The 168,977-nt window shown below is 37.4% G+C and carries 112 protein-coding genes; 73 read left to right on the top strand and 39 right to left on the bottom strand.

The genetic code is table 11. The features are described from left to right. Positions 1 to 10 precede the first annotated feature (10 nt). Together FLEMA_RS76480 and FLEMA_RS0166975 are read right to left on the bottom strand one after the other, a co-directional pair. Entirely contained in the window at positions 11 to 5,575 is a 5,565-nt protein-coding gene (locus FLEMA_RS76480; RefSeq protein WP_052354473.1) for a PAS domain S-box protein, read from the bottom strand. 522 nt (positions 5,576 to 6,097) lie between these two features. Further along, on the bottom strand, positions 6,098 to 6,295 hold the full coding sequence (locus tag FLEMA_RS0166975; protein ID WP_026998239.1) for a hypothetical protein: 198 nt from the start codon (positions 6,293 to 6,295) through the stop codon (positions 6,098 to 6,100). A 766-nt stretch (positions 6,296 to 7,061) separates the two neighbouring features. Here FLEMA_RS0166975 and FLEMA_RS76475 point away from each other — a divergent pair. The 3 genes from FLEMA_RS76475 (at position 7,062) to FLEMA_RS0166960 (ending at position 11,386) form a co-directional block, all read left to right on the top strand. Then, complete coding sequence (locus FLEMA_RS76475) at positions 7,062 to 8,078, top strand: helix-turn-helix domain-containing protein (RefSeq protein WP_026998238.1); 1,017 nt, start codon at positions 7,062 to 7,064, stop codon at positions 8,076 to 8,078. A 243-nt stretch (positions 8,079 to 8,321) separates the two neighbouring features. Continuing rightward, on the top strand, positions 8,322 to 10,967 hold the full coding sequence (locus FLEMA_RS76470) for a PAS domain S-box protein (RefSeq protein WP_052354471.1): 2,646 nt from the start codon (positions 8,322 to 8,324) through the stop codon (positions 10,965 to 10,967). Between the two features lie 2 nt (positions 10,968 to 10,969). Next, entirely contained in the window at positions 10,970 to 11,386 is a 417-nt protein-coding gene (locus FLEMA_RS0166960; protein ID WP_026998237.1) for a response regulator, read from the top strand. A 38-nt stretch (positions 11,387 to 11,424) separates the two neighbouring features. Here FLEMA_RS0166960 and FLEMA_RS75800 read toward each other — a convergent pair whose 3' ends face one another. The 6 genes from FLEMA_RS75800 to FLEMA_RS0166925 form a co-directional block, all read right to left on the bottom strand. After that, positions 11,425 to 12,120 (bottom strand): XRE family transcriptional regulator, encoded by a 696-nt coding sequence (locus FLEMA_RS75800; RefSeq protein ID WP_081681449.1) that lies wholly within the window; start codon positions 12,118 to 12,120, stop codon positions 11,425 to 11,427. A gap of 711 nt (positions 12,121 to 12,831) precedes the next feature. Beyond that, positions 12,832 to 14,112: a DUF4861 domain-containing protein gene (locus tag FLEMA_RS0166945; protein WP_026998236.1), complete on the bottom strand. Its 1,281-nt coding sequence runs from the start codon at positions 14,110 to 14,112 to the stop codon at positions 12,832 to 12,834. Positions 14,113 to 14,473: 361 nt separating this feature from the next. Beyond that, on the bottom strand, positions 14,474 to 15,337 hold the full coding sequence (locus FLEMA_RS0166940) for an ROK family protein (RefSeq protein WP_026998235.1): 864 nt from the start codon (positions 15,335 to 15,337) through the stop codon (positions 14,474 to 14,476). Positions 15,338 to 15,503: 166 nt separating this feature from the next. Next, positions 15,504 to 16,517, bottom strand: a complete 1,014-nt coding sequence (locus tag FLEMA_RS0166935) for a LacI family DNA-binding transcriptional regulator (RefSeq protein ID WP_026998234.1) — start codon at positions 16,515 to 16,517, stop codon at positions 15,504 to 15,506. Positions 16,518 to 16,829: 312 nt separating this feature from the next. Continuing rightward, positions 16,830 to 17,186: a hypothetical protein gene (locus tag FLEMA_RS0166930; protein WP_026998233.1), complete on the bottom strand. Its 357-nt coding sequence runs from the start codon at positions 17,184 to 17,186 to the stop codon at positions 16,830 to 16,832. 199 nt (positions 17,187 to 17,385) lie between these two features. Next, a complete protein-coding gene (locus FLEMA_RS0166925) occupies positions 17,386 to 18,666 on the bottom strand; it encodes an MFS transporter (protein ID WP_044175644.1) in 1,281 nt (426 codons plus the stop codon). 235 nt (positions 18,667 to 18,901) lie between these two features. Here FLEMA_RS0166925 and FLEMA_RS0166920 point away from each other — a divergent pair, with 235 nt between their 5' ends. The 4 genes from FLEMA_RS0166920 (at position 18,902) to FLEMA_RS0166905 (ending at position 24,098) form a co-directional block, all read left to right on the top strand. Then, the gene (locus FLEMA_RS0166920; protein WP_026998231.1) at positions 18,902 to 20,539 is read left to right on the top strand and encodes a carboxylesterase/lipase family protein; all 1,638 of its coding nucleotides are present in this window, start codon (positions 18,902 to 18,904) and stop codon (positions 20,537 to 20,539) included. A gap of 352 nt (positions 20,540 to 20,891) precedes the next feature. Next, the gene (locus FLEMA_RS0166915) at positions 20,892 to 22,316 is read left to right on the top strand and encodes a metallophosphoesterase (RefSeq protein WP_026998230.1); all 1,425 of its coding nucleotides are present in this window, start codon (positions 20,892 to 20,894) and stop codon (positions 22,314 to 22,316) included. A 112-nt stretch (positions 22,317 to 22,428) separates the two neighbouring features. Then, positions 22,429 to 23,322, top strand: coding sequence for a hypothetical protein (locus tag FLEMA_RS0166910; RefSeq protein WP_026998229.1), 894 nt, complete (start codon positions 22,429 to 22,431; stop codon positions 23,320 to 23,322). 368 nt (positions 23,323 to 23,690) lie between these two features. Further along, positions 23,691 to 24,098 (top strand): response regulator, encoded by a 408-nt coding sequence (locus FLEMA_RS0166905; protein ID WP_081681447.1) that lies wholly within the window; start codon positions 23,691 to 23,693, stop codon positions 24,096 to 24,098. 225 nt (positions 24,099 to 24,323) lie between these two features. On the opposite strand, the gene FLEMA_RS0166900 is transcribed toward FLEMA_RS0166905, so the two are convergent. From FLEMA_RS0166900 to FLEMA_RS0166875, 5 genes are all read right to left on the bottom strand, one after another. Then, complete coding sequence (locus tag FLEMA_RS0166900; RefSeq protein ID WP_026998227.1) at positions 24,324 to 25,475, bottom strand: ABC transporter permease; 1,152 nt, start codon at positions 25,473 to 25,475, stop codon at positions 24,324 to 24,326. Between the two features lie 428 nt (positions 25,476 to 25,903). Continuing rightward, the gene (locus FLEMA_RS0166890) at positions 25,904 to 27,148 is read right to left on the bottom strand and encodes an ABC transporter permease (RefSeq protein ID WP_026998226.1); all 1,245 of its coding nucleotides are present in this window, start codon (positions 27,146 to 27,148) and stop codon (positions 25,904 to 25,906) included. Between the two features lie 24 nt (positions 27,149 to 27,172). Then, positions 27,173 to 27,835: an ABC transporter ATP-binding protein gene (locus FLEMA_RS0166885; RefSeq protein WP_026998225.1), complete on the bottom strand. Its 663-nt coding sequence runs from the start codon at positions 27,833 to 27,835 to the stop codon at positions 27,173 to 27,175. A 2-nt stretch (positions 27,836 to 27,837) separates the two neighbouring features. After that, the gene (locus FLEMA_RS0166880) at positions 27,838 to 29,283 is read right to left on the bottom strand and encodes a TolC family protein (RefSeq protein ID WP_026998224.1); all 1,446 of its coding nucleotides are present in this window, start codon (positions 29,281 to 29,283) and stop codon (positions 27,838 to 27,840) included. Next, the gene (locus FLEMA_RS0166875; RefSeq protein ID WP_026998223.1) at positions 29,280 to 30,530 is read right to left on the bottom strand and encodes an efflux RND transporter periplasmic adaptor subunit; all 1,251 of its coding nucleotides are present in this window, start codon (positions 30,528 to 30,530) and stop codon (positions 29,280 to 29,282) included. Before FLEMA_RS0166875 ends, FLEMA_RS0166880 begins: the two co-directional genes overlap by 4 nt. 647 nt (positions 30,531 to 31,177) lie before the next feature. On the opposite strand from FLEMA_RS0166875, the gene FLEMA_RS75795 reads away from it, so the two are divergent. The 5 genes from FLEMA_RS75795 to FLEMA_RS0166850 all read left to right on the top strand — a co-directional run bounded on the left by FLEMA_RS75795 (position 31,178) and on the right by FLEMA_RS0166850 (position 37,705). Continuing rightward, positions 31,178 to 31,741, top strand: a complete 564-nt coding sequence (locus FLEMA_RS75795) for a transposase (protein ID WP_044175641.1) — start codon at positions 31,178 to 31,180, stop codon at positions 31,739 to 31,741. Between the two features lie 120 nt (positions 31,742 to 31,861). Beyond that, entirely contained in the window at positions 31,862 to 32,113 is a 252-nt protein-coding gene (locus FLEMA_RS0166865; RefSeq protein WP_026998222.1) for a hypothetical protein, read from the top strand. Positions 32,114 to 32,690: 577 nt separating this feature from the next. Beyond that, positions 32,691 to 35,024, top strand: coding sequence for a GAF domain-containing protein (locus FLEMA_RS0166860; protein ID WP_026998221.1), 2,334 nt, complete (start codon positions 32,691 to 32,693; stop codon positions 35,022 to 35,024). A 243-nt stretch (positions 35,025 to 35,267) separates the two neighbouring features. Beyond that, positions 35,268 to 36,524, top strand: a complete 1,257-nt coding sequence (locus tag FLEMA_RS0166855) for a YaiO family outer membrane beta-barrel protein (RefSeq protein ID WP_044175639.1) — start codon at positions 35,268 to 35,270, stop codon at positions 36,522 to 36,524. Between the two features lie 20 nt (positions 36,525 to 36,544). After that, positions 36,545 to 37,705 carry a hypothetical protein gene (locus FLEMA_RS0166850; protein ID WP_026998219.1) on the top strand — a complete coding sequence of 387 codons (1,161 nt, stop codon included), beginning with the start codon at positions 36,545 to 36,547 and terminating at the stop codon, positions 37,703 to 37,705. Positions 37,706 to 37,762: 57 nt separating this feature from the next. Here FLEMA_RS0166850 and FLEMA_RS0166845 read toward each other — a convergent pair whose 3' ends face one another. Beyond that, entirely contained in the window at positions 37,763 to 39,811 is a 2,049-nt protein-coding gene (locus FLEMA_RS0166845; RefSeq protein WP_026998218.1) for an LTA synthase family protein, read from the bottom strand. A gap of 391 nt (positions 39,812 to 40,202) precedes the next feature. On the opposite strand from FLEMA_RS0166845, the gene FLEMA_RS0166840 reads away from it, so the two are divergent. From FLEMA_RS0166840 to FLEMA_RS0166795, 9 genes are all read left to right on the top strand, one after another. Beyond that, complete coding sequence (locus FLEMA_RS0166840; protein WP_026998217.1) at positions 40,203 to 40,589, top strand: hypothetical protein; 387 nt, start codon at positions 40,203 to 40,205, stop codon at positions 40,587 to 40,589. Positions 40,590 to 40,735: 146 nt separating this feature from the next. Then, a complete protein-coding gene (locus tag FLEMA_RS0166835; protein WP_026998216.1) occupies positions 40,736 to 41,107 on the top strand; it encodes a response regulator transcription factor in 372 nt (123 codons plus the stop codon). A 207-nt stretch (positions 41,108 to 41,314) separates the two neighbouring features. Next, positions 41,315 to 42,406 carry a HEAT repeat domain-containing protein gene (locus tag FLEMA_RS0166830; protein ID WP_026998215.1) on the top strand — a complete coding sequence of 364 codons (1,092 nt, stop codon included), beginning with the start codon at positions 41,315 to 41,317 and terminating at the stop codon, positions 42,404 to 42,406. A gap of 82 nt (positions 42,407 to 42,488) precedes the next feature. After that, positions 42,489 to 43,850, top strand: coding sequence for a glycosyltransferase family 2 protein (locus FLEMA_RS0166825; protein ID WP_218918582.1), 1,362 nt, complete (start codon positions 42,489 to 42,491; stop codon positions 43,848 to 43,850). A gap of 187 nt (positions 43,851 to 44,037) precedes the next feature. Beyond that, entirely contained in the window at positions 44,038 to 44,742 is a 705-nt protein-coding gene (locus FLEMA_RS0166820; protein WP_044175634.1) for an energy transducer TonB, read from the top strand. 413 nt (positions 44,743 to 45,155) lie between these two features. Continuing rightward, on the top strand, positions 45,156 to 46,865 hold the full coding sequence (locus FLEMA_RS75790) for a GAF domain-containing hybrid sensor histidine kinase/response regulator (protein WP_052354469.1): 1,710 nt from the start codon (positions 45,156 to 45,158) through the stop codon (positions 46,863 to 46,865). Between the two features lie 267 nt (positions 46,866 to 47,132). Next, the gene (locus FLEMA_RS76465; protein ID WP_052354468.1) at positions 47,133 to 48,989 is read left to right on the top strand and encodes a PAS domain-containing sensor histidine kinase; all 1,857 of its coding nucleotides are present in this window, start codon (positions 47,133 to 47,135) and stop codon (positions 48,987 to 48,989) included. Further along, positions 48,989 to 49,390 carry a response regulator gene (locus tag FLEMA_RS0166800; protein WP_026998212.1) on the top strand — a complete coding sequence of 134 codons (402 nt, stop codon included), beginning with the start codon at positions 48,989 to 48,991 and terminating at the stop codon, positions 49,388 to 49,390. Before FLEMA_RS76465 ends, FLEMA_RS0166800 begins: the two co-directional genes overlap by 1 nt. Positions 49,391 to 49,670: 280 nt before the next feature. Beyond that, entirely contained in the window at positions 49,671 to 51,695 is a 2,025-nt protein-coding gene (locus tag FLEMA_RS0166795) for an FUSC family protein (protein ID WP_229359613.1), read from the top strand. Between the two features lie 136 nt (positions 51,696 to 51,831). Here FLEMA_RS0166795 and FLEMA_RS0166790 read toward each other — a convergent pair whose 3' ends face one another. Together FLEMA_RS0166790 and FLEMA_RS75780 are read right to left on the bottom strand one after the other, a co-directional pair. Then, positions 51,832 to 53,724 (bottom strand): monovalent cation:proton antiporter-2 (CPA2) family protein, encoded by a 1,893-nt coding sequence (locus FLEMA_RS0166790; protein ID WP_026998210.1) that lies wholly within the window; start codon positions 53,722 to 53,724, stop codon positions 51,832 to 51,834. Next, the gene (locus FLEMA_RS75780) at positions 53,694 to 54,320 is read right to left on the bottom strand and encodes an NAD(P)H-dependent oxidoreductase (RefSeq protein WP_044175632.1); all 627 of its coding nucleotides are present in this window, start codon (positions 54,318 to 54,320) and stop codon (positions 53,694 to 53,696) included. The genes FLEMA_RS0166790 and FLEMA_RS75780 overlap by 31 nt, the downstream gene beginning before the upstream one ends. A 332-nt stretch (positions 54,321 to 54,652) precedes the next feature. Between FLEMA_RS75780 and FLEMA_RS75775 the strand changes: the two genes are divergently transcribed. The 10 genes from FLEMA_RS75775 (at position 54,653) to FLEMA_RS0166740 (ending at position 69,648) form a co-directional block, all read left to right on the top strand. Beyond that, a complete protein-coding gene (locus FLEMA_RS75775; protein ID WP_052354466.1) occupies positions 54,653 to 55,144 on the top strand; it encodes a hypothetical protein in 492 nt (163 codons plus the stop codon). Between the two features lie 452 nt (positions 55,145 to 55,596). After that, the gene (locus tag FLEMA_RS75770; protein ID WP_052354464.1) at positions 55,597 to 58,023 is read left to right on the top strand and encodes a TonB-dependent receptor; all 2,427 of its coding nucleotides are present in this window, start codon (positions 55,597 to 55,599) and stop codon (positions 58,021 to 58,023) included. Between the two features lie 198 nt (positions 58,024 to 58,221). Further along, the gene (locus FLEMA_RS0166770) at positions 58,222 to 59,883 is read left to right on the top strand and encodes a tetratricopeptide repeat protein (protein WP_052354462.1); all 1,662 of its coding nucleotides are present in this window, start codon (positions 58,222 to 58,224) and stop codon (positions 59,881 to 59,883) included. Positions 59,884 to 60,163: 280 nt separating this feature from the next. Then, positions 60,164 to 60,367, top strand: a complete 204-nt coding sequence (locus tag FLEMA_RS77265; protein WP_229359611.1) for a peptidase associated/transthyretin-like domain-containing protein — start codon at positions 60,164 to 60,166, stop codon at positions 60,365 to 60,367. 72 nt (positions 60,368 to 60,439) lie between these two features. Beyond that, on the top strand, positions 60,440 to 62,920 hold the full coding sequence (locus tag FLEMA_RS75765) for a TonB-dependent receptor domain-containing protein (RefSeq protein ID WP_229359609.1): 2,481 nt from the start codon (positions 60,440 to 60,442) through the stop codon (positions 62,918 to 62,920). 26 nt (positions 62,921 to 62,946) lie between these two features. After that, the gene (locus tag FLEMA_RS0166760) at positions 62,947 to 64,212 is read left to right on the top strand and encodes a right-handed parallel beta-helix repeat-containing protein (RefSeq protein WP_026998208.1); all 1,266 of its coding nucleotides are present in this window, start codon (positions 62,947 to 62,949) and stop codon (positions 64,210 to 64,212) included. 300 nt (positions 64,213 to 64,512) lie between these two features. After that, positions 64,513 to 65,583 (top strand): phytase, encoded by a 1,071-nt coding sequence (locus FLEMA_RS0166755; RefSeq protein ID WP_081681446.1) that lies wholly within the window; start codon positions 64,513 to 64,515, stop codon positions 65,581 to 65,583. Between the two features lie 364 nt (positions 65,584 to 65,947). Next, entirely contained in the window at positions 65,948 to 66,943 is a 996-nt protein-coding gene (locus FLEMA_RS0166750; protein WP_026998206.1) for a glycoside hydrolase family 43 protein, read from the top strand. 118 nt (positions 66,944 to 67,061) lie between these two features. Beyond that, positions 67,062 to 68,393 carry a BNR repeat-containing protein gene (locus tag FLEMA_RS0166745; RefSeq protein WP_044175630.1) on the top strand — a complete coding sequence of 444 codons (1,332 nt, stop codon included), beginning with the start codon at positions 67,062 to 67,064 and terminating at the stop codon, positions 68,391 to 68,393. A 40-nt stretch (positions 68,394 to 68,433) separates the two neighbouring features. Then, positions 68,434 to 69,648 (top strand): glycoside hydrolase family 88 protein, encoded by a 1,215-nt coding sequence (locus tag FLEMA_RS0166740; protein ID WP_026998204.1) that lies wholly within the window; start codon positions 68,434 to 68,436, stop codon positions 69,646 to 69,648. Positions 69,649 to 69,681: 33 nt separating this feature from the next. Here the strand turns inward: FLEMA_RS0166740 and FLEMA_RS0166735 are convergent, their stop codons facing one another. After that, the gene (locus tag FLEMA_RS0166735; RefSeq protein ID WP_026998203.1) at positions 69,682 to 73,872 is read right to left on the bottom strand and encodes a hybrid sensor histidine kinase/response regulator transcription factor; all 4,191 of its coding nucleotides are present in this window, start codon (positions 73,870 to 73,872) and stop codon (positions 69,682 to 69,684) included. A 506-nt stretch (positions 73,873 to 74,378) separates the two neighbouring features. Here FLEMA_RS0166735 and FLEMA_RS0166730 point away from each other — a divergent pair. Together FLEMA_RS0166730 and FLEMA_RS0166725 are read left to right on the top strand one after the other, a co-directional pair. Further along, entirely contained in the window at positions 74,379 to 77,417 is a 3,039-nt protein-coding gene (locus FLEMA_RS0166730) for a SusC/RagA family TonB-linked outer membrane protein (RefSeq protein WP_026998202.1), read from the top strand. A 27-nt stretch (positions 77,418 to 77,444) separates the two neighbouring features. Next, complete coding sequence (locus FLEMA_RS0166725) at positions 77,445 to 79,073, top strand: RagB/SusD family nutrient uptake outer membrane protein (protein WP_026998201.1); 1,629 nt, start codon at positions 77,445 to 77,447, stop codon at positions 79,071 to 79,073. Between the two features lie 209 nt (positions 79,074 to 79,282). Here the strand turns inward: FLEMA_RS0166725 and FLEMA_RS0166720 are convergent, their stop codons facing one another. Beyond that, positions 79,283 to 80,116: a helix-turn-helix domain-containing protein gene (locus FLEMA_RS0166720; protein WP_026998200.1), complete on the bottom strand. Its 834-nt coding sequence runs from the start codon at positions 80,114 to 80,116 to the stop codon at positions 79,283 to 79,285. A 147-nt stretch (positions 80,117 to 80,263) separates the two neighbouring features. Between FLEMA_RS0166720 and FLEMA_RS0166715 the strand changes: the two genes are divergently transcribed. Continuing rightward, positions 80,264 to 81,133, top strand: coding sequence for a 3-keto-disaccharide hydrolase (locus tag FLEMA_RS0166715; protein ID WP_026998199.1), 870 nt, complete (start codon positions 80,264 to 80,266; stop codon positions 81,131 to 81,133). Between the two features lie 58 nt (positions 81,134 to 81,191). Then, complete coding sequence (locus FLEMA_RS0166710) at positions 81,192 to 81,593, top strand: Dabb family protein (protein ID WP_026998198.1); 402 nt, start codon at positions 81,192 to 81,194, stop codon at positions 81,591 to 81,593. 135 nt (positions 81,594 to 81,728) lie between these two features. On the opposite strand, the gene FLEMA_RS0166705 is transcribed toward FLEMA_RS0166710, so the two are convergent. The 5 genes from FLEMA_RS0166705 to FLEMA_RS0166680 form a co-directional block, all read right to left on the bottom strand. Beyond that, positions 81,729 to 82,601 (bottom strand): transglutaminase family protein, encoded by an 873-nt coding sequence (locus FLEMA_RS0166705; protein WP_026998197.1) that lies wholly within the window; start codon positions 82,599 to 82,601, stop codon positions 81,729 to 81,731. Next, positions 82,591 to 85,167, bottom strand: a complete 2,577-nt coding sequence (locus tag FLEMA_RS0166700; RefSeq protein ID WP_026998196.1) for a circularly permuted type 2 ATP-grasp protein — start codon at positions 85,165 to 85,167, stop codon at positions 82,591 to 82,593. Before FLEMA_RS0166700 ends, FLEMA_RS0166705 begins: the two co-directional genes overlap by 11 nt. Positions 85,168 to 85,597: 430 nt before the next feature. Beyond that, positions 85,598 to 89,014: a transglutaminase family protein gene (locus FLEMA_RS0166690; RefSeq protein ID WP_026998195.1), complete on the bottom strand. Its 3,417-nt coding sequence runs from the start codon at positions 89,012 to 89,014 to the stop codon at positions 85,598 to 85,600. Positions 89,015 to 89,384: 370 nt separating this feature from the next. Beyond that, positions 89,385 to 90,362, bottom strand: a complete 978-nt coding sequence (locus tag FLEMA_RS75760; RefSeq protein WP_052354458.1) for a ParB N-terminal domain-containing protein — start codon at positions 90,360 to 90,362, stop codon at positions 89,385 to 89,387. An 8-nt stretch (positions 90,363 to 90,370) separates the two neighbouring features. Then, complete coding sequence (locus FLEMA_RS0166680; protein ID WP_026998194.1) at positions 90,371 to 91,327, bottom strand: ParA family protein; 957 nt, start codon at positions 91,325 to 91,327, stop codon at positions 90,371 to 90,373. Positions 91,328 to 92,516: 1,189 nt separating this feature from the next. On the opposite strand from FLEMA_RS0166680, the gene FLEMA_RS0166665 reads away from it, so the two are divergent. Next, positions 92,517 to 93,926, top strand: a complete 1,410-nt coding sequence (locus FLEMA_RS0166665) for a replication initiation protein (RefSeq protein ID WP_026998192.1) — start codon at positions 92,517 to 92,519, stop codon at positions 93,924 to 93,926. A gap of 3 nt (positions 93,927 to 93,929) precedes the next feature. Here the strand turns inward: FLEMA_RS0166665 and trxA are convergent, their stop codons facing one another. Beyond that, positions 93,930 to 94,259, bottom strand: a complete 330-nt coding sequence (gene trxA, locus FLEMA_RS75755) for a thioredoxin (protein WP_044175628.1) — start codon at positions 94,257 to 94,259, stop codon at positions 93,930 to 93,932. Positions 94,260 to 94,682: 423 nt separating this feature from the next. Here trxA and FLEMA_RS0166655 point away from each other — a divergent pair, with 423 nt between their 5' ends. The 7 genes from FLEMA_RS0166655 to FLEMA_RS0166620 all read left to right on the top strand — a co-directional run bounded on the left by FLEMA_RS0166655 (position 94,683) and on the right by FLEMA_RS0166620 (position 102,932). After that, complete coding sequence (locus tag FLEMA_RS0166655; protein ID WP_026998191.1) at positions 94,683 to 96,827, top strand: bifunctional rhamnulose-1-phosphate aldolase/short-chain dehydrogenase; 2,145 nt, start codon at positions 94,683 to 94,685, stop codon at positions 96,825 to 96,827. A gap of 68 nt (positions 96,828 to 96,895) precedes the next feature. Continuing rightward, complete coding sequence (gene rhaM / locus FLEMA_RS0166650) at positions 96,896 to 97,210, top strand: L-rhamnose mutarotase (RefSeq protein WP_026998190.1); 315 nt, start codon at positions 96,896 to 96,898, stop codon at positions 97,208 to 97,210. Between the two features lie 28 nt (positions 97,211 to 97,238). Then, on the top strand, positions 97,239 to 98,513 hold the full coding sequence (locus FLEMA_RS0166645; RefSeq protein ID WP_026998189.1) for a sugar isomerase: 1,275 nt from the start codon (positions 97,239 to 97,241) through the stop codon (positions 98,511 to 98,513). Positions 98,514 to 98,684: 171 nt separating this feature from the next. Beyond that, entirely contained in the window at positions 98,685 to 100,085 is a 1,401-nt protein-coding gene (locus tag FLEMA_RS0166635) for an FGGY-family carbohydrate kinase (protein WP_174395957.1), read from the top strand. Positions 100,086 to 100,127: 42 nt separating this feature from the next. Continuing rightward, complete coding sequence (locus FLEMA_RS0166630; RefSeq protein ID WP_026998187.1) at positions 100,128 to 100,862, top strand: (Fe-S)-binding protein; 735 nt, start codon at positions 100,128 to 100,130, stop codon at positions 100,860 to 100,862. A gap of 1 nt (position 100,863) precedes the next feature. Then, positions 100,864 to 102,246, top strand: coding sequence for a lactate utilization protein B (locus FLEMA_RS0166625; RefSeq protein ID WP_026998186.1), 1,383 nt, complete (start codon positions 100,864 to 100,866; stop codon positions 102,244 to 102,246). Between the two features lie 101 nt (positions 102,247 to 102,347). After that, positions 102,348 to 102,932 carry a LutC/YkgG family protein gene (locus FLEMA_RS0166620; protein ID WP_026998185.1) on the top strand — a complete coding sequence of 195 codons (585 nt, stop codon included), beginning with the start codon at positions 102,348 to 102,350 and terminating at the stop codon, positions 102,930 to 102,932. 291 nt (positions 102,933 to 103,223) lie between these two features. On the opposite strand, the gene FLEMA_RS0166615 is transcribed toward FLEMA_RS0166620, so the two are convergent. Both FLEMA_RS0166615 and FLEMA_RS75750 read right to left on the bottom strand, forming a co-directional pair. Further along, positions 103,224 to 103,547, bottom strand: coding sequence for a DUF6686 family protein (locus FLEMA_RS0166615; protein WP_026998184.1), 324 nt, complete (start codon positions 103,545 to 103,547; stop codon positions 103,224 to 103,226). A gap of 93 nt (positions 103,548 to 103,640) precedes the next feature. Then, entirely contained in the window at positions 103,641 to 103,859 is a 219-nt protein-coding gene (locus FLEMA_RS75750) for a hypothetical protein (RefSeq protein ID WP_044175624.1), read from the bottom strand. 424 nt (positions 103,860 to 104,283) lie between these two features. Between FLEMA_RS75750 and FLEMA_RS0166600 the strand changes: the two genes are divergently transcribed. The 7 genes from FLEMA_RS0166600 (at position 104,284) to FLEMA_RS0166570 (ending at position 110,661) form a co-directional block, all read left to right on the top strand. Then, on the top strand, positions 104,284 to 106,617 hold the full coding sequence (locus tag FLEMA_RS0166600; protein ID WP_026998183.1) for a TonB-dependent receptor: 2,334 nt from the start codon (positions 104,284 to 104,286) through the stop codon (positions 106,615 to 106,617). Between the two features lie 8 nt (positions 106,618 to 106,625). Then, on the top strand, positions 106,626 to 107,801 hold the full coding sequence (locus FLEMA_RS0166595) for a PepSY-associated TM helix domain-containing protein (RefSeq protein WP_044175622.1): 1,176 nt from the start codon (positions 106,626 to 106,628) through the stop codon (positions 107,799 to 107,801). A 113-nt stretch (positions 107,802 to 107,914) separates the two neighbouring features. Continuing rightward, positions 107,915 to 108,178, top strand: coding sequence for a (2Fe-2S) ferredoxin domain-containing protein (locus FLEMA_RS0166590; RefSeq protein WP_026998181.1), 264 nt, complete (start codon positions 107,915 to 107,917; stop codon positions 108,176 to 108,178). Between the two features lie 319 nt (positions 108,179 to 108,497). Continuing rightward, complete coding sequence (locus tag FLEMA_RS0166585; RefSeq protein WP_026998180.1) at positions 108,498 to 109,100, top strand: TetR/AcrR family transcriptional regulator; 603 nt, start codon at positions 108,498 to 108,500, stop codon at positions 109,098 to 109,100. 274 nt (positions 109,101 to 109,374) lie between these two features. Next, complete coding sequence (locus FLEMA_RS0166580; RefSeq protein WP_144080212.1) at positions 109,375 to 109,719, top strand: hypothetical protein; 345 nt, start codon at positions 109,375 to 109,377, stop codon at positions 109,717 to 109,719. 146 nt (positions 109,720 to 109,865) lie between these two features. Then, positions 109,866 to 110,090 carry a hypothetical protein gene (locus FLEMA_RS0166575; protein ID WP_026998178.1) on the top strand — a complete coding sequence of 75 codons (225 nt, stop codon included), beginning with the start codon at positions 109,866 to 109,868 and terminating at the stop codon, positions 110,088 to 110,090. A gap of 130 nt (positions 110,091 to 110,220) precedes the next feature. Then, positions 110,221 to 110,661, top strand: coding sequence for a carboxymuconolactone decarboxylase family protein (locus FLEMA_RS0166570; protein WP_026998177.1), 441 nt, complete (start codon positions 110,221 to 110,223; stop codon positions 110,659 to 110,661). Between the two features lie 75 nt (positions 110,662 to 110,736). On the opposite strand, the gene FLEMA_RS0166565 is transcribed toward FLEMA_RS0166570, so the two are convergent. Continuing rightward, positions 110,737 to 112,083: an FAD-binding protein gene (locus FLEMA_RS0166565; RefSeq protein ID WP_026998176.1), complete on the bottom strand. Its 1,347-nt coding sequence runs from the start codon at positions 112,081 to 112,083 to the stop codon at positions 110,737 to 110,739. Positions 112,084 to 112,335: 252 nt separating this feature from the next. On the opposite strand from FLEMA_RS0166565, the gene FLEMA_RS0166560 reads away from it, so the two are divergent. Both FLEMA_RS0166560 and FLEMA_RS0166555 read left to right on the top strand, forming a co-directional pair. Continuing rightward, entirely contained in the window at positions 112,336 to 113,193 is an 858-nt protein-coding gene (locus FLEMA_RS0166560) for a sugar phosphate isomerase/epimerase family protein (RefSeq protein ID WP_026998175.1), read from the top strand. 255 nt (positions 113,194 to 113,448) lie between these two features. Next, positions 113,449 to 116,829, top strand: a complete 3,381-nt coding sequence (locus tag FLEMA_RS0166555; protein WP_044175619.1) for a DEAD/DEAH box helicase — start codon at positions 113,449 to 113,451, stop codon at positions 116,827 to 116,829. A 79-nt stretch (positions 116,830 to 116,908) separates the two neighbouring features. Here the strand turns inward: FLEMA_RS0166555 and FLEMA_RS0166550 are convergent, their stop codons facing one another. The 5 genes from FLEMA_RS0166550 to FLEMA_RS0166525 all read right to left on the bottom strand — a co-directional run bounded on the left by FLEMA_RS0166550 (position 116,909) and on the right by FLEMA_RS0166525 (position 127,404). Further along, on the bottom strand, positions 116,909 to 118,264 hold the full coding sequence (locus FLEMA_RS0166550; protein WP_026998173.1) for an alkaline phosphatase family protein: 1,356 nt from the start codon (positions 118,262 to 118,264) through the stop codon (positions 116,909 to 116,911). Between the two features lie 88 nt (positions 118,265 to 118,352). Further along, positions 118,353 to 121,580, bottom strand: a complete 3,228-nt coding sequence (locus FLEMA_RS0166545; RefSeq protein ID WP_026998172.1) for a TonB-dependent receptor — start codon at positions 121,578 to 121,580, stop codon at positions 118,353 to 118,355. A 265-nt stretch (positions 121,581 to 121,845) separates the two neighbouring features. Beyond that, positions 121,846 to 122,775 (bottom strand): sugar phosphate isomerase/epimerase family protein, encoded by a 930-nt coding sequence (locus FLEMA_RS0166535; protein ID WP_026998170.1) that lies wholly within the window; start codon positions 122,773 to 122,775, stop codon positions 121,846 to 121,848. 114 nt (positions 122,776 to 122,889) lie between these two features. Next, positions 122,890 to 125,211, bottom strand: a complete 2,322-nt coding sequence (locus tag FLEMA_RS0166530) for a glycoside hydrolase family 3 protein (RefSeq protein WP_026998169.1) — start codon at positions 125,209 to 125,211, stop codon at positions 122,890 to 122,892. Positions 125,212 to 125,514: 303 nt separating this feature from the next. Next, entirely contained in the window at positions 125,515 to 127,404 is a 1,890-nt protein-coding gene (locus tag FLEMA_RS0166525) for a peptidase U32 family protein (protein ID WP_026998168.1), read from the bottom strand. A 228-nt stretch (positions 127,405 to 127,632) separates the two neighbouring features. Between FLEMA_RS0166525 and FLEMA_RS0166520 the strand changes: the two genes are divergently transcribed. The 6 genes from FLEMA_RS0166520 (at position 127,633) to FLEMA_RS0166490 (ending at position 134,835) form a co-directional block, all read left to right on the top strand. Then, positions 127,633 to 128,850, top strand: a complete 1,218-nt coding sequence (locus FLEMA_RS0166520; RefSeq protein WP_026998167.1) for a hypothetical protein — start codon at positions 127,633 to 127,635, stop codon at positions 128,848 to 128,850. A 73-nt stretch (positions 128,851 to 128,923) separates the two neighbouring features. Continuing rightward, complete coding sequence (locus FLEMA_RS0166515) at positions 128,924 to 129,469, top strand: RNA polymerase sigma factor (protein WP_026998166.1); 546 nt, start codon at positions 128,924 to 128,926, stop codon at positions 129,467 to 129,469. 76 nt (positions 129,470 to 129,545) lie between these two features. After that, positions 129,546 to 130,847: a hypothetical protein gene (locus FLEMA_RS0166510; RefSeq protein WP_026998165.1), complete on the top strand. Its 1,302-nt coding sequence runs from the start codon at positions 129,546 to 129,548 to the stop codon at positions 130,845 to 130,847. Between the two features lie 42 nt (positions 130,848 to 130,889). Then, positions 130,890 to 133,199, top strand: coding sequence for a T9SS type A sorting domain-containing protein (locus tag FLEMA_RS0166505; RefSeq protein WP_026998164.1), 2,310 nt, complete (start codon positions 130,890 to 130,892; stop codon positions 133,197 to 133,199). 298 nt (positions 133,200 to 133,497) lie between these two features. Next, entirely contained in the window at positions 133,498 to 134,382 is an 885-nt protein-coding gene (locus FLEMA_RS77330; RefSeq protein WP_310587241.1) for a DoxX-related protein, read from the top strand. Between the two features lie 3 nt (positions 134,383 to 134,385). Beyond that, positions 134,386 to 134,835 (top strand): MarR family winged helix-turn-helix transcriptional regulator, encoded by a 450-nt coding sequence (locus FLEMA_RS0166490; RefSeq protein WP_026998163.1) that lies wholly within the window; start codon positions 134,386 to 134,388, stop codon positions 134,833 to 134,835. Between the two features lie 104 nt (positions 134,836 to 134,939). On the opposite strand, the gene FLEMA_RS0166485 is transcribed toward FLEMA_RS0166490, so the two are convergent. From FLEMA_RS0166485 to FLEMA_RS0166470, 3 genes are all read right to left on the bottom strand, one after another. Further along, positions 134,940 to 135,548: a hypothetical protein gene (locus tag FLEMA_RS0166485; RefSeq protein WP_026998162.1), complete on the bottom strand. Its 609-nt coding sequence runs from the start codon at positions 135,546 to 135,548 to the stop codon at positions 134,940 to 134,942. A 156-nt stretch (positions 135,549 to 135,704) separates the two neighbouring features. Further along, entirely contained in the window at positions 135,705 to 137,096 is a 1,392-nt protein-coding gene (locus FLEMA_RS0166480) for an OprD family outer membrane porin (protein ID WP_044175614.1), read from the bottom strand. A 283-nt stretch (positions 137,097 to 137,379) separates the two neighbouring features. Next, a complete protein-coding gene (locus tag FLEMA_RS0166470) occupies positions 137,380 to 140,106 on the bottom strand; it encodes an exo-rhamnogalacturonan lyase family protein (RefSeq protein WP_026998160.1) in 2,727 nt (908 codons plus the stop codon). A 371-nt stretch (positions 140,107 to 140,477) separates the two neighbouring features. Between FLEMA_RS0166470 and FLEMA_RS75740 the strand changes: the two genes are divergently transcribed. From FLEMA_RS75740 to FLEMA_RS0166450, 4 genes are all read left to right on the top strand, one after another. Then, positions 140,478 to 141,158, top strand: a complete 681-nt coding sequence (locus FLEMA_RS75740; RefSeq protein WP_052354456.1) for a DUF6250 domain-containing protein — start codon at positions 140,478 to 140,480, stop codon at positions 141,156 to 141,158. 135 nt (positions 141,159 to 141,293) lie between these two features. Beyond that, on the top strand, positions 141,294 to 141,494 hold the full coding sequence (locus FLEMA_RS0166460; RefSeq protein ID WP_026998159.1) for a helix-turn-helix domain-containing protein: 201 nt from the start codon (positions 141,294 to 141,296) through the stop codon (positions 141,492 to 141,494). A 12-nt stretch (positions 141,495 to 141,506) separates the two neighbouring features. Beyond that, positions 141,507 to 141,830 carry a HipA N-terminal domain-containing protein gene (locus FLEMA_RS0166455; RefSeq protein ID WP_026998158.1) on the top strand — a complete coding sequence of 108 codons (324 nt, stop codon included), beginning with the start codon at positions 141,507 to 141,509 and terminating at the stop codon, positions 141,828 to 141,830. Then, positions 141,823 to 142,827, top strand: a complete 1,005-nt coding sequence (locus FLEMA_RS0166450; protein ID WP_026998157.1) for a HipA domain-containing protein — start codon at positions 141,823 to 141,825, stop codon at positions 142,825 to 142,827. The genes FLEMA_RS0166455 and FLEMA_RS0166450 overlap by 8 nt, the downstream gene beginning before the upstream one ends. 307 nt (positions 142,828 to 143,134) lie before the next feature. Here the strand turns inward: FLEMA_RS0166450 and FLEMA_RS0166445 are convergent, their stop codons facing one another. The 4 genes from FLEMA_RS0166445 to FLEMA_RS0166430 form a co-directional block, all read right to left on the bottom strand. Beyond that, on the bottom strand, positions 143,135 to 143,761 hold the full coding sequence (locus FLEMA_RS0166445) for an alpha/beta hydrolase (protein ID WP_026998156.1): 627 nt from the start codon (positions 143,759 to 143,761) through the stop codon (positions 143,135 to 143,137). A gap of 24 nt (positions 143,762 to 143,785) precedes the next feature. Further along, positions 143,786 to 144,724, bottom strand: coding sequence for a ring-cleaving dioxygenase (locus FLEMA_RS0166440; RefSeq protein WP_026998155.1), 939 nt, complete (start codon positions 144,722 to 144,724; stop codon positions 143,786 to 143,788). 296 nt (positions 144,725 to 145,020) lie between these two features. Continuing rightward, the gene (locus tag FLEMA_RS0166435; RefSeq protein ID WP_081681450.1) at positions 145,021 to 146,100 is read right to left on the bottom strand and encodes an alpha/beta hydrolase; all 1,080 of its coding nucleotides are present in this window, start codon (positions 146,098 to 146,100) and stop codon (positions 145,021 to 145,023) included. 344 nt (positions 146,101 to 146,444) lie between these two features. Next, positions 146,445 to 150,044, bottom strand: a complete 3,600-nt coding sequence (locus FLEMA_RS0166430; protein ID WP_026998153.1) for a family 78 glycoside hydrolase catalytic domain — start codon at positions 150,042 to 150,044, stop codon at positions 146,445 to 146,447. A gap of 279 nt (positions 150,045 to 150,323) precedes the next feature. On the opposite strand from FLEMA_RS0166430, the gene FLEMA_RS0166425 reads away from it, so the two are divergent. From FLEMA_RS0166425 to FLEMA_RS0166365, 11 genes are all read left to right on the top strand, one after another. Continuing rightward, positions 150,324 to 152,096: a hypothetical protein gene (locus tag FLEMA_RS0166425; protein WP_026998152.1), complete on the top strand. Its 1,773-nt coding sequence runs from the start codon at positions 150,324 to 150,326 to the stop codon at positions 152,094 to 152,096. A gap of 345 nt (positions 152,097 to 152,441) precedes the next feature. Next, positions 152,442 to 153,281, top strand: a complete 840-nt coding sequence (locus FLEMA_RS0166415; protein ID WP_026998151.1) for a T9SS type A sorting domain-containing protein — start codon at positions 152,442 to 152,444, stop codon at positions 153,279 to 153,281. A 48-nt stretch (positions 153,282 to 153,329) separates the two neighbouring features. Continuing rightward, a complete protein-coding gene (locus FLEMA_RS0166410) occupies positions 153,330 to 158,420 on the top strand; it encodes an RHS repeat protein (RefSeq protein WP_026998150.1) in 5,091 nt (1,696 codons plus the stop codon). Between the two features lie 53 nt (positions 158,421 to 158,473). Then, a complete protein-coding gene (locus tag FLEMA_RS0166405; protein ID WP_026998149.1) occupies positions 158,474 to 162,790 on the top strand; it encodes a DUF6443 domain-containing protein in 4,317 nt (1,438 codons plus the stop codon). 32 nt (positions 162,791 to 162,822) lie between these two features. Beyond that, positions 162,823 to 163,254 (top strand): hypothetical protein, encoded by a 432-nt coding sequence (locus tag FLEMA_RS0166400; protein ID WP_026998148.1) that lies wholly within the window; start codon positions 162,823 to 162,825, stop codon positions 163,252 to 163,254. 176 nt (positions 163,255 to 163,430) lie between these two features. Then, a complete protein-coding gene (locus FLEMA_RS0166395) occupies positions 163,431 to 163,892 on the top strand; it encodes an AHH domain-containing protein (RefSeq protein ID WP_026998147.1) in 462 nt (153 codons plus the stop codon). Beyond that, positions 163,889 to 164,629 carry an imm11 family protein gene (locus tag FLEMA_RS0166390; protein WP_026998146.1) on the top strand — a complete coding sequence of 247 codons (741 nt, stop codon included), beginning with the start codon at positions 163,889 to 163,891 and terminating at the stop codon, positions 164,627 to 164,629. Before FLEMA_RS0166395 ends, FLEMA_RS0166390 begins: the two co-directional genes overlap by 4 nt. 273 nt (positions 164,630 to 164,902) lie before the next feature. Beyond that, a complete protein-coding gene (locus FLEMA_RS0166380) occupies positions 164,903 to 166,405 on the top strand; it encodes an RHS repeat domain-containing protein (protein ID WP_026998145.1) in 1,503 nt (500 codons plus the stop codon). A 2-nt stretch (positions 166,406 to 166,407) separates the two neighbouring features. Beyond that, a complete protein-coding gene (locus FLEMA_RS0166375) occupies positions 166,408 to 166,836 on the top strand; it encodes a hypothetical protein (protein WP_026998144.1) in 429 nt (142 codons plus the stop codon). A 52-nt stretch (positions 166,837 to 166,888) separates the two neighbouring features. Beyond that, a complete protein-coding gene (locus FLEMA_RS0166370) occupies positions 166,889 to 167,698 on the top strand; it encodes an AHH domain-containing protein (RefSeq protein WP_026998143.1) in 810 nt (269 codons plus the stop codon). 1 nt (position 167,699) lies between these two features. After that, complete coding sequence (locus FLEMA_RS0166365; protein ID WP_144080211.1) at positions 167,700 to 168,467, top strand: hypothetical protein; 768 nt, start codon at positions 167,700 to 167,702, stop codon at positions 168,465 to 168,467. The last annotated feature ends 510 nt before the right edge of the window (positions 168,468 to 168,977 follow it).

Below are 168,977 nucleotides of genomic sequence, written 5' to 3'. Positions count from 1 at the left end.
GGTAAGTAAATTATGTTACATTTTTTAGTGATTGAGGAATACTAAAGTAAAAAGTACTTCCTTGTTCGGGCTTACTCTCTAGCCAAATATGTCCTTTATGTCGTTCTATGATTTTTTTACAAATGGCCAAACCAATACCTGTACCCGAATACTCGTTTTTGCTATGCAAGCGTTGGAAAATAATAAAAATTTTCTTGAAATACATCGGGTCGATACCTATACCATTGTCTTGAACCGAGAAAACCCATTCTTCCTCATTTTGAGCGATATCGATAGTAATCACAGGCTTTTGTTGCCCTCGATACTTCAGAGCATTTCCTATTAGGTTCTGGAACAACTGGGTTAGCTGGACTCTATTTCCCCAAATAGTGGGCAATATCGCCACACTAACGCAAGCCTCTTCTTTTTTGATTTTTTCGTCGTAAATCTGTAACACTTCGGTGAGTACCTCGTTTAGGTCAACCAAAACAAATGCGTCTTTATTTGTACCCACTCTTGAGTATTCCAGCAAATCCATGATAAGTTGCTTCATTCGTTCAGAACCGTTTACGGCAAAGTATATATACTTTTGAGCCTGTTCGTCGAGCTGGCTATCGTATTTTTTCTTGAGCAACTGCAAAAAACTACTTACCATTCTGAGCGGCTCTTGGAGGTCGTGCGAAGCAACGTAGGCAAAACGCTCCAGTTCTTCGTTCGATGTGGCCAGCTCTTGGGCTCGGTTTTCTAATTCGGTATTTAACTCGTTGAGTTTACGTTCTGTTTGCTTAATTATCGAAATATCCTGCATTGCCCCAATCATACGAATGGCATTGTTATTTTCGTCGTAAATGGTAAAACCTCGGTCGTAAACAAACCTATAAGTATTGTCGGCACATCTGAAGAGATACTCCTCTTCCCAGTGAGTTTTTTTGTCGATAATATGTTGGCCTAAGCTTTTATTTACTCTATTCTTATCGTTTTCGTGTACATTACTGAGCCACCAATCATAGCTACTTTCACGGATGGCATCGGCGTATCCAAATATATGTTCAATACCTTCGTTCCAGATAATTTTTTCGGTATTGAGGTCCAAATCCCAAATAACATCGTTGGTAGCTTTGGCTACCAAATCGTACCGCTTATTGCTTTCTCGAATCGCTTGTTCAGACAATTTGTTTTCAAAAATCAGCGTAATCACCTTTCTTACACTTTCGATAGTGTTTTCTTCCTCGCGGGTTGGTACTCGCTCGTCGTAGCTAAAATAGGCCAACACGCCAATAATTTTGTTACCAGAACTGATAATCGGAATCGACCAACACGAAGAAATTTTTTGTTGTTTGAGCAAATCCCAATAGGGTTTCCAAGCTTCAGATTGATAAAGATTTTTAACAAAACGTTTTTTAGTTGAGAAGATTGGTTGTTTGAAATAGGATTCTTTTACCCCCGAATACCCCGAACGTTGAATGGCTTCAACCAGTTTTGGGCATAAATTTGAACATGCCAAGGGGTGCAAAACATCATCTTCAATCTGCCAGATAGTACTCACAATATTGTTTTGGAGGCTTCCTACTTTATCTATATAAAATTGTAAAACCTGCTGCAGCGTATTATCGGGAATGGTATTAAACTCTAGGGTTTCTTTTTCTATTCTGGCAAGTTCTTCTATGAGTTTTTGTTCGGTAACGTCTTTATAAAATATAGATAAACTGTTTTCAGAAGGATAAGCATTGATATGAAACCACCTCCGAGAAGGCTCATAATAGCTATCAAAAGCTACTGCAACATTTTCTTCAATGGCCTGTGCATAAGCTGGATAAAAATCTAGCGGAGCATTTTTGTCAAACTTATCAAAGAGGTTTTTATGAAGTAGAAAATCTCGGCTAATACCAAACAGTCGCTCGGCCTCGGCATTCATGTAGGTTACTGTAAAGTTATGATTCACAGCCACAAAGCCGTCGGTGATACTTTCTAAAATAGTAGTGATTTGGTGGTTGTATTGTTGTAAGTCTCGTTCATGTTTTTTGCGTTCGCTGATGTCGGTAAATATGCCAAACAACGCTACCACTTCGTTATGAGGATTCATAATAGGACCAGCACTCAAATAATAGTCTACTATTTCGGCCTGACTATTATAAATTTGTACGTCATTTTTCCAGTGTTCGCCTGCCAAAATTTTTTGATAAACCTTTTCAGAAAGCGTTTTGTCGACAAATGGAGCATGCTTATCTACTAGCTGCAAGGCGATGTCTGTACCCGTAACCGTACTAAAAGCCCTGTTGTGATAAAGCTGTTGGCCATCGGGCGACAACAGGCTTACCATATCGAGCATATTATCCATTACGTGTTTAAAAAGCATTAGGTTTTGTTCGTTCTGCTTTTTATCGGTAATGTCCTTTGCTACTGCGATAATCATACCAAGGTCATTGTCCGATGCGATTGTCCAAGCAAACCATTTTATTTCTTTTTGTTGGGCAATAAATCTATTTTCAAAATACACCACTTTTTTGCCTGCACGAAGCTCTTCAAAATGAGCTAGCGTAAGCACAAGGTCGTCGGGGTGTACAAAATCAGTATAAAGTGTATCGGTGGGGGTATCGTGGGTGATACCTAGCCAATATGCGGCAACATTGTTTACTTTTTTAAAATGCCCAGTGTTGTTAAGAATACAAAGGAAATCGGGTGAAAAGTCAAAAAAGCGATTAAGTTCATCTTCAGCTTTTCTACGAGAAAGGTCTGCTCCAATTTGACGAGACACACTTTCAAAAAAACTACTATCGCTTTCAATATCTGTTTTTTCAGAAAAAAATATCAATACAGCTATTACCTCATTGCGGAATACAATTGGTAAGGCAAAGCCACTCTTGATAACAACAGTTGCTAAAATTTGGGGCGTAAACAGTTCTGGATAATTTTGGCTACCTTGCCACTGTTGAATACGTTGAGTTGCCCATGACAAACCCGCCAACCCCTCGCCTTTGTCGACCGATACCACCACTGGATAAGCCGTTTGATGAATCGTATTTTCATTTGATGCCCACCAAGTATTGAGCTGTAACTGAGAATTATCCACATTCATTGTCCAAGCTTCGGCAATATGACAGTCAAGATAGCAGGCTAATGTTTTAAGAATTTCTTGAAGGGCATCGGTCAAATTGGCCACTTCATTGAGCTGGCGAGATATAGTCCATAAATGCGATTGTTCTAATTCTTTTTTGACAGAATCGGTAATATCTCGGCTAATTCCTACTACACCTATTACTTTGCCGTGTTCGTCGAGCATCGGCACTTTATTGCTTAGTAGCCATTTTAACCCTGTGGTTTTCGATACAAAATATTCTTTAATATTAATCAAGGGCTTTGCTGTCGACAATACGATTTGGTCTTGGGCAGCCAACAATGAAATACAACTTTCGTCCAAATAGTCGTGTCCTGTAGTATGAATCAAAGCTTGTTCGTTGGTTACACCATAAAACTCAAGCCCGGTTTTATTCACCAACAAATGTTTGTATTCTTTATCTTTAAAATATACGTATGCAGGAATATTGTCGAGCACAATCCGAAGGAAATTTCTTTCTTGTAACAGTCTCAACTCTATTTCTTTTCTTGGTGTTATATCTTGCGACGTACCACGCAAAATAATGCCTTTACCTGTTTCGTCGGTGATTAGTTCGCCTCGTTCATGAATGTAGCGTACCTCTCCATTTTTTAGTAAAATACGATGTTCGGCATCAAGTTTTTGTTTGCCACGAAGGGTAGCATTTTGTTGTGCCATAAATTCATCACGGTCGTCGGGGTGAATAGTTTTGGCAAAAGCCTCAAAATTTGCGGTAAACCCGTCTTTTTCAATCCCAAAAACAGAAAATAGTTCGTCTGACCACTGAAGCAAATCATTTACTAAATCCAATTCCCAACTACCTATACGTGCAATTTTTTGGGCATCGTTCAGGCTTTTTTCGCTTTGAGCAAGAGCCTTCTCGGCTTTATAACTATGGGTAATATCTTTTAATACACCATAAATACCCTCAATTTGGCCATCAATAATTATAGGAATATGGGTAATATTAATGCGTTTTTTGTTTCCTTTTTGAACCAAAATATCTATTTCAAAGGTACGAGGATTTCCCTCTTTTACCTCTTCAAAGAGGGTTTTGAGGTAGGCAAAATCCTGTGGCAAAATCCAAGATTTGACAGAACTATTCAGAATATTGTCTAGGGGTTCTTCTAGCATTACCGCCAAAGCCTGATTGGCAGAAGTAAATTGTCCAGACAAATCAAGCGAAAAGATGCCATTAGGGTTGTGGTCAAAGAGCGACCTATATCTTTGTTCGTTATACTGCAAAATTCTTTGCGTTTGTTTGCGGCTGGTGATGTCCACCATAAAAATAGAGATCCCAACCTGTTCGTCATGAATATCGTACGAAGGGTTAATACTTGCTTCGTAGATATAAACTTGACCGTCGATTGTTATTTCGGTTTCAATAAACGACGCCTTACCAGCTACAGCCCCGTGTAGGTTATCTAATAGTTCTTTACTAAGTTTTGTACCGAAGTAGTCCATAAAACTCAGATTTTTCTTGGGTACATTCTGTGTGATTTGTTGACCAAAAGCTTGGAATGAAGCATTACATTTTACCAGACGAAGCTGCATATCGACCGAGAAAATAACATAAGGAATATTCTCAATGAGCGTTGTAAGGTCGGCTTCGCTTTTGAGCAAAGATATTTCCAAGCGTTTTTGGGCAGTCATATCGGTCGAAAAAATAGATATACCTCCTGTAGATGGGAATATACGATTATGAAACCACGTATTCCAAGGAGCAAAATGACTGGTAACCACTTGCATTTTGCGCTGGGTCATTACTTGCTCGCAGGTTTTTTGAAATATCCCATTGGTAAATTCAGGAAATAACTCCCAGATTTTTTTTCCGATAAGCTTATCTACAGTAGTTCTCAACGATTGTGCAACCTGCTCGTTGGCATAGGTAAACACCCAGTCTTCGCTAATAACGGTAAAACCATCGGAAATTCCCGCCAGTAAATCATGCACAAAGTGGCTCGACTCGTGAGTATTAATCACCTGAGGATAATGGCTCTCTAGGTCGACATTTCGGAGCGTTCCAACAAAAGCGATAGTCCCATTTCCTTTTTTCAGGGGTTTTCCTGATATTTCAAGCCATTTATGAGCAGAATCTTTCTTGGTTTTGAGCAATAGCTCAAAGCCTTTAGCTTCGTTAAAGAGTTGGTTTAAAGCATTGTTGAGTTTGTATTGAGCAGTTTCTTCAAAGAGTACCACAAACTCCGACAGCTCATAGTGGGCTTTATTAAGTAGCGCAATACTTTCTTCTGTAAAAACTATTTTTTGAGTTGCTAAATCATACTCCCAGATACAGGCTTCCAACAAAGAACTAATCACAAAATCCTGTAAACCAGTATTTTGCTCTTGTGAATCAGAGGTTATCTTGGTATAGTATTGGCTACGGGCTTGGAGAATAGCCGTTGTTTCTTTCAATTGTTGGGTAATTGCAGGAATCTGAGAAGGTTCTACTGATGGCAGTAAATCAATCAAAAAATTAAGTTGCATTAAGCTATCTACCATAGATATTGGGCTTTAGGTAATGGGCTGAAACCAACAGCAAATTAATCTGTAAGTTATCGTAACAATAGGAAAACTAATGATAACATATTGAGAGTATCATCTATGAAATCGGCCTATTGAGTTAGTATCATTATCTGTGCCAATATTTCTAATCCGATTAAATCCAGACATAAACACTATAATCCTTTTAATCAGTGGGTTACTGAGCAAAAGTATTACTAGATTTAGTATGCTATTGCTTTATTAAGATGAAAATTGGAAACATTATTAAGAATAAACCTTCTGTGATATCAACAACCCTACGTAAACTATCCTTTGTTTTCAGGTTAAATTTAATAAATAAAATGGAGTATGTGCTGTATTTTGGCGTTAAATACATTAAATAATAGATGAATATAAGGCAACAGTAAACAGTACAAAAAACTTACACAAAGATGTAAGCCTATTGTAAAGATAAAAACTGTAAATATGTTCAAACTCTAAGCCATACAATTGGCTACCTGTATTTCGAGTTTGTGAACCTTATACCTTTTGAATCGAAAGATTATATATTCCTTCTTGCTGAAATGAGTTAGCCTTAGAAATATTAACCTTGTAGGCAGGACTAACGAAGGGTATTGGAGGTACAGGCCGCTTGGATTCTTCTTCAAATAATGTATTTATTCTTGAAATGACATCCGTTTTAAAGTGTTTTAAATCTACTTGGCTAAAGATATTCATAGTTGGACAATAAAGTATTTAACATTAGGAAATACGCCAGTCTAAAAATCAAAACTTTGTAAACTTACACAAGTTTCTACCGAACAGTAATAATAAACTTTTTTATAAATATCAAAAAACTATTGGGATTATATTTTCAAAAAAAAGTGACGAACGAAGTAAAAGTTGTTTTAATATAAAAAATCATATATTTTGAGTATTTTGGCTAATCATTTTTAAAATATTTATTGAGTTTTTAGTAGTACAAAAGCCATAAACTTCAGAAATTGGCATAAAAAATTGCGTAAATGGTTGACTATAATATATGTTACCGATGATTGGGGGGACAAATTACAAAGGTTTTTTTAGAAATAGACACTGATTTTTATCATTTCAGAATAGAACATTACTTCTATCTTTTGGGTCTTTATCACGGCTACTTTTGAGTCTTGAAAATCCGTAATCATAGCGTGTCAAGACTGACGAAGGAATACCTTACTATATGCCAAAGTGTAAGAAATGTAACATTTAAAAAAATATGTTAGTACATCTTCTCATAAATTGTTATATTGATATACTCTTCCCATTCAATCAGTAGTCATTACATACTAACTCATTGTAAATAAACCAGTAACTGATTACTCGACACATAAATTGCCTAATGTATTAATATAATACTTAATCAAAACTTTAATAATTAGGTTAATTAGGCTTGATTAAATAATGGATTATTTATGCCATAATTTAGTACTTGAACCCTGTTCGAGATTTGCCAACACTAGAACACATGAAATCGTCTACTTTAACATACGAATATTCTTGCAAAACGGATTTCAGCTCGAAGTTGGTTGAGCATTTTAGAGCTACTTTACAGGAAAAATTTTTGTATAAATTCCAGCATGAAGGTGGGCAAGGTAAAATTTTATCTATCGAAATTGAAGACGGTTTCGAAATAGAACTTGTACAAATGACACTAACCCAACCTTTGGATGTTTGTGTAAATCCTAGTAATACTCCTAATAAATGGAATGTTACGATTTGTAGTGATTTTGTTTATGAGTCAAATAATCCTCAATTTAACACAACGGGGTTTCCAACGGGGTTTCCATATTGTGTAGTACTAAGCTCGTCATCGAGCCAAAATACAAGGACAATACCCGCTCATAAAGCTTTTTTCACCTTCTCTATCACTTTTTCGCAACAGTGGATTCAACAGAATATCATTGTAGACCTGAACCCTATGGCAGCCAAACATGTGGCCGAAATGATGCAAAACCAAACTCCCGTTTTGCTAGTCGACCATATTGATTTTGAACTCCACAAAGTTCTGGAAACACTCTTGACAGAAGATATTTATGACCAAATTACCAAATTGGTTTTTTATAAAACAGCCCTAGACCTTACAATTACCTTTTTCAAAAAGCTTATTAGCAAAAGTATATTTACTCCTAATCAAAATTTTAAGAAAAAGGATATTCAGAAAATTCAACAAATCAATAACTTAATCTTAGAAGATTTGTCAAAACCTTGCCCTACTATAGAGCAACTTTCAAAGGCCGTTGGGATGAGTACCGCTAAATTTAAGACACTCTATAAGGCTGTATATAACAATAGTGTATATAGTTACCATCTCAACGAACGGCTCGCTCAGTCTTGTAAATATCTTCAATCAGGAAAATACACTATCAACGAAGTTGCCTATATGGTAGGCTTTAACTATGCCTCAAGTTTTTCGAGAATTTTCAAAAAAACCTATGGAAAATCGCCAATGCAATTTTTAGGAGTAAATTATATTAAGTGCTGAATATTGGAGAATTTTTCTAAATTAAGTGATTAAATATCCGCTAGTTATTTAATTTAGAACCGAACTTACGTTGCACGATTCTTAGTAAAACCACATAAATCATTAACCTTTTTAATATCAATAGTGTTATTTAGGCATCTCTATTTGATACTAATTAGCGATGTGTACATCAACTCCTTACTACTTCTTGAAACAAATAACAGCAACATTATTTTTTTCATTATTCTAATTAAGAGTGTTTTCATGAAAACAGAAAACGAGTTCAACGAATTTTATAAGCCTGCTCCTGTTCATTCAGAAGCACTTATTCCAAATACTCTTTTTTCGGCTCTTGACCATATTTCAGAAGGAGTTATTATGGTAGATACTACCTGGAAAGTGATTTATATCAATCTCAAAATACAAGTACTTTTTAAGAAAAATATATCTGTCAATCTCTATCATAATTTTTGGTTCTTTTTTCCTGAACTTGCTCTGCCTGCTTTTTCTCAAGCTTGCAAACAGGCTATGAATCAGAAAGTAGCTAGAGAGCTACAAGTATTTGTAGAACATTTTACTATTTGGATAAGCTGCAAGATCATTCCTTCCGATACGGGCATAACTATCATTATCAATGATATTACAAGCCAAAAAGAAGGTTTTCATAAAGAGGTGTACTACAAAACGATTATCGAAACCAATGAGCAACTCTACAAGTCGCTTTTTGATAACAACCCTGATGCTGTTTGTACGGTAGATCTACAAGGTAATTTCCTGATTATCAATAACTCACTTGCACAAATACTCGAAAACACACCCGAAAACTTAATAGGGCAGCCCTACCTCAAGTATATTCATCCCGATGACCAAGCTATTAGTACAAAATGTTTTCAAGATGCCCTTGAGGGAAAACTGGCACGTGGCATAGTACGAGGAATTTCGACAAAAGGGAATATTTTTGCCATCGACAACACCAAAACGCCTATTGTTATCAATCAGCAAATTATAGGGGTTTACTGTATCAGCAAAAATATTACGTCTACCATAGAAATAGAAAAATCGCTAATTTCAAAACAGTCTGAATTACAACGTTTTATGTACGATTTTAACCATCTGATGAATTCATCTTTGGATATTATCTGTACTTTATCGATAGATACCTCAATCCTAAAAATAAGTATTGCTGCCGAAAAAATATGGGGGTATCCAATAGCGGTATTGCAACAAAAAAAAATCACCGACCTTGTCGCACCAAAAGCTCAGGATATGGTACTTGATTATTTTCAAAAGCTATCGAATGGCAATCCTATCGAGCTACTGGAAGTAACCATGATAAATCAAGAAGGAAAGGGTGTGCCGATGGTATGGTCGGCTAATTGGGATGCCCAACAAAAGACTTTTTATGCTGTAGCAAGAGATGTAACTGAGAAAAAACGAGATGAATATGCCTTGATTCTTTCTGAACAAAAATATGAATATATCTTTAATATCAATCCGCTTCCTATGTGGATTAGCGATTTTGAGACTAAGCAATTTATCGAAATAAATGAGGCCGCTATTCAGCATTATGGATACACCAAAGAGGAAATGTTAATGATGAAAGAATATGAAATTGTTCATCCAGATTCCTTGGCCCTCTGGCAAAATATTCCTTACAATTACCAAACCACACCTACGAGTTTTCAAGGAGTCATCAGCCATATCAAAAAAAATGGAGATTTAACCATTAGCGAAATAACCGTTCACTTGGTAGAATACCACAATCGCTCGGTAAGTTTGGTGTTGGTCAATGATATTACCCAAAAACGACAAGACGAGCAAGAGATTATCCAAACTAACTCTAGGCTCAAAACGGCTCAGGAAATTGCCCATTTAGGATATTGGGAGCGTGACCTCGAATCGGATTTTATCTATTGGTCTGACGAAGTATATAAAATTTTTGAAATCACTCATTCTCCCGAAACTTTTACTTACGATACTTTCATCCAAATGGTACATCCCGATGACCGCACAGCCATTCAGCTATTAGAGTTCTCGGTTTTGTATGGAAATAATCCTGTTGAAAAAGCATTTAGGGTTATGTTGCCCAATGGCAAAACCAAGCATCTTTTCAGTAAAACACAGGTGATATTCGATACCTTTGGTAACCCTTCGAGAATCGATAGTACTATACAAGATATTACTGAAAGAAAAAAAAGTGAAGAAGAACGTGAAATTTTAATTAGAGAACTAACTCAGAATAATAAAGATTTAAGACAATTTTCGTATATTACCTCTCATAATATGCGTTCGCCACTATCAAACTTGGTGGGTTTGTTAAAATTGTTAGATACTTCTACCATAACCGACCCCACTACGCTAATGATACTGGAAGGATTTAGGATTTCGACTCATCAACTCAACGATACTATTAATGATTTAATCAAAATTTTGATTATCAAAGAAAACGTCAATGTTCATAAAGAAGATATTCTTTTTGAGGAAATTTGGCACAAAATCACCCAAATGACTTATCAGCTTATTGCTGAGGCTCAGGCAAATATCAATATTGATTTTGAGAAAGCACCGATAGTTTCATTTAATGCAACATACCTCGAAAGTATTTTGTTAAATTTACTTTCTAATTCGTTGAAATACCGTGCCAAAGATCGGCCTTTATCTATTTGGTTAAGTACTGAAAAACGAGATAATTGCATTATATTGTACTTTAGTGACAACGGGCTAGGAATAGATTTGAAAAGGCATCGGAATAAGGTTTTTGGCTTATATCAGCGGTTTCATGACCACCCCGACAGCAAGGGAATTGGCTTGTATATGGTAGATGCTCAAATTAAATCGCTAGGCGGTAATATTGAAATAGATAGTTATACAGATCGAGGAACAACTTTCACACTAACATTCAAAATATAAATATGTTTAATCAAATTTTATGTGTCGATGACGACCCAATTACGCTTGTCATTCTAAAAATGACTATGCAAAAGTGCCAATTCACACAGTCTGTATTAACTGCTGCTGATGGGGTAGAGGCAGTTAATTTATATGAAACCCTTCAACAACGTATCTCTCTAGAACCAACCCTTGTTGCTCCTGAAATTATTTTCTTAGATTTGAATATGCCTGTTATGGGTGGGTGGAGTTTTTTGGAGATTTTTAATGAAAGATTTCAGGCTACTTTTCCCAATACCAAAGTGATTATTTTGTCGTCGAGTATCGACCCTGAAGATATTAGAAAAGCCCAAAATTTCGGTATTGTCAAGGAGTTTGTCAGCAAACCCATGACCATCGATACCCTTAACAGGCTCAAGGCTGAATTTGAGGTATCGTAGTACAACGAGGCATATATTTCCTCGTTGTACTACGATTGCTAAATAGGAAAATCGCCAGAGAAAAAACCAACAAATCGCCAAACTTCCTGAATATCATCGCCCAAAACTGGGTATGGAGCATAGCGTTCATTGGTTGATTTTAGTACAAGTACATTTTTTTCGCTCAGATAATTAAAAACTTTTTTCAATACCACACCTTCGTCTTTGGTAACGACAATACAAATAGTACCATTTTTGATACTACGCCAGTTTTCTACATATTCGGCAAATACCAAAGAGCCTTCTTTTAGTGGCAACATCGAATCGCCTTGAATAGGGAAAACCCTATATTTCCTGTCTTTGGGTAAAAAAGGAACATTAAAAATTGGCAAACGACTTACAAATTCTAGATCACCATAGCCATTAGAATATCCTGCTACAGCTTTGATTGGTACAAACTCTATATTTTCTTCGTTATCACTATTAACTGTTGTAGCCAGTATTCTTAGTTTATCTTCTTGTCGCTTGGTAGGCTGGTGAGACGATAAATCTTTTGTCAGCATATCATCTACACTTACGTTGAAATAAGTCGCTAGCTTTATCAAATCAGCATACTTCGGCTCGGCTCTCCCACTTTCATAAGAACCCAAGGTAGATTTTTTTAGGTCTACTTCATCGGCAAGCTTCTCTTGAGAAACCTTACCATCTAATTGTTTTCTTAAATATTGCAGGTTTTGGCTAAAAAAAGTGTCCATTATCTTGGTGTTTTAGTATCAGATTCTAAAAAATAGTCATATAACTTATAAATTATCGGACAACAAAGTTACCATTTTTAGCTAAATTATAAAACTATCTATTATTTGTATTCAAAATAAAGCAGGAAATATTCGTTTTTTATTCTTCGCCAAATACTGTCATCGGCTATCGCCTATTGAATTATATGCAATAACCTAATAAGCAATATTTTTAATTAGCTGATAATCAACGAATCTATCAAATATTTGTTGCATTTTTTCAAGCTTTGTTCATAAAATGCTGTAAATTCCTCATCAATTAAATACATGAAATGAAAAATACTTATTGGAATGGTCGTTTTTAAAGACCGTTCTTCTAGCCTTAACACAAATTTAGCCCTAAGCCTAATTGTTAACGATAGCAAGCTCAAGTTTTAACTAAGATTTTATTCAAGATTAATAGGAGTATTTCTGTATTTGAGAGCTATTTGATGAATGTTTGGAGTAGGTTTCTTGATATGTATCTATCGTTGCCAGAAATATTTATTGAAAATAGATAAAAATATACCATTTCAAAAGTAATCGTTCCGTTTTTTTGAATGAAATATAAATTTATAGTTTATTTTCGACAGGATAGTTGATTCGCTCCACCCTTTTATTCTTCACTAAAAAAGGGTAAAGGTCACTTTTTATGAATACCCTTTACCCTTTTTGTATATTTTGACGCATTACCTATCTAACCTGTATTGGTTGGTCGTATAGAGCAGCTTGTTGTTGTAGAAATGTTTCAAAACCATTTTTTGTTTGGAAGAACGGCTCACTTTTTTCCCAACCTGCAAAAAATCTAAAATAGTTAGGCTTACTGGCTACTAACTTTTCTGTAACAGTATAAGTATTCTGAATATCAGCACCTTGATTGGGAGTTTGTCCAAAAGCTAAATAGCTTTTGGTAGGTACAAGTACTGCCATACCCAAATTATCATTATTTTCAGATTGCTTATCGAATGTATACAATACTTTGGCTGTTTTGGAAGCTAGTTGATATGATTGTTGGCTATGCAAATTGACTATTCCTGTAACCAATTTGGCCGATTTTGGAGCATTTTTCAATACCACTTTACTCTCATAAAAATACTGCCCTCCCCAAATACTTATTTCTTCAGATACTTGTATCGGAGTCATATTGTTAGCAATTGTCCAATCATGGTATGTTAGTTTAAAAATAGCTCTGATTGGCCCATTAGCTATTTTTTTATACTGTACTTGCTTGAAATTCCCCCCGCCAAGGCGAACCAATTGTTCTTTTCCCTGTTCGTCTTGTATTGCCAAGGCCAAAGAACCCGCCCCAAGTGATTTTCCAACTTTCAGGACATCCATACCCCATTCTGCTTGTTTATGATAACTTTCGGCAGGGTTAAGTCCTACTTCGCTTAGTATCATCCGTGGCGTAGTTTTGCCCCAAATGTCTTTGGCATTACGAGTGTCAAAATAAATTCTAAAACCTACTTTATCGTTTTCCCAAGCAGGGCCTTCTGTTAAAAAAGGAGGTAAAGGCTGTTTGCTAAAATCGGTAGCTGCTTGTGTCCCCAAAACGGTGTCTTCGTCTAAAGGATCTGCAAAACTATCATCATTATTCTTGCGTTGATGACGTACATGAGCCAACACAGCCGCCTTGATAGTAGCAGGTTTGTCCGAAATTCGAGCCAAAATTGTTTTAGATTCACTAGCATTGAATGATTGTAATAAGGCCACTTCATCCCAAAGGCCATCGCCATTCAAATCATCATATTGTGCCAGTATAGGCTGTTTGCTAGGCAAAGCAAAAGTTACATAGCTTTTACTTGGAATGGCCCCTAGTTTGGCACTTAGCTGTTTTCGAGTAAATACAAGCAACTCTTTTGGTCTTTCGGCGGCTATTGGGTTTTTGAGTACCCAAGAGGCTGTTTTTTGGGCATAAGTTTGCCAGCTAGTACTCACCAAAAATAGAGCTGTTGCTATTTTGAGATGTTTCATTATAAAAAATTTAGGTTTAAACATGATTAACTGGGTAATTAGAAGAAGGTATCACAATCCTTTATTTTGGGCAATAATTAAGATTGCTACTTTACCTAAAATACAAAAATAGGCTGTAAAACCATAAATCGCTAATTATATATAGAAGAACAAAATTGGATTCATTCCAGCTAATTAATCGTTTGAGCTTGATATAATATGTGCTAAATTTAATATACATCACACTTTGTAATGTGTATACCATTTCATTTGTACCGAACAGTTTGATGATACTTCAATAGCAGTTTTGATTTGTTAGTTTGTTTTTGACAAGACTCTTCGATTTCCGAAAAAGTAAGATATTTTACAGCTTTGGCAACACCTATTTTGTCAACATCGAAGTACCAAAACTTACAGCTCCCATCAATGCGGCATTTTCGTTGAGTACTGATTTTCTGATTACAATAGGCGGTAAAACATGTTTTAAGCCAGCTTCTATTGCAGGAAAAAACAACTCGGATGATTGGGCTATATTGCCCCCAAAAATGATGACTTCAGGCTGAAATTTTTCTACAAATAGATGTACAAATAGCGTAATATTTTGGCTAAATTCTTCAAAAATTTGTCGGGCAATTTCATCGGTATGATACAATTCAGCCACTTGCTTTACGCCCAAAATATTGGTTTGTGTAAGTTCCTGAAATCGGTTTACAAACCACCTTGTCGAGATATAATCTTCGGCAACACCACTGTGCAAAGGCTGATTGATACCCAAGCCCATATCAAACGATTTGCCGTCGTGATAAACAGACGTTCCTAAACCTGTACCCAAGGTTATTCCTATGCCTTTATGGAAGGATTTGCCAGCCCCAAAAGCCATTTCTCCATCTAAAAATGCCTCTGAATCATTTCTAAATATAATATTGTTGGGACTCAGCTGTAGCCTTTTCGCTAATTCGTCTCTAATATTCATGCCAAAAAGGCTATCATATTTATTGACATTTTTCATGAGACAAATACCGTTTTGGTAATCAAATGGGCCAGGCATGGCAATACCTACCAAATAATCTGCTTGTCCTCCTGCCACAGCGATAATGGTATCGGCCCAACAGGTTAGTATTTCTTCATCACTGGCATGAGGGTCGAGCTTGGTTCTTCTTAATGATTGTTCTATAACTAATCCATGCTTAACGTTTACTTGTGCAGCCGTTATGTGCGAACCACCTATGTCTATTCCTAAATACATATTTTATTAATTTACCTTACAAAACAGTCAATTTTATCAACCTCGTAAATAGTATTTGAAAAAAATTTTATGAAAAAACTATGGTTAAGATTTTACTTAATCAATTAAGCAAAACTACTTCATTGTATTTAATTGTAGGCTTACTTGCCAGAGCCAACATAGCATATTATTTACTAGAGGAGTCTCTCAAAACGAGTTGGGCAGGAATAATACTGGTTTTGGCCTGATAGTCACTAGGATTCTCCATGTGTTCTAAAAGATTGGTTATCAATTCTTTAGCCATTTCCAATACAGGCTGAGCAATCGCCGAAATAGAAGGTTGGTGTATTCTGAACAAATCGTTATCGTCAAAAACCATAATACCAATTTGCTGGCCAATACGAATTTTCAAACGATTCATAACTTCAATACCGCTAATAGCCAAATAGTTGGTAGCAAAAAATATGGCATCAATTTGAGGAGTTTCATCGAGCAACGCAACAATATTTTCTGTAATCGAATTTTTTTTGGCTTCTAAATAATCAAATTTTTTAATGATTGAAGGCAAACGATGCTCGTTAACAGCTCTTTCATAGCCCAAAAGGCGGTCTATCATCTGAGGTTGTACCGAGTCTAAGGTTACAAAAGCGATATTCTTGTACGATTGGCTAATCAGGTAACGAACGGCCTCATAAGCACTTTTGAAGTTGTTCATTCCAACATAACTAATATTGAGGTCTATACAATTTCTATCGAACAATACCACAGGTAAGTTACTCTTTATCAGGTCATTAATATCATTATCGATACCTTCAGTTGGTGTAATAATATAACCATCTACATTTCTTTCACGAAAAGTATTTATCAATTCTTTGGCCTTTTTGGTATCATTTTTAGTACTGCTATAAATAATTTTGTAGCCGTTTTCGTAGGCAATATTCTCGATGTTCCCAGCGATACTCCCAAAGAAGGGGTCGGCTATATCTTCCACAATTAGACCAATAACATTGGTTTTACCTGTTCTTAGGCTTTTAGCTAAATGATTGGGCTTAAAGTTGTTTTCTTCTACAAATGCCAATACCTTTTTGGTTAGTTCGGCACTAATACGTTTTTCTTTGGCTTTATCATTTAAAATATAAGAAACAGTTGCAGTTGAGATACTTAAAGCTTCTGCCACTTCTTTAATGGACATTCTTTTCATGGGATATATCGGGAAATCACTTTTGTATAACTTTAAAGAATAATGCAAGTTAAACGATTATTCTGATATTTTAGTAGGTAAAATCTTAAATAAATATCTAGAATTATAGTAGAAATTGTACAAAAAGAAGTTGGGAGAAGGGAGCTATACAAACAGTTATATTGCTTTTTGGCTTGTGATGATACACCAGATATTAGTAATACTTACATAAAACTAATGCCAACATTTTACTTTATCAAAATCGTTGAGGTAATCTTTTCTACAAAACGGATAATCAGGAGCTAGTTATCCGTTTGGGTCAATATATTTTTGCTATACTAATACCACATCGCCAAGTACCTCGTGAAGCATACTATTGAGCGATAAAACAAATTTGGTTCCATCTAGTAAGTCGCGAAGTTGGATAATTTCACAGAGGGTTAATTGTAAAGAAAGTTGATTTTGTGGAGCTTCAATTACTTCAAAATCAAAGCTATCAGATAAATTAAAAATCATTTCATGAATATCCACAGCATATACTTTACGACGAAATGCCATAAAATCCTGAATTTTGAAGGCAGCCAAGGTGTCATTAAACTGCACATAAATTCTATCTGTCAAGTCACACTGCCAAGTAATTCCTCTGGTATTTTGGTACAGTTCGTGTAAATGTTTTTTAGGACTATTCATTCTTTACTTGCTAAATTTTAAATAATAGTACAAATATATATACCAAACGAATGTCAGACAAATATTATTTAAAATAAGTCTAAATAAATTGACTATTGATTTACTTCCTATCCTATAAAAAGCAAAAAAGAGCCAGCAACGTTGTTGCTAGCTCATCAGAATAACGATTATAGTGGTGGTAATGAAAGTCTTATTGCTACTACATTTTTACTTTTTCCATTTTTGGGGCAAATAAGTGCATTGCCAACCAAGCCAATAAATATGCCATTGAACAAATCATAAAAATGATATTGTACCCAATTGTAATATCGCCTGCGGTTTTGTAGGTATCTAAAAGTTTTCCTACCAAAATAGGAAACAAAATCCCACCCACAGAACCAGCCATACTACCAATACCTACAACCGAGCTAATGGCTTTTCGAGGAAACATATCGGATGCTGTGGTAAAAATATTAGCACTCCAAGCCTGGTGTGCTGCCATTGCTAAGGCAATCAAGGCCACAGCCTGCCAAATATTGGTACAGTATTGAGCCAAAAATACAGGAACTACCGCTAAGGCAAAACCAAACATAGCTGTTTTTCTTGCTCGAAAAACGGTCCAGCCTTTCTTGATAAAATATCCTGACAAATACCCACCGCCTATACTTCCGAGGGTTGTGGCAGTGTATACCACGATAAGTTCTAGGCTTGGTTTCTTTAAATCAAGCTGAAATGTTTCGGCAAAATACGATGGTAACCAATATAAGAAAAACCACCAAATTGGGTCGGTAAGCATTTTTCCAAAAACAAATGCCCATGTTTGGCGTATTTTGAATAACTGTAGCCATTTTACGGGTTCTTCGTTGCTAGCAATATTTTCGTCGGTATCGCTATTAATATAGGCTAGTTCTTCTTGTGAAACTTTGGCATGCTTGGTAGGAGTTTCGTAGTATAATTTCCAGAAAATCAACCAGATAAACCCTATTCCTCCTGTAATCAAAAATGCTTCTCGCCAGCCGTAAAGACCCAATATCCAAGGTACCATGATCGGAGCAACCACAGCCCCGATGTTTGCACCTGAGTTAAAAATTCCTGTGGCCAAAGCACGTTCTTTTTTAGGAAACCATTCGGCTACAGTTTTGATAGCTGCAGGAAAGTTGCCTGATTCGCCTAAGCCCAACAGCATCCGCATACTCGCCAAGCCAAAAGTACTACTTACGGCTGCATGCAAAACCGCCGCCAAACTCCACCAAACTACCGAAATAGTATATCCTAGCTTTGTGCCGATTCGGTCGATAATACCGCCAAAAAACAAAAAACCACTGGCATAAGCAGCCGTAAAAGCCATAATAATATTGCTATAATCAGATTCCGACCAGTTAAATTCTTTTTCAAGCGTAGGTTTTAGCAAACCTATCACCTGACGGTCGAGGTAATTGATAGTTGTGGCAAAAAATAAAAGAACAACAATTTTCCAACGATAATTTGAGGTATTAGACATAATATCATTTTAAGGGGATGAATAACTATGTTCTAAAGACACCCTAACCTGATTTATACCCGAATATTCTTAGTTTCCTTGCCTGAGTATTAAATTTTCAAATAAATTTTAGACATAATTGCATTTTTTTAAATATTTTTTAGACTTTTGTAATCTAAAGTCTCATATTGAGACAATTGATTTTCCTTTAAATTATCCTTGTCTCAACTTTATTTAACTTGAAAATACTATCCAAATGAAAAAAAACGCTACAATTTTGTTAGGCTCGTTAGCAGTGTTATTAAGCCTGTCGCCAACACAATCAAGCAAAGCCCAAACAGCCGATCCTATTATTGCTAATGCCAAAACCGCCGTTGTGGCTACCGACCTTGGCAAAGTAAGAGGTTATATTCACAACAATACTTTTACTTATAAAGGTATTCCTTATGCTCAATCTGAGCGTTTTATGCCACCAAGCAAACCCAAAGCATGGACAGACGTAAGAAGTTCGATGACCTACGGGCCTGTTTGCCCAACCGACCCAACTACATCGGTTTTTGATGTATTAGAGTTTGCTTTTAATCATAACTGGGGTTATACCAACGAAAATTGTCAAACCTTGAATGTATGGACACCCGGTATCAACGATCAAAAAAAGCGTCCTGTGATGGTATGGTTGCACGGAGGTGGTTTTGCTGCGGGTTCGGCTATTGAATTACCTTCGTATGACGGCGAAAATCTTAGTAAAAAGGGCGATGTTGTGGTAGTATCGGTCAATCATCGTTTAAATATTCTAGGCTTTTGTGATTTATCGAGCTTTGGCGAAAAATATAAAAAATCGGCCAATGTAGGCATGATGGATATTGTAGTGGCATTAGAATGGGTAAAAGCCAATATCGCAAACTTTGGCGGTGACCCTAATAATGTTACTATTTTTGGCCAGTCGGGTGGTGGAGCTAAGGTAACAACCCTGATGTATGCTCCATCGGCCAAGGGTTTATTTCACAAAGCTATCAATCAAAGTGGGAGCTATCGTACTAGTTTCTTAGAACAAGAAGATAGCAAACGTGTAGGTGAGGCATTGTTGGAAGTACTTGGTCTAAAGCCTAATCAAGTAGATTCGTTACAGAAAATTTCATACGAAAAACTGAATGAAGCTGGCAAAAAAGCTATCCAGAAAGTACAAAGCCAAATGAAAGCAGAGGGTAAAAGCTTTGTGGGTGGTGGTTTAGGTTGGGGGCCAGTACACGATGGCGATTTCTTACCTTATCAGCAAGTTGACCCAGCGGGTATGGCACTTGCCAAAGACATTCCATTACTTATAGGTTCGACCAAAAATGAATTTATGGCATCACTTATGAATCCTGCTATTCGTGAGTTTAGTAAAGAACAAGCTATTGATTTTTTGAAGAAAAAATATGCCGACCAAACAGATAATTACCTTCAGGCTGTAGAAAAGGCATATCCAAATACAACCAAACCTTCCGATCTTATTGATATTGACGTAAATATGTTTCGCCCAGGAACTGTTAAACACGCCAATATGAAATCAAACTTTGGTGGAGCTCCAGTATACGCTTATATGTTCACCTGGCAGTCGCCCGTAATGGATGGTATGTACAAGTCTATTCACTGTATTGATTTGGCATTTGTTTTTAATAATATTGCTCGTTGTGAAGAAATGACAGGAGGTGGAAAAGAAGCTCATTTGTTGGCCGACAAAATGAGTCAGGCATGGATAAATTTTGCCAAAACAGGAAATCCTAATCACAAAGGATTACCTAATTGGTTGCCTTATTCAGCCGAAAAAGGAGCTACAATGATTTTTGATAATCAGTCGGTTCTTAAATTTCATCATGACAAAGAATTACTGAGTATCACGGCTGGAAAATAAACAATAACCCTTCAGAATCAATAATGTAGGTCGTAGGTTGCCCAATGGGTATAATCTACGGCCTATTTTTTTATGATTAGTATATAAAGTAACAAGGTATCTTTTTTTTGATATTACATATTGATTATCAGAAAGTTATCAAAAATACAATACTTATGCCAAATTTGTATAGAGCTTATTTGATCAGGCAATCAATCAAATACTAGACCAACTATTGAGCTATCATAAAAATTCAGTCAAGCATGTAATTACATCTTTTATCCTTCAATAAATACAGTATTTCTACGCTAGCATAATTCAACATAATGCTATATCTTTAAGCATAAACCCTCCATTTGTTTTTTGTAAAGATATGTCCCATAAAAAGCCGCAACATCCTGTCGAAAATTTGGAACTCAACGACCGACATTTATTTATTATTAGTGATTTGCATATATCAAGAGGACGAGAAAAATCGGGTCTTTATACAGGTACTGAAAATTTTTTTGCCGATGCTTCATTTGCCCGTTGGATAGATTATTGTATCGAAAAATCTCAACACGAAAAGGCTACCTTAATTATCAATGGTGATTTTATCGACTTCTTACGTGTGATTTTTCAACCTAACGAACTTCAAAACCTTAATTTTTTAGAATGGTCGGTTTGGCTCAAAAAGGTTGATATTCATAAAACACCCCAAGAGTTGCAGAATAGTGTTGAATACAAAGATGAAAATAAATACGGCTTTAAAACTGATGATTTTAAAAGTATTTGGAAATTACAACAGGTAGCTTTGGGGCATCCAAAACTTTTTGCGGCATTGGGAAAATGGATGAGCCAGCCGAACCACAATATGATTATCGTGAAGGGAAATCATGATTTTGAATGGTATTGGCCCAAAGTACAGGCTTATTTTAGCGTACTCGTTCAAGAAAACAGAGTGCCTAAATCCAATGTTGATTTTTCTCAAAACGATATTTTGTTTTATCAAGATAGCCTCATTATCAACCAGAAAATCTATATTGAACATGGCCATCAATATGACACATTTACGTCTATTGTTGGTTCTGATACGTTAGAAGGCTCACAATCAGGACAATTGCGATTGCCTTTGGGTTCGTTTGTGAATCGATATTTGCTCAATCGTATCGAAATAGACTACCCTTTTCTCGACAATGTACGCCCAACAAGCAATATATTACCAATTTTGATACGAGAGCGTTTTCCATTGGCCATAGAATTAGTATTCAAAAGGTTATTTTACATACTAAAATTTATTAAAAAACAGGAGTTTTTATATGTATTTGGCCACTTTCTTACATTTATTGGCTTAGTTCTTGTGCCAATTGGCATTACGGCTTATCTTATTTTCAAAGAATACCAAACAGGTTCTTTCTCGGATATTAGTTTATCATGGCTTAGTCCTCTCAAGAATCTTGGCTTATTGGTATTATCTTACCTCTTTGGGAGGTTATTAGTAAAATTCAGACTTACCGAACCTAGCGATTTGTCCAAAAACGCCTTTGATATTTTTACTCAATACCCTCATTTACAGATTATTACAATGGGTCATACACATAATCCCTATCAGCTTTTTTTTGAAGGAAAAGCTTTTTTTAATACTGGAACATGGATTCCTATTGTTGAAAATTCAAGTGCTGCTATTCGTCAAGACCGTACTTTTACTTTTTTGTATATCCAAATTGATGAAAATCAAAATTGTCAATTTAAGCCTCTATTACGCTGGAACGACGATGCCAATAGAGCCGATGAAATAGAAATTAGTACACGGATATAAGCCCAAAGGATTTACTGGCAGAATGTCGTCAAAATCAACGATAATCTACAATTTTGAATAAACTTCTTAATCTATTTTCAGGAATATTTTTGCCCAAAACGTCCTATTTATCATGAAAACGCTAACATATTTTTTTACTATTGCTCTGATAACCATGCTGGTGTCTCAATTACTAAGCTGTGGCGTAATCAAGAACGAAGTAGATAAACTTTCATTAAAAAAGGCCGTCGGGTCTGCTCATCCAGAAATAGATACACTAACACGACGTGCTGGACAAAATCTTGCCCTCGGAGCAAGTGAAAAGGCACAATTGATTACTCAAAACCTTATTGGGGGCTTGAAAGGAAGTATGGATACGCTAAACCCTGATGTACAAAAACTCATAAAAACCTTAGATAGTATCGGAAACCTGTCGGAGGCAAAACTCATCCAACTCGGAAAAACACTCAACATACAACTCAACTCAATCAAGGGTAACGTTCAAGATGAAAAGCTAAAAAAATTTCTGATTAATTTAGTGAGCGAGCTTACAGGAAAACTCAACCACAATACCGAACATCTATTGAGCAATATGATTCAAAAAGGCTTGGATTCGCTAGCGGCACCATCTTCTGAAGCCAAAATAGCCTTATTTATGAATCATTTATTAGGACAAAATACCCAAAAAAATATGCAATTGTTAGTGAGCAAGGCCTTACAGCCAAGTATTGACAGCCTTCAGAAAAGTATCGATAAGCTTGTATATAAAGATTTACCTTTTGTTCAAAAACAAGCAACCGAGCTGCTGGTTACGCTAGGTGTTATAGCCTGCGGTATTATTGGTTTTGTTTGGTATCAGAAACGGAAATATGCTAAACTTGTGAAAATTTTGACTTATCAAATTGATAAAATTCCATCACAAACCGAATACGATAACCTTACCACCCAAATCAAATCAAAAACCCAACAGGCCGACCTTGAGCCACTTCTCCGTAATATATTACAAGAACAGGGCATAAATACATAAAATATTCAGTAATAGCACAAATCCTTATGGAATTTAGCTGTATATATTGCTCTTTACAACTCCATTTAATTTAGTAAATTAGTATAATTTTTAAAATATCGTTTTTTGTGTTTCAAAACTGGAATCGCTGATATTCAGGCAATCATCTATTTTCTTCTTTCTTCATAAATATAATTATTTCATGTATTTTTTTTATAAAATAGTAAAATCAGGATTTTCTACATTTAAGGCATGATTATTGCATTAAAACTAACAATTATGCACTAACATATAAAATTTACTTTATTTTCATTTCCTACATCTGCAAATTCTCTATTAATACAACTTATTGTCAAAAATTAAAGTCCTTTACTTTACCAACCACCCTTATGATGAATAATAATATTAAAAAGAAATTGCTTGTAGTTGATCATGCCGAAACCACCCATCATGTCTTAGAACGTTTTTTGGGAGAAGAATTTGACATTATATTGAAAAATGATGGATTAGAAGCTTGGAGCTATTTGAATTCAGGTCAGGATATTGATTTTATGATTACAGAATTAAATATGCCCAAAATGAATGGCAAAGAACTCATCAAAGCACTTCGACAAAGCAATTTATATGCCGAGTTGCCAATTATTCTGTTATCGGGCTCAGCCGAAAGCCACGAACGAATTGAATGTATGAATTTAGGAGCTGATAATTTTATCGAAAAGCCATTTAATCCCCTCGAAATTCAGGCACGTATCAATGCCATTTTTAGGCTAAATACAAGACGATACATAAATTCATAACTCAGTACAGGGCTTACCGAGAAGCAGAAACTCTATTATAATCCTTACTTCCCTTTAATTAAATCTATAAGAAAACAACAAACTAGCTGAATATCTTTACTTTAGAAGCTATTAGCATGGCGAGTTGTTTATCTTTGCTTGCTTCTCGTAAGCTCTATATTGAGTTTTTATACGTTGGCTTTTAGAGAAGCCAACGTATAATATCATGAGTTAAATAAGTAGTAATTATTGTTCATGTAAGGCCATTGCTGGCTGGATTTTGGCAGCTTGTCGGCTTGGATGATAGGCACAAAGCGTTATGATACCATATAAAGTTATGACAGAAAGCCCTATTGCCATCCAATAAATACTGGACTCAAGGTTAAAAATATTCATTAAAGGGAATTGAACTGCAAAAAGAATCCCAATAATGATACCGAATGTAGCAATTACCCACATTTCGCCAACAAATTGAAGTTTGATACTGCCTTCTGTAGCTCCCATTGCACGGCGAACACCAATTTCTTCACGGCGCTTGGCAATGTTTAAATTCAGAATCCCAAACAAGCCCATTGCTACATTGACCAATAAAAATACAGTAATAATCAAAAAAACAATTACTGGCACTAAGGCTAAATTATGCTGATTTTGGCGTTGGTCAGTCAAATAACTTACTTCGATTGTCCAATCTTTAGCGATAGCACCTACATCTTTTGTAAGCTTTGCCTCAAAATTAGCATCTGTACCAGGCTTTACTTTAATCAGTATTTTACCATAATCATACTTCTCATCAATCAAGGTAAAAATACAAGGTTCATTATTAGTAAATTCTCCTTTAGCTTTGAAATTGTCAATCACGCCTACTACTTTCTGGCTATCGACCAGCACTTTTCCAATTGGGTTTATATCACCAAATAAGCTTTCCTTGGCTTTTCGATTAATCACCACAGGCTTAAATTTGGATATAGCATCGGCTTTTTTATACCAATTCCCTTGAGCGGCTTCTATACCTAAGGTTTTTGCTATATTTTCATCAGTGAAGTAAAAATCAGCTTGAGCATGACTTTTTTTATAAGAAATACCCCCGTTATGATTGGTAAACGAAAAAGGTGAGTTAAAAGACATTCTTGTTGCTACCTCTACTTCTGGATATGCTCTAATTTTCTGATAAATTGTATTTAATTTTTCAGTGATGGCTGTAGTATCTAGGTTTTTGTTGAGTTCCAAAGCCCAAACGTTTTCATATTCAAAACCGATGGGATCTAAGTAGTTTTTAAAATTGTAGCTTATCAGCGACATTACGCCAAAAAGTACCAAAAAGGAAAACCAAATCTCGACCATCAATAAAGTATGATGGCGTCTTTTGTTCCAGATGAGTTTAAATAAATGAGCTAACATATCTGTTGTGAATTAGTGAGTGAGTGATTTTTAATACCGAAATTCCTTTTGTGAGGCATTCTTACACCAACAATATTTTGTAGGGGCAACCCTTGCGGTTGCCCTATTGCATTTTCCATGTTTACATTTTCTCTGCTGTATTTTCCATGTTTGCGGTTGCCCTATTGCGTTTTCCATGTTTACATTTTCTCTGCTGTGTTTTCCACATTTACGGTTGCCCTATTGCGTTTTCCATGTTTACATTTGCCCTGCTGTATTTTCCATGTTTGCGGTTGCCCTATTGCGTTTTCCTCATTTGCGGTTGCCCTATTGCGATTGCCACGTTTACATTTGCCCTGTTGAACGGCAACCGCAAGGGTTTGCCGCTACGCATTATAAAAAGCTCATTGCTAAAACTCCGAAACCCGATAGCCGAAGTCCGATAGCCTCTAAGAGCTTTTCAGTGCATCAATAACTTTCATTTTCGACATTCTGAGGGCAGGAACTACGCCTGAGAGCAAACCAAAAACTAAACAAACCAATAAACTCACACCAAATACACTAAAATTGATACTCAAATCGGCATGAAGAATTAAGCCACTGTCATTGAAAATACTGATGATAATGAGCGTAAGGATTAAAGCAAACGAACCGCCAATCATCGTAATAAAAATATTTTCAATAATAAATTGCCAAGCCAAAGAACTCGAAGGAGCACCAAAAGCTTTACGAATCCCAATTTCGGAAGCCCTTTCCATGATTCTACTCACATTCAAATTCACTAAATTGATAGCAGGTAAACCCATCAGCATCAATAGAATAAAGAAAATACCAACGTACAGAAAAATATCTTGTCCATCTCTTAAAAAACTATACAAAAAAGTATCTATATACGATTGTGCCTTGATGTCGATAATATCATACCTATTCCCCCAATTCATAATAGGCAAAGGAATTCGTCTGACAGAAGCATCAAATTCATCTTGAATAGCTTTGAAATCGCTTTTGTTTTTTGCCAAAATGATTGCGGTAAAACTACCTTGTAAGCCTTTGGTTTGATAATTACTTTTAGGCAAATTATAAGGAAAAAACACATCCGAAAAAGTCATGATACGAGTGACAGGAGCAGATTTTACTACGCCAATAACTTTAAATTTCTCGTTATCTACTTCTATACTTTTGCCAATAGCAGAAGCTGTTTCGTCTTCAAAATATTGTTTTTTCATAGCATCGGTAATCACTACTACGTGTTCGCCATTGGCAATATTTTGGTCGTTAAAAGGCTTTCCTTCTAAAAATTCATAGTCGGTTACTTCCCAAAAAGTAGCATCACAAAACTTGGTACTCACTTTGATTCTTTTTCCATTCAAATAGGAATTAGCCGAACTAATCATCGTAGAGAACCCTACTTTTTCGGGTGTCTTCAGCGATTTGATATGTTCTTTTACAAAACTATATGAAATTGGGCCGCCGTTCATAGAAGTTCTGGCTGAATCTCGCAAGGCAATATTCATAATATAGAGCGACCTATCTCTTTTGTATTCTGGATAATGACTCCCCACCAAATGGTCGATAAAAGAAGTAATCACCATCAACACCGTGAGTGTAAGCGTGATGCCAAAAAGCGTAATAAAAGTATAGAATGGATGCCGAAGTAAGACTTTCCACGCTATTTTGATATAATTGAATAACATGATTTTTAGATTTTAGAGGTTAAATTAAGATACTTGCGTGCCATCAAAAAGGCGAATCAAACGGTGGGTTTTCTTTGCCATATTTTCGTCGTGTGTTACCATCACAATCGTACTTCCTTCTGCATTGAGTTGTAAAAGAATATTCAAAATTTCATTTCCCATTGCACTGTCCAAATTTCCTGTAGGTTCATCAGCCAAAATGATTTCTGGATTACCCACAATGGCTCTGGCAATGGCAACACGCTGTTTTTGTCCACCCGAAAGCTGGTTCGGGAAGTGTTTCATTCTGTTACTTAATCCTACTTTTTCTAAAGCTTCTTTGGCGGCTTCTCTTCTACTTTTATTCGTTGAAGCACGATAAAGCAAGGGAATTTCTACATTATCCAAAATAGATAAATCGTTTATCAAGTGAAAACTTTGGAAAATAAAACCTATTTTCTGATTTCTTAAATACGCCAAATCTTTATCCGTAAATTTCTCAACAGGCTTATTATCAATGGCGATTGTTCCTGTTGAGGGTTCATCCAAAAGTCCCATAATGTTTAAAAGCGTACTTTTGCCACAGCCCGAAGGCCCCATGATAGATACAAATTCTCCTTTTTTGATGTCGATATTGATATTGTTCAATGCCAATGTTTCAATATTGCTGGTCTGATAGACCTTCTCGATGTTGCTTAGTTTAATCATGATTAATTGCTAGGATTTAAAGATGTGTTTTGTTCAAAATCGTATAAAGTATAATATCTTAAAGTGTAATACGCTCGCCAGTAATCCCTTAAAGCCACAATGTAATCTCGTTTGGCTCGGTCTTTTTCTTGCAAAGCAATACCCAAATCTGTAATACTCAAATCGGCTAAAATGTACCTATCTTGTGCTATTTGATAACGTTTGGTAGCAATTTCATCGGTTTCAGCCGTAAGCTTTACTTGTTTTTGTAACATTTCAAAAAGCGTTACTTGCGTATAAATCTGCTGCTCGAATGTCAGCTTGTCTTGCTCAACACTTTGTTGGGTAAGTTGTAAATTGGCTTTTGCAGTTTCTGTTCGGGCTTTCGACCTTCCCCAGTCCATAATAGGTAAAGTAAACTGAATTTCGACAAACTCACGGTCTTGAGCATTTTTGTAAATATCCAAAGGCTTAGCACCTCGATTTGACAACCCAAAAGTCATGTTTAATGACGCATTTAGACCATTTTCGGCTTTGGCTTTGTTCAAATCTCTTTCGGCTTCAAGGATTCTTCTTCTAAAAGCAATTGCATCCGAGCGGCTCCCCAAGGCCGCCTGAATCGCTTTTTGGGCATCAATCTCAAACGTTTTGATCTGAAATGGAATCGCCAAATCAAATTTATTATCTTCTCTATAACCAATGTACGACTTCAATTGCAGGGTTGCTACTTCGGCTTGTTGCTTGGCAGAAGCCAAATCTTTTTGGGCATTTAGTACCGACAAACGCAATTGTAGAATATCATTTTCTGAAATTTTGCCCAATTCCAACCTTTTAGAAGCAATTTTATAAAGCGTATCATTATTGCTTCGGTTCTTTTCGGCAATTTGTAAATTTACCTGAGCAATCAACAAATCAAAGTAATAGTCACTTACATTTAAGGAAACTTTTTCTAATGATTCCAAAAAAACTTGCTGGCTTTCGGTATATTTCAAAGGCTCAATTTGCTTATCCCACTTCATTTGATTGAATCGAAATAATGGCTGGCTCAAGCCAAAAGCTACAGGAACGCCATTGTACAAGGTAGAATTTCGTTCAAAATCATCAAAGCGCTGAATTTGCTTTTGTACAAAAACTGTTCCGCCAGTTTTGGCAATACTTTGACTTAGTGATAGCGTCAACGACGAATTGTTGTTTGATACCGACTGGAAAGCCACTGTTCCATCGGGCTGACGAACCTCAATAAACGAACGGGTAAAACTGGGCAATGCACCACTCAAACTCAGTTGCGGTTTGAAATCAGCCTGAAAAGATTTGAATCGCCAAAAATCTGTTTCCTTTTGGGTAGAAGCCTGTTTGGCAGCAATAGATTTATCTTTTGCCATTTGTACAGCTTCGTATAAACTCAATTGTGTTTGTTGTGCAAGCGATATATTGCCGATGAACAACAAGCTGAATAAAATCTTTTTCATCGTTGTTCAATTTTAATTTCGTTCAAATGCTCATACTTACTCAAATCCGAAATGATCACTTTTTCGCCCGCCTGAATACCACTTTTGATTTCTACAAAATCAAAATTCGACAAACCTATTTCTACTTCTCTTCTTTTGGCAATGCCCTTTTCCAAAATAAATACTGAGATTTTTCTTTTGCCATTAAAAGCTGGGCCATTGGCAACACGCACGGCATTGGTAATACGATTGGTGACGATAAATACTTCTACTTTCATATTGGGGCGAAGGGAAGCGTGTTTATTGTCGTCTAAAGCAATCGAAAATTGTACAATGCCATTGGCTACCGAAGGTTTTATTTGTACCACTATACCACGCAAACTGATTTCATTGACTTTTACGATAACAGGAATGCCCACTTTCAATTGGTCGGAATAGGTATCAGAACAAGAACCTTCTACCCGAAAACTGCCCAAATCAGCCAATTTAGCCAACATTTCCCCCTCATTAATGGCAGAACCGATTTTATCGTTTACCCAAGTAAGCACGCCCGAACGGTCGGCAACAATATCCGCCATTGTAATTTTGTGTTGCAACTCTTTCAGATTTTTGCTTTCAATTTCGGCATTCAATTCCGACTCACGCACATTTGCCCCTACCGATTTGCGATGATAATTCAATTCGTTTTCTAATTGAGCTTTTTCTAATTCAGCAATTTTCAAAGTATTTTCGGCTTTGGTGACATCTTCTTGCGTGCGTCCTCCTACTTTTTGCAGACGTTTGGTGTCTTCCAAATCAGCTCTGAGACGATTGATGGTCAACGATTTGATTTTGTCGCTGATGTCGGAATCATAGATTTTTTTATCCAAATCCATTTTGAGTTTCCCGATGCTATTTTGTTTCAAAGCCAATTGGTCTTTGAGCTTTTCCAGTTCAATAAGCGTCAGTGATTTATCCAAATCCATAATCGGCTGACCAGCCTTTACTGATGCACCTGTGCTAAAAAATACCTTTTTGATACTGGCTTTTATCGGACTAGTAATGCTTTGTTCAAAAGCAGGAATTACTTCACCCGAAGCCGTCAGCGTATTTTCGACGCTACCGATTTCGGCCACCGCTGTTCTGATTTTAGAAGCCTCCAAAGAAGACTGAAGCGAGTTTCTGAAAAAATATAACAACGCCAGTAAGGCAAACACAAGCGACAAACCGATAAACCATTTTTTAGTTTTCCGTTGTTTAATTAGGTTTTGAGAGATTTCTTTGTCCATAATACGTTAGATTTGCTAATAGTATTCCAAAGACAGTGCCAAAATATAAACTACTGAATATCAACAAATTAAACAAATTCAGAAATACAATATTTGTGCGATTTAGCACAGTTTGTGCGAGAGAGAACAGGAGGATAATTAGGAAATTTGTAAACTGCAATAAGGTTATATTATCTCTGTTTTGAGCAGAAATATTGCGATTGATAAACACAAAAGGTTTCGCTACAGAATTTTATATCCTTATCTTTATTTATGATTACAATTGATAAACGCAAAAGGTTTCGCTACAAAATTTTATATCCTTATCTTTATTCATAATTGATAACCGCAAGGGTTATCGCTACAAAATTTTGGGTATATACCTCTATTTATAATTATGTAGCGGCAAACTTCACGGTTGCAGAAATTGGCCAGAAATATTATAATTGATAAACGCAAGGGTTATCGATACAGAATTTTGGATATATACCTTTATTTATAATTGTGTAGCGGCAACCTTCACGGTTGCCGAAATTGACCAGAAATATTATAATTGATAAACGCAAGGGTTATCGATACAGAATTTTGGATATATACCTTTATTTATAATTATGTAGCGGCAACCTTCACGGTTGCCGAAATTGAACCAATATTTTACACCTAATTCTATGTCAAACAAAAAATCAAGACGTTCTATTCGATACAAAAACCATGATTATTCTGCTGGTGGGTCATATTTCATCACAATTTGTTCAATCAATCGTGAGCATATTTTTGGAGAAATAATAGACGAGCGAATACATTTATCATACCTAGGATCAATTATTGAAAAAGAATGGCTAAATATACCAAGTCGTTTTGTTTCCGTTGAGCTAAGTACTTTCCAAATTATGCCAAATCATCTTCATGCCATTATCCATATTAATAAGAACAGGATTCAGGACGATAAGGCTGCATTGAAATTCTCCAAACACACACTTTTAGGAAATATCATCGGAAGTTTCAAATCATTGGTTTTCCAAACATTCTATAAATACCTAAAAGACAACGATTTAATACAGAAACAATCCGCTAAAATATGGCAAAGAAATTATTGGGAGCATATTATTCGCTTCGAAAATGAATTATACAAGTGTCAACAATACATCGTTAGCAATCCAGAAAAATGGAGTAAAGATGCCGATAATTTAGAAAAACTATTATTAAGAATGGAAGAAAAAAGTGCTTCCTAAACTTTACAAAATGCCATAACTAACAAGAATGTTTGTGGGGTTCAATATTGATTTCCAAGTATAGTGCTAACGAAATAGTGTTAGTAGAAATTAATAAGATGACCCATGATTTAGATAATCATGCAAGAAAACAGAAAATTCAAAGAATTGACCTTAGAAGAGCTAAAAGCAAAACAAAAAAAGGATAAAGCTTTTGTTCGTATTCTCAGTATTATAATACTGATTACAGCATTTGGGCTAATATACTTTGCTATAAAAAGTGACAAGTATAATTTACTGACACTTTGTGGAAGTTTTTCGTTAGCTCGTTTTCTCTGTTCTTATACCTTAAAACAGATTGAAACAGAAATAAAATCACGAAACTTAAAATAGACTTTGGGAGTGAAATTTGTACCTCTATAAATTGTTTCGGATATAAACAGGCCGTAGCTCTTGAGGTTACCATTTGTTTCATAAATACCAACAATCTCCATAGTTTTTCCCAAAAACACATAATCAATCAACACAAGTATTACCATTGAAAGGTAAATTACAATAGTAAATTGTTTTTAAGAACTCCTCAAAAGATTCGTAACAAATTCGCCCTATTGCAACATAGCTATCTGATTATCAAACCATTTCTCAGCTTAATAATTCACGCACTATCCTAGCCACAAAATATCTACGATAGTGCTGCTAAAAAACATATAGCAATAGAAAACTTTTTTGAGGGTATCTAATGTTATCTCAATATTAAAGAAAATAACACACCACAATTCAATAATATATAACATACTGTTTTACAGACAATTACTTTTATGAAAATTTACTAAACAATGATAAAGTAGTACAAATACAATATGTTATTTGATATTTCAACGACATGAAACTTATCTACATCTTCCCTTTGTTAAATAAACCATAGAAAACCGTAAAGTCGCAAAATACCACTTGTAAGAGCGGTACAACAATGAAAACGATTACCACAGATATCCCAGAATTAGAAATAGACCATTTTGTTCAGAGTAGTTTATCTTTCCGCCCATTCGTAGAAGTACTACGTAAGAAATCGGCGAGCCTACATGGTGTCCAAAAAAAAATGTATCAAGACATCATCGAGCAATTTGAAGAACATCCTGAATTACTCCAACCTTTTACCGACCCTCAACTATTACATCAATATCCAGAGCTTATACAACTTCTACGTGTAGCCTTGTTTCCGATGATAACCGAGGACGATAAGCAGCTTTTTGCCCTTAGTTATCCATTTTACTTTCAGATATTCTATTATTCGGAGGCTTTCCAAAATTCGTTTGTCGATTTAGATACAGGACTACTAACCATTCAGCCCGAAGATGAAGTAGAGCATATCAAAGACAATAAGTGTCAATTTGCCTATAAATGGATTTTGGAAAAATACTACAATGTATTTATTGATGCTGAGGAAGAAATGACTTACGCATTCCAAAATCGTAAAACAGGCTTGCTAAAATATTATAAAGTAGCTGTAGATAAACGTTTTATTGATATTAAATATCTTGGCAATGACGAAATCCCACTTTTGAAAGAAGGCTTGGTATGTCGTGAAAACAATGTCATTTTGGATTTGAAACATCTTAGAGAGTTGTTACCGCTCGACAATTTTTCATTTGAAGGCTTTGGACTTATCAATATCAAAGATATTACTCAGGAAGCCTGCTTGAATGAAATGAAAAATATTGTCTTGAAAATGCCTACTCTTTCCGAAAATATTAGCTATCAAGCATTAGAAAATACCATTCAAGTATTATTAGGAATAAAAGACGTTAAAGTCAACCTTTTTTCTTTCCTCAAAATCAATGACACCTACGTGATGTCGGAGGAATACAACAAAAAGTCTTTGTTGATTACGCCCCCAAAAGGACATACTTCGTACAAAAGTTTTGCTGAAGCAGGAGAAAACTATGCCAAAAATCCTGAAATAATTTTTAAATCTAATTTGCTAGATGGCAGTATTGACAAAAACTCGATGTTTTATACCTTGCTAGAAAGGCAATATAAAGGCTATATTATGTATCCTATTATAGGACAAGATAGACTTTTGGGGGTTTTGGAAATCGCTTCTGAAAATGCACATGAACTTACTCATGAAGAGATACAAAAAATCTCGACGGTATTGCCAACACTACAGCAGGCACTCGACTACCATGTCAAAAACTTCAATCATACTATCGAGCAGCTTATCAAGCAGAAATTTACTTCTTTACAACCCTCTGTAGAATGGAAGTTTAACGAAGTAGCTTGGGAATACCTCAAAGATACCAACAAGCAAAATCAGCAAATTGGTAATGTGATTTTCAATAATGTTTATCCTTTATATGGTGCTATCGATATCCGAAACTCGTCGATAGAGCGAAATCATGCCATTCAGAAAGATTTTATTGAGCAACTCCAAATTATCAAAACAACTTTAACAACAATTCGCCCCCTTTATGGTTTACCTCTACTAGACGAGCTTATTTTTAAAAACAATTTATTTATCGAACAAATCAAAGATGGTATTTCGCCCGAAGAAGAAATCAATATCAATTATTTTTTCGATGAAGAAATAGAACCAATGTTCCGTCATCTGCTCGAATGTAAAGGCCCTGGTCTAGCTATTTTAGAACACTATTTTGAAGTATCCGACCAAAATCATGGACATGTATATCGCCACCGCCGTGCCTTTGAAGAGAGCCTCAACATGATTAACTCTACGGTAAGCAATTATCTTGAAATCGAGAAAGATAAACTACAAGAATCATACCCAAATTATTTTGAGAAATACAAAACCGATGGTGTCGAATACAACATTTATTTAGGGCAAAGTATAGCACCACACAAGCCATTCAATCAGATTTATCTTCGTAATCTGCGGCTTTGGCAGTTGCTTTCGATGGCCGAGCTGATGAAGCTAACCCACGATTTAGTACCAACATTGCCTGTAAAGTTACACACAACCCAACTAATTCTGATTCATAGCAATCCTATTGATATTAGTTTCAGAAAAGACGAGCGTCGTTTTGATACCGAAGGTGCATACAATTTGCGTTACGAAATCATGAAGAAGCGAATAGATAAGGCCCTTATCAAAAATACAGGCGAACGCCTTACTCAACCCAACAAAATAGCTTTGGTATACGCCAATACCAAAGATGCCGAAGAATACCTGGGCTATATTCAGTATTTACAAAATAAAAAATTACTGGCCGACGAAATAGAGTACCTTGAACTAGAAGAAATGCAAGGTGTATATGGTTTAAAAGCTATTCGGGTAAGTGTATAACAAAGATATTTTTCCCAATATTTGAAATTATTACATTAAGCATATAACTTTAAGGCAAGTATATTAAAGAAGAAATTGAAGGATAGAAGATATGATACGTCTTGTTAATTATCATATATTCTATCCTTCTCTCTATTTTCCATATCTTTTGGCACATTTTTGGCTACCCTAAGTATTATAAATAATTCCAAAGTCAGTTGACCGCCACAGTTGGTTGATTATTCATACCCAATAAAGTTTAATATGAAACTAAAAGCATTTATTATTACCATCCTTACGCTTTTCGTATGGAGCAAGTCAAGCTATGCTCAAAAAGACCTTGATTCGGACGAGCTTTTTAAAATGGCACGAGACATGGCGTTTGAAAAAAAAGATTATCCCAAAGCTATCGAACTTTGTCAGCAAGCTCTTGTCAAAAGCCCTAATTACGAAGATATACGTGTTTTTTTGGGTAGAATTTATATTTGGAACGACAAGGTTGACGATGCCCGAAAAGAACTTAATCAGGTACTAAAACTCAATCCAAAAAATAAAGAAGCCATCAGTAGTTTTATCGACTTAGAATATTGGAATGATAATTCGCTTGAAGCACTCGAATATTGTAACAAAGGACTCGGTTTCTATCCTAACGATGAAGAATTATCTATCAAAAAAGGTAAAGTCCTCAACGATTTAAAGCGTTTTGACGAAGCCCTCAAACTTGTCAATCAGGTTATTGAGAGGTATCCACAAAACACCGACGCACGTACTTTGGCTGCCCGTATCAGAGATAATGCTTCGCAGAGCTTCCTAACGTTGTCTTACGACTATTTTTATTTTGATAAAAATTACAATTCATCTTTGCATGAATCGCCTTGGCATTTAGCAAGCCTCGCCTATAGCCGTGGTACAAAATACGGCACAGTAATTGGCCGTATTACTTACGCCAATCGCTTTGGCGATAATGGCTACCAAGCCGAAATAGATGCTTATCCACGCATTAGCAAAACCTTTTATAGCTATGTCAATTTGGGTTATTCGGCCGACTCCCCCGTTTTTCCTAAATTTAGAAATGGCTTTTCATTATATGCCAACCTCCCCAAGAGTTTTGAGGGCGAAGTGGGCTATCGTTACCTAAAGTTTACAGATGCCACGTGGATTTATACAACCTCGGTGGGTAAATATATAGGTAATTATTGGTTCAACCTTCGAGCATTTTTTGTTCCTGGCGAAAGCGACTTCTCTCAAAGTTATACCCTTACCACCCGTTATTATTTTGGAGGTTCTTTCGATTTTCTATCTATTGGAATAGGTACTGGTATTTCGCCCGACGAAAGCCGCAACGTATTGCTCGATGGCCAAAAAAAGCTCAACTCGGTCAAAGCCAATTTTACCTACAGCAGGGTTATCAAGGAAAGAAATATCCTCTCGTTCAATGCTTCTTGGTTCAATGAACAACAAAGTGGAAAGCCTAATGGCAACCAACTAGACGCAGGGTTCAGTTTTAGAAGACAATTTTAGCCATCTCGAATCAGTACAAAATGAAGGATATTTCTCGCACAAGAATCGTTTTTATTGCTATTATTTTATTACCATTGTGGCTCTGGCTTGCTTGGTTTTTTACACCCAAACGTAAAATGGTTGTAGCCACAGTCGACAAAACCGTATTGACCTCCGAGGGTCAAGAACATATTTCTTTGACTTGGATTCTAAAGCATTTGAAGTTTACCAAAACCAGTACCAAGCTTTATCAAATAGAAGATTATTTTGGCTTTTTTCCTCAAAAAGACCAGCATTATCAGGTAAAAGGCTTAGAACGTTTTACCGATTCGCAGTTAGAACAACTCAGTACCGATGCCGATATGGCATTTTTTACCGATACTTACGGTATTTATCGCCAAGAATGGTTTGCTGGAAAAAGCCAAACCGAACGTTCGGGAATTTTGTATGGCGGAATGTCGGAACAGGATTTGTTTTTGTTGAGAAAAATGAAAGAGAAGCATAAGCTGGTGATGATGGAATTTAACGACATCAACTCGCCCACGTCTCCCAATATCAGAAGGGGTTTTGAAAACGATTTTGGTATGCAATGGACAGGCTGGATTGGCCGATACTTCGATTCGTTAGACACCACCGTCAATGTAGAGCTACCACGATGGTTGGTACGAAATTATATTAAACAACATGGTTCTTGGAAATTCAACAAATCGGGAATTGCTTTTGTAAGCGACACCGACCAAGTAGTAGTACTCGAAAACGAAACACATTTAGATACCGAAGTGCCTTTTATGGTTTGTAATAAAGAAGGCCAAGAATACTATGGGTTGCCCCAAAATATCAAATATCCTTATTGGTTTGATATTCTTCGCTACGACCCAAAAGTAAATCGGCCGTTGGCTTTCCACGAAATTTATACCAATAATGCTGGTAAAAAAGAATTACAAAAATATGGTATACCCTCTCGTTTTCCTGCTATTTTGATTCACCGTGACAACGATTATGAATTTACTTATTTTGCTGGTGACTTTAGTGATAATCCTATTGGAATGCTCTCGACTTATTTCAAATGGATAGAGTATATCGCCCCTTGGTTTGTTCAAGACCAAGCCATTTCCGACCGAAATGATTTTTTCTGGGAGGTGTATCAGCCTATGACGAGTAAAATCCTAAACGACTATTATCAAAAAGTAAAAAAACGATAAGTATCTTAAATATTCATGGGCATAACGTATTTGAAACGCTATACCCATGAACACTCACTAAGGAATAAATCTTGTAATAACCGAATCTGGAACGAGCTTACTGCCATTCAGCATTCGGTTATTTTTTTGCCGAAAGGCGTCAAAACCTCCTTTTAAAGTAGATTGCACTCCTTTATCGGTTGTTAATACCATACCCATGCTTGGCGTTAACTGATACAAATCGCTGTTGTTGATCATATATGTTCCTTTCACAAAATCGATCATTTGCGACTTGGTCATCATCAAAGGATAAGCGTGTACATTTCTGAATTGTCGAACCGTATCAATCCCATTGCCAAGCCAGTTAGTTACTGCTGGACGCTGTAATCCATAGTTTTTGTTGAGATACGCCACAATCGTAGGCGTTATATCAAAGTGTGTTGAAATAGACTGAAACTTAGAGGTACGCTTCAACAATGGCGAATACACAATCAGTGGCACATGATAGCGGTCAATTTTGGTAGCCATCGGAATTTCGGGCAAACGGTGGTCACCTGTAATAAAGAAAATTGTATTGGCAAAATCAGGGCGTTTGCTATATTCATCAAAAAAATACTTCACGGCTTCGTCCATATACATTACTGTCGAAAGCATATTGTTGTACGGGCGTGTTTCGTTGCGTTGCATAGCCGTAAACTTCAGCGCAGTCATGCGTTCTTCTACTTTCTGAACATAGCTAGGTTGATTACTAATTCTGAACGGGCTGTGTGTCGATACCGTTAATACCACTTGTACTTTCGGGCGACTATCTGTTGCTGGGTTTACATCAAAATATCGCTTAAAAAGACTTTTATCGTCGTACCCCCACGAAAACCCACTGTCTCCGCCAGGTAGTTTTTGATAACCCGACCCAAAAGTTGGTTCATCGTTGATAACATCAACACCTCCTTTTTTCAAGAACATATTCATATTATCAAATTTGCTGTCGCCACCATAATAAAAAGCACTCTGATAACCATTTTTACGAAGCAAACTTAATAATGTTAAATGACTTGGCATTTTACTACCTAATTCGTTGAAGCCCGCTTTACCAAACGGCAACGACCCCAACAACGATGGCAAAACTGCAAAAGTACGCCCCCCTTCACTCAAAAAGTTGCTCCAATACAAACTCTTATTGGCCAACGAGTCGATAAATGGTGTAAAGCTCCCCAAATAGGCCCCTTCGCCAGTAAATGCACGCCCCAAGCCTTCTACAATCAAAATAACAATATTAGGCTTTTTATCGCTTTGTTTTAGAAATGGCCCCAAAACATCGGCTGTCGAATCTCGGCGTAAAAAAGGATATTCAGATTCGGCAATATATTCTATGGGTTTAATATCTTCTTCACCTTCAATCATTGTACCACCTATTCCCAAATAATTGTCGGCATAAATATCTACTTCCGAATCACTTTCAAAAAAATAGCCGTAAGACGCATTACCAAAATAAAGCGATTTGTTGAGAGTCAAATAATTCAAATATTCTCCCTCAAACTGCGACGACTGAATCAGCGTATCAGCCCTACTATAGGTTACAATCAACGACAAAATAGGCAATAGTGCCGCTATTGCCCATTTAACTTGTAGTTTTGGTGCCAATTTGATAAAAATTGTAAGGATAACCCCTATCACTACTATCATAGCAAGCACGCCCACAATCGGAACACCTCCTGCTGCACCAACGGTCTGTTTAATATCGGCAATAGAATAGCTATATAAGTCTGCACCAAGCGGTACCAAAGCCGTAAGAAAATACTGCGACAAGCTAAGTTGTAATAAAGTAAGTAATACTACCAATGTAATAAATAGGTATTTGGCCCATTTTAGCGAAAAGGTTGCAAGTACCGAATGTAAAATAAATAATAAGCATAAGCTTTTGAAAAAATAAATAACGTCGTACAACAAGCCCTTCAAAAGTACGGGAAAAAAAGAGGCTATTGACCCAAACAATAATCTACTATAGCCCAATTCGACACCACGTAGAAAAAGGATAGTAATAAACCATGCAATAGATAATCCAAAAAACTGAACAAGCGACTTTTGAAAGATTTGTGATAAATCTGGCGACGTTTTATTTGACTTCATTAAGTAAGAAAATAGTTAGTGTGAGTTGTTTAATTCAGGCCAAATCATCACCAATATTCGTTTATAATTTATGTGATAAAGACATAAATATAAACAAGAAGTGATTTGGAATGATTTTTGCGTTAATAAATATTATTCATCATTAAATGAATAATAAGTCAAAATTATTCATTTTATTTGTAATTAGAATATATTATTTAGAATACTAAAAATAGGGCTTTAATACCATAAAATAATAAGTATAGTACTGCTTTTGAAATAGGCTATTTTTTGTAGAATTCGCCCTAATTACCCAATAATTATTAACATACAAACGCCATTGTATTGATTAATAAGCCTTTAATGTAAAGATTTATCTATTGGCAATATTCAGTTGTCATTTTCAGTGCTCATGGATTTAAACTCATACCCTTTTCATCATAGTTTCGATAAAGACTATATTGCCGAATTGTACGACAATGAAACACAGTATTTTATCGAAATAGTAGAACATTTACTACAAAATATAGAGCCTGAATTGGAGCAACTTAATACCTGTTTCCTTCAGGATGATTATGAGGGTTTTGCCAAAAAACTTCACAAATTAAGCTCTATGGTTGGTTGTATTGGGCAATTAAATGCTAGTAAAAAATACAAAGAGATTGAAACCTACTATATTCATCATGGCAATATTACCCAACCCCTCCAAAACATTTACAAAGAAGTACTACAAACCTTAGGGTATATCCGTAGCGACTATGAGGGTATCAAAAAACTCGTTTATAGCCAAACGCCCTAATCTGATAACTCTATACAGTACGATTTTAGCCAAAACATAACCTGTAAAAAGGCTCATAACAGACTATTATAATATCCAAAAACCCAAATGCCTAAATAGGCAATATCTTGTACAAGAGCCATAACGCCATTTTAAGTTTATTTTTTATGAAAATATTAATTGCAGAAGACGAATCCCTATTGCTCAAATTATTAGTTGATAAATTCCAACGTGAAAGCTATGAAGTAACAGGATGCCAAAATGGACTAGAAGCGATAGACTTATACGATGAAAAACAACCCGACATCGTTATTACCGATTTGCAAATGCCTTATTCTGGAGGCTATGAATTGATATTTCATATTAGAAAAGAACGAAAATCTAATACCCCAATTATTGTACTGTCAAGTACCAGTGTTGAAGATAAAATTGTAGCGTCGCTCGAATTAGGTGCTAATGATTTTGTGGAAAAACCGTTCCGATTTAACGAACTAATCATTAGAGTTCGACGACTGTTGGCCGCCGCTTCCCATCAGTAGTTAGTACAAAACGTTTTTTGCTATTTGAATTTGTACCCTTTAAGTAAACTATTTTGGTAAATTCTGCCTTTTACCAAGTATCTCAGTAACGATTTTGTCAAAAAGTAAGCATAAAAGCCTGAGATAAATTTATAGGCACTTTTTTCGATTCCAAGAATTGCTCTCTTGCCAAATTTTATATTGTCCTAACTCAAATTTTATAACTCAATGCCCTACCATTATTCTTATATAGAAAAACTCATTACAACAATCCTTGTTATTGCAGCTATTTTAATTATTGTTGATATAGTCGTAATGAGCTCTATTTTGATGGAAAAAACTAATGCCAAACGAAATACCCAAAAACGTAACGAAATCCGAGAGAAAATACAGCAATATATTACAGCTTGGCTCATGGAAGAAAATATAGCAATTGATGAATTTATGAAAAATGAAATTCAAAACTATTTCTCGACCAAACAGCTCAAAAATAAAATGTTCCGTGAAATTCTTTACGAAGAAATATTTAATGCCAACAAGGTACTACTAGGCGAAGAACAAAAGAAAATCAAAGAGTTATATACCTTCTTTGGGTTTGAGAAAAAAATCAAAAAGGAGTTTTTTAAATACAAATGGTACAAACTGGTTAATGCTACCAACGACTTGCTGGCAATTAAAGCCCTCGAAAACTCGACCATGTTTACTGAATTGCTTGCCCACCCCAATCAATTTGTACGATTGGTAGCCATCAAGGCCGAAATATCGATGGGGGGCGACCAAATAGAAATTCTTTCTGAACTACGTTACCCTTTGTCTGACTGGGAAATTTATGAGATTATTAGCTTTTTGAAACGAAGCCAAGTCAAAAGATTTGATAACCTGTCTAAACTGGTCAATCATACCGAGCCTACAGTAGCAGTGTTGGGGCTTCAAATGGCTCGAATGTTTCAAGAATTATATTTAGATGTAGATTTTATGTATCTTGTTTCACATAAAAATCATAGAGTAAGGCAGGCTGCCATCGAATACCTTGCCGAGTGCGGTGACAGCAGCTTTTTGGATGTTCTCAAAAAAATGTTTGTAGGCCAAACTGAACACGTACAGGTGGCTATTCTGAAATACATAGAAATGCACGGAACCGACGACGACGTACCTTTTATTTATCTTCGCCTTGGTGACCACCGACCTGCTATTCAAGTAAAAGCAGCCCAAACCTTACATAATATGAACCTCAATAGCTCAAATTTTCTTAATTATCTTGAACAAAGCGAAGATAAAAAAAGACAAAAATTGGCTATTCACGTTCTTCGAAATCAATAAATTCATGCTATTTTTCCTTACATACTTTATCCAGTTTGGTTTATTTATTTATTGTTTAATGATATTTATTTCGTACATTCTCATGAGCTGGCGTTCATGGAATGTGCTAAAACATCATAAACAAGCCAATATTAATATTGACTTTAATGCTTTTAGGCAAAATCCTTTTCTGCCCTCTATTTCGGTAGTTGCTCCTGCCTATAATGAAGGCCTAACGATTGTAGAAAATATCCGTTCGTTGTTGTCGCTTGGCTATAACAACCTCACCATTATTGTCGTAAATGACGGTAGCAAAGACGATACGCTGGAAAAAGCTATCAAATTTTATGACTTAGAAGTAGCCGATTATTATTTTGACTACCGACTTCCTTGCAATGAAATCCGAGCAGTTTATAAATCTCGAAATAAGGCATTCAAAAAACTTTTGGTAGTCGATAAAGCCAATGGCGGTAAAGCCGATGCCCTCAATGCAGGCATCAATATTTCTTATTCCGATTACTTTGCCTGTGTAGATGTTGATTGTTTGCTCGAAGAAAATGCTTTTGAACACCTCATCTATCCTGTAATCAATAGCCACAAAGAAGTAGTGGCTGTAGGCGGTATCGTTTGGCTCAATAACGATGCCGAGGTTTTTCATGGACACATGGTAAAATTGCAAGTACCCAACAAGTTTTTGCCCAGAATTCAGCTAATTGAATACTTCAGGGCATTTTTGTTAGGCCGCACAGCTTGGAGCTCAATCAATGGCCTACTCCTTATTTCGGGAGCTTTTGGTATTTTTCATCGTGAGCGTGTGATTGAAGCAGGTGGTTATAACAAAAAAACCGTTGGTGAAGACATGGAATTGGTGATTCGCTTGCACAAACTCATGCTCAACAAAAAACTTCCCTATGAAGTAGCTTATGTACCTACCCCATTGTGTTGGACAGAAGCCCCCGTAGATACCAAGATTTTGTCGAGGCAACGAAACCGTTGGGCTCGTGGCACAGCAGAATGCCTAATGCTACACCGAGATATGCTTTTTAGACGCAAATATGGAATTATCGGCTTATTGAGTTTTCCATATTGGTTTGTAGCCGAATGGATGGGGCCATTTATCGAAGCCTCGGGTTTGATATTTACGCTAATAATGATGATGATGGGCTATATCAATAGTACTTTTTTTGTCAGTATGCTTTTCTTGGTATTTTCGATGTCTTTGTTTTTCTCTATTTTGGCGATACTTGCCCAAGAAACCTTTTTTAATAGATATACCGAACCAAAAGATATTGGAAAACTATTTATTACGGCTATTCTTGAACCCTTTATTTATCATCCGCTCACTGTATTTTGGGCTTTGAAAGGAAATTATGACCTCTTTTTCAAAAAAACTCACTCTTGGGGTGAAATGACACGTACAGGATATGCCAACAATGCAGCCGGAGCAAAACCTCCTAAAAGTTAAATCATATTGGCCAATTCGGTAGCAATATACTCTGAATTGGCCATTCTCTTCATTCTACTCTTTAATCCTATTAGCCTTATAACGAACAGGTTATCTTCATTTTTATTGATACAATAAGTACGCTAGTTGTGGATTCTATCAAATGAAATTGTATTTTTACATACAATACGAACCCACTACTACTACTATGAAATCATACCAACAGCAATTAGAAGAACGGAAAAATAAAGAAAAGGCTCTTTTCTGGAGCTTGGTGCTTTCTGCTGGCCTTATTTATTTTTGTATGAAAACTGTTATTTGGCAACAGCAAACCATAACTACCCAGATAAAACATGCTTCTGAACTAACGATTTTGACTGCTAAACCTCAACCTAGTCCTCCAGTTCCTCCTAAAAAAATACAACCAAGGCCCAAACAGCCTATCAAGTCGGGTGGTGGACAGGCAGCTCCAAATTATAAAAAGAAAGAAAAAATTGGAGAATCCATTTCATCTAAAAGACCTAGTCCCGTCAAAATACGAGCCGCCGAACCACCTAGTTCATCTATAAACCAGATGGGATACAACACTGTACCTATCAAAAAACCCACAAGGTCGGGTGAAGGCGACGGCGATAATTTTACAGGTACACTGCTAAGTATGGATGGATGGGCGTTCAAAAGTAAACCACTCGTAGCCGACGACTCTGACGAATCAGGTATCGTAAAGTTTGAAATTGTTGTCGATGATAGAGGTAATATACTCAATATCAGAACACTCAAAACCAGTTTAACACCTAGCATTACGGCTCTATATAAAGAGGCTGTTGCAAGGGCTCAGTTCAAAAGAATTGTTCGCGACGAAACCCCTCCAATATCACGAGGTACAATTGTATTTAGGATAAAGTCTATTTAAAATAGAAATGACACATTTATTATTACTAGATATATAACTAAATTTCTCCTTTAAAATTTATTATTCTACGAAAAACATCAATACAAACAAAGTAACTTTTTTTTCTTTATCTTTAGTCTATAATGCTCTGTGTCGAAATTTATCTTTTTTCGTCATATTATTATAATTAGCCTAATAAAACTATATGAAAACAAAGGCATTTTTGTCCTTTGTATTGCTTCCTAAGTAGTCAAAAAAATGCTCTTTTCTTTTGCCAAGAATAAGAGATATGCTCATTTTCAAAATTTCATAAACCTTCGATTTATTCATCGATAGCATGTTTGTTGTGAGGTCTACTTCCCAACAAAGCTCATTTGTACTATCAATATGGATGGGTTTAAGCCATTTGTACTAATCACAAAATAGAATTACTTATGATAAAGGCAAGCTTACCTTTTAACGAATCGCAAAGATTAGAGGCTCTAAGAAGCTATCAAATCCTAGATACTTTGCCAGAAGATGATTTTGAATTTATCACCAAAATTGCTCAGGAAATATGCCAAACTCCCTTATCGCTTATAAGTATTGTTGACCAGAATCGTCAATGGTTTAAATCTGTCCAAGGTATTGATATTACTGAAACTCCACGAGATATTTCATTTTGTGCCCATACAATTCTGAACCCCAGCCAACCATTAATTATTGAAGATACCAATAAAGACGAACGCTTTCATGATAACCCTTTTGTAGAGGCCCCCCACAATATTGCTTTTTATGCGGGTATTCCGCTTGTCAATGCCAAAGGCTATGCACTTGGTACTTTGTGCGTACTCGACAATAAGCCCAGAACATTACAATCTGAACAGGTTGATGCCCTCAAAGCTTTGGCCAATCAGGTGATTAGCCAGCTCGAACTAAGAAAAAAAACCCTTGAGCTTGAAAAAATTAAGGACGATTTAGAACGAAAAAATAGTGAACTGGAATTGGCCAAAAATCATTTGGAAGAAGCTCTAAAAGCAAAATCGGTATTTTTGTCGATGATGAGCCATGAAATCAGAACACCTTTGCACGCTATTTTGAGCAATATCAATTTACTGTTGGAAGAATCACCGAGGGCTGAACAAGAAGCCCCATTGAAAGTCCTTAAATTTACAGGAGAAACCCTTCTGTCGATTATCAACGATATATTGGATTATAGCAAGCTCGAAGCTCAAAAAGTACAAATAGAGCATATACCTTTCCATTTAGTAGATTTAGTCAACAATATCGTTGAAATTAATTGGCACAGAGCAAAAGAAAGAAAGAATCAAATTAAAGTAGAGGTAGACGAAAGTATTCCAGCCTATATCAAAGGCGACCCTACCCGACTGGTTCAGGTAATCAACAACTTAGTGTCGAATGCCGTGAAGTTTACCAAAAATGGCACTATTACCATTAAGGCTTCGCCACAAATACCTGTAGATGAAAAAAATATTACTATCAAATTTGAAGTAATAGATACAGGTATAGGTATTGCCGAAGATTCAAAAAATAAAATATTCGATGAATTTGCACAGGCTTCGGCACTCACTACCCGACAATTTGGAGGTACAGGACTTGGCTTGGCCATCATCAAACGAATTTTGGCATTGTTCAATAGTACCATTCATGTAGAAAGCGAAGTCAATAAGGGGTCAAATTTCTACTTCTCTATTCAGTTTGAGGTGGCACCACCACAACCCAAGGTCAATATCGATTCTACTCTTTTTGATTTTAAAGGATACGATGTTTTGGCAGTCGACGATAATGACATTAACCTCAAAATTATCTCAAGAAATCTAAGCAAAAAAGGTATCAAGGTTCAAACAAACAGCTCACCGATCGAGGCATTAGAACTCATCAAACAAGGGCATCGGTTCGACCTCATTATTATTGACCTACAAATGCCCGACATGAACGGCTTTGAGCTTACCGACGAGATTAGAAAAATCTTACCTAATGTTCCAATTATTGCTAGCTCGGCCGACAATAACCTTGAAACCGTAGAGCTTGCTTTTAAACATAAAATGAACGATTACCTATTGAAACCACATACAGCTAATGAACTTTATTTGTTATTAGCCAAGCATTTCAAATACATATCTGAAAAAGAACTTATTGATTAACAGACAAAATCATAAAATTTATCGATAAAAAACCATTTTTTGTCGATAAATTTTTATAGCTTAATATTTTGGACAATTTCTCCTGACATTTGTTAACACTCCTCAAATAAACTTACTATTATTGTAGAAATTTTACCGTAATCTTTACTTAAATATCTCTCATATTACTCATTTCTCCTATCTGATAATTCCAATAATTATTTCATTATTTCTACATATATTTAAACATATACAATATGAGAGGACTCTTAACACACAAAAAAATATATGAAAACAAGCAGCGAAGTATGGGAAACTATTACCAAGCTTGGTATTCCAAATCTTTGGGTTTGGGATATATCCACCCAAGAATTCTATATCTCTAGTCATATCAATTATCAACTTGGCTTGGTAAATAATATCATCACGGATTTAGACAGCCTCAAAAGTAAAACCTACGTTTTAGACTTACCACTTTTACAAGAATCGACTATCCGAGGATTCACCCGTACTAGCGATTATTTCGAGCGTAAAATACGGTTATATAATATACAGGGCGAGTTTGTGTATTATCAACTAAACGGATTTGTACAGCAAAGAGACTCCAACCAACTGGCTACCAAACTAATAGGAACATTCACCAATGTGACTTATCTTATCAAAAACCCTAAAGAAAATAACCCCTATCATGAGTATCAAGTAGAATTAGAACTTATTGTAAAGGGGATTGATGCGGGAATTTGGGACTGGGATTTACAAAACGATAGCTCGTGGTGGTCGCCCAAGTTTTATGAATTGCTGGGATATCAGCCTTACGAAATAGAGCCTTCGTTCAATACCTTCATGAATGTATTACTTCACCCCGACGACAGAGAAAAAACCAACCGTTGTATATACGCACATCTTTATCAGAAAAAAAATTATAAAACTGAAATCCGACTACTTACCAAATCAGGTATATACAAGTGGTTTCAATCGTCGGGACAAGCCAAATGGAATAGCGATACCGAACCCATCAAAATGTCTGGCTCTATTATTGATATAACTGAAACAGTGGCTTATCGGGCAAGCCTCGAAAGTAATGAATTTTTACTGACCGAGTCTTCACGGTTAGCCAAAATTGGAGGCTGGGAGGTATCATTAAATGACCAAAAAATATTTTGGTCGAAGGGGGTTAAAGAAATTCACGAATATCCATTCAACGACCCACCTTCTTTAGAAGAAGCTTTTGGTTATTATCATGAAAGCTCACAAAGTATCATAAAAGCCGCTTTTTTCGAAACGATTCAGTATGGTAAGCCATTCGATGTTACTTGTTTACTGGTGACTCACAACCAAAACCAAGTTTGGGTAAGGGTCATTGGAAGTCCTGTTATGAGTGAACAACAAAAAATAATTGGGATTAGAGGCGTAATAAAAGATATAAATGATGAAAAGAAAAAAGAGCTTTCGCTACAAGATTCTTTGAAAATCATCAATGAACAGAATAGTAAATTGCTAAATTTTGCTCATATTGTGTCGCATAACCTGAGGTCACACACAGGAAACCTAGAAATGGTAACCAATTTTATTGAAGAATGCAACTCCGATGAAGAACGTATTCAGCTTTTACAAAGCATCAAAAAAATTTCAGGAAACCTCAGCAACACTATTCTTCACCTCAATGACGTATTAATGATTCAATCACAAGTACAAAAACCTAAAACTAAAATCTATTTTCAAGATGTTTTAGACCAAACTTGTATTGCATTGCTAGCCGATATTCAGCAACAAAAAGCTCAAATTGAAGCTAATTTTATGGACGCTCCTTTTATTAAATATATTCCAGCCTATTTAGAAAGCATCTTTTTGAATATTATAGCCAATGCCATCAAATACCGAAAGCCTAAGTTACCCCCTATTATCAAGATTCGTTCTGGCGTTGAAAATGAAAAGATAACATTGTCTTTTGAAGATAACGGACAGGGAATCAATCTTGAAAAGCAAGGTAAAAAGATTTTTGGTATGTACAACACTTTCCATAACCACCCCGATGCAAAAGGATTTGGTTTATTTTTAACCAAAAACCAGCTAGATTTGATGGGAAGTACAATTGAGGTAACGAGTCAAGAGAATATTGGTACAACATTTAAGATAACATTTTAATGAAACCTGTAGAAACAATATGTGTAATAGATGATGACAACATCTATGGATTTTGGGTGAAAAAATTATTAGTATCTAAGAATTTTTGCAAAAGCCTAATTATTTTTGAGAATGGGTTGACAGGGTTCAATTATCTGAAAGAGCTTGACACAACAAACGATGTCATTCCTGATTTGATTTTATTAGATATTAATATGCCCATCATGGACGGTTGGGAGTTCCTGGAGGAATACGCTAATATCAAGGGCAAATTTGAAAAAGAAATCCCAATATATGTCGTTAGCTCATCTATTAACCCTTCCGACATTGAAAAAGCCAATAGTTTTGAAGAGGTTTTTGGCTTTATTACCAAGCCTCTTACTTTCGACAATTTGAAACAAATCAAGTTATTCCAAGAATAAACAAAGAAGTGGGTATTTTATTGACAAATACCCACTTTATTTGCATCTATAATCCGAAAAAATGCCATTAACGCCATAATAATCTTGAGATAAAAACTAATGGTATATTGGTTTTTCGACAATCTTAATATTGAAACTTATGCCCTACAGTGCTCAACGTCCCAGCAATGAAGTCAAGAACTTTGTATTAAGCTCTTATTTTGGAGATGGACTCAGAATAACCTTCGGGGTACTATTTCCTAGTCTTCTTCTTCTCGAATTTGACAAAATAAACGTAGGAATGACTATTTCACTAGGTGCTTTATGTGCCAGTGTTGTTGATTCGCCAGGGCCTATTGTGCATCGCCGCAATGCCATGCTCACTACTACGCTGATTGTCTGTTTTGTAGCACTTTGTACTGGGCTAGCCAATTTATCAGCTATTTTTCTGGGCATTCTTATTGCTGGCTTTAGCTTCTTTTTCTCAATGTTTTATGTCTATGGCCTGCGTGCTGCCTCTATTGGTACAGCCGCATTGCTGGTTATGACACTCAGCATTGGCGATGGCCGCCCCTTGCATGAAATCATTTTGCATGCTTTGTATATCCTCATTGGTGGTGCTTGGTATACGGCTCTTAGTATATCGTTATACCGTATTATGCCGTATCGGCTGGCCCAACAATCTTTGGGTGATTGTATTGTTGAGGTAGCTAAATTTATGAAAATCAAAGCAGGATTTTATAAAGAAAATATCAATTATGACGAAAACTATACCAAGCTAATTGAAGCCCAAATTGTAGTAAACGAAAAACAAGATGCCGTTCGGGAGTTGTTGTTTAAAACACGAGAAATTGTTCGGGAATCTACCCAAGAAGGCAGATTTTTGGTAGTTGTTTTTGTAGACTTAATCGACTTATTCGAGCAAATTATGTCTACGTTCTATAACTACAAAAACCTTCATCAGCAATTTGATAGCGTCGGGATTCTTCAAAAGTATGAGGCAATTTTGACCCTCCTTGCCGACGAACTTGAGAATATTGGCTATGCCATGAAGCTAGGAACAACCCCTCACCTTTCGCCCACGATTCCTCGTAGGTTGCAAGAACTCCACAATGCTATTCTCGAACTTGAAAATGGACCCGATGCCGCACAATTCAATACCCTGAGTATTGGGGCTTTAAAAAATATAGAGGTTAATATCAAAAATATTTTTCTTCGACTAAAAAAAATTGTAGGTAATTTTAAAAACCGCAAGAAAAAATCTTTGTCTATTCATGGGCTAGAAACTACCCCTTTTATTGCTCACCAAGAATACGAAGCCAAGGCTTTTAAAGAAAACCTCACTTTCGATTCCGAAATTTTTAGGCATTCAATAAGAGTTGCTTTGGTAATGTTGGTAGGCTATATCATTGCCCAATCTTTTGCCTTTTTGCATAGCAACTGGATTCTCCTTACCATTATGGTGATTATGAAGCCCGCCTTTAGCCTTACCAAAGAACGAAATTATCATAGGCTTATTGGCACTATCATTGGTGCTATTTTTGGTTTATTGATTCTTTCATATCAGCACAACAAGCAGGTGTTGTTTGTAATATTGCTGTTTTGTATGCTAGGAGCGTATAGTTTTCAACGCAAAAACTATGTGGTTAGCGTGCTATTTATGACCCCTTTTGTTCTAATTCTGTACGATTTCTTGGGAATGGGTAACATTTCGGTACTGGAAGAACGAGTAATGGATACTTTTATTGGTGGTGGGATTTCGTTTATTGCGAGTTACTTTTTGTTTCCTAGCTGGGAAAAAGAAAAACTCAAAAAGAACCTTGTGGAAATGCTATCGGCCAACTTACAGTATTTCAGACAAGTACGTGGATTGTATTTGGGCAACGAGTTTCAGAGCTTACCCCACAAGCTTGCTCGCAAAAATGTGTACGTAAAAACAGCCAACCTTGCGTCGGCCTTTCAGCGGATGTTTTCTGAACCCAAAAGCAAACAAACCAGTATCAAAGAGGTTCATCAGTTTTCGGTATTAAATCACTTGTTTTCATCTTATACGGCTACTTTGGCCTTGTACGTACTCGAACACTTCGACGAAATCCCCGACTTCGATGATATTCAACACATAGCCGACAATACCGAAAAACTGTTAGAAACTAGTATAAAAGTACTTCAAACAGACCATTTTAAGGTAGAAGAGCTTCAGTTGTTACAGCTCAAAAATCATCATAAGCATGAAGATGAAGGTATATTGCTTATTCCTGAGCAGTATGTTAATATTCAGAAAGCAGCTTTTGATATTTGTAAAATATCCGAAAGAATCAAAATTTAGTGAATGATTGATTCTGAAATTTAACATGCAAACATGCCTCATCCCGAATATTTAGAGCAAACAAAAGGCCTCTATTCTAAATTCGGGATGACGCATGTTTAATTATTCTATTTCACTGATTATCAAAACACTAACTCTATGAGTCACTGTATCTTTCTCTACCTATTTCATATTTCTTTTGTGAAGAATTATCCCATGCGTTGTCCAATTCCGTTTCCATAAATTTAGAATCTTCATTAAGCAAACGTTCTTCATTGGCTATTTCCTCCCGTACACTCGAAATATAGGTAGGTATATCATCTTTGGTTTTTACTAATCTTTGTAAAGCCTGGGTATCGTATTTGATAAAGTCATTGGCTTTTCGGGTTACGGTGTATTTGCGATGCCCAAGGGCAGTTAGTACGTCGACCCCCATGTATACCGAACTATGAAGACTTTCACGATATACATGTTCATACTCTTTTTCTATCAGATCAAAGGCATCGTCTCTATTTTTGGCTCTTAAAAATAGCTTGATATGAGGGAAATGCTTTTTGACGAGTTCGGCCAATTCCATGGTTTTATCTGGCGAATCAATAGCAGAAATAAGAATTTTGGCTTTGGCAGCCCCTGCGGCTTCCAATAAATCTAATCGAGTGGCATCACCAAAATGGACATTGAAGCCCATTTTCCGCAAAAAAGTAACACGGTCGCTATCGCTATCCAGAATTGTAGCATTAACATTGTTGGCTCGCAAAAAACGCCCAATAGTACTTCCAAAATGGCTAAAACCTGCTATAATAATTTGATGCTCCTCGTCGGGATTTACTTTGTAATCTTTATTGGCTTTGGTTATTGGTGTCAAATAGCTTGCAATAAATTTTTCATAAACAAACAACAACAATGGCGACACTATCATACTAAGCGTAACTGTTGCCATAAAAAAATCGGACTGAGCCTTGTCTATAAGCTTAAATTGCAGTATAGACCCCAACAATACAAACACAAACTCGCCCACTTGCGAGAGTAACAAGGCAAATAGTACATTTTGCGTAACACTGATTTTGTAGTATTTGCCTATCAATGCCAATGCAATACCTTTCAACAGCATAATACTGGCTACAGCCATCATTATCTGAGTTGTTTTTTCGGCTAATACATTAAAATTAATCGTAGAACCAACAGCTGTAAAAAATACCCCTAAGAGTAAGCCCTTAAATGGCTCAACGTCACTTTCTAGTTCGTGCCTAAATTCGCTATTGGCCAACAAAACCCCTGCCATAAAAGCCCCAAGTGCCGCACTAATGCCTACTTGTGTCATCAACCACGAAACCCCAATAATAATAAAAAGAGCCGAAGCCGTAAACAATTCACGAACACCCGTTTTGGCTATATAATGTAATAATGGATTGATAAAAAATTGACCAATAATAAAAATCAACAATACCGCTCCAATAATGGTAATACTGGTATGTGTTTGTAAAAATGCAATAATAGGCTGTTCAGAAACAACCGTTTGGGTAGGTGCTACACCCGCCAGTAAAGGCAAAATAGCCAATAACGGTATTACAGCAATATCCTGAAATAGCAATACCGAAAAAGATGACTGCCCCGCTTCTGTTTTTTCCAGGCTCTTTTCTTTTAAGGTTTGTAACACAATAGCCGTAGACGACATACCAAACGAAAAAGCCAAAGCCAATGAAGCATTCAATGAAAAAGAAAACAAAAAATAAAATACAGGAAAAAGAGCTATCGCCGAAAGTAAAAGCTGTAAACCTCCTAATCCTAAAATACGATTTTTCATTTTCCAAAATGCCTGAGGGCTAAGCTCTAAACCAATCACAAAAAGCATCATAACCACCCCAAATTCGGTGGCGTGCATGACATCTTCACCTTCATGCCCCACTAAATGCAGCACAAATGGCCCAATCATAATGCCCGCAAAGATATAGCCCAATACACTACCAATACCAAGCCTTTTGGCCACAGGTACACAAATAATAGCCGCACCTAAGTAAATTAAACCGTTTTGTAAAATTTCTCCTGCCATATCTCAAAGTTTAAATCGTTAAAATGTTGAATAGAGGTCAACTTTTGAATATCCCAATCTGTAGATTGAAGAAAATTTAAAACCTCGATATACCTAATGCTGTATTCTTCCAAACTTTCGTCGGTGATCTGATGAGCTCCAGAAACAATAAAAGGAGGCAAATAGTCCATATAACATAAAAAAGCCGTTTGGTCAAATGGGCTCAGCAGTTCTCTAAACGTAAAGCGGTTTTTACCATTTTCCTGATAGCTCTCAAACTTTCCTCCCGACGACAGTACGTTCATCACACATTTGCCTTTCAGCATATTGCCCGTTCGGCCATAGGCCCAGCCGTGTTCCAAAACAAGGTCTATCCATTGTTTCATCAATGGCGGACAGCTATACCAATAAAAAGGATGCTGCCAAATAATAATATCATGTTCCAACAAAATAGCCTGCTCGGCTTTTATGTCAATATTATAATCAGGGTATATTTCATACATATCTCTGATAGTAATAGTACTTAAAGTGCTAGCGGCCTGCAATAGCTTTTTGTGAACATTGGAGTTTTCAAACCTTGGATGAAAAAACAGTAATAATATTCTGTGTTCTGTCATAATTTAGGGTACATGGTTTAGTATATTTTTAGCTTTAATAAACAAAGATACAAGTATAAACGCTATCCAAATCATTGCTTTTTATCGAAAATAGCCAAATAAATTGAAAATCCCTGCATAAAAGAGTCCCAACAACTATCACAAACTATACAAAGCAAAGGGATTAATTGAAGATTTTGAGTCATACGCTTTGTCATGTATGAAAATAACTTTTAGCCCAATCAACTTTTCTCATTTTTAAACTTCTCAAAAATCTGTATCTTCGTAAAATTTCCTGTCGTGTATTGAAACCTATTGTTGCCATATCATTTTTGATTTTATTGCTCTATAATATGCTGGGCAATACGGTAGCATTGTTGTCTTTTGAACAAGACTTTAGCAATAAATTTACCGACGATAACCCAAGCTCGGAAGAATACATTACAGTAAAACTGCCGTTTTCTATTCCTTACCAAAGAACTGTCTGGGAAAACACCAAACAAGACAAAGGGCTTTATCAATATCGCAACAAATTTTATAATATTGTAGAACAACGTTTGCTTAACGATACCCTTTATACGGTATTGAAAAGTAATAACACTGCCCAAGACAGATTTTCGCTTATTGCCCAAAAAATTCAAGCTGAGGTTGGTAATGATACCACCGATAGCAGTAGTGATGTCGGAAAAATCCTAAAAAAATTTATCAAAGATTATTCTCCTAATTTTAAATCTTGTTCTGTATTTTTTTTGATATGGGACAATCCTCTACCTATTGCTCAAACCCTAATACTATGGTTTCGGGCTGTGCCACTACAGCTATTAACACCCCCACCCCAAAACTAAGCTTTACTTTTTGACTCTATACGCTTTAGCCAACTGCCAAACACACAGAGCATTGTAGGCTAATAGATAAGTGAGTGTATAATTGAGCTATTAAACACTGAAAATCAGCCAATTATTACACCGACTAGATATTTTCGGATTACTAGGATATTGTATTGGTATGAAATAAAAAACCTTTTCTTCTGTTTTTATGGATGAAAATAGCACTATTTCCCACTTTCCGCATCAGTAGTGTATGCTTATGTCTAGCCTTGAGTATTTAACTTAAAAAGGTATCAATCAATGTATTAAATAGCGTACGAATGAGATAACGGGCTTTTCTTGTATCTCATAACCTTGCTGTTATACTCCTTTAAAATATCGGTACACTCACTTATCTTTTTATATTCTTTTAGTGGCATTTTATCGCTAGATAAATGCCACTAAATCTTATTGACTAAAATTTAAAGCAAATGAAAATATATCAAATACTCTTTTTTTTCATATTTAGTTTTCAGGCGATTGCCCAACAGCCACTATACGATTTTTCGGGTAAAATCCATAATCACAAAGGCGAACCTCTCCAAGGAGTTTCTATTCAAATCAAAGGCTTAGGAAAAGGTAGTATTTCGGCACAAGATGGCTCGTTTATTTTACAAAAAATAAAAGCAGGTAAATATCAATTGTTGATTTCGTCGGTAGGTTATCAAAGCCAAATTGTGCCTATTCATGTTGCAGCAACTCCGTCGGAAGCCCTCGCTATTGTTTTAGTCGAAGGCAATAATCACCTACAAGAAGTAATAATAGAGGGTACTAACACTCCAAGTACTGTAGAAAAACTTCCCGAAGTAAACGGTACGTATGTTACAGCAGGTAAGAAGAATGAAGTAATCAACCTACAAGGAATCAACGCCAATATTGCCGAAAAAAATGCTCGACAGATATTTGCCAAAATTCCAGGTGTATTTGTTTATGACATGGATGGCTCTGGTAATCAGGTGAATATTGCAACTCGTGGCCTCGACCCACACCGCTCTTGGGAATACAATATTCGTCAAAATGGCGTTATTACCAATTCTGATATGTATGGCTATCCAGCTAGCCACTATAGCCCAGCCATGGAGTCAATCGACAAAATTGAATTAATTCGTGGTACGTCATCTCTACAATATGGAGCTCAGTTTGGTGGTATGATTAATTACAAAACCAAACAAGCCGACACATCGGGAGTATTCCATTTTGAAAGCCTCAATACAGCAGGTTCGTATGGTTTATTTAGCTCCTATAATGCTATCAGTGGCAAAGTTGGAAAACTTAGCTATATGGCCTATTATCAGAAAAGACATTCGGATGGATATAGAAAAAATTCAAAATCAGATGCTGAATCTCAGTTTGTTAGTTTGGTGTACGAATTCAACAAAAAGCTTACAGCCAAAGCAGAATTTGGACGCTCTAGCTATATTTATCAAATTCCGGGGCCATTGACCGACGCTATGTTTGAAGCCGACCCCCGTCAGGCTACTCGTTCTAGAAATTACTTTAACCCTGATATTTATGTACCTTCCCTAACCGTTGATTGGGCGATTAGTCCAAATACTCAACTCAAATGGACTACTTCGGCTGTATTGGGTAGCCGCAATAGCGTATTGTTCGATGCCTTTGCCAATGTAGCCGATGCCATTAATCCTAGCACTGGCCAGTATGCCAATCGTCAGGTAGATATTGATAACTTCCATAGCTATACGTCCGAATTACGAGTAGCACATCATTATCAAATAGGCTCGCTTCAAAACTACCTTGTTGGGGGTGTTCAGTACATGAACAACGACCTCAACCGTCGTCAACTTGGTAAGGGTACTACAGGAAGCGATTTTGACCTAACATTAACCAACCCTACTTGGGGGCGTGATTTGCATTTTAAAACAAACAATATTGCATTCTTCCTCGAAAACTTGATTTATGTAAGTCCTAAAATGAGCTTTTCACCTGGTATTAGGGTAGAAAACGGAGCTACTGACATGACCGGAACGATTTCTTATTATAAACCCGAAAACCTTCCTACGACTATCAAACACCATTTTGCCTTATTGGGTATCAACTGGCAGTACAAAATAGATACCGAAAATAGGCTGTATGCAGGTTTTGCACAGGCGTATCGTCCAGTGGTTTTCAAAGATATTATTCCTAGCTCTGTCTTGGAAAGAATAGACAAAAATCTCAAAGATGCTTATGGTTATAACCTTGAAGCAGGTATTACAGGTAAACTCAACCATCGTTTAACTTACGATATTGGCGTGTTTCAAATCCAATACAATAACCGCTTAGGACAAGTAGTACTAGAAGATGAAAATAAACAATCGTATATTTTTAGAACCAATATTGGTGATAGCCGTACACGTGGTATAGAGTCGTATATAGAATATCAGTTTCTCCAAAGTCAAAACGAAGTACAATCAGGCTTGAATTTGTCAGTTTTTACGTCAACTTCATATTTCGATGCTAAATATCAAAAAGCAAGTGTTGCTGTTAACGGCGAAAACACTTCGGTAGAAGGCAAACGCTTAGAGGGTGTTCCTAACTGGATTTCTCGCAATGGTCTTCAGTTAAACTACCAAAAACTAAACGCCACTATTCAATACAGCTATGTAGGAAAATCGTATGCCGATGCCCTTAATACCGAAACGCCTACCGTCAACGGTGCTAAAGGTTTAGTGCCATCGTATAGTTTGCTCGACATCAATGCTACTTATCGTATCAATAAAAACTACACACTTCGCTTGGGTATCAATAACGTAACCAACAAACAATACTTCACCAAAAGGCCAACAATGTACCCTGGTGCTGGTATCTGGTCGTCGGATGGCCGCAGTATTATAGCTTCGGTAGGTATCAAAATATAATATATAGTTTTCTAATATTCAACCAATTACAAAACCACACATGGGTTAATAACCTGTAGTTTTGTAGTTGGTTGAATACTTTTATAACGTATGTAATTACTCCAACAGGGTATTAAATAATTATTAAGCTTTCCTGTTTTCTGCTTTTGTACAAAATTCTTCACTGAAATTTAACAAAAATTTCAAGCACAGAACAATATGTTATTTATTTTACATTCACTTGGATGTACCCTTTCAGGTTTTTATTCAAAAGTACAGTTTGCTTTATTGGTAATGGTTGGACTAATGTGGTTTACCGCCTATTCACAAAGTAGCGATAAAGAGATTTTTCAGTCTACAATTACCAATCCCGACACACGACTTTTACAACTCAAAAACAAATATAATCAGGCTTTTGACAAACAGGATTTTGTATTGGCAGCTCAATTGCTACAACAAATGGGTCAGCTATGCTATCATTATGGGCATTATCCACAGGCTTTAGAATTTCATTTACAAGCCAATAACCTTTTCAAAAATCAGCATCAAACAGAGCTTTTGGCCTATAACCTCAACGACTTGGGGTTGCTATATTATTATAACCGCAACCTAAAACTAGCCAAATTACAATACGACGAGGCCCTGCATATTTTCCAAAATAAACATAACGACCTTGGCTTGGCTCATACTTTTGGCAAAATAGGGCATCTCTACGAAAAGCAAGAAAAATATGATTCGGCCTTGTATTTTCAACGAAAGGCCATCAACTATTATAAAAAAATTGATAACCAAACGGGTATTGCCAAAATTTATGAGAACCTCGGTAGTATCTTTGAAGATTTGGCTCAGTACGATTCAGCCCACTATTACTTTTCTCAATCACTCAAAATCAACCAAGTAACCCACGACCAACTCGCTCAAATTGAAGTATTGAATAATTTGGGAGATGTACTTCGCAAAACAGGGGCTATCAAACAGGGATTGACCTATTCAAAAGAAGCCCTAAAACTGGCTCAAAAGCTACATGAAAAATACCAAGAAGCTAGTGCGTATCGCGACATTGCCCGTGCCTTGAATATGCTAGGACGCAACGACAGTGCTTATTATTACTTGGAAGTTAGCCGCAAAATGACTCTTGATATTTATTCAGAAAAAAGCAACCAACAAATCGCTGTATTGCAGGTAATGTACGATATAGCCAAAAAAAACAATGAAATAGAACGCCTCGACAATATTAGTAGAACCAATCAAATACTGGGGATTTCGGGGGTGATTGTTATTGCTTTGCTTATTATTCTTGGCTTTGTAGTGATTAATCGACAAAAAATGAAAATCAAAAACCAGCATTATATCAACGAACAAAAGCAAAAGGTTTTTGAAAAAGAACAAGATTTGATGGCCGCCGCCTTAAAAAACAAACAATTGGAGGAAGAAAACCTAAAAAACCTTCTGGAAACAAAAACCAAAGAATTAAGTACGCATACGCTTCATGTAATTCAGAAAAACCAATTGTTAGAAAAACTGTACCAGCGCCTTGAAGAAATTGTAAAAGACGACCGTAAAAACTCGCAACGAAACCTCCGACAAATCATGCAGGATATTAACCAGAGTTTTGACCACGACCAATACTGGGAGGATTTCCGCAATATATTTGACCAAGTTCATCAAAGTTTTTTGACCAAACTCAAAAACCATTCCGAACAACTCACCGCCAATGATTTACGACTTATTGCCTTGTTAAAAATGAATCTTAATTCCAACGATATTGCTTCTATTTTGGGTATCTCGCCCGACAGCCTCCGAGTGATTCGTTATAGGCTTCGCAAAAAGCTGAATCTACCCCAAGGCGAAAATTTATCCACTTTTATCCAGTCTTTATAACTCTTTACCGTTTAGAAATGTAACGTTAACAATTTGATAATGTATCATCAAATAAAATACAAATAACTGATAATCAATATATTAAAAACAAGTTGTTAACGTTGTTGCTTTTTTGTTAACGCTATTTGTAACGCTGTTTCCTTTTTGTAACGACCCCAATTTGCAAATAAAACAAGAGTATATGCACCTTTGCTTCATCAAATAGCACACGCCTTTTAAACAAAATAGGTAGCTCTGAAAATCAACAGATGGTTCGACAAACCATGAATCAAAACATATTATGAACAAAGCTTTAGTTTTTATTTGCTTACTGATTACCCACCTTAGTTTTGGACAAACTTCTAGTTTTAGAGGAAGTATTATCGACCAACAAACAGGCGAGCCGCTAGTGGGTGCAACAGTACGTTTAGAAAAAAAAGGAGGTTATGACGTAGCTGGTCTCGACGGGTCGTTTAGTATCAAAAATATCCCTTATGGCAAATAGACCCTCAAGGTTAACTATATATCCTACAAAAGTTTTCAGCAGGAAATTGTCGTAAATACCCCTAGCCGTTTTATGAAAATAGAAATGGAAACGGATAGCAAACAAACCCTCGACGAAGTTGTAGTAACTGCCACTACCGATAAGTCTTCTGAAAATGCCGCCCGCCAAAGCGAACGCAAAGCTAACCAACTCATGAATATTGTTTCGGGCAAGGCCATAGAAATTTCTCCCGATTTAACCGTTGCCAATTTAGTACAACGAGTATCGGGGATTTCTATCGAAAGAAATAGCAATGGCGATGGGCAGTATGCTATTTTGCGAGGTATGGACAAAAGATATAATTATACCTTGGTAAATGGTATTAAAATTCCAAGCCCCGATAACAAATATCGTTACGTTCCGCTCGATATTTTCCCAGCCGAGCTGCTTAGTCGCTTGGAAGTGTCTAAGTCGCTTACACCCGACATGGAAGGCGATGCCATGGGTGGCGTTATCAATATGGTTATGAAAGATGCCCCTACTCAGTTAGAAATAAAAGCCAATTTAGCTACAGGCTATAGCGAACTATTTATGAACCGTTCGTTCAACGGTTTTGCTACCAACCAAGCACAAAGCTTATCGCCTTACCAACGTTTTGGAAGTAGCTATTCGGCCACAACAAAAGATTTTTCAAATACCTTATTAGATTTTACGAGCCATCAGGCTATGCCAAACCTTATTGGGGGTGGGTCGGTAGGAAATAGATACCTAAACAACCGTCTGGGGGTAGTAGTGGCAGCCAGCTACCAAAATACCTACCGTGGTAGCAACAGCGACTTCTACGCTTCGACAGTGTACGATACCGAAAAAACATCGAGAGTTACCAGTTTGGCACAACGTGAATATTCTGAACAGCAACAACGCTTGGGTATTCATAGCAAAATTGATTATAAACTTAGCAACAAAAGTAAGTTGCAGTGGTACAATGCCTATATGAATCTGAAAAATATTCAATTACGCAATACCAAAACAACTGATTTTTCGTCGGGAGGATACGATGCAACTACAGGAAATGCAGGCCTTACTTTTGCTACAAGAAGCCGTATTACCGACCAACAAATCCTGAATAGTACTTTACAGGGAAAACACCAAATCAAGGAAGACCTGTTGTTTAACTGGTCGGCGGTATATTCGAGGGCTAGCAACAATTTACCCGAAAATACCAATGTAAGTTTTCTAGGAACTAGACGCAATTTTCAAGAAACCATAACCTATCCACAAGAAAGTAATAGGCGTTGGGAAAGCAATACCGACCAAGATTGGGCTTCGTACCTCAACCTTACCAAAAATACGACATGGCAAAACTTGCCTATCGACCTAAGTATTGGGGGGCTTTTTAGGTACAAACAACGAAGCAATTTTTATAATAATTATCTTTTCAAGCCTATTAATCCTTTTGCTTTATACGGAAAAGACTTTACACAATACAGCGATGTAAAGTGGAACTTAGAAAACCCAAGAGGAACTGTAGCTTCGGCACTTAATTACAAAGCTAGCGAACAAATTGCGGCTGGATATGCTATGGCCAAGCTCCAATCTGAAAAATGGCAGGTTATTACGGGCTTAAGAGTAGAACAAACCAATCAAGGGTACGACATGGAATACCCTTTAGGCGAAAGTCGCCCTTCAGGTAATCAACAATATGTAGATATTCTGCCGAGTATCAACCTAAAATATGCTCTTCAGGATCAGCAAAATTTGCGATTCTCTTATTTTAGGTCTATAAATCGCCCAGGCTTTTTTGAAATTGTACCAGGCAAAATTGTCAATGAAGAATTTCAGGAAAGAGGTAATCCCGATTTGAAAAGAGCCGTAGCCGATAACATTGACTTACGTTATGAGATTTTTCCTAACGCAGCCGACCAATTTATGGCAGGTGTTTTCTATAAAAATATCCAAAATCCTATTGAATATACCCTCCAAGTTGATGAAACTCGTGGACAAGACGTTTTTTATACGCCAGGCAACTTTGGAACAGCCACCAATTTTGGCTTAGAACTAGACCTTATCAAATATTACCAAAACTTTGGTATCAAAGCTAATTATACCTACACCAATTCGTCGATAACAACCAAAAAAATTATTCGTATAAGAAATGAAACTAATGCCCTAGAACCTCGCAGTGTCAATCAAACTCGCCCACTTTATGGCCAGTCTGAACATGTAGGCAATATTTCGTTGCTCTATAAAAATAGTAAACTTGGCTGGGATGCCCAATTGGCTGGTTCTTATACTGGCGAACGTATCAATACCGTTTCACAGTTTTTGGACAACGACTTATGGCAGCAGGCATTTATCCAAATGGATGCTTCTGTAGAAAAGAGTATTACCAGCAAATGGATTCTTTTTGTAAAAGCCAATAATTTACTAAATACCCCTTTGAAAGTATATATCAAAAATACCAACCCTGTAAACAACAATATTCCAGAACAAGCCGCCCAAAACAACAAAACACTCATTAGACAAGATTATTACCAACGCAGCTATATTGTAGGCGTTAGGTACAAACTTTAATTCAATTAATTCATTATCAAATCATTATGAAAACTTCAAGCATTTTAGCAAGTGTCTTGTTGCTGGCATCGCTATGCACAAGCTGTACAAAAAACGATAACTCTAGCGAAACCGTTGTTCCAAAACCCGAAGAACAATCTGTAACGGGTGAAGTATCGGGAACATGGAAAAAAGGTAGCATTATTCAGGTAAAAGGCGATATTTTAATTCCTGCGGGCAAAAGCCTTACTATCGAAGAAGGCGTTACTGTATTGATGGATACCACCGCCAAGCCCGAATTTGTGGTAAATGGCAACCTCTATGCAACAGGCACAAGCACAAGTCCTGTAAAAATCACAGTTCCAGAAGCAGCCCGCACCGAAAAGTATAAATTTGGTAAATTATGGGGTGGTATTTTGGCCAGCAAATCTTGCACAGAGTTGGTACTCGACAACGTAATTCTGGAATATGGAGGCAATACCACTACCGAGGCTTCAACATCTGTTAAATTAGGTTTGTACAAAGCCCTCAGTGGCGAAAACGTACCAGCCATCTGGTTCTCGAATGTGGCAGGCAAGTTGATTGTTGTAAATAGTACTATCCGTAATTTCAACGAAGACTGTACGTACTTGGAAGGTGGTAGTATCATTTTTAGCAATAATAAATTCTATACTACTGGCGTTACAGGTGGCGAGGCTATCAATATTAAATCAGGCTGCTTGGCCGATATTGCTTACAACCTTATTTATAGCACCAATACCAACGGCTTGAAATTGTCTAATGCAGGCGATAGAACCCCACAAGCATATATAGTAGCCTATAACAATACTTTGCTAAACAATGGCTGGAGACGACCTTCGGTAAAAGGTGGGTCTATTTGGGTAGAGGCAAGTGTGCATAGTGAAATGTACAACAACCTATTGGCCAATTGTAGATTCGGCATAAAAAGAGATGTAAAAAAACCAGAAGATACCAAAACGTCGGTCTTTAAAAATACGCTTTATTACAGCTACACACAAGATGGCGTTGATCAGTTTCAGCCAAACAGTGAAATTATTGCAGGTACAAACGATATTATTGGTAAAAAAGCAGGAGACAATGACCCTAAATTTGTGAATTACCCTGTGGCTACCGATAAAATGAGTCCTAATTTCGATACCAATTGGGATTTCCATTTACAAACAGGTTCGCCAGCTTTGGGCAAAGGTACTACCGAATTTACCAGACATTTTAAAAATGGTTTATTGGCCAATGGCAAAACCTATACTTCGCCCGAGCCTGCCAACTATATTGGGGCTTTTGGTACAAAATAATAGCCTATTTTGCTAAAGAATGATATTTCAACCCAAAACTGTTTATTATGCTTGAAATAGATTCTATTCTAAATAAACATCTAGCCATATTTTGAATTTTTGCCAATCGTCAAGCATGTATTCACCAATTGGTATATTTCTGTTAGCTTGCCAATGAATATGCAAGCTAATAGAAATATCCGAAAAGGATTTTGCTATTACTGATTATTGGGTACTACCCATTCACCAAACGATAGACACACTATTGATTTTTCAATACATGAACTACTTATTCCATAACATATCAAATCACTATTTCTTATGACCAAACTCCAAGCAAGTATCTTTCTGATGATATTTGTCGTTTCACAAGCCTGCAAAGCACAAATTCCTTCGTCTGCCAATACCGTTATTCAACCCGTTTTTGTGACAGATACCCTCAAACACGACAGCGACGACCCTGCTATTTGGGTAAACCCCCAAAACCCCAACAAAAGTTTGATATTAGGCACCGACAAAAACCAAGATGGAGCCTTGTATGTTTTTGATTTAAAAGGGAAAATTATTGCCAATAAAGTTGTACGTAACCTAAAACGTCCCAATAACGTAGATATTGAATATGGGCTAAAGCTCAACGGCAAGCCTACCGATATTGCCGTTACAACAGAACGCATCACCCACAAACTCCGTATATTTGCTTTGCCAGAAATGAAGCCTATCGACAATGGAGGTATTCCAGTTTTTGAAGGAGAAGAAGGGCTTGAGTTTAGGGATTTGATGGGCATAGCCCTTTACAAAAACCCTGAAGGTAAAATCTATGCCATTGTAGGTCGTAAAAATGGCCCCACTACAGGTGGCTATTTGTGGCAATACCTTTTGGCCGACAATGGCAAAGGCCAAATACAAGCCACTTTAGTTCGTAAATTTGGTGAGTATAGTGGCAAAAAAGAAATTGAATCTATTGCCGTCGACGATGCCTTGGGGTATATCTATTATTCAGACGAAGGTGTTGGCGTTCGTAAATACTACGCCGACCCCAATAAAGGAAACCAGCAGTTGGCACTTTTTGCTACACAAGGCTTTACCGAAGACCACGAAGGTATTTCGATTTATCAACTTTCCTCTACTACGGGTTATATCCTTGTGTCGGATCAAGGAGCAAATAAATTTCATATTTTTAGCAGAGAAGGTAGTGTATCAAACCCTCACGAACATCAATTATTGAAAGTCGTAACCGTAAAAGCATCGCACAGCGATGGCTCTGAAACAATAGCAATTCCTTTTAACAAAACTTTCAAAAAAGGACTATTTGTAGTAATGAGCGACGATAAAACTTTTCATTTCTACCGCTGGGAAGATATTGCAGGCAAAGAACTGCAATCTATCAAATAAGACGGCATAGAATTTGTGGCAGAAACTTGAGTATGTTTTGTATACCTATTACTATTTTTGAAATTTGATTGGTGTCAGGACATACCTAACTAATATTATATCCAAGAGCTCTCATTGGTATGAGGGCTCTTTTTTTGTTCCATTCTTTTCCAACAAACAATATCTGATTTATATTATAAACCCTGCAGACTAATTTATCCCCTTATTTTTGACGAAAAAGACCCTATCTGTATAAATAACAAAGCATAATTTTGTACAATTCAACTATTTTATATCCATAATTATTCCAGTAGAATCATGAGTATTAAGCTTTATTTATAGCAAGCCTCTATCTATTTGTATAATTGTAACCCTAAACAAACGTATGAGATTTTTATTTACTAGCGTAATACTTGGTACTATCGCTATGCTATCGGGCTGTCAAACACAAAAACAAAGCCCTAAACAACCACCCCAATTTAATACAGGAGCACTTTGGTACGATACCAATCATGAAGTAATCAATGCTCATGGGGGCGGTTTGTTACTTGTCAATAAAACGTACTTTTGGTATGGTGAAAAACGAGGTACTTCGGCATCGGAAGGCGTAAGTGTGTATTCGTCCAAGGATTTGTACCATTGGAAAAACGAAGGCTTGGCTCTGCCAAAATCCAATGATCCCAATAGCGAAATTGCAGTAGGTGGGCTTATCGAACGCCCCAAAGTGATTTATAATACCAAGACCAAAAAATATGTAATGTGGTTTCATTTAGAACTACCCAATCAAGGCTACAAGGCTGCTCGTGCGGGCATTGCTATCAGCGACACTCCTACGGGGCCTTTTCGCTACCTCAAAAGTTTTCGTCCCAACGGCAATATGTCCAGAGACATGACCCTGTATCTCGACGATGACGGCTCGGCTTATCATATTTACTCGGCTCGTGAAAACTATGATTTACGCATCGTCAAGCTTACCGACGATTATCTGGATGCCACCCAACAAGATAGCCTACTATTTAGCAATCATCGTGAAGCTCCTGCCATTTTCAAGAAAAACCATTTGTATTACCTCATTACAAGTGGTTGTACAGGTTGGGAGCCCAACCAAGCCAGTTTGCACGTTGCTTCGTCGTTGTTTGGCCCTTGGAAATTGCTCGACGACCCCATGCAAGGCCCTCTGGCTAATAAAACCTTTGGCGGGCAGTCAACTTATATTTTACCATTGAAAGATAAAAAAAATGCCTTTATCTTTATGGCCGACAAATGGAATCCTAAAGATTTGAAAGATAGCCGATATTTATGGCTACCCATTGAATTTGAAAATAATCAGCCAGTAATCAAATGGCAAGAACAGTGGCAATTAAGCAGCTATAACCCATAAATTGCTCTTCCAAAGTAATCGTTCATCTAGCTACAGAGTATACTACCCATAGCAAAGCCGATTTTTTTATACGATTACTTAATTGCTTAGTATACACATTGTAAACCCGTTTTATCTCATGAAAGTGAATTTATTATCTGTGATAGCCTGTTGGTGTTTGGCTGTTTATCATATTTCAGCACAAAACCTTACTACCCACAAAACGGAAGTTGCAAAAGGCTGGGCTAACAATTCGGTTAATGCCGTTATTTTTCGTAAAAACGCTTTGGTTACCTACAAAGAGTATCAGTTTGTGACCTATTATAATATGAACGGATATGTAGTGTTGGGCAAACGTAAGATCACAGATAAACACTGGGAATTAAAAACAACCAACTTTAAAGGCAATGTTAGCGATGCTCATAATACTATTAGTATGATGATTGATGGCCTCGGGTATGTACATCTGGCTTGGGATCACCACAACAACCCACTCAGATATGCTATCAGTACCAAGCCTTTGTCGCTCGAAATGGGAGATAAACAAATCATGACGGGACAAAACGAGCAGAAACTAAGTTATCCAGAGTTTTATCGCTTACCCAATGGAAATTTGTTGTTTTTCTATCGAAACGGAGCTTCGGGGCAAGGCAATTTGGTTATGAATAGCTATGATATTCGTACCAAAAAATGGACAACTATTCAGCAAAACCTGATTGATGGCGAAGGCGAGCGAAATGCCTATTGGCAAGCCTGTTTAGATACCAAGGGTACTATTCATTTGTCATGGGTTTGGCGTGAAAGTGCCGATGTTGCCAGTAACCACGATATGGGATATGCTTGCTCAAAAGATGGCGGCAAAACGTGGCAAACCTCGCAAGGCAAAAGATATCAGTTACCTATTACTGCACAAAATGCTGAATATGCTGCCAAAATTCCAGAAAAAAGTGAGCTTATCAATCAAACCTCTATGGTAGCCGATGCCAATGGCAATCCTTATATTGCTACCTATTATCGTGAAGCCAATAGTACGGTGCCACAATACCATTTAATTTATTTGGATAGCAAAAAATGGCAAATCAAAAACTTAGGTTTTCGTAAAACACCCTTTAGCCTTGGGGGCATGGGTACAAAACGCATCCCTATTGCACGCCCACAAATTATAGCTTGGCCTTCCCCCAACAATACTTTGTCGGCCTTATTGATTTTTAGAGATGCCGAACGTGGCAACAAAGTATCGGTAGCGGCTTGCAACAATCTCATCAAAAATCAATGGAAAATCCAAGATATTGACCCAGCCTACGTTGGTTCGTGGGAGCCTACCTACGACACCGAGCTTTGGAAGGAAAAAGGTGCTTTACACCTTTTTGTACAACGAGTAGAGCAAGCCGACGGAGAAGGTAAAGCCGATATTCCTGCCCAAATGGTAGAAGTTTTTGAATTAAATCAAGTTAAAAAGAACATAAAATAAATACTTGTAGGTAATACATTGATTTATAGATACATTTTTCATGAAAAAACATTTTTCTTATCTCTATCTTGTTACAGTTTGCTTTTTTGTAACAACTTTTACGTTGTTTGGTCAAAACCCCTCAACGCACCCAAGTAGAAAGGCCTTATTAAAAATTATCGACCAGAATTTTATTGATGCCGCCCAACAATACAAAGTATTGATGAATCATTTGCCCCAAGATAAATTCCCGAAAACCTATTTCCCAACAACAGGACAGTACCAATTTAGTGGCTCAGAATGGTGGTGCAGTGGCTTCTACCCAGGTTCGCTACTATATATTTATCAACAAACCCAAGACTCTGTTTTATTGAAGGAAGCCAACCGTATATTGAATATACTAGAAAAAGAAAAATTCAATACCACAACTCATGACCTTGGTTTTATGATGTTTTGTAGCTTTGGAAACGCAAAAGATATAGCCCCGAAGCCAACCCATAAAGATATTTTGATACAAAGTGCCAAATCGCTAGCCTCTCGCTTTAACCCGACAGTGGGTTGTATCAAATCATGGGATTCTCATAATAATGATTACCTTGTGATTATCGACAATATGATGAACTTAGAGCTTCTTTTCTGGGCAACACAAGCCACAGGCGACTCTAGCTACTACAACATAGCCGTTACCCATGCCAATACCACAATGAAGCATCATTTTCGTTCAGATTTTAGCTCGTATCATGTCATTAATTATAATGCTCAAACAGGCGACGTTCAGCAGAAAAGAACTGCTCAAGGCTATGCCAACGAATCGGCATGGGCAAGAGGGCAAGCTTGGGGGTTATATGGCTATACTGTAATGTATCGTGCTACCCAAAACCCTATGTATTTGGAACAGGCCAAAAATATCGCTCGGTTTATTCTTAAACACCCTAATCTTCCTACCAACAAAATACCTTATTGGGATTTTAATGCCCCTAATATTCCCGATGCCCTTCGTGATGCCTCTGCCGCTGCTGTAATGGCTTCGGCTTTATTAGAATTGAGTACTTACGTCAATAATTCCCTAAAAAAGGAATACATCAGTAATGCCGAAGAGATGCTTTTTGCACTATCAAAACCACCCTACAAAGCCAAAATAGGCACTAATGGAGGCTTTTTGATTGAACATTGTGTAGGACATATTCCCGAAAAAACAGAGATAGATGTGCCTCTTACCTATGCCGACTACTATTTTTTAGAAGCAATGAAACGCTATCAAGCATTACAAAAATAATGATAGGTAACATGAGTCATTCCAAACTTAGTATCAAAGCTCTGTTTTGTGCTGGCGAGCGTATTCTGTTGGCGAAAGTTTATAAATACTTTGAAACATTTTTCTGAAATACTTAATATCATCAATACCAACCATTGTAGCAATTTCGGAAACCCTAAAATTACTTGTAGTTAATAATTGAGCTGCTCTTTTTAGGCGTATATCCCTAATAAATTCTACAACCGACTGCCCTGTAATAGCCTTGATTTGTCGATAAAAAGCCGATTGGCTCATGGCCATTTCTCGTACCAAAACTTGTACATTAAAATCAGAATTACCAAGATTATCCTCAACGATAGTCATGGCTTTTTGTAAAAATACTTTGGTTTCGTCTGGAATCATAACCAAACTTGGCTCTAATAAAAGCTGTCGTTGGTAATATTCTCTCAACAACAATCTACTTTGCAACATCGAAAAAACCTTGGTCAGTAAAATCTTAGGATTAAAGGGCTTAGCCATATATTCGTCTGCACCTGTTTCTAAGCCTTCCAATTCGTGCATAACCGCTGCTCTTGCCGTTAGTAACACCACAGGAATATGCGTAGTTTTAGGATTATCTTTTACCTTTTTACATAGCGATAGCCCATCGCTGTTGGGCATCATTACATCGCTAACGATCAGGTCGGGTATCGCCTCTAGGGTTTTTTCCCAGCCCTCAATACCATCAACAGCCAAAAACACTTCACAATATGGCTCAAACAACTGCTGTAGATACTGCCGTAGCTCGGTATTATCTTCTACCAGTAAAATACGGGTTGTTGGAGGTATCATAAAATCTGTTTTGAGCCATTCGGGTTTTGCCAAAGAAGGGCTTTTGGGTGTATTCATAGACGTAAAATTGCTTTCCTGCAAAGGCTCTCCTATTTGGCTAGCACTCAAATGAGCTTTCCCAAATGGTAATTTTACTGTAAAAGTTGTACCTATACCCAAGCTGCTGTCTACAGTAATTTGACCATGATGTGCCTCAACAAAGTTTTGTGCTAGCGACAGCCCTATCCCCGTACCCAACATACGCATGGTATCGGTGTGCGAAGCCTGATAATAAGGGTCAAAAATCTTATTAAGCTCATCGGAGTTCATGCCAACTCCCCAATCTTGTACTTTTATTTCGATATAGTTATCCTGCAATTGCTTGTCTACCCATCGGGCATTGGCATTGGGTGAGCCAACCACAGAAACACCGAATCTGATTTTTCCGCCATGAGGTGTATATTTAAAAGCATTTGACAACAAATTGGTCAAAACGATTTCGAGCTTACTCCAGTCAAAAAACATTGTCACAGGCTCATTAGGAATCGTAATAGCATAGTCAAATTGATACTCTTCTGCTTTTAACTGAAAAATCAAAAATATTTCTGTCAAAAAATGGATAATATTTCCTTCTGAAGCATGTAAAGAAATATGTCCCGCTTCCACTTTACGAAACTCTAATAGTTGATTTACTAAATCAAGCAATTTTTTGGTTTGCTGGTGCATCAGTATCAATTTATTATGATTATTGCCTTGGGTAGAAACAAGGTCTTCTAGCGGCCCCATAATCAAAGTAAGCGGTGTACGAAGTTCATGGGAAACATTGGTAAAAAATCGAAGTTTTATGTCTGTAACTTCTTTTTCTTTTTCTGTCTTGAACTTTTCTAAGGCCAAAGTATTACGTAACTCTTGTTGACTCAAGGTGATTTTTCGGTATATCAACAACCCAATAGCAATCAAGCTTAGGTATAGCAAATACGCCCACCAAGTATAGTACCAAGGTGGCAATATTGTAATTTGCAAAGTGGCGGGCTGCTCAGACCAACGGCCTTCGCCGTTGTCGACCTTTACAGAAAAGTAATATTGACCCGCAGCAAGATTTGAAAAACTAGCCGTTCGTTGCCCAGCAGCAGGATATATCCAATTGTCGTTATAGCCTACAAGGCGATAGGCATAAGTATTCTTATTGGGGTTACTGTAATTAAGACCCACAAACTCTATCGAAAAATCATTTTCATCGGCATGAATTGTTACTTGATGGGTTTTGCTCATTGGCTTATTTAACAAAACTCGGTTATTGATTTTTTCGCCAACATGAACAACCTTGTTAAAAATCCGAAGATTGGTTAGCCATACTTTTGGAGCGTACTGATTAGGCAAAATCTGGCTCGGCCGAAAGTAAGTTACTCCTTTTATTCCACCCATAAAGAGCGTTCCGTCGGTAGCTTTACAGGCGGCACCCACCTTAAACGAATTGCTTTGGATACCGTCGGCTACATTATAGTGCAGCCATTGTTTATTTTTAGGGGTAAATCGGCTCAACCCCGAACCACCAATCCAGAGGTTTCCCTTTTCGTCCGACAGTAATGTTTCTACATTCATTTCTGGCGTTTGATACCTCTGTACTCGATATTTGCCAGAGGCCATAGGAATGATACGATTGAGCCCACCGCCAATTGTACCCACCCAAATAGCCCCCTCGGTATCTTTCAAGAGCGGCCAAGCACAGTTAACACTGAGGCTGTTTTTGTCATTTTTTTTATAAGAAAACTGTTCTAAAACATGTAGTTTTTGCGGCATAATTTGAATTTTCAAAACACCTATGTCTCGTGTACTTGCCCACAATATTCCCTTTTCTTTTTCGTACAGCAAGTACGTAAATTGCCGAGAAGGCAACTGGTTGTCGTCGAGTGAAAATTGAGCTAAAAATTTGCCATTTTTATCAAGATGAATAAGTCCTAATTCAAAGGTAGCCAGCCAAATAGACCCGTCGTTGTCTTCTACAATACTTTCGATACTGGTACTGAACAAACTCAACTGTGGATTGAGCTGCTTAAAAGTTGTTATTTGGTTATTTTGAAGGCGAATCAAGCCATTGTATCGAGTACCCACCCAAAGGCTTCCGCTGGTAGTTTGGCAAAACGAAGCGACATCTATGCCCGTTGCATCACCCAGAGCCTCTCTATTTAGGTAATTTTTATAGGTTTTTGTTGTAAAATCATACCGTGAAAAACCATTGCGAGTCCCAATCCAAAGCCAATTATGTTGAAAATCTTTGTGCAAAGCATTAACATAATTATTGGGTAAAGTTGGGTTCTGCTTAAACTGTCGTTGCAAATTATGGAAAGGTTTATGTCGTAAGTCTACCTTATTGAGTCCTCCTGCCGAAGCAGCAAACCACAGAATTTGATTTTTATCTTCAAAAACCTGATGTATTCGGCCAGAGTTGATACTATAAGGGTTATCGTCTTTCGGCAAAAAAATACTCACTTTTTCCTGTACTACAGGTATATTGGTATTATTGGGCTGTGCTTCCCAAAAATATAGTCCAAAATTAGTTCCTACCCACAAGCGACCAAATGAATCTACCTCTATACATTCAATACCCTCTAGGGTTTGAGGAAGCGGGTGTTTGTCGAAAGGATGCCTTTCTTTAAACTCCTGAGCAGCCACCCAATAGATACGGTTGTTAGCACCAATCCACAAATTACCTTTTTTATCAAAATGCAAAGCACTAACTTCATCAACAGACATAGGAGCAATTTTTGCTATATTTCTTCCAGCCTTTATCCATGTAGCCTCCAAATACCAAAGCCCTTTTCCATCAGTGCCTATCCATAGCGTTCCTGAAGAGTCTACTGCCAAGTCAGAAGCTGTATAGACTTTTTGGCTACCCAAAGATATTTGCTGTATGTCTATCAACTCATTGTGCAAATTGAGGGTCAACATAAAAACCCCCTCTCGTGTACCTGCAAATATATGCCCTTGCCTATCCGAACTAATATTTAATACACTTGTATTCCTTAGTATAGCCAATGTTTTTTTATCGACGGTACTGGTAGTTCTATCATTAATATTGATAAAATGATCGTAATTTTCATCATAAAAGCTCAACCCTGCCCGTTCAGCACCACTCCACAAATACCCTCGAAAATCTTTATGGAGTGATTGAATTCTGTTGCTCGTTAGTCCATTTTTAGGATTTACAGGAAGGTTATATCGCTTAATTTCATAACCATCAAAACGAGCAACTCCGTCGTTGGTTGCTACCCAAATAAACCCTGCATTGTCTTGAACAACACTCATGGCATCACTATGAGGTAGCCCTTCATTAACGGTAAGGTGTTCAAAACGAAACCTATCTTCACCCGATTGCGCTTGTCCCCATTGGGCATATAAACATAGCCCACAAATCAGCAATATATACTTTTTCATAAAACACACTTTTCTTTTAAACTCCTCCCATATTCCAGCTAAGTTCCTCACATGGTTTCTCAAAGTCTTTTACTACTTTTTTCCAAAACCTTTATCTCTTTTTTAACCTGTCTAGTAATACAACTCCACTTGCTTATCATAGACCTAAAGCCTCCAAAACTACATAAATACTTGAAATAATCCGTCACTACAATACACTAGACCACTTTTTTATAGCCCCCCCCCTCTCACAAAACCTTATTTATTGATATTTATTTAGGAAAATAAAGCCCTAATTTTATCAAATTTGGCACTTGTTTTTTGGCTTTATCCAATAATCATTCAGATCTACAAGTCTAAGTGATTATATCCCCTTTTTTTGACGAAAACCTCCCCCTCGTATCAGATTCTTCCCCCGTAGATTTGCATTATTCAAATGTTAGATTTACCATTTCTAATATCAAAATCAAGTAATTCCTTAAATAATATTATTCCAAAACCAAACAACGAAATCCTATCGAGTGCCTATGAAAATTAAATGGTTACTTCTTTACGGAGCAATGTTGCCTATGAGTGGCATATCAGCCCGTTACATTACCAAAGGTGATTATCCACAACATGGACTTGTGCTAAACAAAATCACCAACACTAAAACAACTGCCCCAAAAGACAAAACAATTACAGGACAAATTGTCGATGAAAAAGGTGAGGGTTTGCCAGGTGCAAGTGTTGTACTGAAAGGAACAAATATTGGCACAAATACCGATGCCAAAGGAAACTTTACCATAAAAGTACCCGAAGAATCTACCAACCCAGTGTTGGTTATTTCGTATGTAGGTTTTATTACAGAGGAAATCGCTATTTCGGGGCGAACCGTTGTCAATATACCCCTCAAAGCCGATGCTAAATCGCTCGACGAAGTAGTGGTTGTAGGATATGGTACTCAAAAACGCTCGGATATTACGGGTTCGGTGGCATCTGTTCCTAAAGAACGCCTATCGCAGTTACCTATTACCAATGTTTTGCAAGCCGTACAAGGTTCGGTAGCGGGTGTAAATATCTCACAGTCATCATCTGTTCCTGGCTCTACTCCCTCAACGATTATCAGAGGCCAGAACTCGATCAATGCCAACTCAGGCCCTTATGTGGTAGTAGATGGTATTCCTTTGAGCAAAACAGGTGGCTCGCTCAACGACATCAACCCCAATGATATAGAGTCGATGGAAATCCTAAAAGATGCTTCGGCAGTGGCTATTTATGGTACAAATGGAGCTAATGGGGTCATCTTGATTACCACCAAAAGAGGTAAAACAGGCAAACCTTCTATTCGCTATAGTACCTATACGGGTATCGAGGAGTTTGCACACATTCTTACGCCACGCAATGGAGAACAATATTTACAAAAATACAAAGACTACCTTGCTCAAACAGGCCAACCACAAACAAGCCCTGTACCCAACTACAACGAACTAGCCAACTACAATGCAGGTATTACTACCGATTGGCTAAAAGAAGCTAGCCAAACTGGTGTTTTACAGAACCATAACTTGAGTATTTCGGGTGGGTCGCCCAATGTAAAATACTTTATTTCAGGCGATTACCTCGACCAAAAAGGAGTAATAAAAGGGTATCAATATAAAAGAATCAGTTTCCGCTCAAACCTAGATGTCAACGTTACTGATTACCTAACAGTAGGTACGTCATTGTTTATTGCCAATAACAATTATGACGGCGGCCGTACCAACTTGCTCAATGCCACAGCCATGAGTCCGTATGGGCAAGAATACAATAGCGACGGAAGTTATACAATTTATCCGATGTTTCCTGAGCAATTATACACCAACCCAATGTTGGGACTAACAACCGACCGTGTCAATGGCAGCACAAACCTCAATGGTAATGGTTATGCAGAAATACAATTTTCGGGGCTTTTAAAAGGGCTAAAATACAGAATGAACTTGGGGTATTCGTATATTCCAACTCATGTGGCAACTTATACAGGCCGCAAAGCCAACGACTTGCTTGGTACAGCCTATAGCTCATATAGCGAAACAAATAGCTATACCCTTGAAAACATATTGTCATATACCAAAGATTGGGGCAAGCACCACCTTGACTTTACAGGGTTATACTCTGCCCAACAACGTAAATACAATACTGCCAGTGTTACAGCTGTAGGTTTTGTCAACGACGAATTATCATACAATAATATTGGTGCTGGTGCTACCCAATCGGGAAGTTCGTATGCCGACCGTTATGGTCTTAATTCGCAGATGCTCCGTGTAAACTATACTTACGATAGCCGTTATTTATTGACAGTTACAGCTCGCCGTGATGGTTCTTCGGTATTTGGAGCTAATACCTCGAAGTATGGTTTATTTCCATCGGCAGCTCTAGGCTGGAATATTATGAACGAGCCTTTTATGAGAGATTTAAGTTTAATCAATAACTTAAAATTACGTTTATCTGTCGGAAAATCAGGCAATGAGGCTATCAGTGTGTATCGTACTATTACTACCGATAACACCGTTCGGAGTCCATTTAATGGGGTAAGTAGTATCGGTGCTGTGGCTGGTAACCTCGGCAATGCCAATCTTCAGTGGGAAAGTACCCTCAGCAAAAATATTGGTATAGATTTCGGTTTGATGAACAACCGTATAAACGGTAGCGTAGAACTTTACCAAAACAGCACAACTGGTCTATTATTATTAAGAAGCCTTCCTATTATTACAGGATATAGCAACGTTTTTGATAACCTAGGTGAAACCTCAAATACAGGGATCGAACTTACCCTCAATACCCGAAATGTCACAAAAGGTGATTTTAAATGGGAAAGCACTTTTGTGTTTGCCTCTAACCATAACAAAATTGTGGATTTGTACGGCGACAAAAAAGACGACCTAGGCAACCGATGGTTTATTGGACAACCTATTAGCGTTGTTTATGATTACAAACTTTTGGGGGTTTGGCAAAAAGGCGAAGATGCCTCTAAGCAAGACCCTGGAGCATTGGCTGGCGATTTGAAATTTGCTGATTTGAATGGCGACGGAAAAATTACTGCCGAAGACCGTACTATTTTGGGTCAAACTACTCCAAAATGGACAGGTGGTATTACCAATACATTCCACTATAAAAACCTACACTTGAATGTATTTATCCAAACAGTACAGGGGGTTACTCGCAACAATGCCGACTTAACTTATGCCGACGAAACAGGCAAACGAAATACGCCTATTGATGTGGGCTACTGGACAGCCGAAAATCAAAGCAATACACGACCTTCTTTGGCTTACAAAAACCCAAGAGGCTATGGCTATGCTTCTGATGCCAGTTATACACGTATCAAAGATGTAACCTTGAGTTATGTTTTTAATCAAAATTTACTAGAAAAGCTACATTTGGGTGGGCTTACTGTATATGCAAGTGGCCGTAACCTACATACGTTTACAAATTGGATTGGCTGGGACCCAGAGGCCGTACAACAGCAAAGAGGTTCGGGTGACTGGGCAAACAACTATCCTCTTACACGTACGTTTGTGTTGGGTCTTAATATTAGTCTTCGTTAACTGGCAGCAATCCTAAAATAAAATATTATGAAATCATTTATTCAAATTCTCCTACTGTCGGTAATTGTACTGGCAACTTCTTGTAGGGATTCTTTTCTTGCGGAAAAACCTTTTTCATCGTATACACCCGCAACCCTCAACGACTCGTTGGGTTTTGAAGCCTCTTTGATAGGCTTATATAATCATACAAGTACTATTCTTACGTGGTCTGACCAGCAAGGATGGCTAAGTGTATGGCAAGTGGGTACTGATGTGGCCAATGCAACCGCCAATCAACAGGGTATCGAAATTCCTTATTACGATTATACACGCCTAACACCTACCGATGGGGCAGCAGGCCGTACTTGGGACAGAAACTATGTATTAATCAATTTATCTAATATTATTATCAATTCTATCGAATCGCCTAGCTTAAAGGGAATTAGTACTGTAGGTAAAAATAAGATTAATGCTGAAGCTAAGTTTTTTAGAGCATACGCTTACAACAATTTGGCTACTTGTTTTGGCGATGTACCTCTTTTGACAGAAGCTCTGACTGCTCCTAAAACCGACTTTACTCGTGCTCCTGTCGACCAAGTAAATAATCTAATCGTTAGTGACTTAACCTTTGCTATTGCCAATTTACCCGATATTGACGATGTTAAAAGCAATGCAAAAGGCAAGCTTTATGGCCGTGCCAACAAGTATATGGCAATGCAATTGCTAGGAGAAACGTATTTGAGAATGGGAAAACCAGACTTGGCCGAAGCTCAATTACAGGCTATTATTAATAGTGGTAAATTTAAGCTTGTCAAAAATAGATATGGTATCAAAACAAGTACTACAGGCGACTACTATTCAGATATGTTTGTATATGGCAACCAACGCAGAAGCCAAGGTAATACCGAAGCCATTTGGGTTTTAGAGCAAGAAAACCCTAGTACCGTAGTGGGTGGTAATACAGGTAGTGCTCAACAACGCAGGGTTTGGGGAGCAGCTTATCATAATGTAAAAGGAATGGCCCTGTCCGATTCTACCGGTGGGCGTGCTTTGGGTAGATTAAGATTAAGCAACTGGGTGATTTATAACCTTTACCAACAAGGCGATATTCGTAACTCAGCCAATAATATTCGTCGCCGTTATGTTTATAATGACCCTGTCCAAACAGCCTTATATGGTAAGCCTGTACCCTATGCTGGTAGCGATACACTGTTCAATTTAGCTCCACATACCACCAAATGGTACCAGTTTGACCCTAACGATACCTTTGGATTTGCGATGATTAAAGATTTTATTTTGATGCGTTTAGGCGAAACCTATCTGTTGTTGGCCGAAGCTCAATTCAAACAAGGAAAATTACAAGATGCCGCCAATACCCTGAATGTCCTACGTGCAAGAGCATTTCCAAGCTATCCTAATGTGGGCAAAATTGAGGCTTCTGATGTTTCGCTCGATTTTATCTTGGATGAAAGAGCCAGAGAGTTAATTGGTGAAGAAAACCGCCGAATGACCTTGATGCGTACCAAAACGCTGGTAAGTCGTGTCAATCGCCTGAATGCAAATAGTGCTGTAAATCCTGTTAAAGGACTTAGCAATACACATTTATTATTGCCTATTCCTCTTACCGAAATACAACTCAACAAAGACGCTGTATTACAACAAAACCCTGGCTATTAACCCATTACAACAAAAATCATTAGCCTCTAAACTAGGGAAAGAGGTACAAAGCTTAAAGCGACCAACCATAGGTGGTTATAGCCTAACTTTTCTTTGTACCTCACTAACTTAGCCTATTTCATTCTGAAGCCTCTGTTATCTATTTAAGCCCGCTATTCATACTTCTTGTACACAGCGGGTATTTTTGCTATTTTTCGCCATCTATTTTCTTATTCCATTTTTCTAAAAGCTGTGGGGGTTGTTCCAGTATATTTTTTAAACTGTTTACAAAAATGACTTTCATCAGTAAAGCCAAACTCATCGGCTATTTCGGTCAAGCTAAGTTGGCTATACAACAAACGAGCTTCAATAAGTTTGATTTTGTGTTGGGTAATATACTGCTTCAAGGATTCGCCTGTGTGTCTTTTAAAGAAAAGGCTAACGTAAGCTGGCGAATAATGAAACACCTCGGCCAGGTGTTCGATACTTAGCTTAGGAGGCTCATAAATATGCTGCTTGATATACCTCAAAATAGCCTCAACCGAATCTCTAGGAACAGTTTTTGTAGGTGTTTGCCCCAAAAGGTTTCGAGCAAGAATCATCATAATGCTTCGCATCAGGTTATCTCTTATGATTTCAAAATAGGGCGACTGATGCTCATATTCTTCTTCCAACACAGCCAAAAGATGATGCAACTTTTGCTTTTCTTGCTTGTCATGGACTATTGACCCACGACTTTGTGATGAGGTATAAAGCAAGGTATCCATGATGGCCACCCACGAGTTGTTTTTTTCTGCAAGCTGCTGTTTATTGAAAAAATCATTAAACCGAATAAAACAAAACTCGGTTTGTAGATTGATTTCAAAATTATGGTAATCTTCTGGCCCCAACAGAAATACATCGCCTTCGGTATATTCAAAGGCATTACCGTTGATATTATGAATACCATTGCCCCGCAAAATAAAAATGATTTCAAAATAGGTATGCTTATGAACCGAATGTGGCCATTGGGTGGCTTCAAAATGGTAAATATTGAAGGGTGTATGCAAAATGTATCGTTTCATAAACCTAAAAAATATATTGACTAGATAAATACGCTATTATACCATATATATACCAAGATATAATGGATTTTTACCATTAACAAGTTCAACCTATCAATTAGTTTTGTGATACTATAATCTATCTATCTCATCTCTAATAATACCTTCATGAAACGAATATACTTGTATTTTGTTATTTTAATGCCCTTTTTGTTACTATCATCTATGCGTCAGCCTGACGAATGGATACCTTTGCTAGATCAAAATCTTAGCCAATGGGAACGCTATTTGAGTTATCGCCATAAATCAAACTATAATGGAAATATACCGAAAGATAGTACAGGAAAACCCATTAGCCCTATTGGTTATAACAAAGACGATACGCATGTTTTTTCTGTAATCAACGACCCCTCTGGGCCTGTATTACGAGTAAGCGGCGAAATCTACGGCTGTTTATTTACCAGCAAATCATACGAAAACTATCATCTGAAGCTTCAAGTAAAATGGGGTACAGCCAAATATGAACCTCGCAAAGATAAACTTCGTGATTCGGGAGTTCTTTACCATTCTAACGGAGACGCTGGGGTAGAATACTGGCGTGCGTGGATGCTCTCACAGGAGTTTCAGATTATGGAAGGACATACTGGTGATTTTTGGTGTCAAGCCAACTCGGCTATCGATATACGTTCTTTCCAGTCGGAAGGTATTATGAATCGTGTTGCCGACCAAACACAACCCTTTGCACCATTCAAAACTGGTGGCGATTATTACTGTGTTCGTTCGGCCAATTATGAAAAACCTAACAACGATTGGAATACCCTAGAGCTCATTTGTTTTGAAGGAAAAAGCTTGCATATTGTTAATGGTCGTGTGGTGATGGTCTTAAAAAATTCACGCTATATACAGCCCGATGGCAAAGAAATACCTATGACTAGTGGAAAAATACAATTACAAAGCGAAGCTGCTGAAGTTTTTTACCGTGATATTCGTATCAAACCACTCAAAGCTTTACCAAAGCAATACGAACAATTATTCTAGGAGTTTGTATGACTTTGAGCTAAAAAATCCAATACCATAACTCAAAATCACCCCTTTTATGAAAAAAGTTAGAAGACGTTCATTCTTAACTCAGGCAGTTGTAGCTACAGCAGCTACTGCCGTGGCCACTCCATCGCTAGCCAATACGGCCAAGAAAATTTTTATCCATCATGTGTATTTTTGGCTTAAAAATCCTTCTAGCGAAGCCGATAAAAATAAGCTTATTGAAGGATTAACAGCTTTGTCGAAAGTACCAACTATCCGATTCCACCACATTGGCGTTCCAGCAAGTACCAATAGAAGTGTAATTGAGCGTGGATATGCTGTATCATGGATGCTGTTTTTTGATAATTTGGAAGAAGAAGAAGTCTATCAAAAACACCCTATTCACCTAAAATTTGTAGAAGACTACTCGCACCTTTGGGAAAAAGTCATTGTTTACGACTCGGTGCAAGTATAGTAATGAGATTATCTATTAGCTAGAAAACCAATTCAGTTCGCTGGCTAATAGATAATTAACAAAGATTTATATCAAAACTAGTCATAGCAATCCAAATTCAGACTAGAAGTTTATACACTACTTTTGTACTTTCAATTACGCTACAGGAAGTACATCTACCGAAACCGATAAGGTATGTCGTCCTGAACTAAAAATAACGCCTTTCAGTGGAGCTACATCACTGTAATCTCGTCCATAAGCCGTAATAATATGTCGTTCCTGAGGAACCATATCGTTGGTTGGGTCAAATTCGCACCACCCAAGTTGAGGAATATACACTGAAATCCAAGCATGCGAAGCATCTGTACCTTGTAATTTGGCTTTGCCCGGAGGCGGTAGCGTTTCGATATAGCCACTTACATAACGGGCAGGTAAACCCAAACTTCTCAAACAAGCAATAGCCAAATGTGAAAAATCTTGACAAACCCCTTTTCGTTCTCTCAATACCGTTTTGATTGGCGTATAGATGCTTGTATAATTAGAAACAAACTTAAATTCTGAAAAAATCTTATGACAAAGGTTAGCAACCCCTTCATACAAAGGTCTATTTTCGGGAAAACAGCTTTTGGCAAATAGCGTAATTTCATCATCCCAATTAATAAATGGGCTAGGCAGAATATATTGTAAAAGTTCAATTTTTAACGCCCGTGTATTCCAGATAATTTCACGAGCTTGCTCAACAGAAATACTATCTCTATAAAATGGATTTTTTTTAGGAAAACTCTCAATCTCACTTGTAGCTAGTACCTGTAATTCTTGGTGTGGAATATGTATCGAAAAATAATGTATTATATTACCAAAAAAGTCTTTTCTTTGCGTTATATCGGCAGGTTTTGGTGATATTTCTAATGAAAAGCTTTTACATATTTGTCCTACCATAGTTTGTGGTTGCAAGCATACCAAACTATGGTAGTTATTTACTTTTTCAAAGTATCGATACTGAGTTTTATGAATCAATTTATATTTCATTAGTCTCTAAATTTTCAGGACTTCCCATAAATGAATGCTGAATTTCGGTATGAGTAAAATACAAATTTGTCAAGCTCGTTGTAACCGAACTCAGCAAAGATGTTACCTCGGCCAAAAGGGTATCCAAAGCTGTACGATAAAGGCTTTCTGGTTCAAAATTAACCAGTTCGGCAATATCAGCCAATTTAATTTTGGTAGATGCTTCTAATACTGCTTTTTCGGCCAAGCTAAGCCTATCAGGCTGAATTGGCTTGGGTAATTTACTCAAACAATCCAACAAAGCATCAAGCTGGTAGGTCATCGAATAGGGTAAATTCTTTTCTAAAAGTACCATATCGAGCATGGCTTCCAAATTCATATTGGACTTATAAAGCAAACGATAATGTACCAACAAATGGTGGTTGATAAGCACTGCTTCTATCAAATCGTTTTCTACGCTTTCTTCACTTTTAAAACTAAAGGTAGCTCGAAGAATGCTGATTCTTGATAAAATTCGCTCGATGAGTTTACCCGCTTCAAGCAGATAAAAACCGCTGTCTCGGGGCATTGTTTCAGATAAAATTCCATAAAAAGTGAATAATCGAGTATGTAATTTATCTAAAACCTTTTGCAAACTTGTGGCATTGCTGGTACTTGGCTCTTCAGGGCGTTTGATTCTTTTCAAACTATTCTCAATCAGGTTGATAATACGCCAAGTATCATGATTCCATTTGTCACTTACTGCAATTACACCATACAAAAATGATTCGACACTCGAAGCCACCGAACCCAACTTTTTGGCATCGTACACAAGCCTATGAAGTTCGGGATAGGGGTTTTGTAAAATTTGCTCATGTTCTTCATCCAAAAAGCCAGGGTATGTCAAGGTTAAATGTGTCAAGGCTTTCAACAGAATATCAATGTGTTCGGCTTTTGACACACCTCCAAATCGCACACTTTCGTGCAACACGTTGATAATGATTTTTAGAAACTTCGTTGCCGACATGGTTCTTTCACAATAGCGACCTACCCAAAAAAGGTTTTCGGCACTTCGACTTGGTAATGAGGTATGATGATGAACCGATTCGGTTTTGTTCAGAACGATTGTATCTTTTTGTACCGGCTCGGTATCCGACACAATCCATGTGTCCTTTGACAAGCCTCCATGTTGATTTGATACTACAAAACGGCCTTTTTCGGCCGAGCTTCGTGTAAGCCCTCCTTGCATAACTTGATATTCGTTGCCATTGGCAACCAAATAAGCTCTAAGAGCCGCCAACCTTGGTTCAATATTACCATTGACCAACGAGGGTGTTGTAGAAAGGCTTATTTCTTCCTGTGCTACATATTCGTGCGGTGCCTTTAGGATTTGATTCTTCAAATTGGCAAGCTGCTCTTTATTAAGCATTCTTCCATAAACAGAACGAAATACCTGCTTGCGATTGGCTTTTTTAACAATCAAACGTGGCAAGTTGTTGAGGACAAACTGTAGTTCGTTTGGTTGCCCACACCACCATGTTGCAATTGAAGGCATGAGGAGTTCTTCGTTTAGCAAAAAACGACAAGCATTGTGCATAAACGACAACAAAGCACTATTTTCAAGGACACTCGCCCCCGGAGGGTTCAATACTGTAACATTGCCAGAACGAATAGCCTGTAACAAACCCGGAACACCCAAGCGAGAATCTTCTCGTAATTCGAGTGGGTCGCACCATTCGTCATCTACCCTTCTGATAATAACGTCCACTCGTTCGAGACCGTCTATTGATTTGAGCCAAACAAAACCATCACGTACCACCAAATCGTCGCCCTGTACCAATGTATAGCCTAAATACGAAGCCAAATAAGCATGTTCAAAATAGGTTTCGTTGTTTGGCCCTGGCGTAAGATACACGATATTGGGGTGTTCTTTGGTACGGTTTGACAAGGCAGAAACCTGTTGTTGTAAACTTGTGAAAAAAGGCGACAATCGGCTTACAAACATTCCTTCGGTTAATTCGGGCAAAATTTTACTCATGACACTACGGTTTTCGAGGGCATAACCCGAGCCCGAAGGTGCTTGTGTTCGGTTGTCTACTACCCACATACGGCCATCGGGGCCACGAGCAATATCGGTAGCATACAAAATTAATTGTTTTTCGGATGGTAATTTTAAGTCATTACAGGGTCTAAAAAAGCCCGTATTGTCATAAATTAGCTCAGCAGGCAAAATCCCTTCTTTAATGAGGTGTTGGGGGCCATAAATATCCTTCAACATCAGGTCTAATAAAATAGCCCGTTGTTGCAAGCCTTTTGAAATAGTATCCCATTCGTTTTTTTCTAGCAAAAAAGGAATCGGGTCTAGTTGCCAAGGGCGATTAAGACCGTCAGGGCTTTCGTACACATTGTAGGTTACCCCGTTTTCACGAAGCTTATTGATAATTTCCTGATTACGTACGGTTAGCTCTTTCATTCCCAACTTTTCTAGCGTAGCAAATAGGGTTCTCCAATGAGGCTTTACCTGCCCTGAGGCATCCAAAATTTCATCGTAAGAATCTATCAATTGCTGGTATGACTTCAATAAGCTATCTGTAGTATCTGTAATCATTTTTTAAGTGTTTGTGGACGAATGGCCAATAAATACGTCAAAAGAATACGATAGGTAATTTGCTGTTGAGATGAAGAATACGAGTTTCAAATAAGGGTTACTTTGGTATTATCAAAACAGAAGTTACATTTATCGAGCAATAAATGTAAGTATTTATGCCCGAAAAAATGGAATTGGCTATAGGCTAAATGTAGTATTACTGCATAATTAGGTGCTAATTATTGGATTTATAAGCAAAAAAATAGCCCTATTGAGAACCTTCACCAACACCATAGCTATTCAATTTATATGATTTTATTTCTTTCCAAAGCTATGCCTAAAATACCTGTAGAGACAAAAACATCAGGGTACAAAACCCATGGTATTTTTATCTCTACAGCTTTGATATTTATTTTCAAAACTAAGCCCTCATAATTCTACACCCTACCTATCATCTACCTTTCCAAAATCTTCGTAAATCTAAGGTATTCGGATATTCAGGATTTACGAGTTCGATTGGGGTATCTATTTTCAGGTCTTTTTTATTTTCAGCTACAAATCGAGAAGGAGTTGTATTGAATTTGACAGGAATAGGTATTTGGTTGTCAATCGACGGAGTATGTCCAAAGCCCCAGAATCGGCTAATTCTGCGAGATTCGGCCTCGTAGCTATTGATTGGATAAGTATCAAAGCTTCGTCCGCCCGGGTGCGACACAAAATAGGTACATCCACCCAAAACACGGTTATTCCAAGTATCTACAATATCAAATATCAGTGGGGCATCCACACCTACAGTAGGATGCAACGCCGACGGCGGATTCCATGCTTTGTACCGAATACCCGCTACATATTCACCTTTGATACCTGTGCTTCTGAGCGGTACACGACAGCCATTACATATCAAAATATGACGTTCTTGGACAAAACCTGATACTTTTACTTGTAGCCTTTCCAAAGAAGAATCCACAAATCGGGCTGTTCCCGAATTAGAAAGTTCTTCGCCCAAAACGTGCCAAGGTTCTATACCTAGTCTTAGTTCTAGCTGAATATTGTCGACCGAAACGCCTCCATGATGAGGGAAACGGAACTCAAAGAATGGGTCAAACCACGAAATATCGAAATCATAGCCAGCATCTTTTAAGTCATTTACAACATCTACCATATCCAAATAGGCAAAATGTGGTAAGAGGAATCTATCGTGTAATTCTGTTCCCCAGCGAATCAATTTCTTTTTATAAGGCTGTTTCCAGAATTTGGCAATAAGAGCCCTTACCAACAAATTCTGCACCAAATTCATGTGCTTATGTGGTGGCATATCGAACGCCCTAAATTCTAAAATACCCAATCGACCTGTCGATGAATCAGGAGAATACAGTTTGTCGATACAAAATTCTGTTCGATGAGTATTACCTGTAATATCAACTAAAAGATTTCTAAAAATTCTGTCTACCATCCAAAACGGTACATCTTCTCCTTCTGGAATTTGGTCAAATGCTATTTCTACCTCATAAAGTCGTTCATCTCGTCCTTCATCCATTCTTGGAGCTTGGCTCGTTGGCCCAATAAACGACCCTGCAAACAAATAACTCAATACAGGATGATGCTGCCAGTAGGTTAATAAACTACGTAACAAATCAGGACGGCGTAAAATTGGGCTATCCGATGGTTTCGCACCTCCGATGGTTACATGATTGCCCCCACCAGTGCCAGTATGACGCCCATCGACCATAAACTTTTCAGTGCCTAATCTCGACAAAAATGCTTCTTCATACAATGCCGATACATTATCGACCAGCTCTTGCCATGTTTTAGAAGGATGAATATTTACTTCTATTACCCCTGGGTCGGGCGATACCACCAATTTCTGTAATCTGTAGTCTGATGGCGGCGTATAGCCTTCTATTCTAACAGGCATTTGAAGTTTTTCGGCTGTAGTTTCTACCGAGGCTATCAAATCCAAATAGTGTTCGAGGTATTCTGTTGGAGGAATAAAAACATATATCGTACCGCCTCTTTCTTCAACAACAAGTGTTGTTGAAATAGTATTTACCTCAAAAAGTAATGGTGTTTCCTCTTCTTCTGGCTTGGTATCCTCTACATCTTTCTTAGGCTTTCGAGGAGCCGGGGCTACATAATCTGGTAATTCTGTTCCATAACGAGCCGTTGGAGTTGCATGAAAATCGCCTAAATTTGGTAAATCTTCAAAAGGGCTTCGTTCTATCGGTGTTTCACGTTGGTACTTCGAAACCTCTGGAAGCGAGCTCAACGGCAAACGTAAGCCTACAGGCGAATTTCCCGGAATCAAATAGCAATGTTTACGCCTAAATTCCCATGCACAACTTGTCCAAGCTTGGGTATTCCAGTTCCATCGAATCGGCAATGCAAATCCTACAGGATTATTCAACCCTCTTTCGAGTAGCCTAGCAAGGGTTTGGCGTTCTACAGAATCTTTGAGATTAACAACCAGCGGGTCTACATTGACAGGAAGTTTCCCCTCTTCCAATGCCCAATAAATAGGGTCTTCGTAAGTAGGGCATAAATTACTAGTACGAATGCCCAAATACTTTGTTAGCTCGGTTGCAAATACTTCGGCATCGTGAAAAGTAAAATTAGTGTCCCCTTCTTTAGCTACTAAAGCATCGTTTTTCCAAATTGGTAATCCATCTTTTCGCCAATATAAAGCATACTGCCAACGAGGAAATAATTCGCCAGGATACCATTTGCCTTGTCCAAAATGTAATAATCCGCCATGAGCAAATCTATTTTTAAGCCTCAATGCCAAGTCGTATGCCAAACGGCGTTTTAAAGGGCCATCGGCCGACGAATTCCATTCGGCCGACTCAAAGTCGTCTATTGACACAAAAGTGGGTTCTCCGCCCATGGTCATTCTTACGTCGTTATCTTGTAAGTCTTTTTCGACAACATTGCCAACCTGCATGATTTTTGCCCACTGTTCTTCGCTATAGGGCTTAGTAACACGTGGGTTTTCATGAATACGAAAAACCTTATTTTCAAACTCAAAAGTAACCTCACAAACGTCGGTAGCACCTGTTACTGGAGCAGCACTGGCATAATCGGGAGTACAACACAAGGGAATATGCCCTTCGCCAGCAAATAAACCCGAAGTTGGGTCTAGGCCAATCCAACCTGCCCCCGGAACGTAGGCTTCTACCCATGCGTGCAAATCTGTAAAATCTTCTTCTGGGCCAGACGGGCCATCCAATGACTTTATATCGGGGGTTAATTGCACCAAATATCCCGAAACAAATCGAGCAGCAATACCTTTGTGTCGAAGAATCTGAACCAATAACCATGCAGAATCACGACAGCTACCACTTTTTATGGTGAGGGTGTCTTCGCAAAGCTGTACGCCTGGCTCCATTCTAATATTATAATGCAAATCGCCAAATACTTTTTGATTCAGATACACCAAATAATCTACCGTATTGATATCGGGTTTTATGTCGATAGTATCTAGCCATGCCATCAACTTAGGGCCAGCTTCACGTGGTTCCAAATAAGGACTTAGTTCTTTTTCTAGCAAGCCATCGTATTTGAAGGGAAACTTTTCGGCATAATCCTCTACAAAAAAATCGAATGGGTTTATTACCTGCATCTTGGCTATAACCTCTACCTCCAAGCTAAGCTCTGTTGTCTTTTCAGGGAAAACTACTCTTGCTTGATAATTGCCAAAGGGGTCTTGTTGCCAATTGATAAAATGGTTCTCAGGAAAAATCTTGAATGTATAACCCTCTATTGCGGTTCTTGAATGTGGAGCAGGACGTAAACGAAAGATATGTGCAGACAAATTTACACTTCTGTCGAATTTGTACTTCGTTTTGTGGGAAATAGCTACTTTTATTGACATATAAGATTGATTAGAAGGTTAATTCCATGACTTATGTAAAAAAAGCAAAAATTTGGATTGAATTACAATAGATTTTAAAAAAATTATAATTTCTCTTCAAGAAGTTATATTAATCTTTTTAGACAATAAAATAATGTTGTGAAATGCCTTGATATTGGTATCTATAACGATAAAGCGTTATACCGATAGGTTGTTTGGGGATAACAATGTAGCAACATCTCTTACTTCTTCTCTTCTTTTGGGTTCAAAAAATCGAAATTTCCGTATATAGAGGTATCTGTATTTTATAGCCTTTTATGTCAAATAGCCTCATAAGTAAAAAGGGAAACAAACCGAAGTTGATTTCCCTTTATAAGTATTTGTGGTGTTTTTATATCAAACTTTCAAGCCTTTCTATCAATGCTTTCAATGTGGCTACTTGGTTTTTATCTTTCGAAGTCAATATTTTTTTGGTTGTAGCAATAATCTCATTCGAACAATTCAGTAAATCATCTGAAACCTCTTCTGCTTTTGCTTTTTTATTGGCAAAACCTTCTCCTGCCAAAACAGCCATCAGTTCATCGGCAGATTCAATCGGCGAAACTACTTCTTTTACTTTAGCTATTTTTTGTAATAACCCTTTGTCGATAGTTTGATTTCCTGCCAAGATTTCGTTTCTAAAACTTGGGGCTAAACGAGTCAAACCTTCCGCAAATTCAGCATCACGACGAATCGTGGCAGGACTGACTTTGTACTCTTCCGACAACTTCGCCGCAGTCGATAATTTAGGCTTTTTATCATAATGCTCAAAATGAGCATTATGATATTGGAGGCTTTCGTTACCCACCAATTCGTCGCTCTGAGCATAATGCTCATTTTGAGCATTATGCTCAATTCGCTCGTATTTACCTTTGAGTGTTTTTTCGTTGTTATAACGTAGCCCTCTAAAATACGATGCTTGTTGAGGTGTCAGATTTCGCCTACCCAACTGTAAATCAATCATATAGTCTTTTACATCTTTGAGTGATGCAAAAGAAAGTAGCTGGATATTGAAGTTCAGTGCGTGTATCTGACAAATTCTGTAACGGTTATGCCCGTCAATAAGCACATAGGCAGGAGCTTGCTCATCTTTGTGGCTGATACCCGCTATTCCAGCAGTTGTTTCCCATACCAACAAGGCATCTTTACAACCATATTTTATAATATTCTGCTCAAGTTGCTGAGATTCTTCCTGATTGAGTGGTGGTATAAAATCTCTTAATTCGTCGAGTATCTGGATGTTTTGCTTAATAGCTTCCAAGGAAATTAAATTACTACCCAACGCTTGTTTGGTCTTGGAGGCTATTACATCTTTAAAATTTGTTTTCATCTAATCGCTTATTTTACAATTTGTAAATATTGAATAAACTCCTCCGAAAAGTCACGATAAAGTTTGGCTGCTTCCGAATTTTCGGCAAACTTAGAAATCGTGCTTTGCTCGATTTGTGCTTTCTGAAAATCTACCAAATGTTTTATTTCTGTTCTAAATACCCTAAACTGCGACATACTTTCCCGAACGTGTTCTTTTACGCCATCGTGTACCGAATTTTTCTTGACCATCGTAAACACTATTCCATCTATTTCAATGGCTGGATTCCAGCTTGTCCTTACTTCCGATATTCTATCTAGCAAGGTATTTAAACCTTTTACAGCCGAGATTTCGGGTTGTAGGGTAATCAAGCAACTTTTTGAAGCTATTAGTGCCGACGACGTTAGAGCATTGAGCGATGGCGGACAATCTATCAAAATATAATCGTAGCTTTCCATCAGTGGTACTAATTTATTTTTTAGACGAGATACTCCGCCCAATGAAACAATCAGTTCGATTTCGGCTTTGGCCAAGTCTATATCAGATGGACTCAAATCTAAATTATTGGCAATATTGATAATTGGTAATTCTTCGGGCTTTAGTAGTGCGTCTACTACTTGTTTTTGTGGGTTGTCGACTCCCAAAATTTGAGATAAGTTACCTTGTGGATCCATATCTATTAGCAAAACATTAAATCCTTTTCTGGCTAATGCTTCGCCCAATGAACCAGTAGTAGTAGTTTTGCCTACGCCTCCTTTATGATTGATAATTGAGATAACTCGTGCGTGTTGGTATAATGTTGGCGAATAGCCATATTTGATAAATACAGGTAATAAAGCTGTTAGATGCCTTTCGTTCAAGTTGCGTTCGCCCGAAATAGCTTTTGTTAAAGTTCCTTTGGGCAAAGAGGCTTCTTTTTCAACTGTTAAAACAGATAGAGCTGGATTATGTCGAAGAAATTTTAAGACTAATTCTTGTGTAATCATATCAAAAAGTGATTTGTATTATTTTTCATACAAAAATAACCAAAAGCATCATATTTGATACAAAACTGTTCAGAAATATTTCTTTTTATTTATACTAAATTTCAGAACGATCAAGCGATTTTTTTGTCACTAGTATCTCTTTCCAAAAACTACTTTTATGGTGTAAATATAGCTTGGTACGTTCACTTTATGTTAATCCTATAAAAACTACTTTTATGGTGTCGATTGTGAGAAAAACTGAAAGTGTTCTCCAAAAACTACTCCTATGGTGTGGCTACCATATACGTACCTACTGAGTCTACTTATCGATATCACTATTATTGTTGATTCTTGGGGAGCTATTTTTAAGTACTTTATATACTTTCTAAAAACTACTTTTATGGTGTTTGAGCAATACCAATATAACGCAAGAGGGGATTCTCTAAAAACTACTTTTATGGTGTCGGGACTCTTCTTAGGACTTTCACAAAAACTACCTTTATGGTGTCAAGGGCAAAAAAGCCTTATCTTTTAAAACTACTTTTATGGTGTTAAAAAAAATTAGCATACGTTTTTTCAACTTTCCAAAAACTACTTTTATGGTGTCGCCGAAAAATCAGCTTTCGTAGTACTTATCATTTCTTGCCTAAAAATCGTAGTTGAAAAAAAACATTATAAAGAATAAAAAATTAAAAAAATCAACAACTTTTCCTTTGTTGTCTTTTATATCTTTCTTTCTTTTATGTCTTTTCGGTGTCCATAACTAATTGAAAATCAGTTGATTAAATACAATTAAAACTACTTTTATGGTGTTTGAAACTACTTTTATGGTGTTTAAAACTACTTTTATGGTGTTTAAAACTACTTTTATGGTGCTAAAAAACTACTTTTATGGTGCTAAAAACTACCTGTAAAAAATTAAGGTAGTTTTTAGTAAGAGAAATCCAATATGTTCTTATTTTTGTATTAAGGTTTGGCCTTTATGCGGCAATAGCCTTCGCAACCGATAGTATTGAGAATGAGGTAGTAATAAAAGTTGTAGCAGGGTTTTGATAGCAATGATTGATGCAAAACACAGATATACTTGATACAAAACCATTTCATACAATTACATTACAGCCTAAGGTTATTGTATACACCCCAAGGCACTACTGCTTGATAGCATAGAATTAATCAGACAAAAGCCCTTCGCAAAAAGCGTAATAGACAAATGAAAATTGAGAAACGGGAACAAGCTTTGGACAGCGTAACCAAAGACCCATACAGAATAGTGAAGGGTAACCCTTTAATTGAAGCAAGATTTGAGCTGACCCCTACTCAGACCAAATTATTTATATACATGCTGTCGTTGTTGGATATTAGCAAAGAAAGTTTTGTTCCACTCACAATAACCGTAAAAGATTTCCAGAAATTTACAGGTGTAGAAGGCGGAAGCCTCTACTCGCATTTGCAGCAAGAAGTCAAAAAAATGATAGACAAAAAAGTGTATTATAAAGATGACAGAATCGAGCTGGATTCGCACCTAATTAGCGGTTATGTGTATTTCAAGAAAGAAGGATATTTTGTACTGGAGTTTCCAAACCTGCTTAAACCGTTTCTTTTGCAGCTGAAAGAGAACTTTACCGTTTTGGATATTCGTAATATTTTGCGGCTCGATAGTGCTTATGCCATGCGGTTTTATGAAATATGCAAAGAAAAAGAACGTTTGGGTGCATTTGAATTTGAGATAGATAAACTCAAACAAATGTTTAATATCGAAAATAAATACAAAAACTATTTCGATTTCAAAATGAAAGTGGTGGTTCAGGCACAAAATGAACTCATGAAAAACTCGGAATTATACTTTGAATTTACCGAAATAAAGCAAGGTAAGAAAGTAGTAAAATTACGATTTGTGGTGAAGAAAAATAAACTAGAAGAGTTAGAAGAGATTCCTCTGGTAGAACAAATTTCTGCAACTTTCAAAGAAGCTCCTATCATAGAACCATTGATAGAGGCGACTCCAGACGTAAACGAAATATTGTTGGCACAAGTAAAAGAATACAGTATTGCGGCACAAACCATTGATAGTTGGCTTGCTGAGGTGTCGGTTGAACAAATACAATTGGCAATAGATTATGTAAAACAAGAATTACAAACCAACAAAAAAATTAAAAATATTGGAGGGTATTTGACCAAGCTTGTCAAAAGCCCCGACCTCATGGATGCCAAAAAAGAAAAGGAAAAGCAACAAGCCCAAAAGTTGAAGCAAGATGCCGAAAAACGTCAAGCAGCCAAAAATCAGCAAAGTTTACAACAACACAAAGACCAGCTAATGCACGAGTATACATTGGCTAAAAAAGCATTTGCCAATCAAATATTTGGCCAACATCCCGACTTATATATGGCTATTCTGGAAAGGCTGAGCGGTAATTTATTGGGGTCAATGCAGTATGAAAGTTATTTGTTGTTTTGCCAAAATCAAGTTAGTTTTGCCTCGTTTGTTGATTTTTTCAATCAAGGAACAGGGTTTTATGGCATTGTTATGAATATTTTGGAAGCTGAATTTGCAGGTTTTGCCGAGATACGGAAAATTTTTACACAAAAAGCCCAGGCATTGGGGCTTACCTTAGGCTATTGAGGTTTATTGGAGCAGGTAAGGTTTAATGGTCATAGATTTTATTACTTGCTCTAACTGCTGTTTTGACACCACGCCAGTATGTCGCCAAAGTAATTTACCTTGTTGAAACAACAGTAAAGTAGGCATACTTTGTACCCGATAGGCTTTTGCTATTTGGGGCTTTTTATCGACATCTACTTTGAATACAATAATACCATCGCCTAGTTGTTTGGCCAAACCATTGAGTATAGGTGCTAAGGTTCGGCAAGGCTGACACCACTCTGCAAAGAAATCCACTAATATGGGAGTTTTACCCAAAATAAGCTTCTCTAAATTATTATCATTATTCTTCATAAAGGAATTGCCTTGGTTCTTGTTGGTGAGCTTCAAAATTACGTATTTCACACTGCTTTGTAGGCATTGAGAATAGCTAATTACCCAGCAAAAAAACTTTTGAGCCTTTTAAAAGGAATTAAAAAGGCTTAAATTGTAGTTTTTTAAAAATATTTAAAAAATTAATTATCTGATTTACAGTGCTTTATATATGTGTTGGTATTCTATACAGGACGGTATAGGAAAGTTGACTCAAAATCTACTTGTATGTTTGTGTTATCTTAAAATAAAACAATTCGATGTAGAATAAATGATAGAAGAAGTCGGGTTTATACCATTAAGGCAAATATAAATAAGCAAGCTTTCGATATATATTTATTTGAAAAATCTAAACAATCTATTGGCCTAGCATAACCAAAAAGCGGTCAATTAATATTCAAGCAAATGACAAAGATTTCAGCTTTAACCGAAACGGCTTTCAAACATGTAAGCTACCTATGGGACGAGAGCAAGGCTGCCGAATTGGCTGGCGATGAAGTAGCTCTTTTTATTTATCGCTCCAATTTGCTGGGTGCCGACCTTCGCCTTACCAATTATGGTGGTGGCAATACCTCAGTCAAAATTCAGGATACTGACCCACTTACGGGCAAGACTACCGATGTTATGTGGATTAAAGGTTCGGGAGGAGATATAGGTACTTTGAAAAAATCGGGATGTGCCGCTTTGTATGTAGATAGACTTCGCTCGTTGGAGAATGTTTATAAAGGTATTGAGTTTGAAGATGAGATGGTAGAGTTGTTTAACCACTGTATATTCGATTTAGCATCAAAAGCACCATCTATCGACACGCCTTTACATGGGTTTTTGCCTTTTGCTCATATCGACCACCTTCACCCCGATGCAGCTATTGCAATTGCTGCTGCCAAAGATGGTAAAAAAATTACAGAAGAATTGTTTGCCGGACAAATCGGCTGGGTGGGTTGGCAACGTCCGGGCTTCGACTTGGGCTTGCAGTTGCGAGCTTGTTTAGAAGAAGCCGCTTCTCGTGGTATTCAATTGCGAGGGATTATGTTGGGGTCGCATGGTTTGTTTACTTGGGGCGATACTGCCTACGAAAGTTATGTCAATACCCTTGAGGTAATCGAAAAATGTGCAGAATATTTAGAAGCCAATTACGGGAAAAATCGTCCAGTTTTTGGTGGACAAAAAATAGAGAGTTTACCCACCGAAGCACGTAACTTACAGGCGGCTAAAGTTGCTCCAATTTTGAGAGGATTCTGTTCGTCGGAAAGAAAAATGATTGGACACTTTACCGACGATATAAGGGTATTGGAGTTTATCAATTCTAACGATTTGGCCAAATTAGCTCCATTAGGAACGTCGTGTCCTGATCACTTTTTGCGTACCAAAATATCACCTTTGGTATTGGAATTAGCTCCCGACCAAGATTTGACCGATGTAGCAGCTATCAAAGCACAGCTTACGCCAGCATTTGAAGCATACCGTGCTATGTACACCGAGTATTACAATACTTGCAAGCACGACAACTCGCCAGCCATGCGTGATCCAAATCCTGTGGTGATTTTGTACCCAGGAGTGGGTATGTTCACTTTCTCGAAAGATAAAACTACGGCTCGTTTAGCATCAGAATACTATATCAATGCTGTAAATGTAATGAAAGGAGCAGAGGCCGTGTCTGAGTACACATCTTTGCCACGCCAAGAAGCTTTTGATATTGAATACTGGCTGTTGGAAGAAGCCAAATTGCAGCGTATGCCTAAACCAAAGGCATTGTCGGGACGAGTAGCTTTGATTACGGGTTCGGCTGGAGGTATCGGAAAGGCTATCGCCAAGCGTTTTGCCGAAGAAGGTGCTTGTGTGATTATTAACGATATTAATCAAGAGCGTTTGGAAGGGGCTAAAGCCGAGTTTATCAAAACATTTGGTAAAGATGCCGTTGCAAGTACATTGTTGAACGTAACAAGTCAAGAAAGTACCGAAAAGGCTTTAGATGCAGCTTGTTTGGCTTTTGGTGGGGTCGACATCGTTGTAAACAATGCAGGTATTAGTATTTCAAAATCTATTGCCGAGCATTCGCTAGAAGAATGGGATAGGCTCTATGATATTTTGGTAAAAGGGCAGTTTATTGTTTCGCAGGCTGGTATTGCTGTTATGCGTAAGCAAGGATTTGGAGGCGATATTATCAATATTGTTTCTAAAAATGCTGTAGTGGCAGGCCCCAATAACCCAGGTTATGGCTCGGCCAAATCGGCACAGGCTCATTTAACTCGCTTGATGGCGGCTGAATTAGGTGCTGACAAAATCCGCGTGAATACCGTAAACCCCGATGCCGTTATTTCGGATTCTAATATCTGGGCTGGTGGCTGGGCCGAAGGCCGTGCCAAGGCTTATGGTATTACAGTAGCCGAATTGCCCGCTTATTATGCCAAACGTACATTGCTCAACGAAATAATTTTGCCAGAAGATATTGCCAATGCTTGCTTTGCCTTTGTTGGTGGGCTGCTCAATAAGTCGACAGGCAATGCCCTGAATGTAGATGGTGGCGTAGCAATGGGCTTTTATCGTTAATATATAGCTGAAAAATACCCTGCCCAACTACAATAAAGGCAGGGTATTTAACCATACTAATAAATACCATGCAAAAAGTGGCTTTTAAGATGCAATTGCATCAAGGACAGCAGGCCGAATACCAACGCCGACACGACGAGATTTGGCCTGAATTGGTTTGTTTGCTCAAAAGTATTGGGGTAAGGGACTATTCGATTTTTTTAGACCCCCAAACGTATGCACTTTTTGGGGTGCTTTCTATCGAGAATCCCGCCTTGCTCGACGAACTTCCCAAGCACCCTGTTATGCAAAAATGGTGGAAATATATGGGCGACATCATGGATGCCAACCCCGACAACTCGCCTGTGAGTATTCCAATGACCAGTGTTTTTTATTTACCCTAAATGGGCTTTTACTTAACAGAAACATCTCATGCTAATCGAATCATACAAAATTGCAAGCCATAATGATGCCCTTTTGAAGGCTCATGAAAATAAATTGGCCTTTACTGGCTCGGAGGTAGACAATATCGAAGGTATTATCCAAAAACTCGTTGACTTCCAAATAGCTATTCCTTCATGGGCATTGGGAACAGGCGGTACTCGCTTTGGTCGCTTTGCAGGTGGGGGCGAACCTCGCTCTATCGAAGAAAAAATTGAAGATGTAGGCCTTCTTCATGCCCTTAATAAGGCTTCTGGAGCTATTTCTTTGCATATTCCTTGGGATATTCCTCAAGATGCCAAAGCTATCAGAACCCTTGCCGCTCAGCATGGTTTAACCTTTGATGCCGTAAACTCTAATACTTTTCAAGACCAAGCCCAACAAGAACATACCTATAAGTTTGGTTCTTTACAAAATGTAAATAAGGTTATTCGCAAGCAGGCCATTGAGCATAATATCGAAGTAATCAAACATGGTATTGAGCTTGGCTCTGAGTCGTTAACAGTTTGGTTGTCGGACGGTTCTTGTTTTCCGGGACAATTAAATTTTAGAAAGGCTTATCAAAATACCTTAGAAAGTTTGCAGGAAATCTACGCAGCATTGCCAGATAACTGGAAAATATTTGTTGAATATAAAGCTTTTGAGCCTAACTTTTATTCAATGACCGTAGGCGACTGGGGGCAATCGCTTTCGTATGCTCGTAAGCTGGGTGACAAAGCCTATACCTTGGTTGACCTAGGCCACCATTTGCCTAATGCCAATATCGAACAAATTGTGGCTTTGTTGTTGATGGAAGAAAAATTAGGGGGTTTTCACTTCAATGACTCAAAATATGGAGATGATGATTTGACAGCAGGTTCGATAAAACCTTACCAGTTGTTTTTGATTTTCAATGAGTTAGTAGATGGTATGGATGCCAGAGGTATGAATCATGCCAAAGATTTGGGCTGGATGATAGATGCCTCACACAACGTAAAAGACCCATTAGAGGATCTTTTACAGTCGGTAGAGGCTATTATGATAGCGTATGCTCAAGCTCTTTCGGTCAACAGACATGCTTTGGAAGATGCCCAAGCCAACAATGATGTGGCCAGAGCCCAAGAAATTTTACAAAATGCCTTCCGTACCGATGTAAGAGCTATTGTTGCCGAGGCTCGTTTGAGAGCAGGGGCGGCATTGAACCCCCTCAATCTATATCGTGAGCTAAAAGTAAGAGAAAACCTTATTCAAGAAAGAGGCCTCAAAACTGTAGCTACGGGCTTATAAAATCATAATCCACAGTTGTAGAGACAAAAGCACAGAGATACAAAGGAAATCAGTACGAAATAGTTTTTTCAAAATTCCTTTGTGCCTTTGTCTCTATTGCTATTGCCCTATATTTTGATAAAAGCTTTTTTAGTAAATACTTAATTTTAGTATTCCATACCATACCAAAGCATGAACGCAATACCTGTATGTGCCATTTTTGATATTGGGAAAACCAATAAAAAACTTTTTCTTTTTGACGAACAATATCAAATTGTTTGGGAAAAAAGTACACAGCTGAACGAAACCATCGATGAAGATGGCGATAATTGTGAAGATTTGCCGCTATTGACTTCTTGGATTTTAGCAAGCTGGAACGAGGTTTTGTCTCAGCAACAGTTTGATGTACAAGCTCTTAACTTTTCTACTTATGGAGCAAGTTTTGTGTATGTTGATAAAAATGGTAAAGTACTTACACCTTTGTACAATTATCTAAAACCTTATACAGAGGTATTAAAAAGGCAGTTTTATGATACCTACGGCGGTGAAGAAGTTGTTGCCGTCAAAACTGCGTCGCCAGTATTGGGCAATCTCAATTCGGGTATGCAGATTTTTCGATTGAAATACCAAAAACCCGAGATATTTCAGCAAGTACAACATTGCTTACATTTGCCTCAGTATTTTCACTCGCTATTTACGGGACAATATTACTCTGATATTACCAGTATTGGATGTCATACCAATTTATGGGATTTTAGAACGAATAAATACCATGAGTGGACATCCATAGAAAAAATTGAAACAAAACTACCAACCATTTTCTATTCAGACAAAGTCGTGAAGGTAACCAAAAACAACACTACCTTAGCAGTAGGAGTGGGGCTTCATGATAGTTCGTCGGCTTTGATTCCTTATTTAATCAATTTTCAAGAACCATTCGTTCTATTGTCGACAGGTACTTGGAGTATTACATTAAACCCTTTCAACGATACACCTCTAACCTACGAAGAGCTGCAATACGATTGTTTGTGTTATATGCACTATCAAGGAAAGCCTGTCAAAGCTTCACGTTTGTTTTCGGGCTACGAACACGAAGTCCAGACCAAGCGTTTGGCCGAATATTTTGACACAACAAATGATTACTACAAACAGGTAAAATATCAGCCTGAAATTATTGAAAGACTAAAAAAAACGCAAAATATCGTAATTTCGGAGCAAGGAGATAAGTATTCTTTGTTAAAAAACTCCTTATTTACACACAGAGATTTATCAACCTTTGTAGATTATGAGGAAGCGTATCATCAATTGATACTAGATATTATGACGCAACAATTAATTTCGACAGAATTAGTGATTCATAATTTTCCTGTAAAAAGAGTATTTGTAGACGGAGGATTTAGCAAAAATCCTATTTTTATGAACCTATTGGCGGCTGCTTTTCCCGAAATGGAAGTATTTGCGGCTTCTATGGCACAAGCTAGCTCACTAGGAGCGGCTTTGGCTATTCATAAGCATTGGAACAAAAAGGCTTTACCTGCTGATTTAATAGATTTAAAATTCTATGCAAGCCAACCCCTCTTTTTGCAAAAATAGGGTCTTGCTAGAAAAAAGACAAACTCAACGATTATCAAAATTATGCGAATTGGCTTATTTATACCGTGTTATGTAGATCAATTTTACCCGCAAGTAGCTATTGCTACCCTCAATTTGCTGGAAAAATATGGTTGTGATGTGCATTTTCCTTTGAACCAAACTTGCTGTGGACAACCTATGGCCAATTCGGGCTTTGAACACCTCACAGGAGGGTGTAACGAATTGTTTATCAGTAATTTTGATGATTTTGACTATATCGTTTGCCCTTCAGGAAGCTGTACGCTACATATCAAAGAACATTTGCACGACGAAAAACAAGAGCATAAAGCCCAAGGAATCAGAAAGAAGGTATATGAGTTGGTCGAGTTTTTAACGGATATACTAAAGGTTGAAAACCTAGAGGCTTCTTTTCCGCATAAAGTTGGTTTGCACCAAAGTTGTCATGGACAAAGAGGGCTTAAACTTTCGCAAATGACAGAACTTAATGCTCCTTTTTTCTCAAAGCCCCAATACCTCCTGTCGAAAGTAAAGGATTTGGAATTGGTAGAGTTGTCTCGCAAAGATGAATGCTGTGGCTTTGGAGGTACTTTTTGTGTGTCGGAAGAAGCCGTTTCGGTAAGAATGGGGCAAGACCGAGTAAACGACCACATACAACATGGAGTAGCCTATATTACAGGTGGCGATATGTCGTGTTTGATGCACTTGGAAGGTATATTAAAAAGACAGAATAGCCCAGTAAAAGTAATTCATATTGCCGAAATTTTGAATAGCAAATAAAATGGAAACAAAAGTGCTAGAGCATAGTGCCGCTTCGGAGGTATTTAATAAAGACAAAGAGCGAGTGGGTTGGCATGATGAAACCTTGTGGTTTGTAAGAAGTAAACGTGATAAAGCGGCTCATCAGATTCCTGATTGGGAGTTATTGCGTGAAACGGCCTCGCAAATCAAACACAATGTGCTATCCAATATGCACGATTATTTGGTGATGTTTGAAGCCAATGCCCAAAAAAATGGTATAACAGTACATTGGGCGGCTGATGCCGAAGAACACAACAAGATTATTCATGAAATTTTGACAAAACATCATGTCAAGCAAATGGTAAAAAGTAAGTCGATGCTTACAGAAGAATGTCATTTGAATGATTTTTTGTCAAAAAATGGCATAGAAGTAATTGATACCGACCTTGGCGAGCGAATCGTACAAATGCGAAACGAACCTCCAAGCCATATTGTTTTGCCTGCTATTCACCTCAAAAAGGAAGATGTTGGCGAAACATTTCATATTCATTTGGGTACAGAAAAGGGTAATAAAGACCCACAATATTTGACCGAAGCTGCTCGTCAGCATTTGCGTGAAAAGTTTTTGACTCGCAAAGTTGCATTGACAGGCGTAAATTTTGCCGTTGCCGAAACAGGTGAGTTTGTGGTATGTACCAATGAAGGCAATGCCGACATGGGAGCTCATTTGGCCGATGTACATATTGCTTGTATGGGTTTTGAAAAAATGATTCCTAAAAGAGAACATCTAGGTGTTTTCTTACGACTATTGGCTCGAAGTGCCACTGGGCAGCCCATTACTACCTATTCGAGTCATTTTAAAAAGCCTCGTGATGGACAAGAAATGCACATTGTGATTGTCGATAATGGTCGCTCGACACAGCTAGGGCGTGAAGATTTTCGCAATTCCCTAAAATGTATTCGTTGTGGAGCTTGTATGAATACTTGCCCTGTATACCGCCGAAGTGGTGGACATAGCTATCATAATGCTGTAGCTGGGCCAATTGGTTCAATTTTAGCTCCTAATTTGGACATGAAAAAGAATGCCGATTTACCATTTGCTTCAACGCTATGTGGGTCGTGTAGCAATGTTTGTCCTGTAAAAATTGATATTCACGACCAACTGTATAAATGGCGACAAGTTTTGGTAAAAGAAGGACATGCTCCTTTAGCCAAAAAAATAGGTATGGAACTGATGACATTTACGCTTTCGCATCCAAAAGTATTTCAGAATGGAGGAAAAATTGGGCGTTGGGTTATGCAAAAAGCCCCATTTGTTGTCAATAATGCCCTGAATCCTTGGTACAAACAGCGTGATATGCCTGAGCCACCCCAACAGTCATTTAGGGAATGGTATATCAACAACAAAAAACCTACTTCATAAAACAGACAAATAGCATTAAAAATACATAGTAAAGTGTAAAAGATGGAATAGATATGATAGAGATTGTCTGTCTTCCATACTTTTCTCAAATACCAAAATCCATGAGTAGCAGAGAGAAAATACTAGGTGCAATTGCCAAAAACCAGCCTGCTTTTAGAGCATTACCCTCATTGACAGGTTTGGGCAATAATACCATTGATATAGTCACACAGTTTAAAACGGTACTTTCGGGTATTGGCGGACAGGTTATTGAAGTTGATACTTGGGACGATATTATCGCTTTTGTCAAGCAGCATTATGAACCACAAATGCGAGTGATTTCTACTTTGGAAGAACTTAGTACTATTGCTGAGACCAACAGGACAAACCTTGATCCTCATACTTTAGAAAATGTAGATTTGGCTATTTTAAGAGGAGATTTTGGGGTTTCCGAAAATAGTGCTATATGGGTAACAGATAGTCTCTTAAAACAAAGAGTTGCCCCTTTTATTGCACAATATTTGGCTCTTGTAGTAGATAAAAATAGCATATTGCCATCTATGCACGAAGCTTACCAAAAAATTGGAAACAGCGAATATGGTTTTGGTAGTTTTATTGCTGGCCCCTCTAAAACTGCCGATATAGAACAATCGTTGGTGTTAGGGGCACATGGTGCTAGAGGGCTTACTGTATTTTTGATGAAATAATAACAAACATGAGTCATCCCAAATTTAGTGCTGAGTGATTCTGAAATTTAAGATGAAAACATAAGTTATCCCGAATATTTAGATCAAACAAGGCGTTCGAAAAACTAATTTCGAACGCCTTTTGTATGAATAGCTAATAATTTTCTATCATTTGAGCAATTGATAAGCCTCTTCAAAGGTCACTTGACAGCCTTATGAATCCCAACAAACACAAAGAGGGAGTTTTTAATATTACCTAAAATTCGGGATGACTTATGCTTTTTATAGGCTATATACACCATAAAAGTAGTTTTATGAATTGACAATTCTTCTTGCATCGAGAATCAAGGTTGTCTCGGTAATCATTTCCAACATTTCTTCGATTTCATTTTCGGCAAATAAAATAAAGTAATTAGGTAGGGGAGTCTTCAAAAACAACTCTTTGCCATGCGAAGTATAAAACTCATAAAGCCCTATCCGTTCTACTAAAAGCTGCCTAAAAGCCCGAAATTCATCTTCACTGAAGATAAAAAGAGCGTTTTTGTAGGCAAAATTATATTTTTGGCATGCTTCGCAGTAGCCAATATAGCCTGTGTCTCGTTCAATAATCGAAACTAAATCATGCGAGTGGTACATAGGTATACAAAGGTTTAAGAAAAAACTGCCACTTATATAAATGACAGTTTTATGATTATTACTTGGGTAATTTAATAGTTATGAGGTAAGATATTACTGAAAACTCATTTCTTCACAATAATATCCTAGCTTAGACAATACACTTATTACTGTTATTGGAGCAATCATGCGTTCGGAAGCGATAGACAATGCGTGGTTGAAATCTGCAAAATCAATATTGAAACTGTTAACTCCGACACTTTTCAATGCGTCCCAAACTGCCTGAATGCCAATCGGCGATGTAATGTTGGTTTTGAAAGCTAATGTTTTCATACAAAAAGTCCTCCTTACTGGATTGGTTAGATTTAGAAAATATGTACAACCACTTCAAGGGTTGCTAATAGATTGATGAATATTTTTCATGAGCTTTTACTAAAAACGTTTCTCTTTCAAAAGCTATTTTTCTTAAAATTCAACGAATTAACTCATGCTATAACTTCGTTGATTGTACAAATGTATGCTCTTATTTAGATTTGTTCCAAATAAAAATGGAAATTTATTTGTATTTAGTCTAAATAAGCCATAGTTTTGCCACAGATTTACAGATTTACTCAATAATCACCGAAAATATGTGACAGAATATAGACATTCCCCAACACAGTATCTAGAAAGAAGGTACAAGTTGTAATATTCTGATTTACAGTACTTACGGTATTTTGACTACCTATATTATATATATTTAAAACCAACTAATTGAATGAAAAAGTACTATTATTCCTTATTCTTGATGTTATGTGCTTATTTTACTATGGCACAAACCGCCATAGTAAAAGGACGAATTACCACAAAAGATGGAAAGCCTGCCGAGTTTGTCAATGTGATTATTAAGGGTACAAACAAAGGAACTATTGCCAATGAGCATGGCGAATACGAATTAGCCAACCTAAAGGCTGGTAACTATACTGTTCAGGCAAGTTTTGTTGGCTTGGCAGCATTACAAAAGAAAGTTCGCTTAGAAAATGGTCAAACCACCCAGGTTGACTTTGTACTGGACGAAGATAGCCAGCAACTAAAAGAAGTGGTGGTAGTGTCCAATCCAAGTAAATACGTAACGGATTACCCTTCGATTTCGCTTCGTCTCAAAACTCCTTTGCTTGAATTGCCTCAAAATATTCAGGTAGTTACTAAGCAATTATTACAAGACCAACAGATTTTTGATATGCTAGAAGGCGTAACACGCAATGTAAGTGGTGTTACTCGCCTAGAACACTGGGACAATTACGCTCTTTTGAATATGCGTGGTTCACAAATTGCAGCATTTCGCAATGGTATGAACGTACAGATGTCGTGGGGGCCATTGGCCGAAGACATGAGTATGATTGAGCGTATTGAATTTGTGAAAGGCCCTGCAGGCTTTATGCTGGCCAATGGCGAACCTGCAGGCTTTTATAATGTTGTAACCAAAAAGCCAACAGGCATAACCAAAGGCGAAGCTACTATGACAGTAGGTAGTTTTGGTACATATCGCTCGACACTTGACTTGGATGGAAAACTTAGCGAAGATGGCAAATTATTATATCGCTTGAATTTGATGGGACAAATGAAGGGTTCACACCGTGATTTTGAGTTCAACAATCGTGTGTCGGTAGCTCCAGTAATCAAATATCAATTTAATGATAAAACGTCGCTTACGGCTGAATATACTTATCAGTACAACCAGATGTCGATGATTGGTTCTAATTACTCTTTCTCGAAAAAAGGATACGCTGATTTGCCTGTAAACTTCACTACTGCCGAAGCCAATATGCCAACTACCAATATCAACGACAATACACTATTCTTGACATTGGCACATGCTATCAATAAAAACTGGAAATTTACAGGGCAAGTTGCTTACATGAACTACAAACAGATTGGTCAGTCGATGTGGCCATCAGGGTTTTCGGCCGATGGCGACACCCTGTACCGCAATATGGGTATTTGGGATATTGATGGAACCAATAAGCTTGGACAGTTTTTTGTAAATGGCGATTTTACAACTGGCCGTATCAAACACTTGTTGTTGGGTGGTATCGACATGGGAAGTAAAAACTATTTCCACGACTGGTCTAAGAGCCAAGATATTGGTTCGCTCGCTATTTACAAGCCACAATATGGGCTAGTAGCCGCTACATCGTATCCTAAATTTGACCGTTCGTTGAGCCTTCGTGAGCGTGGTGTTAATTATTACCAGAATTATACAGGAATTTATTTACAAGATGAAATACACTTAATTGAAAATAAATTACGCCTTACCTTAGCAGGACGCTATACCACTTCGACCGATGGTAATCCTTATTCAGGAGCTGCAAAAGCCGATAAATTTACGCCTAGAATAGGGTTGAGTTATTCATTAGACAAACATACGACAGCTTATGGGGTATTTGACGAAGCTTTTATTCCACAAGCTGGTGCTGATAAAAATGGCAAAGGATTTGACCCTATTACTGGAAATAACAAAGAATTGGGCTTGAAAAGAGAATGGCTTGGGGGTTTATGGACAACCACTTTGGCGGCTTATCGTATTACCAAAAATAATGTATTGACTGCCGACCCAAGCAACCCTAATTTTTCGATACAGCTTGGACAAACCCAAACAGAAGGTATTGAATTTGATTTACGTGGGCAGATTGTTCATGGTTTAGACCTTACGTTGAACTATGCTTATACTGATGCAAAAGTAACCAAAGATACCGACCCTAAAAAAGTGGGCGTTCCAGTAGCAGGTTCTACTAAAAACATTGCTAATGCGTGGATTGCTTATAAGGCTACCAACGGAGCAATAAAAGGTTGGGGGCTTTCGCTAGGTGGACAGTACCAGGCTGGGCGTTCGTCTTGGTATGTATTTGATGGTACAACTCAGCCGCTAAAAGATTACTTCCGTATGGATGGAGCAGTGTCTTACCAAGCAAACAATTTCTCTATAGCCTTGAATGTCAACAATATCTTGAATGCTTATCTATATTCAGGAGCTTATTATTCAGTAGGTTATTATTATTATCAAACCGAAGCCTTACGTAATGCACGTTTGTCGATTGGATATAAATTCTAAGTGTTTTTATGCAAAAGTTTAAAAAAATTACGGGAAAAATACACCTCTGGCTCGGACTCACGTCTGGGCTAGTGGTGTTTATTGTAAGTATTACGGGTTGTTTATATGCCTTCCAAGAAGAAATTCAAGATGCTACCGAACCATTTCGGTTTGTTGAAGTACAAAACCTCGCCATGTTGCCACCAGCATCTTTACAAGATATTGCCAATAGGGCTTTACCCAATAAACATTTGCATGCAGTCATGTATTCGGGAGGCGAACACGCTGCTCAGGCTATATTTTACCATTATGAACCCTCTTATTATTACATCGTTTATCTCAATCCCTACACAGGCGAGGTGCTGAAGGTAAAAGATATGGATAAAGATTTTTTTAGAATAGTCCTCAACGGACACTATTACCTATGGCTACCTCCAGCTATTGGTCAGCCGGTGGTGGCTTCTGCCACACTGATATTCTTTGTATTGTTGATTACAGGTATTATTTTGTGGTGGCCCAAAAATAAAAGTGCCGTTAAGCAACGCTTCAATATAAAATGGAATGCTCAGTGGCGTAGAAAAAACTATGACTTGCATAATGTTTTAGGATTTTATGCTTCGTGGATTGTGGTTGTTATTGTTATTACGGGCTTGGTGTGGGGGTTTCAATGGTTTGCTAGTTCGGTTTATTGGACAATTGGCGGTCAAAAATCGTTACAGTACCAAGAGCCTGTTTCTAATGTAGCCTTAAAAAATCTGAAAGAGCCACGCCCTATGCCTGCAATCGACCAGATTTGGTATAGGATGCTCAACGAAAATCCTAATGCTGCAAGTATAGAGGTACATATTCCCGAAACGGACTCGTCGAGTATTGCGGTCAATATCAATGCCGAACATGGTACTTATTGGCAAACGGATTATCGGTATTTCGACCAATTTTCTTTGAAAGAACAGCACGTGGGTCATGTTTATGGCCGTATAGCCGAAGCCACACAATCCGATAAATTGTTTAGGATGAATTATGATATTCATGTTGGTGCAATTTTTGGATTAGCAGGAAAAGTTTTGGCTTTTTTGGTAAGCTTGGTTTCAGCGAGTTTGCCTGTAACGGGTGTAATCATTTGGTGGGGCAGAAGAAAGAAAAATAAAAAAATGCCTTCACCAACCACAAAACCTTCAATATCAAGTGTAAATGCTGTAGAATAACCAAAACTGAAACATTTTTGAAGGGATAATTTTGATAAATCAAAGGTGATATTTTAAAACCTGCTCACTATTTGGGCAGGTTTTTTTATCTTGTAGAAAAAAATCCAAAAGCTATGAGCAATCTCCATTTTCCCGAAAAGTCTATATTTATTTGTGATGGTAGCAAATGTGGTAAACACAAAGAAATTCGTAAGTTTTTGAAGGAGGCTATTAAAGATAATGGCTTGAAAGACCGTGTAGAAATCGTAAAAATTGAGTGTACCGACCGCTGTAAACATGCTCCTATTCTGTGCTTTCAGCCACAAAATCAATGGCTTTCTGATACGTCTATTTGGGAAGTTGAAAAGGTGTTTAAGAAATTGATTTTAGAAGAATAAGTGAATTTGAATACGGTGTTTGTTTAGTATTATTAAATATTTGGTATTCAATGTTTTACTGTAGAAAAATAGACGTTTTCTCTAAACATTAAGGTCACTGCTACGTTTGGGCAACTGCATGGTTTTATTGGGAAGGTGTTTTTAGGGTACTCTTTATTCATTCAGTGTTTACCTCAGTAGCTACGGTGACTTAGTATTGTATTTCACAATCTTGTAGTTTTTCATTTTTATGTATTTTAACAATTTTGTTAAAAAAAGTTTTGCAGAATAATTTCTGACCTGTACTTTTGTTGAACAAATTTGTTAAACATTTTAGATAATGGCCATAAAAGACGCACATACCGAAGAGCTTATCAAAGAAACAGCTAAAAGGGTTTTCTTCAAAGAAGGGCGTTTCCATGCTACTACACAAGAAATTGCCGATGCCGCAGGCGTAAATAGGGCATTGATTCATTACTATTTTAGAAGCCGTGACCAGCTACTCGAAGTGATTATTAAAGAGGGTGTTTTGATGATGCACCTCAAGCTCAAAAGTATTGTCAATTCTGAAGTTGAGTTTAAAGATAAAATAGATAGATTCCTAGATATTTTGATTGAGGAATCGTTGGAGTTTCCTTATAATGAGACATTTATTATTACCGAAATGAACAAAAATCCAAATTCGAAGATGCTCGAAACACTTGGATGTATGAAAGATGAGGTAGTAGAAGTGTTTGCTCAATATATTCGTGACGAGATTGAAAAGGGAACGATAGAAGCTATTTCACCCACACATTTTATGGTAAACTTGATGTCGTTGGTTGCTTACCCCTTGGTTTCAAAGCCTTTACTGAGCCAAGTATTCAAATGGGACAAACAGGATTTTAACCAATTTATGAAAGAACGCAAAGAGGTGATTCTTAATCTTGTTTTTAAAAAATGACGTATGTCGTTTTTTTACCCTTATATTAACTTTTTTGTTAAACATATTTAATAAACAATAAAATTAAACTATTATGAAAAAGAATAAGTTACTAAAACAGTTGAATTAACCTTCAATACCACTTGTGTAATAAAAGGAAAAGTCGGTTATAAAATCGAATAAATTAATATTTTAAAATAATCTTATTGTTTATAGGATTATTCTTGCCTCAAATTTTGTTGGAATGCTAAGATAACCAAATCGTATTATGACGCTCAATCATAGAATACCTCTTATGGAGACAACTAACGCAACATTGCTGATGGTACAGCAATATCAACAGACTTTAAATGCTTACTTCGAGCAAATTCAAGATAGCTTATCGCTTCTTAATCACTATTATTGGGAGTCTCCTGAAAAACAGGATATTATAGAACCAATAGAAACAGAGCTATTGGCTTTATATCAACTTTTCCAGCAAAATATCACTATTTGCGAAAAAATTATCAATGCTTATCACAACAGCAATACCTCTATTGTAAAACAGCTCAACAGTATTGCCGAAATCATTGAACGTAACTTTTTGTACGCAGAAAATACGTTTGTACAATTTGCTAAAGCAATTTGTTCTGCAAAATAACCAACAGCTCTCAAAGAAGGGAGAAACGTTGTAACCCTTACCTTATATTTATCGAATACAATATTAACCTCTGTTATCTTTCATAATTGTACTTAAAAATTGATATTGAAGTTTTATGATTTAGGTAATGATAAAAACCGTAAAATATGTATCAGATTATCCTCTTAAAGCCTAATAATATTTCTACTGAAGACCAACCGAAAATTGCTCGTTGTTTTGAAAAATTCCCTTCAATTATTCAATGGACTGTAGATTGGGACGATTGTGATAAAATTATGAGGATAGTTGCCAAAACCGATGAGCATCTTACCTTTCGGCTTATCGAGAGCTTGCGTACTATTCGTATATCGTCGGAGGTTTTTATAGATTAAATGTAAAAAACCTGAACTTTTTGGGATATATTTTTGAACAAATGCTTACTTAAACCAGCTTAAGTTTTTTTGAAGTTCCAGCAGCAATCTTTGTAAGGTAATATTAATCATAACCTAAACAGCAAAGAACATGGAACCAAGAGTTAAAATTCAGGATGCACAGCCAGCAGGATGGAAAGCAATGTTTGCCCTAGAAGGCTATTTAGCAACTACAGAAGTAAGCAAAACACACAAAGAATTAATCAAAATACGAACTTCACAAATCAATTCTTGTGCATTTTGTATTGATATGCATACGGCCGATGCTATTAAACATGGCGAAACAGCCAAACGTATTTTTTTATTGAATGCTTGGAAAGAAACAGATGTTTTTACCGAAGAGGAAAAAGTTGTATTGGCAATTGCAGAAGAAATTACGCTTATCCATTTGAATGGTCTTTCTGAGACAACCTACCAAAAAGCAAAAGCGATTTTTAGCGAAAATTATATTGCTCAGCTTATTATGGTAGCGGTAACTATTAATGCTTGGAATCGTATTGCTATTAGTACTCATTTGCCAGTATCTCGCTAATCCAAATCTAAACTTCCTCACTTTAGACTGCCTAAAGTGAGGAAGTTATAAAAAAAATAGTATATACAATAGGGTTTATTTGGTATAAAGATTATGGTTTAAAAACGAATTCCTGAACTTGCCTTTAGGGTCGTAGGTAGCCAAAAGCTCCTTAAATTCGGGCAATTTCTTGATAAGGGATTGTAGTTTTTGGGGAGGCATCGTAAATAATTTGCCCCAATGCGGCCTTGCATTGAACGGAGCAAGTTGTGCTTCAATAAGTGGCAATAAGGCTTTTACGGCTGGCCAGTCTTGTTTCCAAGTAAAGTGAAACGCTACACAAGGTTGTCCCAAACACGGACTCATCCACAAATCGTCGGTTGCGATAGTTCTGATTTCAGAAATAAACAAATGAGGCGAAACCTTTTCATGAAGTTTTTCCAAAGCCATCATCGCATGATAGGCGTGTTCGATAGGCAAAAAATACTCTGATTGTAACTCTTTGCCACTACTTGGCGTAAAGCCCATTTTGAAATGTGGCATTCGCTCGTACCAAGGCCCTATTTTGCCCATTTGTTCAGTACAATTTTCAGGAGAGAGGTCTTCCAAAGGGTGCAAATGTTTGTGAGCCAATGTCGCTCCCAACAGCTCAGGAGCAGAACTTGCCGATTGAATACCATCAGCTTTACTTTTTATCCAAACCTGATTAATCCGCTGGTTTTGCCAGTCGGTAAAAAGGCTTACACTATAGCCACTTGCCACTACTGCATCAAAATTACTTTCTAATGCTTTCATGGGCATATTCTGATATACCGCCTGTGTCATGTTGAAGGTTGGCAATAAATCCAATGTTACTTTAGAAATCAATCCTAGTCCTCCCAAGCCCACAACAGCACCATTAAACTCCTCTCGATTTTTTTCTTTAGAAAAAACCACCAAATTCCCTTTGGCATCTATTACTTCCAAAGCCGCCACACTTGTTGCCAAGTTACCATTTTTTATTCCAGAGCCGTGTGTGGCCGTAGCACAAGCCCCTGCCACAGAAATATGGGGCAACGATGCCAAATTATGTAAAGCAAAGCCGTTCTGGTGTAGCTGTTGACATACCTGGCCATACGTGACGCCTCCTTCTACGGTAACCTGCTGTTGGGCTTTATCTAAAGACACTACTTGATGAAGCTCTTTTAGAGAAATTTGTACTTCACTACTATCTGCAATACTATTAAAAGAATGTCGACTACCCAAGCCTCTGAGTATTGGTGTTTTGGCTACCAAATGCTGAGCCTCGGCCAATGTTTTGGGTTGAAAATACTGTTTGGCCGTATATTTAAAATTACCTGCCCAGTTGGTTCTTGGTTCGTCGTTTGAAAATTTCATGAGTGGCGACAACACACTGCCTGTTACTAAAACAGACGATGTCTTTAAAAATGTTCTTTTATTCATATTGCTAAATAGTTGAAGTGAATACTGCTTGAGAGGTTGTCAATAACCAACAAACCAAGATACAATATTATCTTTATAAGATTATTTTGCAATATTCTTACTCTAAGTTAGGCTAAAAATTAGTGAGCCAGTAACTGAACAGTTTAAAACATTGTCATTTTGTAGATAATCCTGAATATCGGTGTTCTTATTATTATTTTACTCAATCACCCTCAAGTCCTTCAATTCAAATATCCATAATTAATACTCATCATGAAAAAAGTACATTATTTCTCTGTATGCTGTCTAGTACTGACAAGTCTTTTCAGCTCTTTTGCCCAATCGGGTAAGCCTCTTTATACCTTTCCTCTTGGGGCTCAGGCTTATACATTCCGCAACAGTTTTCCCAAAGGAATTGTACAAACACTCGACACCATCCAAGCTTTGGGAATTACCGAGCTAGAGGGCAATGTACCACAAGGTATTAGTGCCGAGGCCTATCTAAAACTTTTAAAAGAACGGAATATCAAAGTTCCTTCTACGGGTGCTGGTTATGAAGAAATTGTAGCAAACCCACTGGATGTTGTCAAAAAAGCCAAAGCTTTAGGAGCTAAGTATGTAATGGTAGCGTGGATTCCGCATAAAGGAAATTTTGGGTGGGACGAAACGCAACAAGCCGTAAAGGATTTTAATAAAGTTGGGAAAGTTTTACAGGAAAATGGTATTACTTTTTGCTATCATATTCACGGATACGAATTTGTTGAATACCAAAATGGTACACTTTTCGATTACTTGGTACAAAATACCAATCCCCAATATGTATCCTTTGAGTTAGATATGCTATGGGCATTTCATGGAGGGGCAAATCCCGAAAAACTGCTTGATAAATATGGCAAACGCTTCAAAATGCTTCATGTCAAAGATTTAAGAAAAGGCGTAAAAGGCGACCATTCGGGGTCAACTCCCGTTACAAACGATGTAACCTTAGGCACTGGTCAAATTGATGTGGCTGGTATTATTAGAAAAGCCAAAAAATTGGGTATCAAGCATTATTTTATCGAAGACGAAAGCCCTATTCAAAATATACAAGTACCCCAAAGTATAGCTTATCTTAAAAGCTTAAAAGAATAACTTCTTGTAGAGATATTTGTTCAATATAGGTCATTCCTAATTTTGGGATAATTTAATCTCTTGTTAGTATTGATTGACTATTAATCACACAGGGCGGTCGAAAAACTAATTTCGACCGCCCTGTGTGTTCTAAAAATCTTTTGGTTTTGAGTACCTTTGTCTAAAACCTCTCAGAAAAGCTAGGGCATATAACAAGCGAATAAAAAAATTGCTGTATATATGTAGCATCATTCTCAACAATGTACCTTTTCTTATATGTCGGTGACTCAGAATATTACTCCTAATCCTTACAACCCAGATGAATACACGATTGTCGATTTCGATATTATACAACTCAACGAGATTCTGATTATCAAACACAGCGAATCTGTACCCGAAACAGATGTAAGAGGTTATTACGATATTGTACCAACCGAAATATCGGTTAACGGTGGGGTATTTTCGCATCTGTCAAACCCTACTTTTCCGACGGTGCAGGTGCAGCTCCAAGCCAAAAGCCTTACCGTCGCTTGCCCTTGTTGGTCTAATAAGGTGAAAATGTGTGAGCATCAAGCTCAGGTGCTACATAATATTATGAAGCGACCCGAATTACGGATTTATTTTGACACAGCTTTTAGAGTTCGCAAAATGCGAGAAAAAGCCTATGATTATGGCTTAGAAAAACAACCTAATATAGAACAGTTTTTTGGTTTGGCTTATCAAGGAAAAACTACCGAGATTATCACCCAAAACCCTGCCTTATTTCCGTTTAGTACCGAAACCAAAAAACAATTACAAGAAAGTTTACTTCCTATACAGGGCTTTGATTTTTTACCCAAAAGCATTGCTAGCGAGTCAAAATTTATAGTATTCAAACAACATAAGTATTTCGACCATTTTCATTTAGATCTATATAAGGCAAGCTTTAGCCAAGATGCCAAGGTGAAAAACCCTTTTATGGCTCAAAATCCCTTAGATCATAGTTGGGAAATAGAGCATCCTGATGCCCTTAAATTCTATATGGCAATAGCACGTTTCCAAAATAATTTTGAAACTTCCAAACCCGATCTGGATCTCGAAGGGCTAAAGGCTTTGGTGAAAAATCCCGAAAATTTACCTGTTTTTTACCATAATCATAAAGTCTCTACCAATATTTCGGCTCAGTCGGTAGTACCAGTACAGTTAAGTACTTTGCCTATCGACCTACGGCTGGAAGTTCATCAACAAAATGATTTTTATGAGGTAAATGGTTTTTTAATTGCCAACGAAAAGGCTTACCCTTTTCAAGAACTGAGCTTGAAATACCGTTATTTTGTACAGATTTTACAAACCATGTATTTGATCGACAACCTACATTTTTTGAAGGTAATTGACTTTTTAAGAAAAAATAATTTTAATCTACTTTTACATGAATCCAAATTCAAAACGTTTCAACAAGATATTCTAGCTCCGCTTGAGCAAAAAGTACAGATTGTTTACTCGTATTTACGGCCCGCCAACGAAGAACAAATACAGGCAACTAGCTATAATGATTTACAAGAGAAAATAGTATATCTTTCTGAGTTTGAGGATTATGTGTTATTAACACCCGTGGTACGTTATGGCGAGGTCGAGATTCCAGTATTGTCCAAAAAACAGATTTATGCCATTGACCACAAAGGCCGCCCTTTTACGCTACCTCGCAACCAACCTTTTGAAAACACTTTTATAGGAGTAGTAATAAGGCAACATCCTGATTTTGAGGAACAACTAGACAAAGATTGTTTTTATTTACATAAAAAAAGATTTTTAGACGAAGGCTGGTTTTTGGATGTTTTTGAAACCTTCAAAAACAATAATATTGCCGTATTGGGCTTTAGCCAACTCAAAGGCCATAGGCTCAATGCCAGCAAAGGGCGTGTTTCGATCACCGTAAATTCGGGTGTAAACTGGTTTGATACCACTATCAAAATACAATTTGGCAAACAAACTGTTTCGTTAAAACACCTTCAAAAATCTATCAAAAACAAAGACAAATTTGTAGAACTCGACGATGGTACGCAGGGTATTTTGCCACAAGAATGGATTGCCAAATTTCGACAGTATTTTTCTGTAGGCGAGCTAGCCGAAAACGCTATTCGTATTCCCAAAGTAAAGCTACCCAGTATTACCGAGCTTTTTGAAGAAGAAGTGTTGTCGGAAGATATAAAAAATGAGCTGACCAGATACCGAACACGTTTACAGAGTTTTGAAAATATCCAAGAAGTTGAGATTCCAGCAGGATTACAAGCCGACCTCCGTGACTACCAGAAACAGGGGTTAAATTGGCTCAATTTTCTCGATCAGTTTGGTTTTGGAGGCTGCCTTGCCGACGATATGGGTTTAGGAAAAACAGTTCAGATTTTGGCGTTTATTCTTTCGCAAAGAAACAAAAAGCACAACAATACCAACTTGATTGTTGTACCAACCTCGCTGATTTTTAACTGGCAAGCCGAAGTACAAAAATTTGCTCCGTCGCTCAAAATATTAACGATTTATGGAGCTGACCGACTCAAGGATATTCATACTTTCGACGAATATGAAATTGTCTTAACTTCTTATGGTACACTGCTTTCCGATATTCTTTTTCTGAAAAAATATGTATTTAATTATATTTTCCTCGACGAATCGCAGGCCATCAAAAACCCTGAATCACAGCGATATAAGGCCGTTAGGTTACTACAATCTAGGAACAAAATAGTACTAACGGGTACGCCCATCGAAAACCATGCTTTTGATTTATACGCCCAAATGTCGTTTGCTTGCCCTGGACTTTTGGGAACAAAACAGTTTTTTAAAGATCATTATTCTATGCCTATCGATAAATTTAAAGATATTAAGCGAGCCCAAGAATTACAGCAAAAAGTAAGTCCGTTTATTTTGAGAAGAACCAAGAAACAAGTAGCAAAAGAGCTTCCTGAAAAAACTGAAATGGTACTTTTTTGTGAAATGGGAACAGAACAGCGGCGTGTTTATGAAGCGTATGAAAAAGAATTTTGGCAGTATTTGAATACCACCGCCGAAGGCGATATCCCCCGTGACCAACTGCATGTTTTACAAGGGCTTACCAAACTTCGCCAAATCTGCGATTCGCCAGCATTACTCAATGACGAAGAGTATTATGGCAATGCTTCGGCCAAAATCGAAGTTTTGCTCGAAGAAATAGAAAGTAAATCTGGCCAACACAAAATACTGGTTTTTTCACAGTTTGTGAGTATGCTTGATTTAATCAAAAAAGAACTCGAAAACAAGGATATTCCTTTTGCTTATCTGACAGGACAAACTCAAAATAGGGCTAAAAAAGTAGCTAGTTTTCAGGAAAATGACGAAATAAGGGTATTTTTGATTAGCCTGAAAGCGGGAGGAGTGGGCCTAAATCTTACCGAAGCCGACTACGTGTATTTGGTAGACCCTTGGTGGAATCCTGCTGTTGAAAACCAAGCCATAGACCGCTGTTATCGGATTGGACAAACGAAAAATGTAGTAGCTGTTCGGCTTATTTGTCCAGATACCATTGAGGAAAAAATCATGAATCTACAAACGGCCAAGAAAGCTTTGGCAAGCGATTTGGTAAAAACAGATAGTGATAGGCTAAAATCGCTCAAAAAAGAAGATTTATTAAAAATGCTTTCCAGATAAATACCAAACATGCGTCATCCTGAATTTAGTGAATCACTAAATTCAGGATGACGCATGTTTGGTATTACTATATCGTCCTTTATTTTTTAGGAACATTTTGTAAAATGCCAGGGTACAAAATACCGTCTAAATTGCTCATTTGTAAAGCCAATAACTGAGCTACCAACGGCGTAATATCTTCTAATCCCATGGTTGGAATTACCGTTTGGGGCTTAATACCAGCCCCAAAAGCGATAAAACCTGTTTCTATTTCCTTGAAATTAGGGAAATAACCGTGTGTTCCTCCTTTGGCAGGCTTTAAGAATGGTTCTTCAAAAGCATCTGAAAACGAAAACCCTTGCATAGCCGTCAAAGCAAGTTTGGCTTCGGGGTCGGCACCAATAGCGGCTAATTCTTTAGGCTCAACAACACGGAACATTTTTTTAGTAGATTCGGGTAAATTCTGTAAAATTTGCTGAACTTGTTTGAGGGTTTGTTCATCATTTTTATCTTTCAAATACAAAAATGCCATACCGCCCTGTGGATGAAAAGTTGCTTTCCAGTTGCCTCTATCTTTTTTCTTTTCCATCAACCCAGCCTTGGCAAGCCATACATTTGGGGCAATCTGGTCGTGAATATCTACAAAACCGTGGTCGCCAACAATCAAAAATGTAGTACTATCCTTGATGCCAGCTTTTTCGACAGCCTCCATAATTTTACCAACAGCACGGTCAGCTCCAGCAATAGCACGTACTACATTGGGGCCATTACGCCCTTCTTTATGCTCAAAGTGGTCGAGGTTGAAAATATGAACCGTTGTTAAATTGGGCTTATAGGTTTCAATAACATGTGCAGCCATACGAGCAATATTTTCGTCCATTGTTAGGTAATCGCTATCCATATTACGAGCTGTGAGTTTGCCTGTAGCATTTTGTTCTATTTCTTCAAATAACCCCTTTGGATTAGCAAACTGACGCATTTGAATTAAAGGGTCTTTTGCGTTTTTTTCGATATTCGTTTCAGGAATATTATAATCAATACTTTTAGCTCCTACCGTAACTGGCCAGTGAATAGATGCCGTTTTTAGGCCTTTTTTATGAGCGGCGTCCCAAATAGTTTCTGATTTGATCAAATTGTTTTCCCAATTCCAGCGACCCGTTTGGCCAGTTGGCTCAAAAGGTGTATTATGAAAAATACCATGCTTGATAGGCATTACGCCTGTAATAATGGTTGTATGCGAGGGGTACGTAACGGTAGGAAAAACACCTCTAACGCCATCAGAAGATGCACCCAAAGCCGCCATTTCGTGTAAGTTGGGTGTTGGCCACTGAGCCTGACGATAGAAGTCGGGGCGAAAGCCGTCTAAGCTGATAATAACCACGTATTTAGATTGCTGTGCAATAGTACTAAAAGCAAATAAAACGCTGATAATAAAAATGTTAGCTATTTTTTTCATAACGATAAAGGTAGTTTTGAGCAATTGCCCTTAACAATATATAGCCAAGCCTATACAGTTAAGGACAATATTTGTTAATGAAAGATGATTAAAATGCGTATCTCAAGCCTAGCTGGATTCTCCAAGGAGTACCACCTGCTGTAGATTGTTTTCTACCTGCACCGCTTTCTACGGTATAAGTATAATTCTGTGTTTTTTGGTCAAAACCTGTCATTGTTACCAAATTGACATTGCCGTGGTTGTAGCTAACACCTTGGGTTTTGTCTAACAGGTTCATGAAATTAAAGCAGTCGGCCGAAAGAGAAAGAGTACGTTTTAGAATATGAATATCTTTGGTCAAACGCAAATCAACAGTATAATAGAATGGATTGACCCCTCCGTTACGCTCGGCTACACGGCCAATATTGTTTCTGATATAATTTTTAACACTCTCAGTTACTTCTGGATTGTCCAATAATCCCTGAATACCTTTTCTGATTGGCTCTGGTACACTTGGATTGTTAGGGTCAAATACAAAAGCAAGGTCGTTTGTCAATACGAAGTCACCATTCAAACTTTTGTTTCCACCTACCATAAACGAATAGCGAGTACCACCAACACCATTAAGGATAGCTCCTAACTGAAAACCTTTTACTGACGGTGTTGCGGCCGAAATAACAAGTTTATCTGAAAACTGGTCGTCTGAATAAGAAATTGTTTGGTCACGAGGGTCGTCTACAACAGGGCGGAACGTTGACGTATTGGCCACACAGCAGTTGAACGAAGAGTTATCTTTTGTATCGTTTTTGGTATAGCTAATAGTCAAATACCCATCGTTGCCTAATTTCATACTAGCATCTAATACAATGGCATATTGATTTAAAATACCTGTAGATTCTAACTCTAGTACGCGCCCCAAATCATTGGCTTTTCTTCCTTTTGTCCAGTCTGTCGAGCCATTTTCTGGAATTGTATTAGCAGGTACATATACGCCTCTGTTGCCTTCGTTGCTTAATCTGAAATATGGCTGGTCTACAATATTGCGGTCATAATATACGTAGTTATTCACAGTTTTTGACCAAAGCATATTGATACCCGCACGGAAACGAGAATTAAAGAAACGGTTGTACGACAAGTTGAATTTGTAAATAGAAGGTACTTGGAAATCGTCGCTTACGGCATTGATTGTTGACACATAACTTGCTCCTGCCGGAATACCTGGTGCGGTTGATGGATTGTTGCGGTACGAAACAAAATCAGGTTTTGGGACACCTGCCCCCGAAATATCAATCGAGCCAACCATAGTACCACTATTTTGGATATTATTCAACTGTAAGTACGAAACAGGCTGAGCTGAGAAAATACCACCACCAAATTTTACAATATCTTTCTGACGACCTTGTACATCCCAAGTTAATTGTACACGTGGCTGAATATTGTTGAAATCGGCCAGAGTATTGTTTGTTTTTATTCCCAAATTACTTTCGGTTTTAGGGTTTGGGTCGCCTTGTCTGAAGAAAATCGTAGCGTCGTATCTCAAGCCTGCCATTGCTGTTACGTTAGGTAGCGGCGAAAAGTCTACTTGTGCAAACAATGCCAAGTCCAACAACGATTGTTTTACGGCAGGGTCTACCAATGGTACTTCACGAGCATAACGGCTAGGTTTTTGGTCTATAAAGTCTTGTAAGCTTGAAAAGAAGAAACGACCATTCATTTCATTCACAATAGTCGAGTTCAAGAATGTCAACATATTGTCTGTACCAAACTTGTAGTTGAAGTTTCCTTTTCTCAAATAAGTTGTATTGGCCAACTGGATAGTTTTGTCACGAGTCGTTTCTGTACCAAAACGTTGTCCTCCAAACTGTACGGTTCTAGTTTGGGTAGCATTTGGGTTGGTTGCCGTAGGAATTACCGACCTTACTGTAATAATCGCTCTAGGAATATTGGCACTTGGTAGGTCATCGCTTACAATGTAGTCTCTGGCAACAGTTTGATATTGTATTTTCAATTCGTTGGTTATATCAGGACTCAACGATGAACGCAACGACACCAAAGTACTGTTTTCGGTAGATTTAAAACCAATCCAGCTCTCTAACAAATTGATATTGGAGTTGTCAGACGTAGAATTAGGGCTTAACCAAGTAGTTAGGTTATTTCTAAAAGTTAATTTATGCTTATCATTAATTTGCCAATCTAAACGAGCAAAAAGGGCATTTGCTACCGTTTCACGAGAAAAATCGCCATATTGTTGAGTGTTTTTCATACCATACTTTTCACGGGCTACAGCAATTACCTTATCTAGGTTTTCCTTAGTAATACCAAAGTTTTGTTCTTGAGTTTGGTCATATACAGGAGCAATCTGGAAAGGAATCGTCTCGTTCTGACGGTCGAAAGCTACGAAATAATGTAATTTATCTTTGACAAAAGCACCGCCCAACGAAAACCCATACTGTTTTTGGTCAAAAACAGTTGTACGTGGCGTACCATTTATATTGTATTCGCTGGCCAATGGAAACAATTTGTTACCTGCCAAAGTAGCTTGGTTGGCTCTTTGGAAAAAGAAAGCCGAACCTTCCATTGTATTCGTTCCGTTTTTGGTAACAGCATTTACCGAACCGCCCCCCTGACGACCCTGCGTTACGTCATAGTTATTGGTCGAAACCTGATACTCTCGAATGGCCTCCTGCGAAATTGTATAAGGGCCATTCCCAATAGCTCCATTGGTGTACATATTTCGAGCATTCACGCCGTCCATCGTTACGTTGGTAGACGAGCTACGCTGTCCACTAAAACTACCATTTTTACCTTGTAGAGGCGACAAAGCCGTTAAAGCCGTAAAGTTACGACCCTCCATAGGTAATTGTTTCATTTGCAAAGATGTTACTGCAATAGCTGCACCAGCACGTTCGGTTTCTTTATTGACAAAAGAATTGCCACTTACAATCACCTCATTGAGTTCGGTATTACCTTGTTTGAGTGTAGCGTTTATTTTGAGGCGGTCGCCTTGGTTGAGGGTATAATTAGTATACTTTTGTGTTTGATACCCTACAAAAGAAACCGTAACTGAATACGGTTTACCAAGTGGCAACTGAAGCAATTGGAATTCGCCTTGGGCATTTGAGATTGTTCCCGTTTGAAAACCTGTAGATTCGTTTCTTACCTTGATAGTAGCACCAGGAATGATGTCGCCCTTATCATCTGAAACTCTTCCTGAAATAGTAGCATCTGTTCCTTGCGAAAAACCAGCAAAACTATTGAGAAAAAGTAAGGCAAAAAGAACAAATAGGGCGTTTGTCCAGTAAGGAAATTGGGGTGTTTTTTTTGTACAAGTATACATATTAAAGCAGTTTTGTTGAATAATGAGGTCACAAAACTACCCTGCTCAAAATTATATCATGTTACCCTAAAATTATGAATGGCAATATGTAGCAAATATTCATTTTTGCATAACAATAAGAGTAAAAATGAGGAATTAGGATGTGTCTTATTTATATTGGCAATTAAAATTCTTAACTTATACTTAAAAATTGCTTTTGGTGTAAAGCTATTTATTGGAGCTGTAAAGCCAATAATCAAGATTACAGCTCCAGTATTATATCGATTTATATTTTATTTCTTAAATTATTAAAACTTGTTGTGAGGCTTTCGATAGGAGTGGTAGCTCCGTCTTGTTCTACAAAATAATGCTTGACACCAGCCGTTTTGGCGGCGGCAAAAATTGGTGTAAAATCAATAAAGCCATTGCCAATTTCTACAGGTTTCATTGTGGTTTTGTCTAAATCTTTTACATGCCACATTGGAAAACGTCCTGGGTTTTTCTTGAACAATGCTACCACATCTACTCCTGCTTTCATGGCCCAAGCCAAGTCTAGCTCAAACTTTAATATATCAGAACTAAGCTGTGATATAAACATTTCATAAGGCAACTGGCCTTCTACCTTTTCAAATTCGGCAGTGTGGTTATGAAATACCAATTGAAGTCCTGCCTTTTTACAAGCTTCTCCTGCTTTTCCGAAGGTGTCAATAGAAGTTTTTACTTCGTCCAGAGTACTCACGGGTGTACTAGCACATACCAAATATTTAACTCCTCCTTCGGCCAGATCATCTATAATTTCTTGATAATTTTGTTGTAAATTTTTCATTGGTGGCATCGCTGGGCGTGGTGCTTGTTGAGCAGCAGCAGCAGTATCTGTTTGTGGGCGAGGCTTGCGTGGAGCACCAGTAGCATGATGAGCAGCCCATGTTAAGCCAAGGTCTTTGAGCAAACTCGCAAATTCTTTGGGTTTCATGCCATAATAACCGCCCTTCATACTAAATGCCGATTCTATTTCTTTATAACCAATATTGGCAATAGCCTTTAGTGTACCCTCAACATCTTTGTCAATCACCGACATCGTTGTATAAAGCTGTACACCAATAGCGTGTTTGCCCACTGCATGACCTGCGGCGGCATCAGCCAAAAACGAAGGAAGTGATAGCCCCGCAAGGCTCATTAATCCCGATTTTTTCAAAAAATCTCTTCTGCTATTCATAGTTGGTTTATGATAATTTTTGTGTTAAATGGGTTTCTATGTTTGTTTCCTGTTGTAAAGTTTTCAAAAAAAATTCCTTCGATATTTTAAATACCGAAGGAATACCTGCTTTATCTATTTTTTAAACAATGTTGTACGAGCATCTTTAATCACTCCTTTCCAGTTGAGGCCAAAGCCAAAATCATATACATTTCCTTCTGAGTCTTTGTGAGCCAGCATATCATGTGGTACATCTTCGGCCTGTTTTTCTACGGTACTCATATTGGCGGGCATTTGTAAAGGCAACAAAGCTGACGGCTCTTTTTGTCCTGCCAAAAGCTCAAAAATAGCTTGATCTTGTACTTTAAAATTCACTAAAATACCTTCTACTTGTTTTTCAAATTCATTAAATATCATAGGGTTATCCATAGAAACAGAAACAATAACAGGTTTACCTTTCATTTTTTCTTTGGTTTCCAAAATCATACTCAAGTCTGTAATATTACTAGCCTTGATACTTTTGTTTTTATAGCTACGGTTGGTAAAGTTTTCTAAAACATCACCTCCTGCAATACTCACCTCACGAGCTTCAGTAGCTTTGTATTCGCCATATTGCAAACTAATAGGTACATAGCCATTGCCACCAGCGGCTACGTCATCTTTGCTATAACCAATCCCCGTACTTGGATTATTGACAAATACCAAAGCATAATCAGCTTCTTCGGGATTATCGGTTACTTTAAAGTATTTTTTTACAATATTCATATTGACAGGATATTCCAACGATTCGGGCGTTTCGATACCTAAAAAGTTTCTGCTTTTTGGGGTATACCTTTTAGGTACATATACAGTTTTTCCTTGTTGTAGTGGCAAAACATTTCCTTTGTTTTTCAGCAATACGATTGATTTCAGTTGAGCTTCGTAGCCTGCCTGCATAAACTCAGGCTTGCCTACTGTTTGTCGGGTGTCTTCAATATCCAAATAAGGATTTTCAAAAACGCCTACTCTAAAAATATTTCTTAGCAATCTTACCGCCGATTTTTCCATTCTGGCACGCATCCATGCTTCGCCGTGTTCTTTTACGCCCATTGTATATGCTTCAATAATAGGCCCAGCGGCATTATTACCACCAAATTGGTCGACACCCGCCATCAAAGCCTTATAGTGTAGCTCGCCTTCATTGAGTTTTTCGAGTCCCCAAGGTTTTCCATCCAAGAAACTGTCCATCACTTTATGCTCGTGCGTAATGCTCCAATCGGTACAAGCAACACCATCAAACTGATATTTTTCACGAAGCAAATCGTTGATAATGTACTTGTTATAGCTATTTCCTACATTTTCCTTATTCTTGGTATCTTGATTCCATGAAATAGTATAATAAGGCATAACTGCAGAAGCCATTTTGGTTTTGCCTTTTAGTTTGAATGCCCCTTCTGTAAACGGGATAAAGTGCTGAGCAAAATTATTGCCTGGATAAACCGCAAATTTACCATTGGCATAATGGGCATCACGACCACCCTCGCCCGAGCCACCACCAGGCCAGTGCTTCACCATTGCATTGACACTACCGAAGCCCCAACCGTTGGCTATTTCTTTTTTGCCCAAAGATGTCTGAAAACCATCAATATAAGCTTGTGCCATAGCCGATGCCAAATAAGGGTTTTCACCAAAAGTACCACTTACCCTGCTCCAGCGAGGTTCGGTAGCAATATCTACCTGTGGCGACAATGCTGTAGTTATACCCAATGCACGGTATTCGGCGGCGGCTACTTCGCCAAATTTTTGTACAATAGCTGGGTCAAAAGTGGCAGCCAAGCCCAACGACCCCGGCCACATTGAGATTGTGCCTCCTGCAGCGGCATTGTATTCGGCACTAGCTAGTGTTCCATGACGGGGGTCTGAACTATTGTTGGCTGGTACGCCCAAGCCAATTCCTTCTACAAATGCCTGTAAGTTGTTATTCCACTTTGCGGCTACTTCTGGCGATTTTACAACGGTTACCAATACATGACGAAGATTGTCCTTCTCCAGAAATTGCATTTGTTGGTCGGTTAATTCTTCAGGATTTACGTCACCATCTTTGAAAGGCTTTCCTTTGTATGTACCTGCAAAATACCCTCCTGCACGTGCAGGAATTGACTGGTGGGCTGAATACAACATTAAGCCTGCAATTTGCTCGATACTCATTTTTGAGGCCAAATCTTTGGCACGCTCATCAATCGGCAAACGCCAATCTTCGTATTTGTCGAGCTTCCCATTTTTATTCAAATCCTTAAAAGCCCAACCATTTGCCGTCAAAATCTTTATACCAGAAGTATTGGAGTAGCCTATTTTTTGCCCTCCTTTGTTCTGGATAAAGGCAAGCGAGCCTTTTTGCTCAATGGTATATTTCTGGCTTTGCCCCTTCAATGAACAAGAAAGAAAAAGCGTTAAAAGAATTGTATTTGTGTATTTCATATAATATATGGTATATAATTGATTTATTTTATTATAATGATACAAAGTAAAGAATAAATACTATTTTATATTAAAATATTATATACAATTCTGTTTTTAAACGGCTAATGAGTCATTTTACTCGATAAATAGGTGTTTTTATCAGTTAAATTGGTTTTATCAAGGCATTGATGATTGTGGTTAGAGTATATAAAATGCTTGTGGAAGCTGATTTGCCTAATGGCTAAAAACAAAATCCCCGATATAAGTAGCTTTTAGAACTTCTACATACATCGGGGATTTTTTATGAAAATGAAATACTATTTATCTTCTTGGTACATAGCCCAATTGTTCGTCTTCGTCTTCAAACTCTAATTCAGCGTCTTTTTCCCAAATTTCCATTTCGCAAGGTTTGCAATTGAATTTCAATTTGTACTCATTTTCGCCATGTTTTAGCGTTAGTGGTTCTACCAGTTTTTCGCCCATCGTATCGCGCTGGAATCTGGCACATTTGCCTAATTCGTATTTTACGCAATATTTAGTAGTCATTACTCTTGCTTTTCCTGGGTCCCATTGTAATTCAAAAGCTTTTTCGATTTCGGTTACGCCATGTCTTTTATAGAAAGCTCTCGCCATTTTATTCGACACATTGTACATAAAATCAAGTTTTTGTACTGGATATGGGTGGTTGGTCTTTTTGATTTGGGATTCTTCTCGGTGGTATTCTTTTACCCGAATATCAACCAGTTGTTCTAAAACCTCTCTTCTGATTTCGTTGACTTTTGAAATTGGTAAGAACCAGTTGCTCGATAATTCAACCTCAATTTCGTCAACAATAAAAGGCGTATTGCCTGTTTTAGCCAGATTCTTTTTGATATTCGGAATTACTGATTCCTGACTTTTGGCTAATTCTTTGGTAGTTTGGAAGCTTTGTACAGCTTGATGGCCGTCTTCGTCGACAGCCAATAGCTGAAAACCATCGGCTGTTTCTGTGAATTTCAGTGAAACGCCAATTTTACGCACTGCACTGTTTTCCTTCTCAACCATTTTGTTGAATTCAGCGTCAGAGTTTCGGTAAATCTCTGTGCCAATTGCCAATGGCTTGAAAGTATTAGGAATCACAATATTATTGAAAATGATATTGATTTGAGCACCATCTGCTTCGCCATTTTCGTTGACAAAATACAGGCCATCGCCATTATTCAAGATTTCGTAATTCTCGATAATATAGCCATTGGCTTTGATTTCTAGCACTTTACCTATATACTGCCCTTTTGATTTTGGGCTTTCCCAAGAACCAATTTTCTCTTTGCGTTTATTAACAAAATAGTCGGTATAGCCACGGTTAAAACTTCTATCCATTTCTGGTTCAAAGTTATAGAAGGTTCTTCCCGATGAAGCTTTTTCGTATTTTTCGTTTCCTTCCAAGAAACTATCTAATTTTTTACGCAAATAAGAAGTATTATTTTTTACGTAAACGATGTCTTTCAAACGACCTTCAATTTTGAAAGAAGTAACACCCGCTTCAATTAAATTGGGAAGTTGGTCGCTTAAATCTAAATCTTTGATAGATAATAAATGGCTATTGGCAATCAAGGTTTTGCCAGTGCCGTCAATTAGCTGATAAGGCAAACGGCAGTTTTGTGCACACGAACCACGGTTGGCACTGCGTTCGCCATTGGCAACACTCATGTAGCAATTACCACTAAATGATACACACAATGCTCCCGACACAAAGAATTCTAATTCTACGTCTGTCGCTTCGCTGATTTCTCGAACTTGATCTAAGTTCAATTCTCTGGCCAAAACGACACGCTTCATACCAGCATCGTGCAAAAACTTTACGTGCTGGGCATCTCTGTTGTTGGCTTGGGTACTTGCATGAATCACGATAGGTGGCAGATCCATTTCCATGATTGCCATATCTTGAATAATCAAGGCATCAACGCCAATATCATACAACTCATAAATGAGTTTTCTACATTGTTCTAGTTCGTTATCGTACAATATCGTATTAATTACGACAAATACTTTTGCTTTAAACAAATGGGCATATTTTACCATTTCGGCCACATCTTCGACAGAATTGGTAGCATTAGAACGAGCCCCGAACTGGTGAGCTCCCATATATACAGCATCTGCACCTGCGTTGATAGCTGCCATACCTTGGTATAGGTTTTTGGCAGGTGCAAGAATTTCAACTTTCTTTTTCATACAATAGTAACGTACTATGTTTTAATGATAATTGCAATAAACCGCAAAGTTAAGACATAATACTAAAAAATAGACTTATTCAGCAAATTACCTCATCGTTTGGTACGATTGATCCTAATAGATTAGTAATAAGTTGAGATTTTTTTGATATTGATGCAACCCTTTTGGGAGTGACTTACGTCGGTGTTTTTGAGAGGGCCATATTGATGTACCTTCAACCATAAATATATGATACTATTTTCTGACATACATAAGCAAAAGCTTGTAGAACCTTGTAGGTTACTTGGGGCTATTTTGTGCATGGCTACCTTGTCAAGCTGTGATAAAGTGATTGACGAAACAAAGCCTACTGCTCCGCCAACGATTCCACAAGCTAGTACCGAAGTTTTTAAGCAAACTTATCCAGGGGTTGGTGCTTTTATTTTTGAACCTTTGGAAAAGGATAAAACTTGGCAGACAGCCTTTGCTACATCGGTAGGTAAGGTTCTTTCTTTGGTTGATTATCAAGGTGAAATTATTGATTCTAATAATTTGGTTGGTATGCCCAAAAACTTACCAGAGGCTATCAAACAGCACTATTCAACTAATTATAAGGATACTCAATTGGTAGCGGTGTACGATTTGATGAAGTCGGCAAGTGTAACAGATGGGTATAAAATGGTGGTCAAAACAGCGAATAATAGCATCTTACATTTGTATTATGACGCTAGTTATAATTTTGTTAGAGAACAGGTTGTTCCAGCCGAAAAATATTTAGCTATTATTTTTACAAATACCGAACAAGTCACTTACGATACACAAATCCCGATGGTTGTTAAGCAATTTGTTAGTGATAACCAGCTCAAAAGTGCAAGTATTATTGTATATCAGTTGGTAGATAAATCCTATAAAATCGTCTTGAATTATAGGGAATTATTGAATGGAGCTTTACAAACTTCAGAAATATTGATTTCCGAGACGGGTCAGGTTTTGCAGTGGGTATCTTTTATCGAGAATAATTTTGCTTACAAAATTTTGAATAAAACGGCTGTGCCTGCGGTAATTACAGCCTATTTGCAGACAAACCTTCCTGCTTGGCAGTTTGATTATGGGCTTACCAAAACCATTTTTGGTCAAAATACAACCACTTTTGTAGCTATAAAAGTGGGACAAACAGATGGGTATGTGATTATACATGAGCAAGCCCAACAAAATGATTTAATGATTATACATACACAAGTATTAGCCGAAAACCAACTGCCCGATGTTGTCAAAAAAACCTTAACAGCTACGTTTCCTAGTTGGGGGGTAGTCAATGCTACAGTTGTATATAATCCTTATAACCCAAGCTCTGGTATTGCTTTTGAACCTAATCATTTTCAGGTTGAAATCAAACAAGGTAGCAACCGCCATGCAATTCGCTTTGCTAGCGATGGAAAGATTATTTACCAGTATCAAATTCAATAAATGGCAAAAACTTAGCCTAGATAATGGTTATTTTAATCATCGTTCAGAGATTTTTGCATATTACTATTAATAAATGCCCAATAACGAAAAAGATTTAGTCATTGCTTGTCAACGCAACGACCCCAAAGCACAAACAGCCTTTTATAATCTATACAAAGGTCGGCTTTTGGGGGTATGTAGGCGTTACGCACATACAGTGGCCGAAGCAGAAGATATTTTCCAAGAGGCGTTTATCAAAATTTTCAAGCATATTCATACCCTCGAAAACATAGACGCTGTTAATTATTGGGTAAAATCTACGGTGATTCGTACTGCTATTGACCATTACAGACATGCGATTCATGAACGAGAACAGATGGGGTATGAACAAGCCGCTGATATTATAGATGGCCACGAAGATATATTTTCAAGTCTTGGACGAGAGCAAATATTGCAGGTTATCAACGCCTTACCCGATGGCTATAGGTTGGTTATCAACTTATATTTGATAGATGGCTATAATCATATCGAAATAGCTGAAATGTTGAATGTTACAGAAGGAACATCCAAGTCGCAGTTGTCGAGAGGGCGAAATTTATTGAAAAAAGAATTACTAAAGATTGGCTATCAAAAGGTCTGAAAAGTACATATAGGCCAAAAGCCAAAATGACAGCTAATAATATCGTATTACAGCAACCCAAAAGGAGAAAATAAAAATGCAAAATCCAGAAGAAGAAGATAAACTCAAACGCCTGCTCCAAGATACATTCTCGGATTATGAGCCTGAGCCATCCGAACAATCATGGGAATATATCAACGCATCTATTCGTCCAAACGAGGCTGTTAATACCAAGCCGACAAAGCGGGTTGTTTTGGCTATTATTGCCTTGCTTTTGTTGTTGAGTACCGCAGTATTTTTGACCCTTAAAACCTCAAAAGAGGTATTGGACTTTAGTAGTTCAACCCCCAATGCCAATGTTTTGAAAAAGGTTCGTATAAAAGAAACCATAAATAAAAAAGCTCTTGTAACAAAAATAGAAAAAGGGCATATTTTTCATAAAATACCTACCAATAACCAGACTAATCATTTTGAAGAGAAAATAGAAACTAAAAATCGTAACGTTGCTCACGAAAAATTACTTGTCAATCGCAGTGCCAAAAGTATAGTTTCGGTCGAAAAAAAGGCAAATGAAAAGTATTTATTACCTCAATTACCAACACCTACCAAGCAGCATATACAAACTGATTTAGCAGATGAATTAGTTGCTCAATGGCCTATTCGTCGGGCCGATATGAGTCAGATATCCATTGAAAATATGGCTATTTTGACAAGCAAAAAAATGCTGTTTGCCAAAAACCATTTTGTGTTGCCGACGATTCCGACAATTACCTTGAAAAAAACAATAAAACCTGTTATCAAATCTACCTATTTGAGTATGGGTATTACGCCTTTACAAACCTACAGAATCCTAAAAATAGATAATCCAGAGGTACTGAGTTTGCAAAGAAGTAACTTGTTTGACCCAGAACGCAATGGATTTGCTTTTGATATAGGTATCACGAAAGACATCAATACGACATGGAGCTTTAGAGGAAACCTTTCTTATGTTAGAATGCGTCAATGGGTTGAATATCAGATTTCTACTGATAAAATATTGGTAAAAAATATTGCCCAAAATAATGCTCTTGAGCAGGTAGGGCAACGTAAAATCGAGAGCGAAAACCTAGAAATGATTGGTATTGAGGCCAATGTACAGCGGTTTTTGAGTATATCCGAACGCAACCGTTATTTCATCGCAGCGGGGTCTCAGTTGATGTACAACCCCGCCAACCGCCAAATCAATACTTTTTTGAATATTTCTGGAGGAATACGGCATACTATCAGCCCCAATTGTTTTCTGACGGTAGAACCTACCGCAAGTTATTTGCTCAACAATATTAATCGCTCAACTAGCTTTATTCAGGCCAATGCCTACAACTTAGGTTTAAAAATAGGACTCAACTTTAAAATTCAATAGATTATCCTAAGGTGTTTTTAGGAAAATAAACCATTCAAAAATATGAAAAAAATTACCTTTCTATTCGCTATACTACTAGCGATGTCGGGCGTAGCTTTTGGGCAAAAAGCCCCTAAGTTATTATGGGAACGACAAGATACTTATTTAGAAAATGATGTGCCTTATACTCCACTGGAAGTTACGGTATCTGGCAAAACAATCGTAACCGTTTTAAGTGGATTTACAGGTCAAACAATGGGCTATCGTATATTCGATAAAGATGGAAAAGAAATAGATTTTGCGTATGGAAGGGTATTTTCTAAATTGAAAAGAGGTAAACAAGTTAGCTGGGTATTTACACCTGATAGCCTATTGATATTTAACCAAGAGCTATCACTTGTTAAGGCCCTCAAACACAATATGCCCAATATTATTTCATCTACAGAGGTGTCCGATGGTATTGTTTTTTATGCTGAAAAAGCCGTTTTTAAATATACTTTTGGAGGTACTATGCTTTGGCAATATACATCTAATCAAAACATTATAGGCCTTGCTAATAGTAAGCTTACTCTTTTCAGACTTGAAAGTGGTGAGTATCTATTTTTAGATAGCTTTGGTAAAGAAAAAATGAAAGTACCCATACTAGGAGCTAGCGGCTCAGGCTTTGGCAAAGAACCAATGGCCGTTATTAAATCGCCCGATGCAGGATTTTGGCTAATCGGAAGTAAGGAGGTTTATAAATATGATTCTTTAGGTGTACAAACGGGCTATGTTGATTTTGTGAAAGAAAAAATAGACTCATATCCCTTTTTTAGTAACAAAGGTAGTATTGTTGCTAACAACAACGAAGAAGTTTCTACCAGCTCTATTGTATTGGTACACCAAAAACAAGATGGTTTTTATCTTATCAAAATTAATAAACTAGGTCAGTATCAAACCGTTAGTTTTAAAGACAATAACCTCTTTGGAGCTTACGAACCCGCTACCTATCAGGTTGATGAGGATAGGGTAATGTTTCAGATAAATGCCAATTCGGGGGCAAAATTCGTGGGGGTAGGCAACTTCCAAGAACCCAATAAAGGATGGGTAAAGCAGATAGCTAATTCAGACTATTTTGTGGGTTTTAGTGGCTATGTTTTTACACTTCTAAAAGAAAAACCTAGAGCCGTTGCAAGTGATAGAATTACCTTCAACGAAGTAGTAGCCTATGACCTTTCTAGTAATATAAAGTGGTCTTTTAAAGACGATACTATTTATTACCCAACTATTAGTCCTGATTTTTTATTTATCAACCACGGACAGTTTTATTCAAAAGTTCGTATCAATGATGGTAGCTTGGTTTGGAAAAAAGCCAAACCCGCAGGTAGCGACAACGACTATCACTTTTTTACCAGCGATACCGAAGGTAATGACTATTGGATATATTCAACAGGATATGGCCAAAACACCAAGATTGATTTTATTTCAAAATCAACCTACCAAACATCAAGGTTTTTTGACTATCCTAAAAATTACTATCCATTGCGGTCTGGATATTATATTGACACTAAAACCAAAACTTTTACAACTATTACAAACGGCGAAGACAATAGCTATAATTCACATATTTTACGCCAATACTCTACTCGCTGCTTTTATAATAATGCTACTTCTATAGAAGCCGCAGGAGCAACAGAAGTATGTTCGGGTACAAAAGTGTCATTATCGATACCCAAACAAGATGCCACAACTTATCAATGGCAAAAAGATGGTAAAGATATGCCTTTGGTCAATAGCAATACTTTTGTTGCAGAAACTTCGGGTTTATATTCGGCTATTGTTCGGGACGAAATATGCCAAAGTCAAACCGAAACCAATATTATTAAGGTAACGATAAAACCTACACCAGAGGCCACTATTACTACCGATGTCAAAGGGGTTGTCTACGAACCTTTTAAGGTAAAAATGACTGCTAATACTGGAGTAGGCCTGAGTTATCAATGGTACAAAAATGATTCGCTTCTGGCCAATGCAAGTACGTTTGTTTACGAGGCTCAAAAATCGGGCAATTATCGGGTAAGTGTGTCAAAAGACGGTTGTACAAAACTTTCTGAACCACTAAAAATAAGTATATCAATTCCTTTGTCTAATGAGTTGGTTTTTGAAGATGAACAAGTAAAGATATACCCCAACCCCAACAATGGTAATTTTAGTATAAAACTTTCCGAATTATTAAAAAATGCTGATATTCAGCTATTTGATACTTTGGGGCGAACGTATCCTTTCACTAATACCAATCAGCAAATACATACGGAAGGACTTATTCGGGGAATTTACTTTTTAAGAATTAGCCAAAATGGTAGAAGTATTACACGCAAGGTAGTAGTCGAATAAAATTTATGAGATAACCTTCTATCAAAATTTATAGAATTTTAAGAGCAAGTAAGCCCAAACCAAATAATACCAGAGTCCCCTAGTCTAACAAATTCTCAAATCCAGAAAACCCTGATGAATTATTACCGTTCAAAGTCAGGGTTTTCTGGATTTATAAATTAAACCTGATACAATCAGGTAGCCTCAGAAAATCCTGATTGTAAAAGTGATGGAATAAAATATATTTTCTATATTTGTATCGTGTACGATATAATTGTGAAAAATATAAAATATGAAAACTTCTGCAATACAAACTTTCATGAGAATTACACTAGGGCTTTTGATGACTTTGGCAGGTATTGGTCACTTGACCTTCCAACGCCAAGAGTTTTTGGCACAAGTACCTAGCTGGTTACCTCAAAATGCGGGTTTTATGGACTTTGTGGTACTTTCTTCGGGAGTCATAGAAATTGCATTGGGCTTGGCAATGATTTTTTTTGCCAAACAAAAAGTGGTCGTAGGCTTATTATTAGCACTTTTTTATGTGCTTATTTTCCCTGGTAATATTTCACAGTATGTCAATGACATATCGGCATTTGGCCTAGATACCCAGCACAAACGCTTGATAAGATTGTTCTTTCAGCCTGTTTTAGTGATGTGGGCATTGTGGGCTACTGGAGCTTTAAAGTATTTAATTCAACAAATAAAAGAAAAGGAGAGTATGAAAAATACCAGTTTTTATGATTTATCAGCAGATGATATTAAAGGCAAACCACGCTCGATGAGCGAATTTCAGGGGAAAGTTATTGTTGTGGTAAATACCGCTAGTAAATGTGGGTTAACGCCTCAGTTTGAAGGGCTTGAGGCTTTGTACCAAAAGTATAAAGACAGAGGATTAGTAATTTTAGGATTCCCATGCAATCAGTTTGCTAATCAAGAGAAAGGAAGTTCGGAAGAAATACTCGAATTTTGTCAAATGAATTACGGTGTGAGTTTTCCTATGTTTTCTAAAATAGATGTAAATGGTTTGGATGCACATCCTATCTTTACATTTTTAAAGGCAAAACTAGGTTTCTTTTTGTTTAGAAATATTAAATGGAATTTTACCAAATTTGTGATTGATAAAAATGGTAAGCCTGTCAAGCGATTCTCGCCGATAGCCAAACCTGAAAGTATGGACACTTTTATTGAAAAATTGTTGTAAAAAATGAATACCGACGGTACAGAACTTTTTCTCGAAAATCAGCTTTGTTTTCCTTTATATGCGGCATCGAGGCTCACTACTCAAGTCTATAATGTATTGCTCAAAGAGGAAGGCTTAACATATCCGCAGTATTTGGTACTACTGGTTTTGTGGCAGTATGGAAGTTTGTCGGTCAATGAAATTTGTCAGAAACTACTCCTAGAATCCAATACAGTAACGCCTTTGCTCAAACGATTGGAAGAAAAGCTACTGCTAAATCGTAACCGCTCGGAGGCCGACGAGCGTGTAGTTATGGTGTCGTTGACCGAAAAAGGCACTATGTTACAGCAAAGGATTGCTCAGATTCCTCATTCTGTTATTAATTGTTTTAAGGATGAATCTATTAGTTTGGAAGAAATCATAACACTCCAAAAAACACTTTTCAAGCTTATCAATATCTTGAATAAGAAATAGTTAGAGTAATAGCTTTATAGGTTTAGGCATTAATCCACTGATGCCTGAACCTATACATATTGTACAGATAAGCTCCGCAGTCTTCAGCAATTCTGCTTCGTATTTTACTGTATCTGTTCAAAATCTTCTTTTTTAGTAAAATAAGTTAATCCTAAAATCAACACAATTGTACTGATAAAGGTAACTTTTTGCATTATTGGCAAAATGTCGTAACTACCTGACCCATAAAGGTATAGGGTATAATAAAAAATAAGAAGACCAAACACACACAGGTATTTGAGTAATGTTAGCTTTGATTTCAAAACAAAAACCGTAATGTAAAATAAACTCACAAGAAACATCGTACTAGCTATGGTTATCATAATATCATGCAGCGGTGTAACGATTAAAAACATAAATACCATACCACCCGCCCCCAAATATCGGATAATCATCGAAGCACTTTTTACAGGTATTTTTTGGGAAAATGCTATAAAAAAAGTAGCAAAACTCAGTGCCAAAAAAATCATTCCTCCATCAGCCCATAGTCTGGCAGGGTTATCCAATCCGTTTACAGCTTTTTCGGCAAACAAATTACTGATAAAGTTTTTTGACCAGTCAAAGCCTACAGCATTTTTGTTGGACAACGACCCCCCAGGATATACCAAGGTTGCTATCAATAATAGTAATAATGCAACGATTATTCCTATTAATACAAAATGTTTTTTGAACATACTTCAGTTTTTTAATTAGTTTTTCTATTGGCTATTTAATAGAAAACAAAGTAAAGTTAAACAGCTTGATAACAAAAAAATAACCCTACAAAATGTATCGTACTTTTGTAGGGCGAATATAATTATGTGATTCAAAATTTAGCTTTGGCGACATATCTACCAAGTATAATTGGCTATAAAATTCCACTGCGACATATTTACCTTGTTGATAATATACCGCTGATTATTATAGGTATTTCCTTGACTATCTTTTCGGATAAACAGTATTTGAGTATTTAATCCTTTGAATATGCCCTTGAAATTATAGTTGATACTTGCCATAAAATGGGTATAATCGGCAAAACCATATTTGTTGAGCTGTGTATTTTTTATATTGGGGAAACGGTAATACCCGTATCCAAGCTCTGTTTTTAGGTTTTTGTTCTGAAATGATTTTCCCAGCCGCATACTATATGACCACACATCGCCAGCACCTTCGTTGCGTTCACGAGGGAGAACCGTATAAAATTGTTCTACGCCCCATTCTCTGGGCATCAAATACCTGCCATCGGCTGTAGTTCGTCCAAAGTTGAGCGAGCTTTCCCAGTTATTTGTCCAGTAGCCTATACGTGTATTGAGTATCCACGAGCGATTATTATTGGGAAAATAGCTTTTGGTAATATCGGTGTTGCCACCATTGCCCACGCTATTTTGATGGACAGCAAGCCCACCCAATAATAGTTTTTGTTGATGAGCCAAATGCCAAGTATATTCTGTTCGGCAATATGCTGTATTAAAAATATTTTCTGCCAAAATATTACCTAACAATAAGGTCAGGTTTTTGTTAGGCTTGTAATAAATATCTATCATACCAATCCCAGCACTACTGGTATTATGGGCATATTGTGATTTTGAACCGTCGGGATTAACGCCAACAGGATAAACACCTATCGACTGCCCCACGGTGTACCAATGTGTGGTAGAGCGTGGCGAAACCCGCCAAATACCATCTATTTTGATTTGCCATTGTGTATTTGGTTGTAAATCTAGGGCTAAACCTTGTACCAAGGTAGGCGACATTCGGCTATCTTGGGCATTAATAAAGCTATTTTTTGGGGTATAGTTGCCCAGCCAAATGGCTGATTTTTTCCATTGATATTTAAGGTACAGTTCTTGTATACGAAATATTAGATTTTTTCGACTAGCATTGGCCATGTCAAATAGCCCCATTTCGTAACGATTGGGGTTTTGGGTAGTTGGGTCGGGCTTTGTAAAATCGGGAGAAGAAATATTTTGGTTTGTCAATATCTGAACATTGAGCTGAAAGCCTTTGTATAAAGCCGAACGATAGCCCAGTCCAAGCCCAAAGGCCGTAGCCCAATAGTCGGAAAGCTCGTTTTGATTGTCGGTACTAATTGACATCAAACGAGCTTGCCCCGATATTTTACCTTTCAGCAATGCTTCAGTAAATGTATTAGTGTCTTGTTTAACAGAATGGATTCCCTGCTGGGCCAAGCCAACCAATGAAACATTGATGAGAAATAAGAAAAGTAGCTTCCTGAGTAACATTTTCTGGATAATTATGTAATTAAGTATCCAAAGCTACCTACGTAAAAAATTATCTTACGTGATAAATGTTACACTGAATTCCGTTTCAAAATAAATTAAAACCCTGTTTTGATATATGACCAGCCTTTTGCCTTTTCGGACAATTTCGATGAAAGCAGCAGCTACAACCATAGCCTACAGTAAAATTTGGCCTTTGTTTTATTTTGACAAACAACCCAAGCAACACTTGTCTGTATTTTGGGTTCAATATCGAACTACTAAAATCAAAGAGTAATTTCGGAAATTATTCGAGCGATGCACCAGCAAAAGCCAAACATTGTATGGCCGATAAGCCCCATTGTGCTACTGCATTGGTAGAAATCCCAACGCCTTCTTCAATAGGATTTAGTACTACGGGTGTTGCAATTACCTTAATTTGTTTTGATGTTTTTTTGATACCTCCATCGCCTGCATAAAACTCTTGCCATGCCCTTTTGGCGAGCTGCGTATTTTGTGTGCGTTGAGCGGCAAAAGCTGTTAGGCGGGCGTGTCCTTGCTGTAAATTAAGCTTACCCAAATCCTGACCTAACAAAGCTTTTTGTTCTTGTGAGGAAGCGTTGTATATGCGACAATAGTTGAGCCAAGCTTTTTCAAAAATAGGCATGTCGATCAATGCTACTAATTCAAAACATATTTCGGCCAACCCAAAAACAGCACTTAGGTGCGAAACCGATATTTGGTTTGCATCTACGGGCTGAAATTTGCCCGTAGCTAGGCTCATAATAGCCCCACCATGAAAAAAACCATTGGGTTGTTCGGCTATAGTTTTCATACTGTTGAGCAACTTAGTCTTGGTTTTCTCTTGACCTGTACGTTCCCATTCAGTAAGCCATGCCGAAGCTAATGCTCCCCAGTCTGTACCAAACGACACACTCGCTAATTCGCCTTTTGGGTCATTTTTTGGGGCTTTTTGTCCAATTTTTCGCCCAGGAATAACGGTACGGAGTGTTTTGTCGGCATCTATTTGTTCACGCATGAGGTCGCCAACTCTTTCATCGGCAGTAAGGTAGTAATAAAACCTACGGTTGGCTGCTGTACTAATACGCAATTGCTTGGCACTACAACCCCAATGCTGTACATTATGGCGTGACCCAAGCGGGCTAAACCGCCCTATATGATGGACATCTACCTCGCCAGTGTGTCGGGTCATGGCTTCGGCCATTCTAAAAACGTCGCTTCTACCTGTCCGCAAGTAATAGTACCAAAGCCATAAGTCGGTCGATAGCTCAGAATTATCCCATGCAAAACCACCTACATCATATCGCCAAACGTGGCGGTCGTGGTCGTAGGTGTGCATAACATCTCCGTAGTTCCAGAAGCCGTACCAATGATGTTGCTCTACTTGTTTTTTATAAAAATCAAAATAAAAATCTAGTTGTTCTTCAATAGCCTTTTTCTTTTCCGACGATTTATCGGGCAAAGTAAAAGCATTGCCAAATACCCCTACCGATGCCAAATATTCGGGCGTAACAGTCAGCAATGGCGGTGTTTGTATTTGTTGGGCAATTAGTGCCAATTGTTCGTGACTAGGCGTAGTATTTAATGCCCAAAGTTGTAGCTCGCTGGTACGGGCTACGCCAAAAGGACGGCCAAATTCGGGTTCATAGTCTTCGTAAGTAATATCTAGGGCTTCTCGTTGTTTTTCAAAAGTATCTTGCCCCATACCATCATGATAAAACCTTAAATCCATTGCAGGGGCTTTGGGAGCCCAAAACCAAAGTGTTATTTCGGCTTGTGACTCATGGGCATTGCGAATATCTAATTGAGCAGGATAGCTTTGCCAAAAATTACGCAACCCAAATACCAAACCGCCTTTGGGTGAACCAATATAAGCTGTACCACTCGACCGCCCGCCATATCCCGACTGGAGCCAAGTATGTCCTGCCTTGGTTCTTTTCTGAATATCGAAAGCATCTGGCGAACCTTGAAATAGACTATAATCGCCAAAAGCAGGAATGTATTTTGACAACCTCTCGATATTTTCGGGAAGGTTATTTACGGACTTTCCCGCTATCTGGGCTTCGGTAGCAGTTTTGCCAGGGTCACGTCTAAGCCCAGTCAGCCCCTGAACGGCTTCGCCAAAAACACCATTATTTTCGCCCACAAACCGAATATGTCGGTTATACAAAGCGTCGGTAATAGGTACTTCAAAGCGTATGCCTAAGCCTTTGATAAAATCTTGATTTTCGTTGCCGTCATAAATAATAGTGTGTATTATCCGAATAGATTCGGCTTTTTCGTAAAAGTATAGCCGAAGTACAAAAGGTAATAACTGTTTGTTTTGACTACTTTCATGAATCCCTTCGATTTTGATAACGGCTCGTACATCACCCTTTTGTTCGACACTTGCATGGGTAATTTTACTTTCTAACCAATCACTTTTGAGGCTTTCACCGATTTCTACTTCGGCTTTATCTTGGATTTGCAAAACTAGTTTTCCATTAATAGCAACAGTATTTTTTTCAGCATTTTGCAAAATACTGATTAGCTTAGTGCCTTGCTTTTGTACCTGACAAAATAATTTACCTGTGTCTATCGTAATTCGGTCTTGGTAGTCTGTTACTTTCAGTACGCCATTTTGAGGGGCTTTTTGAGCTACCTTTAGTTGTATAGCTTGTGTTAGTGCTGTATTGGCACCAATTGCATGGGCTGTCCATTTTATACTCCCGTCGGGCCAGTATGCCAACGGCCATGTTTGTGACGCAATGTTTTGATTGTTGTGTTGTATCTCAAAACTACTGGCTTTCTTGATTTGTCCTTTAGGCCATGGAACGCCCCAAGTTGTACCTTGCAGAGAGCCGGTATTTGGCTGTTCGAGCCATTTTAGAGAAATATTATTGGGGTCTAATGGCTTAGGCTTAAACTCTTTCTGAGCCTGAGCTTTATTGACAGCAGCCAAAGATATACCCGAAGCGGTAATCATGGTATTTTTAACAAAATCTCGTCTGGAAAAAATTTTACTTTTATTCATACAACAAATGTTTTGAGGTAATTTTTGAATAAATAGATCTACAAGAGTAGGAGTACTGAGCTTTGAAAATCAAAAGATTGGTTATCAACTGATTCCAGCTAAGTTTTAGTGCAGGGTAAGTTTAAAATCCCTGTAGTATTGTTTGGGCATGAGGACAATAGCATTGTTGCTTCAATGCTATTGTCCTATTGGCTAGTGGCAAAAGTTAAAGCAGCTTTATGCTAAAAATCCCATAATATTGTAAATCTTATTTTGCAATGTTCGCAACTAAATTTGAATACACCATCCTGTTTCTGTCGGTACGATACGGAACAGATATATAAAAAGTACCTTGTACCTTTGTTTTATACATCAAAAAAAACGTGTAGCTCATGAAAATATTAGGAACAATGGGATTACTTATTATTTGTTTATCATGTACATCATTGTTTAAGAATCGCGGAAAGATACTATTTGAAGACCATTTTCCTGAAAATCTTAATGCCAATAATTGGGTCGTAGAAATGGAAAAACTCCCCGATTCAAAAGTTTATACTGCACAGCAATCTTTGGTATTAGATACCAAAGGCGGTGTAACCGTTTGGCTCAACAAGGTACTGCAAGGCAATCTAAAAATCACTTACAAACGAAAGGTGATTCTTAATGGAGGGCTAAATGATAGGCTTTCAGATTTGAATCAGTTTTGGCTAGCCCAAGTACCACCTCATAAAAGCTTGTTTGGACGTTCGGGCAAGTTTGAAGAATACGATGATATAAGTATGTATTATGTAGGAATGGGCGGTAATTATAATACAACAACTCGTTTTAGAAAATACGATGGCAAAGGCAATAAACCCCTGATTCAAGAAAAAAACGATACAGCCCATTTATTACAGGCCAACCACGAATACTTGGTTACGATTGTAATAAAAGGCCAAACCACAAGTTTTTGGATTGACAACGAAAAGGTTTTTGAACACTTGGACATCAATATTCCTACGTCATTCTATTTTGGGTTTCGTTCTACATTTTCACATCATGAAATTCGTGATTTTAAGATAATAAGGTTATAATGTAAAACTCTCTCGTAGTTATTTTAGGGCATATTTTGAAAAAAAGCTATTGAAATATGCACTTTTCTGCATATTTTGTTATAAAAAAGCTGTTAAGTATTATATTTGTATATAAAAACGCATTATAATGCACAAATGAATAAAGAAGAGATAGGCAGAAAAATAAGAAGTCGACGCAAGGTTTTGAAGGTTCGGCAAAATGATTTGGCCGAAATTTCGGGTGTTGCCCTACGAACAATCGTGGCAATAGAACGAGGTGAGGGCAATCCATCGCTCGATACTCTGCTCAAACTAGCTGAGGTATTGGGTTTGGTGTTGGTTGTAGATATAAAATAAGCGTGAACAGATATGAGAAAGGCAACTGTATTTTTTAAGGAGCAAAAGGCTGGAATTTTAGAAGAACTTCCTAATGGTTTTTTGTTCACTTATACCAACGATTATTTCCAAAATGCCCAACAGAAAGCTATTAGTGTTACCTTTCCTAAAATACAGCAACAATACTTTTCGCCAACGCTGTTTCCTGTTTTTTTTAATATGCTACCCGAAGGAACTAATAAACAAAATATTTGTCAAGCCCTAAAGATCGACGAGAATGATTTTTTAGGTTTGCTATTCGCTACGGCTCATTTTGACACCATCGGAGCAATTACTATCCAAGCTATTCATGAATGAAAATACCCTAAAATATTGTCCAAGTACCCTAAAAGAAGGTTTTTCGAGCTTTAGCCCTTTGGCATTGCGACGGCTTTTTCAAGGGAAAAAGGTATCTCATATTCTGCCTTTTACACTGGCGTTTGAGTTACCAGAACAGGCTGCTATGCAATATCTATCTATATCGGGGGTACAAGAAAAGTATGGCTTAACCATAGATAAAAAGTTACTTAGGTTGACCCGTGGCGGAGAGAAGGGACAATATATTTTGAAACCAATTCCCAATAATCACCTGAAGTTGGTACAAGAAATACCTGCTAATGAGCATCTTACCATGCAGATTGCCAAGCAAGTATATGGCATAGCAACAGCCGAAAATACTTTGGTGTTTTTTCAAGACAATCAGCCTGCCTATTTGGTAAAACGTTTTGACTATGACCTACATGGCCATAAATTACAGGTAGAAGACTTTGCTACATTGGCAGGTAAATCGGCACAAAAAGGAGGAAGTGCATTGAAATACGAAGGTAGTTATGAGGATATGGCCATGTTGGTAAAACAGTTTTGTGCGGCATCGCCAATAGAATTAGAGCGATTGTTCCAGCAGATTCTTTTTAACTATCTGTTTTCTAATGGTGACGCACATCTAAAAAACTTTTCCTTGATAGAAACACCCAACGGCGATATGGTTTTGTCGCCTGCTTATGATTTGTTGTGTACTCGCTTGCATGTCAACGACTCGGATATGGCTCCACAGGAGGGGCTTTTCTCGCTAGATTATGAAACGGCATCGTTTCGGGCAAATGCTTTTTATGCTTATAATGATTTTTTTGAATTTGGGCTTAAAATAGGGCTTATCGAGAAACGTGTAGAAAAACTACTGTCTTTTTTCCAGCAAGATTACGCCTCAACGCATCAATTGATACAAAATTCCTTTTTGTCGCCCGATAGCCAAAAGCAGTACACAAGTCTGTATTTTGATAAGTTAAAACGACTCAACTATATTTTTCAGGAATAAATAGTGGAAACTTGATTTTTACTAGCAACTAGTATTGAATTTTTGTCTAACGTTTTAATTGTAATGGTTTTGCTATCGGGTATTCCCACCAAGTAAGCACGCAAGATTTCCCCTTTTGTCGTATATCTAACATCGGTTGCTTAAACATGCCCTATATTTTAGGGTAAATGCGTGGTAAAATTTTATAAGGTTACTAGATTTTTAGTATTGTGATGATTAGTTGAAATAGCTCAAAAAAACATAATTCATCCCGAATTTCGGGATGAATTATGTTTGAGAAAAATACTATTTATCCTAGATACCCCAACTAAGCAGTCTTACTTAACACTTGGGTATTGGCTAGCCATTGGCTGGTCAACGTAATATCTTCTTGTGTCAAATTATGGCTTGTACTTAGCAAATAGGAGCTTATGGCAAAACCTGCTTTTTCCAAAGCCTGTACATATTCGGTTGTGTCTGCTACCCTAATTGTTGGGTCATATTTACCTGTACTGATAAAAACGGGTGTTTTTTCAGTATTCCGAAAATCAGGCAATTGCTTGAATGGCTGCATAGGTCGGTACAAAATAGCACCAGCCAAAAAGTTGGGATATTGTACTAGCGTAGCCCCTGCAATATTCGCTCCATTAGAATAGCCCAAAGCTATAATTTTGGTACTATCAAAACCTTCTATCACTGATAACTCTTTGATAAAACTTACCATTTCGTCGGTACGAAAGGCCAAATCTGCTTCATCAAAAATACCCATTCCTAAACGCCTAAAAAAGCGAGGCATACCATTTTCAGTAACGTTTCCACGTAAACTAAGAATATTGAACGAATCGCCAAACTCTTTTGCCAGTAATAACAAATCGTGTTCGTTTCCGCCTGTGCCATGCAGCAGCAAGAGTGTTGCTGTCGATGGGTTTGTTGCAGGCTGGAATATATATTTCATTGGTTGAAAGTCCATGATAATTAATTAAATAAGTGAAACAAGATGTTTTTCTATGTCTTTGCGTCTTGACTCGTATTGAGCAGGGAGTTTCAAGTTTTGACCTAGTTCTTCCAAAGGCTCATCAACGGTAAATCCTGGGTTGTCGGTAGCTATTTCAAACAAAACGCCGCCTGGCTCTCTGAAATATAACGAATGAAAATAATTTCGGTCAATCTGTGGTGTAATATTCAAGCCAAGACTTTCGATTTTGGCACGGAATTTCATCAACACTTCGTCGTTTTTCACCCTAAAAGCCACATGGTGAACAATACCGCCTGCTACTAAGCCACGGTGCTCGTCGGGTAATTCTACCAAGTCAACAATAGCTGCATTTTCAACGGCATCGGTAATATAACGATAACGATTTCCTTCTTTTTTAAAGAGTTTATAATCAAATACTTCTGTCAAAATTGCCGCTGTAGGGGCAACATCGTTTAGTGTGATAGTAATGTTATGAAAACCCTTGGTAGCGACTTCTTTTTTGATTTCGTCGGTTTCCCAAGGTGTACGATTATCGGGTGTTTCCGATTCAATCAGCTCTAGTTTTAGTCCGTCGGGGTCGAGGAAAGTCAAATACTTTTCACCAAATTTTACCGAAGGTTTATTATAAATCACATTATGTTCTTCAAAACGTTTTGCCCAAAAATCAAGGCTTCCTTTTGGTACAGAATAACCGATTTCGGTAGCCATACCAGCTCCTTTTCTACCTCGGTGAACACGCTCGCCCCAAGGGAAAAAGGTAAGAATTGTACCAGCACTACCAGATTCGTCACCAAAATAAAAGTGATACGTATGTGGGTCGTCAAAATTGACCGTTTTTTTGATGAAACGAAGTCCCAAAGTTTGAGTGTAAAAATCAAAATTGCGTTTGGCATCTCCAGCTATCGCTGTAATATGATGTATGCCTAAAATTCTATCTTCCATGGCTAAAAATATGAGGGTTTTAATGATTCAAAATTAAGTGTTCAAAATTGCCTGAGCATTGATGTATGATAAGTAATGAAATTTTAGTAAGTAATTAATTCATTGATAACCAATAAAATAAATGACTCGTTTGGCTTTTTGTTTTGTTCACTTATTTAATGATTCAAAGTTAGTGCTTGCGGTATGCCTGTGCATTGATGTATGTTAAGTTCATGATTTTTTGAAAAATAAATCATAAAAAAAGGCTTGAAGCATTCCATAAAATGCTCCAAGCCTATAAGAAAATCACCTATTATTTATTTGCCTAAGTATTTTTTTAATTCTGCCGCAGCCTGTACAAAAGCCGAGCGGGTAGAAGGTTGTGTAGCTAGAGCATTTAAAAGACCGAAGTCGTGAATTGTACCATTGTAGCGAACAGTAGTTACAGGAACACCCGCTTGGTTGAGTTTACGGCCGTAGTCTTCGGCAGCATCTCTTAAAATATCATTTTCGGCAACTTGTATCAAGGTTGGTGGCAAACCTTTCAACTGCTCTACAGTGGCATTGAGTGGCGAAATATAAATCTCTTTGCGTTGGTTTTCATCTGTTGTATATTGGTCAAACATCCATTTCATTAAAGGAGTAGTCAAAAAGCGGTCTTGTCCAAACTGCTTGTATGATTCTGTTTCAAAATTAGCATCAACCACAGGCCACATCAAAATCTGCACTCTGATTTTAGGGCCATTATTTTCTTTGGCTTTGATAGCTGTTACGGTACTCATATTGCCTCCTACGCTATTACCTACAATAGCCAAGTTATCGCCATCTACGTTGATTTCGTGGCCATGAGCGGCCACCCATTTAGTAGCTGCATAAATTTCGTTAATAGCTTGTGGATAGCGTGCTTCTGGCGATGGCGTGTAGTTTACAAAAATACCTACAAAGCCAGAAAGTACCGATAAATCACGAACCATACGCTGGTGTGTTGGGAAGTCGCCCAATATCCAGCCACCACCATGAATAAATATAAAAGCGGGGAGTTTACCTTTTATACCAGTTGGCCGAACAATATTGAGTGTTAGGGTATAGCCATCGGCCTTGATAGTTTTTTCGCTAATATCAACCCCCGACATATCTACCTTAAATGCCTTCTGTGCGTTGACTAATACATTTCTAGCATCTTGTTTTGATAATTGCTCTACGGGAGTACCACCGCTATTGACTGCTTTCAAAAATTCTTTTACCTCTTTATCTAAGTGTGGGTCATTAGCATAAAAAGGAGCTTGTGCCAATAGTGAGTTACTTATCAATAGTAATGAAACGAATACCAAACTTTTGATAAAACTAAATCCTGTGTAATTCTTGGCTGCGTAAGCAAGTGTTGTTGGAGTTTTCATAATTCTTATTTTCTTTTTTAAAATGTTCTGAAGGTTTGTTTTGTCGTTGTTGACATTACAAAGTTGCAAGGAAAGCCCTTGGATTAAAATGGACATATCACGCTAGAAACAGGATGATTTTCCCAGAACAAGACAAAAAGAGGCAATAAGGATTATATTGACGTGAAATATATGCCAATGTGGAAATAAATATCGTGTTTTTTGTAGGAAAGCAAAGAATAGGATTGAAGAACTTTGAAAGTTTTAGGATGCACCTTGCCTTGAATTTATTTGGTAGTTACTATAAGGTGATTTTGTAATTATAGGAGCAACCGTAAAGGTTGCCCCTATAATGATTGATTACTTTACCACGCAACCACAAACGAATAATTACCCGACAATAAAGGTATTACAGCCATACCATTTTCTATTTTTACATTTTTCCATGTTTGAATAGCCTTACCTTGCTCGGTAACTTGGCTAAGATTTTTGGCTGGCAAATACAATGTTGCTGAAGTATTAGCAGGTACAGAGGTATTGTATAAAAATTGGTTGTTTTCTATTTTCCATTCGCTTGAGATACGCCCGTAAATAGAATCGTAATACCCTTTTGCATAAGTAATAGCTTTATTGGGGTCGGGTGTAGGCATAAGGATAAATTTTTTGAAGCCCGCTTGCTGTGGATGACGCTGAATACCTAACGAGTAATTATACATCCATGCCGCCACAGCTCCGAAGGAATAGTGATTAAAAGAATTCATACTATTGTTGCTCCCAAAACCATTTTCTATGGTATATGAATTGAGGCGTTCCCAAATAGAAGTAGCTCCATTAACTACTGAATATAACCACGAAGGATATTCTTTATTGACCAAAAGGCCATAAGCCAAATCATGGCTGCCATTGGCCGAAAGAGCTTCATTGATAGACGCTGTACCAATAAAACCTGTCATAAGCGAAAACGGAGGGCGTTCTATATTATCATCATCTTTATTTTTACGAACAATACTAGCTTGTAATAGTGCTTTGGCAAAAGGCTGATTTTCTTCATTGAAAACACCCAAGGCTAAAGGGATTGCATAAGAGGCTTGGGTGTCTATCAACTGGCCTTTATCTGATTTATCGGCTCCCTGTTGTTGGTTTGGAGGCCCTATAAAACCTGTTTTTACACCCGACTTTATGGTTTTATGCGTATTTTTATCTACATAAATATTGTTCCAAGCTTGCTTGATTTCTGTCATACGTTGATGAAACTGTGTAGCTTCATCGGTTTTTCCTAGTACTGTTGCTATTTGGCTTATAAGGTCTAAATCGTAAGCAAAATAGGCCATCCAAAATAAGGTATTGTCGTTTTTGTTCCCCTCTGGACTTAGCCAGTCGCCGAGTGGGCCTTCGTTGAGTATGCCTGTTGGTTTATCTACCTTCGTTTCCAAAAACTGAATATACCGTTTCATGGCAGCATAGTGTTCGGCCAATAATTGTATATCACCATATTGTCGATAGGTTTCCCATGCTACCACAATACCAGCACTACCCCAAAGCGTACCTCCAAATCCGCCACCTACAGGAGCAACATCTGTAAAACGGCCATTGTCGGGTTGAATATCACGCATTGCTAACAAATGCCTTCTTAAAAACAAATTGGCATCGGTCAAATAGGTAGCACTTTTCGAGAATACCGAAATATCGCCACTCCAGCCCATGCGTTCGTTTCTGGCTGGAGTATCGGTTGGGATAGATAAAAAGTTGCTTCTCAATGACCATGTAATATTTTGCCAAAGCTTATTTACTAATGGGTTAGAAGTTTCATAACTAGACGACAACTTATCTACCGAGCTGATAACCAGCCCTTTTACATTGTCGGGGCTAATAGGTTGTGTTAGTCCTGTAATTTCGACATAGCGGTAGCCATGAAAGGTAAATCGAGGTTGTATAACTTCGTTGCCACCCTTCAAGACATACTGGTCTTGTGTCAGAGCGGCACGGATATTCTCCATCATAACCATCCCTTCGTTGCCTTTATAATCGGGTAGGTGTGGATATTTTATTTCGGCATAACGCAAATTGATGATTTGTCCTTTTTTTCCATTTTTGATAGAAATACTTGGAAACCCAACCATATTTTGTCCCATATCGTACACAAAAATATGGGGTCTTACTTCTTCTACACTTTGTGCGGCAAGGGTTTTGACCAGCGTAGCATTTTCGCCGATTTGTCCAATAAGCTGAAAATCGTTGTAATTGAGGGCATTCTGTTTGTTGCCTTCGTTATAACTTGTACCTTCCAAAGGAACTTCAACCACAGGTTTCCAATTCAAAGGTTGATACGAAGCAGTAGCCCAATTTTTTATGAGAGCTTCTTTGTTGGCATCGTACACCTCGCCTTGAAAAAACGAACCATAGCGAACTGGGCCGTCTGTAAATATTTGCCAATCTTTTGTATTAGACGTAATTACCTGCTCTTGGCCATCGGTATAAGTGATAACCAATTTTGATAAAAAAGATTGGCGGTCGCCAAAGAAATTCCAATTTTCGCCACTGTAAGTAATATTACCACTCCACCAGCCTTCGCTCAGCCATGCACCAATAGCATTTTTTCCTTTGCCCAATGCTGTCGTAATATCGTATGTTTGGTACATTTGGTGTTTGTTATATTGGGTTAGGCCAGGGTTAAAAAAGTCATTGCTAACTCGTTGACCATTGAGATACACTTCATAAATACCCCGTGCGGTTACATAAAGTCGGGCCTTTTTGATAGGCTTCGGGGCAATATCAAATGTACTTCTAAGCATTGGAGCAGCATTTTTACTAGGATTGACCGTAAAAAAAGTATTTCCTTTTACCCGATAGCTATTTTCTTCGATAGCAATTTGGGGCGATTGAAAAATACCTTGATAGGGGCTTTGGCGTAGGTCTTCCGAAAACAATGTATTGGCGGGCAGCCTAAAGTTTTTGATTTGAATATCGGAAAAAAAAGCTGTTTGATTGGCATCTACTTTGAAGCCAATATCGGCTAGCATCGGAAAACTAATATAGTTATTGCCACTGCCTATAGGATTGAGGTTGATACCACGAGGCGAAAACCTTGACACTGGCTCGGAAGAAGAGTCTTTGAGTCGATGAGGTTCGTCGGTACCATCTATAAAAAACTCAAAAATACCAAAATTACAGGTTGCATAAATACTATGTTTACTATATTTATTGGCCTGATTGATAACCGACAGAGGAATATTAACGCTTTTAAATGGTTCATTTACTTTGTCGGTTGGGGCGTATCCTACCCGATAAATATGGAATTTTGCCAAGCCATCTGAACTATTATTTAGCCCCGAAATATCAAGTTCTAAGGCAATATAACCTTCGTTTGTTTGGTTTTGTTGACTCATCAAATTCAAATTTTTGTTCATCAAACGACTGTCGTTTGCTCCAAAAATAAAGGCTGCCTTGGTGCTATTGCTAGCCTGCTCTAGTTGTAGGGCAAATTGTAACTTGTATACCGACAAATAATGTGAATACAAAATCAAATCGTTGTTGTCGCCACCTATCCACTTAGCACCCGACCACGCCTCAATCTTGGGGTTCATCAAGCCCGTTTCAAACCAAGAATAGGCACTTGCCATTTTTCCAAAATTATCCCATACCAGTAGCTTCCAAGTATATTTTGTGGTAGGTTGCAATGTTTTTCCTGCATACTGAATAGCATGGGAAACCCCCGATTTAACGGGTTTGCTGTCCCATACAATAGTATTTTTTTCGTCGGTAACGATAATTTGATAAGCCGTTTGAAGGTATCCTTTTTGGGTATCGCTGGCTTTCATTTGCCAAGAAAACTGAGGAATAGGTAAATCTGTACCCAAAGGAGTAGTCTGATAATTTACCTGAAGTTTTTGTAAAGAAAAATTGGCAAAAGTAGGAAAACCAACCAAGAGCCATAAAATAACGAATAATGATGTGTATTTTTTCATAAATTATATTAAAATATTACCAAACCAAAGGTAGTATTTTAATTCTAGCAACTGTCATATACTGTCTATGTCGTTGTCTGAAAGTTGCGGAATTGCCCCAAATAAGCCTATTCTAAAAGAAAAAATATTTTTTGAAAAAAACTAGAAACGTCTGTCCTAATACTAAGTATGCAAACGACTCTCAAAAAGCTTTGCTATAAAAGCGAATCAGTATATATCAAAACCATTCATCTTTTGATACATGACAACGTTTATTGTTCACTTCTTACTTCATAAACCATGCAAAATATTACCCGAAAAACTTTTTTAGATCAATGTTTAGGCTTGGGCACATTGGCAACATTTGCTCCTATGCTTGCCAATGCACAATATAGCCGTACATCCGATGGCCAGTTTCTCTCCAAAATAGTACAAGCCAATAATCTGGAAGTATCACGGTTATTAAGTGTTTTTGTTACAGATATTACCGAAATACGCAGGCGATTGGGCTATGATTTTGCCAACCTTGCTGCTGCATACTGTGAGCCAAGTTCGGGTTATTACCAAAAAGAGGAACTGGTAACAGCCATGAGCAAAATCGTGCGGTTTATTTTAAAGGCTCAGCAAGCCGATGGAACACTCAACCTTGGGAATCTGGCTTCGCCACCCGACACCGCCTTTATCTTAGAACCACTCTGTATTGCGGCTACAATCCTTAATCGCCATAGTACTCCGATACTTGTTGAGGTAAAATCAATGCTCAATACCTTTATTCTGAAAGCTGGCGAATCGCTCCGACTTGGTGGTATTCATACTCCCAATCATCGCTGGGTTGTGTCGGCGGCTTTGGCACAAATCAATGCCTTATTTCCTAATCCTGCATACGTACAGCGTATTGATGAATGGCTTTCCGAAAATCTTTATATTGATACCGAAGGGCATTATTTAGAACGGAGTATGATTTATTCGGAAGTTATAGACCGCTGTTTTATTACAATGGCTCGTTTACTAAAACGCCCAAAGCTACTAGAGCCAGTCCGCAAAAACCTGAATCTCACATATTTTTATCTTGAACCTAATGGCGATTTGGTCACAACCGATTCGAGGCGGCAAGATCAGTTTGCTCCTATCAATATTCTTAATTATTATCATGATTATCGCTATTTGGCCATAAAAGACCAAAATACGATGTTTTCGACCATTGCTCTGTTGATAGAAAATGTAAAAGGATTTGAAGAGAAAATCATGGTCGATTTGCTGCCTTTTTGTTTGGAAGAGCCATTGTATTTACAGACACTTCCTCAACAACAGCCTTTACCAACAAGCTTTGAGAAATTTTTTAAGACAACTAATTTGGTCCGAATTAGGCGAAATGATACAACCAGTACGATTTTTGGTGGAGTCGATTTTCCCATTATTATTGCTTCGGGAAGGTCAACAAGCCCTAATTTTTTTGCTTTCAGAAAAGGAGATGCTATATTAAAATATATGCGTTTGTCTACTGACTTTTTTAGTACAGGTTATTTTCGTAGTCAAGGTGTACTTCGTCAAAATGGACAATATATTTTACACCAAAAAATAGAAGCCCCTTATTATCAGCCATTGCCTAAGCAATACAAAAAAGCCGATGGTAATTATAAGCACTCGCCAAGTACAGATGGAAGATTTTGGAATAAAATGGACTTTGAACATCGTCCACAAAGCAATATCAAAGCCCTTGAGACCAGTATTAGTATTGCTGAAAAAAATGGTGTCCACGAATTAACCTTTAAATCGAAAGGTACAGATGGTGTATCGGTAACGATTGAATTGTGCTTTAAAGAAGGAGGGCAGTTGACAGGGGTACAAAAAACGGAAAATCCACAAAATCATTATTTACTAACAGGAGAAACAGGGGAATATACTTTTGGAAAAGATACCATCAAGTTTGGTAAAGGGATTAATCGACATACCAAAATAAAAGGCTTGGAAGGCGAAATGTACACCTCACATTTTGGTACACTCAAAACCGAAGGTATCTATGTATACCTGACAGGTATTACACCCTTTGAGCATACCATTACGATTGAGTAATGTATTTAATAATACTATTTTTGGGGAAAATATTTTCTGCGTATATTTATGTACGTTATTTGTTTCGGTATTCGATAGCAGATACTAATCATAGAAGTCAGAATCAGGATTTACAAGCTTAAAGGGTTTTGAGGATTGATATTGGCTATTTGTCCAGTTAATCCAAAAATCTTGTAAATCCTGATACAATAATGAGCCTGATAGGGGTTGAGGGATTTAAAATTTATGGGAAGAGGAGTAGTAATATAAATGGTATTAAAAAAACTCAACGAAGATTTGTTATTTTCAATAAAATGATTTTCCTTTACAAAAAAGTAACTCTACACTAAAAAACTCATATTAATTATGAAAAATTATACTTTATTTACGCTGTCTTTAGTAGTATTAATACTTGCACAGGTCTTCTGTCAGGCCCAAATTTCCTATAAGTTAGCTAAACACCCCACTTCGGGCATTTACCAATTTAGTATTATTTCTAAAAAAACGTATTCTTCCCCCTTCAATGCCATATCAACGGCACAAGTTACTTTCAAAGTTCTAGCCAATAAGGGATTTAGTTTCAAGAATTTTATACCCGCAAATGCAGAAGACTCGTGGACACAAAATCCTGTAGTACATAATACCAAACTAGCCCCTTTGTACGATTATTATTCTTTAACTCTTCAGCATATCGGGACAACTAATTATCCTCTGGTTGCAAATAAAGAGGTTCTCCTTTTTTCTTTTCAAAATGGAGGTTTACAAGATTGTACCGTTGAGCTGATAGATAGCCTAGATGTTTTGGCAAAATCGGTAGCCATCACCAAAATTAATATTGGCAATCAAATCAGTATTTTAGGAGAACATCATGGCACACAAAACATGTATTTAGGGAATTATGATGCTGGTGTATCTCTTGAGTCACTGTTATTTATTCATAAAGTTTATCCTAATCCTGCTTCAGAAAAGCTTGCCGTAGAATGGGAAAACCAGCTTGGCAATAATGCTGTTGGGGATGAAATATCTTTATATATAACAGAAGGTATATCTGGTTTACTAATCAAAAAAGAGGTTCTGTCCAATGTCGCTCTTGGTACCAATAAGACTTCACTGCCCTTAGACGGTATTTTGTCGGGTGAATATGTCTTATATCTCCAGCTAGGAAATTACAAATCTCAAGGGATTCACTTTAGTATCTCCCGATAAAGTATAGGCAATCTCTATCGTCTTAATTGTTCTTATCAACCTTCATATATGAAAACTTTTTTTCTACGACTAACGCTAGTTATTCTAGCTACATGCACGACTTCGTTGCTATTTTCACAGTCATGTCCAAGTCCAACTATTGTAGGTACTCGAACCACTTGCTCTGGAAAAGACTTAAATCTGTCAGCTACAGGATGTACCGCTACTGTTTTATGGTACACCAAAAACCCTGCTACAAACCCTAATATAAAACCCTTTGATATGGGGGCGAATATTGTAGTGTCAAAAGCTGGTACAAGCAGTACAATCTATGCTCGATGTGAGAATAGCACCTGTAAAAGTGATGCTGCTTCGTTTGCTATCAATGTGCTTGCAAAAAGTACAAAAAGTAATGCTCTTTTTTCGTACGGAGCTAATACGGTATGTCAAGCATCGGGTATTTTGTCTCCAATCAAAAAAAATGCTAATACGCTTTTAGGGCGATTTATTTGTGGTGATTCTACCAACATAAGCATCGATGTTGATGGAAATATCAATACCCTAAAAAGTAAAGCGGGGGTTTATTATATCAGCAACGTGGTAGAAATAAACGAATGTTTAACGCTTAGGCATCTTGAACGAATCAGGATCAAAGCATGTACACCAACCGAAGTATGTCCTACGGCTCAATTTAAACTTATCAGTAAAGTCTACGATTTGTCAGATAGTACAAGCTATCGCCCAATCATGGATAGTACTGCTCGGGCTGGCGAGTGGAGTATTACAGCCAAAATGCCTCTTAATTTAGATGGAAGCTTTACACCATCTCAGCTTGCTGTGGGTAAATACCTATTAACCAATACTTTGGCTGCTTCAAAAACCTGTAAAAAACAAAGCTATTCCGATACAATTCAGATAGTAGAGTCTCGAACAAAAGGCCCTGGTATTACAGCCGAAATAGCAGCCACAAGTTCGCCTTCAAGCTATTTGCCGAGTGTTACGCCACCGTCTCCTAATGCAGCATCTTTAGGTAAATATGGTGATATGCCCGTTAACTTTTATACAGGACAGCCATCTACGTCTATTCCTTTGTATACCATCAATTCGGGAGACATTGTTGTGCCTATTAGCCTTAGTTATCATCATGGTGGTATCAGGGTAGAAGAAGAAGCGTCTAATGTTGGACTTGGGTGGGCACTCAATACTGGCGGAGTTATCACTAGGACTATCAGGAATTTAGATGATCTGAGAAGTAAAGGTATTCCCTTCAAACCTTTGGCTAGCAATCCTGAAACAGACCCTTACGTAAAAGCAAATATTACAGATTCGGGATGGGGCTTTCCGGGGATAGATACAGAACCAGATATTTTCTATTATAATATCGGAGGAGAATCGGGCAAATTTATTTTAGAAACATCTACAGGATTTCCTCTGAAAGGAATCACACTTAATAAATCAGATGTGTCGATTACATGTAGCCTAGTGTCAGGGGCAACTACACCTCCTGCTTATGGTACTTTACCTAAATACAGATGGGTAATAAAACTAAGCAATGGCATAATATATACTTTTGAAGAACAAGAAGTTGCTGTTACAGTATATGGCCCAGGAGGTTCTCCACAAGGATATGAAAACTCAGACTATAGTACTATGCCTGTATTAGGCTATAACTCTATGCGTAATGGTCAACTTATTACATCATGGTATTTAAGTAAAATAAACTCTCCAAATACCCAAGATGAGGTTATCTTCAACTATGACCAAACTTCGGCCTACTATTCAACAAGTAGGTTAGCGGCCAATGAAGTCTACTTTAATTCTGGCGTTGAGCCTCAAGCTGATGGCAATTGTATGAGCCCTTATACATTAATCCCTAAGGCTGGTGGGTTTAATTATTCGGCTACTATTACACGAAATGCCTATTTAAAAAGTATTGTTTTTGATAAAGGGGCAAGCTCTGTTAACTTCTCATTGTCTGATAGAGAGGATATTCAGCAGTATGTTTTTGGAGCAAATAGCCCTACCGCCATTTACCTAGGTAATATAGATGATAGAAGCTATCCTAATTTACCTAAAAAGCCACAAAAAATCGATGCAATCAGTGTTCTATCGGGAAGTACCGAAGTAAAAGTATGGCAATTGACATATAGCTATTTTAATAGCAATGTTGTTGATATGGTACAGAATCCAACTGTAACACAAATCAATAAAAAGTTTAATAACCTGAGATTGCGTTTGGACGGACTCAGAGAAAAAGAAAATAGTGGATCTAATACACTGCCAGGCTACAAGTTTTCCTATTCGGGCGATGTAGTCAATAGCAGTGGGCAAGTTACATCGCCTGTGGTATTACCCTCAAAAACGTCATGGGCTAAAGACTATTGGGGGTACTACAATGGCAAAGTAGCTAACAATAGTACCATCAATACCCATATTATTCCTAAGCTAGTATATCCTAAAATGTATGGTAGCAAAGATTTATTTACACTTGAATATAAATTTGTTTTAATGGGTTTTGGTAACACGCTCGATATTGGTATCGATAGAGAGGTTGACCCTAATTATGCAAAATACGGCACGCTACAAGCAATTATTTATCCAACAGGAGGAAATACTCAATTTGAATATGAATCGCACAAAGCTTGGGGTGGGGCAGGCGATGTTGAAAGAATTACGCTTTCTTCTTATGGTAATAATCAATCTTCAATATTAACAGTGCCTCCTTATACTGGAGATGTACAATATATGGCCGATATTAAGTATACTCTTAGCTGCTCAACACCTCCAAATAGCGGTGGAACTGTCTGTGGGCCATCAGGAGTAAATGATACTAATAGTAATACTTGGTATGCCAAAATTACTAGTACGGCTAATCCTAATTTTAGACTTAGGACTTATCTGGACTGGGTGTACAGAACTTGTACTTATTGTAATAGAGTCATCGAAGAGCAGGGTATTCCAATGCCTACAGGAAACTATCAGGTATTTACTAATGCCCCAAGCTCTGCTTTTCTTCCAATTCCATCTGTCACATTAACTTTAAATAAATATTATCCTACCGATTACAAAGAGGTAGCCGTAGGAGGCCTCCGTATTGCTAAGATTACAGACAAGGATAATGCTAATATTGCCAAAACAAAGGTATTTGTTTATACAAAAGAAAGTGGAAGTACTTCTGGCAAACAAATGCGTCCAGCTATCAAGTTTATAACAGGATACAAAGAACAACTCCGTATTCAAGAAGAGGCATCGGTATTTATGAATAATGGTATGTGGACTCCTAACTGTGTCAACAAATATTGGGCTGTAGAAATGAATGCCTATAGCCTTTCGCCATTGGGCAATTCTGCTAGTGGAAGTGCTATTGGTTATGATAGGGTGGTTGTTCAAGAACAAGGAATGAATAATGGAAAAACGGTTTATGAATATATAAATCAAGCCGATGAAGTACCTAGTAGCGTACTATTTCCTGATATACCAACCACACAGTATTTGGGAAATGGGATGTTGACCAAGGAAATATACTATAATGCCGCTGGCAATAAGGTTAAGGAGGTTTTGTATGAACCTACCTTAAAACCTAACACAACCACTTTCTACACAGGAATGAAATGCCTAATGGGGGGTAATCTTAATACCTCTGGCTTACAACTTGCAAAAGTTTATTATAAGGTTAAAGCTGAGTTTTGGTACAATGCTTCTACAACAGAAAAAACCTATTTTGAAAATAACACTACCACTGTTATTAATAGAAGTTATTATACTGCTAGTAATCATTACCAAATAACCAAGCGTGAAAACATAGATGCTAAAGCTAATACTTTGGCTACTATCTATAGCTACCCCAAAGATATGGTTGCTCTTAATAAAGACCCCAATGGTATCTATGCAGGCATGGTCAGTAACAATATCGTAAGTCCTGTAATTGAGGAAACAACAACCAACGCTTCAGTACAAACCTCATACAAAATTACCTCTTATAAAAAATGGAATAATATATTTTATGCCCCCGAAACCATCAAAACTCAGATAGCTACAACCGACCCACTGAGAACGGAAGTTACTTTTAATAGTTATAGTACATCTGGTAAACCTTTAAGCTATACCGATAAAGGGGGCTTAACTACCACTATGACTTGGTGGAATGACTCTGATATAACAAAATACAATTTCCTTAAAACAAAAACTGTTAATGCTCTTACCACAAGCTACGATTATTGGCCACTTATCGGACTAAAATCTATAGTAGACCCATCTGGAAAAACCACCTCTTTTGTGTATGATTCTTTTGGAAGGCTTACTGCATCCAAAGACCTAGACAATAACTATTTAAGTGCTACATCTTACCATTATACAGCCTCAAGTACTTATGTGCCAAACTGTACTGTAGCGGCTCCAATTATATCCATTGGAAGTAATACCACTTGCTCGTCTACATTATCTGCAAGTAATTGTTCAGGAACAGTATTGTGGAGCAACGGTATGACAGGAAGCAATATATCCTTACCGTCTCAGGTTACCCAAAATATTACCGCTTTATGTTCAAGCAATGGCTGTAACAGCACTGCTTCTAACGAAGTTGTATTTCCTATTTTACCAACAGGGTGGAAAACTCAGGACGTAGGAAGACCTGTTACTGGGGGGTGTACTCAGTATAATAATCCAACCCTGACACTCAATGGCAGTGGCTTGGTATGGGGCAATACAGATACCTTCCATTGGGTGTACAAAAACTATTCGGGAGATATTACCCTTATTACCAAAATAAGTAGTATGCCCGCTATTGATGGTCGACGTTCGGGCATTATGATTCGTACTTCTAATGCTCCTGATGCCCCTTTCTTTGAGATTATATTAGATGGCAATGGCAATGTTGGGAAACTAAAACGACGAGATATTGCAGGAAGCGTAGAGTTTGTGGGCTATGCTCCATCACCTGTTGGACAAACATGGCTAAAACTAGAGAAAATAGGAAACCAATTGAAGGTATATTACAAAAACGATACCCAAACTTCGTGGAATGATTTTGGCTGGGATAACCCCACCGAAAATAATAACATAGGTAGCAATTTTTTAATTGGCCTAACTGTAAGGGACAATAACGGAGCAACCAACGTAACTAGTTTTACCAATACAACCATCAATGGACTAGCTTTTTAGAGCTAGTTCATTGACTGACTTATCATTGCTTTAAACATCGAACTACCCTGATTATGAAAAATCTATTACGCTATAGCTTCATATTCTACTATACCCTGCTGTATAGCCAGACTTTTGGTCAATCCCCAACAATTACCACAGCAAGAAACGCCATTAGGCAAAGTATATTTACACAGCCTACTACTATTGTAACAGATGGTTTGTCCACTTCAAAAGCTATTATAACGATTAAGTATTTTGATGGCTTAGGACGGCCTTTACAAGAAGTTGGCTATCAACAAAGCCCTAATAATAAAGATATTATTTTAAATAATGTGTCTTACGATGTCATAAGTAGGCCCTCTACTACGCATTTACCCACCCCAACTACCAATGCTACAGGCGGGCATGTAAGTGATGTCAATACGCTAGCGAAGAGCTTTTATGACAACGATAATGCTCCTTTCTCCAAAACTGTTTATGAGGCATCTCCCCTCAACAGAGTATCGCAGCAGTATGGTGCTGGGCAGGCTTGGCAAAATACCAATAGGGCTATCAATACCAGTTATGAAGTAGCAGCTGAGAATATCCGTAGATACGAAGTGAATTCCGCTAAAGATATTGTTCTTAGTGGAAACTTCGTTGCAGGAACTTTGTTCAAACTTAGAACTACCGATGAGCAAGGACATCAAGTAGTTGAATTTAAAGATGCTGCTGGACACCTTATTCTCAAACAGATTCAGGACAATACTGAGTCTTGGCTTTCGACCTATTATATCTACGATAACCTATGGCGACTCGTAGCTGTTATTCAGCCAAATGCCTACGACCTAAACCAAACCCTAACTGCTAATTCCAGCAACTGGAATGAGGGAATCTTTTATTATGTCTATGATAACGAAAGTCGATTAGTTAGCAAGAAAGTACCTTCTGCCGACTGGGAGTATTTTGTATTTGATAAATGGGATCGTATGGTATGGTCACAGGATGGGCTTCAACGTCAATCTAATCTATGGAAGTTTTACAAATATGATAACTACAATAGACTTATTCTTTCGGGTATCAAAACCGACACCCGAAATCAAGCAACACTACAAGCCGAAGCCAATGCCTGGACAGGCAGTAGATTTGAAAGCATATCTACTCAAGCCCCGTATTATACCATTACAAGTAGCTATCCATCTAACATAACGATTGCAGATATTTATACACTTACATATTTTGATGATTATCAATATTGGCTACCAACAGGGATGTTCTTTATTGCTAACGATTATGCCTCTCAGCCATATACCAGTGCTAAAGGGCTTCAGACAGGAAGTGCTACCAAAAATCTCGAAAATAACACATGGTTATATAAAGCTATGTATTACGACAAAAAAGCACGAGTAATTCAGCATCTCCAACATAATGTATACAACAAAATTGATAGGCAAGATTTTTTGTATGCTTTTGATGGAAAAGTACTAACCCAACGAAACTATTGGACTTTGGCCAACGGAACAAGTACTATAGAAAATACCCAAAACGCTTATGACCTTACCAATAGACCCACGTCTGTTCGACACGGTTTTTCTGCTACAACCAACACCGAAATAGCTCAGCTAAAATATGATGAGGTTGGCCGACTTATTCAGAAAAAAATCGCCCCCAATTCTAATATCGTCAGCAACAAGTTTCTAAAAGGAAAAGTCCTTCTTGCAGGAGGTATTGGCGTAAGCCAAATGAACACCAGCATGGCTAGCTCTGGGTACCTACCCACCCTAGAGCCTTATACCGCCTTGGGTGGACGCTTTGTCCATGTGGGCGGTGGTGGAAACGAACAAACTACCTTACAAGTATTGGCCGCTAATCAAGGAACGCCCAATGCGATTGTTGACTGGGTATTTGTTGAACTAAGGTCTGCAAGCAATTCGGCCAATATTCTCAAAACTCGTTCTGCATTGTTACAAGCCGATGGCGATATAGTCGATATCGACGGTGTTTCCGACCTTAACCTAGGCAATTTACCCAATGCTAACTATTATGTAGCAATAAAACACCGTAATCACCTTGGTGTAATGACAGCCGAGGCGGTAAGCTTTGCCAGCACTACTACCACTGTCAATTTTATTACAAGAACGCCTGCTCAAATCTATAATGTCGTATCCGACTACGATGGGGGAGAACGCAAAAATACAAGCTTGGGGTATGCTCTTTGGGCAGGCGATGCCAATCGAGACGGAATGGTGATTTACCAAGGGGGAGGCAACGACATAAGTTATGTATTTGCCAAAGTGTTCTCAGACCCCGGAAATGTAACACACCTCAACAACTATATTGTTTATGGATATAATCCTGAAGATATTACGCTTGATGGAATGGTAATTTACCAAGGCCCCAACAACGAAAATAATTATATTTTTAATAGCATAATGACCCACCCACTCAATGTGGAGAAACTTAATATCTTTTTAGTTGAGGAGCAAATACCACCCAATAGTGTGGTTGTTCCTAGCTCTGTTCAGTTGTCGGCTCTACAAACGATTGATTATCGTTATCATATCAGAGGTGGACTTTTGGGCATAAATCTCAATTCTACAGGTGTTCCAGTACCCAATGCTTCAGAATCAGATTTGTTTTCCTATCGTTTAGATTACGAAACAAGCAACCAATGGGACGGCAATATAGGCAAGCAAACATGGACAAATGCTCAAAACCAGCAACGAAGCTATACTTTTAGTTACGACATTTCCAAACGCCTTAAATCAGCCGTTTACACAGGTATTGGCCCCGAAAATTATGGAATACCCTTAATTACCTATGATAAAAATGGAAATATTACTACCTTACAACGCAATGGCAAGGTAGGCAGTGGCTATGGCCTAATGGACAATCTGACCTATACCTACACTGGCAATAAGTTATACAAGGTAGAGGATGCCATTTCGGGTGATAATATTGTAGATTTTGTAAATCGAAATGCAGTTACCAACGATTATGACTATTATAGCGACGGCTCGTTAAAAAAAGACCTTAATAAAGAGATAAGCCAAATAGACTATGACCCGTATTTAAAACTTCCTAAGCAAATCAGCTTAACGAATAACCGATGGATAAAAATAACTTATGCTGGTGATGGAAGGGTCTTAAAGCGAACCTACTCAACAGGCGAATATTGGGAATACGACGGGTCGATGGTTTACAAAAATGGGCAACCGTATCAGTTATCTACGCCCGAAGGGAGAGCTACCTATGTGAGTAATGCTTGGGCTTACGAATACAATATCAAAGACCACTTAGGTAATGTACGAGTATCATTCAAGAGTAATTCAGGTGTATTACAACAGGTAGAAAGCACCAATTATGACCCATTTGGGATAGAGTTAAATGGCACAGGAACGGCAAATAGTGTTGAGAATAGATTTAAGTATCAAGATAAAGAAAGCCTAACGCTCTTTGGATTAAGTGGCATCAATGATTTTGGAGCTAGGTATTATGATAAGACTATTGGACGTTGGTGGGGAGTTGATGCTTTGGCGGATATATCAAGAAGGCATTCGCCTTATCAATATAATAATAATAATCCTTTACGTTTCATTGACCCCGATGGGATGTCGTCGGTTGGAGCAGATGGATTGACTACTGACCAGTGGGTAGCAGCTAGAGGTGATGCGGATGCAGAGAATGAAGCACGGCAGGAAAATAGGAATAAGGATAGAAAAAAAAGAGAGGATGCTCAACAAACAAGACTGTCATATAAAATTGGGAGTTTTAGTGGTTCTGATGGTGACCTTGGGCGAACACCAATAGCTGGTATCAGCGGAGATACTGATAGCGAAGAAGATGCCTTGGCTTCTTTTACAAGAAATTTTAGTATAGGGATTGCATTTTCTCTGACAGGGAATGGAAATATATTACTAAATCATTTTTTAAATGGGGATGGTTCTCCCATAAACTTTGCAAGTACATCTGACATGGCTAATTTGATTTCAAATAATGGCTCTTTTAAGAGCTTTGTAAGAATGTTTGGAGAAGTTGCTTTAAATTATTTTAGCAAAAATAGCACATTATCTGATTTTGATGGAAACTTAGCTCTTGAAAGTCTAAGACCACAATATTTTGGTGGAATTATTAGAGATAATTTATTTTCTTGGACTGTAATGGGAGGGTATCAGTATATGCAAGTCGATATTACAAATATATCAAGCAGCAAAGTTGGAATGACTATAAAAATTGGAGATATATTTGGTGCTGGTCGTGGTGATGCTAACAGTAACTTACCTGGTTTATCAGAAATGTATAATCTACAACATAATTATGGTAGAGGCAATAAATATAATCCGTTTCCTTGGGCAGTTCAAATAAAAACAGAACATATCAAAACAAGAAATATTCAAACTAAATTTTAATGTTTTACATAAGATTAGAAGTATAAAATAGCATGAAAAAAATAATTTCAATATTAGGAATTTCCTTTTTCGCAATAAGCATTAGCTGTAAAGATAAAGAAAACATAGAAAGCGTTAGAAATAGTAAAATTTTGATGTTTTACTCTGAATTAGAAGTGTCACACCAAATAAGATCATATTTTCACACAGTTTATGTTGGAAATTATGTTGTCAAAGACAGTACAGACGAATTATTTCTTTTAAAAAGGGCAATGAAGTATGTAGATACAATAAGCCATCATAAACCTGTATCAAATATAGTCTTTATTAATGATACTCTTGATTATCCAAAATACATGGATGATGAATTTCGATTTAGTGATGATTATAAGAAAAAAAGAATTTTTCAAGTCTCTTTTAATGAAGATAGTTTAGTGAAAGGGAAATATTATGTTAATTTTTCTGCACAAATGTATCCTTGGTAACCCTTCTTATGTCTCTCCTAAGGCATTTGGGAGGCGTATAAAAGTAGGGCTCTGATTTTGGTAAATACATTGTATGGTAATACGTATATCCAAATCGTTTTGAACAAAGTCCATTAAGTAATTATGGTAGTGCAGGCCTAAATTTACTTTCAGCAGTCCCCGTATTAGGCACAGCCATGAAGGGTACCAAGCTGGCTGTAATGGGGACTAAAGCCATTAGTAGTATGGCGAAGATGAAGGTGATCAAAAGTGCATTGGTAGGAATTGCTGGAGTACGCAAATACAATGGTGCTATTACTACGGCAAAATACTCTCAATGGACAAAAATTGATGGTTATCAGATTCATCATATTATACCTCAGAGTCTTATGGATAAACCCATTGGTAGAGCTATATCAAAGGTAGGGTTCGACATAGATGCTGGTGATAATCTACGATATTTACAAGAAGGATTTCACGCTAAACATGGTGCTTACACAAAGTATGTTAGAGACGAATTGCAATCTATAATTGATGTCAATGGTAAATTAACCATATCAGACATTAATGGAGTTATCAATAATATGCATGGACTTATTGATAAAGCAGAAGCTGCATATAAGTCATCAGGAACAACTTTAAATAATTTCTTCAAATGAACTATTATCGATTAACAGAGTCAATTGAGCCTAAAATTGTCGGGGTAAAGCATGGGGCAGGACAAACTATTTATAATAATGAATTTATACACAATAATAAATGGTATGATGATTTGTTTTTTGGTGATGAAAGCAAAGACAAATGGCGGTCGTGGGCAAGAATAACACAATTTGCTAAACCATTGATTAAAATTCCTATGGAAAAGCAATCAAAGCATACTGATTATATTGGCTTTTCAATACGAGGTTTTGCGGTCAATAACAAACTACGAGAGATATTAGAGAGTAGTCATTTACCTAAAAACCATAAATTTTTAGAAACTACCTTTATACAAAAGGATAAAATTGTTGATGGCTATTGGTGGTTTGTCTATGATATGGAAACAGGTGAAAACACTGTTGATTTTTCCAAATGTGAATATGACTTACGTTACCACAAGAGAAATTTTGGTGAAGATTTTACGGTTAATATTCAGACTTACCAAGACTACATGAACGTATTTTACGAAACTGGTAGTGCTATGAGAGTTTCCAAATTGGTATTCAATCAAAATTTCGACCAAGAATTAGATATTTTTGGCACCCAGTTTTTAAGTTCAAAAGATTATGTTTCAGAACGATTATTGAAAAAAATGGAAGAAGCCAAGATAACAGGTTATGAGGCAATATCACCCGAGAGAGCCAAAAGACGAGCAGAGTTTTTAGGGGATAATTATTGTGAACTAATCTTTTTATAAAAAATAGAGGCTCCGAGTAGATATTCCTCAAAGTTAGAGTCTAACGGGGGCATATCCATTCGGAGTTTTTTTGTTACTCTAAATCTTCGAGCAGTTCTTTCAATTCCTTTTCAGAGATATTATCTTTTACTTGCTTGTCGTAGATGGTCAGCAAGATAACTTCCTCATTATCAGTAATGAATTGGATAATCAACGAAGCTATATTTTAGTTATGATTATGCCAAACGCCTTAAAGTCTGCTGTTTATGCAGGAGTAAATCTGAGAATTATGGAATGCCCTTAATTACCTATGATAAAAATGGAAATATTACTACCTTACAACGCAATGGCAAAGTAGGTAGTGGCTATGGCCTAATGGACAATCTGACCTATACCTACACTGGCAATAAGTTATACAAGGTAGAGGATGCCATCTCGGGTGATAATATTGTAGATTTTGTAAATCGAAATGCAGTTACCAACGATTATGATTATTATAGCGACGGCTCGTTAAAAAAAGACCTTAATAAAGAGATAAGCCAAATAGACTATGACCCGTATTTAAAACTTCCTAAGCAAATCAGCTTAACGAATAACCGATGGATAAAAATAACTTATGCTGGTGATGGAAGGGTCTTAAAGCGAACCTACTCAACAGGCGAATATTGGGAATACGACGGGTCGATGGTTTACAAAAATGGGCAACCGTATCAGTTATCTACGCCCGAAGGGAGAGCTACCTATGTGAGTAATGCTTGGGTTTACGAATACAATATCAAAGACCATTTAGGTAATGTACGAGTATCATTCAAGAGTAATTCAGGTGTATTACAACAGGTAGAAAGCACCAATTATGACCCATTTGGTATAGAACTCAATGGTACAGGAACGGCAAATAGTGTTGAGAACCGCTTTAAGTATCAAGATAAAGAAAGCCTAACGCTCTTTGGATTAAGTGGCATCAATGATTTTGGAGCGAGGTATTATGATAAGACTGTTGGTAGATGGTGGGGAGTTGATGCATTGGCGGATGATTTTGAACATTTAACACCATACAACTATGCCGAGAATAATCCAATTTTGATGATAGACCCTGATGGTCTGGCATCGAAATATAATTGGGAAACAGGAAAGTATGAAGATAACGGAAAGGAGGTAAGTTGGGACAATGTTCAACAAGAATATGGCATAGGACAGAGCGATAACACTAACGGAGAAAATAATTGTTGCCCAGACGATGACAAAACCCAAAAGACAGAAGATACAAAACCAGCAAGCGGACTTAGTGAAGATAGTGCATGGCGATATATGCCAGTAGTTGGTTCGGGAGCAGATGCGATTGATGCTTTTGACAGAGGAGACACTTGGACAGGTCTAGCACATACTGCATTGGCAATTTCTGATGTGTTTTTAGTCAAATCTCTGGCTACTGCAGGTATAAAGGGTGCGATTAAATTAGGGAGTCATACATGGCGTGCAACAAGAAAGTGGGCGGTACAAAAAGGCTATGCTTTACCATATCAAGATATACATCACTGGGCAATTCCAAGAAACCAATGGGGTAAAAAAATTCCTAATTGGCTTAAAAACCAACCTTGGAATTTTAAGGCGTTACCTAAAAGTCTCTATGACCAAGGTTATAGTTGGCGAGAAATACACAACGCAATTGAAGGAAAAATTAATAAAAGTGGTTTTAATCTAAACTATTTACAACGATTATATTATGGAACTCCTACTTGGCCATGGGCATTTGGCGTTTCTACCACAGGTAAGGCTTATAAAATTTCTCAAAAATAAAGATGACCGAAATGATAACACCTGATGATATACATTTTCCTGTATTTGCAATCGCTACAAATCAAACTGTATCTTCCATTCCTAATATGTCAAGATTACAAAGATGTACATTGGCAACGTTTAAAAGTGGCTGGTACGAAGGCTTAAAGTTATATGATTCAGTAGGCAATTTATTTATTGTTGAAAAAGTAGAAAGAATTAAAACATACTTTTCTATAGATCTTCTTTTCCTTAATCCTTTTATTCATGTATCGATACAGTTATCTAATATACTGCATACTTATGCTTTTGAAGATTTAAAAAAAATAATTCAAAGTGATATCAAAAATTATCCTGAATATTGGGATAAGATAAATTATAAAAAGAAAATACTAAATGAAATCAGGAACTCAAATGATATGGAGAATTTATTTAGAGTATATAGTAAATAGTACAAATGTTATTACAGTGTATAAGATAGTACTATCGATTTAGTCAATCGAAATGCAGGTACTCCTCCCGCTTGTTGTAGCTAGGTATTATGATAAGACTGTTGGTAGATGGTGGGGAGTTGATGCATTGGCGGAAGCAGATGAAGACTTTTCACCTTATCTATACACCTCTAATAATCCCGTACTCAATATCGACCTTTTTGGTTTAACAGATGTTAATGGCGATGGAAAAGATGATGGTACGATATTACCTCAAGTTACCGTTATAGCCCAACGAGATGAAAGTACGCTCAATAATATACAGCTTACGCTAGATGGCATAGGTCTTTACCCTGGAGCAGGCACATTAGCAGGAGTTGTTAACGCAGGTATTGATATTTATAGGGGTAATTATGGTAGTGCAGGCCTAAATTTACTTTCAGCAGTCCCTGTTTTAGGAACAGACATGAAGGGTACCAAGTTGGCTGTAATGGGGACTAAAGCCATTAGTAGTATGGCCAAAATGAAAGTGATGAAAGCTGCTATCCCATTAGTTATAAGGCGATTAAAACCGGCAGGAACACAATTACATCACATCATACCTAAAGGCGTTTATAAAGATAATGCTGCCATTTTCGATCAACTAAAAAACTTTGATATTGATAACATAGGCAATCTGATACCTTTAAATAAAGGTTTTCATGGAAATCACCCTGCATATAGTGAGTATGTAGCAAAAGAACTCACAGAGTTAGCAACACAAAATGGTGGTAAGTTAACAATTCAACATATTACGCAAACGGTTGATAAAATGGAAGGAGTTATTCAAAAAGCCAACAATAGTTCCTCAAATTTAAATGATTATATTAGAACTCTTAAATAACATGAATTACTTTACTTTTACTACCGATGGAGGAGATCCAAAAGTTACAGGTATTAAAACGGGAACTAGCCAAGTATGGTTTGATACTGATTTTTGGTCTAAAAATCAGCAAATTAAAGCGTTCATGTGGCCTGATGATAGAAAAGATTTACGATTTTTATCGGGTATCAAACCTGAATTTAGCCTAAACTTAATAGGCTTACCAATGCACAAAAATGCCAAACACACTGATTTGATCTATCTAAGTTCATTGCTTCATGGTTACATAGTTTCTTCAAAGTTTCGGGAGCTATTAGAGCAATTTAAGTTACCTTCACATCATTTTTACAAAGTCACTTTTTACCAACCTGATAAAAAAAACAATGAAATTAATGAGGTAGATGGATATTGGTATTTTTATTTTCAAAAAGAAACAGGAAGTCAAGTATTAGAGTTTGATAAATCTGAGTTTGATACCAGTTTTCATACAAAATATCTCAATCTCAAAGAAGATGGATTGAAAGTTAGTACGTATGAAGAATATTTAAATATTTTTCATACAGGATATCCAGCATTAAAGTGCAAAAAAATGGTTTTCAATGATAATTTTGATAAAAATCTTGATTTTTGGGGATGCAGATTTTTATCACTCAAAGATTATATTTCTGAAAACTTATTAAAAGCAATTGAAGAGAAAAAGATAACAGGTGTAAGAACTATAAGCCAAACGCTCGCCAAAAGACGAGCAGAGCTTTTAGGGGATAATTATTGTGAACTAATCTTTTTATAAAAAATAGAGGCTCCGAGTAGATATTCCTCAAAGTTAGAGTCTAACGGGGGCATATCCATTCGGAGTTTTTTGTTACTCCAAATCTTCGAGCAGTTCCTTCAATTCCTTTTCAGAGATATTGTCTTTTACTTGCTTGTCATAAATGGCAAGCAAGATAATTTGCTCATTATCAGTAATGAATTGGGGAATCAACGAAGATATATTTTAGTTATGATTATGCCAAACGCTTAAAGTCTGCCTCGGGTGATAATATTGTAGATTTTGTAAATCGAAATGCAGTTACCAACGATTATGATTATTATAGCGACGGCTCGTTAAAAAAAGACCTTAATAAAGAGATAAGCCAAATAGACTATGACCCGTATTTAAAACTTCCTAAGCAAATCAGCTTAACGAATAACCGATGGATAAAAATAACTTATGCTGGTGATGGAAGGGTCTTAAAGCGAACCTACTCAACAGGCGAATATTGGGAATACGACGGGTCGATGGTTTACAAAAATGGGCAAC

Origin of the sequence: Flectobacillus major DSM 103, from assembly GCF_000427405.1 — a bacterium.
Lineage (GTDB): Bacteria > Bacteroidota > Bacteroidia > Cytophagales > Spirosomataceae > Flectobacillus > Flectobacillus major.
This window is presented reverse-complemented; position numbering and strand designations above follow the sequence as displayed.

What these genes read in the sequence shown, in the direction of transcription:
- FLEMA_RS75770 (WP_052354464.1), top strand. Translation starts at nt 55,597, where the DNA reads ATGAAAATATATCAAATACTCTTTTTTTTCATATTTAGTTTTCAGGCG.
- FLEMA_RS0166515 (WP_026998166.1), top strand. Translation starts at nt 128,924, where the DNA reads ATGCCCAATAACGAAAAAGATTTAGTCATTGCTTGTCAACGCAACGAC.
- FLEMA_RS0166455 (WP_026998158.1), top strand. Translation starts at nt 141,507, where the DNA reads ATGAGAAAGGCAACTGTATTTTTTAAGGAGCAAAAGGCTGGAATTTTA.
- FLEMA_RS0166945 (WP_026998236.1), bottom strand. Translation starts at nt 14,112, where the DNA reads ATGAAACATCTCAAAATAGCAACAGCTCTATTTTTGGTGAGTACTAGC.
- FLEMA_RS0166715 (WP_026998199.1), top strand. Translation starts at nt 80,264, where the DNA reads ATGAAACGAATATACTTGTATTTTGTTATTTTAATGCCCTTTTTGTTA.
- FLEMA_RS0166545 (WP_026998172.1), bottom strand. Translation starts at nt 121,580, where the DNA reads ATGTATACTTGTACAAAAAAAACACCCCAATTTCCTTACTGGACAAAC.
- FLEMA_RS0166400 (WP_026998148.1), top strand. Translation starts at nt 162,823, where the DNA reads ATGAAAAAAATAATTTCAATATTAGGAATTTCCTTTTTCGCAATAAGC.
- FLEMA_RS0166430 (WP_026998153.1), bottom strand. Translation starts at nt 150,044, where the DNA reads ATGAAAAAATACACATCATTATTCGTTATTTTATGGCTCTTGGTTGGT.
- FLEMA_RS75775 (WP_052354466.1), top strand. Translation starts at nt 54,653, where the DNA reads ATGCTGGGCAATACGGTAGCATTGTTGTCTTTTGAACAAGACTTTAGC.
- FLEMA_RS76470 (WP_052354471.1), top strand. Translation starts at nt 8,322, where the DNA reads ATGAAAACAGAAAACGAGTTCAACGAATTTTATAAGCCTGCTCCTGTT.
- FLEMA_RS0166860 (WP_026998221.1), top strand. Translation starts at nt 32,691, where the DNA reads ATGAAAACGATTACCACAGATATCCCAGAATTAGAAATAGACCATTTT.
- FLEMA_RS0166550 (WP_026998173.1), bottom strand. Translation starts at nt 118,264, where the DNA reads ATGAAAAAAATAGCTAACATTTTTATTATCAGCGTTTTATTTGCTTTT.
- FLEMA_RS0166820 (WP_044175634.1), top strand. Translation starts at nt 44,038, where the DNA reads ATGAAATCATACCAACAGCAATTAGAAGAACGGAAAAATAAAGAAAAG.
- FLEMA_RS0166705 (WP_026998197.1), bottom strand. Translation starts at nt 82,601, where the DNA reads ATGAAATATAAATTGATTCATAAAACTCAGTATCGATACTTTGAAAAA.
- FLEMA_RS0166745 (WP_044175630.1), top strand. Translation starts at nt 67,062, where the DNA reads ATGAAAGTGAATTTATTATCTGTGATAGCCTGTTGGTGTTTGGCTGTT.
- FLEMA_RS0166840 (WP_026998217.1), top strand. Translation starts at nt 40,203, where the DNA reads ATGGATTTAAACTCATACCCTTTTCATCATAGTTTCGATAAAGACTAT.
- FLEMA_RS76465 (WP_052354468.1), top strand. Translation starts at nt 47,133, where the DNA reads ATGAAAACAAGCAGCGAAGTATGGGAAACTATTACCAAGCTTGGTATT.
- FLEMA_RS0166525 (WP_026998168.1), bottom strand. Translation starts at nt 127,404, where the DNA reads ATGAAAAAGAAAGTTGAAATTCTTGCACCTGCCAAAAACCTATACCAA.
- FLEMA_RS0166960 (WP_026998237.1), top strand. Translation starts at nt 10,970, where the DNA reads ATGTTTAATCAAATTTTATGTGTCGATGACGACCCAATTACGCTTGTC.
- FLEMA_RS0166560 (WP_026998175.1), top strand. Translation starts at nt 112,336, where the DNA reads ATGAAAAAAGTACATTATTTCTCTGTATGCTGTCTAGTACTGACAAGT.
- FLEMA_RS0166530 (WP_026998169.1), bottom strand. Translation starts at nt 125,211, where the DNA reads ATGAAATACACAAATACAATTCTTTTAACGCTTTTTCTTTCTTGTTCA.
- FLEMA_RS0166730 (WP_026998202.1), top strand. Translation starts at nt 74,379, where the DNA reads ATGAAAATTAAATGGTTACTTCTTTACGGAGCAATGTTGCCTATGAGT.
- FLEMA_RS0166690 (WP_026998195.1), bottom strand. Translation starts at nt 89,014, where the DNA reads ATGTCAATAAAAGTAGCTATTTCCCACAAAACGAAGTACAAATTCGAC.
- trxA (WP_044175628.1), bottom strand. Translation starts at nt 94,259, where the DNA reads ATGAAGAATAATGATAATAATTTAGAGAAGCTTATTTTGGGTAAAACT.
- FLEMA_RS75800 (WP_081681449.1), bottom strand. Translation starts at nt 12,120, where the DNA reads ATGGACACTTTTTTTAGCCAAAACCTGCAATATTTAAGAAAACAATTA.
- FLEMA_RS0166750 (WP_026998206.1), top strand. Translation starts at nt 65,948, where the DNA reads ATGAGATTTTTATTTACTAGCGTAATACTTGGTACTATCGCTATGCTA.
- FLEMA_RS0166655 (WP_026998191.1), top strand. Translation starts at nt 94,683, where the DNA reads ATGACAAAGATTTCAGCTTTAACCGAAACGGCTTTCAAACATGTAAGC.
- FLEMA_RS77265 (WP_229359611.1), top strand. Translation starts at nt 60,164, where the DNA reads ATGAACAAAGCTTTAGTTTTTATTTGCTTACTGATTACCCACCTTAGT.
- FLEMA_RS0166865 (WP_026998222.1), top strand. Translation starts at nt 31,862, where the DNA reads ATGCAAGAAAACAGAAAATTCAAAGAATTGACCTTAGAAGAGCTAAAA.
- FLEMA_RS0166575 (WP_026998178.1), top strand. Translation starts at nt 109,866, where the DNA reads ATGTATCAGATTATCCTCTTAAAGCCTAATAATATTTCTACTGAAGAC.
- FLEMA_RS0166585 (WP_026998180.1), top strand. Translation starts at nt 108,498, where the DNA reads ATGGCCATAAAAGACGCACATACCGAAGAGCTTATCAAAGAAACAGCT.
- FLEMA_RS0166395 (WP_026998147.1), top strand. Translation starts at nt 163,431, where the DNA reads ATGAAGGGTACCAAGCTGGCTGTAATGGGGACTAAAGCCATTAGTAGT.
- FLEMA_RS0166365 (WP_144080211.1), top strand. Translation starts at nt 167,700, where the DNA reads ATGAATTACTTTACTTTTACTACCGATGGAGGAGATCCAAAAGTTACA.
- FLEMA_RS75780 (WP_044175632.1), bottom strand. Translation starts at nt 54,320, where the DNA reads ATGACAGAACACAGAATATTATTACTGTTTTTTCATCCAAGGTTTGAA.
- FLEMA_RS0166555 (WP_044175619.1), top strand. Translation starts at nt 113,449, where the DNA reads ATGTCGGTGACTCAGAATATTACTCCTAATCCTTACAACCCAGATGAA.
- FLEMA_RS0166825 (WP_218918582.1), top strand. Translation starts at nt 42,489, where the DNA reads ATGAGCTGGCGTTCATGGAATGTGCTAAAACATCATAAACAAGCCAAT.
- FLEMA_RS0166600 (WP_026998183.1), top strand. Translation starts at nt 104,284, where the DNA reads ATGAAAAAGTACTATTATTCCTTATTCTTGATGTTATGTGCTTATTTT.
- FLEMA_RS0166375 (WP_026998144.1), top strand. Translation starts at nt 166,408, where the DNA reads ATGACCGAAATGATAACACCTGATGATATACATTTTCCTGTATTTGCA.
- FLEMA_RS0166940 (WP_026998235.1), bottom strand. Translation starts at nt 15,337, where the DNA reads ATGTATTTAGGAATAGACATAGGTGGTTCGCACATAACGGCTGCACAA.
- FLEMA_RS0166725 (WP_026998201.1), top strand. Translation starts at nt 77,445, where the DNA reads ATGAAATCATTTATTCAAATTCTCCTACTGTCGGTAATTGTACTGGCA.
- FLEMA_RS0166830 (WP_026998215.1), top strand. Translation starts at nt 41,315, where the DNA reads ATGCCCTACCATTATTCTTATATAGAAAAACTCATTACAACAATCCTT.
- rhaM (WP_026998190.1), top strand. Translation starts at nt 96,896, where the DNA reads ATGCAAAAAGTGGCTTTTAAGATGCAATTGCATCAAGGACAGCAGGCC.
- FLEMA_RS75760 (WP_052354458.1), bottom strand. Translation starts at nt 90,362, where the DNA reads ATGAAAACAAATTTTAAAGATGTAATAGCCTCCAAGACCAAACAAGCG.
- FLEMA_RS75765 (WP_229359609.1), top strand. Translation starts at nt 60,440, where the DNA reads ATGAAAATAGAAATGGAAACGGATAGCAAACAAACCCTCGACGAAGTT.
- FLEMA_RS0166425 (WP_026998152.1), top strand. Translation starts at nt 150,324, where the DNA reads ATGCAAAATATTACCCGAAAAACTTTTTTAGATCAATGTTTAGGCTTG.
- FLEMA_RS75790 (WP_052354469.1), top strand. Translation starts at nt 45,156, where the DNA reads ATGATAAAGGCAAGCTTACCTTTTAACGAATCGCAAAGATTAGAGGCT.
- FLEMA_RS0166835 (WP_026998216.1), top strand. Translation starts at nt 40,736, where the DNA reads ATGAAAATATTAATTGCAGAAGACGAATCCCTATTGCTCAAATTATTA.
- FLEMA_RS77330 (WP_310587241.1), top strand. Translation starts at nt 133,498, where the DNA reads ATGAGAATTACACTAGGGCTTTTGATGACTTTGGCAGGTATTGGTCAC.
- FLEMA_RS0166880 (WP_026998224.1), bottom strand. Translation starts at nt 29,283, where the DNA reads ATGAAAAAGATTTTATTCAGCTTGTTGTTCATCGGCAATATATCGCTT.
- FLEMA_RS0166680 (WP_026998194.1), bottom strand. Translation starts at nt 91,327, where the DNA reads ATGATTACACAAGAATTAGTCTTAAAATTTCTTCGACATAATCCAGCT.
- FLEMA_RS0166490 (WP_026998163.1), top strand. Translation starts at nt 134,386, where the DNA reads ATGAATACCGACGGTACAGAACTTTTTCTCGAAAATCAGCTTTGTTTT.
- FLEMA_RS0166845 (WP_026998218.1), bottom strand. Translation starts at nt 39,811, where the DNA reads ATGAAGTCAAATAAAACGTCGCCAGATTTATCACAAATCTTTCAAAAG.
- FLEMA_RS0166435 (WP_081681450.1), bottom strand. Translation starts at nt 146,100, where the DNA reads ATGAAAACTCCAACAACACTTGCTTACGCAGCCAAGAATTACACAGGA.
- FLEMA_RS0166580 (WP_144080212.1), top strand. Translation starts at nt 109,375, where the DNA reads ATGGAGACAACTAACGCAACATTGCTGATGGTACAGCAATATCAACAG.
- FLEMA_RS0166535 (WP_026998170.1), bottom strand. Translation starts at nt 122,775, where the DNA reads ATGAATAGCAGAAGAGATTTTTTGAAAAAATCGGGATTAATGAGCCTT.
- FLEMA_RS0166890 (WP_026998226.1), bottom strand. Translation starts at nt 27,148, where the DNA reads ATGTTATTCAATTATATCAAAATAGCGTGGAAAGTCTTACTTCGGCAT.
- FLEMA_RS76480 (WP_052354473.1), bottom strand. Translation starts at nt 5,575, where the DNA reads ATGGTAGATAGCTTAATGCAACTTAATTTTTTGATTGATTTACTGCCA.
- FLEMA_RS0166700 (WP_026998196.1), bottom strand. Translation starts at nt 85,167, where the DNA reads ATGATTACAGATACTACAGATAGCTTATTGAAGTCATACCAGCAATTG.
- FLEMA_RS75740 (WP_052354456.1), top strand. Translation starts at nt 140,478, where the DNA reads ATGAAAATATTAGGAACAATGGGATTACTTATTATTTGTTTATCATGT.
- FLEMA_RS0166565 (WP_026998176.1), bottom strand. Translation starts at nt 112,083, where the DNA reads ATGAATAAAAGAACATTTTTAAAGACATCGTCTGTTTTAGTAACAGGC.
- FLEMA_RS0166645 (WP_026998189.1), top strand. Translation starts at nt 97,239, where the DNA reads ATGCTAATCGAATCATACAAAATTGCAAGCCATAATGATGCCCTTTTG.
- FLEMA_RS0166900 (WP_026998227.1), bottom strand. Translation starts at nt 25,475, where the DNA reads ATGTTAGCTCATTTATTTAAACTCATCTGGAACAAAAGACGCCATCAT.
- FLEMA_RS0166665 (WP_026998192.1), top strand. Translation starts at nt 92,517, where the DNA reads ATGAAAATTGAGAAACGGGAACAAGCTTTGGACAGCGTAACCAAAGAC.
- FLEMA_RS0166800 (WP_026998212.1), top strand. Translation starts at nt 48,989, where the DNA reads ATGAAACCTGTAGAAACAATATGTGTAATAGATGATGACAACATCTAT.
- FLEMA_RS0166935 (WP_026998234.1), bottom strand. Translation starts at nt 16,517, where the DNA reads ATGAAAAGAATGTCCATTAAAGAAGTGGCAGAAGCTTTAAGTATCTCA.
- FLEMA_RS0166380 (WP_026998145.1), top strand. Translation starts at nt 164,903, where the DNA reads ATGCCCTTAATTACCTATGATAAAAATGGAAATATTACTACCTTACAA.
- FLEMA_RS0166925 (WP_044175644.1), bottom strand. Translation starts at nt 18,666, where the DNA reads ATGTCTAATACCTCAAATTATCGTTGGAAAATTGTTGTTCTTTTATTT.
- FLEMA_RS0166905 (WP_081681447.1), top strand. Translation starts at nt 23,691, where the DNA reads ATGATGAATAATAATATTAAAAAGAAATTGCTTGTAGTTGATCATGCC.
- FLEMA_RS0166405 (WP_026998149.1), top strand. Translation starts at nt 158,474, where the DNA reads ATGAAAAATCTATTACGCTATAGCTTCATATTCTACTATACCCTGCTG.
- FLEMA_RS0166635 (WP_174395957.1), top strand. Translation starts at nt 98,685, where the DNA reads ATGAACGCAATACCTGTATGTGCCATTTTTGATATTGGGAAAACCAAT.
- FLEMA_RS0166445 (WP_026998156.1), bottom strand. Translation starts at nt 143,761, where the DNA reads ATGAAATATATATTCCAGCCTGCAACAAACCCATCGACAGCAACACTC.
- FLEMA_RS0166625 (WP_026998186.1), top strand. Translation starts at nt 100,864, where the DNA reads ATGGAAACAAAAGTGCTAGAGCATAGTGCCGCTTCGGAGGTATTTAAT.
- FLEMA_RS0166450 (WP_026998157.1), top strand. Translation starts at nt 141,823, where the DNA reads ATGAATGAAAATACCCTAAAATATTGTCCAAGTACCCTAAAAGAAGGT.
- FLEMA_RS0166520 (WP_026998167.1), top strand. Translation starts at nt 127,633, where the DNA reads ATGATACTATTTTCTGACATACATAAGCAAAAGCTTGTAGAACCTTGT.
- FLEMA_RS0166710 (WP_026998198.1), top strand. Translation starts at nt 81,192, where the DNA reads ATGAAAAAAGTTAGAAGACGTTCATTCTTAACTCAGGCAGTTGTAGCT.
- FLEMA_RS0166875 (WP_026998223.1), bottom strand. Translation starts at nt 30,530, where the DNA reads ATGGACAAAGAAATCTCTCAAAACCTAATTAAACAACGGAAAACTAAA.
- FLEMA_RS0166595 (WP_044175622.1), top strand. Translation starts at nt 106,626, where the DNA reads ATGCAAAAGTTTAAAAAAATTACGGGAAAAATACACCTCTGGCTCGGA.
- FLEMA_RS0166470 (WP_026998160.1), bottom strand. Translation starts at nt 140,106, where the DNA reads ATGAATAAAAGTAAAATTTTTTCCAGACGAGATTTTGTTAAAAATACC.
- FLEMA_RS0166415 (WP_026998151.1), top strand. Translation starts at nt 152,442, where the DNA reads ATGAAAAATTATACTTTATTTACGCTGTCTTTAGTAGTATTAATACTT.
- FLEMA_RS0166630 (WP_026998187.1), top strand. Translation starts at nt 100,128, where the DNA reads ATGCGAATTGGCTTATTTATACCGTGTTATGTAGATCAATTTTACCCG.
- FLEMA_RS0166440 (WP_026998155.1), bottom strand. Translation starts at nt 144,724, where the DNA reads ATGGAAGATAGAATTTTAGGCATACATCATATTACAGCGATAGCTGGA.
- FLEMA_RS0166930 (WP_026998233.1), bottom strand. Translation starts at nt 17,186, where the DNA reads ATGAATAGTCCTAAAAAACATTTACACGAACTGTACCAAAATACCAGA.
- FLEMA_RS0166975 (WP_026998239.1), bottom strand. Translation starts at nt 6,295, where the DNA reads ATGAATATCTTTAGCCAAGTAGATTTAAAACACTTTAAAACGGATGTC.
- FLEMA_RS0166885 (WP_026998225.1), bottom strand. Translation starts at nt 27,835, where the DNA reads ATGATTAAACTAAGCAACATCGAGAAGGTCTATCAGACCAGCAATATT.
- FLEMA_RS0166390 (WP_026998146.1), top strand. Translation starts at nt 163,889, where the DNA reads ATGAACTATTATCGATTAACAGAGTCAATTGAGCCTAAAATTGTCGGG.
- FLEMA_RS0166370 (WP_026998143.1), top strand. Translation starts at nt 166,889, where the DNA reads ATGCAGGTACTCCTCCCGCTTGTTGTAGCTAGGTATTATGATAAGACT.
- FLEMA_RS0166615 (WP_026998184.1), bottom strand. Translation starts at nt 103,547, where the DNA reads ATGTACCACTCGCATGATTTAGTTTCGATTATTGAACGAGACACAGGC.
- FLEMA_RS0166620 (WP_026998185.1), top strand. Translation starts at nt 102,348, where the DNA reads ATGAGTAGCAGAGAGAAAATACTAGGTGCAATTGCCAAAAACCAGCCT.
- FLEMA_RS76475 (WP_026998238.1), top strand. Translation starts at nt 7,062, where the DNA reads ATGAAATCGTCTACTTTAACATACGAATATTCTTGCAAAACGGATTTC.
- FLEMA_RS0166760 (WP_026998208.1), top strand. Translation starts at nt 62,947, where the DNA reads ATGAAAACTTCAAGCATTTTAGCAAGTGTCTTGTTGCTGGCATCGCTA.
- FLEMA_RS0166850 (WP_026998219.1), top strand. Translation starts at nt 36,545, where the DNA reads ATGAAGGATATTTCTCGCACAAGAATCGTTTTTATTGCTATTATTTTA.
- FLEMA_RS0166795 (WP_229359613.1), top strand. Translation starts at nt 49,671, where the DNA reads ATGACTATTTCACTAGGTGCTTTATGTGCCAGTGTTGTTGATTCGCCA.
- FLEMA_RS0166720 (WP_026998200.1), bottom strand. Translation starts at nt 80,116, where the DNA reads ATGAAACGATACATTTTGCATACACCCTTCAATATTTACCATTTTGAA.
- FLEMA_RS0166740 (WP_026998204.1), top strand. Translation starts at nt 68,434, where the DNA reads ATGAAAAAACATTTTTCTTATCTCTATCTTGTTACAGTTTGCTTTTTT.
- FLEMA_RS0166460 (WP_026998159.1), top strand. Translation starts at nt 141,294, where the DNA reads ATGAATAAAGAAGAGATAGGCAGAAAAATAAGAAGTCGACGCAAGGTT.
- FLEMA_RS0166505 (WP_026998164.1), top strand. Translation starts at nt 130,890, where the DNA reads ATGAAAAAAATTACCTTTCTATTCGCTATACTACTAGCGATGTCGGGC.
- FLEMA_RS0166485 (WP_026998162.1), bottom strand. Translation starts at nt 135,548, where the DNA reads ATGTTCAAAAAACATTTTGTATTAATAGGAATAATCGTTGCATTATTA.
- FLEMA_RS0166480 (WP_044175614.1), bottom strand. Translation starts at nt 137,096, where the DNA reads ATGTTACTCAGGAAGCTACTTTTCTTATTTCTCATCAATGTTTCATTG.
- FLEMA_RS75795 (WP_044175641.1), top strand. Translation starts at nt 31,178, where the DNA reads ATGTCAAACAAAAAATCAAGACGTTCTATTCGATACAAAAACCATGAT.
- FLEMA_RS0166755 (WP_081681446.1), top strand. Translation starts at nt 64,513, where the DNA reads ATGACCAAACTCCAAGCAAGTATCTTTCTGATGATATTTGTCGTTTCA.
- FLEMA_RS0166770 (WP_052354462.1), top strand. Translation starts at nt 58,222, where the DNA reads ATGTTATTTATTTTACATTCACTTGGATGTACCCTTTCAGGTTTTTAT.
- FLEMA_RS0166410 (WP_026998150.1), top strand. Translation starts at nt 153,330, where the DNA reads ATGAAAACTTTTTTTCTACGACTAACGCTAGTTATTCTAGCTACATGC.
- FLEMA_RS0166910 (WP_026998229.1), top strand. Translation starts at nt 22,429, where the DNA reads ATGAAAACGCTAACATATTTTTTTACTATTGCTCTGATAACCATGCTG.
- FLEMA_RS0166735 (WP_026998203.1), bottom strand. Translation starts at nt 73,872, where the DNA reads ATGAAAAAGTATATATTGCTGATTTGTGGGCTATGTTTATATGCCCAA.
- FLEMA_RS0166915 (WP_026998230.1), top strand. Translation starts at nt 20,892, where the DNA reads ATGTCCCATAAAAAGCCGCAACATCCTGTCGAAAATTTGGAACTCAAC.
- FLEMA_RS0166855 (WP_044175639.1), top strand. Translation starts at nt 35,268, where the DNA reads ATGAAACTAAAAGCATTTATTATTACCATCCTTACGCTTTTCGTATGG.
- FLEMA_RS0166590 (WP_026998181.1), top strand. Translation starts at nt 107,915, where the DNA reads ATGAGCAATCTCCATTTTCCCGAAAAGTCTATATTTATTTGTGATGGT.
- FLEMA_RS0166920 (WP_026998231.1), top strand. Translation starts at nt 18,902, where the DNA reads ATGAAAAAAAACGCTACAATTTTGTTAGGCTCGTTAGCAGTGTTATTA.
- FLEMA_RS0166510 (WP_026998165.1), top strand. Translation starts at nt 129,546, where the DNA reads ATGCAAAATCCAGAAGAAGAAGATAAACTCAAACGCCTGCTCCAAGAT.
- FLEMA_RS75750 (WP_044175624.1), bottom strand. Translation starts at nt 103,859, where the DNA reads ATGAAAACATTAGCTTTCAAAACCAACATTACATCGCCGATTGGCATT.
- FLEMA_RS0166570 (WP_026998177.1), top strand. Translation starts at nt 110,221, where the DNA reads ATGGAACCAAGAGTTAAAATTCAGGATGCACAGCCAGCAGGATGGAAA.
- FLEMA_RS0166790 (WP_026998210.1), bottom strand. Translation starts at nt 53,724, where the DNA reads ATGGCAGGAGAAATTTTACAAAACGGTTTAATTTACTTAGGTGCGGCT.